Raw genomic sequence first — 228,058 nt, forward strand, 5'->3', positions numbered from 1 at the left:
ACGCCGAAGATCTCAAATCAATTACGGTGACGGTCGGTAAAGAAAGATCCAATTCGTGCCTCTAACCGGAAGGTGAGATGTCGCTACCTCCCGTGCTGTGGTATAGCAGCTCAGCGTATGGGAGGCCCGTGCCGATAGGGGTTGCCGATCGGTTAAACAGGGCGCCGGAAGGTGCTCTCCGGCCCGCCGAATCTCACGCTAAGTGATCTGTCGTCCGATCCTCCGGCTGACATTCGTGCTGGATACGGATAGCGTTCTGACATGGCACCCGTTCGGGTCCGTGGTTGCGCAGGGTCGGGGTTCCCGGCTCTGCTAGCCGATGCCAGCCGCAGGCAAAACGGTCCACGTAAGGCGACTCTTTGTCGACCGATCACGGTGCGGCTTAGGGGTAAGTCCTGCCTTCCCGGGGGTCCAGATGTCCCCCGCCAGAAGAGAAGGGCAGTAGTGGCAACAGAGCTGCGAGACCCTCAGCAGGCGAATGTGGGGTCGAAGACCAGGTCGGCCGGGCGGGTGCCTTCCGAGTTCCCGGTGATGCCTAGTCGGAAGAGGGTAACGGTGACAGGAAGGCAGACAGAGAACCTCGTCCGGCACGCACGTCGTCGGGCGCTCTCGCTCAGTCGTTAGACCGAAGGGGGGCTGTTGCATGGACATCATCGTCAAGGGCCGGCACACAGGAGTGAGTGACCGGTTCCGAGACCACGTGACGACCAAGCTGGCCAGGATCGAACGTCTGGACAACAAACTCATCCGAGTCGATGTGGAGGTGTCGAAGGAACGCAACCCGCGCCTTGCCGGACAGCGAGAGCGGGTCGAGCTCACCATTCACTCGCGAGGACCGGCCATTCGCGCCGAAGCCTCGGCCGACGACCGGTTCGCAGCCCTCGACCTCGCACTCGACAAGCTGGAAGGCCGCCTCAGGCGCCTGGCCGATCGGCGCAAGGTTCACCACGGCAACCACTGCCCACCCTCGGTGGCGGAGATCACCGCGACCCTTCCCGACACCGCCGACCTGGCCCAGGCCAAACAGACGACCGTCCCCAAGCAGCCCGACGCCGAGGACGACGAACTGCGGGAGAAGCGCGACCAGCTCTACGACGACATCGTCCCCATCGAGATGGACGGCGACGGGCCGCTCATCGTACGGGAGAAGTACCACCGGGCCGAGCCCATGACCATCGACCAGGCCCTCCTCGAGATGGAACTGGTCGGACACGACTTCTATCTGTTCCGTGACAAGGAGAGCGGCCAGCCGTGCGTCGTCTACAACAGACGCGGGTACAACTACGGCGTGTTGCGGCTCGTAGAGCCCTGATCGCGCGCTAAAAGATCTTCTCGACCACCCGAGAACCGCGGGTACGTGCCATCATGGCGGTTCAACGGCTCTGGCCCCCCGACGAGGAGGAGACGTGAGCGAGCTCAGTCAGGCGCAGATGAGCGAGCGAAGCGAGGGAAAGGCAGGCGCGAGGCGGATCGTCGCCAGTCGGACCGAGGTCGCGAGGCGGATCAGGGAGGCCTGGTGACCGAGTCCGGCGAGGTCCGTACGCCGGCGGGCGAGCCGATCCGCGTGTTGATCGTCGACGATCACGAGCTGATCAGGCGCAGCCTGGCGCTGGCGCTGGCCGCGGAGCCAGACATCGAGGTGGTCGGTGAGGCGAGCGACGGGCAGGAGGCGGTCGAACTGGCCGATCGCCTCATGCCTGACGTCGCCCTCATGGATGTCCGCATGCCCCGGCAGGACGGGATCGAGGCGACGAAGGGCATCAAGGCCTCGGTCCCGAGCACCCGCATCATCATGCTGACGGTCAGCGACGAGGAAGAAGACCTCTTCGAGGCCATCAAGGCGGGCGCCACCGGCTACCTGCTCAAGGACGTCCAGATCAACGACGTACCCGCCGCGGTGCGGGGCGTCCACGAGGGACAGTCGTTAATCAACCCGGCGATGGCGGCCAAGCTCATCAGCGAGTTCGCCAACATGAGCCGCAAGGAGGCCGAGCGCCCGCCCCAACTCCCCGTCCCCCGGCTGACCGAGCGGGAGATGGAGGTGCTGCGCCTGGTGGCCAAGGGGATGAACAACCGCGAGATCGCCAAGCGGTTGTTCATCTCGGAGAACACGGTGAAGAACCACGTCCGCAACATCCTCGACAAGCTGCAACTGCATTCGAGGATGGAGGCCGTGGTTTACGCGGTACGGGAACGAATGCTCGAAATCACCTGACCTGGCCGGGCTGGAAATCGCGCCACAGCCCGCCACAACAAAAGCATCCAACCGCCATCCGGCCAGAACCACTTTCCACCCTGGCCAAGGGCGCCCCCGCCCCAACGCCGGCTGCCCCGGCCGCGATCAGGCCCCCACGTCGGCTGAGCCGACCGCGATCACGCTCCGACGCCGGCTGAGGCGACACAACCAAAGCCTCCTGGGCTGTGACGTCGGCGGGCCCGCACACGACGCGGTCCCAACGTCGGCTACCCCGGGCCGCGATCAGGCTCCGACATCGGCCGAGGCGCCACAACCAGGCTTCCAGGGCTCCAACGCCGACGAGCCCACACGCGACCTGGCCCCAACGCCGGCCGAGCCGAAGGCGACCAGGCTTCGGCGCTGACCGTCTTGGGCGCCGACCGTGAGGGGGCTCCAACAGGCCCTACCCTCGTGTCGCCCGCCATACGCCGCGTTGCCCACCGCGCTCAGCCCTGGAGGGACGCCGCGCTCGCGATGGCGACCAGTCCTCGGTCCAGGCGGAGACGGACGCGCACAGGACCGGTGTAGGCCGAGACGGAGGCGAATCATCCTGCGCCGACCGTTGCGCGCCGCATCGTCCTGCGCCGCGTTGGAGCGATGAACCGTGCCCCGCTCTGCGTTCGGACCTTCACCCTCCGCTCGGCGTTCAGACGTTCGCGCCCCACGCCGCTCTCGAACGTCCTCCTCGCCTCCGCTCGGGTGTCCGGGAGCCCCGGGCGGACAGGTGAAGTCGGGGCTGGGGTCAGGGGGTTCTGGGCGAGTTGAGGGCTGAGAGCAGGTCCGGGGAGTCGGTGCGTTCGACGCGTACGGCGTCGCAGCCCACCCACTCGGCTGCTGACCACAGAGCTTCTCTTAAGGCGTCGGTCCACTTGGCGGGGGAGAGGCCGGGTTCCAGGCTGAGTTGCCTGGCCACCAGTGTGGAGCCTTCGCGGGCCGGGTCGACGCGGCCGATCAGCCGGCCCCCGGCCAGCACCGGCATCGTGAAGTAGCCGTGTACGCGCTTGTGCTTGGGCACGTACAGCTCCAGCGTGTAGTTGAAGCCGAACACCCGCTCCGTGCGGCCCCGATGCCAGATGAGCGAGTCGAACGGTGACACGAGCGTCGTACGGTGACGCCCGCGCGGCTCCGACTCCAGGGCCGCCGGGTCGGCCCAGGCGTTGGCCTGGCCCTTCTTGCCCGGCCAGCCGGCCACGGTCACGGGCACCAGGCCGGCCGCGCCGCTCAGCAGGACCTCGTCCAGGATCGCCGCGTAACGGCCCTTGAGGCGCAGGTAGTCGATGAGGTCGGTGCGGTTGGCCACGCCCAGCGAACGGCCCGCGATCGCGGCCAGGCGGACGATGCACTCCTCGTCGGACAGGTCTTCGGCCAGCAGCTCCGCCGGGACGACACGCTCGGCCAGGTCGTAGACGCGGCGCCAGCCGACCCGGCGGGTGCAGACCAGTTCGCCGATGTCGAGCAGCCACTCCAGGCCGATCTTGGAGTCGGACCAGTCCCACCACGGGCCGCCGTTTTTCGCGCCGCCCACGTCGGAGGTCGTCAGCGGGCCCGACTCGCGCACCTGGTCGAGCAGCTTCTCGACGCCGTCGGGGACCTGGTGCCAGCGCTGGCGCCTGTCACGGAACGCCTGGCGGCGGAACGCGTAGAGCGGCCAGTGCTCGATGGGCAGGATGCAGGCGGCGTGACACCAGTATTCGAAGCTCTGGGCCGGATTGTGCCAGTAGGCGCGCTCGATCTTGGGACGGCCGACCGCGCCCAGCCGCGCATAGGCGACCAGTTCGTGCGAACGAGCCAGGACCGAGATCGTGTCGAGTTGCACGGCGCCCAGCCTGCGCAGCATGGCATGCACTCCGCCCTTGCGGACGTCGGCGCCGATGAAGCCCTGCGAGCGGAGGATGATCCGGCGCGCCTCGTCAGCGGTCAGATCCGTGAGCCCACCCAGGGCAGGGGAGGCGGTCCTGCCGGTCTCGACGTTGCGACTGATCCCCCCGGTCGGGCTGGGGCTGCTGGGGTCGCTGGTCCGGCCGCTCCCACCGGTAACGCTGCTTGCGCCGCCCGCGTCGATCCCGTCGGTCCCGCCCGTTACGCTGGTCGCGCCGATCACATCGCTCATGGCTGGCCGTCCATACGGAAGTGCATGCGTGAAATCTAGCGGCGGGCACCGACAGAATCGGACCGGGTGGGTGACGGCCCACAGGGCGGTGCGGTTTTTCCGTCCGCTTCTCCGTCGGCTTGGTGGCTCGCTCAGGCCCGGCGAGGTGCGGGGTTAATCTGGCCCCCATCTGCGGGAGCTCGCCCGACGTGCGGAGATGGTGCGGCGTGTGGTGCCCCATGTGCCCCTGTGCGGGATGGCGCGGTGGGCAGGGGCTTGTTCAGCGCGCGGGATGGCGCGGTGGGTAGGGACTCGTTCAGCGCGCGGGATGGCGCGGTGGGTAGGGACTCGTTCAGCGCGCGGGATGGGACGGTGTGGCGGAAGCGCGCGAGATGGCACGGTTTGCGGGAGCTGTCCAATGCGTGGGGACAGCCCGAGGGGGCCGGCCCTATGTGCGGTGGTGGCGGCCTGATGTGTGCGGGGGTAGCCCGATGCGCCGGAGACTCCCCCAATGCGGTGCAGTGGTGGCGGTGATGTGCGCGGGGCGGCTCGATGTGTGTTGGAGAGTCGTCCCATGCGCCGTGATGGCCCGCTTCGCGGGGGCTCGCCCATTTCGGGGTGATGGCCCGATGGGCGGAAATGGGCGCCATGCGTGGATCGCGGTGGGCTGATACCCATCCGGGGCTGATCCCTGTGCGTGGGCTGACCCCGTGCGTTGGAGGTGCACTGTGGGGCCGACCCCGGGTATCCGCCCACCCCCGCATGTGGGGCTGGTCTCCATGCTTGGACCTGGTCCCCAGTGCGCCGCCCCCACACGTGGGGCTTCCTAGAGCGTGGTGGCGGGCGGCCCGAAGGAGGGGCGCCCGCCGGGGCCGGTGGCTGGAGCGGGTCTGGGTGGCGGTGGGGGTCAGCGGTGGTCTTCGGCGCGCATGCCCACCCGCGGCGCGTCGATCACGACATCGGTGAAGATGTCGAAGACCAGGGCGAGGATTCCGCCGACGACGAACACGCCGGCGCCGATCCAGACGAGTGTCCAGTTGGCCGCCGTCAGCCCGAAGCCGGCGACGACCGTTCCCACCAGCATCACCGTCACCGCGAGCCACGAAGAGGCCCGCCCGCCGTGGCTGCCGAGATGCTCCGTCTGCTCCGACTTCTTCCCCTCAACCATGACTAATCCTTCCTTTGCCGGTTATCGCGCTATTGGTGCGAGCCGGCTCTCAACCGGCATACCCTCTGCCTTGAGTCATTCTCCCAGACCCGTTCCGCGCCCTCGCCGTCACGGTGGCTGTGTCTGGTTGCAGAACCGCCTACGATGGCAAGCGGGGAAGTTTGTCTCGGCCTCTCCTCCTGGCGGCGCCGCCGGGGTAGACCTGCGAGGAGCTTTACATAAAGTGGCAGCCATTCTCGACAAGATCCTACGTGCCGGCGAAGGCAAGATCCTGCGCAAGCTCAAGCGGATCGCAGACCAGGTCAACTCCATCGAGGACGACTTCACGAGCCTGTCCGACGCGGAGTTGCGTGCGCTGACGGACGAATTCAAACAGCGCCATGCTGACGGCGAATCTCTCGACGATCTGCTTCCCGAAGCGTTCGCGACCGTGCGCGAGGCGGCCCGCCGCGTGCTCGGCCAGCGGCCTTACGACGTGCAGATCATGGGTGGCGCAAATCTGCACATGGGCAACATCTCCGAGATGAAGACGGGTGAGGGCAAGACCCTGACCTGTACGCTCCCGTCCTATCTCAACGCCATCTCCGGCAAGGGCGTCCACGTCATCACGGTCAACGACTACCTGGCCAAGCGTGACGCCGAGACCATGGGCCGCATCCACCGCTTCCTCGGCCTCGAGGTCGGCTGCATCATCTCCGGCCAGCAGCCCGAGGAGCGGCGCAAGCAGTATCAGGCCGACATCACCTACGGCACCAACAACGAGTTCGGCTTCGACTACCTGCGCGACAACATGGCCTGGTCGCTCGACGAGTGCGTGCAGCGGGGCCACAACTACGCGATCGTCGACGAGGTCGACTCGATCCTGATCGACGAGGCCCGCACCCCGCTGATCATCTCCGGCCCCGGCGAGCAGTCGGGCAAGTGGTACACCGAGTTCGCCAAGATCGTCCCCCGTCTGCGCAGGGGCATCGAGGCGAAGAACCCGGGCGAGGAGAGCACCGGCGACTACATCGTCGACGAGAAGAAGCGCACGGTCGGCATCCTCGAGTCCGGCGTGGAGAAGGTCGAGGACTGGCTCGGCATCGACAACCTCTACAAGCCCGAGCACACCCACCTGGTCGGCTTCCTGAACAACGCGCTCAAGGCCAAGGAGCTGTTCAAGAAGGACAAGGACTACATCGTCGCCGACGGCGAGGTCCTGATCGTCGACGAGTTCACCGGCCGCATCCTGCACGGCCGGCGCTACAACGAGGGCATGCACCAGGCCATCGAGGCCAAAGAAGGCGTGAAGATCAAGGACGAGAACCAGACTCTCGCCACGGTCACCCTGCAGAACTACTTCCGCCTCTACGGGAAGCTGGCCGGCATGACCGGCACCGCGGCCACGGAGGCCAACGAGTTCCACCAGACCTACAAGCTCGGCGTGGTGCCCATCCCGACCAACCGGCCGATGGTCCGCAAGGACCAGGCCGACGTGGTCTACAAGACCGAGGACGCCAAGTTCAACGCCGTCGTCGAGGACATCAAGGAGCGCTACGAGGCCGGGCAGCCGGTCCTCGTCGGCACCACCTCCGTCGAGAAGTCCGAGCGGCTGTCCAAGGCGCTCAAGCGGCGCGGCGTGCAGCACGAGGTGCTCAACGCGAAGAACCACGCGCGTGAGGCGTCGATCATCGCCGAGGCGGGCCGCAAGGGCGCCGTCACCGTGGCCACCAACATGGCCGGTCGAGGCACCGACATCATGCTGGGCGGCAACTCCGAGTTCCGCGCCGACCTGGAGCTGCGCCAGCGCGGCCTTGACCCGGTCGACACGCCGGAGGAGTACGAGAAGGCCTACCCCGAGGCGCTGGAGAAGGCCAGGGCGGCCGTCAAGGCCGAGCACGACGAGGTCACCAAGCTCGGCGGCCTCTACGTCCTCGGCACCGAGCGGCACGAGTCGCGCCGCATCGACAACCAGCTGCGCGGACGTTCCGGCCGCCAGGGCGACCCCGGCGAGTCGCGCTTCTACCTCTCGCTCGGCGACGACCTGATGCGCCTGTTCAACTCGGCCAGGGTCGAGATGATCATGACCAGACTGCAGATCCCCGACGACCAGCCGATCGAGTCCGGCATCGTCTCCAAGGCCATCGCCTCCGCCCAGCACCAGGTCGAGCAGCAGAACTTCGAGATCCGCAAGGACGTTCTGAAGTACGACGAGGTCATGGACCGCCAGCGCAAGGTCATCTATGCCGAGCGCCACCGCGTGCTCGAAGGCGCCGACCTGCATGAGCAGGTGCGCGGCTTCGTCGGCGAGGTGATCGAGGGCTACGTCCAGGGCGCCACAGCCGACGGCTTCGCCGAGGAGTGGGACCTCGAGAAGCTGTGGAAGGCGTTCGCCGAGCTCTACCCGATCTCCATCCGGATCGACGACGTCGTCGAGGAGGCCGGCGGCCGCGAGGAGCTCACCGCCGAGCTGCTCGTCGACAAGATCAAGGCCGACGCTCTGGCCGCCTACGACCGGCGCGAGGAGGAGTTCGGCGCGGAGACCATGCGCGACCTGGAGCGCCGGGTGATCCTCTCCGTGCTCGACCGCAAGTGGCGCGAGCACCTTTACGAGATGGACTACCTGCGCGAGGGCATCGGCATGCGGGCCTACGCGCAGAAGGACCCGAAGATCGAGTACGCCCGCGAGGGCTTCGAGATGTTCGCCGCGATGCTTGAGGGCATCAAGGAGGACTCCGTCGGGTTCCTGTTCAACCTTGAGGTCGAGGTGCAGGAAAACCCGATCGTCGAGGAAGAGGACGCGGTGCTGGCGGAGACCCGCTCGATCATCGCGCGCGGGCTGCGCGGGCCGGACCGGCCCGCCGAGCTCGAATACTCGGCGCCCGGTGAGCAGGGCGACGTCGAGCACGTCAAGGTCCGCACCACGCAGGCCGAGCGGGCGGCGTACGGCAACGTGGAGCGCAACGCTCCCTGCCCGTGCGGTTCCGGCAAGAAGTACAAGCGCTGCCACGGCGACCCGAAGAACGCCGCCTGACGCCTGGCGAGTCCACCTTCGGTCCGGGGTTTCGGAGACCCTCGCTTTCCGTGCGGGAAGCGGGGGTCTCCGCGTTTCTCGGTGTTCCTTCGGGTTCTTCCGAGTTTCTCCGCCGCTGAGGTCAGGCTGTTTCGAAGTCGGTGCACAGCCATTGCAGTCCTCTTCGTTCCAGGCGTACGGCGAGTACGTGGTTCCGGTCGCCGCAATGGACCAGGGCGCACATTTCAATGGCACCCTCGCGGGGCTCCTTCATGTGCACGCCACCGACGAAAGGCGGCCGCCCGGCCCTGAGCATCCGGCCCGCTCGCGTCAGCTCCCGGTACGCGCGGTCGGTGAGCCGGTCGGCCACCGTCTCCGGCGCGCGGCGGCCGGTGAGGACCTCGGCCAGGGCCTGGGCCAGGTGGCGCAGCTTGCGTTCGTCGGGCAGGGCGCCCGGCGGGCCCCACACGATGGGGTGCGTGCTGAGGGCCAGCGCGCCGTGGGTCAGCGCACGGCCGCGCTCTTCGTCGTAGGGCGGCTCGGGGGCGGGGGTGACGCCGATGCCGGGCATGGGGAACCTCCGAATGCTCGATAGGAGTGAAAGAAAGAATCGTTATAAGGAGTTTTCGGCCCGGCTCAGGAATACAGACCGCACCAACTTCCGCTTTCGGCGCCCGTGTTCGTCCATATTCGGCGGGGGTGATTTCGTGGAGTTGGAGTCCTCGTGGTGAGGGGTGCGGGAGAGTTTCGGGCGTGATCCGGTGCTTTGCGGGCGACCCAAAATGGGACAGATCTAAGCCCGCGGGTCCTGGATCTGCGGGGTGTCGTCCTCGGGCTCGCGGCCGGGGGTGGGCAGGTTGAGCAGGCGGATCAGGAGGGTGAAGAGGGCGTAGTAGATCACCAGGTACGCCAGCCCGAACCCGATGATCAGCCCCAGCCCGTGCGTGTTGGACTTGCCGGCGTTCAGCAGCAGGTCGATGGCGCCGCCCGAGAACGTGAACCCGAGCCGCGCGTCCAACTCGGCCATCAGCGCCATGGACAGCCCGGTCAGCAGGGCGTGGACGGCGAAGAGCACCGGAGCGACGAAGATGAACGCGAACTCCAGCGGCTCGGTGATGCCCGTGACGAAGGCCGTCAGCCCGGCAGAGAGCATGATGCCCCCGACCGCGCGGCGGCGCGGAGCCGGGGCGGCCCGCCAGATGGCCAGCGCGGCTCCCAGCAGGCCGAACATCATCACGGGGAAGAAGCCGGTCATGAAGACGCCCGCGCCCTGCTCTCCGGCGAAATAGCAGTTGAGGTCGCCCGCCGCGTCCCGGGTCGCGCCGTTCACGCCGGTGTGGCAGACCGGGAGGGTGAACCAGACGATGGTGTTGAGCACGTGGTGCAGGCCGACGGGGATGAGCAGGCGGTTGGCCACGCCGTAGATGCCGGTGCCCGCTGTGCCGTGGGCCGAGAGCCAGTCGCCGACCCGGGTCAGCCAGTCGCCGATCGGCGGCCAGAGCAGGCCGAAGGCGACGCCCAGCAGCAGGGCGGCGACGGCGGTGATGATGGGGACCGAGCGGCGCCCGCCGAAGAAGGCCAGCCAGGACGGCAGCTTGATGCGGTGGAAGCGCTGCCACAGCAGGGCGGCGACCAGGCCGACGAGGATGCCGCCGAGGACGCCGGTGGGGTTCTGGGCGCCCAGGTCGAGGGCGGGGGTGCCGTTCCTGAGGAGGACGGTGACCTTGTCGTGGACGGCGCCTGGACCGGACTCGAAGAACATGGTTCTGGTCACGCGGTCGAAGACGAGATAGCCGACCAGGGCGGCGAGCGCGGTGGAGCCGTCGGCCTTACGGGCGAAGCCGATCGCCACGCCCACGGCGAACAGCAGCGCGAGATGGTCGAAGAGGGCGCCGCCGGCGGCGGCCATGACCCCGGCCACGGGCAGCAGCCAGGGCAGGGCGCCGCCCAGGCCGTCCTGGCCGAGCAGGTCGTCCTGACCGAACCGGAAGAGCAGGCCGGCCGCGGGGAGCACCGCGATGGGCATCATCAGGGAACGGCCGATCCGCTGCAGCACCGCGAGCGCGGATGACGCCCAGGACGGGAGCTTGATCGTGCTCACCCGGCCCGCCGCCGCGCCGGCGAGGACGGGAGCACAGCGCCGTGGGCCGTCCGGAGCGGGAGCACAGCGCCGTGGGCCGTCCGGAGCGGGAGCGCAGCGCCGTGGGACGTCCGGGGACAGAGCATGGTCGTGCTCACCCCCACGCGCGTGCGTCGATCCGTTCGGGTCGCGGGGGTTGAACGGTTACTACCCGGAAGTGGATCTCCAGGAAACGCGCGGGGTCAGGTTTCGCCGGAGTCGAGGTCGGGTTCGGGCTCGCGGCCCGGCGTCATGATGTCGAGCCTGCGGATCAGGAACGTGAACACGACGTAGTACACGACGCCGTAGATCACCCCCAGGATGAGGATGCCCGCCAGGTTCTGGGTGTTGGACTTGCCGGCGTTCAGGAGCAGGTCCAGCAGCCCGGCGGAGAAGCCGAAGCCGAGCTGGCCGCCGATGAGCGTGGTCAGGGCCATCGCCAGGCCGGTGAGGATCGCGTGGACGACCAGCAGCAGCGGCGCGACGAAGATGAAGGCGAACTCGATCGGCTCGGTGATCCCCGTGACGAACGACGCCAGCGCCGCCGACAGCATGATGCCGCCCACCGTGGCCCGCCGGTGCTTGGGCGCCGCCCGCCACATGGCCAGGGCCGCGGCCGGCAGCGCGAACATCATGACCGGGAAGAATCCGGCCATGAACTGGCCCGAGGTCGGGTCGCCGCCGAAGTAGCAGTTCCAGTCGCCGCCCAGCACCCGGCCGTTCACCTCGCACTGCGGCACCACGTACCAGACCACGGAGTTGACGAAGTGGTGCAGGCCGAGGGGGATGAGCAGGCGGTTGACCAGGCCGTAGATGCCGGTGCCGATCGGGCCGATGGCCGCCAGGGCCTCGCCGGCGTGGCGGATCCACTCGCCGATCACCGGCCAGAGCCAGCCGAAGCCCACGCCGATGAGCAGCGCCACGATGGAGGTGATGATGGGCACGAAGCGCCGGCCGCCGAAGAACGCCAGCCAGGACGGCAGCTTGATGCGGTGGAAACGCTGCCACAGCAGGGCGGCGACCAGGCCGATGACGATGCCGCCGAGGACCTTGGTGGGGTTCTGCATCCCGTAGTTGATGATCTCCTTGACGCCCTGGGGCTGGGCCTCTCTGAGCAGGACGGTGTCCCTGATGTCGGAGCCGAAGAACATCACCTTCGTCACCCGGTCGAAGACCAGGTAGCCGACCACGGCGGCGAGCGCGGTGGACCCGTCGGCCTTGCGGGCGAAGCCGATCGCCACGCCGACGGCGAACAGCAGCGGCAGGTTCTCAAAGAGGGCCGCCCCTGCCGCCTCCAGCACCTCGGCCACCTGGTTCATCCAGGACAGCCCGGCCACGTCCGCGAGGCCGCCCGGCGCGGCGCCGTTGGAGCCGAGCATGTCGGGCTGGCCGAAGCGCTGCAGCAGGGCGGAGGCGGGCAGGGCGGCGATGGGCAGCATGAGGGAGCGGCCCAGCCGCTGGAGCACGGACATCACGCGAGCGAACGGCGAAGGCCGGGCGGCGGCGCTGGTCTCGTTCACCGGGCGTTCCTCCGAGGCGTGTTGGAGCCGGTCTCGGGGCCGGAGCTCAAGGGGGAAGGAAGGCTGACTCCAGGGGGTGCCCGGAGGGCCGGCTCCAGGAGCGGCGGGGTGGGGTCGCCTCAGGAGCCGGAGCGTCAGCCTCGTCGTGAAGGCATCTCCAGCATGGTACGCAGCTGATAGCGGTCCGCGCGGTACGTGGACACCCCCAGCTCCGCGCACATGCCGCCGGAGAACGACCGGCGCTGCAGCAGCAGCACGGCCCCGCCGCGGGGAAGTTTGAGCAGGTCGGCGTCGCTCGGGTCGGCGATGCCGCCGTCGATGGTGAGCTCGCCCGCGTCCATGACGAGCCCATACCTGCTCTCCAGCAGCTCGTACAGCGATCTGTCGGAAAGATTGTGCTCGGCCAGGTCGGGGGCGAGTTTGACCGGGATGTGGGCCCGTTCGATGGACAGCGGCTCGCCGTCGGCGGTGCGGAGCCGTTCGATGAAGTGGACCTCCTCGCCCGGCTGGATGCCCAACTCCTTGGCCAGGTGGGCGCTGGCGCGCACGACGCGGCGGTCGAGGTCGCGCGAGCCCGGGATCATGCCTCTGGCCCGCATGTCGTCGGTGAACGACGTGAGCTGCAGGGCCAGCTCGATCTTCGGCCGGGCGACGAACGTCCCCTTGCCGGGCACGCGGTGCAGGCGTCCCTCGGACACGAGGTGGTCGACGGCCTGTCGTACGGTCATCCTGGACAGGCCGAAGCGCTGGCACAGCTCGCGCTCGGACGGGATGGCCGCGCCGATGCTGAGCTCGTCACTGTCGATGAGGTCCAGCAGGATCTCGCGAAGCTGGAAGTACTTGGGCACCGGGCTGTCCGGATCGATGTGCGCCACGGATCCTCCCCTCGTCACTACCTGGGCAATGGGCTATGGTTCGTACTGGTCTAGTCCGGACTAGACCACATGTCGCGAAAGACGGTCAAGTCAGATCCGTAATGAGTTGAGGGATAGCCCGAGATGACCACGAAGATGCGCAGCGAGATCGCCGAGCAGCCGACCGCGCTGCGGGCCACACTGGACTCCCTGCTTCCCAAGATCGACGAGATCAGCGGCATCGGCGAGCGTACCCGCCAGCTGCTGTTCATCGCCCGCGGTACGTCGGACAACGCCGCCGTGTACGGGCGCTACCTGGTGGAATCGCACGCCGGCCGCCTGTCGGCGCTGGCCGCGCCGTCGATCGCGACCACGTACAAGCGCAAGCTCGACCTGGACGGGGTGCTGGCGGTCGCGATCTCGCAGTCCGGGCGGACCGAGGAGATCGTCGAGACGCTGGCCTGGGCCAAGGAGTGCGGGGCCGGCACCGTCGCGGTGACCAACGGGGGCGAGGACAGCCCGCTGGCCCGCGCGGCCGACGTCGCGCTGTGCACGGTGGCGGGCGAGGAGAAGGCCGTCCCGGCGACGAAGACGTACACGACGGCTTTGGCGGCGCTGGCCGTGCTGGCCATCGGCCTGGGCGCGGACGTGGACGTGGACGAGCTGCAGCGGGTGCCCGAGGCGGTCGAGAAGCTGATCGCCGAGCCCGGCGACCTGGAGGCCGTGGTCGAGGGGCTGCTCGACAAGCCGGGCGTGGTCGTCTCGGGGCGCGGGCTGGCGTTCTCGACCGCGCTGGAGACCGCGCTGAAGCTCAAGGAGGCCTGCTACCTGCACGCCATGGGCCTGTCGTACGCCGACCTGCTGCACGGCCCGATCGCCGTCGTGGACGCCGACACGCCCGCGCTGCTGGTGGCGGCCGAGAACAGCCCGACGCTGCAGGGCACCGTGGCGCTGGCCGAGCGGGTGGTGGCGGCCGGCGCGGCGGCGTACACGATCGGCGGCGGCACCGCGCTCGCCCAGGCGGGCACGGCCGCGCTGAACGGCCCCGACCTGCCCGAGTGGCTGGCCCCCATGGGCCTGATCGTGCCCGGCCAGCTGCTCACCGAGGCCCTGGCGCGCCGGCTCGGCATCGACCCCGACGCGCCGCGCGGGTTGAACAAGGTCACCCAGACCGACTGATCTAGCCTGGTCGGAGTGTCAATCCGAGGGAGGGCCTGATGGCGGCCGACGCGAACGCGATCATCGCCGCGCTGGGCGGCGCCGACAACATCATCGAGATAGAGCCCTGCATCACCCGCCTGCGTACGGAGGTGCACGACGCGTCCAAGATCGACCAGGCGGCACTCAGGGCGGCCGGCGTGCATGGCGTGATGGCCACGGGGAACGTGGTCCAGGTCGTCGTCGGACCGGAGGCGGACACGATCGCCAGCGACATCGAGGACATCATCGGCTAAAGGGCGAGACCATGACGACTGTTCTCGCCCCGGTTGAGGGGGCAGCTGTGGGTTTGGCCGCCGTGCCCGATCCGGTCTTCTCGGCGGGCATGGTCGGTCCGGGAACGGCGATCGATCCGTTGCGGGGGCCTGGCCAGGCCGTGGCCCCCATAGCGGGAAAAATCATGAAACTGCATCCGCACGCGTACGTCATCGTGGGGGACGACGGCCGGGGCGTGCTGGTGCATCTGGGCATCGACACGGTTCAGCTCAAAGGGGAGGGGTTCCGGCTGCTGGCCGCCGAGGGTGACCGGGTCGGCGCCGGGCAGCCGGTGGTGGCCTGGGACCCCGCCGCCATCGAGGCCGGCGGGCGTTCGCCCGTCTGCCCGATCGTCGCGCTCGACGCGCTCTCCGGAGCCCTGACCGGGTTCGCGGAGGGCGCGGTGCACGTGGGCGACGAGCTGTTCCGGTGGGAATAGGGGAACGTCCTCATCAGCTTGGACGCGGCGCCGGTCGCGCGAGCAAGGACGCCGGTCGCGGGCAAGTACGCGAAGGGTTACCGGCAGGACCCGCCACAATAGGCAGTACCGCCAGGTTTCGCCCCGGACCGGGCGGCAGCGGCAGACGGAGGTCCGGCTGGTCTGGACCGGTAGCGAAGGAGGAACGACGACAATGGGTGAACGCAAGGTCACCGTGGCGGCGGAAGTGGGGCTGCACGCCCGTCCCGCGGCGACGTTCGTCCAGCGGGCGAAGCTGGCCCCGATGGACATCACGGTGACGAAGTCCCACGGCGGCGACGCGGTCAACGGCAAGAGCATCCTCGCGATCATGGCCCTGGACGTCAGGCAGGGCGAGACCGTGGTGATCTCCGCCGACGGCGAGGGCTCGGAGGAGATCCTCGACGAGCTGGCCGCGATAGCCAGTACGCCATGAACCTGCGGGGGGTGGGGGTCAGCCCGGGAATCGGGCACGGCCCCTCTTATGTGCTCACCGTCTCCGTGCCCGAACCCCCCGAGGGCGCAACGTACACCGGTGAGGCGGAGCAGGAGAAGGAGCGCGCGATGGCCGCGCTCACCCAGGTCGCGGGCGAGCTGGAGGCCCGCGGCAACCAGGCGGGCGGCAAGGCCGAGGAGATCCTCAAGGCCCAGGCGCTGATGGCAGAGGACCCCGGCGTGGTCGTGAAGGTGCGATCGCTGATCGACCGCGGCCTGGCCGCCCCCAGGGCGGTCTTCGAGGCGTTCTCGAAATATCGGGACGTGCTCGCGGGGTCCGGCGGCTACCTGGGCGAGCGGGCCGCCGACCTGGGCGACATCAGGGACCGGGTGATCGCGCTGCTCTACGGACAGGCCATGCCGGGGCTGCCGCTGGCGCCCGAGCGGCCGTACGTGCTGGTCGCCAGGGATCTGGCCCCGGCCGACACGGCGCTGCTGTCCAGGGACGACGTGGTCGCGTTCGTCACAGAGGAGGGCGGCCCCACCAGTCACACCGCGATCATGGCCAGGGCGATCGGCGTGCCCGCCGTCGTGGCCTGCCCGGGCGCGACCGGCATCCCGGCGGGCGTCGAGGTGATGGTGGACGGCACCTCCGGCGAGGTGCGGGTCGCGCCCGCCGAGTCCGACGTGGCCGACGCGGTCGGCGCCGCGACGGCCCGGCGGGCCGCGCTGGCTTCTTGGAACGGTCCAGGAACGACCTCCGACGGTCATCAGGTGCCGCTGCTGGCGAACGTGGGCGGCCCGGCCGAGCTGGACGCCGCCGTGGCCGCGGGAGCCGAGGGCATCGGGCTGTTCAGGACCGAGTTCCTCTACCTCGACCGCTCCGACCCGCCGTCCGAGGAGGAGCAGCGGCGGGCCTACCGGGCGGCGCTGGAGGCGTTCCCCCGGGAGAAGGTGGTCGTGCGCACGCTCGACGTCGGCGCGGACAAGCCGCTGGCCTTTTTGCCCGCGCCCGCGGAGCCGAACCCGGCGCTGGGTGAGCGCGGGCTGCGCAGGTTCATGAAGTCGCCGGGGATGATGGACGTGCAGCTCGCCGCGCTGGCCGCGGCGGCGGCCGAGGCCGGCGGCGCGGGGCTGCGGGTGATGGCGCCGATGGTGGCCACCGCCGAGGAGGCCACCTGGTTCTCCAGGGAGTGCGCCGACCACGGGCTCTCGGACGTCGGCGTCATGATCGAGGTCCCGGCCGCCGCGCTGCGGGCCGCGGACCTGATCGCCATGGTCGACTTCGTCTCGATCGGGACCAACGACCTGAGCCAGTACGCCTTCGCCGCCGACCGCCGGCTCGGGGCCGTCAGCGCGCTGCTTGACCCCTGGCAGCCGGGGCTGCTCGACCTGGTGGCCATGACCGCCGACGCCGCAACGCGGGCGGGCAAGCCGTGCGGGGTCTGCGGGGAGTCGGCCGCCGATCCGGCGCTGGCCTGCGTGCTCGTCGGGCTGGGGGTCTCGTCGTTGTCGATGGCGCCGTCCGCGCTGGCCGGCGTACGTGCTGGGCTGGCCGCGCACTCGCTGGAGCAGTGCCGTGCGGCGGCGCGGGCGGCGCGGGCGCAACCGTCGGCGTCGGACGCGCGCGCGGCGGCCCTGGTCCACCTGCCGGGCCTCGCCGGTCTGGGGCTGTAGCCCGGACGCCCGGGCGGCGGCGCACTCGGACGGCTGCGGGACCCGGACGGCTGCGGGACCCCGGCTGGCTGCGGGACCCGGGCGGCTGCGGACCCGGGCGGCTGCGGACCCGGGCGGGTCGTCGGATGGATACCTTTGGAGGCATGCTTCGACGGATCGGTACGACAGGGCTCCTGGTGATCGCGCTCACTGCTTGCGGCGGTGGCGGCGGTTCCGCGGGGGCGGATCCGACCGGAGGCAAGGCAGCGCCGCCCGCCCGGATGGCGCAGAGCACGCCGCCGGCGACCCCGGCCCAGCGCACGCCCGCGGCGCCGAGTCCGGTCCAGCGCGCCCTGTCGGGGATGAGCGTCGAGGAGAAGGTCGGCCAGCTCTTCATGCCGGTCCTGTACGGCACCACGGCCGCCACGGTCTCCGGCGAGAACCAGGCCCGCTACGCCGCCGGCACCCCGGCCAAGGTGGTCGCGAAATACCACCTGGGCGGGGTGATCCTCTTCCCGCAGAACGTGAAGAGCGTCGGCCAGGTCGTCGGCCTCACCAACGGCCTGCAGCGCGGCGCCAAGAAGGTCCCGCTGCTGATCGGCACCGACCAGGAGAACGGCCTGGTGTCCAGGATGTCCGCGCTCATGACGGACTTCCCCGGCGCCTCCCAGATCGGCGCGACCAAGGACACCGGCCTGGCGCGGGCCGTGGCCAAGGCGACAGGGGAGGAGCTGCGCGCGCTCGGCGTCAACCTCGACTTCGCCCCGGTCGCCGACGTGAACATCAACCCGCGCAACCCCGTCATCGGCCGCCGCGCCTACGGTGACGACCCGCAGCGGGTGGCCAAGATGGTGAGCGCGGCGGTCAAGGGCTTCGCCGACGCGAAGATCGCGGCGACCGCCAAACACTTCCCCGGCCACGGTGACACCTCCGTCGACAGCCACACCGGGCTGCCGGTGATCAAGCACACGAAGGCGGAGTGGGAGCGGATCGACGCGCCGCCGTTCAAGGCCGCCATCGCGGCGGGCGTGGACACCGTGATGAGCGCCCACATCGTCTTTCCCAAGCTGGACCCGTCCGGCGACCCGGCGACGCTGTCCAAGCCGATCCTGACCGGCCTGCTGCGGGAGAAGCTCGGCTTCAAGGGCGTGATCTCCACCGACGCGCTCAACATGGCGGGGGCGCGCAAGAAGTACGACGACGGGGAGATCGCGGTGCGGGCCGTGCTGGCCGGGGCCGACCTGCTGCTCATGCCGAACGATCTGCCGAAGGCGTACAAGGCGGTGCTGGCGGCGGTGAAGTCGGGGCGGATCTCGCGCGAGCGCCTCGACCAGTCGGTCACCAGGCTGCTGACGCTCAAGCAGAACAGGGGACTGCTGGCCGGGGCGCCGGTGGCGTCGGCGGAGCGGGCGGCCGGCGTGCTCCGCTCGGCCGCCCACCGCAAGCTGGCCGCCCGCGCCGGAGGCTAGCCGTAGCGACCCGACGCGGCGCGGCGCGCCTGCTCACGGTGGCGGCGGCGTTCGAGGTGACGTCCGAGGTGACGTCCGTAGGCGGCGTTCGTAGGCGGCGTTCGAGGCAGGCGTCAGTGCGAGCCGTGCAGCCCGCTGGCGATGAACATGCCGGCGAGCATGGCGAACAGGAACGCCTGCAGGAACTGGACGAGCAGCTCGAAGGCCGTCATCACGATCGCCATCAGCACGCCGAGGACGCCGAGCCCCGCGCCGAGCGGGGTGAGCCGTTCGAACAGGAACCAGAAGCCCACCGAGCTGAAGAAGGCCACGATGATGTGGCCGGCGAACATGTTCGCGAACAGCCGGATGAAGTGGGTGAACAGCGAGGTGAGGAACACCTCGGCGAGGATCATCGGCGCGTAGAGCGCGTACGCCCAGCCGGGCAGCCCCGGCAGGTGCACGATGCCGCGCAGGTAGCCGCGCACGCCGTGGTGGCGGACGCCGAGGTAGAGCTTGATGCCGTACACGCTGATCGCCAGCACCGCGGGGAAGGCGATGTGGGCGGCCACGGGGAACTGGACGAGCGGGACGACGCCCATCAGGTTCCAGCCGAGCACCGTGAGGAAGACCGTCAGGAGCAGGCCCATCCAGCGGTCGGCGTCCTTGCCCAGGCTGGGCCGGGCGATCTGGTCACGGACGAAGACGTAGGCGTACTCGCCGAGGCTCTGCCAGCCGCGCGGCACGATCTTCGGCTTGGCGAACGCGGCCCAGCACACGGCCATGACGATGACCGAGCTGAGCAGGGCGATCAGGACGGGTTTGGTGAACCACTCGGGGCCTCCGGGAATGATCGGCGCGAACTGGAAGAGGTCGAGCCCGGGGGCGGTCCACTGGTCAGGGGAGGTGATCAGGATCGTCGTCCGCACGGCGGTCCCTTCTGGTGAGCGATGAACGCTGGAGGGTCACCCTAACCGGACAAATAGGACGTCCTTTTTATGGGGTTAAATCCGGAATACAATGGCGTACCCGGCGGTATGACTCGTTTCCGCGACGCTCTACCCTAGAACGATGGTTACCGGTGTGCTCATCGACTGGGGCGGAGTGCTGACCACCAGCCTCTCCGACTCCATCGCGCGCTGGATCGTGGCGGACAGGATCGACCGCGACCACTACTACGCCGTGATGCGCGAGCTGATCGACCACGCCTACAAGGGCGGCGACGGCGAGAACGTCGTGCACGCGCTCGAACGCGGCGAGCTCGACGCGTCCTCCTTCGAGCGCGACCTGGCCGCCCGCCTGGTGACCCTCGACGGCGTGCCGCCGGTGGCCGAGGGGCTGCTGGAGCGGATGTTCGCCGGCTTCGAACGGGTGGACGCCATGCACGACATGCTGCGCGACGTCCGCAGGAACGGCGTCAGGACCTGCCTGCTGTCCAATTCCTGGTCGCACACCTACCCCAGGGACGACTGGGACGAGCTCTTCGACGAGATCGTGATCTCCGGCGAGGTCGGCATGCGCAAGCCGGAGGAACGCATCTTCCGTCACGCGCTGAGCCGGATCGGGCTGGCCGGCGAGGAGTGCGTGTTCATCGACGACATCGAGGCCAACATCGTCGCCGCCCGCGCGCTGGGCATCAACGGCATCCATCACCGCGACGCGGACACGACCATCGCGGAGCTGGAGGGCGTCCTGCGTCTCACCCTGCGCGAAAGAGACCGGAAGTAGTCCCGTCCGCACGCTCGTGACCAGGCGCAATGAGTAAGGTTGCGATCTGGTGAGGCAGCTTCCCCGTGGTTTGGAAAGGTTCTTCATGCGCGTCTATCTGCCGTGCACTCTCGTGGCCCTGGCCGCGGCGGTCGAGGCGGGAGAGCTCGGCCCGGCCCCGCTGACCGGCTACGCGGTGACCCCCGCGCTGACCGAGTGGTACGCCTCGGGCGACACCGAGGAGCTCGAATACGTCGCGCTCACCGAGGCGGCCCGCGCCTCCCTGCGGATGCTGGCCGCCGACCGGGCCGACGGCGTCGCGGCCCCGCCCAAGCGGGTGGTGGTCGCGGCCGAGGTGCCCGACCGCGCCGCCGGCGCCGGCGCCGACCTGGAGGAGCGGGCGAGGGTACGCCTCGCCGAGCCGATCCCGCTGGCCAAGGTGGCCGCGGTGCACATCGACGACGACTATGCCGCGGCCGACATCGAGGCCGCCATCGCCGCCCTGCCCGCCGCCGACGCGGGCGACGACGACGCGCGCTTCACCGTGGACGGTGCCGAGGCCCACGAGCTGATGTGGTACGCGACCCAGGAGATTCCCGACCTGCTGCGTTCGTAACGGTGAGGTCACGCCGGGCGAGCTTCCTGACCACGCCGCGTCAAGCCTCGCTAAGGTCCGGACGGGAAGATTGTTTTCTGGTCAAAGGAGTCGGTTCCACGTGTTGCGTCGATTTGCGGTGATTGCTGTAGGAGCGGTGACGTTGCTGGCAGGTTCGCCCGCGCACGCTCAGTCCGCGAAGCCGTACGACCACAAGGACCCCTACAAGAGCGGCTGCGGCAACGCCGCGCGGGTGGTCAAGTCGGCCAAGATCACCAGTCGGGTGAACGGGGAGGTCGGGACGATCAAGCTCATGTGGTCGGGCCGCTGCAAGACCAACTGGATCGAGGTCAAGACCGGCACCAGCATGACCGGCACGATCCACGTGTACACCAAGGACGGGCGCCACGACGCGTTCCGGTTCAACCGCGGCAACGCCGGCCGCCACTGGGGCAACATGCTCTGGGCGAACAACATGTGCGCCTGGGGCAGCGTCTCCGTCCAGTGGAACGGCGGTCGCGGCGGCCAGAACGGCTCCGGCACCACCCCCAAGGCCTGCAAGTAGGCACCGGCCGGGGGCGGCGGCCGGGAGGTCCGCGGCCCCCGGGCCGCATGGTCCGCGGCCCCCCGGTTCACCGGAATGTCATAGCCGCCGTCTACGCTTGGCGGGAAATGACGAAACACATCATCTGGGATTGGAACGGCACCCTTTTCCACGACATCGACGCCGTGGTCGGTGCCACCAACGAGGTCTTCAAGCCGTACGCGCTGCCCCCGCTGACCGCCGACGGATTCCGCGCGGTCTACACCCGCCCCATCTGGCTCGCCTACGAGCGCATGCTCGGCAGGCCCCTCGACGAGGGCGAATGGGAGTTGCTCGACACCGGGTTCCACGACCACTACTTCCGGCTGGCCGACGTCTGCGGCCTGGCCGTGGGCGCCGAGACGGCGCTGGCCGGATGGACGGGCACCCAGTCGCTCTGCTCGATGGCACCCCACGCCCACCTGGTGCCCAAGGTCGACTCGTTCGGCATCACCCGGCACTTCACCAGGGTCGACGGCCTCACCGGCGCCACCGGCGGCGAGAAGGCCGCCCACATGACCGCCCACATCGCGGCCATCGGCGTCGACCCGGCGGAGATCCTGGTGATCGGCGACAGCGTGGACGACGGGCTCGCCGCCCAGCACGTCGGCGCGCGGGCGGTGCTCTACACCGGCGGCATGACGCCGAGGGCAGAGCTGGAGCGCATGGGGCTGCCGGTGGTCGACACCCTGGCCGAGGCCATGGATTATGCCTGATCGTGGTTGAATTCCTGAGGCAGGAGCCCTGAGGACGGCGTCGGCCGTACCCTTGCAGGGATTACTCAGGAGGCAGCCATCAACCGCCTTGTGCTGTGGAACGTCGACCTGACCCTCGTCGACGTGGCCATCGTGACCAGGGACGCCTACGCCGAGGCGTTCCGATTCGTGACCGGGCGCCCGCTGGTCAAGCTCGTCCCCCCGCTGGGCAGGCCCGACTCCGAGATCGTCTTCGAGACGCTCGCCGTCAACGGCGTCGTGGCCGAGGACGGTCATCTGCCCCAGTTCCTGGCCGCCCTGGCCACCGCGTTCGCCGACCGGCGCGGGCGGCTGGCCAAGGAGGGGCGGATGATGCCGGGGGCCAAGGACGCGCTGAAGTCCGTCTCGCGGCTCGACGGCGTGGTCCAGACCGTGCTGACCGGCACGATCAAGAGCAACGCCGTGCACAAGCTGAAGGCGTTCGGGCTCGACAAGCACATCGACTTCGAGCTCGGCGGCTACGGCGAGGAGGTCTATCCCAAGGCGACGCTGCTGCAGGTCGCGCAGTCGCGGGCCAAGCAGCGCTACGGCACGCCGTTCACGCCGGCCAACACCGTGGTGATCGGCGACTCCACGCGTGACGTGCAGGCCGCCAAGATCGGCGGGGCGGCGATGATCGGGGTCGCCTCCGGGCGGTCGATGGCGGCCGAGTTGCGTGAGGCGGGGGCCGACGTGGTGCTGCCCGACCTGTCCAACGCCTCCGAGGTGGTGGCCGCGGTCGCGGGCCTGACCTCACCGCTGGACCGCAAGGCAGGCTGAACGAACGCGGTCACAGGCCGCCACAACCCGCCGCAGGCCGTCGCCAGCCGTCGCCAGCCGTCGCCGCCGGAAGCTGGTCAGCCGACGGCCTTGAGGAAGCGGGCCGCGATCGGGGCCGCGACGGCCGAGCCGGCCCCGCCGCCCTCCACGATGACCGAGAACGCCAGATCCCCCCGATACCCGATGAACCACGAGTGCGCGGGTGGCTCCTCGCCCGAGCCGTACTCCGCCGTCCCCGTCTTGCCCGCCGTACCGGCAGGAAAGCTCACCCCGTGCGCGGTCCCGTCGGTGACGACGGCGGGCATGAGCGCGCGCAACGCCGTCACCACCCCCTTCTCCAGCGGGCGCGGGTTGTCGGGCTGCTGGTCGGGGATGTGCTCGGCGGTGACCAGCCGGGGCGGCACGTACGCGCCCGAGGCGATGGCGGCGGCGACCGAGGCCATGTTCAGGGGGCTCGCCAGCACCCTGCCCTGCCCGATCGCGGCCGAGGCCAGGTCGGTGTCGTCCTTGGGGTCGGGGAACTCGGCCCGCACGGCCGGCACCCCCGGCGTGATCGCGGAGCCGAAGCCGAAGCTCCTGGCCACCTCGGCCAGCCGTCCGCCGTTCAGCCGGGCCACGCTCATCTCCCCGAACGTGGTGTTGCAGGAGTGCGCGAACGCGTTCTGGAACGACAGCGTGCCGAAGTCCTCGAAGCCCGCGTTGTGGAACGGGAAGCCGCCGATGTTCTTCTCGGCCGGGCACGACACCCGCCGATCCGGCCGCACACCGTCGGCCACCAGCGCTGAGGCCGTCACGACCTTGAACGTCGAGCCCGGCGGATACTTGCCGAGCAGCGCCCGGTTGAACCCGCCCGGCGCGTTGACCACGGCCAGGATCTCCCCGGTCGAGGCCCGCAGCGCCACCAGGGAGACCGGTTTGTCCACGCCCTTGACCGCCTGGGCCCCCGCCCGGTGCACCTTCAGGTCGATGGTGGTCTGGATCGGCCGGTAGCCGCCGGGCTCGACGACGTTCTTGACCAGCCGGTCGCCCTGGTAGAGGGCGATCCCGTAGCGGATCGGCGACTCGAAGCGGTCGGGGAAGGTCTGTTTCATGCCCTCGACGAGCTGCTGCACCGAGCCGGGGGCGTCCGCGCCGCCGACGTCGGTGCCGTCGGCGGCCAGCACCCGTACGGGATCGGCCCGCCGCGTCGTCACCCGCAGCGAGAGGCCCTTCTTCAGCAGCGGGTGGAGCGCGGCGGGCGTCCAGGCCACTTTCCACGTGCCGCCGCGCTCGACCAGCCGCAGCTCGCCGTCGTAGTCCCAGTCGAGCGGCCCGGCCAGCTTCGCGTGGAAGGAGACCTTCCCGTCGGGGGAGCTCTCACTGGCGAAGACCCCCGTCGGGCGGGGACGCGTGAAGCTCGCCCGGGTGAGCTTGAGGTCGGCGCGGAAGCGGCGGTGCCGGCTCTCGAAGTCGGCCGGCGGGTCCGCGACGAGCTCGCGCATCGCCGCGTAGTCTTGGTCGGCCCAGGCGGCGAGGTAACGGTCGGCCGTCTGCTCGGGCGTGCCCTCCGTACGCAGCGCCCAGACCACGCCGCCGGCCGCGAGCAGCGGGATCAGCACCCCCGCCACGATCCACGGCCATCTCCTGCGGCGCCGCACCGGCCGTTCGGGCCGCAGGTGGGCGTAGTTTGTCCCCGTTTGTGGTGCCATGACGCAGAGGACATCAGAGATGCGACATAGGTGTCCAATACTGATATGAGGGTCACATAGATATAAAGCTGGATATAGTGGCTGGTCATGGACCTGGTCCGGCACCTTCGCTACTTCATCGCGGTGGCGGAGGAACTCCACTTCGGCAACGCGGCCATCCGGCTCGGCATGGCCCAGCCGCCGCTCAGCCAGCGCGTCAAACGCCTGGAGGAGGAGCTCGGCGTCCGGCTCTTCGACCGCTCGGCCCGCCAGGTCCGGCTCACCGAGGCGGGCCGGCTGCTGCTCGGCGAGGCCCGCGAGATCGTCTCCAGGGTGGAGCGGCTGCACGAGCTGGCCCGGCAGGGCGAGGGCGCCGTGCTCAAGGTGGGCGTGCCGCCCGACCTGGCCGCCACCGTGCTCGCCGCCCTGGTCGCGGGCTTCCGCGAGACCAGCCCCGACGTACGCCTCGCGCCCGCCGAGATCTGGACCGCCGACCAGGTGACCGCCCTGGCCGAGGGCACGATCGACGTCGGCCTCGTCCGCCACCCGGTAAGCGCGCCGGGGCTGCGCTTCGGGCAACTCCTGGTGCAGGCCCATGGCGTGCTGCTGGCCGCGACCGACCCCCTTGCCGGCGTCGGCGAGGTGCACCTGGCCGACCTGGCGGGGCGCGAGCTGCTGATGCCGCCCAAGGAGGGCGAGCCCGGCTGGCACGCCGAGGTCCTGGCGGAGTGCCGCCGCCAGGGGTTCGTCCCCCAGCAGGTGCACGAGGGCGCCGGGCTCGGGCTGGTGCTGGCGGGGGCGGCGGTGGCGTTCGGGCCGCGGATGGAGCTGCCGGGGCTGGCCTGGCGGCCGCTGCTAGGCTCGCCGATCGCGAGCCGGGTCTCCACCGCCTGGCGCGCGGTGACGGCCGCGACCGCCGACTTCTCGGCCATGGCCGTACGGACGTTGAAGGAGAGCGCCGGGATGACGGACGAGGGCGCCGCGACCGCGCGGCGGGTCAGCCGCAGGCCGGGGATGCTGGCATGAGCGCGCCCGACTTCGAGAGCCTGTTCCGCACGGCCGGCGTCACCGGCTGGCTGCACGCGGCCGACATCGACACCGGGCGCGAGATCGGGCTCGGCTCCGACGATCCGCTGCCCATGGCCTCGATGTTCAAGGTGCCGCTGCTGGTGGCGCTGTGCAGGCAGGCCGACGCCGGCCTGCTCGACCCGGCCGAACGGGTCACGGTGCCGCCGTCCGGCCGCTCGCCCGGGCCGACAGGCATCTCGGCGATGCTCGACGAGGTGACGATCTCGCTGCGCGACCTGGCGTACCTGATGATCGCGGTGAGCGACAACACCTCGGCCGACACACTGCTCGCGCGGGTCGGACACGACGCGATCAACGCCATGCTGGACTCGTTCGGGCTGGACGCGACGCGCGTCGTGCAGGGCGCGGGGGAGAGCGTCGACAGCCTGGGCCGGGACACCGGCCACGGGTGGCCGTTCGTGGATCCCGACGACATAGAGCGGCTGAGCGCGCTGGATCCGGCGCGGTCCAACCGCAGCACCCCGCGGGAGATGACCCGGCTGTTCGGCATGATCTGGCGGGACGAGGCCGCCTCCGCCGCCTCGTGCGCCTGGATGCGGGCCGTGCTCAACGCCCAGGTGTGGCCGCACCGCCTGGCCTCGGGATTCCCGTACGACGACGTGGCCGTCAGCGGCAAGACCGGCACCTTGCCGACCCTGCGCTGCGAGTCGGGCGTCGTCGACTACCCCGACGGCGGCCGGTACGCCGTGTCCGTCTTCACCCGCTCGTTCAGCACCGCGCTCAACCAGCCGCGCGCCGACGCGGTGATCGGAACCTCGGCGCGTATGGCGGTGGACCACCTACGGAGGTAGCAAGTTATGGGGAAAGGCGGGTATGACATTCCCCTGAACGGGCGACAGGATGGGACACATGGTTGCTGAGGGCGAGCTGCTGTGGGAACCGGGCGAAGAGATCGTGGCGTCGGCGAAGTTGACCCGCTACCTGCGGTGGCTGGGCCGGTCCGGCGACTACGAGGACGCCTGGCGCTGGTCGGTCGAGCATCCCGCCGAGTTCTGGACGTCGATCTGGGACTACTTCGACGTGATCGGCGACCGGGGTGACGGGCCCGTGCTGTCGGGCGAGATGCCGAACGTCACCTGGTTCGCCGGCGGCTCGATCAATTACGCGGAAAACGCGCTGCGCCGTACGGAGGGCACCGCGCTGGTGTTCGTCTCCGAGGACGGCGGCCGGCAGAAGCTGACCTGGGCCGAGCTGCGCGAGGAGGTCGCCCGCGTCAGGAAAGGGCTGGTCCGGCTCGGCGTGGGCCGGGGCGACCGGGTGGCCGCCTACCTGCCCAACATCCCGCAGGCCCTGATCGCCTGCCTGGCCACGGCCTCGCTCGGCGCGATCTGGTCGGCCGGCTCGCCGGACTTCGGCGTGCCGAGCATCGTCGACCGGTTCAAGCAGATCGAGCCCAAGGTGCTCATCGCCGTCGACGGCTACCACTACAACGGCAAGAGCTACGACCGCTCCGCCGCCGTCAACGAGATCGCCGCCGCGCTGCCCACGCTCCGCGCGACCGTCTGGATCCCCTACCTGGCGGCGGCCGACGAGGGCCAGGCGCCGCAGCAGGCCGAACCGAGCCCCGGGCACACCGAGGAGCTGCCGCACGGCGAGGTGATCGGCTGGGAGGGCCTGCGGGCCGAGGAGGGGCCGCTGGAGTTCGAACGCGTGCCGTTCGACCATCCGCTGTGGATCCTCTACTCCAGCGGCACCACCGGGCTGCCCAAGCCGATCGTGCACGGGCACGGCGGCGTGGTGCTGGAGCACCTCAAGTCGCTCGCCTTCCACCAGGACCTGGGCGAGGGCGACGTGTTCTTCTGGTACACCACCACGGGCTGGATGATGTGGAACTACCTCATCGGCGGCCTGCTGGTGGGAGCCACGCCCGTGCTCTACGACGGCTCGGCCACCTTCCCCTCGCCGGCCGCGCTGTGGCGGATCGCCGACTCGGAGGACGTGACGTACTTCGGGGTCGGGGCGCCGTACATCATGGCCTCGCTGAAGGCCGGCATCCATCCCCAGGGCCTCGAACGGCTGCGCGGGGTCGGCTCGACCGGCTCGCCGCTGCCGCCCGAGGGGTTCGCCTGGCTCGCCGCCGAGCTGCCCGGCACGCCGCTCGGCTCGTTCTCCGGCGGCACCGACGTGTGCACGGGGTTCGTCGGGGCCACCATGCTCCATCCGATTCGTGCGGGCATCATCCCGTGCCGGTCGCTGGGGGCGCGGGTGGAGTCGTACGATCCGGCGGGCAAGCCGGTCGTCGGCGAGGTGGGCGAGCTGGTGATCACCCAGCCGATGCCGTCGATGCCGGTGAAGTTCTGGAACGACCCCGGCGGCGAGCGCTACACCGAGAGCTACTTCGACGTCTATCCCGGCGTGTGGCGGCACGGCGACTGGATCAAGATCAACGAGGACGGCAGCTGCGTCATCTACGGCCGCTCCGACTCCACGCTCAACCGGGGCGGGGTCCGGATGGGCACCAGCGAGTTCTACCGCGTCGTGGAGCGGTTCGAGGAGATCGCCGACAGCCTCGTCATCGACACCGGCCAGCTCGGGCAGGAGGGGCGCCTGCTGCTGTACGTGACCCTCGCCGAGGGGGCCGAGCTCGGCGAGCCGCTGCAGCGGGCGATCTGTGACGCCCTGCGGACGGAGCTGTCGCCGCGCCACGTGCCCAACGAGATCCATGTCGTGCCGGGGATTCCGCGTACGTTGTCGGGCAAGAAGCTTGAGGTGCCCGTACGCAAGATCCTGCTGGGGACGCCGGTCGAGCAGGCGGCCAACCCGGACGCCATGGCCAACCCCGAGGTGCTGCGCCACTTCGTCAGGGAATGACCTGGCTGTACGGGTCGTCCGCCTCGTACGCCAGGGGACGAGGACGACCTTGCCTCCGTCAGAGGACGAGGATGACCTTGCCTCGCAAATCGCCCGCCTCGGCCCTGCGGTGGACGCGGGCCAGCTCGGAGAGCGGGTGCGTCTCCGCGACCTCGACCGTCAGCTCGCCCGCGTCGATCAGCTCGGCGAGGCGGGTGAGCTGAGCGGGCTCGGCGCGCATCACGAAGTGGGCGCCGCCCTCGATCGGGGTCGCGATCGAGACCGTGACCCGGGCGAGCCCGGCCAGCTCCGCCGCCGCTTCGTCGGCGAGCGGGATCAGGTTCAGCAGGACGTCCATGTCGCGGGGGAGCGGGGCCGTGGTGTAGTCGATCACCTCGTCGGCGCCGAGCCGGCGCACCGCTTCGGTGCTGCGCGGGCTGGCCGTGGCCGTGACGTGGGCGCCGGTCAGTTCGGCGAGCTGGACGGCGAACAGGCCGACGCCGCCGCCCGCGCCGTTGACCAGCACGCGCGTCCCGGGAGTGACGCGGGCGTGCTCGTGGACCGCCTGCCAGGCGGTGAGCCCGGCCACCGGCACGGCCGCGGCGTCGGCGAGCGGAAGCCTGCGCGGCGCCCTGACGAGGGCCTCCGCCGGGGCCACCGCGTACCCGGCCGCCGCGCCGCCGGTCATCCCGAAGACCCGGTCGCCAGGGGCCAGGCCGGTGACGCCCGCCCCGATCTTCGCCACCGTGCCGGAGACGTCCCAGCCGAGCGTGTGCGGCGGCTCCACCCGGAACACCTCCGGCAGCAGCCCGGAACGCAGGCCGATCTCCGACGGGTTGAACGAGGTGGCGGCCACCTCCAGGAGCACTTCTCCAGGCCCGGGCTCGGGCGTGCGCACGGTGTCGAGGCGGATCACCGAGGCGTCCCCGAAGCCGTGCATGCGGGCCGCCGGCATGGTGGGGGTGGGAACGGGCACGCGGAAGTCCTCCACGTGCTCCTCCACCCACTGCCGGAACGACGTCGCCGGTCTTTCCGTGACCTCCTCGACCACCGAGGTAACCGGCACCGGCCGGTGCGCCGGCTCCGCCTGTGCCCGCAGCACCTCATCCACCGCCTCAGGCGGCAGGCCGTCGGCCTCCAGGGTCGCGCGGGCCTGCTCGGGTGGGACCTCCACCCAGCGTGCCGGGATGCCGGTGACCTCGGAGATGACTCGCACCTGGTCGGCCTGGGAGATCGTCTCGGGGCCCGTCAGGTCGTAGGCGGCGCCGTGGTGGCCCTCGTCCAGCAGCGCCTTTACGGCCACGGCGGCGATGTCCCGCTCGTGCACGGGTGGCATGGCCGCCGCCCCGTACGCGCCGCGTACCGCCCCGGCCCTGATCCGCCTGGCCCAGCGCAGCGTGTTGGCCGCGAAGGCGTGCGGGCGCAGGAACGTCCACTCATCGGCCGTCTCCGCGATCAGCCGTTCGATCTCGCGCTCGTGCTCCCGGCGCGCGGCGGAGGACAGGTAGACCACGCGCCCGGTCCGCCGGGTGATGGCCTCGATCACCGCCCGCGCGCCCTCGGCCGTGGCGAACGGCCACACCAGCAGGACCGCGCTCACCCCGTCCAGCGGCAGCGTGCCGGGGTCGCGCAGGTCGCCCGTGGCGCCGCTCACCGCCACCACGTCGGCTCCGGCCTGCCGCAACAGTGCCACCGCGGACCGCCCCACCGTGCCGGTCGCCCCGGTGACCAGAATCCGTCCCATCACGCTCTCCTCCCGATCGCCTCAAACCTGCGTCGCCTGAAACCGTAGGAGGATGGGATGAGATGTCCAATGTGTTCTCGTCTCGCTGTCATACGCGAGCGTCTTGACGATTAGAGTTCTCGGCATGGACGTGCTGAGCGACGTGATCACCATCATGCGGACCGGGCGGCCCCGCTCGGCCCGCGTCGAGTGGCGCGCCCCCTGGGGGCAGCGCTTCCCCTCGGCCTCCGGATCCGCCGGGTTCCAGGTGGTGCTGCAAGGGTCGTGCTGGCTGCTGCCGCCGGACGAGCCGCCCGTCGCGCTGTCCGCGGGAGACGTGGTCTTCTTCCCCCACGGCCACGGCTACGCCATGGCCGACCACCCGTCCACGCCGGTGACCGAGCCCGCGTGCGACCCTTCGGACGAGGACGGCCTGTTCGCCTCCGCGTCGGCCGGCGGGCAGGGCGCGAGCACGGTGCTGCTGTGCGGCGGCTACCGGCACGACCCCGACCGGGCCCATCCGCTGCTGCGCGACCTGCCCGAGCTGATCCACCTGCCCGCGGGGCCGGGGCTCAACTCCGAGGTACGCGCCGCCGTCCAGTTGCTGGGGGCCGAGATCCACCAGCCGAAGCTGGGCGCGGACACCGTCGTGTCGTCCCTGCTCGACATGCTGCTGCTCTACATCCTGCGCGCCTGGTTCACCGATCCGCACGGCGCCTGCCAAGTCGACGGCTGGGCGGCGGCGCTGGCCGATCCGGGCGTCAGCGCCGCGCTCGACGCCATCCACCGCGATCCGGCCCATCCGTGGACGGTGGCCGAGCTGGGGGCGCGGGCGGGGCTGTCGCGGGCGGCCTTCGCGCGCCGGTTCGCCGCGCTGGTGGGGCAGCCGCCGCTGGCGTACCTCACCTGGTGGCGGCTGGCCAGCGCCGGGCGGCTGCTGCGGGAGACGGACGCGCCGCTGAGCGAGATCGCCCGCCAGGTGGGGTACGGGTCGGAGTTCGCCTTCGCCAACGCGTTCAAGCGGGACTACGGCGTCGCGCCCGGACGGTACCGTCGCACGGTTTTGGAGTGCGTCCAGGAGTAAGGGGGTGGTTTCGCGGTATCGCTGCCTATTTTTCCACTAAAGGCCGATTTAGCGGGATCGGCTTATTAGCCGGGACTTTTGCTTGACAAAGCCCATGAATTCTCGGTGGTGGGGGTAGGCGTTGATTTATGAGGATAAAGCTTCAAAGAATAGCCGCTCTAGGACTCGGAACCGTGGTCGCCTGCGGACTCCCGGCAGTCGCTGAGGCAGTCACAAGCCGGCCGGAGTCGAGTCGGCTGGGTCTGGGCCGGCCGGAGTCGAGTCGGCCTGAGGCGGACCGGCCAGGGGCTCGCCGGACGGAGACGGGTCGGCCGTGGGCAGGCCGGATGGACACCGGCAGGCAGGGCGTGAGGCGTGCGGACACGGGCCGGGCGGGCGAGGGCCGGATGGACTTCGGCAGGCAGGGCGTGAGGCGTGCGGAGACGGGTCGGGCGGGCGCGGACCGTACGGACGCGCGGAGGTCGAAGACCAGGTGGCTGGACGCGGGCCGGCCGGACTCCAGATGGGCGGAGCAGGACAGACCGGGCACGGGCCGGGCGGTGGCGTCGCGGGCGGACGCCAGGTGGGCGGAACCGAGGCGAACGGACACGAGGCGGGCGGACCCCAGGGGGACGGACACGAGGGGAGCGGACGCCAGGAGGGTGGACACGCTGTGGACGGATCTGGCGCAGACGGATCCGGCGGAGACGGGCCCGACCTGGGCGGACACAGCGCGGACGGACACGACGCGGGCTGATACCGCGCGAACGGACACGGCGCGCGTGGACACCGGGCGCACGAGCACAGGGCGGACGGGCACGGGGCAGGCGGGGAGCGGGTCCACGGGGGCGGTCGAGGGGACGCTGCTGCGGCCGGGTGCCCGTGGTGAGGCCGTCAGGCTGTTGCAGCGGCGGCTGCACGCCGGCCACTACTACTACGGCAAGATCAACGGCGTCTACGACGAGCAGACCAAGTTCGCGGTCTGGGCGCTGCAGAAGAACCGCAGGATGGCGCCCAAGGGCGAGGTCGATCGCCAGGTCTGGAAGGCGCTCGACAAGCCCGCCCGCCACCGCCCGCTGGTCCCGAACGGCCCCCCGGACCGGGTGGAGATCAACCTGCGCGAGCAGTTCCTCACCGTCTACCGCGACCGCAGGCCGGTGCTGTTCTCGCACATCTCCACGGGCGCCGAGGTGCGCTACTGCGAGGGCGGGCGCTGCGGGAACGCGATCACGCCGGTTGGCGACTTCCGCGTGCAGAGCCGCGCGCCGGGCTGGACCACCGGGCGGCTGGGGTCGATGTTCAACTCGCTCTACTTCACGGGGGGCATCGCCATGCACGGCTCGTCGCAGGTGCCGCTGCGCCCGGCCTCCCACGGCTGCGTGCGCCTGCCGATCGAGACGTCCAAGCGCCTGTACGAAATCGTGAAAATCGGCGAGCCCGTGTACGTCCGCGGCAAGATCATGTGAGCCCGGTGATAAGCATTTCGCCGAATATCCGGATTCGCCGTGATATCGCCAGCATGCGGATAACCCGGGAAATATCGGGACGTGCTGCCGGGCGATATTCACCAGGCCGGGCGCGCGCCGAAAAGGGACGACGGCCGCGCCGAACGCCATCCGCCCCCGCACCGTCCGCTGATCCGCGGCGGCGAGAGGGCGGATGACTCGCTACATCGGCTTGCCGGTGCCGTTCAGCCAGCGGCCGTAGAGAACGCTGGTGGTTGTGCAGCGCCCCGCGAAGCAGACGGCGCTCACCTTGATCGACCGGTGCGCGTAACGCGTGGTTGAAGCTGCGGATGACGCGTCCGGACCGGCAGGCGTCGTACATCTTGACGCTGCGTACACCGCTCTGGTTGTAGATGACCGTCCTGCTGGTCGAGGACGTCTCGGTCTTCGTGTGCCGCTTGACGCTGTGCTTCTCCGGCTTCTGGTAGCTCCTCGTCCCGACGTACCTCCTCCACACGCCACCGCATTGCCCCAGGGCGTCCTGCCACCCGAGGTAAGGCTTGGCGGTGTCGGCAGCGGCGGCCGGCATCCCGCCGGCTCCGGCTGCCATCCCCGAAGCGAGCATCGCCGTCGCCATGAACCTTGTGAGCCACTGCGCATGAATCGTCTCCATTTCCGGAGTCGTCGCATCCTGTGGAACCCGGCTGCCTGCCACGGTGCCGTAGGGCGGAATACGCACGGCACATCTCCGCTACATGCGAGAACCCGACGGTCGCAGCACCTCCCCGATGGCCATCGAGGAGAGGCCCGTGCGATCCGCCGGGTTCGTCACATTTGCGCTACGTCAGGTCAGGCCGTTCCTCCGACGCCGGAGATCCGGGGGATGCCCACGCGCGTGAGCCTGGGCACGCTCTCTCCCGCCTTCTTCAGCACGCCGTCCTTGACCAGCCGCAGTTGCTTGCCGGGGGCGGGCTTCGGCGGGCCGCCGTGGTCGCCGCCGGTCTGGGCCAGCCGCAGGGCCAGCGCGGGGCACATGTCGACGGCCCTGCGCGCCTCCTTGGCCATGAATCCGGGGATCTTGTTGAACGACGGGAAACCGTAGTCGTCCAGCTCCACGAACTCGGGCAGCAGGTGCGCGCACAGCCCGTGCCCCGCACAGCGGGACCAGTCGACCTCCAGCCGGTACTCCGGCTCGGGCTCGCGCTCGGGCATCGGCAGCACCCCGCGTACGGGGCGGCCGCAGGAGCCCTGCTCCAGGTGCTGGGTGATCTCGACCTCGAACGAGTCCAGCGCGGACAGCACGAACTTGGCCGTGCCGTCCGGGTGGAAGCAGGCCCCGCGCCGCTCGACGCCGCGGACGCAGCGCCGTACGGCGTCCACCGAGCCGGTGCCCTCGACCAGGGCGTACATGGCCCTGGCGATGTCGGGCAGGCCGAGCCGGCACGGCCCGCACTGGCCCGCGGACTCGGCCGCGAGGTAGGCGGCGACCCGGGCGGCCTCGCCCAGGGCGCAGGTGGCCTCGCCGAGCGGGACGATGATCCCGGCCCCGAGCGTGGCGCCGGCCTGCTTCATGCCCTCGCGGGAGAGCACGGCCGTCTCGACGACGTCGGCCGACAGCCACGCGCCGTGGTAGCCGCCGATGAGGACGCCGTCGCCGATGTCGGCCTCGCAGAGGCCGAGCACGTCCGCGAGGTAGGTCCCGGTCGGCGCCTCGATGACGGCGCCGTTGGCCGCGCCGCCGCTGACGGTGAGCAGGATGGTGCCGGGCTCCTTCGCGGTGCCCACCTCGGCGTACTTCTCCGGCCCGTACTCGGCCAGCAGCGCGAACTGCGCGTACGTCTCGGTGTTGGACAGCAGTGTGGGGAGCCCGTCCACGCCGCTGGTCGCGGCCCGCTTCTTGCGGCCGGGAGGAATGCCCTCCTCGCCGTTCACGGCCTTGACCAGCGCGCCGCCCTCGCCGGAGATGAACCGTTCCTTGATCCCGACCACGCGGATCGGGACCCGGCTCTCGGCTCCGCCGGAGACGTTGGCGGCGCGGCGCTCGGCCACGGCGGCGGCCACGGACGCCTCGGCGACCTCGCCGCCGGCCGTGGCCACGACCACCTCGCGGGCGCCCAGCGCCTCGGCCGCCAGCACCGCGCCGTCCAGCACGAGGTGCGGGTTGCGGGTGAGCAGCATGGCGTCCTTGGAACTGGCCGGCTCGCCTTCGGCGCCGTTGACCAGCACCACGCACTCGCCGCCGGGGCCGGTCGCGTCGGCCACGGCACGCAACTTGCGGGCGAAGGGGAAGGCCGCTCCCCCTCGCCCGCGCATGTCCACCTCGTTGGCGTACGAGATGAGCTCGCCCAGCTCCCTGGGCTCGACGAGCCCGTGGAGCGTGCGGTGGGCGGGCAGGTCGAGCCGTCGGCAGTGGTCCAGCCCGGCGGTGAGCCGGGCCGGACCCATGCGTAAGACCCGTGGCACTCTGGCCGGAATCACAGTCGCTCCTTGGGATGCGCGAGCAGGACGGTGGTCATCCTGCCTCCCGATATCTGCGCCGGGCCTCTGCGAGGCTCACGGGTGCGGCGGCCGCTCTCGGTCCCGTCGCCGCCGCGCCGGCGGCGACAGGAGCCTTCATCGGACGTTCTGACGGGACGCCCATGGCGGCGGCCGCGGTCACCGGGGGCGCTTCGACCTTCTCGGGTACGATCGGCGGCCGTCGCAGCGAGGCCAGCACGCGGACGATCAGCGCACCGCCGACCGCCGCCATGCTGGCCACGTACGACCAGGCCACCCAGCCGGCCGGCGGACGGCCGGCCGTCAGGCCATGCATGATCCCGACGGGCCAGGCCAGGTAGGCGGCCGAGTGGAGGATCCGCCACATCCATGGCCTGCTCCGTGTCGCGAACCGCCCCCTGAGCATTCCCGTCACCACGGCCACGACCATCAGGTCGAAGGCCAGGGTGCCGAACCCCACGTAGATGCCCGCGACCGGCACGACCGCTGCCCCCGGCGGCACGTGACCCAGGCTGATCATGAGCGTGATGTGGGTGATCAGGTACGCCAGGCCGATCAGCGCGGTGGCCCGGTGCGCGAGCTGTGCCCTGACCCGGTTGGCCGGGGACAGGAACACGCGTTCGGTGGTGAGCAGGCCGAGCGCGACAGTCGCGGTCAGCAGCACCAGGGCGAACACGCCCGCGTAGAACTCGAGGAAGCCGACCCCCTGGCCCAGCATCCCGATCCCGCGCTCCGTCCTGGTCAGCGCGAACGCCGACAGGAGGAGCGCCATGATCAGGGCGCTCGCCCCCAGCCGGACACTCCTGGTGTCCAGCTTGGTGGGGGCGTGCCGGGGGCTACGTCTGTGGAGCATGTATTTCCCTCCAGGGTCGAGTGAGGGTGCGACTCGGAAGGCTGCGCCGCCCTTGCGGGCGGAGGGTTCAGGTCAGCAACGGCGCCCCCGGTTGATGCACGAGACGACGGTCTGCATCAACCGGTCAGGCATGACGTTGGCGAAGTCAGCGTGGTCCGTGACCGGGTTGTGCTTCTGTTCCGGGAAGGCGTCCACGGCGTACGACGCCCCCTGGGGCACGGTGTACCCGAGGGTCATGCGCAGTCGCGGAATCGCCCTGGTGCCCTGCGGGCATGCTCCGTTCTGGCCGGGGAAGACCACGTGGGTTCGATGGTTCGCACTGTCGGTGTTCTGACCGTCCCAGCAGCTGGGGAAGTCCAGAATACGGAGCACTTGGCTGCCGCGCGGGCAAAGCGTGTATTTGTCCGGACTTATGCGGTTTTGGAATCCCGAGCAGCTCCAGCCGGCGCGGGCGTTGGCCGTGCCGTTCGTGGCCGCCTTGGCGTCACCGGTGATGATCCGGATGAACCTCGGCATCGCGACCACGCGGGAGGTGGCGTTGCCGCCGAACTCCAGGCTCACGAAGCGCGGACGGAGCACGGTGCCGACGTTGCCGTCGGGGTCGTTGGAGTTCGCGTCGGACTTGCGGTCCCTGAGCACCGGCCAGAAGTACGTGGACTTGTCGCCCTGCCGGCAGGTCGTACCCGCCGCCGCCAGGCTCTCGTCGGTGGAGAACGCGTCCGTCGACAGGTTGCCCACGTAGTCGTGCAGGTGGTGCGCGCCGTTGCTCACACCGGGAGCGACGATGAAGTTGTCGGGGTTGTTGTGCCCGTTACGGTTCGTGCCGCACTGCGAGGTGAACGTGCCGCGGGAGCCGTTACGGCCGGGCCGCGCGTCGAGGCGCACCGGCGCCACCTGGCGGATGTTCACGAAGTCCTCGGGGAACGGGCCGAGGTCGGCGCACTCCGCCTCCTCGTCGTTGCCGCCGGTCGCGGTCGGGGAGGCCGAGGGGGAAGCGCTCGGGTCCGCGTCGCCCCCGTCATCGGGGTTCTGGGTCTGGCTGGGGCTCGGGCTGGGGGAGTTGGTGGGCCGGCCGCCGTTGCCGCCACCGCGACGGCGGGACTGGACGGTGGGGTTGTCCTCCGGCGCGGTCTGGGAGGCGTCAGCGCCCTGATCCTGGTCCTGCCCCTGGTCCTGGCCCTGATCCTGGTTCTGGCCCTGGTCCTGGCCCTGATCCTGGTTCTGGCCCTGGTCCTGGGCGTCGGGGTCCTGAGCCGGGTCGAGGGCGATGCCGCCGCCCTGAGGGGCCTGCTGATCGCCCTGCTGGTCCACCTGCTGGTCACCGTTCTGGCCGGTGCCCTGCTGGTCGCCGGTGCCCTGCTGGTCCGGCTGCTGCTGGTCCTGCTGCCCCTGCTGGTCCTGGTCCTGCTGCCCCTGCTGGTCCTGCTGGTCCTGGTCCTGCTGTCCTTGCTGGTCCTGATCCTGGTTCCGGTTCCGCTGGCCCCGCTGGTCGCGGTTCGGCTGCTGCGACTGGCTCGCCTGAGGTGACTGCTCGGCGGGGTCGCAGTGGTCGGCGAACGCCGGGCCGCTGCTCACGCCGATGACGGCCGCCGATACCAGGCCGCCTGCCGCCATGGCCAGAGCGGATGCGGCCGCGGCCATGCGTCTGGATCTCCTCATGTGTGTCTCCTCTTTTCAACCGCCATTGCGACGGGTGGAGCGGGTGCGGGAGTCGGGGGTTCGGGCAACTGGTTGTGATCCACCAGGCCGGTCGACTCCAGGTACGCCATATGGCGCATCACGTAGTTGATGCCTTCCTGGGCGAATTTCCGGATGTCGGAGTTGCGCGTTCCGGCTCGTACGCTTGCCACGACGGTGAAGACCTTGCCGTGTGCTGCACGCAACAGGTTCACGAAGTCCTTGTCGAAGGCCGGTCCGCTCTCGGCGGCCATCTGGGCCATCCAGCGTTGCTGGTCGGGATTGGGCTCGTCCGGCAGTGCCACGCCCAGCTTCTTGGCGGTCTGGCGGGTGATCAGATCGAGGTCCATGTGCTCGTTCATGATCAACTTGCCGACTTCCTTCACGCGCTGGGACTCGGCGCGCGTCTGGGCGTACTCGCCGGCGGGCATCTCCCATAGCCCTGCCTGACGGACTTTGATCAGCAGATCGCGGTCGGCAGCTGTGAGCGGTCCTGACGACGTCTGTGACCATTGGGCGGCCGCGGGATCGATCGATGGTGGCATGACCAGCACGATCGTCACGGCGGCGGCTACGACGAAGCCGCCGAGCATGAACAACTCGCCGCGCAAAAGCCTGTGCATGGTCGGAGGTACGCGCCTGTACCGGTCCTGGTTCACGTATGGCCGGAGATAGTTAGAAATGACTGGAGTTATCGGAGTGGCTACCGCTTGGATAACGAAGGTGTAAAGATGTGCCCCGTGCTAGGTCACCTCGACGGCAGGTTCGAGAGTGCGGATGCCGAGGCGGAGCATCGCATCGCGGTGCTTTACCAGGAGTTCGGCGGCCCTCTGCTGCGACACGTCCGCAAATCCACAGGTAACGACCTTCAGTGGGCTGAAGACGTTGTGCAGGAGACGCTCGTCCGAGCCTGGCGGAACTCGGCAAGACTGCAATGGGAACCGAGCCTCATATGGGCATGGCTGCTTACCGTGGCCCGCCGCATAGTCATTGATGGGCGTCGGCGTAAGAGCGTCCGGCCGCAGGAGGTCGAGCCGCCCGAAGTCGACATGATGTCGGTCCCGGACGGATCGGAGCGAGCGCTGTCGGCGATGGTCGTCGCGGACGCTCTCCGATCGCTGTCCGAAGAACACCGCCAAGTCATTGAGCACACCTATCTCCGAGACCGTACGATAAGTGAGGCGGCGGAGATTCTGGGGATCCCGCCGGGCACGGTGAAGTCCCGGCTCTACTACGGGATCCGGGCTCTCCGCGAGCTGCTGCGGGACAAGGGGGTAGCCGGCTGATGCATGACGGGGTGGCCGCTTACGTCCTCGGTGTCCTCGACGATGAGGAGCACGAGGCCTTCGAACGCCACCTCGACACGTGCGAGCGCTGCCAGGCGGAGCTGGTCGAGCTCGTCGAGCTGCCGGACCAGCTCGACGAGCTCAAGAACTCCCCCTCCTCGACCTCAGGCGACGACCCCCCGATGTCGATGTCACATTGACGTTTATGTCCTTTTCGGGTGGTATCGGTACGGCGAGGCGTTGCGCCCGGCCCACGCGGCCGGGCGGTTCGGGGAGGTGTTCGGTGGGCATCGAAGGCGATGCGCCCGTTCCCCCGCGTCGGCAGTGCGGTGAGGAAGGCGGCCGGCTGTCGTACAGCGGCCGTCTTCGTGTGCCCCAGCTCCTCGCCCAGCAGCGCCGCGAGCTCTCCGAGCCCGCGCTGTGGGATGCTTGCCCGACCGCCCTCACCCAGCGTGGCCTGCCGGTCTGCGACGACCGGATCGTGGCCGCGCCGCCGGCCGTGGCGAGAGACCGCGGGTCTCACGACGACTTCCCGCTGCTGTGGGAACCAAGGGCCTGGCTATGAACAGCCATGGCGAACCCTCACAAAGGAGTGAGAGCGAAATGCCGCTCGACGAGGCCAAGGACGAGCTGCTCCAGAGAGCCGCCGAGAGTTGCGCGGTGGGCAGCGAGCATGTGAGCGCCGAGGAGGCTCTGTCCTTCCTCCGGTTCTACTACCGGCATGTCGCGCCGGAGGACCTGCTCGACCGCAACCCCGTTGACGTGTACGGCCCCGCGATGTCCCAGCGCCAGTTGGCCGAGGTCCGCCCCCAGGGCCGGGCCGTGGTGCGGGCCTACACCCCCACACTCGACGAGCACGGCTGGGACCCAGGCCGCTCCGTGGTGGAGGTGGTCACCGACGACATGCCGTTCCTGGTGGACTCGGTGACGATGGAGCTCGACCGGCACGACCTGGGCACCTATCTGGTGGTTCATCCGCAGATGCGGGTGCGCCGCGACATGACCGGGCGGATGCTCGGCCGCGGCCAGGAGGACGTCACCGGCCAGATGCTGGTCGAGTCGTGGATCCACATCGAGATCGACCGTCAGTCCGACCCCGAGGTGCTCAAGCGGGTCGAGGGCGATCTGCAGCGGGTGCTCACCGACGTGCGCCACGCGGTCGAGGACTTCAGGAAGATGCGGGCGCTGGCGGTGCAGACGGCCGAGGACCTGAGCATGAACCCGCCGCCGCTTGAGCCCGCGGAGGTGGAGGACAGCCTCGACCTGCTGCGCTGGCTCGCCGACGGGCACTTCACGTTCCTCGGCTACCGCGAGTACCGCCTGGAGCACACCGACGAGGGCGAGACGCTGCGGGCGCTGCCAGGGGCGGCGCTGGGCATCCTGCGCGACGACAAGGTGGGTTCCGAGAGCTTCGCGGCGCTGCCCGCCGAGGTGCGGGCCAAGGCGCGCGAGAAGCAGCTCCTGATCATCACCAAGGCCAACTCCAGGGCCACCGTCCACCGCGCCACCTACCTCGACTACATCGGGGTCAAGCTGTTCTCCCCCGACGGCGAGGTGATCGGCGAGCGGCGCTTTCTCGGCCTGTTCACCCATGTGGCCTACAGCGAGTCGATCTCCAGGATCCCCGTGCTGCGGCGCAAGCTGGGCGACGTGCTCGACGCGGCCGGGCTGCCCGCCGACAGCCACGACGGCAAGGACCTGATCGAGATCCTGGAGACGTTCCCGCGCGACGAGCTGTTCCAGACCTCGGTTGACCAGCTCCTGCCGATCGCGATGGGCGTGCTGCGGCTGCGCGAGCGCAAGCAGGTCAAGCTGTTCCTGCGCCGCGACGACTACGGCCGCTACATCTCCTGCCTCATCTACCTGCCGCGCGACCGCTACACCACCAAGGTCCGGCTGAAGATGGAGGAGGTGCTGCTCAAGGCGCTGGGCGGCAAGTCGCTCGACTACAGCGCGATGATCGGCGAGTCCGTGCTGGCCCGGCTGCACGTGGTCGTGCGCGGCGAGCGCGGCACCCCGCTGCCGCGGCCGAGCGTGGACGTGGAGGAGCTGGAGGCGCGCCTGGCCGGCCTCACCCGCTCCTGGGAGGACGACCTGGCCGCGGCGCTGGGAGAGATGGCCTCCGAGGAGGAGGCCCCCGCGCTCATCAAGCGGTACGCCTCCGCCTTCCCCGAGGGGTACAAGGCCGACTTCCCGCCCAAGGTGGCCGTGGTCGACCTCAGGCGGCTCGAACACCTCGTCGAGCAAGGCGACGGCGAACGGGTCGAGATCAACCTCTATGAGCCGTACGACGCCACCGAGGGCGAGCGGCGGCTCAAGGTCTACAAGGTCGGCTCGCCGATCTCGCTGTCGAAGGCGCTGCCGCTGATCCAGCGGCTCGGCGTGGAGGTCGTGGACGAGCGGCCCTACGAGATCGACCGCGACAACGACCCGCGCACCAAGAACGCCTGGATCTACGACTTCGGGCTGCGCTACATCCCCTCGGAAGAGGTCGACAGGAACGACTTCAAGCGCCTCTTCCAGGACGGGCTCACCGCGCTGTGGCACGGGCGGGTGCAGGCCGACGACTTCAACGCGCTGATCCTGGCCGCCGGGCTGACCTGGGAGCAGGTCGAGATCCTGCGGGCCTACGCGAAATACCTGCGCCAGGCCGGGAGCACGTTCTCGCAGCCGTACATGGAGCAGGTGCTCAGGGACAACGTGCGGCTGGCGCGGCTGCTCGTGCAGCTGTTCGAGGCCAAGCTGGATCCGCGGCGGGGCGAGGACGTGCGGGTGGAGCTGGTGGACGCCCTGCACGAGGAGATCCTCGGGGCGCTGGACGCGGTGGCCTCGCTGGACGAGGACCGCATTCTGCGGGCGTACCTGGAGATGATTCAGGCGACATTGCGCACCAATTACTTCCAAACAGTGGATGGCAGTCGCAAACCGTACATATCGCTCAAACTCGACCCCGGGGCCATTAGCGTGCTGCCGCTGCCGCGGCCGAAGTACGAGATTTTCGTCTACTCGCCGCGCGTCGAAGGCGTGCATCTGCGTTTCGGGAAAGTCGCCCGCGGCGGGTTGCGGTGGTCGGACCGGATGGAGGATTTCCGGACGGAGATTCTCGGCCTGGTCAAAGCACAGATGGTGAAAAATACCGTTATTGTGCCGACTGGGTCCAAGGGCGGCTTTGTTGTGAAGCATCCGCCAAAGTCTGGTTCGCGGGAAGAGCTGCTCGCCGAGGGCGTGGCCTGCTACCGCATGTTCATCTCCGGCCTGCTCGACGTCACCGACAACCTGGTGGACGGCAAGGTCGTGCCCCCGCCCGACGTGGTCAGGCACGACGGCGACGACACCTACCTCGTGGTCGCCGCCGACAAGGGCACCGCCACCTTCTCCGACATCGCCAACAGCGTGGCCAAGGAGTACGGCTTCTGGCTCGGCGACGCCTTCGCCTCCGGCGGCTCGATCGGCTACGACCACAAGGCCATGGGCATCACCGCCCGCGGCGCCTGGGAGTCGGTCAAGTACCACTTCCGCACCATGGGCGTCGACGTGCAGAGCACCGACTTCACCGTGGCCGGCGTCGGCGACATGTCGGGCGACGTGTTCGGCAACGGCATGCTGCTGTCGCGGCACATCCGGCTGGTGGCCGCGTTCGACCACCGGCACATCTTCGTCGACCCGTCCCCCGACGCCGAACGCACCTACGCCGAGCGGCAGCGGCTCTTCGAGCTGCCGCGCAGCTCGTGGGAGGACTACGACGCCAAGCTGATCTCGGCCGGCGGCGGCGTCTTCCCGCGCACCGCCAAGTCCATCCCCATCACGCCCCAGATGCGCGAGGCGCTCGGCATCCCGGCCGGCGTCACCTCGATGGCGCCCAACGACCTGATCAGCGCCATCCTCAAGGCCCCGGTCGACCTGCTGTGGAACGGCGGCATCGGCACCTACGTCAAGTCGGGCGCCGAGTCCAACGCCGACGTCGGCGACAAGGCCAACGACGCGCTCCGGGTCAACGCCTCCGACCTGCGCTGCAAGGTCATCGGCGAGGGCGGCAACCTGGGCTTCACCCAGCTCGCCCGGATCGAGTTCGCGCTCAACGGCGGGCTGGTCAACACCGACTTCATCGACAACAGCGCCGGCGTCGACACCTCCGACCACGAGGTGAACATCAAGATCCTGCTCGACCAGGTCGTCCGCGACGGCGAGCTGACCGACAAGCAGCGCAACCAGGTCTTCACCTCGATGACCGACGAGGTCGCCGACCTCGTGCTGCGCGACAACTACGCGCAGAACGTGGTCCTGGCCGCCTCCCGCTCCCAGGCCGTCGAGATGCTCCACATCCACGCCCGCTACCTGCGCAAGCTGGAGCGCGACGGGCTGGTCAACCGGGAGCTGGAGTTCCTGCCGTCCGACAAGACCCTCGCCGAGCGGCGGCAGGCCAGGCTCGGGCTGACCGCGCCCGAGTTCGCCGTGCTGCTGGCCTACACCAAGCTGGTGGCCGACGCCGAGCTGCTGAACTCCGACCTGCCCGACGACCCCTACCTGGCGTCGTGGCTGGTGTCGTACTTCCCGTCGGCGCTGCGCGAGCGGTTCCGCACGTACATGGACGAGCACCCGCTGCGCCGCGAGATCATCACCACCTGCGTGGTGAACGAGCTGGTCAACGCGGCGGGCACCACGTTCACGTTCCGCTTCGGCGAGGAGACCGGCGCATCGACCCCGGACATCGTGCGGGCCTACCTGGTCGCCAGGGAGGTCTTCGACCTGCCCAGCTTCTACCGGGCCGTGGAGTCGCTGGACAACGAGGTCGACACCGCCACCCAGATCGCCATGCTGCTGGAGGCGCGCAAGCTGGCCGAGCGCGGCGCCCGCTGGCTCCTGGTCAACCGGCGGCCCCCGCTCGACCTGGCCGGGTCGGTCAGCTTCTTCATGAAGGGCTTCAACGGGCTGCTCTCCCACATCCCGAAGCTGCTGACCGGGCCCGACCTCGCGGCCTACGAGGACCGCCGCGACTCGTTCGTGGCCCGCGGCGTGCCGTTGGAGCTGGCCGAGCGGGTCGCGGGGATGGTGCCCGCGTACTCGACGCTCGACCTGGTCGAGATCTCGTCGCTGACGGGGCGGCCGGTCAGCGAGGCGGCCGAGGTCTACTTCGACCTGGCCGACCGGCTGCAGCTGGCCCGGCTGCGCGAACGGATCATCTCGCTGCCCCGCGACAACCGGTGGAACTCGATCGCCCGCTCGGCGCTGCGCGACGACCTGTACGCCGCGCACGCCTCGCTGACCCGGGACGTGCTGGCCCACAGCAAGCCGGGGCTGCCGCCTGAGGAGCGGCTGGCACGGTGGTCGGACGCCAACTCGGCGGCGGTGTCCCGCGCCCGCCAGACGCTGTCGGAGATCTGGGAAAGCGACAACTTCGACCTGGCCACCCTCTCCGTCGCCCTGCGTGCCATCCGCACGCTGGTGGCCGCGAGCAACCTCCCCCACACAGAAGCCTGACGCTCAGGGCCGGGGCAGCACGCACGCTGCCCCGGCCGGCTTCAGGTCTGTCTCGCCAGGCGCCGGTGCCGGCTCGGACGTGGTGCCGCGGCGCTCCATGGGGCCGTCAGGCGGCGAACGACCACGGAACGGGGCCGACAGTGCGCTCCGTTACGGCGGTGCGCCACAGACCGGTCAGAGGGCGTTTCCCTGGACAGGCGCCGGCCCACGACGGCGGGTGGCCGGCCACGGCAGCGCGTAAAGGATGAAAGGGTTTTACTGGCCGACGGCGCCAGTAAGGCCGCCGTCGTGAGCTATCACAGCCGCGGCGGCAGGAGCGGTGAGCGGCGGGACCACCGTCGCGTACTGGTGGACCTCGGTGAGCTTGAGGCTGAGCCTGACCGTGCCGCCGGTGAGCCAGCGGCTGGCCTCCTCCGGCACCGGGATCTTGTAGGACTTGTCGACCATGTTCTTCGTCGTGCTCGTGCGCGACAGCGAGTACTGGATCAGCGCCCCGCCGTTCTCCGTCCGCAGCCCGTAGACCGGGTAGTTGTCGGCGCTGAAGATCGAGTCGTAGCTCAGCTCGTTGAACTTGGCGTCGCCGCGCAGCGTGGCGATCTGCTCGGCCACCTCGGTCGTGTAGGGCCCGGGGGCGAGCAGCCCCGCCGTGACGCCCGACTTGCCCGTCTCGGCCACGCTGGCGTGCACAGGACCCATGAACTGCGGGCTGATCGTCACCGACTTGTCGTCGGCCGCCACCGCCGTGGCGTAGCCGTCGGCGTCGAGCGCCACCGGCGGCAGCTCCTGGCCGGGCAGCAGCCGCGCGGCCGAGCTCAGCTGCCAGTCGTCGCCCGACCTGGCGAACGTCACCAGCGTGGGCTGGTCGTCGCGGGTGACCAGCGCGCTGAACCAGGGCGCCCGCTCCTCCGGCGGGAACCGGGGGACCAGCAGCGTCGGCGAGCCCCACCGGTAGCGCGGCGGCGCGTAGTCGGTGGTGGAGTAGGCGGCCACGGTGAGCGCGGCCTGGCCGCCGACCGTGAGGTCCTTCGCCTGCTGCAGCCGGCCCCGCAGCTCGCTGCGCACCCGCAGCAGGTCGTCGGCGGCGATGAACTCGGCGAACGCCTCAGCCGCCTCCTCGCGGGTGACGGCCGGCTCCGGCGCCGAAGGCGAGGGCCGGGCCGAGCTGGACCCGGCCGCCTTGGTCGGGGCGGGCGGGGCGCCACCGCTGCAGGCGGTCACCCCGGCGAGCAGGCCGGCGGCGAGCGCCAGCATCTTCCGCCGACCGTAAGCACGCACCTCGCCATGTTATTCGGGCCCGCGAGGGTCGCGTACCCTTGGGAGACGTGGCAGGCATCGATCCGGCAGAAGAGATCAACGAGCTCGCGGGCACGCTCCGCAGCATCCAGGACGTGCTCGACCTCGACGCGATGCGCAAGCAGATCGCTGAGCTGGAGCAGCAGGTTGCCGCGCCCGACCTGTGGGACGACCCCGACCAGGCCCAGAAGGTGACGAGCAAGCTCTCCCACCTCCAGGGCGAGCTCAACCGGGTCGAGGGCGTGGCGCGCCGGCTCGACGACCTGACGGTCCTCTACGAGCTCGCGGCCGAGGAGGCCGACGACGACACGCGTGCCGAGGCCGACAAGGAGCTCGAGACGCTGAAGTCCGACATCGGCGCCCTTGAGGTGCGCACCCTCCTGTCGGGCGAATACGACGCCCGCGAGGCGCTCGTCACCATCAACTCCCAGGCCGGCGGCGTCGACGCGGCCGACTGGGCGGAGATGCTGCTGCGCATGTATCTGCGTTACGCCGAGCGCAAGGGCTACGCCACCGAGGTCTACGACACCTCCTACGCGGAGGAGGCCGGCATCAAGTCGGCCACGTTCACGATCAAGGCCCCCTACGCCTACGGCACGCTGCGCGGCGAGCACGGCACCCACCGGCTGGTCCGCATCAGCCCGTTCGACAACCAGGGCCGGCGCCAGACCTCGTTCGCCGGGGTCGACATCGTGCCGGTGGTCGAGCAGACCGACCACATCGACATCAACGAGGACGAGATCCGCGTCGACGTCTACCGCTCCAGCGGCCCCGGCGGCCAGGGCGTCAACACCACCGACTCGGCCGTGCGCATCACGCACCTGCCGTCCGGCATCGTCGTCTCCTGCCAGAACGAGCGCTCCCAGCTGCAAAACCGCGCCACTGCGATGAACGTGCTGCAGGCCAAGCTGCTGGAGCGCAAGCGGCAGGAGGAGGCGGAGAAGATGTCGGAGCTGCGCGGCGCCACCACCACGTCGTGGGGTACGCAGATCCGCAACTACGTGCTGCACCCCTACCAGATCGTGAAGGACCTGCGTACGGGCACCGAGGCCGGCAACCCCTCAGCCGTGCTCGACGGCGACCTCGACGAGTTCATCGAGTCGGAGATCCGCTGGATGCGGCGTCAGGAGTCAGGCACCGACTAGGTGCTCGGCCACCAGGCTCAGCAGCAGCAGGACCAGCAGCAGCCCGACGACGAGAGCGGGTGACAGCCCGGCGAAGCCGTGGTTGTGCATCCGCTCCCTGTTGGCGCGGCACAGGGGGCAGCGGCCCTCGATCACGGGGTGGGCGCACTGCGCGCATACGAGGTGTTGGCAACTCATGTCAGCCCCAAGTCTAGCCGCACAATCGTTTTGTTTCCGTTATGGACGTTCCATGCCAGTCTTCCCCCTAGACTGTCGTCTGGCCAATCGGAACGTCGATCATCAGTAAAGAGACGCCCCCGATCGGCCGGTGGCGGGAAGTGGGCATGTGCCACCCTCGCTTCCGTCCTGACCCCTAGACTGGCATGCCGTGATGCTCTCGTGATCCATTTCGATAATGTCACCAAGGTCTACGCGAACCAGAACCGGCCCGCTCTCGACCACGTCTCCGTCGACGTGGACAAGGGCGAGTTCGTGTTCCTCGTCGGTCCCTCGGGATCAGGCAAGTCCACGTTCCTGCGCCTGATCCTCAAGGAGGAGCGGCCCAACTCCGGGGCGATCCACGTCGCCGGCAAGGATCTGGCCCGCCTGTCCAACTTCAAGGTGCCGCACCTGCGCCGCCGCATCGGCTGCGTGTTCCAGGACTTCAGGCTGCTCCCGAACAAGAACGTCTACGAGAATGTGGCGTTCGCCCTCGAGGTCATCGGTAAGCCCCGGCGGTTCATCCGCAAGGTGGTGCCCGAGGTCATCGAGCTGGTCGGCCTGGAAGGCAAGGCCCACCGCATGCCCGACGAGCTGTCCGGCGGCGAGCAGCAGCGCGTCGCCATGGCCCGCGCGTTCGTCAACCGGCCGATGATCCTGCTGGCCGACGAGCCCACGGGCAACATCGACCCCGCGACGAGCATCGGCATCATGAAGGTGCTCGACCGCATCAACAGGACTGGCACCACGGTCGTCATGGCCACGCACGACGCGGCCATCGTCGACTCCATGCGTAAGCGTGTCGTGGAGCTGGAGGACGGCAAGATCGTCCGTGACCAGTCGCGTGGCGTGTACGGCCAGGCGTACTGACAGGGAGCTGCAGACAAGACATGCGGGCGAATTTCATCTTCTCCGAGGTCTGGATCGGCCTCCGTCGCAACCTGACCATGACGATCGCGGTGATCATCACCGTGGCGGTCGGCATGGCGATGCTCGGCGTCGGCCTGATGATCAACAGTCAGGTCGGGCTGATGAAGAACTTCTGGGACGACAAGGTCGAAGTGTCGGTCTTCCTGTGTAAAAAGGGAACGGCCATGCCGGCCTGCAACGGCAAGGCGATCACGCCCGCGCAGACCAAGGCGCTCGAAGCGCACATCAAGGGCACCCAGGGTGTCAAGCAGGTGTTCTTCGAGAACGAGACGACCGCGTATGAGAATTTCAAGCAGTCGTTCTCGTCCAACAAGGCCCTCGTGGACGCCACCAAGGTGGAGGACCTGCCCCAGTCGTTCCGTATCGCGCTCAAGGATCCGGACAACTACGAGTCCGTCATCCAGGCGGTCACCGGTCAGCCCGGCGTCGCCCAGGTGATGGACCAGAAACAGCTGATCGCCCCGTTCTTCAGCATGCTCGACAAACTGGCCTTCGCCGCGCTCACCGTGGCGATCATCCTGGTGCTGGCGGCGGCGTTGCTGATCGGCAACACGGTCCGGCTGTCGGCGTTCAACCGGCGCAGAGAAACCGGCATCATGCGGCTGGTCGGCGCCTCCAACCTCTACATCCAGCTGCCGTTCGTCATGGAAGGCGTCATCGCCGGCCTGGTGGGCGGCGTGTTCGCGGCGGTCATCCTGATCGTGGCGAAGGTGTTCCTGTTCGACCAGATCGTCGGCTTCTTCGGCGGCGCCACGGCCCTGCTGGGCTGGAACGACGTGGCCCAGACGATCACGATCACCATGATCATCGGTGTCGTGATCTGTATCCTGGCCTCGTTCGTGACGCTGCGGCGCTACCTGAGGGTGTAGCCGTGCACATGGGTCGTCCCCGCCCCGGTCGCCGGTAAAGTCGAACCATGCCACGTGAGACCGGGCGGAAGGTCATCGCCCAGAACAAACGTGCTCGGCACGACTACCACGTCGAGGACACTTTCGAGGCGGGTCTCGTGCTCCAGGGCACCGAGGTGAAGTCGCTCCGCGAGGGTCGCGCCTCGCTCGTCGACGGCTACGCCAGCATCGACGGGAACGAAGCGTGGCTGCTCAACGTGCACATCCCCGAATATTCGCAAGGTACGTGGACCAACCACGCGGCGCGCCGCAAGCGCAAGCTGCTGCTGCACCGCAAGGAGATCGAGAAGCTCGCCGCCAAGACGAAGGAGGGCGGGCTGACGATCGTGCCGCTGGTCCTCTACTTCAAGGACGGCCGGGCCAAGGTCGAGATCGGCATCGCCCGGGGCAAGAAAGACTGGGACAAGCGGCAGGCGCTGGCGGAGCAGCAGGCCAAGCGGGAGATGGCCCGGGCCCTGCGCGGCCGCAACCGATGAGACGGCGGCACCGCAACCGATGAGACGCGCCCGCCGCACCCTGGCCGCGACCGTCACCCTGGCGGTCGCGAGCACCACGCTGACCGGCTGCTTCGAGGAGCCATCGCCGCACGACGCGGTGCGTGACTTCCTCGTGGGCTGGCAGACCGAGGACTACGAGCTGGCCGCCGGCCGCACCGACGGCGATCCGGCGACCGTGCGCAAGGCGCTGGCCGACACCAAGCTGGAGCTCGACGCGGCCTCGTTCCGCTTCAAGATCACCAGCCTGGGCGTCGAGGGCGAGGAGTCCAAGGCCAACTTCCACGCCGAGGTCGACCTGGGCGAGAACAACCCCCTGTGGGAATACGACGGGGTGCTGCCGCTGCACCTGGTCGACGGGATGTGGCGGGTGCGCTGGTCGCCGTCCGTGCTGCATCCGCAGCTCAAGCAGGGCCAGCGCTTCGCGGTCGACACCGAGCCCAACGCGCGCATGCCGGTCGTCGACAAGGCCGGCGACCCGCTGCAGAGCGACACCGTCCTCTACGTCGCCGGCGTCTACCCGGCCAAGCTGGGCGACCGGGCAGAAGAGGTCGTCGCGCGGCTGTCCGAGGTCACCGGCTACGCCCAGGACCGGCTGCTCAGCCGGGTCAGGTCGTCGCCGCCCGAGAAGTTCGTGCAACTGGTGACGTTCGGGCGCTCGCGCTACCAGTCGATGCAGCCGAAGCTCGACGCCATCGCCGGGATCGAGGTCCAGCCGCAGGACCAGCCGGTCAACCCCGATCCGCCCCGGCAGATCGTGGGCAGCGTGAGCGCGCTCACCCCCGAGACCGAGCAGAAGCTGGGAGGCCCGCAGCGGGCCGGCGACTCGGTCGGCAAGAGCGGGCTGCAGCAGGCCTACCAGGACTACCTGACCGGCTCGACCGAGACCAAGGTCGTCATCCTCGACCTCAAGACCGGCAAGGAGGTCGCCCAGCTCAAGGAGTGGCCCGGCCGCCAGAACGTCTCGGTGAAGACCACGATCGACCGGGCCGCGCAGCGGGCGGCCGAACAGGCGGTGGCCGACACCGAGACGAGCGCGCTGGTCGCGGTGCAGCGCAACACGGGCGAGATCCTCGCGGTCGGCACCAAGGGCCTGCACCAGGAGCGCGATGCGCTGGCGGGCAAGTTCCCGGCCGGCACGGCGTTCTCCATCGTGGCCGCCGACGCGCTGTTCAAGGCCGGCGTCAGCCCCAAGCAGCGGCTGGCCTGCCCGCAGGAGCGCACGGTGGGCGGGGCCAAGTTCGTGCACGTCGGCCAGACCACGGGGGTCACGACGTCGGCCACGTTCCAGGAACACTTCGCCAAGGGCTGCGTGACCGCGCTGGCCTCCCTGGCCCGCCGCGTCTCGGCCGGCGACCTCGACCGCAGCGCTCAGGGCTTCGGCATCGGGCAGCCGTGGCGGCTGCCGCTGAAGTCGTTCAGCGGGGCCCGTCCCGCGCTGTCCAGCGACGCCGACAAGGCCAAGGCCATCGCGGGCCAGAACGTCCAGGTGAGCCCGCTCAGCATGGCCCTGGTGGCGGCCACGGTCGCCTCGGGCACCTGGCGGCCGCCCGTGCTGGTGACCGAGCCCAAGACGGCCGACCCGGCAGCCGAGCCGGCGCCGGCCACCCAGCCCGCGCCGATCCCGATGGACCCGAAGGTCCGCGCGACGCTGACGGCGATGATGCGGGCCGGCGCCGCCGGCACCCCCGCCCAGGCGGGCAAGGGCAAGGTCTACGGGGTCACGGCGTCCGCCGGCGACCAGCAGACCTGGTTCGTCGGCTGGCAGGGCGACGTGGCCCTCGCGGTGCTGGCGAAGAACTACAACGCCGGGGCCGTCGCGGGCAGCTTCTTCGCGGGCCTCGGCAGCTCTTCGTGAATTAGTCGCTACGCGGAGCAACCATTCGCGGGCCCGGTTGCGTCTTACCTGATGACTGGGCCCGCTCGGGGGGTTGCGGTCCCAGTCGCCGTGATGAGACAGGACTTCATCTCGGGGGAAGTCCTGCCGTCCGGACCGGCTCGACCCTGCCGGTCGGCCCCCGGGAGCGTGTGCCTCTGCGCCGCGCTCCCGGGGGTTTCGCCGTTCGGAATTAAGTTGGCGTTGAGGGCGTTGTCCGCTGTAGATTCATGTTGCTCGTCGTTGGGACTTCGGTCCCAGGGCGTGTTGACAACTGCACAGGGGGTGACTGGCTTCGACTTTGGCCTTGCAAGCCAGGTGAAGCGGGCCGAGGACTGCGGACATAACCTCGTTAATCCTGTGACCGCAAACAACAAGTGCCAATTCCAAGAGCACTGTGGCTGCCAGGGACTCCCTGGCGCTCGCTGCCTAAGTAGCGAAACCACTGTCAGCCCGGGAGTGCCTTCGGCCCGGTGTCTGGCATCGTTAGAAGGCTCAACCGTTCGACCCGGCCACGGGGAAGATCGGGAAATCTAACAGTGGCTGAGCCCGTCGGCGACTCGCCTGCGTGATCGCCGGGGCTGAGAAAAGCACAGCAGGCTGCGCCCGGAGAATCCCTGACTTGGGGTTGAAGGACGCGGGTTCGATTCCCGCCACCTCCACCATCACAGACCGTCTCTTACCTGCGGAAACATCGCAGGAAAGGGGCGGTTTCGTGTTTGTTGGGGCACGCACCTGTCGGAACAGGACCTTCCTCACGAGGGTGATTCTCGCGCCCATGCGTTCGGCATGCGCTCCGTCCCCAGACTGGAGCCGTTCACCGTTCCTCCCGCTTCCAGCGGACGCCGAACCATGGAGAGGCCATGACAGCGATCGTGCCCGAGCACAATCTCGACGAGATCGTCGCCCAGATCCGCGCCGAGGAGTCGGCCGCGGACTTCGACACGTCCGAAGCCGCGTTCAGCGAGTTGGCCGGGGTGTCCCCGGAGGACCTGCAGCAGTTCCTGGAGGAGAAGGTCGGGCTGTCGCCCGACGAGGGCATCCAGGGCAGCTTCACCGGCATCATCGTCACCGCCGGGGTGCACTGCTAGATGGTCCCGCAGTCAGGGGCTGACGAGCTCCTGCGCGCCCGGACGCTGGGTTTTCACATCCCGCGTCCGGGTCGGCGTAGCGCGCCCCGCCAGACGCAGCAGTTCGACCACCGCGGCGCGGAGCTTGCCCCGGTGTTCACGGCGCTGGGCATCGATCCGGATCGGGTGGTCCGGGTCAGCCGGCGCGTCTCGCGGCGGCTCGTGCTGATGGTCGAACTCGCCGACGGAAGCGCCCAGCTCCTGAAGTGGCCGGACACCGACACCGAGCACGACCACGACTACGAGTACGTGATGCTGAGCCTGATCGACCGGCTCGATCTGCCGGCCAGGACCCGGGCCGCGCTGCCGCGCCTGCTCGCCGCCGACCCCCGGAGCGGGACCATCGCCCTGGACGTGATGCGGGACTGCGTACGCCTGAGCGACGTGATCAGGGACACCCACGTGGTGGACACCGCGTACCTGGTCCATCTGGCCGCGGCGATGGCGGGGCTGCACCGCACGCCGATCGGGGAGGCGTACGCCGAGTACCCCGACTGGCTGCTGCGTCCGCCGGTGCCGAAGTCGACGATCCCCACGCCGCACGAGTTCGCCCATGGCTGCGGCATCGACTTCGACGCGTACCTGCGCACGATGCAGGAGCTCGGGCAGGACTTCCTGGAGATTCACGCCGGCTGGCGGCCGGACAGCCTGATCCACTTCGACCTGCGTGACGACAACGTCCTGCTGGCCCGGGACCCGGGGGCGTCCGCGCCCGTCCGCGTCATCGACTGGGAGGCCGCCGGGTTCGGCGACCCGTGCTTCGACCTCGGCACCGTGGTGGGCCAGTTCCTCGCCGCTGCTCTGCGCCGCCACGGTGACCCGGACGGACCCCGCGCGGCGCGGCACAACATCCGCGCCTTCCTGCGCGCCTACCGGCGGCTCGCCGAGCAGGAGCACGCGCACGAGGAGCGGATCTTCCGGTACGCGGGCATCCTCCTGCTGGTCCAGGCGGTGAGCCGGTTGCAGCTCCTGGGCGCCCTCGGCCGGATCGGCCACCTCTGCCTGCTGTACGGCAAGCAGCTCATCCGAAATCCCGCCCCGGAGGCCATCCTGCGATGACGGACGAGCCGGACAACCCCTATCTCCGCTTTTTTCGTGAGATCGCGGAGGAAGTGGTGATCAAGGACGCCTTCACCTTCACCCACCCGCGGTTCGGAATCTTGGAGCCGCCACGCGACATGGCCGCAGGGGACGGTCATCCGGTGGTCACCTACCTGGCGAAGCTCATCTATCTGTCGTACTACGCGGGGGACGACGCGGCCGCGCGGATCCTCATGGACGGCGGCAAGGCCGTCGCCACCATCCCCGACTACGAGGACTACGCCTTCAGCGAGCAGCTGCACGGCCACAACGCCGGACGCGGGCATTTCACCCCCGGCTGGCGGATCACCGGGCACGACGAGCAGGGCTTCCTGGTGCACGCGGACGGCATCACGCTTCGCGCCACCCCGCAGGAGCTGGTCGCGACCGGACCGGACGGTGAGCTGACGGTGGGCGCGCCGGTGTCGGTGCGGTTCCCGCCGAGCATGCGGTACGCCCTGCTCGGCTGGTACCTGGCCATCGGCGATCAGGGTGTCGCCGAACGCGAGGACGGGCTGGTCCGCGTCTACTTCAGCCTGGACGGGCACTCCGGCGCCCCCGTCCTGATGAAGGCGGTCACCTCGACGCTCAACACGCTGGAGATCCCTTTCCAGTTCAAGATGGCCAACCACCCGGCCGCCTACGCCCGGCGCGACGCCGGAGTGCTCTTCCTGAGCTCGGAGGCGTGGTCGCGGCACCGGACGACCCTGCTGGAGATGTGCGCGCAGGCGCGCGCCGTCCTGCGCGACGACTATCCGAGGCTGGCGCTGCCGCTGGCGTTCGGGGTCTCCTTCGCCGTCGAGCCCCAGGTGCCCGGACGCCTGCTGAGCTTCGGCGAACACCGCTGCCTGCTCGTCGCCGAGGCGCTGGTCGAGGCGCACGAGCGGGGGGTGGGTGACGCGGTCGGCCGGCTGGCCGCCATCCGCGACCGCTACGAGCGCGAGGGGCTGAGTGTGGAGACGCCGTACGCCGAGCCGGTGCCGGTGTCGGTGTCGGTGCCGGTGCCGTGAGCGGGATGACCGACGCGGCCGGCCGGACGGCCGGTCGCGCGGAAAGCGGGACAACCGACGCCGTCGGCCGGACGGCCGGGCCCGCGGAAAGCGGCACCGGCCGCACGGCCGTCGGAGGTCTCGTGCGCAGCGGCACCGGCCGCACGCCCCCGGCCGTCGGAGGTCTCGTGCGGAGCATGGACGGGCCGTTCGTGCTCCGGGTCTGCGTGCGCGCCCCGTCCGGTTACCGCTGGGCGGAACAGGACAAGCAGCGCAACCCGCGCTACCTGGACGCGCGCGGGCTCGGCGCGCTGCGCGCCGTGCTGCCCCAGGACGCCGCCGTGCTCGCCGCCGTCCCCACGCTCTCCGCCTCCGGCCTGGCCACGTGGCCCACGTTGCCCACCCCCGCGCTGCTCTGCGACCGGGCGTACGGTGCCGCGCGCGGCGACCTCGAACGCGTCTGCCGGGCACTGGGCGGCTTTCTCGCCCTGCTGCACGCCGCGCCGCCGGCCGACCTGCCGCGCCGGTCCGCCCCGGCCTGGCTGCCCGAGGGATCGCAGGCGGCCAGGGAGGTCGAGGCCGTACGGCGTCGGCTGAAGGGCGGACGGCTCGCCCGCGCCGCGGCGGGCGTCACCCCGTTCAGCGGTGACCCCGTGGTCGTGCACGGCCGGTTCTCGACAGGCGTGTGCGCCGACACCGACCGGCCGGCGGTGCTCGGCTGGCGGGAGGCGGGGCTCGGCGACCCCCTGCGTGATCTGGCCTTCTTCCTGGCCGAGCTGGTCGAAGCGGCCGCGCTCGTCGAGCTGGCGGACGATCCGGCGGCGGTGGCGTTCCTCGACGGGTACGGCGCGGTGCCCGATGCCGATCGGCTGGTGGGTCTCGTCGCCGATCGGTTGCTGGAGCACTGCGCCCAGAGCACGCTGTGGCGGCCCGCGGGTCAGGCCGCCGGGGGTGGCCCGGACGGTGGGCTGGACGTGGCGCTGCCGCGGCTGGAGGCGTACTGGCGGCGGTTCGCGACGGCGGTGACGGCGTGACCCGGCCTTCGACCGAGCCCCAGGCCGACCCTGAGCCCCAGCCTGAGCCCCAGCCTGAGCCCCAGCCTGAGCCCCAGCGCCAGCCCGAGCCCGAGGCCGACGCTGAGCCCCAGCCCCGACCGGAGCCAGAGGCAGACGCCGAGGCTGGGAGCCGCCTCGACCTGAGCGGGGTGCGGCTGCTGGTCTGCGTGTCCGGCTCGGTCGCGGCGCTGGCGGTGCCGCACATCCTGCTCTGGCTGACGGGCCGGCTCGGGCTGGGACGGATCAGGGTGTTGCTGACGCCGATGGCGCTGCGGCTGGTCACCAAGGACTCGTTCCGGCGGGTCGTCGGCTGCGAGGTGATGTGCGACTGGGACGACCTCCCCCTGGAGGATCGCTCCCACGTGTCCGTCGCCCGGTGGGCGCAGGTGGCCCTGGTGCTGCCGGCCACCGCCGACCTGGTCGGCAAGCTCGCCCACGGCATCGCGGACGACCTCGTCAGCTCCACGCTCATGGCCGTGTCGTGCCCCACCGTCGTCGTGCCCTCCACCAGCGAGACGACCTGGAACAAACCGGTCATGCGGCGCAACATCGCGCAACTCAGAGCCGACGGCCTCGAAGTGGTGGAGCCGCGGACGGGCCACTCGCTCGCCACCGACGCGGACGAGAAGGGCTCGATGGGCGACTACCTGCCGCCGCTGATCGCCGCTCTGGCCGCCGCCGCAAGCAGTGAGAACAGGAGGAAGCTTTGACCCTGACGCCCGACGTGACGCTGCGTCGTGTCCCCGAACTGCTCGTCGAGGTGGAGAGCTCCCATCGGGTGCGGGTCCACCACGACCGGCGGATCTGGGAGTTCGGCCCGCACGCGCTGTCTCTCCTCGACGTGTTCTACGAGCCCGTGACCGTCGCCGAGGCCCTCCGGCGGCTTCGGCCGCGGCTCAAGGGCAGGCGCGCCGTCGACGAGCTGCTCACGACGCTCACCACCATGGCCGGGGCCGGACTGCTCACCCCCGACCCGGCCGAGGGCCACTCGGAGCTGATGTTCCCCATCGGCGGGTACGGACAGACGTACCTGGACATCACGATGCTCGACGACCCGGTCCGCAAGACACAGTTCCTCAAGGCCATCGACGAGGTGGTCGGCCCGGACGATGTGGTCCTCGACCTCGGCACCGGCTGCGGCGTCCTGGCCGTCGCGGCGGCCCGCGCCGGCGCCAGGCACGTGTACGCGGTCGAGCCCGCGCGCACCGGCGACATCGCCGCCCGCGTGGTCGAGCGCAACGGCTTCGCCGACCGGGTCACGATTGTGCGCGGCTGGTCCACCACCACCGAACTGCCCGAGAAGGCGACCGTCCTGACCACCGACATCATCGGCAACGACGGCCTGGACATGGTCATCTGGGAGAACCTCCAGGACGCGCGGCGGCGCCTGCTCACCGACGACGCCCGCCTGATCCCCGGCTCGCTGCGCGCCAAGATCTACCTCGCCCACATGCCGGACGGCTTCCGCTCCCGGCACCGGATCCTGCCCGCGCACATCGTGCGCTGGCAGCGCCGCTACGGCATCGACTTCTCGCCGATGCTGGAGGGCAACCTCTCCCGTTCCGCGGGCTTCTACGAACGCCCCGAGCACGTGCGGGAGTGGGAGCCGCTCTCGGAGCCCGTGCCCCTGTTCACGGTCGACCTGCACCAGGACGTACGGCACTTCGAGAACGAGGTGAGCGTGCCCGTCACCAGGGCGGGCCTGTTCAACACCGCGCTCGTCTACTTCGAGGCGCAACTCGGTCCCACCACCGTGCTCTCCACAGCTCCCTGGGACGGCGGCGAGAAGAGCCACTGGTACTGCGCCGGCTGGGCCTTCCCCGAGGAGCGCAAGGTCGCGCCCGGCGACCTGATCACGCTGAGCTACCGGTACGAGGGCGACGGCCGGGCGCGGGTCGAACTCGTCCAGCCAGAACTCGTCCCGACAGAGGGGGAATGATGAAGCTTCGTACCCACGTGCCCAAGGTCGACGGCCATGGCGTGCACCGGGAGATCACCGCCGAAGAGACCTGGTCGCGCGTGGAGCCGCATCTCCTGCGGGCGGGCGTCACCCGGGTCGCCGACATCACCTGGCTGGACCGGATCGGCATCCCCGTCTACAACGCGATCTCCCCGCGCTCCAACGACATCATCTCCGTCTACAACGGCAAGGGCATGACCCCGTTGCAGGCCAAGACCTCGGCCGTGATGGAGGCCATGGAGCGCTTCTCCGCGTGGCTGCCCCGCATGCCCGCCGTCATCGCCTCGTACCGGGAACTGCGCGCCGAGGGGCGGAGCGTGATGCACCCCGCCGAGTACCTGCTGGAACTGGCCCCGCACTACTCCGACGACCTGCCCTTCTCCTGGGCGCAGGGCCACGACCTGCTCTCCGGCGAACCGGTCCTGGTTCCCCAGGACGCGGCCGGCTACGTGGCCAAGTACCACGAGGCGCCCTGCTACCGCATCACCACCACCAATGGGCTCGCCTCCGGCAACAGCCTGGAGGAAGCGGTGTGCCACGCGCTGTGCGAGGTGATCGAGCGTGACGCCATCACCATCTCCGAGTTGCTGAGCACGAAGCTCGGCCGGGTGCTGGAGGGTGACGACCGCGCGGAGCACACGTCCGCGATCACCGGCTGGCTCAAGGAGCAGCACCCGCACGTGGACATCGACACGCTGCCGCCGCGAGCCAAGGAGCTGGTCGCCCGCGTCCGCGAGGCACGGCTGGAGATGCGGGTCGTCCAGCTGACCAACGACATCGGCGTGCCGACCTTCGCGGCGGCGACCACCGAGGCGCTGACGGCCGCTTCGGCGCACAACCACGCCGGATTCGGCACCCACCCTGACGCCGAGGTCGCGATCGTGCGGGCGATCAGCGAGTGCGCCCAGGGACGCGCGGTGGACATCCAGGCCATGCGGGAGGACATCTCGCTGCCGGGCACGAAGGTGCCCAAGCACATGCTGCACGTACACCGGTCGGCGACCGTGGACGCGAACGGCTGGCTCTGGAAGCCGGCGAACAAGATCCTCGACGCCCGGGAGATCCCCTCCTTCCGGCACGGGGACGTGATGGACGACGTGCGCTTCATGCTCGACCGCCTCCGGGCGATCGGGATGACCCGGGCCATCGTGGTCGATCTGTCCCCGCCGCAGATCCCGGTCTCCGTGGTCCGGCTGCTGGTGCCCGGGCTGGAGTCCTGGGGCGTCGATCACAGCAGGCTCGGCCGCCGGGCCGCCACCGCGTGGAACCGTTCCGTCCGTACGGCCGCCGAGCTCGACCGCCGCCTGTCCCTCGCCGAGGCGGGCTGACCGCCATGACCCCCACGACCCCCACGACCCCCACGACCGCCATGACCCCTATGACCGCAGAAAGGAATGCCATGCGCGCAGCGGTCTTTCTCGGGCCGAGCCTGAGCCCGGCCCTCGCGTCGAAGGAGCTCGACGCGGAGTACCTGCCGCCGATCCAGCGCGGCGACATCGACGCCCTGCTGAGCCGGCCTGAGCCGCCCGAGGTGATCGGCATCGTGGACGGCCGGTTCCTGTCGTCGCTGTCGATCTCGCCGAAGGAGGTTCTCTCCGCCGTCGACCAGGGCGTACGCGTCTATGGATCGTCCAGCATGGGCGCTCTGCGCGCCGTGGAGTGCGCTCCCTGGGGCATGATCGGCGTCGGCAGGATCTACGAGGCGTACGCGTCCGGGGCCGTGGACGCGGACGACGAGGTGGCGATCGTCTACGACGAGGAGACCGGGACGGCCGTGTCCGATCCCATGATCAATCTTCGGTTCGCCGTCGAAGCGGCGGTGGAACGCGGGCTGGTCACGGCCGGGACGGGAGCGGTCTTCGTCGACGCGGCCAAGCAGCTGTACTTCCCCGACCGCACCGCGCGCAACGTGTTGCGGGTCGTCGAGCCCGCTCTGCCCGCCGGCGAGCACGAGGCGCTCACCCGGTTCTTCGCCACCGAGGCGCCCGACACCAAGGCCGACGACGCCCGGCTGCTGCTCGGCGCGATCAGGGAGTACCTGGGATGAGCGACCGTCCCGCGACGCGGCACGACCGGCTCGCCCGCTTCCGTGCCGACGGATTCCTCTTCCCCGTCGACCTGCTGGAGCGTGAGGAGGCGCGGGAGTACGCCACCGCGCTGCGGACCTATCGCGAGATCACCCGGCGGGCCGGCGGGCTGCTGCGGCAGCGCTGGAACTATCCCAAGATCCACCTGCTCACGCGATGGGCCGACGCGCTGGTGCACCACGAGGCGGCGGTGGATCTCGCCGAGAGCCTGATCGGCCCCGATCTCCTGGTGTGGTCCACCAACATCTTTGAGCGGCCCGAGCACAGCCCTGCCCGCCTGGCCTGGCACCAGGACGCCCCGTACTACGGATGGGAGGGCTTCGAGGGCCGCGCGATCCGGGTCTGGATCGCTCTCACCCCCACGAGCAGGGCGAACGGCACGATGGTGTACTGCCGCGGATCGCACGCGGGCGGGCTGGTGCCGCACGGCTTCACCGGCTCCTCCGTGAACGATCTCCTCCAGGGCGAGCGGGCCGACTACGAGATCGCGCGGGAGGACGTGCTCAGCGTGGACCTCGAACCCGGGCAGTGCGCCGTGCACACCCCCGCGACCGTCCACAGCTCGGGACCCAGCACGGGCGAGACGGAGCGGCTCTGCTTCGCCGTCGACTACATCGACCCCGCCGTGCGGCCCGTCCATGGCGCCGACAGCGCCCTGCTGGTGCGTGGCGAGGACCGTCACGGGTACTACCTTCCCGAGCAGCGCCCTGCCGCGGACTTCGCCCCTGAGGCGCTGCGCGGCTTTCGCGCCGCGGTGAGGATGCGGGACGCCCGGCTGGTCGCGGTCATGCGCGAAGCTCACGCCGGGCGGGCCGGGTGACCGGCTGGCAGGTCGTGGTCAAGGGCGGCTTCCGCACTACCGGGACAGGGCTCGCGCCTCCGTGGGCGGCGCGCGACCTGATGAGGCTGCCACCCGCGACGGATCCCGTCGAGCGGTGGTTCCCCGCCGTCATCGACCAGGGGGAACGCCCGTTGTGCACCTCCGCGGTGGTCACCGCCATGGCCTCCTACTACGCCAGACGGGCCGAGGGACGGGAGTTCGAGCCCTCGGTGCTCTTCAACTACCGCCTCTCCCGTGGGCTCGGCGGGGATCCCGACCGCGACGGCTCGCACATCCTCTTCAGCCTCGCCGCCTGGGCGCGCTACGGCCTGGCTGACGAGGCGAGCTGGCCGTTGGACCCGAGCCGGGTCAACGAGGACCCGCCCGAGGAGGCGTACCCGCCGAGCGCGCCGCGGCTGCAGTTCCGGCGGCTCGCCGCTGACGCGGGGGACGCCGGCGCGGGTGGCGCGGGTCGGCGGGAAAGGCTCATCACACTGCTGAAGGAGCCGCTCGCGGTGGGCGTTCCCGTCGTCTTCGAGGTCACGCTGCATCTCTCGACGACCAGGTCGTTCGCCGACGGGATCTTTCCGGTCCCGCGCGCCGGGGAGGCGCTCCTCGGTGCGCACGTGCTGCTGCTCGTCGGCTATGACGACCATCGGCCGTGCGGGCCCGGGCTCACCGGCGCGTTCCGGGTGCGCAACAGCTGGGGGCCGGGGTGGGGAGACGACGGCTACGGGTGGCTGCCGTACGCGTTCGTCCGTCAAAGGCCGGTCCGCGACAGCTGGCTGGCGATCGAGCCGGGCTGGACGGCCGCGCCTCCCGGCGTATCGGCCGATGATCGGGTACCGGCGTCGAGCGGGTCGGTTCCCCTGTCGCCGGCGGGTCACAACCGGTCAGCGCACCGTGAGAGGGTCCCGCTTCGGCCAGATGACGCTCCGCGCGCCGGCGTCGTCGCGGTCCAGGACGGCGCGGTGCAGCCGGTTCAGCTCCTCGCTCGGCTCCACCCCCAGCTCCTTGGCCAGGATGTCACGCAGCTCACGGTAGGTGCGCAGGGCCTTCTCGACGTCCCCGGAGCGGTGGAAGGCGTAGATCAGCTGCGCCCAGGCGCCCTCCCGGTAGGGGTGGTCGGCCAGCAGGGCCCTCAGCTCGGGAATGACGAGCCGGTGCTCCCCACGCTGCAGCCGGACCGCGATCAGGTCCTCGTGCGTGATCAACCGCAGGTCGTTGAACGCGTCGAGCTGGGCGAGCAGCCGGCCGGATCCGGCGGTGTCGCAACCGCCGGCCGGGCCGTGCCAGAGCTCCAGGGCCATCTTCAGCAGGTGGATGGCTGACTCGGGGTTGTCGTCGCGCCGCATGGTCTGCGCGCGGGCGATCAGCCGGAGGAAGACGTCGGCGTCCAGCTCCATCTCCCCGACGCGCAGGAGGTACGCGCCGCCTCCGCCCTGTTCGCCGCTCCCTTTCCGCGACTCCAGCCGGATCCGCGACGGGTCTGCCGCGTTGAGGCAACGACGCAGGCGGGAAGCGTACGTGCGCAGGTTGGAACGGTATCCGGCCGGCGGCTCGTCCCAGAGCAGCCCGGCCAGCGTGGTGTGGGCCACGAACCTGTTGGGCCGCAGCAGCAGGGCGGCCAGCAGACCGCGTACCCGATGCTCGGAAAGCTGTTCTTCTGCCGTCTTCCGCGCGGCTTCCCCCTGGGTCAGCACGCCGACGGGGCCCAGGATCGTGAAGATCACGGTGTGACTCACGCGGGCGTCGCGGGCCGGCGCGGAGATCCGATCGATGAAGCCTTCGTCGTCAGGAGACACCTCTGTCTTTGTCGGCATTCCCGTTGCTCCGGCCGGGATCGCGACGGATGCGCGATGCGCCCCCACACCGGTGTTCCTGCGAGAATATGGTCGCCCACCCGGGCGCACTATCCGAAGAACGTCCGTGCGCGTTCGCTTGCCGGACACCTTGTGGTGCCGAGGGGTGTGGCGGCTGGGGGACAATAGGTCACAGAACTGCCACTCCGTAACCAAATATTGCTGTACGTGTGCTTAGGTGTTCCCCTGACAAGTCGTGTGCGGAGTGGGGTTGAAGGGTGTCAAGGTACGACTGGCGTCACTCGGTGTTCGCACCGGTGGTGGGCCTGCTGGTGTCCGCCGTCCTGATGGTGGCGGGAGCGGTCGAAGCGCTGCTGGAGTTCGTGGGCGCCACCACGGCCCCGGCGGCGGCGGAGCTCGTGGTCACACTCGTCATCGCGGTGTTCCTGATCACGGTGCTCAGGATCGCGAGGGCCGTACCGGACATCCGGCGGGAGGATGAGGCGACCGAGCGGGCCAGGACCAACATCGGGTCGGTGAAGCCGAACGAGGACACGCTGGTGGCCCGGCGGCTCAAGCTCTTCAAGGAGGCGGCCGAGGCCGGGAACGACTGCGAGTCCGTGCTGAGCGCCCGCTCGGCGCTGGACGAGAGCGAGATGACCAACAAGCATCATCTCGATCACGCGCTCATCTGGGCCCTGCCGGTGTTCGGGTTCATCGGCACCGCGCTGACCATGGCCGCGATGGTGAGCTCGTTCTCCAACGCTCTCGACAGCCGCGGCGACCCCGGCGTGCTGATCACCGCGCTCAAGCAGCACGTGCTGCCCGAGCTGGCGTCGGCGTTCGGCGTCACCATGATCGCGCTGTTCCTGAGCGTGCTCGCGTTCGGGTCGATGGCTCTGGTCGAGCGGGCCGAGCGGGCCGCGGTGATGGAGGCCGACGAGGTCTTCCTGATCTACATCGCGCGCCTGCCCGCCAAGCAGACCGGTCCCGCGCTGCAGGGGCTGACGCGCGAGCTGTCCCACATCCAGGGGCTCGCCCGCGAGATGGGCAACATGCAGGGGCTCACCCAGGAGCTGGCGCTGTCCAGGGGCGGCACCGAGGAACTGATCAAGGGCATGGACGCGCTGCGTACGGCGGTCGAGCGGCTGAGCGCCGCCGAGACCCGGCCGCAGAAGTACACGCTGGTGAGGGAACCGTGAGGAGGCGGCCGCCCAGGGCGTTCGCGCCGCCGCTCGACCTGCGCTTCATCGACCTGTTCATGGCCATCGTGCTCGCGCTGTCGTTCGTGGCGATCATGCTCACCGTGGTGGCCCGCATGCTGCCCACGGAGAACGCCACGCCGCCCGCCCGCGATCAGAAGACCGTGGCGCAGCTCGAACGGGAGCTCGACGCCGCCGTCCAGGCCCAGCGTCAGGCTGAGACCGAGCTGCGCACCACGCGCGAGCAGATCGCCGAGCAGAACGCCTTCGCCCTGCCGTGGTGGCTGATCGGGTTCTGCGCCCTGCTCGGCGTGCTGACCGTGTTCATGAACTGGCGGGTCCGGCTGTGGAACAACGGCAACCTGCCCCGGCTGCGCAGCTGGCTGCTGGTCACCCTGGTGGTGGCGGTGGTCACGGTGGTGATCAGGTCGCTGAGCGACGGCCAGGGGTATCTGCTGCTCGCCGAGATCCCCTGGTGGGCGGCCGACATCCTGTGTCTCGGGCTGATGCTGGTCGCGCACGTGCTGATCTCCGACATCCGGGACCGGCACGCCGTGCTGGGCGCCATCAGGAAGCGGACGACACGCGAGCCGGTGCCCGAGCGTCGCTGAGGTGCGTACTCGGCGGGGGGCCGGCGGGGAGCCGGCGGTGCTCAGTGGGCGCAGCCGGCGTACTCGTCGAGGCGGCGCAGCATCGCCACCAGCATGAGCGGGAACATCACCACGTGCGAGACGGTCATGAGGACGCCGCCGTCGATGATCCCCAGCCACAGCATGGGGAAGAGCGGCACGATCGGCGCGAACATGATCCCGCACATCTCCAGCGTCGGCGCCCAGCCGTGCCCGCGCCACCGCATCCACGCGGCCATGCCCACGGACATGTCGAACGCCATCGCGAGGTACCAGAGCTCCGGCTGCTCGACGTGGGAGACGCCGAGGCCGACGGCGGACCTGAGCATGCCGAGCGCGAACATCCCGACGAACATCGCGATGATCATCTCGACGTAGTGGAGGGCGAATCTGCCCCAGCGGCGGCCTGACTTGGGGGTGGTCGTCGTCGTCATGCTCCGACTGTGGCCGGAGCACGCCGGGGAGGCCAAGGAAGGAGGCTGAGGAGGTCCGTAAACTTGGGATCCACGTCCTTCGGACCTACAGTCGGGGTCATGGAGCCGAGACGGGTCGTGGTGGTGGCGTACGAGGCGGCGGAGTTACTGGAGGTCGCCTCCGTCAGCACGACGCTGGAGAGCGCCAACTGGCACGGCGCCCAGCCCTACTACGAATACCGCGTGGCGACCCCCGGCGGCCACCCCGTCACCACCGCGACGGCGCTGACCCTGCACGCCCAGCTCGCCCTCGAACGCGTCACAGGGCCGCTCGACACGCTCGTGGTGGCGGGCGGGATCGGCCACGAGGACGCCGCCGCCAACCCGCTGATCGTCGGTCACGTGCGCCGGCTGGCCCGCGAGAGCCGGCGCGTGGCCTCCGTCTGCACGGGTTCGTTCGTCCTGGCCGCGGCCGGCCTGCTCGACGGGCGGCGCACCACCACCCACTGGGACCAGGCGCAGCGGATGGCCGCCAGCTACCCCGACGTGATCGTCGACCCCGACCCGATCTTCATCAGGGACGGCAACGTCGCCACCTCGGCCGGCATCACCGCCGCGCTCGATCTCACCCTGGCCTTCATCGAGGAGGACAACGGCACCGAACTGGCCAGGACCGTCGCCCGCAACCTGGTCACCTACCTGCAGCGGCCCGGCAACCAGGCGCAGATGAGCATGTTCGTCGACGCGCCGTCCCCGGCCAACAGCCTGGTCAAGCGGACCATCGACTACATCTCCGCGCACCTGCGCGACGACCTCACCACCCCCGCGCTGGCGGCCGAGGCGGGCGTCAGCGAGCGGCACCTGACCCGGCTGTTCCTCAAGCACCTCGGGCTGACGCCGGGCCGCTACGTCAGGCAGGCCCGTACCGAGGCCGCCGCCCATCTGCTGGCCTCCACATCGCTGCCGATGGCGGCGGTGGCGGTGCGCTGCGGGTTCGGCACGGCGGAGACGCTGCGGCAGGCGTTCATCGACCGGTACGGCATCCCGCCCTCCCGCTACCGCCTGGCCCAGGCACCCGCAGTCGGATGATTCCGGCTCATCACCTCGAATCTGGCTAATGTGTCTGCGATGAACGGAGACCGGGTCATAGGCGGGTACGCGCTGCGGCGCCTGCTCGGCCAGGGCGGCATGGGCGAGGTGCACCTCGCCGCCACGCCCACCGGTGGCCTGGCCGCGGTCAAGCTCATCCACCCGGCGCTGGCCCGCGACCCGGCGTTCAGGCGGCGCTTCGAACGGGAGGTGGCGGCGGCCCGGCGGGTGGCCAGATTCTGCACCGCGCCGGTGCTCGACGCCGGGATCGACGGGGACGTCGCCTACCTGGTCACCGAGTACGTCAAGGGTCCCGACCTGGCCCAGGCCGTCCGCGACCAGGGGCCCCTGTCGGGCGGCAACCTGGAGGCGCTGGCCGTCGGCATCGCGACCGCGCTGAGCGCCATCCACGGGGCCGGGGTGATCCACCGCGACCTCAAGCCCTCCAACGTGCTGCTCTCGCCGCTCGGGCCCCGGGTGATCGACTTCGGCATCGCGCAGATCGTCGACCAGGCCAGCCTGGCCAGCCAGTCCATCCTCGGGACGCCCGCGTTCATGGCGCCCGAGCAGGTGCGCGGCGACCCGCTCACCCCCGCCGCCGACGTGTTCGCGTGGGGCGGGGTGATCGCGTACGCCGGGACCGGGCGGCTGCCGTTCGGGGGCGGGGCGCCTGGGGAGGTGCTGTACCGGATCGCGCACGCCCAGCCGCGACTGGACGGGCTGGACGACGGCATCCGGGGGGTGGTGGAACGCACCCTGGCCAAGGACGCGCGGGTGCGGCCTACGGCGCAGCAGCTGCTGGGGGAGCTGGTGGGAGGGACGCGGCTGGCGGCGGCGACGGAGGTGGTGGAACGCACGTGGACGGAGTCGATCACATCCGACGTCCGTCCCCCAGCCGCCTCGGGACCGTCTGGGGCTGGGAGTGCTCATGTCGGCCCGCGACCGCCCGCCGACCCGCGAGCGGCCGGGGCTGGTGCGTCCGGGATCGCCGGGTCGGGGCCTGCTGAGGGCGGGACCGCTGTGCTTGGCGCGGGGGCCGGGCGGCTTGGTGGTGCTGAGGGTGGCGGGGCGGGTGCCGGTCGTGGGGATGTGGGCGAGGCGCCGGGGCGGAGGCGGTGGTTGCCGTGGGCCGTCGGGGCGGGTGCGCTGCTGGTCACCGCCGTCGTCGTCGCCGTGAACATTCCGGGCCTCACCCAGCAGACCTGGCCGTACGAGGCGGGTTTCGAGTCCTGGGACACCGGCGCGTCCGAGGGCGGTGACGCTCGCCTGGACGGCTCCGGCTACCGGCTCACCGTCAAGCCGGGCTGGCGCCTGTGGAAGTCGGCGCCCGTGCGCGAGCCGGCGAACGGGGTGATCGTCAGCGCGAAGGCCACCCTGGAGCAGGGCACGGGTGAGTACGGCGTGTGGTGCCACGGCGCGGCCGGCTCGGGCGATCGCTACGAGTTCGGGGTGAGCGGCGAGGGCAAGGTCACGATCGTCAAGCGCCGTTCCGGTGCCGAGGCCAAGGTCCTTTACGGCCCCACGAACACGCCGAAGACGGCCACCAACCGGGTCGTCGCGGAATGCGGCCGGAGCGGGGGCAAGGTGACGCTGCGGATGTGGCTGAACGAGACCCTGGTCGGCGAGGCATCCGACACCGACGACCCCCACGGCTCCGGCGAGACAGGCGTCTACGCGGCCCCATCGGCCCAACAGCCCACCACCCCCGGCTCAGGCATCCAGGGCAGCCCACATCCCGGCGGCACGAAGTCTGTCGGTCCGCGGTTCGTTGACACCGGATCCGGCGGTACGGGGTTCGGCGTCGTGCGGTCTGGTGGTGCTGCGTTCGGTGGTGTGAGGTCCGGGGGGATCGGGTTCGGTGGTGCGGAGTCCGCTGCCGTGCGGTCGGGTGTCGTGCGGGCCGGTGGGGCCGGGGTGGGGGTCGGTGTTGAGGCCATACAGGTGCGGTTCGAGTCCTTCGCCGTCAGACCGGTGACCGGCACGTGAGGTCGCAGGTTCGGTTCGGGGTGCTGGGGCCGTTGCGGATCGACGGGGGTCAGGCTCCGGGCCCCGCCAAGCATCGGACGCTGCTGGCCGCGTTGTTGCTGTCGGCGCGGGAGCAGGTGCCGGTTGATCGGCTGATGTCCGTGGTCTGGGACGACCGGCCGCCGGCGTCGGCGGAGTCGGTGTTACGGGTGTACGTGAGCGCCCTGCGCAAGGTCGTGGACGGGATCCGTACCGTGCCGGGCGGTTACCTGCTCGACGTGGAGCGGGACGACGTGGACTGTCACCGGTTCGAGCGCATGGTCGGCGAGGCCAGGCGGGCGCGGGCCGAGGGCCGGGTGGCGCAGGCGGCCGGTGGGTTCGGGGCGGCGCTGGGGCTGTGGCGGGGGCAGGCGCTGGCGGACGTGGAGTCGTCGGTGCTGCGCCGGACGTACGGCGTACCGCTGGAGGAGTTGCGTCTGACCGCTCTGGAGGAGCGGGTGGAGCTGGACCTGCGGCTGGGCCGGGGCGCCGAGGTGGTCGGCGAGTTGCGGGCGCTGGTCGGGGCGCATCCGCTGCGTGAGCGTGCCTGGGTACGCCTCATTGAGGCGCTGCACCAGGCCGGGCGCAGGTCTGAGGCGCTCTCCGCCTACCAGGACGCGCGCCGGACGCTGGTGGAGGAGCTGGGGCTGGAGCCCGGCGCCGAGCTGGTCGCCGCCCATCAGCGCGTGCTGAACGACGCCCTGGACGCGGGCACGGGCCTGCCCCGCCCAGGAGGAGGTCCTGCCCTGGGTGGCGGTCCTGGGGTGGAGCAGGGGCCCTGGGGTGGCGATTCCGGTGTGGGGAGGGGCCGATGGGGCGGAGATCTCCGTGGCGCGGGGCAGCCGGGCGGTGACCTTGGTGGCGTGGAGCCCAGGGGTGGTTCGGGTGCGGGGCGGGGGCCGCGAGGGGTGGGGCGGGAGGTGGTGGTCAATGAGTTGCCGCCGGATATATCCGACTTCGCCGGGCGGGAGCCGGTGCTCGGGTGGATCGCGGCGATGGCGGGGGAGCAGGCCGCCGCACCCGTGCACCTGGTCCTGCACGGCCCGCCCGGCTGCGGGAAGTCCGCCGTCGCCGTGCACGCCGCCACCGCGCTCGACCTCCCCGACGGCCGCCTCTACGCCTCGCTCGGCGCCAGGCCGCCCAGTGCCGTGCTGGAAGACCTGCTGCGCTCACTCGGCTGCCCCGACGGCGCGGTGCCGCCCGCCCTCGACGATCGGGTACGGCTCTACCGCAGCACGACGGCCCGCAGGCGGCTGCTCGTGCTGCTGGACGACGCCGCCGACGAGGCCCAGGTGCGGCCGCTGCTGCCCACGGGGCCGGGCAGTCTCACCCTGGTGACCAGCCGGTCGCCGCTGGCCGGGCTGGAGGCGGCGCGGGCGTACGAGCTGGGCCTGCTCGACGAGGACGAGGCCGTGGCGATGCTCGCGGGCGTGGCCGGGCACGAGCGGGTCGGCGCGGAGCCCGAGGCGGCGCTGCGCATCGTCCGGCTCTGCGGCCACCTGCCCCTGGCCCTGCGCATCGCCGGGTCCCGGCTGGCCAGGCGGCCCGGGTGGACGCTCGACCACCTGGCGGGGCGGCTCGGGGACGAGCGGCGCAGGCTCGACGAGCTCAGCGCCGGAGACCTGGCCGTACGGGGCAGCCTCGCGCTCGGCTACCGCGGCCTGCCGGATCAGGAGCGGCGGCTGCTGCGCAGGCTGGGCGCGCTGTCCGCTCCCGACTTCGCGCCCTGGGTGTTCGGGGCGGACCTTGAGCCGCTGGCGGAGGCCGGGCTGCTGCAGTCGCGCGGGCTGGACGAGGCCGGTCAGGAGCGGTTCGGCTGGCACGACCTGACCCGCCTCTATGCCGCCGAACGCCTGTCCGAGGAGGACGGCGGCCCGGCCGGCGTGCTCGCCGCCGTGGCCGGTGAGATCCTCGAACGCGCCCGTCAGGCCAGAGCCTCCCTCCTCCCGGCCGAACCCGGCACCGGCCGCACCGAGGTCCACCCGCCCGGTTCCTCCACGGTCTTCTTCGAAGAGGCGAGTCTGGCGACGGGGTGGTTGCGGCAGGAGGCGCGGTGGCTGAGCGCCGAGCGCCGGTTCCTGGCCGCCTGCGTCGGCGACTTCTACCGAGCCGGTCTGTACGAGGCCGCGTGGCGGCTGGCCTTCTACCTGACCCCGCTGTTCGAGCTGGGCGCCCACCACGACGACTGGCACGCGACGACGGCCACCGGGCTGGACGCGGCCAGGGCGGCGGGCCACCGCCACGGCGAGGCCCTGCTGCTGCGCGGCCTGGCGGACCTGCACCGGGCGGAGGGCCGTACGGACGCGGCCGCCGCCGCGCTCCGGGCGGCCCAGCCGCTGGTGGAGGGTCTGGAACTGGCCAGGATCACGCTCCGCCTCGGCTTGGTGCAGGCACAGGCGGCCGACCCCCAAGGCAGGCCCGGAGGCGGGCGCGAGGGCGGGTCCGGAGGCGGATCCGAAAGGGGGTCCGGAGGCGCGGCCGAAGGTGGGCTCGCCGACGTGGGCGAACAGCGGCGTGCGGGCCGGGTCAGGGAGGCTGAGCGGGCGTTCGTACGGGCGCTGCGGGTCTTCGAGGAGGCCGGTGATCGGCGCGGGCGGGCGGACACCCTGCGCGCGTTGGGCGCCCTGCGCCAGGACGAGGACGCGCTGCGCCGGAGCCTGGCCGCCTACCAGGAGCTGGGCGACCCGAGAGGCGAGGCCGAGGCGCTGCTGGATCTGGCCAGACTGCAGCTGGCCGCCGGCCGGCCCGACGTGGCCCGCGACTGTGTCGAGCGGCGGCTGAGCGTCAATCGCCGCCTCGGCGACCGGCTGCCGGAGGCGGTGGCGCTGCTCGTTCTGGCCGAGATCGAGGCGGCGCGCGGCGACGGGCGGGCCGCGACGGAGGCGGCGCGGTCGGCGGTGGAGACGTTCACCGCGTACGGCGACCGCAGGAACGCCGCCAGAGCCCTGCTGGCCCTCGCCCGAGCCGAGCTGCAGGCAGGCGAGCCAGATGCCGCTGTTGTGACACTTACCCGCACTATGGGAGAGTTTGCCGGTATCGGTGACGAGCAGGGCAGAGCCGAGGCGGAACGCCTCGCACAGGAAGCCCGCAGGCGGCCTGATCAGCATATTTAGCGGACTATGCGGATCCTGAAGGTCGCCTCTCTAGGGTGAGAGTCACATCCCAAATCCACGAAGGTGACCACATCATGCGAAAGACGATCGCACTGGCTTTCGCGGCCGCCGCACTGGCCGGTTGCGGCGTGATCCCGGGCCAGCAGGGCGCGGGCGGCGAGGAGAGGCAGCCGGAAACCGCTCCGGCTGCCGCGTCCGAGCAGAGTGCCGCCCCCGAGCAGGGCGCCGCGACGGAGACGACACCCGCGCAGAGCGCGCCGCCCCAGGACACCAAGGTGATCGCCACCCGCGAGGTCAGCACCGGCGCGAGCGGCACGCACGGCAAGGCCCGGGTGGACATCACCGCGCTCACCCGCCAGGGCAGGACCGTCAGCCTCAACTGGACGGTCACCGGCATCGACGGCAAGGTCAACGTGCACAACGGCCTGGGCGGCGGCGGGCTCGACTTCACCGTCTCCGGCGTCTCCCTGATCGACCCGGTCAACGCCAAGCGCTACCGCGTGGCCCGCAACGGCACCGGCGAAGGCGCGGAGTGCGTCTGCTCGGGGACGCAGGGCCAGTTCCTGGAGCCGGAGGAGTCGTCCACGCTGTACGCGGTGTTCGCCGCCCCGCCCGCGGACGTCACCAAGGTCAACATCGAGATGCCGATGATCGGCGTGTTCACCGATGTTCCGATCTCTTAGCGTCGCGCTGGCGCTCCTGCTGTCCCCGCCGCCGCCGCCCAGCCCGCCCCCGGACGCCACCGGGGCCGTCGAGGACCTCGTGTTCCCCATCGAGGACATCGTCGGCGAGGTCGAGTCGATGGACGGCACCGAGAGCGAGACCAAGCAGGGCCGGCAGGTACGGGTGGCCGTGACCAGCGACGTGCTGTTCGCGCTGGACAAGTGGCAGCTCACCGGCAAGGCCAGGCAGCGGCTGGAGAAGGTGGCCGAGAAGGTCGAGGCCGAGGGCGCCGGCGGAGTGGTCACGATCGAGGGGCACACCGACGACCAGGGGACCGACGCCTACAACCGCACGCTGTCCGAGCGGCGGGCGCAGTCCGTGCGGCAGGCCATGAGCGGGCAGCTGACGAACGCGGGCGTGACGCTGGAGTCGCGCGGGTTCGGCGAGAGCCGCCCCAAGCTGCCCAACCTGATCGGGGGCAAGCCCGTCGAGAAGAACCGGGCCAAGAACCGGCGCGTCGAGATCGTCTTCACCGCCAAGCAATGACCACTCGGAGGCGGATCACCCGGCCGTAGTCGCCCGCCGTACGTCAGCCCTGCAGCCGGCCCAGCCGTACGTTGACCGTCTCCTTGGCCCCGTCCGCCCGGATCAGCCCGACCCGGGCCTGATCGCCCGGCTTGAGCGTGGTGATGGTCTCGGCCAGGGCCGCCATCGTCGGCGTCTCCTTGCCATTGATCGAGACGATCACGTCACCGGCGCGGATCCCGGCCCGCTCGGCGCCGCCGCCCCGTTCGACCGAGGCCACCCCGACGCCGCTCGGCTGCCCGTCCGAGCCGATCACCGTGCTGCCGCGGATGCCGAGCGCGGCCCGGTGGCTGTCGGTGACCTTGCCCTTCTCGACGATCTGGCGGGCGATGTCGGTGGCGGTGTTGCTCGGGATCGCGAAGCCGATGCCGGGCGCGGCCCCGCCGCCCAGGTCGGGGTCCGTGGCCGCGAGCGTCGGGATGCCGATCACGTGGCCCGACAGGTCCACGAGGGCGCCGCCGCTGTTGCCGGGGTTGATCGCGGCCGAGGTCTGGATGGCCCCGGCGATGGTGGCGCCGGGCGAGCCGGGGTTCTGCGGCTCGGTGACCGTACGGCCGAGCGCGGAGACGATGCCGTTCGTCACGCTGCCCGACAAGCCCAGCGGGTTGCCCATCGCCAGCACGATCTGCCCCACCCGAAGTTTCGACGAGTCGCCGAACCTGGCCGGCTTCAGCCCGTCGGGCCGGTCCACCTTGATCACCGCGAGGTCCCCGGCGGGGAACGACTTCACCAGCCTGGCCGGCCGGGGCGCGCCGCCGGTGGCGATGGTGACGTTCATCTGTGTGGCCTGCCCGACCACGTGGGCGTTCGTGATGATGTGTCCCTGGGCGTCGAACACGATGCCCGAGCCGAGCCCGACCTTCGTGTTGATCTGCACGATGGACGGCAGCGCCTCCGCGATGACCCGCTCGTACGCCGCCTCCAGGGTCTGCGGCGACGCGGACGCCGTCGGAGATGCCGAAGGCGTCGCGGAGGTGGGGGCCGCGGTCGGCGAGGCCGTTCGCGTGGTCGAGGGGGGAGGGCCGCAACCGGTCAGCAGTACGGCGGCGGCGACCAGTCCGGCGGCGATCTCCCTCATGGCAGCTCACTGCCCAGCTCAGCTGGAAAGATACGTTTCCCGGACGTTCCGTCTGCTCAGCTTGCCGGTCGGCGTACGGGGCAGCGTCTCCCGGTACTCGATCAGCCGCGGGTGCTTCAACCTGGCCAGCCGGGGCGCACAGTGCCGCAGCAGCTCGGCCGTGAGCTCCTCGCCGCCGCGGACCCCGGCCGTCGGCTGGACGAGCGCCACCACCTTGTGCCCCCACTCGGGGTCCGGCACGCCGATCACGGCCACGTCGGCCACCGAGGGGTGTTCGAGCAGCGCCGCCTCGATCTCGGCCGGGTAGATGTTGACCCCGCCGGAGATGATCAGGTCGGTCCGCCGGTCCAGCAGGAACAGGTAGCCGTCGTCGTCGAGGTAGCCGATGTCGCCCGGCGTGTAGTCCCGCCCGCGCATGGCCGAGGCCGTCTTGTCCGGGTCGCCGTGGTACTCGAAGCGGTTGATCCCGCCGATGTAGACCAGTCCGGGCTGCCCTGGGGCCGCCTCCTCGCCATCGTCGCCGACGATCGTGAACGACATGCCGTCCAGCGCCCTGCCGACCGTCCCCGGCCGCTCCAGCCACTCCTGGGAGGACACCATGGTCGCCACGGCCGCCTCCGTGGAGCCGTAGTACTCCCACACCACGGGCCCCAGCCAGTCGATCATCGCCTGCTTGGTGGCCGGCGGGCAGGGCGCGGCGCCGTGGTAGAGGTGGGTGAGGGACGACAGGTCGTACGACTCCCGGTCCGGCACCGCCAGCATCCGGTGGAACATCGTCGGCACCATGAACGCGTTCGTCACCCGATGCCGCTGGATCAGCTCCAGCGCGGCGGCCGCCTCGAACCGCTCGGGCGCCACGATCGAGTGCCCGAACTGCAGCGCCATCATGGCCTGTCCGTACGGCGCCGAGTGGTAGAGCTGCGAGCACACCAGGTGCACGCCGCCCATCGGCAGCCCGAAGTGCCGCCAGCTCTTGCGCATCAGGATCGGGTACAGCTCCTCCGGCGTCAGGTCCAGCAGCCGCCGCCGTACCCCCTTGGGCCGGCCGGTGGTGCCGGAGGTGTAGAGCATCATCGATCCGGCCCGCCGGTGGCCGGGCGGGGTGCTGGGCCGGCCCTCGACGAGCTCGGCGACCGTGAGGGCGTCCGGCGCGATCACCACCTGGGCGCCGCAGTCGGCGACGATGTAGTCGATCTCCTCGGCTGTGAAGTGCCAGTTGACGGGTACGAGATAGACGCCGATCTGGTACGTCGCCAGCATCATGGTCAGGGCGTCGGCCCCGTTCTTCAACACGGTCACGACGCTGTCGCCGGGGCGGACTCCGCGCGAGGTCAGGCCGCCCGCGGCCTGGTTGACCCGGTCGAGCAGCGCTCCGTAGGTCATGCCCGCGTCGCCGAGGAGGGCAGGGCGTTCCGGGTCTTCGGCCGCGATCTCGTAGAAACCCCTCATGTTCGCAGACCTTACAGAATTAGATTCTGCAGGGGGAATAGAGGAATTATCCCGCTCCGTGGTGACGTAATCTCAAGGCCATGGCGGACGACGGCGAGCGCAGACGAACCTACGATTCACCCACCACCCCGTTCCGCAAGATCGTCGTGCCCGAGGAGCAGCAGGCCGAGCAGACGATCAGGATCTCCCGGCCGCCGGCGGCCGGCGCGTCCGCCCCGGTGAAGCCGCAGACCCCGCCCCAGAGCCCGCCGTCCGCGCCGTCCACCCCCGACCAGACCGCTCCGAAGCAGTCAGGCCCGAAGCAGTCAGGCCCCAAGCCGGCCACCCCGAAACCGGCCGCTCCCAAGCCCGCGGCTCCCAAGCCGGTCGCTCCGAAGCAGTCGGGTCCGAAGCCGGTGCCCCCGAAGCAGTCCGGCCCGAACCCCACCGCGCCGCCCAAGCCGACACCTACCCCGGCTCCGCCGCGCCAGGGCCCGCCGCCGTCCTCGGGCGCGAGCCCGGCACAGGCGCCGAGCCGAGCGCCGGGCCCGTCTCAAGGACCAGGACCCGCGCAAGGCCCGGGTCAAGGACCAGGCCAGGGGTCAGGACCGGGTCAGGGGCCGTCGCAAGGGCCGGGTGCGGCGCAGGGGCCAGGGCCGGTGCAAGGCGCCAGTCCCATGCAAGGGCCTGGTCCGATGCAGGGGCCGGGGCCGATGGGGCCGGGGATGCAGCCGCGGCAGGTGTTCGGGCAGCAGCAGGCGCACCAGCACCCGGTGCCGACCATCCCGCCCGTCCCCCCGCTCCCCGCCGCACCTCCGGCGCGCCGTCTCGGTGACATCCCGATCAGGGCCGTCTACCTGCTCGGCGCCATCCTCGCCACGGTCCTGGCCGTGCTCCTGGTGTTCGTCGTGTTCTCCGGCGACGTGCCCGCCAACCAGCAGGCGGGCGAGCAGGTGGTCTCGGTGGCGCCGGTGCCCAGCGCGTCGGTCTCGGCGACGCCGTCGGCCACCGCCAGTGCCAGCGCCAGCCCGACCGTGAGCCCGGTCGTGCTGCCGCCGGTGCCGGCCAGCAAGACGCTGGACACGCTCTCGGGGACGGCGTCCCTGGTCAGCGGCGTCATCACCGACAAGACCGTGGGCATCACCTACCCGAGGCTGGCCGCGCCGTGGAAGGCCAAGTCGTTCCCGCCGTTCTCGATCGCGCAGCGGATCGGCAAGGTGGCGGTCCCGCACACGGTGATCGCCTCGGCGATGTATCCGGGCGACTCGCCGGAGAAGAAGCCCTCGTCGAACGCCGACTACCGCAAGCTCGCCACCGAGGCGGTCCGCTGGGCGATCCGCACCCAGTACCCGAAGGGCGCGCAGCTCGACGAGTGGACCGCGTCGCAGAAGCTCCCGGTCGGCAAGGGCTGGACGCTCGGCTACAAGGTCGATTACACCTTCAACGGCAAGAAGCAGGAGGCGCAGGCCGTGGTGACGGTGATCGAGGTGGGCAAGACCAAGCCCGCCATGCTGCTGGCCTCGATCCCCGACTCGAACAAGAAGTACTGGCGCGACCTGAACACGCTCGTCCAGCAAGTTCGCCCGCTGTGACAGGCTGACACGCCAGAAGCATCCTCTAGAATATGGTTCTGGGTAGACTCCCGGACCTGGCTGGAGGATGAGCAATGGCTATCGGGTTGAGCGAGGAGCACGAGGCGCTCCGCGAGTCGGTGCGCGGCTGGGCCGAGCGGAACATCCCCGCGGAGCTGCTGCGCGCCGGGGCCGGCGGACGCCCCGCGTTCTGGCCTGGCCTGGCCGAGCAGGGGCTGCTCGGCCTGCACGTGCCCGAGGAGCACGGCGGCTCCGGCTACGGGCTGCTGGAGGCGGCCGTGGCGATCGAGGCGCTGGCCGAGCGGGTGGCGCCGGGCCCGTACGTGCCGACCGTGCTGGCCAGTGCCGTGATCAACGCCTCCAAGCGTCCCGAGCACCTGGAGTCGTTCGCCGACGGCACGCTGACCGGCGCCGTCGCGCTGAGCGGCGCGCTGCGCGGCACCCGCCGCGAGGACGGCTCCCTGGTCGTCTCCGGCACGGCGGAGCCCGTGCTGGGCGGCTCCCTGGCCGACTCGCTCGTCCTGCCCGTGGCCACGGCCGACGGCGAGGAGTGGGTGCTGATCGACGCCTCCGCCGCCACCGTTACCGAGCTGCCCTCGCTCGATCTGACCAGGCCGGTCGCCAAGGTGGAGCTGACCGACGTGGTCGTCCCCGCCGAGGGCATCCTGGGCGGCGTCGGCAGCGCCGACGTGCGCAACCTGGCCGCGATCCTGCTCGGCGCCGAGGCGGCGGGCCTGGCCTCGTGGTGCGTCGCCGCCGCCGCCGACTACGCCAAGGTACGCGTGCAGTTCGGCCGCCCGATCGGCCAGTTCCAGGGCATCAAGCACAAGCTCTCCCGCATGCTCGTCGCGCTGGAGCAGGCCCGCGCCACGGTGTGGGACGCCACCCGCGCCGCCGAGCGGCGGGCCGGGGCCGAGCGGGCCGCGGAGGGCGGCGACAGCGCGGCCGTCAGCGCGGACAAGGAGCTGGAGTTCGCCGCCGCCGTGGCCGGGGTGATGGCCCCCGACGCGGCCGTGCAGTGCGCGAAGGACGCCATCCAGACCTTCGGCGGCATCGGCTACACCTTCGAGCACGACGTCCACCTCTACTACCGCCGCGCGCTCACCCTGCGCGCGCTGCTCGGCTCGTCGGCCGAGTGGGCGTCGGCCGTGACCGCGCTGTCCCTCCAGGGCGTCTCCCGCGAGATGGAGATCGTCCTGCCCGAGGACGCCGAGGAGCTGCGCGAGTCGATCCGCGCCGAGATCGCCCGCATCGCCGAGCTGGAGGGCAAGGAGCAGAAGCGGGCCCTGGCCGACGCCGGGTTCGTCATGCCGCACCTGCCCAGGCCGTGGGGCCGCGACGCCAAGCCCCTGGAGCAGGTGCTGATCGCCCAGGAGCTCAAGGCGGCGAAGGTACGCCTGCCCGCGATGATCATCGGCGCCTGGGTGGTGCCGTCGATCGCCGCGTACGGCACGCGGGACCAGCAGGAGCGCTTCCTGCCCAGGACGCTCAGCGGTGAGATCATCTGGTGTCAGCTGTTCTCCGAGCCCGGCGCCGGCTCCGACCTGGCCTCGCTGCAGATGAAGGCGGAGCGGGTCGAGGGCGGCTGGAAGCTCAACGGCCAGAAGATCTGGACCTCCGTCGCCCACGTGGCCGAATGGGGCATCTGCATCGCCCGCAACTCCAGCGAGGGCTCCAAGCACGAGGGCATCACGTACTTCCTGGTCGACATGAAGGCCCCCGGCGTCACCGTCAGGCCGCTGACCGAGATGACCGGCGAGAACCTGTTCAACGAGGTCTTCCTCGACGACGTCTTCGTGCCGGACGACCTGGTCGTGGGCGAGGTCGGCGAGGGCTGGAAGGTCGCCCGCAACACGCTGTCCAACGAGCGCGTCTCGCTGTCGTCCGGCTCGGGCGGCACCGGCTCGTCGGTCCCCGACCTGCTCGGCCTGGTCGGCCGTCTGGGGCGGGAGCTGACGCCGGTCGAGGCGCAGCGGGTGGCCGAGGTGGTCTGCGAGGGCCACTCGATCAACGCGCTGTCGCTGCGGGTGACGCTCAAGCAGCTCGCGGGGGCGGAACCGGGCGCGGACGCCTCCGTACGCAAGCTGCTGTCCACCTCCCACGCCCAGCACGTCTCGGAGACCGCGGTGGAGCTGCTCGGCCCCGCCGCGGTGGTCGCCGCGGACATGAAGCTCGGCGACGCCGGCTACTGGAACCGGGCGGTGCTCGCGACCAGGGCGATGACCATCTACGGCGGCACCACGGAGGTGCAGCTCAACATCATCGGCGAGCGCATGCTGGGCCTGCCCAGGGACCCGGAGCCGGGCAAGTAACCGCTGCCCGCGACGGCCCCGGGCGAGCAGTGCCTTGGACCGGCCGCGGTCATCCCCCCACCGGCCGCGGGGGGATGGCCGTGGCGTCCTCGTCGGGGATCGGGGTGCCGATCCTGATCTCGCCGATACAGGCGCCGGGGCCGCCGGTCGTGCGCAGGGCCAGCTCGGCGCCCTCTCCGGCGATCCTGACGAACGTCCTGCCCAGGTCCTTGCCGGCCGCCGTCTGGGCGACGCCGAGGCCGAGGCGTACCGACAGGGTGGTCTCGGCCGCGTTCAGGTAGGAGATCTGCGCGGTGTACTCGCCCCCGGGCAGCCGCGTGGGCAGGCGGAAGCGGACCTCTTGCGCGCCGACCGGCACGCACGCCGGCTGTTGCGGGATCGTCAGGCCCTTGATGGTCACCGGTCGCAGGCGGCCGTGCGGGTCGAACGTCATCGGGCTCCGCAGGGGGCCGGAGAGGCTGTTCGTCCAGGTCACCGGCCATGGATCGGGTACGCCGAGGAGCTTGGAGTGGCGGGCGTACTCGTGGAAGAAGGCCGCGGCGGCGACGCCGGGCGGGACGTACGTGTCGAGCACGACCGTGCCCTCCGGCACCCGCGCGAGCGCCTGCTTGGCGGTCTCCACGTAAGCGCGTACGGGGGCGCCGAGCGGGCGGTCGGCGTAGGCGGCCACCGACCAGATTGAGCCCGCCGCGAACGTGGCCGCCAGCGGCACCCAGGCCCACCTGAGCCACGCCGACCTGAGCCACGTCCACCTGAGCCACCTGAGCCGACCGTGCGGGCGCAGCCACTGGTCTTCCTCGCCGGACAGCGGGATGAAGGCGAGCCCGATCACGATGGCGACGACGGTGGCGGTGGCGGCCAGGTAACGCAGCTCGTGACCGAGCACCCCTGGCCCGAGCACCTCGATCCGGCCCAGCAGCACCGGCACCACGTCGGCCGCCAGGAAGTAACCGAGCAGCACCAGCCACGCCGCCCAGGCCCGCCGCCGATGACGGACGGACACCGCCACCGCCACGGCCGCGACGGCGAGCCCGGCCCAGACCAGCGGCCTGGGGGCGGCGGCCATGGCGTAGTCGTCGCCGACCGGCTGCCACGCCCACGGTCCGCCGAGCGCCGACGGCACCAGCGCCCGCGAGCCCAGCAGCCAGGCGAACTCGCCGGCCACCTCCAGGGACGGCAGCGTCGGGGTCTGGGTCGCCTGGTTGATCTGGACGGAGCCGTACAGGCCGGTGAAGAAGATCCACGAGTACGCCGCCAGGACCGCCGCGTAGGCCGCCCAGGCCCGCCACAGCCGCCACAGGCCCCGCCACGACGGCGTCAGCCAGCCGGCCGTGACCGCCAGCGCCAGCACCGGGATGAACGCGGCCTTGACGAAGAACGCCAGGCCGAACACCGTCCACGCGCACGCCGCCACCAGGTGCCGCGCCCGCCCGTCGCGCGCGTACAGGACGTGGGACGCCAGCGCCATCGGCAGCGCCAGTTGCAGCGGCAGCGTCTCCAGCACCGCCGCCCACCACGACAGCGACGGCACCGTCATGGGCGTGAGCAGGTAGAAGCCGAGCGGCACCAGGATCGCCGGCCGCGCCCCGAACAGCACCACGAGCAGCCGCAGCAGCGCCAGGCTCGCCCCGGCCTGCAACGTCATCGTCATCGTGTGCGCCAGCACCTCGTCGTAGCCGCCGAGCCTGGCCACCGCCCACGAGATGCCGAACCCGCCGGGCAGCAGGTGGCCCACGTCGACCCACATCAGGTAGTCCCAGGTGAAGCCGCTCTCCTGGCCCCTGATGAGGTAGTGGAAGTCGTCCTGGCGGAAGTAGGTCCGCCTGACCAGCTCGAACTTCCACACGAGCTGCGCCACGACCATCGCCAGCCCGGCCGCCAGCACGGCGTCGGCTCCGCGCGGCCGGTGGGTCACCTCTGGTGCCGCCTCCGCCGTCGTCATCGCCCCGTCCTCCCCGGCGCAGCGTAGTCACGTCGAGGTCGTCGGTGGAATGGTCGTGTCCCGGTTGTGATGCCCGGTTGTGATGCCCGGTGGCGATGTCCCGGTGGCGATGTCCCGGTCGTGATGCCCCGGTTGTGATGCCCCGGTTGTGATGTCATAGCGCAATGCCGCGTACCGTCCGGGCCGGGCCCGCCTCCGCCCTCCTCGGGCTGGCCCTGGGCTGCCTGGCGCTCGGGCCCGCCCTGGGCTGGGGGTTCACGCTGCTGCAGGACATGGTGTTCGTGCCGGGGCCGGAGTTCTCTGCGTTCACCTTCGGGATGGCGGGCGGGGCGGCGCGGGTCGTGCCGAGCGACGCCGTGGTGACCGCGCTGGCGCAGGTGCTGCCGGCCGAGCTGGTGCAGAAGGCGATCCTGCTGGCCGTCTTCGTGCTGGGGTGCTCGGGGGCGGCGCTGCTGCTGCCGTCGGGGTCGCTGGGGCCGCGGCTGGTGGCGGGGGCGTTCTACGTGTGGAACCCGTACGTGGCCGAGCGGCTGCTGATCGGGCAGTGGGCGTTGCTGCTCGGGTACGCGGGGCTGCCCTGGGTGGTGCGGGCCGTGTGGTCGGGGCGGCGGGTGGCCCTGGCGATGCTGCCCGCGGCGGTGGGCGGGTTCGCGGCGATGACGGTCACGGCGATCACGTCGGTGCCGGTCGCCTTGTCGCGCTGGAAGACCGGGCCGCGTGACCAGGCCGGGCCGCGTGACCAGGCCGGGCCGCGTGATCAGGGGGAGCCCCGTGACCAGGCCGAGTCGCGGGTGAAGGGCGAGTCGCGCTGGTGGGGCGTGGTGCGGGTGGCCGGGGTGCTGGCGCTGTTCAGCCTGCCGTGGCTGGTGCCGACCGCGCTCAGGCCGCACGGCATCGAGGGCGATCCGGTGGGGATCGACGCCTTCGCCGCGCGGGCGGACACGCCCTTCGGCACTGTGGGCAGCCTGCTGTCGCTGGGCGGGATCTGGAACAGGTACGCGGTCCCGCCCGGCTACGAGAGCGTGGCGGGGGCCGTGGCCAGGCTGGTGCTGACGCTGGCCGGGGTCGTCGCCTTCCTGCGGTCGCGGGCGCCGTACCGGACGGGGCTGACTGTGGCCGCGGGGGCCGGGCTGGCGGTGGCGTGTGCGGGGGTGAGCGAGCCGGGCCGGGAGGCGTTCAAGTGGCTCGTGGAGGTGTGGGGCGGGTTCGCGGTGTTCCGCGACGCGCAGCAGTTCGTCGCGCCGCTGGCCCTGGTCGCGGCGCTCGGGCTGGGCGCGCTGGCAGAGTCGGTGACGGGGTCGGCGGCGGGGTCGGCGACGGGGGCAGTGGCGGGGCCGGCGGCCGGGCCGGTGGCGGGGCCGGCGGCCGGGCCGGTGGTGGGGCGGCGGGCGTGGACGGTCGCGTTGGTGCTGGTGCCGCTGGCCGTGCTGCCGACGATGGCGTGGGGGTCGCTGGGGCGGCTCGGCAGCGTGTCCTATCCGGCGAGCTGGACGGCCGCGCGGGAGATCATCAGGCGTGATCCCGTGCCGGGGGACGTGCTGGTGCTGCCGTTCGAGTCGTACCGGCAGTTCCCGTGGAACGGGGGCCGGGCGGTGCTGGATCCGGCCCAGCGCTTCTTCGCGGTGCCGGGCCGGCGGGTGGTCTCCAGCGACGCCGTACGGGTCGGCGGGCTGGTCGTCAGGAGCGAGGATCCCCGCGCCCGCGAGGTAGAACGCGTACTAGAAGGATCCTCGCCGGACCTGGCGGCGGCCGGATTCCGCTACGTCATTGTGGACGCGGGGACACTTGAGGAGCGGCGCCGGTTCGGTCTCTGGCTACGGAGCGCGAGGGTTCTGGTCGATACCCGTGACCTGGGGTTGTACAGATTCGAACGGGTTGGTCGCTGAGTCTTACTCCGGATCGGACCCTGATCAGGCTCTTTGTTAATATTTCCGCTAGCTACTTCCGAGTAGCAAGAATTGGTTCTAAGTTGAGGGACGCCCGCACCGCTTGCCCGCTTGAGGAGGAACCCCGGTGATCAAGATCCTCTTAGCGGCGATGATCGGCATCGCCGTCGCGGCACTCGTGGCGACGGTCACCACCGTCACCTTCACCGGCGCCACCGCAACGCCGGTCAACCAGCCGCTCTACAACTACGGCGACCGGTAACCCGAGCCGAGATGCCGCCCTCTCCGCAAGGGGACGAGCGGACGAGTCGACCACCACTGCTTGAGATCGTCATTCCCGCCTACAACGAGGAAGGGCGACTACCCGGGGGGCTCCTGCAGCTGTGCGCGAAGCTTGCCCGCATGCCGTTCCCCAGCTCCGTCATCGTCGTGGACAACGACAGCACCGACCGCACGGCCGAGATCGTCGAGACCTGGCCGAGCGGTACCGTTCCCGTCCGGCTGATCCGGTGCGCGACCCCGGGCAAGGGCGCCGCCGTACGCGCCGGGCTGCTCGGCACGAGCGCGCCCTTCGTCGGCTTCCTCGACGCCGACATGGCCACCGACCTCGGCGCCGTCGATGTGGCGCTCGGGCTGCTGCTGTCGGGTGAACGGGTCGTGATCGGATCGAGGGGACACGACGGCTCACTCGTGGAGAACCGGCACAGCAAGGTCCGCGAGCTGGGCGCCTTCGGTTTCCGCGCGCTGGCCGGCGTGCTCGTGCACGGCGTGAGCGACACCCAGTGCGGCTTCAAGTTCTTCGACGGCGTGCTCGCCCGCGACATCGCCGCCGAGCTGCGCACGCCGGGGTTCGCCTTCGACGTCGAACTGCTCGCACGCTGCCGCCGGCAGGGCGCGGCCGTGATGGAGATCCCCGTGTGCTGGCGGGACATGCCGGGCTCGCGCTTCTCCCCGGCCCGGCACACGTTCGGCATCGTGCTGGAGCTCGGCCGGATCTGGCTGCGGCTGCGCGCCCGGCCACGGCCCGCCGCGCGCCCGGCGTGGGAGCCGCCGCTCGACCCCGTCGGATATCCGTGAAGATCGCGGTCGTCAACTGGCGTGACCCCTGGCATCCGCAGGCGGGCGGTGCGGAGACGTTCGCCTGGGAGCTGGCCCGCCGCTTCGCGCGGGCCGGGCACCCGGTGTGCTTCGTCACCGCGCGGGCGCCGGGACAGAGCCGGAGCGAGAGCGTGGAAGGGGTGCGTTTCGTCCGCATGGGCGGGGTCTTCACCGTCTATCCGCTGGTGCTGGGCTGGTTGCTGCTGCGCCTGGGGCGCTTCGACGCGGTGCTCGACTGCCAGAACGGGATCCCGTTCTTCACCCCGTGGGTGGTGCGGCGGCGTACCAGGGTGCTGTGCGTCGTGCACCACGTGCACGACCGGCAGTTCGGGGTGCACATGCCGGGGTGGCTGGCGGCGGTCGGGCGCTTCCTTGAGGGGCCGGTGTCGCGGTGGAGCTACCGGCGGCACGAGAGCGTGGCCGTCTCGCCGTCCACGGTGCTGGCCATGCGCGAGCGGCTCGGGTGGACGGGTCCCGTGCACATCGTCCCGAACGGGGTCAGCGTCCCCGAGCCCGGGGAGCCCGATGCGCCCGGCGAGCCCGTGAAGAGCGGGGTTCCGAGGCTTGTCTGCCTCGGGCGGCTGGTCGCGCACAAGCGCGTTCATCTGCTGCTCGACGCGGTGCCGGAGCTGCGTAAGCGCTGGCCCGGCCTGGTCGTGGACGTCATTGGCAGGGGGCCGGAGGAGGCGGCGCTGCGGGAGCGGCTGCCCGAGGGAGTGACCCTGCACGGGTACCTGCCGGAGGAGGACAAGGCGCGCCTCGTCGCGCGGGCGTGGTTGCACGTCAGCGCTTCGCAGGGGGAGGGCTGGGGGCTGAGCGTGCTGGAGGCGGCCGCGCTCGGCGTGCCCACCGTGGCGTTCGACGTGGACGGGCTGCGGGACGCCGTACGGCACGGTGAGACGGGTTGGCTCCTGCCCGAGGGGACGGACCTGGCCAAGGGCATTGGCGCGGCACTCGACGAGCTGGACCACACTTATACCGTGAAATGTCGGGAATGGGCGGGCCGCTTCTCCTGGGACCGCAGCGCGGAACGCCTCATCGCGCTCATGCACGGCCGTGACCCCGGCCCCGCCCCCGGCCTCGAACCCGGCCTCGAACCCGGCCTCGAACCCGCTCCGGACCTCAGCCTCGCTCTGGACCTCAGGCCCGGTCCGGGCCTCGCCGCCGCCCCCGACTCCGGCCCCGGCGGGGAGGTGCGGTGAGCGAGCCGACGGCCGCGCGGCGGGTCATGAGCCTGCTCCCCACCGACAAACTCGTCGCCGGACGCCGCACGGGCGCCGGCCGGCCGGTCGGCGAGCCCGCCAGGCGCCGCCTCTGGCTGCTGCTGAGCTGCTTCGGCTTCGCCCTGATGGCCTTCACCACCAAGCCGGGCCACCTCATCTCCGATACCAAGATGGACCTGGCGCTCAACCCGGTCGGCTGGCTGGAGCGCGCCGCCCACCTGTGGGACATCCAGCACTTCGGCCAACTGCAGAACCAGGTGGCCGGCTACGTCTTCCCGATGGGCCCGTTCTTCGCCCTGGGCGACCTGGCCGGAGTCGAGCCGTGGGTGACGCAGCGGCTCTGGCTGACGCTGCTCATGTGCGTCGCCTTCCTCGGAGCGGAGCGGCTGTCGCGGCAGCTCGGCATCGGCACGCCGGGCACGCGGATCGCGGGGGCGCTGGCGTACGCGCTGGCCCCGCGCACGCTGTCCATCCTCGGCGAGATCTCCATCGAGTGGCTGCCCGCCGCGATGCTGCCGTGGATCCTCATCCCGCTGCTCACCGCGTCGGAGACGGGCCAGCGGGCGCGCGGGGCGATCAGGTCGGCGCTGGCGGTGGCGCTGTGCGGCGGCGTGAACGCGGTCGCCGTGCTGGCCGTGCTGGTCGCGCCCGTCCTGTACATCCTGACCCGGCCGCGCCCGGTGCCGCGCTGGCGGCTGCTCGCCTGGTGGTCGGGCGCGGTGGCCGTGGCCACCCTGTTCTGGTCGCTGCCCCTGCTGCTGGTGGGCCGCTACGCGTTCTCGTTCCTGCCGTACACCGAGACCTCCGAGACGACCACCGCGGTCACCTCGCTCACGAACGTGCTGCGCGGCGCCTCCGACTGGGTGCGGTACTTGCCGCTGAACGGCGTCTTCGAGCAGCCGCCCGGTTTCGCCATCGCCACCTCCGCCACGATGGTCGTGGTCACCGGCGTGCTCGCCGCGCTCGGCCTGGCCGGGCTGGCCCGCCGCGACCTGCCCGCCAAGGGGTTCGTGGTGGCGATGTTCCTGGTGGGTGTGGTCGCGCTCGTGGCGGGGCACGCGAGCGCGCTTGAGCCGGTGCTGGCCGAGCCGGTGCGCTGGCTGCTGGACGGGCCGCTCGCGCCGCTGCGCAACCTGCGCAAGTTCGACCCCCTGATCCGGCTCGCGCTCGCGTTCGGCCTGGCTCATCTGCTGGTCAGGGCCAGGATCCCGCTGCGTACGGTCGCGGTGGCGGCCGCCGCGGCGCTCGTGCTGCCCGTCTTCAACCAGGGGCTGGCCGCGCCGGGTGACTTCGAGCGGGTGCCGTCCCACTGGCAGGAGGCGGCGGACTGGCTCAACCGCAACGCCGGCGACGACGGCGTGCTGATCGTGCCGGGCGCCAAGTTCGGCGAGTACGTCTGGGGCCGCCCCATGGACGAGCCGCTGCAGGCCCTGACCACCGCGCGCTGGACCGCCAGGCAGATCACCCCGCCCGGCAGCGTGGGCCTGACCAGGCTGCTCGACGCCATCGACCAGCGCCTGGCCGCCGGGCACGGCTCGGCCGGGGTGACGACCGTGCTGCGCCGGCTGGGCGTGCGTTACCTGCTCGTCAGGAACGACCTGATCAGGCAGAACCTCCAGGGCGCCTGGCCGTCCCGCGTGCACGAAGCACTGCGCGAGACGCCGGGGCTGACGAAGGTGCGCTCGTTCGGTGAGCCGGTCGGGGACAGGGAGACCGACGACGCGGTCAACCAGCTCGACGCGCCGTTCCCCGCGCTCGACCTGTACGAGGTCGCGGGCAGCAGCGACCTGGTCTCCGTGCAGGCCGCAGCCGACGCGGTGGCCGTGCGCGGCGGGCCCGACTCGCTGCTCGCGATGGGCGACCTCGGCCTGCTCGGCGACGCGCCGGTCCTGGTGAACGGCGACGCGGGCACCCGCGAGGCGCCGACCGTGGTCAGCGACGCGCTTCGGCTGCGCGAACGTTCCTTCGGCGAGATCAGGACGAACCTGTCGCCCACGCTCACGGCGGGCAGCAAGGCGGACTTCGGCGGGGTCAGGGCCCTGGACCTGCTGGAGAAGGGCTGGCTGGACGAGACGGCCGTGGCCGAGTACCACGGCATCGCCGGCATCAGCGCCTCCTCCTCGGTCGCCGACCCGTACGCGATCGCGGGCATCAGCTCGACCGGCCGCAGCCCCTGGGCGGCCATGGACGGCAACGTCCGCACCGGCTGGGAGAGCGACGGCTCGAAGCGGCCGGTGGGCGAGTGGCTGCGGGTGGACCTGCCGGGCAGCACGCGGATCCCGTACGTGAACGTGATGTTCGCCCCAGACCTGCTGCTCGGCCAGGTCGTCACCCGGGTGGCCGTGGAGAGCGAGGCGGGCAGCCTGGTCCAGGACGTGCGGCGCACCACGGAGCCGCAGCGGCTGCGGGTGCCCGACGGGCCCACGAGCTGGCTGCGGATCAAGGTGGCAGGCACGGCGTCGAAGGAGTGGAGCTACGGGCAGCGGGTCGGCGTCGTCGAGCTGTCGATCCCCGGCGTCTCCGCTGGCCGCTCGATCCGGCTGCCCGGCCAGGGCGGCGACGCGTACGTGATGGACCGGGGGCTGGACGAGCGGCCCGCGTGCATGCGCAACGCGTACCGGTGGGTCTGCAACGAGGTGGTGCTGGCCAAGCAGGGCGAGGAGACCGGGTTCGACCGGACTTTCCGCGCGGAGTCCGCCTCGGCGGCGAACGTGCGGGGAACGGCCGTGCTGAGGGATGCGAAGCTGGTCGACCGGTTCACCCGGGTCCGTGCTGACCTGACCACCGTGACCGGCTCGTCCCAGCTGAGCGAGGACGCGGTGGTGTCGCCCAGATCCGCCTTCGACGCGGACGGGAGCACCACCTGGATCCCCGCCGCCGGCGACACCGAGCCCACGCTCACCATCGCTTGGAAGGGCAGGCGCACGATCTCCCGGATCCAGATCGGCCGTCCTGGCGGCGACAAGCAGCCCATGGACGTGATCGTGAGCGGTGACGGCGGCGCGGTGCGCGGCGGGCGGGTGGACGAGCGGAACGTGCTCACGTTCAAGCCCATAAGGACCTCGAAGATCAAGCTGCGCTTCACCCCGTTCTCGCAGCGGCTGCAGGTGACGGAGCTGGTGGTGCCCGGCGTCGATCCGGTGGGCCGGCCCGCGGACATCCCGCTCAGGCTGGACTGCGGGCTCGGGCCGAACATCGAGGTGAACGGGCGCAGCGTGGCCACCAGGGTCGTCGGCACCCACGCCGACCTGCTCGAACAGCGGCCGGTGCGGATCATCGGCTGCTCGAGGGCCGGGCTCGCCGCCGGTGACAACCGGGTGCGGGTGGCCGGCTGGGATCCGTACGCGATCGACTCGCTGGTGGTCGGCTCGCTGGCGGACGAGCCGCGCGGAGTGGAGGGCGCGGCGGTGCAGAGCACCTGGACCGCCGCGGAGCGCGAGGTCAAGGTGAGCGCGCCCAAGGACGCCTTCCTGGTCGTCAACGAGAACTACAACGCCGGCTGGCGCGCCCAGATCAGCGGCAAGACCCTCAAACCGGTGCGGATCGACGGCTGGAAGCAGGGCTGGGAGCTGCCGGCCGGCACGTCGGGGACGGCCAGGCTCGAATACCTGCCCGACCGGGCCTACCGGCTCGCGCTCCTGCTCGGCCTGGCCGGGATCGCGCTGCTCGCGCTGGCCGTGCTCGTGCTGCGAGGGCCCCGGCCCGAGCACGTACGCGAGACCGCCCCGGCGTCGGCCGCGCGGCTGGCCAGGCCGCGGGCCCCGTACGTGATCCTGCTGGCGCTGGCCTTCGGCGGCTGGGTGGCGAACTGGCCCGGCATGATCGCGGTGCTCGCGGCCGTCCTGGTGACCCTGCTGCTGCGCGCCCGCAGGCTGCCCGCCCACTGGGCGGCGGCCGGCGTCTTCGGCGCCGCCACGGTCTCGCTGGCGGCGGCGTTGGTGCTGCGCGAGTACGGGATCGACGTGGCCTATCTCATGGACGGGGTGCCGCAACTGGCGGCCTGCGCGGCCGTGGGCGTGCTGTTCGGGCAGCTCGTCACGGAGCCGGCGCGGCCGGCAGTGGAGCAGGAGCGGCCGGCGGCCGAGCAGGTGCTGACCGGTGTCGGCTGAGCTTGAGCGCGCTCACCTCGACGAGGTGATAGCTGCCGACGCTCAGCAGCATCGTGACCACGAACGACACCACCGCCACGCTGGCGAAGTCGCCCTGGAACGGCTGCGCGCCCATGATCTTGAGCTGCAGCGTGATCACGGGGGCGTGCCACAGGAAGAAGCTGTAGGAGATGCGGCCCAGGTAGGCGCAGACGGGGTTGCCGAGCACGCGGTCGCGCAGGGAACCGGGCGTGGACGCCAGCGCGAAGGGCGCCACCACGAGCACCGCCACGGCCGCCTCCAGGCTGATCCGCCAGAGCGACTGCGACAGGGTTGGCAGCGTGAGCGTGCGCGGCCCGGCCAGCCCGGTGCTGAGCAGCGCGTACAGCAGGGCGGCCAGCACGAGCAGTTGCGGCGCGAGCGAGTCGATCACCCGGCTGTGCCCGATCCACACCGACAGCACCGCCATGGCCATGCCGCAGGCGAAGAAGACCAGATGGTACGGCAGCAGCAGGGCGAGCTGCGGCTGCCCGAGCTCCCTGGCCGCGACCACGGCGGCGACCGAGATCACCGGCAGCACGGAGATGCCCGCCAGCAGCCGCACCGGCCGGTTCCCGCCGCGCGCCCACCGGTGCAGCACCCAGGCCAGCACCGGCAGCAGCACGTAGAAGGACATCTCGATGGGCAGCGTCCACATCTGGTAGAGCCCGTCGGGCACCGGGTCGCCCGGGAAGAAGTTCTGCAGCAGCAGCATCCACTTGAGCCAGCCCGTCCAGTCGAACGAGCTCCACGCCCACAGCGCCAGCCCGGTCACGAGCCAGTAGACCGGCATGACGCGCAGCACCCGGCGCCACAGGTAACGCAGCGGACCCGGGCGTGGCGTATCCTCGATCACCGCGCGCGCCCACGGGCGGTAGAGGAGCAGGCCGGACAGGAGGAAGAAGATCGGTACGGCGATGCCGAGACGGCTCATCATCCAGGGGAACATGCCCTCGCGGTACATGACCCCGGTGTTGCTCCCGACGTGCAGCAGCCAGACGCCGAGCGCGGCGAACGCGCGGATGCCGTCGAGCGCGGCGTCCCTGCTCCTCATCGCTGCTCCCACTTTCTCGCCTTCCGAGCCGAAACCACGATAGAACTTGTTTCTATCGATTTGGTTGCGGTGGTAGGGGCGCCGGTGACGGACATCACCCCCTGTCATACTTTGTTGCTCGACGATCGCACCAGACGACAACGTGTTCTACTAAGGCGGAGGCCTCGATGGGTCGTATCTCAACGCTCGTCCTCATCGGGTTCGGGGCTTTCTTCATCGCGCTGGCGCCACTGCTGAAATTCTGGGCGGCCGGCCAGATCATCTCGGCCCCGGCCGACCAGTTCGGCATCTCGCGACTGGAGGCCAAGGGCGCTCAGTACTTCTCGCTGCAGGACCTCAAGGTGCTGACCGGCGACCTCGACATCATCGTCACCACCCGCGGCGACGTGAAGGAGGCCACCAGCGACCGGGTGGTCTGGGACGAGGCCATGGTGGTCAACGACGTCACCAACAAGCGGCCGCAGATCGACATCTCCGAGCGGCGCAGCGCCTTCGACCGTTACACGGGCGCGGGCGTGAACTGCTGCGGCACCAGCGTGGAGAAGGCGCCGGTGACGATCGAGGGACAGGTCTACAAGTTCCCGTTCGACGTGGAGAAGAAGACGTACAAGGTGTTCAACGCCACGGCGGGCAAGGCGTTCGACGCCACGTTCGTGCGCGAGGACAACGTCAACGGCCTGCCCGTCTACGTCTTCGAGCAGTCCGTGCCGCCGACCAAGACCGAGACCCGCACCGCCCCCGCCAACGTGCTCGGCATGACAGGCACGACCGGTGACGTGCAGGTGGACCGCTGGTACGACGGCAAGACCACGTACTGGATCGAGCCGGTCACCGGGTCACCCGTGCGCCAGGAGGTGCAGCGGCACGAGGTGCTGAAGACGCAGGACGGCGTCGAGCGCTCGGCGGCCTTCATCGCCACCGCGAAGATGACCGACAAGACCGTGGAAGGGCTGGTCAAGGACGCGCAGGAGGGCAAGAGCACCATCAACCTGCTGCGCAACACCATCCCGCTGGTCCTGCTCGTCGTGGGCGTCTTCCTGGTCCTCGCGGGGGTCGTCGTGGGCCGCCGCCGCCCGGCCGCCGCCGAGTGACGTCCGCGCATATTCCAAGGGCCCGTGCGAACGGGCCCTTTTTCTTTTGCCGGAAAGCAAACTAGAACAAGTTATAACGCAAGGTTACCCGCGAGTACCAGACGAGAAGTTCTAGTCTAGAACGCGTTGCAGTTTGCTGGTTTCCAGACGTATGGTCGGGCCATGCGGACACGTGTCACGGACATGTTCGGAATCGCACTCCCGATCTTCGCGTTCAGCCACTGCAGGGACGTGGTCGCCGCGGTGAGCCGGGCGGGCGGCATGGGTGTGCTCGGAGCGCTCTACTTCACGCCGGAGGAGCTCGAACAGGAGCTCAAGTGGATCGACGACCACGTGGACGGCCGGCCGTACGGGGTGGACGTGGTCATGCCGGCCTCGTACGAGGGCGCCGACTTCGCCCCCGAGGAACTGGTCGGCCGGCTGCGCTCGATGATCCCCGACGGCCACCGCGCCTTCGTCGAGGACCTCCTGGCCAAGCACGGCGTCCCACCGCTGTCGGCCGACGCCGAGGCCGGCCGGGTGCTGCTCGGCTGGACGGACGCCACCGCCCGCCCCCAGGTGGAGGTGGCCCTGCGCCATCCCATCGCGCTCCTCGCCAACGCCCTCGGCCCGCCGCCCGCCGACGTGGTGGACCTCGCGCACGCCCACGGCGTCAAGGTCGCCGCGCTCGCCTCGACCCCCCGCCACGCGCTCAAGCAGGTGGAGGTGGGGGTGGACGTGGTCGTCGCCCAGGGCACGGAGGCCGGTGGCCACACCGGCGAGATCTCCACCATGGTCCTCATCCCGCAGGTCGTGGACGCCGTGGACGTGCCCGTCCTGGCGGCGGGCGGCATCGGCAACGGCCGCCAGATGGCCGCTGGGATGGCGCTCGGGGCCGACGGGGTCTGGACCGGCTCCCTGTGGCTCACGGTCGAGGAGGCCGATACCCCGGAGATGGCCAAACGCCGCATCCTGGCCGCCACCTCCCGCGACACCGTCCGCTCCCGCAGCTGGACAGGCAAGCCGGCCCGCCTGCTCAAGAACGAGTGGACGCAGGCGTGGGAGTCGGAGGATTCGCCCGGCACGCTGCCGATGCCGCTGCAGTTCATGCTGGTCTCCGACGCCCTGCGCCGCATCGGCCGCTCCGATGCCACCGAACTGGCCACCTTCCCCGCCGGCCAGATCATCGGCGTGATGAACCAGGTCCGGCCGGCCAAGGACGTGGTGTACGACCTGCTGGAGGAGTACGGCGAGACCCTGGCCCGCCTCGACCGCCTCACCAACGACTGACCCCCGACCTCAGTGGCCGCGGTAGGTGGCCGGGCGCTTTTCGCGGAAGGCTCTCGTGCCTTCCTTGGCGTCCTCCGAGCCGATCACCGGCCAGCCCAGCTCGTCCGACACCTTCAGGGCCTCCGGCTCCGGCATGCCCAGCGTGTCCCGGTACGTGCGCAGGATCGCCTGGACCGCCAGCGGGCCCGAGGACGCCACGTTCTCGGCCAGTTCGCGGGCCGCCGTGAGCGCCTGGCCGTCCGGGACCACGCGGTTGACCAGGCCCATCGACAGCGCCTCCGCCGCCGTGATCGGGCGGCCGGTGAGCAGGAGGTCCATGGCGTGGCAGTACGGGATCTGCCGGGGCAGCCGGACGGCGCTGCCGCCCATGGGGAACAGCGCGCGCTTGGCTTCGAACAGGCCCAGGGTGGCCGACTCGGCCACGATCCGCAGGTCCGTGCCCACCAGCAGCTCCGTGCCTCCGGCGACCGCGTAGCCCTCGACCGCGCAGATGATCGGCTTGGTCGGCAGGTCCTCGCGCAGCAGGCCCTTCCAGTGGAAGTTGGCGATCTGCGCGGCCCTGGCCTGCACCTCCGGGTCCGCCGACGGCTGGCCCATGGCCTTGAGGTCGGCGCCGGCGCAGAACGTGCCCTCCGCCCCGGTCAGGATCGCGACCCTGATCCCCGGCTCCTCCGACGCGTACGCCCACGCCGAGGCCAGCCCGATCAGCATGTCCGAGGAGAGGGCGTTGCGGGCCTCCGGCCGGTTCATGGTGACGGTCAGGACGTGGCCGTCACGCTCGATCCGGCAGTGGGGGGTGCTGATCGGCAGGAGCTCCACGGATGCCTCCGAAGTGACTTAATCAAGCGCTTGCTACGGACTTTGGCCCAGGATACGCTCCCACCAGCAAACGAGAACAGGTTCCTGTTTTGCTCGCGCGACGACGCGAGGGAGCGCCGTCGTCTGGAGGAGCGGCGAGAGCGGAGCGACCAGAGCGGGGGAAGACGGCGGCATCAAGGGCGACCGAGCCGGCTTCACGGAGTGAAGCCATGAGCAGAGGAGAGACAGATGGGCACGCTCGGTTTCTGGAGGCTCGCGCAGGCGGATCCCGAGTGGATCGCGGCGGTGGACCCCGACGGTACGCAGCACCGCGCGGGCGACCTCCTGGCCCGCTCCAACCGCCTCGTCCACGGGCTGCGTGAGCTAGGGCTCCAGCCCGGCGACGGCATCTGCGGCCTGGTGCCGAACGGCGCCGACGGGCTCGTCCTGTATCTCGCCGCGCTCCAGGCCGGCTGGTACTACACACCGGTCAACTGGCACCTGACCGGGCCCGAGATCGCGTACATCGTCTCCGACAGCGAGGCCAAGGCGTTCTTCGTACATCCGCGCTTCCTGGGCGAGGGCGTCAGAGGCGCCGAGGCCATCGAGCCCGAGCGCCGCTTCCTCATCGGAAACGCTTCAGACGGCTTCCGGGACGCGAGCGAGCTCACCGAGGGGAAGCCCGACACCGCCCCCGCCGACCGCACCGCCGGCGCCACCATGCACTACACCTCCGGCACCACGGGCAAGCCCAAAGGCGTCAGACGGCCACTCAGCGGCATGGACCCGGACGAGTCAGCCGAGCTCATGACGTTCCTCCTCACCCTGTTCGGCATCACCCCCGGCCGCCCGAACGCCCACCTGGTGACCTCGCCGAGCTACCACACGGCGGTGACCCAGTTCGGCGGCACGGCCCTGCACATGGGCCACACCCTCGTCTACATGGACAGATGGGACGCCGAGGAGATGCTGGCGCTGTGCGAGCGGCACCGCGTCACCAACTCGCACCTGGTCCCCACCCACTTCAAGCGGCTGCTCGCGCTGCCGGAGCAGACCAGGGCGAAGTACGACCTCTCCTCGCTTTCCTGGATGATCCACGCTGCCGCCCCCTGTCCCGTCCCGGTCAAGTGGGCGATGCTCGAATGGTGGGGCGACTGCGTGTACGAGTACTACGCGGCCACCGAGGGCGGCGGCACTCTGGCCACGCCCGAGGGCTGGAAGGCGCATCCGGGCACGGTCGGCTCGGCCTGGCCGATCAGCGAGCTGCTCATCGCGGACGACGAGGGCGAACCCGTGCCCACCGGGACGCCAGGGACGATCTACATGAAGATGATGGGCACCACGTTCGAGTACAAGGGCGACCCCGCCAAGACCGCCGCCAGCCGCCTCAAGGACTACTTCACCGTCGGCGACATCGGCTACCTGGACGAGGACGGCTTCCTCTACCTGTGCGACCGCAAGGCCGACATGATCATCTCCGGCGGGGCGAACATCTACCCGGCCGAGATCGAGAACGAGCTGATGATCCACCCCAAGGTGGCCGACGTGGCCGTGTTCGGCATCCCCGACGAGGAGTGGGGCGAGCAGATCAAGGCCGTCGTCGAGCCGGCCCAGAACGCGGAGCCGGGCCCCGAGCTGGCGGCCGAACTGCTGGCCTCCCTGGAGGGCCGCCTGGCCAGGATGAAGTGGCCCAAGAGCATCGACTTCATCGCCGAGATGCCCCGCGAACCCAACGGCAAGCTGCTGAAACGCAAACTCCGAGCCCCGTACTGGGAGGGACACGACCGTGCCATCTGATCCCCTCGTCGCTCAGCACGTCCTGGAGTTCCCCGGCGGCTACACGCGGACGACGGGGCCGGTGATCGGCCGGTTCCTGACCGAATTACGCGCTCGCCGCATCGTGGGGGTCAGGACGGCGGAGGGCCGGGTGCTCGTCCCGCCCCTGGAGTACGACCCCGAGACCGGCGAGCCGGTCACCGGCGAGTACACCGAGGTCGGCCCGGCCGGCACGGTGAAGACGTGGGCCTGGGTGGAGGAGCCGCTGGACGGCCACCCCCTCGATCGCCCCTTCGCCTGGGCGCTGATCGAGCTGGACGGCGCGGATACCGCGCTGCTGCACGCCGTGGCCGCCGACAACCCCAAGGCGATGGCGGCGGGCATGCGGGTCTGGCCGGTCTGGAGCGACCGGCCCACCGGCCACATCACCGACATCTCCCACTTCGCCCCCGAGGTCACGAAGATCGTGTCGAACGTCCGCGCCGAGTACCGCCTCCAGGCCGGCGGCGCGCTGCGGACCTTCCTGGAGGGCGTCGAGCGCGGCGTCTTCCTGGCCGGCCGGTGCGAACGGTGCGCGAAGGTGTACGTGCCTTACCGGCTCAACTGCCCCGAATGCGGTCAGAGCCTTGGGGACACATTCGAGGTGCCCGACACCGGGACGATCACCACGTTCGCCATCAACAACCTGCCCGATCCCCGGGCCCCCGAGGTGCCGTTCGTCTCGGCGTACATTCTGCTCGACACCACCGACATCCCCATGATCGCCCTCATCGGCGACGTTCCCGCACACGAGGTGCGCCAGGGCATGCGGGTCAAGGCGGTCTGGGTGCCCGAGAGCGAGCGCACGGCGTCCATGGCGAACATCCGCTGGTTCGCCCCCACCGGCGAGCCCGACGTGGAGCTGTCATGAGAGATGTGGCGATCGTCGCGTTCGCCCAGACGCGGCACACCGATCACGACACCGGCCTGACCGAGCCCGAGCTGATCGCGCCCGTGATCGCCGAGATCAAGGAGCGCACCGGACTCAAGCGGTTCGGCTTCACCTGCTCGGGCAGCTGCGACTACCTCGCAGGCGCCCCGTTCTCGTTCGTCTCGGCCCTGGACGCGCTGGCCGCCTGGCCGCCGATCTCCGAGAGCCACGTCGAGATGGACGGCGCCTGGGCCCTGTACGAGGCGTGGGTGCGGCTCCAGCACGGCGACATCGATTCGGCCCTCGTCTACGGGTTCGGCAAGTCGTCGCTCGGCGACCTGCGCACGATCATGACGTTGCAGCTGGACCCGTACTATCTGGCTCCGCTCGGCCTCGACCAGCTCTCCTACGCCGCGCTCCAGGCGAACGCCGTCGGCGCGGACCGTACGGAGCTCGACGAGATCGTCCGGCGCAGCCGGGCCGACGGCAGGGGCAACCCGTACGCGCTCGATCTGCCCGAACCCGACGGCGAGGACTTCGCCGTGCAACCGCTCAAGAAGACGGACGTGCCGCCCATCACGGACGGCGCCGCCGCGATCGTGCTGGCCACCGGCGACCTGGCCACCCGGATCTGCTCCAACCCCGCCTACATCAGGGGCATCGCCCACCGCACCGAACCCCACTACCTGGGCCTGCGCGACCTGTCGGCATCGGCATCGGCCGCCGACGCCGGGCGAGCCGCCGGAGTCGGCAAGGCCCCCGTCGAGGTGGCCGAGCTGCACGCCCAGTTCCCGCACGAGGAGGTCATCCTGCGGCGGGCGCTCGAACTCGGCGGCGGCACCCTGATCAACCCGTCGGGCGGGCCGCTGGCCGCCAACCCCGTCATGGCCACGGGGCTCATCCGCATCGGCGAGGCCGCCCGGCACATCCACGACGGCCGGGCCCGCCGCACGGTCGCCCACGCCGCGAGCGGCCCCTGCCTGCAGCAGAACCTCGTGACCGTCCTGGAGGCATGACCATGGGAAACCGGTGCGCGGTCATCGGCGTCGGGCAGACGCACTACACGACCAAGCGCAGGGACGTCTCGATCGCCGGCCTGGTCCGCGAGGCCGCGCTGCGGGCGCTGGAGGACGCCGGGCTGACGTTCAAGGACATCGACGCCGTGGTCATCGGCAAGGCGCCCGACCTGTTCGAGGGCGTGATGATGCCGGAGGCGTACCTGGCGGACGCGCTCGGCGCGGCGGGCAAGCCCATGATGCGCGTGCACACGGCGGGCAGCGTCGGCGGCTCGACCGCGCTGGTCGGCGCCTCGCTCATCCAGGGCGGCGTGCACGAGCGGGTGCTGGTGGTGGCGTTCGAGAAGCAGTCGGAGTCCAACGCCACCTGGGCGCTGTCCACGCACCTGCCGTTCAGCGCCTCGCTGGTGGTGGGCGCGGGCGGGTACTTCGCCCCGCACATCCGCGAGTACATGCGCAGATCCGGAGCACCCGGGCACATCGGGACGCTCGTCGCGGTCAAGGACCGGCTGAACGCGTTGAAGAACCCGTACGCGCACCTGCGGATCCCCGGCATCGACCAGAAGATGGTCGAATCCACCCCCATGCTCTGGGAGCCCATCCGCTATCTGGAGACCTGCCCGTCCAGCGACGGCGCCTGCGCGATGGTGCTGTCGTCCGAGTCGGCGGTCACCGGCACCCCCGCCTGGGTGCACGGGACGGCCATGCGCTCCGAGCCGATCTTCCGCGCGAGCCGCGACACGGTCAGCCCGCAGGCCGGCAAGGACTGCGCCGCCGACGTCTACCAGCAGGCCGGGATCGCCGACCCGCGCCGGCAGATCGACGTGGCCGAGGTGTATGTGCCGTTCTCCTGGTACGAGCCGATGTGGCTGGAGAACCTGGGGTTCGCGGCAGAGGGGGAGGGATGGAAGCTCACCGAGTCGGGCGCCACGGCACTCGACGGTGACATCCCGTGGAACGCCTCGGGCGGGGTGCTGTCCAGCAACCCCATCGGGGCGTCGGGGCTGATCAGGTTCGCCGAGGCCGCGCTCCAGGTGCGCGGGATGGCGGGCGAGCACCAGGTGGACGGCGCCCGTACGGCGCTCGGCCACGCCTACGGCGGGGGAGCCCAGTTCTTCGCGATGTGGATCGTCGGACGGGAGAGACCCTGATGGAGTTCAACCACGCTGACCTGTTCGAAGGGCTCGCGGACACGATCGGGGACAGGACGGCCATCGTCTGCGGCCAGGAGCGGCGCACGTACGCCGAACTGGAGGCGGAGGCGAACCGGCTCGCCCACTACCTCATGGACCTCGGCGTCCAGCCGGGCCAGCACGTCGGCCTGCATCTCTACAACGGCGTCGAGTACGTCGCCGGCATGCTCGCCGCCCTCAAGATCAGAGCTGTGCCGATCAACGTCAACTACCGCTACGTCGAGGCCGAGCTGCTCTACCTCTACCGCGACGCCGACCTGCGGGCGCTGATCTACGACGTGGAGTTCGAGCCGAGGGTGGCCGCCGTGGCCGGCCAGGCGCCGCTGCTGGAGAACCTGATCTCGGTCGGCGGGCTCCCGTCGAGCGGCTCGGCGATCAGCTCGGCGATCGGCTCGGCGGTGCCGTACGGCACGGCGCTCGAACGCGGCAGGCCGGAACGCGGCTTCCCCGTCCGGTCGGGCCAGGACGTCTACATCATCTACACCGGCGGCACCACCGGCATGCCCAAGGGCGCGATGTGGCACGTCGAGGACCTGTTCATGGGCTTCGGCGGCGGCAACCCGTACGGCGAGCCGCGCACCACCCCGCAGGAGGTCGTCGACGAGGCCGTCAAGGCCACCCCCATGGTCATGATGGCGGTGCCGCCGCTCATGCACGGGGCCGCGCAGATGACCACGTTCATCTCCTGGTGGATGGGCTCGACCACCGTCTTCGTGCGCAAGTTCGAGGCCGCCGAGGTGTGGCGGACGGTCGAGCGGGAGCGCGTGTCCACCATGAACATCACCGGCGACGCCATGGCCAGACCCCTCACCGAGGCGCTGGAGGGCGGCGAATACGACCTGTCCTCCCTGTTCGTGATCAGCTCGACCGGCGCGATCCTGACCGGCGCGGTCCGCGACCGCCTCCAGGAGCTGCTCCCGAACGTGATGATCCTCGACAGCTTCGGCTCCACCGAGTCCGGCTACACCGCCTCCGGCGTGGCCGGCTCCTCACCGGAGAAGGGCCTGCGCTACAAGCCGAACGCCGTCGTCACCCTGGCCGTCCTCGACGAGAAGAACCGGCCGGTCGAGCCCGGCTCCGGCCAGATGGGCACCGTGGCCAGGTCGGGGCGGGTGGCCTTCGGCTACTACAACGACCCCGAGAAAACCGCGCGCACGTTCGTCACCGACGAGGACGGCACCCGCTGGCTGCTCACCGGCGACCTGGCCACCGTGGACGCCGACGGCACCGTGAACGTCTTCGGCCGGGGCTCGCAGTGCATCAACACCGGCGGCGAGAAGGTCTTCCCCGAGGAGATCGAGGCGGTGCTCAAGGGGCACCCTGGCGTGTTCGACGCGGTGGTGACCGGGGTGCCGGACGAGCGGTGGGGCACCAAGGTGGCCGCCGTGATCGAGCCGCGGCCCGGGGTTGAGGTGACGGCCGCGGAGCTGGACGCGCATTGCCGGGGGTTGTTGTCGGGGTACAAGGTGCCGCGGACGTACGCGTTCGTGGGGGAGATGGTACGGTCACCGGCCGGCAAGGCCGACTACCGCTGGGCCAGGGAAACCGTCGAGAACGCCGGCGGCTGAGGGGCCTTCCGCGTCGGGCCCGGGGCCGCGTTGGCCCCGGGCCTTGGGGGCGCGTCGGGCCGGGCGGAGGTCAGGCCAGCCCAGCCCAGCCCAGCCCAGGCCAGATCAGGCCAGGCGACGCAGCTCGGCCTCAACCGCCTTCACTTCCGCGCCCTTTCCCGCCTTCTCCAGCAGCTTCAACCGGCCGAGCAGCACGTCCCGCAGCAGGTCGCTCTCGGCCCCGGACAGTTCGCGGAGCAGGTCGGCCGAGACGCGCAGGGCGGCGTCGGCGGCGTCGTCCCGGCCCAGCTCCTGCTGGCAGAAGCCGAGCCGGGCGTGCGCCACGGCCCTGGTCAGCTCGTCCCGCGTCACCTGCGTGGTGCGATGGAAGACCAGCCCGGCCTCCAGCGCCCGCTCCGCCTCCATGAGCGCGTCGCCCAGCATGAGCATCGCCCGGGACAGCAGCCCGCCCTGCATCGGGTTGCCCGGCGAGAACCGTTCCAGCGCCGCCACCGCCTCCCGCAACGGCTGGATCGCCTCGGCCGCCAGCTCCCGCATCCGCAGCGCCCCGGCCAGCGTGAGGCAGGCGCCCGCCCTGCTCGTGTGCACGGCCTGCGCGTCCATGCCCGTGGTCAGCAGCTCGTCGTAGATCGCGATCGCCTCACGCGCCCTCGCCTCGGCCTCGACACCGTCGTCCAACCGCAGCAGGGGCAGCAGCTCTGAGCTCTGCGCCAGGGAGTCCGCCAGGACCGCCCGGTACGTCAGGTCGTCGGGCGACCGCCTGGCCACCGGAATCAGCTCCTCCACCAGGGCGTTGGCCTGCTCCAGCGCACCCAGCATCATGTGACACCTGGCCAGCCGCTGGGTCGCCAGCACCCGCTTCACCGTGCCCGCTTCGTGACCGTTCACGGCGATCTGCGCGTACTCGGCCGCGTCCTGGGGCCGCCCGGACGCGAGAAGATCGTCGGCGATCAGCCCGGCAGTCTCGGCCGCCGCCAGCGGCTCAGGCAGCCCGCTGAACAGGCGTAACGCCTCCACGAGATGCGCCATCGCCTCCTGCTCCCGCCCGAACGCCCGCAACACCCGCCCCCGAACTTGAACAGCCTGCGCCCGCACCCGCACCAGCTCCACCCCCGCCACGGCAGGCAGCCCCACCCCCGCCGTCCCGCCCCGTCCCAGCTCGGCCCCATCCAGCTCGGCTCGGTCCAGCTCGGCCAGTGACCAGGCGATCGCCTCAAGGGCGGCCTGCGGGCGATCCAGCGCGGCCAGGGTCGAGCCGAGCTGCGCGTAGGTGACGGCGGCCACGGCCGGATCGTCCAGCTCGTCGCAGAGGTCAGCGGCACGCTCACAGTGGGCCAGCGCTTCCACACCACGGCCCTGTTCGAGCAGCCCGGCCGCGTAGTGGTTCAGCGCCATGGCCAGCGTACGGTCCTGGCGCGCGCCGAGAAGATCGATCGCCTGCTCGACCACGGCCGGCCCGACCCGATCACCCCGCCTGCCCCCAGCCCCACCCCGCTCCCGCGCCGCCACGGCGACAAGCGCCGCCAGCGCCGACCCAAGCGACTCCCGATGGGCACCGGAAACGGCAGCAAGCCCTCGGTGGATGCGTACAGCCAGCTCATGGAGGTGAACGGCGGTCGCAACGTCCCCAGCCCGCTCCGCAGCCACCGCAAACGCACCCAGACACCGACCGAACCTCGCATGCACCCCCAGCCCACCACCCACCAACCCCCCGTGCCCTACTGGCACGGACGCCGCCGCAGGCCCTTCGTGCTCCGCCGTCTTGGGCGCCGTCACTGGTCCTTCGTGCTCCGTCGGCGTGGACGCCGTCACCGGCCCTTTGCGCTTTGCCGCCCTGGACGGCATCAGCGGTACCTCACGCTCCAGCGCCTCGGTGAATCCCGTCAGCGGCCCCACCAGCCCGGAGGCCGCCTCTTCGCCCGCGTCCGCGAACCAGGAGAGCCGGTCGATAACCGCGTCGATCACCTCGATCCCGGGAAGCGGACGTACCCCGAGCATCTGGGCGTACAGGCCGGTGGCCGCAGCCGGCCCCGCCTCCTCCACTCGCAACTCCGCCAGCCGGAGCAGCGCGTGCACATGCACCCCGGACAGATCACCAGGAACAGGCCCGAGCCGCGCCATCGCCGACGTCCCTGCCGTCAGCCGTTCCCTGGCCGCGTCGCTCTCGTGCAGCTCGGCCAGACAAAGGCCGGCCAGCTCCCAGCACGTGGCGGCGAGCAACTGCTCACGCTCGTCCTGCTCCTCCGGCGAGGACGGCAGGAGACCGAGCGCCCGCGTGATCGACTGGAGCGCGGCTTCGGCCTTCTGACCGGGATCCGTATCACGCCTGTTCCAGCAGATCTCCGCCTGGAGCCGCAACGCCCCCGCCAGCAGGAGCGGCGCCCGCAACTCCTCCGCCACCAGCGCCGAACACAGCCGCACCAGCCGATCCGCCGCCCTCTCCGCCTCCACCGTCCCCACCGCAGCGACCTCCGCGTTCGGTGGGCAGGTGGTGCGCGACAGGGCGGTCGTCTCAAGGATCATCAGCTCGGCCAGCTCAGTACGGAACTCGGCGCTCGTCGCGGCGTGTGGCCCGTACGACTCGATGGCGGTCCGCAGATACGGGAGAGCCTCCTCGGCGTGTCCGAGCCCCACGAGCGAGCGGCCGAGCGCGGCTGCCACCATGCCCACGGCGATGGCGTGCGGCCCGTCGGGCGCGGCATGCTGTTGGAGCAGTTCGGCCGCCCGGGTCGCCAACGTGAACCCGTCCGCCGGCCGCCCCGCGTCCGCCCAGGCCCGCGCAAGCATGGCCAGCGCCGACAGCTGCGCATGAACCTGCTCGACCCCGGCCGTACCGTCAATCTCGCCCTGTGATCTGAGCCGCTGTTCGGCCTTGCTCACGGCCTCCTCCGGCCGGTCGAGGAACACCGTCAGCAGCCACGGCAGTCCGATGCCCGGCGGACCCGGCGGACCCGAAAGGTCTGGCACACCCGACGGACCTGTCAGACCGGACGGGCCTGACGGACTCGATAGGCCTGGCAGACCCGGCGGGCCTGGCCGGCCCGATGGACCTGGCGAGGCCGATGAGCATGGCGGGCCGGGCTCCGGCCTCCTCCGTATCCTGGCCCGTACCTCGGCGTGATGGCGGGCGTAGCCGGCGTCCTCGGCGCTCAGCAGCTCATACCGCTCGGCGGCGAGCTCCAACTGCGCCAGGCCATCGGTCGTGCGGCCCAGCTCGTCCAGGCAGAGGCCCAGCAGCCACGTGCCCCTGACCCGGGTGGCCGGATCCGGCTCGGACGGCAGTGCCATGGCCTCCTGCAACGGCCCCAGCGCCTCGTCAGGGCGGTCATCGACCAGCAGCAGTTCGCTGAGATCGAGCAGTTGCCCGGCCAGGGCGGGGCGGTGCTCATCCGGTTCGAGGGTGACGAGGGCCCGCAGGTTGCGTACGGCCTCCGCGGCGTACCTGACGGCGGCGTCCAGATCGTCCAGCCGGGCGTGCAGCCTGGACAGGACGGAGGCGGCGAACGCCAGCAGGACCCGCAGCCCAGGCTCCTCGGCCGCCAGCGTCCGCAGCCGCCCGACCGCCTCGGTGGCCGGTCGGAGGGCGTCGGCCGGTCTGCCGTGTGCCTCCAGCCAGGTGGCGATCAGGTGCAGCCGGTGGGCCACGTCCCTGCTGGTGGGGGCGACGCTTCTGACAGCGGAGGTGACGGCGACGGCGATGCAGGCGGCCAGCTCGGGCAGCGCGGCGGCGGTGCCGATCCCCTCGAAGGGGGTCAGCGGCTCGGGGGCTTGGAGGGACGGAGCCACCGGCACCCGCCCTGCCATCGTCCGGGACGGGGGCGTGAACGCCTTGAACCCACCCCCGACGGCCCCCGCCTCTCCAACGGATCCACGGATGGTCGCTTTTGAGGGTGGGGTGGGCATAGGTGCTGATGGGTGCGGGTCTGGGGCGGATATGCCTCCGGTTGGCTGCGCGGCTGGGCCGGGCCTGCCTGCGAGCGGCAGCCCATCTAGGCCGGGCTCACCTGCGGGAGGCTGCTGGGTTGGAGCGAGCGCGCCTACGAGAGGCGGCTCGGCTGAGCCGGGCGTGTCTGTGGGCGGCTGGCGGGCCGGAGGATCGTCTGCCGTGGGGGAGTCGGCTGGTGGCAGGACCGACAGGATGCTCGTCACGTTCGTCGCGAAGCCCGCGTCACCGCCCGCCGCCTCGAACGCCGCCACCGCCTCCCCCAGCCGCCCGACCCCCAGCAGCGCGCACGCGACGTTGTAGTGAGCCCGCGCGGCCTGTTCCAGGTAGCGGGGGCCGTCCTCGGCCAGGATGCGGAAGCGGGCCGCCGCCTCCTGCGCCGGCTTGAGCGCGCCGTCGGCCTCACCGCCGAGCAGCAGGCACGATCCCAGCCCGAACGCCGCCTCCGCCCGCCCGGCCGCCTCCTCGTACGGGGGAGCGCCCGCGTACACCTCGACCGCCTCCGCCACCGCGACGACCGCCTCACCGACCCGCCCCACGGCCGCCAGCGCGGCCGACAGCTTCGTCAGTGCCTTGGCCAGCGCGATCCGTTCGCCGCTCGCCCGCCGGTGCCGCACGCTCAGCTCGGCCAGCGTCACCTCAAGCGCCCGCAGCCCCGGCCCGGTGGCGGCAGGCGAGTCCGGTCGCGCGGTGTCCGGCGTCCGTCGCGGGGGCGGCAGTGCGGCCACGGACGCGGCGAGCCGCTGGTCGGTGGCGAACAGCAGGAGCGCGGCGTTCAGCATGTCGCCGAGCCGGGCGGCAGGGTTCGCCTCCGCCTGGGCGACCAGAGGGCCGAGCCGGTCGGCGATCAGGGCCCACAGCGCCGCCCGCACTCGTTCCCGGCCGGCGCACGATCGCAGGACGTCCAGCATCCGTACGAGCTGCTCGACCGTCCGGCCCTCATGGTCGTGTACGGCGAGCACCAGCGCGTCCAGGCCCTCCGTCGTGGCGAGGAGTTGCTCGGCGAGGAGGTCGGGCCCGAGCGGAGTCAGCCGCGGGCCCCGGCGCGAGCCGGGGGTAGGTGGGGGAGGGGGGAAGAGGCGGCCCAGCCAGCCGGCGGCGTTCGAGGCGGCGCTGCCGTGCAGGCCGAACGCGCCGCCGGGTGCGCGGGTGCTGATCCCCGGCACCGTTGTCAGCAGGCCGGGCAGTTCTGCGGGGGTGGGTGCGGTGAGCGTGAGGACCGCTACGGCTCGGCGTGCCGTCACGTCGGCCAGACGTTCCTGCCCGTCCGGCCAGACCCGCGCCCACTGATCACACTCCCGAATCAGAAACCGCCCCAGCGATCCGCTCCCGCCCGGGTCGGTTCGCCCGCCTGTGCTGATTCGTCCACCGGTACCGATATGTCCGCCTGCGTCGGTGGGCCAGCCTGTGTTGGTGGTTCGTCCGCTTGTGTCGGTGCGTCCGTCCACGTCGGGGTGCTCGTTCGTGCTGGTACGTGCGCTTCCATCGGTGTATTCGTCGGTCACCTGGCCTGTGCCCGTTCTGCCGTCCCCGTCGCTGTCGCACAGGCGGAGTAGGGCGGCCAGGTGGACGTGGAGGGGGAGGCCGTACTCGGGGTCGTCGAGGCGTGGCGGGCTGGGGAGTGCGGCGCGGCTCGGTGCGAACGCCTTCATGGCGGCGAGTGCGTGTTCGGTCCGTTCCTGCAGCGTGAGGGGGCGGCTGTTGAGGCGCACGGTCGTGGTGTTGAGCCGCCGCAGCCACCCTCCGGCCGCCGTGTCGAGCCGCCGCCACCAGTCCGCCTCGCCGGGCTCGCGGACCAGCAGCAGGAGGCGTACGCGAGGGTTGTGTCCGTGCTTGGCCAGCCGCCGGATCAGCTCGCCCACCAGCGGTGCCGACGGCTCGGGACGGTCGACGACGATCAGGGTCGGCCGCAGCGCCTCAAGTGAGGTGCTCCGACTGGCCAGGGGATCCTTCATCGTGTCCCGGCCGGCCAGGGGGCCTGCCAACGCGTCCAGGGGCAGGAAACCCGCGTCCCAGCCCTCGCTTTCCAGCTCCACGCACAGCTCGCCCGCCAGCCGGGTCTTCCCCATGCCGCCGCGCCCGCTCACCACCGCGATCGACAGCGAGCCCGGTTCGTCGGTGGCCCACGTCCGTAGCTCGGTCAGCTCTTCGCGTCGGCCCAGGAACGGGACCACCGCGTGCCGCGCCATCAACAACGTCCAGTCGGGGCAGTCCGGCGGCAGCTTCTCGCGGGCGGGTGCCATCAGAGCGGGCAAGGGGACGGCATGGTCGCTCCCCGCTAGCGTCTCCAGCGCGCCGGGAGACACGCCCGCCAGCTCTCGAAACCGCTCGTCGCCCAGTAACGCGGTCACGGGAACGACGTCCAGCCGTCCCTCGGCGTGTCCGGCCGTCGTCGGGGTGACCACTCCGATGAGCTGCCCGGCGGGCTCGGCGACCACGACGGTCCCGCACATTCCCCGCCAGAGCGCCTCCGGCACCTCTTCGTCCCCGGCGCTCGCTCCTCTGGCGGCGCCCCCGATTGTTCGTTCGGGCCCGGGACTCGTCCCGCCGGCTGCCTCCGCACTCCCCATCGGTCCCGCCGAGGCAGGGGGCAGAACGCTGAACGTGAGGGTTTTCGAGACCACGCCCGTGGGTGGGGAAACCAGGCCGGACAGCGTCTCGGCTATGCGGAGGCCGCCCCGCCGAACCTCCTGGGCGAACCCCCTGGCGACACAGCGCAGGGGAGTGGAGTCGCCCGCGAGCCGGGCCCAGCGGTTGTGCTCGATGCCCGGCAGGTCGGCCCACACCGGTTCGGCGGTCCTGAGCAGCACCGCGTCCGCGCTGCCGCGTCCGCGCCACACCGGCTCGGCCTCCGTCCAGCGCGCCGACCCGGGCAGGCGTACGTGACACGAGGCCCGGCCACTTCCCCCTTGCCCTTCGCCGTCTCCCGTCGGCAGCACAGCCGACCGATCGCCGTCATACGCCGACCGCCCAGAGGCGGGCACCAGGCGGGCGGAGGTCAGTACGAGGTCGGGGCCGATCACATAGCCGGAGCCGGTCACGCCGACGAGGTCGTCATGACCGGAGAAGACCTCGACGACCCGTTCGAGTCCGAGGCGGTGCGGTGGCGTGTCCATGGGTCCGCCTATGAGCTACGTCTTAGCCACGTCCCGGCGTGCCGTCTTTCTGGTCAGTGCCTGATCCCATCTCACTATCGCACTATGGCCAGGAAATTTCCCGGCTTGTCACGCCTTCTCGGTTGTGAGCCACGCGGCCAGCCCGAGGTACACGATCCCGCTCCCGACATCCAGCCGCCGACGTGCGCGTACGGACTGACGGACCCGGCCGGCCAGGGCCGAGGCGAGCATCGCGTACGTGCCGTCGGAGGCCATCCCGAGCAGGATCCACACCGCGCCGAGCAGGAGGATCTGCGGCCCGATCGGCCCCACCTCCGGGTGGACGAACTGCGGCAGGAACGCGAGGAAGAAGATGGCGGTCTTGGGGTTGAGCACGTTGACCACGAACCCCTCCCAGAACAGCCGCCGCTTCGACTGGACCTTGAGCTCGATCGTCTCGCCGCCGTCGCCCCCGCGCATCAGCTTGCGTACGCCGAGCCAGAGCAGGTAGGCCACGCCCGCGTACTTGACCACGGTGAACGCCGTGGCCGAGGCCGAGATCAGGGCGCTGATGCCCAGCGCCGCCGCGGCCACGTGGACGAGGGAGCCGGTGTGCACGCCGAGCACGGAGATCAGGCCGGCGGAACGGCCTTGGGAGACGCTCCTGGTGACGATGTAGAGAACCGCGGGCCCGGGCACGATGAGCAGCCCGAGCGTGGCCGCGCAGAAGACGGCGAGCGTCGTGATTTCCGGCATGAGGTCATCCTAAATACGGCGTCAAAAGCTTTCTGTAAGTGCTGAGAGGAGCGCTTCGACGGCGGGTGGGTGGGGTGGCTCGCCGTAGACGGCGGCGTACACGTGCCTGGTCGAGCCGGGCACCCGAGCGACCACCACCTCGGGATGGCGGTGCGCGGTGAGCGCGAGCCCCGGCAGCATGGTCAGCCCCAGCCCGGCCGCCACCAGCGCCTGCACGGCCACGATGTCGTCGCTGGTGAACGAGATATGCGGCTCGAACCCCGCCTTGTCGCAGATGTCGAGCAAATGGCTGCGGCACCGGTCGCACCCGGCGATCCAGGACGAATCGGCGTGGTCGGCGAGGTCGCCGGGCGGTGCGCTGGACACCAGGTAGCTGGGGTCGTCGAGGAGGTGGATCATGTGGATGCCGTTGTCCTCGGGGGCGGTGTCGTCGTAACGGAACATCACCGCCACGTCCACCCGCCCGGCCCGCAGCAGCCGCAGCGCCTCCGGCGGCTCGGTCTCGGTGAGCTGCAGGCGCAGCCCGGGGTGCGCGCCGGCCAGCAGCCGGGCCGCCTTCGGGATGAAGGTGCCCAGCGCCGAGGGGAACGCGGCCAGCCGCACCCGCCCCGAACGCAGCCCCACGTGCGCGGCCAGCTCCTCGGCGGTGGCGTCGAGCCGACCGATGATCTCCGCGGCCCGCTCGGCCAGCAGCCGGCCCGCCTCGGTGAGTCTGATGCCGCGCCCGGCGCGCTGGACGAGCTTGGCACCGGTCTCGGCCTCCAGCCTGGCCAGGTGGTGGCTGACCGAGGGCTGGGAGTAGTGCAGCTCCTTGGCCGCCGCGGTCAGCGAGCCCTTGCGGGCGACCGCGACGAGGACACGCAGGCGTACGACGTCGAGCATCCATCAATCATATCTATTGATCAGCCAGAAAACTTCTGTTGGACCTATCGTTCGGAAGGGAGGAGCGTAGGGAGAGAAGGAAGAACCGCTGGAGCTCCCGGGAGAAAGCCATGAACCTGGCCGCCACGACCGTCCGACCCGGACTGGACGTCCTGGTGAACGGCGTGTCCCGCATCGCCGCCCGCCGGCTCGGCCGCCACGAGAGCGCGCTGGCCGTGGCCGCGTTCCTGCGCGAGCACCTGCCCGCCCTCGACATCCTCACGCCGCAGGAGCGCGCGGGCTCACCCGACGGGTACGTCTCCCACGTGCTGCACGCCGAGGAGGACTTCTCGATCGCGGCCGTCGTCTGGCGGCCGGGCCAGGACACGGTGGTCCACGACCACGTGTCGTGGTGCACGTTCGGCATCCTCAGCGGGATCGAGCACGAGACCCTCTACCGGGACATGGGCGATCACCTCGTGGAGATCGGCCGGGCCGACAACCGGCCGGGGGAGGTCAGCGGGTTCGCCCCGCCCGGGGACATCCACAAGGTGTGCAACACGAGTGACGAGGTGGGTGTGTCGCTGCACATCTACGGCGCGAACGTGGCCCGGCTCGGCAGCAGCATCCGCCGCGTCTACGACCTCCCGGTCAGGTAGCCGCCCCGTCGCGGCCTCCCCGTTGAGCAACCGCTCCGACACGGTCACCTCGTCGGGTCGCCACCCAACGCCACCTGCTCCGCCCTGACCTGGACTGCCCTAACGTGTCCATCCCTCGCCAGGACGTCTCCGTACGGCCCCGCGCAGATGCGAAATTTTATTTGCGCAAATTTATTTTCGCTTCTAGGGTGGGTGTCATGGCGCCCACCGAGAAGACCCACCGCGTCAAGGACCTCGACACGCTCAAGGCCCTCGGCCATCCGCTGCGCATCCAGCTCTACCGCGCGCTCTCCGTCGCGGGCACGGCCACCGCCTCGCAGCTCGCCGACCAGGTCGACGAGGCCGTGTCGCTGGTCAGCTACCACCTGCGCAAGCTGGCCGCCCACGGCATCATCGAGGAGACGGAGGGGCGCAGCGGGGATGCCAGGGAGCGCTGGTGGCAGCCGGTGTCCACCGTCATCACCACCAAGGACGAGGACTTCGACGCGCCTGAGCGTGCCGCCGTCCACACCGCCGTCTCGCGGGTCTACGCGCGCCAGCGGGGTGAGCTCTACGAGCGCTACCTCGACGAGAAGCAGGCCTGGCCCGCCGACTGGCGTAGCGCGGCCTTCGCCTCCGAATACCTGCTCCGGCTCACGCCCGCTGAGCTGGAGCGGCTGCATGAGGAGCTCGACGAGGTCGTGCTGCGGTGGCGCCGGCATGGGAACGCGGCTCGCGAGGCGGGCGACACGCAGGGGCGGGAGAACGTGGCCGTGCAGGCGCACGGCTTCCCGTTCCGTACGTAGGGCTCACCCGTCCGTGGTCGGACGCGCTCACCCGAGCGTTGTGGAGGAGGGGTAGGGATGTATCCGGACTTGTATCTGTATGTCGAACGGGCGAGAGGCCGGGAACTGCGGGCGGAGGCCGAGCGCCACCGCCAAGGCCGGCGCCATGCGGAGGGTCGTGCTGAGGGGCGTGGCTCGCTGGTCCGCGGGTTGGAGACACGCCTGGGCTGGGTGCTGGTGGAGGCGGGGCTGCGGCTGGTGCATCGCCGCGCCGTCGACTACTGATCCCGCCGCCCACATGCGGGCTGTCAGGTGTCGAGGCCGAGCTGGTGGCGTCTGGCCGCCGCGTCCATGACGGCCCAGTGCTCGACGATCCGGCCGTCCCGTACGCGGATCATGTCCAGCCCACGCACCTCGTACCGCCGGCCGGAGGCGGTGTGGGTGCCCCGGCTGAGGTAGACGTTGGACGACAGCTCATCGTCCGAGACGTTCCGCTCGACCGTGACCGAAAGGTCGTGGAAGCCCGTCTCTCCCGACCTCATCAGCTCCCACTTCTCCCGCCACGCCCCCAGCCCGTGGTGGTCTCCGGCGGTTCCGCCCCGGTGGTCGATCACGTCGGGGTCGATGAGGGCGAGCGCCTCGTCCATCCGTCCGGTGGCGAGCACCTGGGGGTAGAGCTCGACTATCCGGCGATGCACCTCTCCTGCGGTCGTCATTCTGATGTGCTCCTGAATTAAGTGGGGAACTCCCCGTTTCGGGGTCGCCGCTACACTAACCGGGGAAGTCCCCACTTAGCAAGGAGAACGATGCCACGTCCTCTGCGGGCGGACGCGCAGCGCAACCGCGACCTGCTGCTCGCCGCGGCCGCTCACGTGTTCGCCGAGCGCGGCGCCGACGCGCCGATGGACGAGGTCGCCCGCCGCGCCGGGGTCGGGAACGCCACGATGTACCGACATTTCCCGACCCGTTCTGACCTGCTGGCCGCCGTCTACGCCGACGAGGTGGAACAGCTCCGGGCGAGCGCGGAGTCGCTGCGGGCGGCCGGGCCTCCGGGGGAGGCGCTGCACACGTGGCTGCGGCTGTTCATGGACCACCTGACCACCAAGCGCGATCTGGCCCTGGCCGCGACGGACGACACGGCCCTGCACGCCGCCTGGCACCGCACCATGATCGAGGCCGCTTCGATGCTGCTGGAGGAGGCCAGGCAGGCCGGTCTCGTACGAGCCGATCTTGACGTACGCGACCTGCTCACGCTCGTCAGAGGCATCACCCTGACCGCCACGGACCGCGCACAGGCCGAACGGCTGCTGGCGCTCGTGGACTGGAGCGCCTGAGCAGACGCAGCCCCTGACCAGGCGTTCGTGGGCCATGCGCCTGATCGTGCCCCCGCGTCGATCGCCGGGTGAAGGCCGCGCGATGGTCGTGCGCCCAGGCCCGGAAGGCGCGTGGCGGGCATCCCAGCGCCTGTTCCACGTCCTCCGTGAGCCGCGCGTTACCGCCCTCCGCCACCAGCCTGGCGCCGTCGACCGCGATCTCCGCGAAGTCCGGGCCGAGCCCGGCCCCGAGCAACTGCTCGCGGTACGCCTCCAACGGCACCTCGACCGTCCCCAGCGCCCGCCCGCCGATCGTCTCTTCCAGCACCTTCACCATCTCGGGAACGCTGATCAGCTCGGGCCCGGTCAGCGTGAGCACTCCCCGCACGCTCTCCTCCGACGACGTCAGCGCCCGTACCGCGACCTCGGCCACGTCCAGCGGATCGATGACGCCCTGCCTGCCGTCCCCGCTCATGTTGGGGACCGGCTCGCCCGCCAGGATCCGCGGCGCCCAGCTCAGCGCGTTGGACGCGAAGCTGGACGGCCGCAGCGCCGCCCACTCCAGGTCGCTCGCCCGCAGCGCCTCCTCGCCCGGCAGATGCCAGTCGCCGACCCTGGCGCCCGCCCGCTCACCGGTGCCGATGGCCGACACCTTCACCGCCTTCCGCACCCCGGCGGACCGGGCCGCCGCCAGCATCGCCTCGTCGTGCCGGACGACCCAGGGTCCCGGCGCGCTGAGCAGGAAGACACTCCCGACGTCGCGCACGGCGCCGCCCGGCCCCTGCTCGGAGTGCCGGTGAACGAGCTGGTCGACCGGGTGATCGATTTGGAGGAGCTGTGGGACGGCCCGACGGGCGCGCTGACAGGTGCGCTGGTGGAGGCCGGCGGCGATCCCCGGCGCGTTCTCGCCCGGCTAGGAGCGGCGCTGGCCGGGCGGATCGAGCGCCGGTCCGCCGTGGAGGAGACAGGGGTGGGCCCAGGTGGCAGTGGCGAGCGGCTACTACGACCAGTCGCACATGGCGGCCGAGTTCCGCCGCCTGATGGGCGTCACCCCGGCTGCCTTCTTCGCCGGCCGCCTCCCCGCCTCGCACGCCTGCTGAAGCGCCGCACGCACGCCGCACGAACACCGAGCCCGAGTTGCCCTGAGCTACACCCCCAGGGCCGAGGGCAGGCTCAGCTCGTTCAGGAAGAGCGCCTCGGTGGTGGCCACCCTGCGCAACTCCTCCAGATCGACCCGCTCGTTGGGCGCGTGGATGGCCGCCTCCTCGTCCTCCGCGCCGAACAGCAGGATCTCCGCCGCGGGGAACTGCTTGAGCAGCGTGCTGACCAGCGGAATCGACCCGCCCGCGCCCACGTCGCGCGGCGGGCGCCCGAAGGCGCGCTCCATGGCGCGGTTGAGCGCCGCGCGGGCCGTGCCGCCCGAGTCGGCCTGGAAGCCCGAGCCGACCGTGAAGTCGCCGAACGACACCTGCACGCCCCAGGGCGCCACCTGCCGCAGGAACTCCACGACCGCGTTCACCGTGGTCTTCGGGTCGCCGGCCGGAGGCACGCGCACGGTCACCCGTGCCCTGGCGGCGGGCTGGACGGCGTTGATCGCCCCCGACACCGACGGCACGTCGAGGCCCGTGACGGTGATCGCGTACGACGACCAGAGCCGGTCGGCCAGCGAGCCGGAGCCCACCAGCGACACCCCGTCCACGACCCCGGCCGTCTTCCTGAACTCCTCCTCCGACGGCCCCTGGCCGAGGAAGGAGCCGCGCGGCAGGCCGGGCACCCGGATGTCGCCGTTGTCGTCGTGCAGCGAGGTGAGCATGCGCATCAGCGCCGCCAGCGCGTCGGGCGCCGCGCCGCCGAAGGAGCCGCTGTGGACGGCCTCCCGCAGCGTGCGGACCTCGACGGTGAACGCGGCCATGCCGCGCAGCGACGTCGTGACCGCCGGGTCGCCCACGCGCGGGTTTCCGGTGTCGGCCACCACGATGGCGTCGGCCCGCAGCAGGTCGGGGTTGCGCTCGACGAACGCCTCCAGCCGGTCGCCGGCGTATTCCTCCTGGCCCTCGATGATGACCTTGATGCCCACGGGGAAGCGCCCCTGGAAGGCACGCAGCGCCGTGACGTGGGAGATCACGCCCGACTTGTCGTCGGCGCAGCCCCGCCCGTACAGGCGGCCGTCGATCAGCGTCGGCTCGAACGGCGGCGTACGCCATGCGGCCGGGTCCCCCGCCGGCTGCACGTCGTAGTGCGCGTAGAGCAGGACGGTGGGCATGCCGGGAGGCGCCGGAGCCTCGCCGAAGACGGCGGGAAAGCTGCCGTCGACGGGCACCTGCTGCACGCGCGGCAGCCCGGTGGAGCGCAACAGCTCCTCCGTCATGGCGGCGGCGGCGAAGACGGGCTCCTCCGGATGACCGGGAAAGGCCACGGACGGTATGGCGGCGAACCGTCTCAGCTCGTCGATGGCCTGTGGCATCGCGGCGGAGACGGCGCTCTCGATCTGGTCAGGAGTCACGGAGGGTCCCCCGGGGGTCGTTCTCAACAGTGCATGGCTGTTCACACGAGTTAACAGCAGTTTGTCTCATTGGATCACAACGGGTCCTGCGCTGCGGAGACAGGGCTGGGACGCGTGTGACCATGCGGGCCAATGTACCTGCGGATTTCGTTGCCGTTACAAAGAGGTTCTGCGGATCTCGATTTTCTTGCATAGTGCTGCGACCGATTCGCTTGGCAAGGTGCACGTGAGCAGGCAGACTGTGGGAAGTTCAGACACGAGGGAAGATAACCATGACGCTGCCGGAACACGACGTCCTCAAGGCCGCGCAGGACAACCTGTGGTTGCACTTCACCAGGCACAGCGCCTACGACACCGCCGAGATCCCGACGATCGTGCGGGGCGAGGGATCCTACGTCTACGACATCCACGGCAAGCGCTACCTCGACGGTCTGGCGGGGCTCTTCGTGGTCCAGGTGGGCCACGGCCGCCAGGAACTGGCCGAGGCCGCCGCCAAGCAGGCCCAGGAGCTGGCGTTCTTCCCGCTGTGGTCCTACGCCCACCCCAAGGCGGCCGAGCTGGCGCAGCGCCTGGCCTCCTACACCCCGGGCGAGCTGAACCGCGTCTTCTTCACCACCGGCGGCGGCGAGGCGGTCGAGACCGCCTGGAAGCTGGCCAAGCAGTACTACAAGCTCGTCGGCAAGCCGCTCAAGCACAAGGTCATCAGCCGCCAGATCGCCTACCACGGCACCCCGCAGGGCGCGCTGTCGATCACCGGCATCCCGGCGTTCAAGCAGATGTTCGAGCCGCTGGTGCCCGGATCCGTCCGGGTCCCCAACACCAACCACTACCGCGCCGACGAGATCACCGGCGTCAAGGGCATGACGCCCGAGGAGTACGGCATCTGGGCCGCCGACCGCGTGGCCCGCGCGATCGAGATGGAGGGCCCCGACACGGTGGCCGCCGTCTTCGCCGAGCCCGTGCAGAACGCCGGCGGCTGCTTCCCGCCCCCTGACGGCTACTTCCAGCGCCTGCGCGAGATCTGCGACGAGTACGACGTCCTGCTCGTCTCCGACGAGGTCATCTGCGCCTTCGGCCGGCTGGGCACCATGTTCGGCGGCCAGAAGTTCGACTACGTCCCCGACATCATCACCTGCGCCAAGGGCCTGACCAGCGGCTACTCGCCCATCGGCGCCATGATCGCGCACGAGCGGCTGTTCGAGCCGTTCAAGGACGGCGACACCATGTTCGCCCACGGCTACACCTTCGGCGGCCACCCCGTCTCCTCGGCCGTGGCGCTGGCCAACCTCGACATCTTCGAGCGCGAAGACCTGCTCGGCCACGTGACCAAGAACGAGCCGGTCTTCCGCCAGACCCTCGACGACCTGCGCGACCTGCCGATCGTCGGCGACGTGCGCGGCGCCGGCTACTTCTGGGGCATCGAGCTGGTCAAGGACAAGGCCACGAAGGAGACCTTCGACGCCGCCGAGTCCGAGCGGCTGCTGCGCGGGTTCCTGTCCAAGGCGCTGTTCGACGCGGGCCTGTACTGCCGCGCCGACGACCGCGGCGACCCCGTCATCCAGCTCGCCCCGCCGCTGATCGCGGGCCAGAAGGAGTTCGACGAGATCGGCTCGATACTGCGCGGCGTGCTCTCGGAAGCGTGGGCGCGACTGTGACACCCCGTATTTCGGCCCTCAATCCGGCCCTCAATCCGGCCCTCAGCCCGGCACGAGGGAGTGCCGGTTCCCGAAAGGATCCACCGCAATGAAGATCGGCGTTCCAGCCGAGGTCAAGAACCACGAGTATCGTGTCGCCGCCACCCCGGCGGGCGTGCACGAGCTGGTGCGCAACGGGCATGACGTCACCGTTCAGCGGGGCGCGGGCCTGGGCTCGCAGATCACGGACGAGGAATACCTGGCCGCCGGCGCCAAGATCCTCGACAGTGCCGACGCCGTGTGGGCGCAGGCCGACATGGTGCTCAAGGTGAAGGAGCCCATTGCCGAGGAGTACCACCGGCTGCGCGAGGGGCTGGTGCTGTTCACGTACCTGCACCTGGCCGCCTCTCGTCCCTGCACGGACGCGCTGCTGGAGGCCAAGACCACCGCCATCGCGTACGAGACCGTGCAGGTCGGCCACTCGCTGCCGCTGCTGGCCCCGATGTCGGAGGTCGCCGGCCGGCTGGCGCCGCAGGTGGGCGCGTACAACCTGATGCGCTTCAACGGCGGCAGGGGCATCCTGCCCGGCGGCGTTCCCGGCGTGGCGCCGGCGAAGGTGGTCGTGATCGGCGGCGGCGTCTCCGGGCTGAACGCCGCGCAGATCGCCGTCGGCATGGGCGCCGAGGTGACCGTCCTCGACACCAACATCGACCGCCTGCGCTTCATCGACGCCGTCTACCAGGGGCGGCTCAAGACGCTGGTCTCCACCTCGTACGCGATCGAGCAGGAGGTCCTCCAGGCCGACCTGGTCATCGGCGCGGTGCTCATCCCCGGCGCGAAGGCCCCGACGCTGGTCTCCAACGACCTGGTCGCGCGGATGAAGCCGGGCTCCGTGCTCGTGGACATCGCCATCGACCAGGGCGGCTGCTTCGAGGACTCGCGCCCGACCACGCACGCCGACCCGACGTACAAGGTGCACGAGTCGGTCTTCTACTGCGTGGCCAACATGCCGGGCTCGGTGGCCAACACCTCCACGTACGCGCTGACCAACGCCACCCTGCCGTACGCGGTCAAGCTGGCCGACCTGGGCTGGCGTGCCGCGCTGAAGGCGGACGCGGGGCTCGCGGGCGGGCTCAACACGCACGACGGGAAGCTCACCAACGAGCCGGTCGCGCAGGCGCTCGGGCTGCCGTACACGCCGGTCGCCGAGTTCGTGTGACGCCTGGGCCTGCCCGTCTCCGGTGCAGGCCCGGCCGTCACCTGCCGTTCAGTGCCGGTCCAGGCGTCTAGTGCAGGCCCAGCCGGCGGCGCAGGTCGCGGGCGGTGGTCAGGACGTGTTGCAGCTCGCCGGGGCTCGGCCACGGCGCGCTGCCCGGTCGCACCAGTGTGCCGCGTACGGACGCCAGGTGCTCGACCGCGCTCTCGTGCACCCCGCTCCGCTCGGCCAGCCACGCCAGCACGTCGGACAGGTCGTGCAGCGGCCTGGTCACGATGTCCCAGGTGCTGAGTACCTCGGCGAGCTCCGCCGCGACCAGCGGGACGCCGCCCCCTCGGGCGGTGGCGGCCGCGGCCAGCTCCGCCCTGGCGGTCAGCTCCGGTTCGGCCGGACGGTCCCAGGAGGGCGGCGGCGGGTCCGACAGCCACTCCTGCGCCTCGCCGTGCTCACCGGCCACCGTCAGCAGCCCGCCCAGCTCGACCGCGGCCCCGTGGTGCCCCGCCCGGGCCGCCTGCCGGAACCAGTGCCGGCCGCCCGCCAGGTCGCCGAACTCGGCGATGAGCAGCAGGCCGTAGTTGAAGGCCGCCTCGGCGTCCCCGCCGGCCGCCGCGCGGCCGAACCAGTGGCTGGCCGCCGCCGTGTCGCCCAGCTCCACGCAGACGAACCCGGCCATCCGCTGGTCCTCCGCCCGCCCCGCTCCGGCCGCCTGCTCGAACCAGCCCCGCGCGGTACGCAGGTCGCCCCGCGTCAGCGCGATCCCGCCGAGCCGCGAGGCCGCGCCCGGATGCTCGCTCCTGGCCGCCAGCCGGTAGTACGCCTCGGCCCCCTCGGGGTCGCGGCAGGCGTGCAGGTAGAGGCCCAGGCAGTAGGCCGACTCGGCGTGCCCGCCCCTGGCCGCGCACTCCCACCAGTGCACGGTCTCGGCCTCCTCGCCCGCGCAGTAGGCCAGGAAGCCCAGGTCGTGGGCGGAGGCCGCGTCGCCGTCGATGGCCGCCCTGCGGTGCCACTCGCGGGCCAGGCCCAGCTCGCCCGTCTCCTCGCACATCAGCGCCAGCCTGCGGGCGGCCGTCCTTGAGCCGGCCTCGGCCGCGCTCTCGTACCAGACCCTGGCCGCACCGGCGTCGCCGCGCTGCTCCAGCAGGAGCGTGGCCAGGTTCGTCGCGGCCTCGGCGTCGCCGGTGCTGGCCGCGGCCTCGTACCAGGTGACGGCGTCCTCCAGGCTGCCGTGCATCTCGTGCCAGATGCCCAGGTTGTAGGCGCTGTCGACGCTGCCGCCCGCGGCGGCCCGCTCCCACCACAGCCGGGCGGCCACGCGGTCGCCGTGCTGGGCGTAGAGCCGGCCGAGCCGGTGCGCCGCCTGCGCGTCGCCGGCCTGCGCCGCGGCCAGCAGCTCGGGTTCGTCTCCCGCGCGCGGCGCCGGTACGGCCGGCACCGCCGCCTCTCCTTGCCAGGACATGGCGACAGCGTGGCACGTGATCGCCCGATCGCGAACCGTAATCGCCGAAGGCGCTAGGAGAAGTTGATGAAGCCCGTGTACATCCCCATTCCGCATACGTACCGCAGCAGGCCGGGTGGCTGGGGCGGCAGTCGTACGGTGGCGGGGACGGCGACGTCGCGCCCGCCGATCACGACGGTGCCGGTGCAGCCGCGGTCGAGCAGCTTGAAGACCACGTCGACGGGCTCGCCCGCCCGCGCCTCCACCATGGCCGGACGGTAGCCCTCCCGCGTGGCCCACACGGTCACCGACCGCACGGCGCCCGGTCCCCCCGTGGTGATGGAGGGAGTGGGGACGGCGGCGGTGGCCGCCCAGCCGCCCAGGCTGATCCCGCTTCCGGCCGTCCAGAGGCCGGCGGCGAGTGCCACGACCCCGGCCAGCCGGGCCAGCCGGGTCCGCGAGACACGCCGCAACACGTAGCCGAGCAGCGCGAACGCCGGCGCGGTGCCGGCCACGAACCCCGCCATGGCCGCCGCCCCGGCCAGCGGTGAGCCGCTGGAGACGGCCAGCATCTCCACGCTGAGCGTCACCCCGCAGGGCACCAGGACGGTGGCCGCACCCAGCAGGGGCGCCTTGTAGCGGCGGGACGGAGCCGCCGGTTCCGGTGCGGCGCAGGCGCCGTGGCCGCGCCGCAGCAGCCTGACGGCGAAGCCGGCGACCGTGACGCCCGCCGCGACGAGCAGCGCCGCCCGGGCCTGGGGCGGCAGGCTGACGGCCGAGCCGAGCAGCCCGAGCAGCGCCCCCGCCAGCGTGTACGAGACCAGCCGCCCCGCCAGGAACCAGCCCACCAGCGCCCGGTCCCGCCCATGACGGCCGTCGGCCAGCCCCATGAGGAGCCCGCCCTGCGTGGCGGTGCACGTGGCCGCGCCGGCGACGAGGCCGGCGACGACCCCGCCCGCCAGCAGTGTGACGGCCTGGCCGCTCAGTGGACGAGCGCCAGGCTGTCCAGAGCCCCGCTCTTGGCGGCCTCCACGATGGAGCCGAACTGGTCGTGGCTCATTTCAACGCGCTGACCGAAGTCGTCCACGATGATCACCTGGCGCTCGCCGGGCGCCGTGGCGTCGACGAACAGCTCCGGGCAACCGCAGCTGCACTGGCCGCAGAACTTGGTGATGGACCGCATCTGTCGTCCCCACTTCTTCCTTGAAGCCCTCACCCGGAACGTAACGCGGCCTCATAAGTACGACCAGTGACAGTTGTCGCACTCAAGGTGACGTTTATGCCGCACCGCCATCAGCGTCAGGCGGCGCCGTCCTCAGCGTTTCGCGGCACCGCGCCCTCAGCGTCAGGCGGCGCCGCCCCTCAGCACGGACATCTTCTCGAAGTACTCGTCGTCGCTCATCTCGCCACGGGCGTACCGTTCGGCCAGGATCTGCTCGGCCGACGCGGTGGGAGCGCCGGTCGGCCCGCCCGGGGTGTGTGCGGCGGGTCCGCGGCGCGGCCCCCACCAGCCCTTGCGCCACCCCGTGACGGCCAGCGCGATGACGGCGATCCAGAACAGGCCCCAGACTGCCGGGAAGATCGGCGAGAAGCCGACGCCGGGACCCCAGTGCGGAACCAGCAGGGCGATCGTGTTCATGTCTCCTCCTCCTTGACGTGTACCTCAAGGGTCCGCCGGAAGGAGGCGCAGCGAATCGCACCACGGGCGCTGTCGCGGCTGCGCCCATGGGAGTGTTCGGCCGAGCCGCGCGTACGACGGCGGCGGTAGCGGGGCGGCGTGGCTCCTCGTCCTCAGGACGGGGGTGGCCTCATGCCGGAGGAGCGGGACAACTCAGGCCCCGCAGATCAGGCCACACAGAACTCGTTGCCCTCGGGGTCGGCCAGGACGACCCAGTCGTCGTGGGTCTCCAGCAGCACGGCCCCGAGCCCGATCAGCCGGTCGAGCTCCGCGTCCACGTCGTCGGCGCGCAGGTCGAGGTGGAGCCGGTTCTTGACGATCTTGCGTTCGGGCACCCGCTGGAACCACAGCCGCGGCGACCCGCCCTCGACCAGCACGGTCGGGTCGTCCTCAGGGTCGTCGATGCCCTCACTGCGCAGCCGCTCCAGCTCCGCCTCGTCGTACGGCGCCACCGCGTAGCCGTCGAGCGCCTCGGCCCAGAACCGGGCCAGCGAGGCGGGATGCCGGCAGTCGACCACCACGTCATGCAGCCTGGCCATCGGGCCTCCTCGCCTCGATGAGGAACCGGGCGGAGTGGGCCACGAACGGCCCTTCCGCCTCGATCAGCTCGTGCAGCTCGCGCAGCCGATCGGCGTAGCGCTCGACCGAGAACCCGGGCACGGTCCAGATCACCTTCCGCAGGAAGTAGATCACCGCCCCGATGTCGCGGAACTCCATCCGCAGCCGCTCGTAGCGCAGGTCGACGACCTCAAGGCCGGCGGACTCGGCCTCGATCACGGCGTCGTCGGGCTGCCGCTGGCCCGCGCCCTGGGGCCCGAGGAAGTATTCGTACAGCTCGGCCACGCTGCGTGGCCCGACCTGCTGGGACAGGTAGGTGCCGCCGGGCTCCAGCACGCGGGCGATCTCCTCCCACCAGGTCTTCACCGGATGGCGGCTGGTCACCAGGTCGAAGGTGCCGGCGGCGAACGGCAGGCGGGCGTCCTCGTCGCTCGCGACCACCCAGGCGCCGCGCGGGCGCAGCCGGGAGGCGGCCAGCTTGAGGTTGGGCGGCCAGCCCTCGGTGGCCACGGTCACCGGCGGCAGGGAGGGCAGCCCGGCCAGGATCTCGCCGCCGCCGGTCTGGACGTCGAGCGCGGCCCTGGCCCCCGCCATGCGCTCGCCGATCAGCCGGGCGTAGCCCCAGGAGGGACGCTCCTCGCTGGCCCGCCCGTCGAGCCAGGAGAAGTCCCAGCCGTCCACGGATACGCTGTCGGCCTCCTGGACGAGGTCCTCGTACGTGCGCCGCATCCCTCGACCCTCTCAACGGCCGGGCCCGCCGATCAACCAAATTTCGTCAAGCGATACGGCTGCGTACGGCCGCCCGGTCGATCCCGAGCTGGTCGATGAGCTGCGCGGCCGGGTCGGGCCGCTTCTGCTCCAGCAGCCCGAGCACCAGGTGGCGCGGCGCCTGCGCGTCTCTCGTCTTCATCGTGGTGGCCCTGATGGCCTCGTTGAGCACGGCGCGGGCGCTCGACGTGAGCGCGGTGCCGGGGACGCGCGGATGTTTGCGCGGCCGCTCGGGCAGATCGCCCACCTCCAGGCCGAGCATGCGCAGCGAGGCCCGGTCGAGCTCGACGAGCGCCGCGCGGCCGGCGGCCAGGTCGACGCCCAGCGCGCGGGCGGACTCCTCGTGATGGAGCAGGCCGAGCAGCAGGTGCTCGGTGCCCATCCGGCGGTCGCCGCGCTGCTCGGCCTCCTTCAGCGCGCCCTTGATGATCACCGACACGGGGCTTTTCTCTTTGCCGAACATCGTCATCCCCTCACTTGCCGTATTTGGCGTGCACCGACTGCCGTGACATGCCGAGCGCGTCGCCGATCTGCTCCCAGGTCCAGCCCTGCTCCCTGGCCACGGCCACGGAGACGGCCTCGACCTGCTCGGCCAGCCGGTGCAGCGCGCCGACCGCCCGCAGGCCCATCGCCGGGTCGTTGGCCCTGATCCGCTCGGACAGCTCTGTTACGTCCACGCTGTTACGTCCACGCTTGTCAGGCTAGCTTGACAGCCTGGATGTGTCAATCTAGCCTGACAGGCATGGAAGATGTGCTGATCGTGGGGGCGGGACCCGTCGGGCTGATGCTCGCGTGCGAGCTGAGCCTGGCCGGAGCCCGCCCGATCGTGCTGGAGAAGAGGGCCGAGGCGAGCGAGCTGCCCAAGGCCAACGGGCTCGGCGGGCAGATCGTCGAGTTACTCGACCACAGAGGGCTGCTCGATCGCTTCAGCGCGGGCAGCCCGTTCTCGGGCCGGGCCCCCGGATTCCCGTTCGGGGCGGTGCCGCTGCGGTTCGACGGGATCGACGACATCCCGCTGCGGCTGCTGCTGATCCAGCAGCCCCGGCTGGAGCGGCTGCTGGCCGACCGGGCGCGGGAGCTCGGCGTCGAGATCAGGAGAGGCTGCGAGGTACGCGACCTCGCCCAGGACGAGGAGGGGGTGACGCTCGGCGCCGGGGACGGGCCGATCAGGGCCCGGTACGTGGTCGGCTGCGACGGGGCGCGCAGCGTCGTCCGCGAGCGGGCCGGGATCGGCTTCCCCGGCACCACCGAGACGGAAGGGCTGCTGTTCGGCCACTTCAAGGCCGACATCAAGGTCTTCGAGTCGCTGGAGGGCGAAGGGCTCGAACCGGGCTGGAACCGCCGCCCGAACGGGCGCGTGCTGCTCACCTCGCTGCAGGACGGCGTGCTCATCGCCGGCGTACGGGCGCCTGGCGGGCACACCGATGAGGAGGTCAGCCTGGCGGACTTCCGCGCGGCCGTCCGCGACGTGCTGGGCGTGGACGTGCCGCTGGGCGAGCCCATCTGGATGTCGAGCACGGTCGCGCAGGGGCGGCTGGCCGAGCGGTACCGGGCCGGGCGGGTGTTCCTGGCGGGGGACGCCGCCCACCTGTTCCCGGCGGGCGGTTCGGCGCTCAACGTCGGCATGACGGACGCGGTCAACCTCGGCTGGAAGCTGGCCGCCGTGCTGCGCGGGCGGGTGCGGGAGTCGTTGCTGGACACGTACGAGGTGGAGCGCAGGGCGATCGGCGAGCGCACGCTCATGCACAGCCGGGCACAGTCCGCGATCGACCGGGTCGAGGGCGAGGACGGCGAGGCGCTGCGCGAGCTGCTCGGCGAGGTGTTCGCTTTCGCCGAGCCCGCCCGCCACCTCGCCACGCTGCTGCACGACTCGGGCGTCCGGTACGGATCGCCAGGCGCGTCGAACGACGGCGGGCGCGGCGGGTCGAAGGACGGCGGGGAGGTCGTCGGGCGGTTCGTGCCCGATCTGGCGCTGGAGGGAGGCGCCCGGGTGGCCGAGCTGATGCGCGCCGCCCGTCCCGTGCTGCTCGACCTGGGCGGTGGCTCCGGCTCCGAGGCGCTGCTGGGCGACGACTGGATCGACGTGGTCAGGGCCCGTTGCGACGACCCGCCCGCCGACACGCTGCTGATCCGCCCCGACGGCTACGTGGCCTGGGCGGGGGCGGACGGCGTCGAGGAGGCCGCCCGCGACTGGTTCGGCCTCGCCACGCTCCCATAGCGGCCCCGTCCGGCCGACGGCCCCCGCCCGGCCGTCCGGCCCTGCCCGGCCGTCCGGCCCTGCCCGGCCGTCCGGCCCTGCTCGGCCGCCAGGTGGTGGCCCGCCACCCCACGATTCCCGGCGGTCACAGCCAGCCGGGTTTGACCAGGCCCGACTCGTAGGCGATGACGACGAGCTGGGCCCGGTCGCGGGCGTGCAGTTTCATCATGGCCCGGCTCACGTGCGTCTTCGCCGTGGCCGGCGACATGAACAGCTTGGCCGCGATCTCGTCGTTCGTCATCCCGGTGCCGACCAGGGCCAGCACCTCGCGCTCGCGTTCGGTGAGCTGGTCGAGGCCGTCGGCGGCGACCGGCTCCTTGGCGCGGGAGGCGTACTCGGCGATCAGCCGGCGGGTCACGCTGGGCGACAGCAGCGCCTCACCGGCCGCCACCACCCGCACCGCCTGGATCAGCTCCGCCGGCTCGGTGTCCTTGACCAGGAAACCGCTGGCGCCGCCGCGCAGCGCCTCGAAGACGTACTCGTCCAGCTCGAACGTGGTCAAAATGATGATGTGCGGCCCCGGCGGCATCTGCCGGGTGGCGGTCAGGCCGTCGGTGCCCGGCATGCGGATGTCCATGAGCACGACGTCAGGATGGTGCTCGCCCGCCAGCCGGACGGCCTCCGCGCCGTCGGAGGCCTCGGCCACCACGGTCATGTCCGGCTGGGCGTCGAGCAGCGCCTTGAACCCGGCCCGGACCAGCGCCTGGTCGTCCGCCAGCAGAACATTGATCATGAGGTCTCCTCGTCGGGTAGTGGCAGCCGGGCCTCGACCTGGAAGCCGCCGCCGGAAGGCCCGGCGACCAGCGTGCCGCCAAGCGCGGAGGCCCGCTCGCGCATGCCGGGGATGCCGTTGCCGCTGCCGGCCTCGGCCAGGACGGCGGGGGTGGTGGCGCCCGTGTCGGAGACCTGGACGACCAGCTCGCGCTCGCCGTACTCCAGGCGCACGCCGACCTCGGAGCCGGGCGCGTAGCGAGCGGCGTTGGTGAGCGACTCCTGCACGATCCGGTACGCCGCCCGTTCCACCTGCGGCGGCAGCGGCCGGGAGCCCACACGTTTGAGCGACACCCGGAGCCCGGAACGCTCGATCAGCTCGTCGAGCCGGTCGAGGCCGGCGGTCGGGGAGCGCGGGGCGCCTTCGCGCAGCACGTTCAGCACCGAGCGCATCTCGCCGAGCACCTCCTTGGAGGCCGTCTTGATCGTGGCCAGCGCGGTCCTGGCCTGCTCGGGGTTGGCGTCGATGAGGTGGAGCGCGGTGGAGGCCTGAACGTGGATGAGCGAGATGTTGTGCGCGAGTACGTCGTGCAGCTCTTGGGCCATGGTCAGGCGTTCCTCGCTGGCCTGCCGCCTGGCCTCCTCCTCGGCGATCCGCTCCTGCTCCATGCGCCGCTCGCGGACGATCCTGACCAGCTCGCCCACCACCATCAGCAGCATGATCGCGGTCAGGACCCACACGCTGTGGAAGAGGTCGGGGCGGCCCACCAGCCAGGCGTAGGACAGGAACGACAGCAACGTCATCAGCGCCATGAACCAGGCCATCCACCGCTTGCCCCGCGTGACCAGCAGGAACAGCATGACCGCAGGGCTGATGAAGCTGGGGCCGTAGGCGTACCCGCCGATCAGGAACAGGTCGCACGCGGCGAGCGCGGCGGCGGTGGTGAGCAGCGGGAAGCGGCGGTGCACGAGCAGCGCGATCGGGCCGACCAGCAGCAGGAGGTGCGGGTACGGGCCTTCGAGCGGCTCACGGAACGTGCGCTGCCCCCAGCTGGCGCCCCTGCCGATCACCATCTGGGCGACCGCCACGATCAGGGCGAGATAAGGATCGAAACCGTACTTCCTGCGCACCTCACCCACGCTAGATCACCCCTCCGACCAGCGCATCACCCCTACGTCTGAGGGGGCCCTACCACTATGGGGGTATGTGGTCCAAGGTGAGAATCATGCGCCGTGTGCTCATTCCCGCAGCAGCAGTCCTCATCTCGCTCGTGCCCGCGCAGGTCGCGCTGGCCGGGCCGCCCCATCATCAGCCGCCGCCCCAGAAGGTCCCGGTGGCCGAGGGGTACGGCGGAGCGGTCGCCACCGTCGACCTCGACGCCAGCAAGGCCGCCATCTCCGTGCTCAGGAAGGGCGGCAACGCCATGGACGCCGCCGTCGCCGCAGGCGCGGTGCTCGGCGTCACGGAGCCGTACTCGTCGGGCCTGGCCGGTGGCGGCTTCATGGTCTACTACGACGCCAGGCAGCGAAAGGTCTTCACCATCGACGGCCGCGAGACCGCGCCGCGCGCCATGACCGCCACCACGCTGGAGGGCATCCCGTTCGACGAGGGCGTGACCAGCGGCCTGTCGGCGGGCGTGCCTGGCACGGTCGCGAACTGGGACCTGGGCCTGCGCCGGTTCGGGACGATGTCCCTCAAACAGGCGCTCCAGCCGGCCATCGAGGTGGCCTCCAAGGGCTTCGTGGTCGACCAGACCTTCCACGACCAGACCGCCGCCAACGCCGACCGATTCAAGGACATCACCTCCACGGCCAAGCTGTACCTGCCGAACGGGGCCCCGCCGCCGGTCGGGTCGGTCTTCAGGAACCCGGAGCTGGCGGCCACGTACCGCGAGCTCGGCAAGCGCGGCCCCGAATGGTTGTACGGCGGCCGGCTCGGTCAGGAGATCGTGGCCACGGTCAAGAAGCCGCCGGTCACCCCGGGCAGCACCCGTAATGTGCGCCCTGGCCTGATGGAGCTGTCCGACCTGCGCGCCTACCAGGCGCTGTTCCGCGAGCCGACCAAGATCTCCTACAAGGGCATGGACGTGTACGGCATGGCCCCGCCCTCCTCGGGCGGCTCCACGGTGAGCGAGGCGCTCAACATCCTGGAGGCCCTGCCGCAGGTCGGTCTGCACGAATACCTGGAGGCGTCCCGCCTGGCCTTCGCCGACCGCGGCAAGTACGTCGGCGACATCCCCGGCGTGCCGCTCAAGGAGTTGCTGTCCGACGGCTTCGCCAAGGAGCGGGCCTGCCTGGTCGGCGACACGGCCATGGCCCACCCGGCCGCGGCGGGCAACCCCGACGGCCGCTACGAGGGCTGCGACCGGCCGACCGGCGAGGCGGCCCCGCCCGCGCAGGAGGGCCCGGAGACCACCCACCTGGTGGTCGCCGACCGCTGGGGCAACGTGATCGCCTACAACCTGACCATCGAGTCCACCGGCGGCAACGGCATCGTGGTGCCGGGGCGCGGGGTGCTGCTCAACAACGAGCTGACCGACTTCACCTTCGGCCCGGCGCCCGGCGACCCGAACCTGCCGGCGCCCGGCAAGCGCCCGCGCTCGTCGATGGCCCCGACGCTGGTCTTCCAGCACGGCAGGCCGGTGCTGGCGGCCGGCTCGCCCGGCGGCTCCACCATCATCACGACCGTGCTGCAGATCCTGGTCAACCGGTACGAGCTCGGGATGAACCTGCCGGAAGCGCTGGCCGCGCCTCGCGCCACGCAGCGCAACACCGCGCAGACGCAGGCCGAGCCGGCGTTCCTGGCCGCGCACCAGGCGGAGCTGGAGGCCAAGGGGCACACGTTCGCGCCCAACCCGGAGATCGGCGCGGCCACCGCGCTGGAGTTCCTGAGCCGGGACCGGATCCAGGCCGTGGCCGAGCCGTCCAGGCGCGGCGGCGGCAGCGCCCTGGTGGTCTCGCCTAGAAGATGAGTTCGTAGGCGCCGGGCTTCACCCTCCGCGTACGCGCCCAGTACTCGAAGGTGAAGCCCGGCCAGAGCGTCCGGTTCACGCCGTGCTCGTCCAGGTACCAGGACCGGCAGCCGCCCGCGCTCCAGACCAGGGGGTCGAGCCGGGCCCGCAGCCGGTCGTTGTAGCGGCGCTGCGCCTGCGGCCGCACGTCCAGGGCTCTGGCCCCGGTGCGGGAGAGCAGGCGCAGGCACTCGATGACGTACCTGACCTGAGACTCGATCATGAACACGACCGAGGTGTGCCCGAGGCCGGTGTTGGGGCCGAGCAGGAAGAACAGGTTGGGGAAGCCGGCGGCCGTGATGCCGTGGTAGGCCTCCACGCCGCCCTTCCACGCGTCCTGGACGCTCAGCCCGTCCCTGCCGGTGATGTGCCGGTCGGTGAGCGCGTCCACCACCTTGAAGCCGGTGCCGTAGACGATCGCGTCGGCCTCGTGCTCCACCCCGGCGGCGTCCACGATCGAACGCGGCCGGATCTCGGTGATCGCGTCGGTGACCAGCGAGACGTTCGGCCTGGTCAGGGCCGGATAGTAGTCGCTGGAGACGAGGATGCGCTTGCAGCCGATCACGTAGTCGGGGGTGAGGGAGCGGCGCAGGACGGGGTCGGGCACCTGGGCTTCGAGGTGACGCAGGGCGAGGCGTTCGTGGCCCTTCATCAGGCGCGGGTCCACGGCGAAGCCCAGCGCCCTGCTCTCCAGGGCCCAGTAGATGCCGCCGCGCAGGGTTCTGGCCGCGCCGGGCAGGCGCAGGAGGCGGCGGGCGGCGGGGGAGAAGGCGAAGTCGGGTTTGGGGTGGATCCAGGGCGGCGTGCGCTGGAAGACGGTCAGGTGGCGGGCATCGGGGGCCAGCTGGGGGACGAACTGGACGGCGGAGGCGCCGGTGCCGACGACGGCGACGCGTTTGCCGGTCAGGTCGGCGGAGTGGTCCCATTCGGCGGAGTGGAAGGCGGAGCCGGTGAAGGACTCGCGCCCCACAATTTCCGGAAATTTCGGGATATGGAGGGCGCCTACCCCCGAGACGACCGCGTTGGTGCGCAGGACCTCGCCGTCCTGCGTGGTGACCGTCCAGCCGCGCCGGCCGTCGTCGTACTCCAGCGCGACGACGTCCTTGCCGAAGCGGAGGTGCGGGGTGATGCCGTATTTGGCCGCGCAGGCGCGCAGGTAGTCCTGGATCTCCTCGCGCGGCGCGAACATCCGCGACCAGTCCGGATTCAGCTCGTACGAGTACGAGTACATGTGCGACGGCACATCGCACGCGCAGCCGGGATAGGTGTTGTCCCGCCACGTGCCGCCCAGCTCGGCGGCCTTCTCCAGGATGACGAAGTCGTGGTAGCCGGCCTCCTTGAGCTTGACGGCCATGCAGATGCCGGCGAAGCCGGAGCCGACGATCACCAGTCCTGGCTCGCCCACGGGCCCTCCTGAAGGTCGGCGCTTATCGGACGTCTCTTATTGGACGCTGAATCCAATGTAAGAAGCGCCGCCCGTCCCGGTCCAGAGTGATACCCGTCACGATCTGAACCCCGCCACGCCCGGGAACGACGAAAACCCGCCACGGCCTCCGCGGCGGGTGATGCTGTCGGCTGACTACTGGAGCAGCAGGAAGGCGGCTACGCCGACGATCACGACCGCGACGACGACCGCGATGATGGGGATGAGGGGTGACTTCTTGGGCTTGGCAACGGCCTCCTGCTCGCGCGCGTTCGCGAACGCGCGGAAGGCCTGAGTGTTGCCCGCCGGGTCAATATGCTGGTCAGACATGGGCAGCAGCCTAGCGTGATCGCCTGTTCCGTTTGTGCCTTTTGGTGTGATCCGTAGGCATGGCCTGATTGGCAGACCGCCCCACCCGGCGGATACGTTGAAGGCATGCTGAGGACCCTGCTCTCACCCCGCATCCTGGGGCTGCACCTGCTCACGATCGGGGTCCTCATCGCCTTCATCCTGCTCGGGCGCTGGCAGCTCGGAGTCTTCCAAGATTCGGGAAAGCCTCAGGCGGCCACCGATCCCGCGCCTGTCACGGTCGCCACCCTCGCCGGTGTCGGCACCCAGATGACCGGCGAGGCGGTCGGCCGCCAGGTCACCGCGCAGGGCGTCTACGAGGCCGATCGTCAGCTCCTGGTCGCCGACCGCAAGCCCGATGCCGACGCCCCCGGCGGCAACATCTCGCGCGATGAGGGCTACTGGGTACTCACGCCGCTGCGGCTCGACGACGGCACGCTCGTGCCCGTGGTACGCGGCTGGACGGCCAAGGCCGACGACCCCGCCGTGGCCGCCGTGCCGCAGGGAAAGGTCGCGGTGACCGGACGGCTGCGGCCGCAGCAGGGCACCGACAGCGTGCAGCGGCGCGCCGAGGGCCTGCCCGCCGGCCAGGTGCAGACCGTGTCCACGGGCGAGCTGGTCAACCTGTGGAGCGGGCAGCGGGTGCGCACCGGCTATGTCGTGGCGCAGCCGGCCTCCGGCTCGCTGACGCAGGTCCAGGCGAGCCCGCCGGTGGTCGGAGGCACGTTCACCTGGCGTAATCTGGCTTATGCCGCCAACTGGTGGATCTTCGCTGGATTCGCCGTCTTCATGTGGTTCCACTTCGTCCGCGACGCCGTACGCGCGGATCGGGACCGCGGCAAGTCGTCCCCTGAGATGGTTCTGGAAGGTTAACGGTGGAATCGGCTCTGAAGCCCTTCCGGGCACTCGCGTACGTGGTCGGCGTCATGCTGCTCGTGCTCTGCGTCGGCATGGTGCTGCGCTACGGCTTCGACCAGCCGGCTATGTCGAAGATCATCGCCCCGATCCACGGCGGGCTCTACATGATCTACCTGGTCACGGTGATGAATCTGGGCATGAAGGCACGCTGGTCGTGGCCGTACATGCTCGGTGTCATGCTCGGCGGCACGGTGCCGTTCCTGTCCTTCTACGTGGAGCGAAGGGTGACCCAGCGCGTGCAGACGACGCTGGCCGCGGCGGAGGCCTGACCGCATGCGCCTGTCGGGCCCCCGCCGCCGGAGCCTCAGCGGCCGATGCCGCGCCTGCGGGCCCGCTTGAGCCGCTCGCGCTGCGACGGATCGAGCATCAGGTAGCCGACCACAGGGGCGGCGACCAGGCCGAGGACGACCAGCAAGGTGACCCAACCGGGCAAGAAGAACAGCGAGAACAAGAACGCGACGCCCGCGCCGATGGCGTACTTCTGAACTGGCGACATCCCCAACTTCCTCCGAACGCGGAGCGCGCGCCCCGCCTCTCCCACATTCTGCGTCCTCTGTCCAACGTGTGAACCCGTCGCTGAGGTTCCGTTCGCGATGTATCGCAATTGTTGTGCCGGAGGTCAAGCACTTCCCGCGGCGATTCTGAGCAGGTCGCGGCGGAGTTCGTCCAGTGTGGGACGTTCCAACGGGTTGCCCGACAGGAGCCGGAACAGCACGGGAGCCAGCGGGCCAGCCCGCCGCAGCGGCGCGCCCGGCGCGGGTGCGGCGCCCTCGACGGCGGTGAAGAGGGTGGCCCCGAGCGACCACAGATCGGCGGCCTGGGTGGCGGCGCGCTCGGGAGCCGTGTACGCCGGGAGCGTTCCCGGCCCCGGCAGCGGCGTCAGCCGGGCCCGGCCCCAGACGTCGATGAGCACGTTCCCCGGCTGCACCCCGCCGTGGAAGCCGCCCCAGTCGGCGAGCCGGTCGAGCACGGCCAGCCCGATCGCGGCCACCTGGACGGGCGGCAGCGGGCCCGACGCCCTGACCACCGCGTCCAGCGGCCGGTCCACCGCCAGCCGCTCCAGCGTCTCGCGCACCACCTCCGCCGGCGGCGGCCCCGAGCTCCCCGACGAGCCTTTCGACGGCCGGAGCATCGCCCTGACCAGCGACCTGAACGGGTCGGCCGCCTCGGTGGGCGCCTGGCCGGGCGGGCGGCCCTCGACCGCGAAGTGCAGCGTGGCCGCCAGCGACCACAGGTCCGCGGAGGGCAGCATGCTGAGGCTGGGAAAGCCGAACCCGGTGAGCACCGCCCGGCCGGTCGTGGTGAGCAGCACGTTGCCGGGATCGACCCGGCCGTGCACGATCCCCGCCGCGTGCGCCGCGGTCAGCGCCGACAGGACGCAGACGCCGATCCTGGCCGCCTGCGGGACGGGCAACGGACGCCGCGAGCGGACGGTCTGCTCCAGCGACGCCCCCGAGACGAACTCCATCACCAGCCACGGCTCGCCGTCCTCGACCAGCACGTCGAGCACCCGCACGACGAAGGCGTGCCGCAGTGCGGTCGCCCTGCGCGCCTCGTGCAGCGCGGCCTCGCGCAGCTCAGGGGGCACCCGCAGGCGCCTGACCGCGACGTCGCGGTGTTCCGTCTCGTCGAAGGCCAGCCGTACGGATCCCGCCCCCAAGGGATTCAACAGCCGGTAGCGACCGTTCAGCTTCCTGGTCTCATCAGCCATTCCGAGTCGCACGATAGCGCCGCGACCGCCTCATGACCATGGGCCCTGAGCCGTCAATCCGAACCGCTCTTCAACCAGCTCTCGTGGGCCGCGCGCACCTTGCGCCAGAGCTCGTCCTTCTCCTCGGCGCTCACGTCGTCCAGCGGCAGCAGGAACACGTCCGCCAGCGCCGCGTAGTAGTCGCGCGACGTGCACAGCGTCACCGACTGCGTGCCGTTCCCGAGGCGCTTGAGCCGCAGCCCGCGCAGGACGTCCACCCCGTAGGCGTCGCGCCGCTGCACCGTGGCCACGCGCACGAAACCCGAGGCCGGCGACGTGGTCAGGTGGCGGTGCATGTCCGCGAACGCCGACATCCGCGCCGGTTCGAGGGTGAAGTCCATGCCCTCGAACGAGCCGCCCGGGTCGTGGTCGAGCCGCCAGCCGCCGGGCGCCACCTCCGACGGGCGCAGCACGTACCGGAACGGGCCCTGCCGATAGCCGCCCGCGACCAGCGGCAGCGGCTCGTGCAGGGCGTCGCCGAGCCCCACGTCCACCAGCCACGCGCCGCCAGGGTTGGCCTCCGACGGCAGCCCGCGCACGGTGAGCACCAGGTGGTTGCCGGTGACGCCGGGCTCGCCGCCCCGGTTCTGCACGCCGCCCACGTGCCGGGTCACCTCGTAGCCGAGGGCCGCGAGCAGCTCGGAGAACGCGCCGTTGAGGTGGTAGCAGTAGCCGCCCCTGCCGCGCAGGATGCGCTCGGCCGACTCCAGCGGATCGACGGTCGTGGCCCGGCCGAGCCAGATCTCCAGCGCTTCGTAGGAGACCTTTTCGATGTGGGCGGCGTGCAGGGCGCGCAGCCCCTCCGCGCTCGCGGGAGCGCCGAGCAGCGCGGGCAGGCCGAGACGGCGGAGGTATCCGGCGGTGTTCACGCCGCCAAGTCTGCACGGATTGTGCACGAATCGGGGAGTGTCGTCTGCACAGGGCGCTCGTAGTCTTTCGTACGTGGCAGAGCAGCGACGCATTCTCGTGGTCGAGGACGACGTGACCATCGCGCTCGCCGTACGGAACAGGCTGGCCGCCGAGGGCTTCGACGTCAGGGTGGCCGGCGACGGGCAGGACGCCCTTGTTCAGTACGGCAGCGCGGAACCGGATCTGGTGATCCTCGACCGGCTGTTGCCCGGCATGGACGGGCTGGAGGTGTGCCGCAGGATGCAGGCCGCCAAGCCCGTGCCCGTGCTCATGCTGACCGCGCTGGGGGAGGAGACCGACGTGCTCGTCGGGCTCGGGGTAGGGGCCGACGACTACCTGACCAAGCCGTTCAGCATGCGTGAGCTGGTAGCCAGGATTCACGCGCTGCTGCGCCGGGTCGAGCGCGCGGCCCAGCTCGCGGCCGAGGACACCGTGATCAGGGTGGGCGAGGTGGAGATCGACACCGCCGCGCGCCGCGTCTTCGTGCGCGGTGCGGAGGCCCAGCTCACCAGGACCGAGTTCGACCTGCTGCGCCGCCTGGCCGAACGCCCCGGGCAGGTCTTCGAGCGCGATCGGCTGCTGTCCGACGTGTGGGGCTTCTCCGAGGCCGCGGCGACCAGGACCGTCGACAGCCACGTGCGGGCGCTGCGCCGCAAGCTCGGCTCCGACGTCGTGCGCACGGTGCACGGCGTCGGCTACGCCCTGGTCCGGCGATGAACCCACTCGACTTCCTCGGCCGGATCAAGGTCAAGCTCGGCATCGTGATCGTGCTGGCCGTCGGGACCGCGTTCGTGGTGAACGAGGTCGGCATCCAGTCGGGGCTCTCCCGCGAGACGCGCATCGCGGTCGCGGTCGTCCTGGCGCTGATCATGGTGCAGGTGCTGGCCATGGGCATGACCAAGCCGCTGCGCCAGATGGCCAGCGCCGCCCAGACCATCGCCAAGGGCAGCTACACCCTGCGCGTGAACTCCACCTCCCGCGACGAGGTCGGCGAGCTGGCCAGGGCGTTCAACGCGATGGCGGCCGACCTCGGCGAGGTCGACCGGCAGCGGCGCGAGCTCGTCGCCAACGTCAGCCACGAGCTGCGCACCCCCATCACCGGGCTGCGCGCCGTGCTGGAGAACGTGGTGGACGGCGTCTCCGCGCCCGACCCCGTCACCATGCGCACCGCGCTCGCCCAGACCGAGCGGCTCGGCCGGCTCGTCGCCCAGTTGCTCGACCTGTCGCGGCTGGACTCCGGCACCCGCCCGATCGAGGCCGAGGCCGTCGAGCTGGCGCCGCTGATCGAGCAGGCGGTGCGCGAGGCGTCGCTGGCGCGCGAGGACGTCGTGATCCGCTCGTCCGTGCCGGCCGACCTGGTCGTGCGGGCCGACCCCGACCTGCTCGCCCAGGTGCTGGCGAACCTGCTCGACAACGCGGTACGGCACAGCCCGCCCTCGGGCGAGGTGGTCATCCGCGCCGCGGCGTCGGGGGCCTCGGTGCGGATGGAGGTCGCCGACCAGGGGCCCGGCATTCCGGCGTCGGCCAGGGCACGCGTGTTCGAACGCTTCTCCCGGCTGGACGCCGGGCGGGCGGCCGACTCCGGCGGGGCCGGGCTGGGGCTGGCCATCGTGAAGGAGATCGTCGAGCTGCACGGGGGATCCATTCGCATCGAGGACTGTGCGGGCTGCCGGATGGTCGTCGATCTACCAGGGAGGACGACGATGGCTGAGGCGCCATTAGAGGGTGGACGCGACACGGGGGACGTGGAACGGCCACTGCCCGCCGGTGCGGGGGAGGCGGCGGGGGCCGCCGCACCCGACCCGGCCGGGCAACCGGTTGACGCGGTGCCCGCGTCCAGCGGGCCGGCGAGTCCGGTCCTGACGGCGGGTGAGCCTGAACCCGCCGGGGCCGGTGCGTCGCCGGACGGTGTGTCCGGTGAGAAGGTCCCGGCGACCGGCGCCGCGTCCCTTGTGGGCGCGGGCCCGGATGTGGGCGCGGGTGTGGGTGCGGGTGTGGGTGCGGAGATCGCGACGGCGGCCGGCCGGAGTGGCGCGGCGGTCGTGCGGGCCGAGGTTCCGGGTGGTGGTGGCCCTGCCGGGGCCGGTCCGGCCGGGGGCAACGCCTGGCCGATCGCGCCGGGCGGGGGAGGGATGCCGCCTGTGGGGATCCCGGGTTATCCGCCGCCGCGCGAGCCGTTCGCCGGTGGTCTGGGGCGGATGGTCGGTGGTGGCGCCGTCGGGTTGCTGGTCGGGCTGCTGGTCGGCATGTTCGCCGCCGTCCTGGCCAGCGTGGCCGTGGGGGACGGGGCGGCGCTGGTGACGCTCATCGGCTGCACCACGCTCATAGGAGCCCTCGGCGCCTCTCTGGGAGCGGGGTCCGGAAGGAGGGCGATGGAGGCGTACCGGGCGAGCCAGGCCGGCCTGCGCACCGGTACTCCGGCCGGCACCCCCGTTGGGGCTTCGGGAGGGGAGCCGTCCCGGGGGCAGATGGGGCCGCCGCCGGCCTACGTGCCGCCGCCGCTCTTCCCCAGGCCCGAGGTGCCCGATCCGCCGCGCTGGCTGCTGCCGGCCGCCGCCGGAGCCGGCGTGTTCGCCGCGGTGGCGCTGCCGGAGGCGCAGGTCGGGCTGGGCATCGTGCTGGTCGCGATGGTGGTGGGCGGCGCGGCGCTGCCCGCGATGAGGCAGCGGATGACGCCGTGGACGCTGGCGTTCGGGCTGACCGCGTACTGGCTGATCTCGATGGCGGCGGTGCGGGACGCCGACTGGCTGGTGGCCATCCTGCTCGTGGCGGGGGCCGGGCTGGGCGCGCTCGCGGTGTCCGGAGCGGGCGCCGGCTGGGTGGGCGTGATCAGGGGCGGGATGTCGGTGCTGCTGGCGTTCGGCCCGGTGCCGTGGTTCCTGGCCGGGCCGCTCAAGCGGCTGACGGCGCGGCGGCGCGTCATGCCCATGGTGATCGCGCTGAGCATCACGGCGGTGCTGCTGCTGGTGTTCGGGCTGCTGTTCGCCTCGGCGGACGCGATCTTCGCCTCGTACGTGGAGCGGCTGACCACCACCCCGGCCTGGGCGGATTCGCTTCCGGGACGGATCTTCCTGTTCGTGCTGTTCGCGGCGCTGCTGGCCGCCGTGGTCCTGGTCGCGCTGCGGCCGGTCGTGGACCCGGTGGGGCCGGGGACGAGGTTCAGGGTGAGCCGGAGCATCTGGGCGGTGCCGCTCACGGCGGTGAATATGCTGTTCGCCTCGTTCGTGGCGGTGCAGATCACGGCGCTGTTCGGCGGTGACACGCTGGTGCTGAAGACGGCGGGCCTGACCTACGCCGAGTACGCCAGGCAGGGGTTCTTCCAGCTCGTGGTGGTCAGCGTGTTCGTGCTGGGCATCGTGGCGGTGGCCGCGGGGCTGCTCAGGGTCGAGCGGGCCGAGCGCTGGCTGCTGGCGGTGCTGCTCGGCGTGCTCTGCGGGCTCACCATGGTGGTGCTGGCCTCGGCCCTGCACCGGATGAACCTCTACACCGACGCCTACGGCCTGTCGCGGCTGCGGCTGTCCGTGGAGGCCACCGTGTGGTGGCTGGGCGCGCTGTTCGCCCTGGTGCTGCTGGCGGGCGCGGCCCGGCTCACCGGCCGTCAGTCCGGCTGGCTGCCCAGGACGATCGTGCTGGTCACCGGGCTGGGGCTGGTGGCGTTCTCGATGGTCAACCCCGATCTGCGGGTCGCGGAGTCGCAGGTGCAGGTGCGCGGCGTGACCAAGATGGACTCCGACTACCTCGGCGATCTCGGCGCGGAGGCCGTGCCGGCTCTGGACCGGCTGCCGGAGCCGCAGCGCAGCTGCGTGCTGGCGGACGTGATCGCGACCAACCGGCTGAACCGGCCCGACCCGTGGAACGGCTGGAACCTGGCCCGTTCCAGGGCCCGCGACCTGCTGGCCGAGCGGCCCGTGGTGAACGGCGTGGGATGCGCTCCGGCGTACTTGCCCCGCTCTGATTGAATCTTGGGGTGAGCTTCGACGTAGTCATCAGCGGCGGGCGGGTGCTCGACGGGTCGGGCGCCCCGCCGTACCGGGCGGATGTGGCGATCGAGGGGGATCGGGTCGCGGCGGTCGGCAGGCTCGACGGCGCGACGGCGGGCAGCGTGATCGACGCGACGGGGCGGCTCGTCGCGCCCGGGTTCGTCGACTGCCACTCCCATGGTGACGCGGTCGTGTTCGACCCCGGCGTGCAGCTGGCCGCGTTGCGGCAGGGGGTGACGACGTTCGTGATGGGGCAGGACGGGCTGTCGTACGCGCCGGGCTCCGCCGAGACCGTCGCCTACGTCTCCCGCTACTTCGCCGCCGTCAACGGCGAGCTGAAGCGCGACGGCGGACGTGATGGCGGGCCGGAGCGTGACGGCGGGCCGGGGAGTGCGGCCGGTGGCGGGCCGGTGCCCGACCTCGGTGAGGGGCCGCTCAGCGTGGGCGAGCTGCTCGACGGCTACGACCGCGCCGTGGCGCTCAACACCGCCTACCTGCTGCCCCACGGCACCATCCGCTACGACGTCATGGGCCCGTCGCCCGACCCCGCCTCGCCCGCCGACCTGGCCGGCATGCTGCGTCACGTCGAGCGGGGGCTGTCGGAGGGCGCGGCCGGGCTGTCGAGCGGGCTCGAATACCTGCCGGGCGGCTACGCCACCGCCGAGGAGCTGGCCGCCCTGTGCGCCCCGCTCGGCGGGCTTCCGTACGTCACCCACATGCGCGCCTACGGCGATCGGGCCGGGGTCGGCATGGCCGAGGTCGTGGACATCGCCGGCCGCTCGGGCGCCGCCGTGCACGTCTCGCACCTGCACGGGCCCGCCGACGTGCTGATGCCGCTGGTCGAGGAGGCGCTCGGCAAGGGCGTCGACCTCACCTTCGACACCTACCCCTACCTGCGCGGCAACACGATCCTGGCCATGATCGTGCTGCCGCCGTCCGTGCCGGGGGCCGAGCCCGGCCGGGCCGTGGAGATGATCGGCTCCGGCGCGCTCGACGACTGGTGGCCGACGCTGGCCTCGACCTGGCCCCGGCTGACCGTCTCCCACGCGCCCGGCCTGGAGTGGGCCGAGGGGCTGACCATCACCGAGGCGGCCGGGCGGGCGGGGACGGATCCGGCCGCGTTCTGCCGTCGGCTCCTGACGGAGACGAACCTGGAGGCCGGCGTGGTCTCGGCCAGGCCCGACGAGGGCCCGCTGGGCGAGGAGTCCGTACGCAGGATGTTGCGCCACCCGTCTCATACCGGCGGCTCCGACGCCATCTACGTAGGCGGCCATCCGCATCCGCGCGGGTTCGGGGCGTTCGCCAGGTTCCTCGGCCGGCACGTCAGGGAGCTGGGCGACTGGACGTGGGAGCAGGCCGTGACGCACCTTTCGTCCCATCCGGCCCGGCGTTTCGGGCTGACCGACCGGGGGCTGCTGCGCCGCGGGTTCGCCGCCGACGTGGTGGTGTTCGACCCGGATGTGGTCGGCGACCTGGCCACGTACCAGGAGCCGCGCACGCTCGCGGAAGGCGTGGACGACGTGCTCGTCTCCGGGGTGCGCGTGCTGGCCGGAGGCGAGCTCACCGGGGCCACCCCCGGGCGGGCGCTCCGGCCCTGAGCGCCCGGGCGGTCGGATAGGGTCGGACGCGGACGAAGGGGGTGTTGTGCCGGCGAACCTCGGCCAGTCGGTCTTCGACGGCGGGCTCGAATTTCCCGCCATGCTGGTCCACAGGGGCGCGCTGGCGCACAACGTGGCCACGATGGCGGCGTTCGCCCGCGATCACGGCATGGAGCTGGCGCCCCACGCCAAGACGCACATGTCGCCCGAGATCGCCGCGATGCAGCTCGCCGCGGGAGCCTGGGGGCTCACCGTGGCGACGCCCCGGCAGGCCCAGACGGTCAGGGGGTTCGGGGTCCGGCGGATCATGGTGGCCAACCAGGTGGTCGATCCCGCGGGGCTCACCTGGGCCGCCCACGAGCTGGAGCGCGATCCCGAGTTCGAGTTCCTGAGCTTCGCCGACTCGACGGCCGGGGTCGACATCCTGGCGGGTCACGCCGGGCCGCGGCCGTTCCGGGTGCTGGTCGAGCTGGGCCACGAGGGCGGCAGAGCCGGGTGCAGGTCGGTCAAGGAGCTGCTGGAGCTGGCCGCCCACGTGCAGGTGACGCCCGGCGTCGAGCTGGCCGGGGTCGCCGGATACGAGGGCGGGCTCAAGTCCTCCGACGAGGTCCGCGACTATCTGGGCTCGCTGCAGGAGGCCGTCGAGCACCTGCGCGTCAGAAACCCCATCCTCACCGTGGGCGGCAGCCAGTGGTTCGACGTGATCGGCCGCGAGCTCGTCGCCACCCAGGCCAGGATCCTGCTGCGCAGCGGCGCCTACGTCACCCACGACGACGGCTTCTACCGGGAGCGCACGCCGTTCAACCGGATCGAGGGCGAGCTGCGCCCGGCGCTGGAGGTGTGGGCGCACGTGCTGTCCACCCCCGAGCCGGGGCTGGCCATCGTGGGCATGGGCAAGCGGGACGCGCCCTACGACGAGGGCCTGCCGATCCCGCGCCGCGGCGGGGTCACGATCGTGAAGATGCAGGACCAGCACACCGTGGTCCGCGCCACCGGGCTCAAGCCCGGTGACCTGCTGGCCTTCGGCATCTCCCATCCGTGCACGGCCTTCGACAAGTGGCGGCTGCTGCCGCTGGTGGACCGGGACTACCGTGTCGTAGGCACGATTAGCACTAAGTTCTAGGGAGATTTCGTGAAAAAGGAGCTCAGGACCACCGAAGGCGCCGCCCCGGTCGGCGCCTACTCGCAGGGTCTCGTGGTGGGCGACTTCGTCTACACCTCCGGCATGGGGCCGCTCGACCCCAAGACCGGCGAGGTCGTGGGCACCGACGTCGCCACCCAGACGCACCAGGTCATGCGCAACCTCGGCGCCATCCTCGCCGCGCACGGCCTCGGCTTCGACGACGTCGTCAAGTCCACCGTGCACCTGCAGCACCTCAAGCGCGACTTCGCCGCGTACAACGAGGTCTACAAGTCGTACTTCAACCAGCCCTACCCGGTCCGCACGACCGTGGGGTCCGAGCTGATGGACATCCTCGTGGAGATCGACTTCGTCGCGCACAAGAGCGCTTAAGGTCGTGGTGTGGACAGTTCGGTGTACGTCTTCGTCGAGGACCTGCGCGGCGAGGGCGTCGAGCGGGTGCTCGACAGGATCAGCGCGTACGGCGTGCGCGGCATCACCGTCGGCGCCGTGCACCACGCCTCCCGCGACGTCACCCCCCACGGGCTGTCCAGGCTGACCCTGCGCCACGACGGGGCCCACTTCGTCCCGCCGCCCGAGCTGTTCGACGGGCTCAGGCTGACCCCCGTGCCCGGCCACCTCGACGCGTTCGACGGGCTGCGCGAGGCGTGCGCGAAACGGTCCATGAAGCTCCACGGGTGGACGGTCTTCCTGCGCAACGCCACACTCGGCGAGCGCCACCCCGATGTGACCGTACGCGACTGCTTCGGCGACCGCGGCTCGCTCACCGACCTGTGCCCCGCCCACCCCGACGTGCGCGAATACGCCGTCGCGCTGGCCAGGGCGGTGGCCAGGCTCGGCGTCGACAGCGTGGTGGCCGAGTCGCTGCACTTCAGGCCGCTCAAGCCGCAGCGCTCGTTCGTGCCGCTGGGGCCGATGGACGCCTACCTGTTCGGGCTCTGCTTCTGCGACTACTGCATGCACAGGGCCACCGACCTGGGCGTCAACGCCGAAGTGGCCCGCGACGAGTGCGCCAGGATCGTCGGCGGCGTCTTCGACGGCGACCCGCCGGCCCAGGGTGAGGTGACCAGGGCGGCGCTGACCGCGTACGCGGGGCCCGACGTCGTCGCCTACGCCCGCGCCCGCTCCGAGACCGTCACCACGCTGGTGTCCGAGGTGGCCTCCGCGGTGGCCGACGAGGGCTCGAAACTGGTCTTCATCGACTCGACGGGCGCGGTCAAGGGCTACACCGACGGGCTGCCCACGCCGGGACTGGCCGCCCATGACGCCTGGCAGCTCGGGGTCGACCTGGTGGCGCTCGGCGACCTCGTGCCGGCGTTCGGGGTGCTGGCGTACGCGCGTGACGCGGCGCGGGTGGCCGACGACGTGGGCGCCTACCTGCGGTCTGTGGGCAAGGACCGGGAGGTGCGGGCCGTGCTGCGGCCGGGCTACCCCGACAGCGACTCCGCCGACCGGCTGGTGGCCAAGGCCCGGGGGGCCAAGGCGGCCGGGGCGCTGGCCGTGGACTTCTACGCGTACGGGCTGGCGCCGCATCCTGTGCTCGACCGCATCCCGGCGGCGCTGTCGGAGTCACTCTGACCGGCGGTGCTTCCTGACCGGCGATGCTTCCTGACCCACGGCGCTTCCTGACCTGCGGCGCTTCCTGGCCCGCCCGTGGCCGAACGGCGCTCAGCCGGCGCGGACGCCGTCCAGGACCGCCGTGACCGCCTCGGCGGCGAAGTCGTCGCTCACGTTCAGGTCCCTGAAGACCGCCCGCATCCACACAGCTCCGGCCAGCAGATCGACGATCAGCATCGGGTCGGCCGACTCCTTCAGCTCACCCCTGACCGCCGCCCGTTCGAAGATCTCCCGCTCCCTGGCGAACCTGTCGGCGAAGAAGCGGCGCCCGTCCAGCTCCGGATGGCGTACGGCGGCGGCGAGCGCGGCCACCGCGATGTCGGCGGCGGGCCGCTCGGTCAGCAGCCGTCTGATGCCCTCCACCAGCGCGACCAGGTCGCCGCGCAGGCTGCCGGTGTCGGGCGCCGCGAAGCCCAGCACGTCGGACTCCACTAGCGCGGCGCCCAGCAGCGCGGCCTTCGACGGCCACCAGCGGTAGATCGTGGTCTTGTTGACGCCGGAGCGCTCGGCGACCCCCTCGACGGTCAGGCCGTCGTAGCCCTTCTCGGCCACCAGCCGCAACGTCGCGTCGAAGATCTCCTGCTGCTTCCTGGGCGCCATGGGGCTCATTTTCTCCCGGCGAACGCGGTGGCCACGCCCAGGGCCAGGTAGACGACGCCGCTGACGTACCGGAGCGTTCTGGCCGCCCGGTCGAGGCGGCGGCCGAGCGCGCCGGCGGCGACGGCGTACACGAGGTCGGAGATCAGCCCGAGGAGCAGCAGCGTGAGGCCGAACACGGCCATCTGCAGCGCGGGAGAACCCGCGCCTGGGTCCACGAAATGGGGCAGGAACGCCACGAAGAACAGCGCCACCTTGGGGTTGAGCACGTTGACCAGCATGCCTTCGAGGAACACCTTGCGCAGCGGCTGCGGCTCCGGCCGTCCGGCGCGGGCGTCTTTGCCGGTGAACGATCGGACGCCCAGGTAGACGAGGTACGCGACGCCGGCCCACTTGATGACCGCGAAGAGCGTGGCCGATTGAGAGATCACATACGACAGGCCCGCGGCGGCGGCCGCGATGTGCACGAGCGTGCCGGCCTCCACGCCGAGCGCGCTGGCCAGGCCCGCCGCCCGGCCCTGGGCGAGCCCTCTGGCGGTGATGTAGAGGTGATTGGGGCCGGGGATGAGCACCAGGGCGATGGAGGCCGTCACGAAGAGGGCTAAAGTCGCGGGAGGTATCACGAACGGCAGCGTAGGACGGCGTTGGTCCTCCGGTCAGGGCCAATCCCGTCCCGGATGACTGGACCAATCAGTTGTCGGTGCGACATGGCATAGTTTCATGGCGTGAACGGTCTTCTCGTCGGGCGCTCCTCTGAGCTGGCCGGACTCGTGCGGGTGCTCGAGTCCGCCGCCGACGGCGTGGCCGGGGTGGCGCTCGTCGGTGGAGACGCCGGCATCGGCAAGACCCGGCTGGTCACCGAGCTGACCGTCCGGGCCAAGGAGCGCGGCTTCAACGTGCTGGTCGGCCAGTGCGCCGAGCTCGGCGACTCGCTGCCCTACCTGCCGCTGGCCGACGCGCTGCGCGGGGCAGAGCCCGCCGTGCGCGCCGCCGCCACCGCCCATCCCCTGCTCGGCCAGTTGCTGCCGGGCACCGAGAGCCCGCCTTCGGCCGGGCTCACCCAGCAGCGGCTGTTCGGCTCGCTGCTCGGGCTGCTCGCCGAGCTCCAGCCCGTGCTGTTCGTGATCGAGGACCTCCACTGGGCCGATCGCTCCACCCGCGACCTGCTGGTCTTCCTCAGCCGCATGGTGCAGAGCGAGCGGGTCTGCGTCGCCGGCACCTACCGCACCGACGACCTGCACCGCCGCCATCCGCTCAGATCGGTGCTGGCCGAGCTGAAGCGCCTGCCCACGGTGATGAACGTGGAGCTGGGGCCGCTGGGCACCGGCGAGATGTCCGACTATGTCGCCACTTTGGGCGAGGTCGACGCCCAGGGGCTCGGTCTCATCGTCACCCGCGCCGACGGCAACCCGTTCTATGCCGAGGAGCTGTTCGCGGCCATGGCCGAGGGCGACGCCCTGCCCGACGGGCTGGCCAGCCTGCTGATGTCCAGGGTCGAGGTGCTCTCCGAGGCGGGGCAGCGGGTACTGCGCGCCGCCGCCGTGGCCGGGCGCCGGGTCGAGGACGAGCTGCTGCGCGAGGTGTCGGGGCTGCCGCTGGCCGAGTTCGAGGAGGCGGTGCGCGAGATCGTCTCGCGCGGCCTGCTCAGGGTCCAGGGCCACGGCTACGCCTTCCGCCACGCGCTGCTGCAGGAGGCCGTCTACACCGACCTGCTGCCGGGCGAGCGCACCCGGCTCCATACCGCGTTCGCCCGCCTGCTCACCTCGCCGGCCGAGCTGGCCCACCACTATCTCGCCGGCCATGACCTCGCCGGGGCGCTGCGGGCCTCTATAGAGGCGGGGCGGGTGGCCGAGCGGATCGGAGCGCCCGCCGAGGCCCACAGCCACTACGACCGGGCGCTGAGCCTGTGGGAGCGGGTCGACGACGCCGAACGGCTGGCCGGGGAGAGCCGGGCCGGGCTGGCCTTCCGCAGCGCGGTCATGGCCGCCGACAGCGGCGACAACCACCGGGCCGTCGTCCGGTTGCGCGCGCTGCCGCCGACGTCCGAGGTGTGCGAGCGGCTGGCCTACTACCTCTACGAGACCAATGACCAGGACGCCGCGATCGCCGCGGCCGAGCGGGCCGTCGCGAGCGCGGAGGACCAGGTCGCGCTCGCCCGCGCGCTGGCCACACACGCCCGCACCCTGCTGTGGTCGCCGCGGCACCAGGAGGTCGAGCCGCTGGCCGAGCGGGCGCTGGAGACCGCCCGCGCGGCCGGGGCCAGAGACGCCGAGGTGGGCGCGCTGGTGTCGCTGGCCAGCTTCGTCGAGCTCCGCGGCGACCTCGACCGGGCTCACGCGCTGCTCCAGGCGGCCTCCACCGGGCGCACCGGCGACCTGGCGATGGACCTGCGGGCCCGTTTCAACCACGCCCGCATCCACTACGAGCAGGGGCTGCTCGCCCGCGCCGCCGAGGTGGCCGACGACGGCATCCGGATGGCGTTCGAGACCGGGCTCAAATGGAGCACCTACGGCACCGACCTGCGTTTCCTGCGCTTCCTCATCCACTACGCGGCCGGCGAGTGGGACCAGGCCGAGTCGATGGCCGCCGGCTTCGGCGCGCGGGTCGGCACCGTGCCGGAGGCGATCCTGTCGTCGTTCGCGCTGTTCGTCGAGGTCGGGCGCGACCTGCCGGCGGTCGAGGGGCGGCTCGCCCTGCTGCGGCCCTTCTGGTCCGACCCGCTGGCCGCCTACATGTCCAGAGCGCTGGCAGCCGAGCACGCGCTGTGGCACGGCGACCCGGCGACGGCGCTCGACCACGTGCGCGCGGTCCTGGCGGTGATCGACCCCGACGACGTGGGCGCGCTGCGGCCGATCGCCATCGGGTTGTGGGCGCTGGCCGAGCTGGGCACCACCGAGGGCGCCGACGACCTGCGCGCCCACGCCCACGCCACCCTCAAGGCCGGGCCCGCCGGCGAGGGCGGCTACATGGGGCTCGAGGGGCGGGCCTGGGAGCTGCAGGTGGAGGCCGAATGGCAGCGCGTGCACGGGCGGCTCGACGTGGCGCTGTGGCGGCGGGTGGTGGAGACGTTCGACGTCGCGTTCGTCTACGAGGCGGCGCGGGCCAGGTGGCGCCTGGCCGAGGCACTGCTGGCGGCCGGCGACCGGGAGTCCGCGCAGGCGGAGTGGGAGTCGGCCAGGGAGACGGCGGGCAAGCTGCGGGCGGTGCCGCTGGAGAACGCCCTGCTGGAGTTCGGCCGCCGGGCCCGGTTCGGCGGCGCCGGTTCCGTCGACGGCGCGGGTGACGCCGGGTTGACCGCGCGGGAGGTCGAGGTGCTGCGGCTGGTGGCCGAGGGGCTGACCAACCGGGAGATCGCGCAGCGGCTGTTCATCGCGCAGAAGACGGTGAGCGTGCACGTGTCCAACATCCTGGGCAAACTCACGGTCTCCACCCGCACCCAGGCCGCGGCGACAGCCCGGCAACGAGGCCTGCTGGACTGACCGCGCCCGGTCGCGGGTGGCGGCTCGTGAGGGTGACCGCGCCCGGTAGCGGGTGACTGACGCGACCCTGCACCCCCACACCGACCTGCCCCCACACCGACCTGCCCCCACACCGACCTGCCCCCACACCGACCTTCACCCACACCCTCACCGACCCGCACCCACACACCGACCGCCACGGCAGGGGCAGCCGCGTCCAGTCGCGGGTCGGGGGGTTGGTCAGGAGCCGGGGGCCGGCGCGATGAGCGAAGTGACGTCGAACTTCTGCTTCAGGTAGCCGAATTCGAGCATGAGGTCCGCCACTCGCTGCACCTTCGCCGGATCGACGGCGGTGGCGAAGCCGCCGAGTTTCATCGTGGCGGCTGTGGCGCGGTCGATCTTGGTGTACTTCTCCAGGGCGGGAGCCACCTCGGCCGGGTTCGACAGGGCCAGCTCGGCGGCCTTGCGCAGGGCCCGCTGGAAGGCCGCGACGACCTTCGGGTTCTGCGCGGCGAAGGTCTCCGTGGTGAGATAGCCGGCGATCGGGAAGTCGGCCAGCGGCCCGGCGAACGGCTCGGCCAGCGCGACCGCCCCCGACTGACCGGCCGCCGCCTGGCTGAACGGCTCGGGCAGGAACGCCACCTCCACCTGACCGCTGTCGAGCGCCCCGGCCATCTCGGGGAAGGGCCGTTCAATGAACTTGACGTCCTGCGGCGCGAGCCCGACGGGCTTGAGCAGGGCGCTCATGGTGAGGGTGGCGATGTTGTTCAGCGTGTTGACGCCGATGGTGTGCCCTTTGAGCTGGGACACCGGTGTCCGTGCCTGTTCGGGGGTGAGCGGGCGGGTGGGCAGGACGAGCTTCACCGTCTCCTCCAGCTCCTCGATCGCGTCGTGCGGGTGTCCAGGCAGGACACGGCGACGATCTCCCCGCCTGCCCGGCACGCCGAGCGCGCTCACGACCGCGCTCACGACCGCGCCCGACCGCATGCGTGTCCCCATGCCCCGGTGGCGGTGAGCGCCAGGTGTGGTGGCGGTGAGACCCGGGGGTCTCCGTGCCGTGGTGATGGGCGCGGGGGAACGTGGAGGCGGGATGGCTATGTGGGGTGCCGGGCAGGGCTCAGCTGGTGATCGTTTTGTCGCGCAGGAGGAAGTAGCTGGCCTGGTCGGTTTGCAGGTAGGCGTGGAAGTTCGGGGCCAGGGAGCGGGCCGATCTGTCGGCGGTGACGATCGTGACGACCACGTAGTTCTTGGACGCCCCCGAGAGGATCTTGCCGTACGAGTAGTTGGTGAGGGTCGCGTTCTGGCGCCACCTGACCGCGTTCGACGTGAGCTTGGCCAGGCGGGTGGCGGCGGTCTTGGCGGCCTGCTCGCTCGGGAACGACATCAGGAGCTGCACCGCCTTGATGTGGCCGCTGTAGGCGGAGTAGGCGAGCTGGACGGCGCTCTCGCACTTGTTCCTGGTCAGTACGCTGCCCTCGCCGTCCACCGGGGCGCACGAGGGGTAGGTCCAGCCGCCGACCTTGTCGGCCCGGAACTTGACGCCGCCCAGGGCGAAGTTCCAGTCCTTGAACTCGCTGTGGGTGAGCGGCGAGCCGGGCTGCACCTGCGTCGAGGCGGACGCGGAGCTGGTCGGCTTGCTGCTGGGCGTGGTCGTGGGGTCGGGGGTCGTGGGGTCCGGGGTCGCGGACGCGGGCGGGTCCGTCGGCTCGGGGCGCTGCGACGGTGGAGAGGTGGCGGGGTCGTCGCTGGGCAGGGCTACGGGGGTGGTGGGGCCGGGCGCGTTCAGGTAGAGGAACGCGCCCACCGCGCCGCCGCCGAGCAGGATCACGGCCAGGCCGATGGCCAGCCCGATGATCAGGCCGCTGTTGCCCTTCCGGGTCGCCGGTACGGGCGCATAGCCCGGCGGCTGCTGGAACGGCCCACCGCCCGGCTGGCCGGCGTACGGCGGGTTGCCGTAGCCCTGCTGAGCGGGCGCGGTCTGACCCGGCAAAGGGGCGTAGGCCGGCTGGGTGGCGGCGGCATGGGGCGACGGTGAACCGTATCCGGGCTGATTGGTGGCGATTTGGGCTGGGGAGGGGCCGTATCCGTGCTGGGTGGCAGCGGTCTGTCCTGGGTGCGGGTCCCAGCCGGATTGCTGGGTGGCGGCGGTTTGTCTTGGCTGCGGGTCCCAGGCGGGTTGTGGCGTGGTGGTTTGGCCTGGTTGCGGGTCCCAGCCAGTTGGTTGTGGGGTGGTGGGCTGGCTCGGCGGTGGGCCCCAGTGGTGTCCCGAGGTGGTCGGTGAGGGACTGTAGCCGGGGGCGGCGGACCCTCTCGGTGGTGTGGTGTAGTCGGGTTGAGGGTGGGACGGGCCGTTACCGGACTGAGCGGCAGGTGGCCAGCCTTGGCTCGGGTCCTGCTGGGACAGGTAGGCCGGGTGCTGCGGAGGACCCCAGACCGGCGGTTGCGGGGTGCCGTGGCCCGGGTGCTGTGCGGTGCCGTAACCCGCGTGCTGCGGGGTGTCATAGTCCGGATTCTGGGCGGTGCCGTAGGCCGGATTCTGCGGGGCACCGTCCGGGTGCTGCGGGGCGCCGTAGGTCGGATTCTGCGGGGTGCCATAAGCCGGGTGCTGCGGGGCCGGGGGCTGGGGTGGGTCGTACCCTTGCGGCGCAGCCTGGCCCTGTGCGCCGTCCCAGGGTTCTGGCTGGTACGGCTGGGGTTGGGGTGGCTGCGGAGGGTATGCCATCCCCCCATTGTGGGGCAGGCTATTACCTTCTGCCTCAAGTACCCCACCAATTGTCATAGTGGGTCAGCGTGCTGGCGGGAATGCTTTGGTCGACTCGGCGGAGACCAAGGTCTGATGTCGCGGCATGCGCGCCGATCGTAGCTTCGGCCCATGACGGAACTACGCACGCCTCCCGGCACCCGGATCCACGAGGTGGACGCCGTGCGGGGATTCGCCCTGGCCGGCATCCTGGTCGCGAACATCGGCTTCCTCGCCGACCCCGGCTACGCCGTGGCGGACGGCCGCATGCCCATCCCGGACGGCCCCGTCGCCCTGGCCATCACGGCTTTCGTGCTGACGAAGTTCTACATCATCTTCTCGTTCCTGTTCGGCTACTCGTTCACGCTGCAAATGCGCTCGGCGGAACGGGCGGGCGCGAGTGTGAAGGCCAGGACCCTGCGCAGGTGCCTGGGGCTGTTCGTGATCGGGGTGCTGCACGGGATCCTGCTGTGGATCGGCGACATCCTCACCCTGTACGCCGTGCTCGGACTGGCCCTGCTCGCCATGCGTAACCTCAGGCCGAGGACGGCCGTCGTCACCGGCTCCGCCATCGTCGGCGTGATCACCCTGCTGCTCGGGGCGCTGGCCTGGCTGTCCACGCTCGACCCGACGGTCGGCCAGGCCCCGGCGGCCGACCCGGCGCTGGCGGCCAGGACGCTGAGTCTGGCCACCGGTGGGCCGCTCGACTTCGTGACCCTGCAACTGGAGCTCTATCCGCCCATCGTGGCGATGGTCTGGCTGTTCCAGGGGCCGATGGCGCTGGCCATGTTCCTGTTCGGGCTGGCGGCGGGCAAGCGCGGGCTGCTGGAGGACACCGAGCGGTGGGCGCGGGTGCTGCCCAGGATCCAGTGGGCCGGGTTCGGGATCGGCGTGCCCGGCGGGATCCTGCTCGCGTGGACGTCCGGCGGCGCGGGCCCGTGGGAGCTGGCCGGCACCGCTCTCAACACCGTCACCTCGATCCTGCTGGCCGCCGCCTACGTGGCCACGCTGCTGCGGGTGATCAGGCGCTTCCCCGCCGCCGGGCGCGCGCTGGCCCCCGCCGGCCGGGTGGCGGCCTCCAACTACGTGGGCCAGTCGGTGCTGGCGTGCCTGATCTTCACCGGGTACGGGCTGGGGCTGGCGGGCAGACTGTCGCCGCTCGCCGTGATGGGTGTGGCCGCGCTGATCTACACGCTGCTGCTGTGGCTGAGCGCGATGTGGCTGCGTTCGCACCGCTATGGACCGATCGAGTACGTGCTCCGCCGCGTAACGAACTGGGCCTGATCGGTGCCCGCCGGAATTTGATCCGGAACTTTGCGGCGAACCGGTATTTCTCCCTATACGCCCGCTCTCTACGAGTGCAGCATCCTTTGGCAGGAGGTCGGACAGGTAGCCGTGCCGGCGGCCTGTGGCGCAGCACGAGGGCCTGCGCGACAGGCCGATCTCCGGCACAGAGCAACAGCGCCGACCGACTGCCGAGGACGGATCAGTTGGGCAGGCCCGTGCCGCGGGTCACCATGATCCCCGCCGAGCAGAGCGCGGTCTTGCTGCGGGACGGCGCTTTGCTCGGCGGGCATTTCCACCCCGCGGCTCAGGTCCGGGCGCCGGTTGTCTCCTGTCCGGGGTAAGAGAGAAGAGCCGTCTTCGTGGTGCCGTCTGCGGGCTGGCGGGTGGTCAGCAGGTCTCGACGCGGTGGACGAGGCGGGCGATGTGGGCGGCGGTGTCGGACCACAACTGCCTGGGCAGGTCGTGCCCCATGCCGTCGATGATCACCAGCTCCGCCCCGGGGATCGCCGCCGCCGTCGCCTTGCCGCCGCTGACGTCGCACATCGCGTCCTCGGCACCGTGCAGCACCAGCGTCGGTACGCCGACCGTACGGAGCCGGGCGGTCCGATCGCCCGACGCGAGCACCGCGACGGCCTGGCGCAGCATCCCGACGGGATCGTAGGACCGGTCGTACGCCATCCCGGCGCGCTCACGCACCTCGGCCTCGTCGGTGGGGAAGCCGGGCGAGCCTATGACGCGGAACGCCGCGACCCAGCTCTCGATCACGGCCTCGCGCCCCTCCGGCGGCGGCCCCGCCAGCGCGGCCAGCGCCTCGGGCGTGGGCCCGCCCACCCCGGGTGCACCGGTGCTGGACATGATCGAGGTCAGTGAACGGATGCGGGCGGGATGCTCGATCGCCACCGTCTGGGCGATCATCCCGCCCAGCGAGGCGCCGACGAGGTGGGCGCTGTCCAGCCTCAGCACGTCGAGCAGCCCGACCGTGTCGCCCGCCATGTCGGACAGCGTGTAGGAGGCCGAGGACAGGTCGCCGGCCATCACGGCCGGCAGGTCGGGCGGCGGCGCGTCGTGGAAGTGGGTGGACAGGCCGGCGTCGCGGTTGTCGAAGCGGATGACGTGGTGGCCGAGGCCCGCCAACTCGGCGCAGAAGTCCTCATGCCAGTGGATGAGCTGACCACCGGCGCCCATGATCAGCAGGACGGGCGGGGCCTGGGGGTCGCCGAAGCGTTCGTAGGTCATCTCGATCCTGGACGGACCGACATTCTTCGCCTTTTCCTCGCTCATCATCGTTGTGTCTCCCGATTTCGACGGGCGGAAGGACGGATGACAAACGCTATCGCCACTCGGCTGGATTTCCGAACGAATATTTTCCTGGTGATTAATTAATAGTAATTGGCGAAATGTGGTGAAGGCTGCTGACCGTACCGCTCAGGACGCTGTCGCGGGGCCCGAGGTCCAGGGGCTGATGCCCGGTGGATCCGCGTGCCGTATCCCCGGAGGACGGGGCCTGCCGCGCCATTTCGCCGATAGCTGAGGAGCGGGTACGCCTCCCTGTTGCCAGAATTTCTCCACCGATGCCGGAAATAGTGGTGATATAGGGATGTCTTCGGTGATCAACTGGGAGGTACAGAGAACATGCCGAACGCGCTGCCGGTCACCCTCGGTGACGTCCACGACGCCGCCGCCCGGCTCAAGGGCGTCGCCCACCGGACCCCCGTCCTGCGCTCCCGTACGCTCGACGCCCTGGTGGGAGCCGAGGTCTTCCTCAAGTGCGAGAACCTGCAGCGCATCGGGGCGTTCAAGTTCCGCGGGGCCTACAACGCCGTCTCCCGCCTGACTCCGGCCCAGCTTGAGCAGGGCGTGGCCACGTACTCGTCCGGCAACCACGCCCAGGCCGTCGCCCTGGCCGCGCGTGAGCTGGGGAGCACGGCGGTGATCGTCATGCCCGAGGACGCCCCGCGTTCCAAGAGGGAGGCCACCGCCGGCTACGGCGCGGAGATCGTCACCTACGACCGCTACAGCGGGGACCGGGTCGCCATCGGCGAGGCGCTGGCCGCCGAGCGCGGGCTCACCCTGATCCCCCCGTACGAGCACCCGCACGTCATCGCCGGCCAGGGCACCGCGGCCCTGGAGCTGATCGAGGAGGTCGGCGAGCTGGACGCGCTGCTCGTGCCGATCGGCGGCGGCGGCCTGATCGCGGGAAGCGCCACGGCGGCCAAGGGGGTGCTGCCCCGGATCCGGGTGATCGGCGTGGAGCCGGAGGCCGGTGACGACACCAAGCGGTCGCTGAGCGCGGGCCGGCGGGTGTCCATCCCCATCCCGCGCACGATCGCCGACGGCCAGGCCAGCGAGATCCCGGGCGAGCTGACGTTCTCGATCAACCGGCACCTGGTGGACGACGTCGCCCTCGTGAGCGAGGACGACATCCGCGCGGCCATGCGGATGGCGTTCGAACGCATGAAGATCGTCATGGAGCCCAGCGGCGCCACCCCGCTGGCCGCGTTGCTGGCAGGGCGGGCCGGGAACCTGCCGCGCAGGGTCGGGCTCATCGTCTCCGGCGGCAACATCGACACCCGCCGCTTCGCCGAACTGTGCGCCACCCCGGCCGGCTGATCGTCCCACCGATGATCGGCTGAGGCCCGGCCGCCGGTCCGGCTCCATGTCCGGTTGCTCGTCTGGCTGCCTGTGCGGGCGCCGGTCCGGTTGCCGGTCCGGTTGCTCGTCTGGTCTCCCGTTCGGCCTCCTGTGCGGTCGCCGGTCGGGTTGCTCGTGCGGTCTCCCGTTCGGCTGATCGACTTGTTCGTGGTTGCGGCAGAATGGGCCGGATGTCCTCTCTTCGCCCGGCGTCCGGCCGGGACTTCCGGCGGCTCTGGGCGGGGACGGCCGTCAGCCAGCTCGGGTCGGCGGTGGGCATGGTGGCCCTGCCTGTGGTGGCCGTCACCGTCGTCGGGGCGTCGGCGTTCGAGGTGGCGCTGCTGGCTGCGTTCACCGCCGTCACGACCGCGCTGCTGGCCTTCCCGCTCGGCGCCCACGTCGAGTTCAGGCGCAAGCGGCCGATCATGATCGTGACGGACGTGGTCAGGTTCGCCGCGATCGCGAGCGTTCCCGTCGCGGCGGCCGTGGACGTGCTGACCTTCGCCCAGCTGTGCGTGATCGCCGTCGTGAACGCCTCGTGCCAGATCGCGTTCACCGCCGCCTCCCAGGCGCACCTCAAGGCGCTGGTCACGGGGCCGGGCCTGGTCGAGGCCAACAGCCGGCTGGAGTCGACGCGCTGGCTCAGCGTCTCGGCGGGGCCCTCTGCGGGCGGCGCGTTGATCGGGCTGTTCGGCGCGGCCGGGTCGCTGGTGATCGACGCGGTGTCGTTCCTGGTCAGCGCGTCGGCGATCAGGGCGTTGCGCACGCCGGAGCCGGCCCCGCCCGTACGGGAGCGGCGCGCGTCGCGGCGGGAGGAGCTGTTCGCGGGCTGGCGCTTCGCCTGGCGGCATCCGGCCCTGCGGCCGATGCTGGTCAGCTGGGTGACCTTCGCCGGGGCCAGCTCGATGGGGGCGTCGGTGTCGGCCGTCTTCTACCTGCGCGACCTGGGGTTCGAGCCTTGGCAGTACGGGCTGATCATGGGTGTGCCGTCGCTGGGCGGCTTCATCGGCGCACGGGCGGCGGCTCGGCTGGTGGCCAGGCTGGGTGACGTGCGGGCCCTGTGGTGGGCGAGCATGGTGCGCGGGCCCTGGTACTTCCTCATCCCGGCCGCCGTGCCCGGTGTGCCAGGGCTGCTGATGTGCGGCTTCGGGTTCGGAATGGTGCTGTTGTTCGCCGGCGCGGCCAACTCCACCATGACGAGCTACCGGCAGCGGCAGACTCCCGACGAGCTGATGGCCAGGGTGGCGGCGCTGTGGTCGTTCGCGACGACGGTGACGCAGCCGCTGTTCATCCTGCTCGGCGGCCTCGTGGCGACGTGGGCGGGCACCCGGTCGGCGCTGTACGCGGCGGCCGCGGTGATGTGCGCGGCGGCGTTGCTGCTGCCACGCACGCCATCGAGCCCGAGACCGAGCACGCCACCGGGCGCAGCGCCGGGCACGCGGCGGGATTCATGATCGTTCGGTGGCCGTCCATGCGGCTATCTGCGCTCGCGAGTTGAACCCCAGTTTGTTCATGATCGCGCGTACGTGGCTGTCCACAGTGTGCTCGGAGATGAACAGCCGCGCCCCGATCTGCTTGTTGCTGAGCCCTTCCGCGACCAGCCGGGCTACCTCGGACTCCCGCCGGCCGAGTGGCGGCGCGCCCTCATCCGACGGTTCCTGGGCGGCGCCGGGAGCGGGCTCCCCGAGTGCCAGCGCGACCGCGGCGTCCCTGTCCAGCGCCGCCCCGGTCGCGAACTCCTCGTCGAACCCGGGCTCCCCGAGCGCCGCCTGCGCCGACCTCCCCGCCTCGACCAGCAGTGGGGCGAGGTAGGGCAGGACGTCGGCGCCGGTCCCCGCACGCACGGTCTCCGCCGCCCCCAGCAGCCGTGCGGCCGGTCGTGCCCGTCCCGTGCCGGCGGCGTGGCAGGCCAGGGCGTAGAGCAGGGCGTACTGTCCGACCCGGTCGTCGATCCGGTACGCCACCCGCAGCCCCTCCGCCAGCAGTGGCCCGGCCTCGTCGAGCGCGCCCGCGATGAGCCTGGTCGCGCCCAGGTTGAGCAGCATCATGCCGAGGCTGTAGAGGTCGCCGGTCTCGCGGCCGAGGCGGACGCCCTCCTCCGCCGCCGATCCGGCCGTCGCGAGGTCGCCGCCGAGCAGACCGGTGAGTGCGCGCGACTGCAGGTACATGAGCAGGGCGGTGTGATCGCCGAGCCCTTCGGTGGCGGCCTGTGCCCGCTCGCCCAGCCGCGCCGCCGCCGGCCGGTCCCCGGCCATGGCCGCCGCCATCGACGTCAGCGACAACGACTGCGCCAGCACGGACCGCATCCCGGCCGCCCCGCCCGCCCTGTCCGCCCCGGCCGTGGTCCCCGCTGCGTCCACGGCCCTGTCCAGCGCCGGTCGCGCCGTGGCCGGATCGGACTGCAGTACAGCCAGAAAGCCACGCATGTACCAGGCCAGCGCCAGCTCCTGAGGCCCCAAGCCCGACTCCCGCGCACCGCCGCCCCCGTACGCGAGCAGCTCGTCCAACCACCGCACACCTTCGCCGAGCCCGCGCGTCATCCAGTAGTACCCCAGGGAGTACACCAGCAGGACCCCGACCCGCAGGTCCCCCCGCGTCACGCAGTCGCGCAGCACGTGCCGTACGTTGTCGATCTCCAGGTCCATCCACGCGAGCCACTCGCCGAGCCGCTGCCGCACCCGCGGCGCCGACTCCAGGCAGCGCCCGATGTAGTGATCGTTGCGGCGCCGGGCCAGGAACTCCTCCTCGCCCGCCGCACGCAACTTGAGCACGGCGTACTCGCGCATCGTCTCGTGCAGCCGGTAACAGGCGAGCCCCCCGGCGTCCTCCTTGATCACCAGGGACTTGTCTACGAGCGAGGCCATCAGGTCCAGCGTGCCCGCCGCGGATACGTCCCCGTACGCGCAGATCGCCGTGACGTCCTCCAGCGTGAACCGGCCGGCGAACGCGCACAGTCGCCGCAGCAGCGCCCGCTCGCCCGCCGCCAGCAGGTCGTGGCTCCAGTCGACGGTGGTGCGCAGCGTCTGATGGCGGGGCAGCGCGGCCCGGCTGCCCCCGGTGAGCAGCCCGAACCGGTCGTCGAGGCGTTCGAGGATCTGCTCGGCGGACAGCACCCGCGTCCTGACGGCGGCCAGCTCGATCGCCAGCGGCAGGCCGTCGAGGCGGCGGCACAGGTCGGCCACGGCGGCCTGGTTCGCCGGGGTCAGCTCGAACGTGCCAGAGCCGGCCGCGGCCCGCTCGGCGAACAGGCTGACCGCCTCGTTCCGCCGCAGCTCCGCGAGCGGCGCGCGGGCGGGCGGCGGCAGGTCGAGCGGCGGTACGGGAACCACGTGCTCGCCCGGCACCGACAGCGGCTCCCTGCTGGTGGCGATCACCCGTACGCCGGGGGCCGCCCGCATGACCTCCGCCACCAGCGGGGCGACGGCTCCGAGCAGGTGCTCGCAGTTGTCCACCACCAGCAGCAGCCGCTTGTCCCGCAGGTACGACAGCAGCAGCGCCACCGGCTCGGCCGCGGTCTGGGTGCGCAGGTCCAGGGCCGCCGTCACGGCGTCGCCGACGAGCCCGGGATCGCCGACCTCGGCCAGCTCGACCAGCCACGCCCCGCCGGGGAACCCGCGCCCGAGATCGCCCGCCATCCGCAGCGCCAGCCGCGTCTTGCCGACCCCGCCGGGACCGACCAGGCTGACCAGCCGGGACTCCGAGAGCTTGCGCCTGATCACCGCGAGCTCACGGCGTCGGCCCACGAAACTGGTCGCCTCGGCGGGCAGGTTGCCCGTACGGCGCGGCGGTCTGGCCATGGTGGCTCGGACACTACTACCGCCCCGGGCCCGGCCGGAGCCTCGCAATCACGAATTCACGTGATTTATCCAGCCAAGGGCGGCGTCTCACGCTGATCGTATGAAGGCGATTCGTTACCACGCTTACGGCTCACCCGACGTGCTGCGGCTGGAGGACGCGGACATGCCCGCCGTCGGGGACGACGACGTGCTGATCCGCGTCCGCGCCGCCTCGGTGAACCCGCTGGACTGGCACGCCATGAGAGGCGCGCCGTACGTGGCCCGGCTGGACATGGGCCTGCGCCGGCCCAAGCGCAGCGGGCTGGGCGCGGACCTGGCGGGCACCGTCGAGGCCGTGGGCAGGAAGGTCACCCGGTTCGTGCCGGGCGACGACGTGTACGGCGGCTGCGCGATGGACCTGACCCCGGGCAGGACGGGCTTCGCCGAGTACGCCGCGCTGCGCCAGGACGGCTGGCTGGCCAGGAAGCCGGCCGGGCTGACGTTCGAGCAGGCCGCGGCCGTGCCGGTGGCCGGCGTCTACGCCTTGCAGGCGCTGCGCGACAAGGGCGGCCTCAAGGCCGGGCAGCGGGTGCTGGTGAACGGGGCGGCGGGCGGCGTGGGGACGTTCGCGGTGCAATTCGCCAAGGCGCTGGGCGCGGCCGAGGTGACCGGGGTGTGCAGCACGCGGAACGTCGAACTGGTCCGCTCGCTCGGCGCCGACCAGGTGATCGACTACACCGAGCGGGACTACACCCGTACGGGCGGGCGGTATGACGTGCTGCTCGACCTCGTGGCCAACCACGGCCTGCTCGCCAACCGTCGCGTGCTGGCGGACACCGGCGTCCTCGTCGCGGGCGCGCCGGCCAAGGGCCAGTGGATCGGCCCGCTGCTCGGGGTCGCCAAGGTCATGCTGCTGCCCCGGGCGACGTTCTTCCTGGCGGAGGCGAGCCCGGACGATCTGGACGTCATGACGGGGCTGATCGAGTCGGGCCGGGTCACGCCGGTCATCGACCGGACGTTCTCGCTGGACGAGGCGGCCGAGGCGGTCCGCTATCTCGAACGGGGGCACGCCAGGGGCAAGGTCGTGATCACCGTGTGAACGTGACCGAATAGACAGCCCAGGCTGTTCAGTCTGGATTGCACAGTCCAGGCTGTCGTTCTAGCGTGGATCTGTGAACGAGGTGCAGGAGGTCTCCGAGCAGGCCGCGCACGCGGCGGCCGAGGTGTGGGTGGTCCTCAGCCGGCTGCGCCGCCGGCTCCAGGCACTGGAGGGGGAGGGCGGCAGCTCGCCCGCGCAGGCGTCGGTGCTGGCCCGGCTCAGCAAGCAGGGCCCGGCCTCGGCCAGCGAACTGGCCGCCGCCGAGCGGGTCAGGCCGCAGTCGATGGCGAAGATCGTGGCCGCGCTGGAGCAGGCGGGGCTGGTCGAACGTCATCCCGATCCGGAGGACGGGCGGCGCCAGCTCGTCACACTGACCGAGGCGGGGCGTACGCGGCGGCAGGGCGACCGTCAGGCGCGCGAGGCGTGGCTGGCCAGGACCCTGCACGAGCGGGGCGACGAGGAGCAGTTGGCCGCGGTGATCACGGCGATGGCGCTCCTCGACGAGGTCGCGCACTCGTGACGGACTGCCGGGGCGTCGCCGGGCGGGTGCGGCGCGGGCGGCCGCCCGATGCGGGCGGGTTCGACCGGAAGCTGGTCGCGCCCATGATCCTCGGCTCCATTCTCAACCCGGTCAACTCCTCCATGCTGGCGGTGGCGCTGATCCCCATCGGCGCCGCCTTCGGGGCGCCGCCGTCCGAGACGGCGTGGCTGGTGACCGCCCTCTACCTGGCCACGGCGGTCGCGCAGCCGGTCATCGGCCGGCTCGTCGACGCGTACGGCCCGCGCCCGCTCTACCTGACGGGCACCGCGCTGGTGGGCCTGGCCGGCCTGATGGCCGTGTTCGCCCCGGGCCTCGGCCTGCTGATCGCCTCCCGGGTGCTGCTCGGCATCGGCACCTCGGCGGCCTATCCGGCGTCCATGTACCTGCTGCGCAGCGAGGCCGAGCGCACCGGCCTGCGCAACCCGAGCGGCATCCTGGCCGCCCTGTCCGTCTCCAACCAGGTCATCTCGGTGATCGGCCCCACGCTCGGCGGCCTGCTGATCGGCCTCGGCGGCTGGCACCTGATCTTCACCATCAACGTCCCGCTGTCGGCCGCCTGCCTGGTCCTGGGCGGGATGCGGCTGCCGCGCCGCGCCGACCTGCGCCTCACGCCCGGTCAGCGGATCGACGTCGTGGGCATCGTGCTGTTCGCCGGCACGATCGTGGCGTTCATGCTGTTCCTGATGGAGCCGGGCCTCGACCACGCCTACCTGCCCGCCGTCGCCCTCGTGACCGGCGCCGGCTTCGCGTGGTGGGAGCTGCGGCAGCGGGAGCCGTTCATCGACCTGCGGGTGCTGCGCGGCAACGCGCCGCTGCTGGCCACGTACGCCCGCCAGCTACTGGCCTTCACCACCATCTACGCCTTCCTGTACGGCTTCACCCAGTGGCTGGAGGAGAGCCGCTCGCTGAGCCCGTCGCAGGCGGGGCTGATCCTGCTGCCCATGTCGGGAGCGGCCATCGTGGCCACGGTCCTGGTCGGGCGGCGGCCTCGGGTGCGCGGCAAGCTCGTCGCCGGCGCGCTCATCCAGATCGCGGGCTGCGTCGGGCTGCTGCTGCTCGACGTGTCCGTCCCCGTCTGGGTCCCGGTGGTCATCGCCACCGCCGTCGGCATCCCGCAGGGGCTGATCGGCCTGGCCAACCAGAACGCCCTCTACGCCCAGTCCGACCCGGCGCGCATGGGCTCGTCGGCCGGGCTGCTGCGTACGTTCGCCTACCTCGGCGCGCTCCTCGCCTCGGCGGCCAACGCCGCCTTCTACCGGCACGGCGCCAGCACCGGCGGGCTGCACGACCTCGGCCTGCTCCTGCTGGTCGTCTCGGCGCTGCTGCTCACGACCACCGTCGCGGACCGCTCCCTGCGCCGCGTCGGCCGCGACCGCCCCTGACGGACGCCACCCGCACGGACGCCGGCGGGGACCCGGAATCTTGCCCCGATGCGCGGACGGCCGTGGGGCTCGCTTGGGACGTCACCGGGAACCCTTCACCGCGGCGGAATCCCGGGGGTGGCGTTGGAACAGGCGAGTGAACAGGTCAGGTCCGTGGACGCCGGGCCGGTGCGCGTGCTCGGCGTGGTGTTCCTGCTGGCCATGACGGCCTGCCAGGTGATGTCGGGGCTGGACGCGAGGCCCGAGCGGTTCACCGGGGCGATCGTGGCGCTGCTCGCGGCCGGCGCGCTCGCCTTCGCCGCCACCGTCTGGGGGCCGGTCAGGGCGGCGGGCGCGTTCGGCGGCGCGGTGCTGACCGGGTACGCGGCCGAGGTCGCCGGGGTGCTGACCGGGTTCCCGTTCGGCGACTACGCCTACGGCGACGTCCTGTGGCCGCAGGCCGGCGGGGTGCCGGTGGCGGTGGCGGTGGCGTGGGGCGGCATGGGGCTGGCCGCGTACGCGGTGGCCGCCGCCGTGGCGCCCGTACCGGGCTGGCGGCGCGTCGCGGTGGGGGCGGGCGCGCTGACCGCGTGGGACCTGTTCCTCGATCCGCAGATGGTGCGGATGGGGTTGTGGACGTGGGCGCAGGACGGGCCGTACCGGGGCGTGCCGCTGAGCAACTACGCGGGCTGGCTGCTGGTGTCGGCGCTGGTCATGCTGGTCGTGCAGCGCTTCGCCGGCGACCGGGAGCCGGGATACGGGCTGCTCGCCCTCTACACGGTCATGGCGGTCATGGAGACGGTCGGCTTCCTGGCGGTGTTCCAGCCGCCCGATCCGCTGGTCGCCGCCGCCGGAGGCATCACGATGGGCGCGTTCGCCGCGCCCGCCTGGAGGCGGCTGTGGCAGCGGTGACGGTGATCGGCGGCGGCGTCGGCGGCATGACGAGCGCGCTGCTGCTGGCCAGACAGGGCCACGACGTGCGGCTGTACGAACGATCGCCCAGACTGGGCGGGAAGCTGGCCGAGCACCACCGAGACGGCTTCACCTTCTCGCTCGGCCCCTCGCTGCTGACCATGCCCGAGCTGTTCAGGGAGCTGGGGCTGCGCCGCGAGCTGATCGAACCCGAGCCGCTGTGCCGCTACCGGTTCGCCGACGGCACGGTGCTGGACGCCCGGCGCGACCTGGCCGAGATGGCCGCCGCGGTGGACCGGCTGGCCCCCGGCGAGGGGGCCGCCTGGCACGCCTTCCACGACTGGGCCCACGGCTGCCTGCGCGCGGCCGGCCGGACCGCCTTCGCCGGCCCCCTGCTCGGCCCGCCCGGCCGGGCCCGGCTCTCGGACCTGCTGGCCGTGGCGCCCGCCCGTACCCTCGACGGGCTGGCCCGCCGCTTCTTCCGCGACCCGCGCCTGCGCCAGTACGTCGGCCGCTACGCCACCTACGCCGGCTCCGACCCGTACCGGGCGCCGGCCGCGCTCGGCTGCGTCCCGGCCCTGGAGCACGGGCAGGGCGTCTGGTACGCGCCGGGCGGCCTGCCCCGGCTGGCCGAGGACCTGACGCTGCTGCTGAAGGCGGCGGGCGTGCAGCTCCATCTGTCCACCCCGATCGCCGCCGTCACCTGCGAAGGCTCCCGCGTCACCGGCGTCCGGCCGGCGGGCGGGCGCGCCGTGCCCTGCGACATCGTGGTGGCCAACACCGACGCCGCCGCCCTGTACGGCCACCTCCTGCCCGACCGGCGGCGGCTGCGCAGAATCGCCCGGCTCGGCCCTTCGTCGTCGGCGTTCCTGCTGATGGCCGGGGTCGAGGGCAGGACGCCCGGCCTGGCGCACCATTCCGTGCTGTTCTCCGGCGACTACGAGCGCGAGTTCGCCGACCTCTTCGAGCACCGCCGGCCGCCCGGCGACCCGACGATCTACCTTGGCTGCTCGGCCGTGGACGACGCCACACAGGCGCCCGAAGGGGCCGAGAACTGGACGATGCTGGTCAACGTGCCGGCCCGCGACCCGGTGCGGTGGCCGATGGGGGTGGCGGCGTACCGGGATCTGGTGCTGGAACGGCTGGCCGAGCGCGGGCACGACCTGTCGGGACGGCTGCGCTTCGTGGACGTCCTCACCCCCGCCGACCTGCGCGACCGCTACGGCGCCTGGGGCGGCGCGATCTACGGCAGCGCCTACCGGGGCAGGCTCTCGTCGTTCCTGCGCCCGGGAAACAGGGGGCCTCGACACGGGTTGTACGTGGTGGGCGGCTCGGCCCATCCGGGCGGCGGCCTGCCGATGGTGGTGTTGGGCGCCCGCATCGTCAGCCGCCTCATCGCCCGCGACTTCCCGCCCACCACCTCTGACCGGGACCCGTCGCGGAACCTGTGTGACACCGTGCGGGGTGGCCGGTGAGGGTGCTCAGCGTGGCTCAGGCCGTGGCCGGTGCTGTCGTGGTCGCTCGGCTGGCGCGCGGGCGACGGAGACTGCCGCCGCTCCGGGCGTGTCCGCCGGCCGGTGTCGAGGTGTCCGTGGTGATCCCGGCTCGTGACGAGGCCGCCAGGATCGGGCCGTGCCTGCGGGCCGTGCTGGCCGATCCCGGGGTCAGCGAGGTGATCGTGGTCGACGACGGCTCCCGCGACGGTACGGCGGACGTGGCGGCGCGGCTCGGAGCCAAGGTCGTCACGTCGGCGCCGCTGCCGCCCGGATGGATCGGCAAGCAGTGGGCCCTGCGCCAGGGCGTGGCGGCCGCGCGCGGCGCGGTGGTGGTCACGCTCGACGCCGACACCAGACCCGAGCCGGGCCTGTTCTGGGCGCTGACGCGGGCCCTGGACCGGTACGACCTGGTGAGCGCAGGCCCCCGCTTCCGCTGCGACAGCCGCTTCGAACGTGCCCTGCACGCCTCCATGCTGGCCGGCCTGGTCTACCGGTTCGGCCCGATCGGCCCGCCGACCGCGCCCCCGCCGCACCGGACGATCGCGAACGGCCAGTGCCTGGCCTTCCCGCGGGCGCGGATGGTGGAGGCGGACGGGTTCGCGCGGGTGCGCGACCGGATGACCGATGACGTCGCGCTGGCCCGTCACCTGGCCGGGCAGGGCTGGAAGGTGGGCTTCCTGGACGCGGCGGACCTGCTGGAGGTCGACATGCACGACTCGGCGGGCGAGCTGTGGCGCGAGTGGGGCCGCTCGCTGTCGCTGGGCGACGTGACCGGGCCTGGCCGGCAGGCGGCCGACCTGGCCGTGATCTGGCTGACGGGAGCCCTGCCGGTGCTGCGGCTGACGTCCGGGCGGCTGTCCGGGCTGGACCTGGCGCTGCTGGCCGTGCGGCTGCTGGTGGCCGGCGCGCTGCGCGGCAGCTACCGGGGGCCGGGGGCCGAGCTGCTGCTGTCACCGCTCCTCGATCCCGCGGTCGCCGCCCGCCTGACCCACGCCACCCTCCGTCCCGCACGGACCTGGCGCGGCCGCACGTACCCCCGATCCGGCCCTGCCGGGTTGCCTGGGGATCGTACGGACTCGCGTTCCTGTCCTGCCGGGTCGCCTGGGGATCGTATGGACGCTCAGGTCAGTGGTGGCGGGTGGCCAGGCCGAAGCGGAGCCCGATGAGGCACATCAGCCCGCCGGTGGCCGCGACCAGTCCGGCGGGCGCGAACGGCCACTGCAGCACGGGGATGGCGAACACCGCCACCCGGGCCCCCACCGCGAACGAGCGAGTCGCCAGCGCCGTCACCACCAGCGCCGCCACCGCCAGCCCGAACGCGGGCGGGCAGATGACGGCGATCCCGCCGGCGAACGTGAGCACCGACCGACCGCCCCTGAACCCGGCGAACACCGGCCAGGCGTGGCCGGCCATCGCCGCCGCCACCGCCAGGTACACCGGTGCCGCGCTCGCACCCGAGACCGTGCCGGACGAGGAGGTGTGCGCGCCGCTGACCAGCAGCGCCAGCAGGGCGGCCAGCGTGCCCTTGAGCATGTCGCCGGCGAACACCGGCATCGCCGCCCGCCGGCCGAGCCGCTCCTTGACGTTCCAGTACCCGGGGTTGCGATCTCCCACGTCCCGAGGATCGACGCCGTGGACGCGGCCCACCAGCACCGCGACCGGCACCGACCCGAGCAGGTAGCCGGCGATGACCGCCACCGCCCACTCAAGCGCCGATCCGGCTCCCGCCTCAACCATCGCGTCGTTCCACCTCGTCCGGTACGACACCGCGAGCGCGATGCGCCACATGGCCTTCGACCGGCCGCTGCTGCGTGACTGCGGCGGGCTGCTGTTCTGGCGGCTGCTGGGCACGGGCAGGGGACGCTCGATGTCGCTCGGGGCCGACCTGCGCCGCTGGGCGCTGTTCGCGGTCTGGCGCTCGGCCGGCGACCTGGAGGCGTTCCTGCGCTCGTCCCCGATCGCGGCCCGCTGGCGGGCCGAGGCGTCGGAGACCTGGCAGGTACGGCTCGCACCGCTGTCCTCGCGCGGCACCTGGACGAGCCGAAACCCCTTCGCGGACCCGCCCGGCACCCAGGCGGGCCCGTCCGGCGACTCGCGTGGTGCCCAGTTGGGCGCGTTGGGTGACTCGCGTGGCACCCCGGTGGGCCCGTTCGGCGGCTCGGGCGGCGGTGCGGTGGCCGCACGGGGCGGGCCGGTGGCGGTGCTCACCAGGGCGTCGATCCGGGTGCGCCGGCTGGTCGCGTTCTACCGGTCGGTGCCGCCGGTGGACGAACTGCTGCGGCGGCAGGACGGGTGCCTGGCCTCGATCGGGATGGGGGAGTGGCCGCTGGCCCGGCAGGCCACGTTCTCGTTGTGGCGCGACCAGGACGCGATGCGCGGGTTCGCCTACCGGGGGGCGGCGCACCGGCGGGTCGTGGAGCGCGTACGCTCCCACGACTGGTACGCCGAAGAGCTGTTCGCCCGCTTCATCCCGTACGCGAGCGAAGGCACCTGGAACGGCACCAATCCCCTGCGCACGCCGCCGCACCACGGCACCGGCCCCTCGTGCTGAGCCGGTGCTCATGGTGTCATCGTCTCGATGCCGGGTGCTGCTCCGGACAGGGTGTGCGCCACCACGCAGGCCCTGGCGATGGTGGCCGCGCGGGACGAGCCGTGTGCGACGACGACCGTGCCGCGCAGCCCGAGCAGGGCCGCGCCGCCGTGGGCCTCCGGGTCGTAGCGGCGGGCCACCCCGGCGAGCCGCTCGGGCGCGGCGACGCCCTCGCGGGCGACCATCGCGAGCACCGTACGCACGCATCCCTCGACGTTCTTGAGCACCACGTTCCCGGTGAAGCCGTCGGTGACGATCACGTCCATCCGGCCGGACAGCACGTCGTGCCCCTCGACGTTGCCCGCGAAGCGCAGCGGCAGGGCGGCCAGCAGTTCCTCGGCCTGGCAGGTGAGCCGGTTGCCCTTGCCCGGCTCGGACCCGATGGACAGCAACCCCACGGCCGGGTCGGACCGGCCGAGCACGGAACGCGCGTACCCGGCGCCCAGCCGGCCGAACTGCGCCATCATGGCGGGGCTGGGGTCGGCCGTCGCACCCGCGTCCACCAGCACCGTCGCGCCGCCCCGCAGCGACGGCAGCGCCACCGCCAGCGCGGGCCGCAGCACGCCGGCGGCCCGGCCGATGCCGCGTACGGCACAGGTGACCACCGCGCCGGTGGACCCGGCGGACACGAACGAGCCGCCCACGCCCTGGCGTACCAGGTCACAGCCCACCGCGAGACTGGACCCGGCCAGCGCGGCCGTGGCGGCGCCCCGTTCGGACATCGGCACGGCGTGCAGGGCGTGCACCACGGCGATCTCGCCCTCCGCGCCGTGCCGCCACAACTCCCTGCTCAGCTGCGGCTCAGCGCCGACCAGGATGACCGGCACCCCGTGCGCCCGCCGCGCCTCGACCGCGCCCGCCACCACCTCGGCCGGCCCGTGGTCACCGCCCATCGCGTCCAGCACCACGGGCCCGGCGGACCCGCCGCCGGAGTTCCCGGCCGGACCCCCGGCGGAACTCCAGGCCGAACTTCCCCCCATATCCCCGGTGGACCTCCGGGCCGCGCTCACGGGAGTTCCACCCGGACCTGGCGCTCGGCCCGGGCCGCTGCGGTGGCGGTCAGCAGGTGGCGGGTGAAGATGGTGGCTCTGCGGTGGTGCGGTAGCCGTACCCGGGTGGCCAGGACCTCGAAGCCGCGGCGCTCGATCTCGGTGAGGATGCCGCCGTACAGCTCAAGGGCGGCGCTCACGCACGGCCGAGAGGAGGCGACGAGCAGTTCGACGCCCTCGGCGGCGGCGCGGTAGTGGGCGTGGGCGCGCTCGGCCTCGAAGGCGAGCAGGTCCCGCAGGGCCCGCCCGGTACGCCGCGCGCCCAGGTGCTCCGGCTCGACGCCGAACTTGGCCAGGTCCTCCAGCGGCAGGTAGATCCGGCCCCTGGCATGGTCCTCGGCCACGTCGCGCAGGAAGTTGGTGAGCTGGAAGGCCAGGCCGAGCTGCCGAGCGGGCTCGCGGGCCCGCTCCTCGCACCCGGGCACCGGCTCCAGCAGCGGCAGCGTCATCGTGCCGATGGCGGCGGCGGAGCCGGCCATGTAGCCGAGCAGGTCGTCGTACGTGGCGTACCGGGTGACCGACAGGTCGGCGCGCATCGAGGTCAGGAACGAGCGCACGTCGTCGCGGTCGACGCCGAACGAGCGCACGGTGTGCAGGAACGCCGGCAGCACCGGATCGCGGACCTCGGCTCCCGACAGCCCGGCCTCGACCCCGGCCCACAGGCGGTCGAGCGCGCGGGTCCGGTCGCCGGTCATGGTGAAGGAGTCGACGATCTCGTCGGCGTAGCGGGCGAAACCGTACAGGGCGTGCACATGACGCCGCTTCCAGCCGGGCAGCAGCCGGGTGGCCAGGTAGTAGGAGCGGCCGTAGCGGGCGTGCAGCCGCCGGCAGCGTTCGTAGCCGGAGGTCAGCGTCATCAAAGCCCCCAAAGCGCCGGCTCGGTGGTACGCGTTCTGAGCGTCGGTTCGGTGGTGCGCGTCATGAGGGCTCCCCGAGGATGCGTTCCGCGGCCAGGCGGCCGGAGATCAGCACCGGCGGCACGCCCACGCCCGGCGCGGTGAACATGCCGGCGAAGTGCAGGCCGGGAACGCGCCGGGCGACGCCGGACGGCCGCAGCCACGCCGTCTGGGTGAAGCGGTGGTCCAGCGCGAACGGCGTCCCGGCGCTGTGGCCGCGCGCCGCCCACGCGGGCGGGTCCAGCACCAGCCTGGGCGCGCCCGACAGATCGCCGTAACCGAGCTCGGCAAGGCGGGCGAGCAGCCGTTCCTCCAGCTCGGGACGCAGGCGGCCCCAGTCGGCGGCGCGCAGGTTGGGCGCCGGCTCCAGGACGCTGAGCGTGGCGGGCCCGCCGGTGTCCGGGCAGGTGACCAGCAGGCTCGGGTCGGGCTGCGGCCGGCCCCGCTCCAGTGCGGCGAACGTCTCCCGCCAGGTCCGGCCGAAGTGCACGGTGTGGTGGGCCTGGCCGGGCGGGTCACGGTCGAGGCCGAGGTGGAGAACCAGGCAGGAGGGGGAGTGGCGGGGACGGCGCAGCCGCCAGTCGTCGGCCCGGCCGGGCAGCAGCCGCCGCGCCGCCAGCCGGTCGCAGGCCACCACCACGTGGGCGGCCGGCAGCCGTTCGCCGTCCTCCAGCAGGACGCCGGTGACGCCGTCGCCGTCGGCCTCGACCCGGTGGGCGCGCGCGCCGTACCGGATGGCCGCACCCAGCTTCTCCAGCAGCGCCGCCATCGCGACCGGAACGGCGTGCATGCCGCCGTGCTCGGGGAAGTACACGCCGCCGACGGTGTCCATGTGCGCGACGACGGCGTAGATGCCGAGCGCGCGATGCGGCGACAGCCCCACGTACAGGGACTGGAAGGTGTGCGCCCTGATCAGCCGGGGGTCGGTCAGGTGGCGCGCGGCCAGGCGGTCGAGCCGGCGGAAGCCGCCCAGCGCGGCCAGCCGCAGCAGCGCCGCCGGCCTGGCCAGGGCGCGCAGCCTGGTCATGTCGGCGTCGATGAACGCCGGCCACTCCACCGCGAACAGCTCGTCGAGCAGCCGCCGGTAACGCTCGTAGCGGGCCGCTTCGGCGGGCCCGCACAGCGCGCGGACCTGCTCGGTCATCTCCGCGCGCCCGGCCCGCACGTCCAGCCGCGAGCCGTCGTGGAAGATCAGCCGGTACGAGGGATCGAGGCGGCGCAGCGGCACCCAGTCCCGCAGCTCCTCCCCGGCCGCGCCGAAGACGTCGGCGAGCACGCCGGGCATCGTCAGCACGGACGGGCCGACGTCGAACCGGTACGCCCCGGCGCGCCCGGTGCCGCAGCAGCCGCCGGGCTCTCGCCCGGCCTCGACCACCACCACCTCGCGCCCGGCGGCGGCCAGGCGGACGGCCGCCGCCAGTCCGCCCAGGCCCGCCCCGACGACCACCACAGGACCTCGTCGCACAGGGCTCCCCTCCGTCGCTCGGTGACAAGCTGCGGAGGGAGAGTCGGATTCAGGGCGGGTCAGTCAGTCCCGGAACCGCACCATCACGGTATCCACCGGACGCGCGCCGGGAAGCGGGGACACGCCCGCGCGCCGCCCATGTCCCCGAGGGAACCTGGACGGCGGCGGCCCTCAGGCGGCGGGTGGCCCCAGCCGGCGGCGGGGCGGCGGTCGCAAGCCTCAGATGGCCAGTTGTTTGCCGATGGCGGACAGTTCCTCGGTCTGCACGGTCACGATCCGGTCGGCCAGTTCCCGCGTCGCCGCGTGCTCGCCCGTGCTCTGGATCTCCTTGGCCATGTGCACGCCGTGTTCGAGGTGCCCCTTCAGCAGCGTCAGCCAGCCCCGGTCGAACCCGTCGCCCGCCTTCAGCTCGGCGCCCTCGTCCGTCTTCTCATCGGCGGGCACCGACTCCGACCACGACGTGAGCCAGCCGGACATCTTCTGGATGTCGGCCTGCTCGTTCGGGATGATCTCCTTGGCCAGCTTGCGCACGTAGTCGCCGCCGCCCCGCTCGGCCGCGAGCTCGGCCAGCTGGATGGTCTGGCGGTGGTGGGTGATCATCTGCTGGTTGAACCGCACGTCCGCCTGGTTGTACCCGGCTTGGGTCTCCGCCGAGGCGGAGCACGCGCCCGCCGCCAGCAGTCCCAGGAAGGCGATCAAGGCCATTCTCCAACGCATGTACGAAGGTACGCGCGGCGCAGGGGAAAGGTTCAGTAGCTGGGCGGGGTCGCGGTGATCAGGAAGTCGACCGGCTCCTCGCCCGGGTTGAGGTAGCGGTGCGGCAGCGCGGAGTCGAAGTAGCAGCTGTCGCCCTCCTCCAGCGCATGCTCGACCCCCGACACCTCCACGACGAGCCGCCCCCGCAGCACCAGCACGCACTCCTCGGACGGGTGCGACCACGGCTCGGCGGCCGACGAGCCGCCGGGCTCCAGCCGGCCCTCCAGGACCTCAAGCCGCCCGTGCCCCGGGGAGACGCGGGTGTAGGTGACGCCGCCGGTGGGGGATCTGACCAGCATGCGCTTGTCCTGCCGGACCACGGCGACGACAGCCGCGTCCGGCTCCTGGAACAGGCTGAACAGCGGCAGGTCCAGCACCTTGGCGATCTTCCTGAGCGTCTCCAGGCTCGGATCGGCCAGATCGCGCTCGACCTGGCTGATCAGCCCGCTCGACACGCCGGCCGCGGCGGCGAGCTGCGCGAGGGTCAGCCCCCGTTCGGTACGGAGCTTCCGGATCCTGGCGCCCATCACCCGGGGATCATATCCATTGTTAACACCATTTAACGCCCATTGACCAGGTTAAATCCCGCCCGATAGTGTGCCCGAAATGTCGCGCATGTTGAACGCAACCCAGTTCCGGGCCGAGTTCCCCTCTCTGGCCGACTCCGTGCACCTGGCCAGCTGCAGCCAGGCCGCGCTGTCGTCGCGGCTGGCCTACGCGCTCCAGGAGATCGGCCACTCGCTGCGCGCCGAGGGCGCCCCGTGGCAGACCTGGATGGAGCAGGTCGGCCGGGCCAGGGAGCGCTTCGCCCGGCTCATCGGCGCCGAGCCCGGCGAGGTGGCCGTGCTGTCGTGCGCGTCCGAGGCCGCCTTCCAGGCCGCCGCCTCGCTCGACTGGTCCCGCCGGCCCGGCATCGTCACCAACGACCTGGAGTTCCCCTCGATCGCGCACGTGTGGCTGGCCCAGCGCCAGCGCGGCGCCGAGGTGCGGGTGGCCGCCGACACCGGCGAGAACGTCGCGGCCGAGGCGTACGAGCAGGTCATCGACGAGCGGGTCAACCTCGTCTCCGTGCCGCTGCACACCTACCGCAACGGCGCCCGCCTGCCCGTCGAGGACGTCGTACGGCTGGCGCACGACCGGGGCGCGCGCGTCTTCGTGGACGCCTATCAGGCCACCGGCGTCGTCCCGATCGACGTCAAGCGGCTGGGCTGCGACTATCTGGCCTCCGGGTCGCTCAAATACCTGCTCGGCCTGCCCGGCATCGCCTTCCTGTACGTCAGGGGCGGCATGGAGCAGCAGCGCGAGCCCGAGCTGACCGGCTGGTTCGGCCGTACGCAGCCGTTCGCCTTCGACCCCAGGCTGCTCGACTTCCCCGCCGACGCCCGCCGCTTCGAGACCGGCACCCCGCCCATCCCGTCCGCGTACGCGGCCAACGCAGGGTTCGACCTGATCGAACGGGTCGACCTGGTCGCCGTACATGAGCACGTGTCGGCCCTGGTCGAGGAGCTGGCCCAGCGGCTGACCGAGGACGGCGAGCGGGTGGTGAGCCCGGCGGGGGCACGCGGCCCGCAGGTCGCCATCGCCGACCCCGACCCCGACAAGCTGGCCGCCAGGCTGGCCGAGCGCCGCATCTGGACCGCGCCGCGCGGCGACCTGCTGCGGCTGTCGTTCCACTACTACAACGACCGGTCCGACGTGGACGCGGCCGTCGAAGCCATCAGGGACTGCCGCAGGACCTGATCATCCCCCCGAGAGGTCTTCCGTGGACTCTTCCGTGGACAACGAAACCGGGCTGCGCCGCCGGCTGACCGGCCGCCAGCTCACCATGATCGGGCTGGGCGGCGCCATCGGCACCGGGCTCTTCCTCGGCTCCAGCCTGGCGATCTCCCAGGCAGGCCCGGCCACCATCGTCGCGTACGTGATCTGCGCCGGCGTGGCGCTGGTGATCGGCTGGGCGCTGGCCGAGATGGTCGTGGTGCATCCGGAGGCGGGCGCGTTCGGGGTCATCGCCCACCGGTATCTGGGGCCGTGGGCCGGGTTCGTGGTCCGCTGGACGTACTGGACGATCCAGGTCATCGCGATCGGCGGCGAGGTCATCGCGGCCGGGATCTACGTGCAGTTCTGGTGGCCGTCGCTGCCGCTGTGGCTGCCGGTCACCGTCTTCTCGGCCGTCGTGCTGATCACGAACGCCGCCGCGGTCAAGCTGTTCGGCGAGGTCGAGTACTGGTTCGCCATGATCAAGGTGGTGGCCATCGTCGTGTTCATCCTGCTCGGCGTGGTCCTGGTCACCGTCGGGCTTCCCGGCGCGCAGGCGACCGGCGTGTCCAACCTGACCGCGCACGACGGCTTCCTGCCCAACGGGATCAACGGCCTGTTCCTGGCCATGGTGTTCGTGCTGTTCAGCTACATCGGCACCGAGGTCGTCTCGGTCACCGCCGCCGAGTCCGAGAACCCCACGCGCGACATCCCGCGCGCCGCCCGCCGCATGGTCACCCGCCTGGCGCTGTTCTACGTGCTGGCCATCGCGGTCGTGCTGACCGTGGTGCCCTGGACCACCACCGCGCAGGGCGGCGACGTCACCGAGAGCCCGTTCGTCCGCGTCTTCTCGGCGGCGGGCGTCCCGGCGGCGGCCACGATCATGAACTTCGTGGTCCTGACCGCCGCGCTCTCCAGCGCCAACACGAACCTGTACCTGACCACCAGGATGATGCACTCGCTGGCCGCCCACCGCTACGCCCCCGCCTGGACCGGCCGCCTCAGCGCCTCCGGCGTGCCGCGCAACGCGCTCGCCCTGTCGGCGCTGGGCCTGGCGCTGGCCGCGATCGTCTCGGCGGCCAGCGAGAGCGAGGCGTACCTGGCGCTGTTCGGCGTGTCGGTGTTCGGGGCGCTGGTCGTGTGGCTGCTCATCCTGGTGACCCACCACGCCTTCCGCCGCACCCGCGCCGCCCAGGGGCTGGCGCCGTCGCCGGTCCGGCTCTGGGGCGCGCCCGTCACCTCGGTGGTGGTGATGCTGTTCCTGGCCGCCGTGCTCGTCTCGACGCTGTTCATCGAGCCGCTGCGGCCGGCGTGGTGGGCGGGCGTCCCGTTCTTCGTGATCGTCAGCGTGGTGTATTTCGTCATCTCCCGCCGGAGCGGCAGCCGCGAACCGTCGCAGACGTAGCTTCACCGGCCGTCCAGGCGGCCCTCCACGGTGACGAAGGAGTGGGCGGGCAGGTGCACCCGCAGCCCGGACGCCGTGGCCGTGACCTGCTCGTACGGGCGGGGCGCGACCGCGGCGGGGGCCTCGGGGGTGTTGTGGTCCTGGAGCCGCCCCGCGGTGAGGATCCGGGCGCCGACCTCGGTCACGGCGCCGCCGCGCAGGTCCAGCTCGACGTCCGCCGCCTCGTCCGCGTCCACGTTCGACAGCGACACGAGGAGCCGGCCGTCCTTGCGGCTGGCCGACAGCGAGACGGTCGCCAGCCGGTCCTCCCCGACCTCGCGGGTGGGCAGCCCCGAGGGGAGGTCCACCCGCAGCGAGGCCGCGTCCTGGTGCCCCTTGTTCATCTCGAACACGTGGTACGTGGGCGTGAGCACCAGTGCGCCCGACTCGGGATCGGTGAGGATCATGGCCTGGAGCACGTTCACCGTCTGGGCGATGTTGGCCATGACCAGGCGGCCGGCGTGGCGGTGGAAGACGTCGAAGTGCAGCCCGGCCACGAGGGCGTCGCGCAGCGTGTTCTGCTGGTAGAGGAAGCCGGGGTTGGTGCCCGGCTCGACGTTCCACCAGGTGCCCCACTCGTCCAGCACCAGGCCCACGTTCCGGCCCGGGTCGTAGCAGTCCATGACGTTGGAGTGGCCGGTGAGCAGCTCGTCCACCCGGGCCGCCTGCACCATTGTGCGGTAGTGGTCGTCGGTGCCGAAGTCCGTGGCCTGGCCCTTGTCCTGCCAGGTGCCGGTGAGCGTGTAGTAGTGCACCGACAGCGCCTGCATGAACGGCGCCGGGCGGTAGGCGCAGCCCAGCTCGCCGAGCTGCTTCATCAGCGTCTCGGTCCAGGCGTAGTCGAAGGAGTTGGCTCCCGCCGCGATCCGGTAGAGCTTGTTATCGCCGTGGTCACGGCAGTAGGTGCCGAACCTGCGGGCCTCGGCGGCGTACTGCGCGGCGCTCATGTTGCCGCCGCAGCCCCACGCCTCGTTGCCGAGCCCCCAGAAGCGCACCCGCCACGGCTCCTCGCGCCCGTTCTCCTTGCGCAGCCGCACCATCGGCGAGTCGCCGTCGCGGGTGAGGTATTCGACCCAGTCGCTCATCTCCCTGACCGTGCCCGAGCCGACGTTGCCGCTGATGTACGGCTCCGCCCCGAGCAGCTCGCACAGGGCCATGAACTCGTGCGTGCCGAAGTGGTTGTTCTCCTCGACGTTGCCCCAGTGGGTGTTGACCATGACCGGGCGCCGGTCCTTGGGCCCGATGCCGTCCGTCCAGTGGTATTCGTCGGCGAAGCAGCCGCCTGGCCAGCGCAGGTTGGGGATGTTCAGGGCGCGCAGCGCCTCGACCACGTCCAGGCGCAGGCCGCCCTCGTTCGGCAGGTCGCTGTCCTCGCCCACGTAGAACCCGCCGTAGATACACCGGCCCAGGTGCTCGGCGAAGTGCCCGTACAGGTGCCGGTTGATCAAGGGACCGGGGACGTCGACGTTGATGACGGCGGGGACGGCACTCATCCTGGACTACCTCGCGTTGTTCGTGCGTCATGAAGGCGACGCAAGTTTGTATCGATACAAGTTCGCCTGTCAAGGCGCCTGCACCCGGCATGCAAAGAGCAGGGCAGGATCGCGCGGGGCGGGCTACGGCCCTCGGCGGCGCGGGTAGGTCCCACGCCGGGACCCGCCGCCGGCCAGCGGGAACGTGCTCGCTCGACGGGGGAGTGGCCTTGTGAGAGTCATCGTCGACCTGACCCGCTGCCAGGGCTACGGCCAGTGCGCCTTCCTCGCGCCCGACGTCTTCACCGTCCGCGACGAGGCGCTCCTGTACGACCTGGACCCCGGCGACGAGCAGCGCGAGCACGTGCTGCGGGCGACCGCCGCCTGCCCCGTCCAGGCCATCCACCTCGACTGGACGCAGACGCGCCGGGTCGGCCTGTCCTCGGCCGCGCGGCCGCCCGCCGAGCAGCCGCCGGCCGCGAAGATGACCGAAGGCCACATCGTGATCGTGGGAGCCTCGCTGGCCGGCGCGCGCGCCGCCGGCGTGCTGCGGCGGGAGGGCTTCGGCGGGACGCTGACCGTGATCGGCGACGAGATCCACGAGCCCTACGACCGGCCGCCGCTGTCGAAACAGGTGCTCACCGGGCAGGTGCCGTCCGGCCACACCATGCTGCCCCGGCTGCGCGAGTTCGAGGCCGAGTGGATCGCGGGCACCCCGGCGACGGGGCTGGACGTGGCGAACAAGCGCGTTTACCTGGCCGACGGCCGCGAGATCGGCTTCGACCGGGTCCTGCTGGCCACCGGCACCCGCGCCCGCCCCTGGCCGAACGAGGCCGAGGCCGCGTTGGAGGGCGTGCACACGCTGCGCACGCTGGAGGACGCCGCCCGCCTGAGAGAGGCTCTGGCCGCCCGGCCGCGCCGGGTGCTCATCCTCGGCGCGGGCTTCACCGGCAGCGAGATCGCCTCCGTCTGCCGCGAGCTGGACCTTCCCGTGACGGTCGTCGAACGCGGACCCAGCCCCCTCGTCAGCGCGCTCGGCGCGGTGATCGGCGGCGTGGCCGCGCGGATGCACCGCGACCACGGCGTCGACCTGCGCTGCGACACGACCGTCACCGCCCTGGAAGGCGACGCGGAGGGCCGGCTGCGCGGCGCCCGCCTGTCGGACGGCAGCACGGTGGAGGCCGACGTGGCGGTGGTCGCGCTCGGCTCGATCCGCAACGTCGAGTGGCTGCACGGCTCGGGGCTGGCCGCCGGCGTGTGGGGCGTGGCCTGCGACGCCGGCTGCCGGGCCGTCGACACCAACGGCCTGGTCACGGACGACGTCTTCGTCGCCGGTGACATCGCCCGCTTCCCGCACCCGCTCTACCAGTACCAGTTCATGACGCTGGAACACTGGGGCAACGCGGTCGCCCAGGCCGAGATCGCCGCCCACAACATGGTCAGCGACCAGGCCCACCGCTGGCCGCACCTGTCGGTGCCGGTCTTCTGGTCCACCCAGTTCGGCGTCAACATCAAGTCGGTCGGCGTGCCCACGTTCGCCGACGAGATCGTGATCGCGCAGGGCTCGACGGACGAGCGCCGCTTCGTGGCCGTCTACGGCTACCAGGGCCGGGTCACCGCGGCGGTCACCTTCGACCAGGGGATGTGGCTGGAGTACTACCAGGGGCTGATCGAGCGGGCCGCGCCGTTCCCGCCCGCGTCCCGCCACGTCGACCGGCGTGAGGCCCCGCGGCCGATGCCGGCCCAGGTCCCGGACCGGACGGTCGCCACGGCGGGGGCGACCGTCGTGGTGACCGGCCACGACCCGGCCGAGCGCCGCGCCACGCTGGTCCACCCGCCGCAACGCTGACCGCCGCACAGATGGAGCAGGAGTTCAGGTCATGTCATCGCAGAGCCTCTTCGAGCGGATTCTCGACCCTTCGGGCCGCGCCGACCCCTATCCGCTCTACGAGCGGCTGCGCGAGACGCCGGTGGCGCGCCAGGAGGACGGCACGTACGTCGTGAGCACGTACCGGGAGATCGTCGCGCTGCTGCACGACCCGCGGATCAGCTCCGACCGCCGCAACCTCGCCGCCCCGACCGAGGCGCTCGACCAGAATCCCGCCTTCATCGGGCTCGACCCGCCCGAGCACGATCGGCTGCGCCGCCTCGCCATGCGCCACTTCGGGCCGCCGCACTCGCCACGCGTGGTGGAGGGGCTGCGGCCGGCGATGCTGGAGATCACCACCGGGCTGATCGACGGCATCGCGGACAGGAACAGGGCCGATCTCGTGGACGAGGTCGTCTACCCGCTGCCGGTCGCGATCATCTGCCGGCTGCTCGGCGTGCCGGTGGAGGACCAGCCGCGCTTCAGCGTCTGGGCGGACGCACTCGTCGAGACGCTGAAACCGGGCGAGGAGGACCGCGCCGAGCGGGAGCGGGAACGCGAGGCCGTCGCGGCCGAGCTGCGCGGCTACCTCGGCGGCCTGGCCGAGGAGCGCGGCCGGCAGCCGGGGGAGGACCTGCTGTCCGGGTTCGTCACGTATCGGGGCCCTGAGGGCGGGATGACGCCGCAGGACGTGATGTCCACCGCCGTGCTGCTGCTCATCGCCGGCCACGAGACCACGATCAACCTCATCGCCAACGGCATGCTCACCTTCCTGCGCCATCCTGACCTGCTCGAACGCCTGCGCGCCGATCCCGGCCTGATCGTCCCCGCCGTCGAGGAGTTGCTGCGTTACGAGCCGCCGGTGCACTTCCTGTCCTCGCGGGTCGCTCTCGACGACATCACGATCGCCGGCGTCACCATCCCGGCCGGCGCGCCCGTCGTGCTCGCGCTGGCGGCGGGCAGCCGGGACCCGGCCCACGTGAGCGACCCGGGCCGCTTCGACCCGTACCGCCTCCGCAACGAGCATCTGGGCTTCGGCGGCGGCGTGCACTACTGCTTCGGCGCGCCGCTGGCCCGGCTGGAGGGGCAGATCATGCTGACGGAGCTCGTCCGCAGGCTGCGCGCGCCCAAGCTCGTCACCGACCCGCCTCCCTACCGGCCGAGCCCCGTCCTGCGCGGGCCGCGTCATCTCCTGGTCGAGTACGACGGCGTGGAGCCGTACTTGCCAACTTAGTCTCTCATGGAGACAATGTTTCCGGCGCTCGTGAAGCAGGGCGCCTTTCCGTGGTAGTAGTGGAGATCCGCGAAGGAGGCCGGACAGACGAGCAGGTGCAGCCATGACCGAGCGTTACCTCGGCATCCTCGGCCTGGCCGAGGCCCTGGGGGTGACCCGGCACGCGGTGCACAAGTGGCGCACCCGCTTCCCCGGCGACTCCGATCACCCGTTCCCCGCGCCTGACGTCGAGGTGGACGGTGCCCCCGGCTGGCGGGCCGATCGGCTGGCGGAGATCGTCCGCTGGCGTGAGGGGCTGCCAGGGCGCGGCGCGGGCGGAGGACGTCCGACGGCCGCCCGGCAGGACTACCTCAAGGCCGCGCTGGCCCGCGGCCTCGACCGGGACGAGGCGATGCGCGCGCTGTCCACGTTCGCGGCGGAGTTCCCCGAGATGACCGAGCCTGAGCTGTGCGCCTGGCTGGTCGAGAAGTTCCGCCGCTGACCCCTTTCTTCTTCGCGTCTTCTTCGCGGACCTGACGAGAGGAGATGAGTCATGCCCGAGATCGATGGGGACGTCGCACCGGGATTCGAGGCGGTGCGCACGGCGTTCGCCGCCAACCTGGACTCCGGCCAGGACGTCGGCGCGGCGGTGAGCGTCTACGTGCACGGCCGCAAGGTCGTCGACCTGTGGGGCGGGATCGCCGATCCCGAGGCCGGGCGTCCGTGGGAGCGCGACACCCTTCAGGTCGTCTACAGCACCACCAAGGCCGTCACGGCGGCCTGCGCGCTGCTGCTGGCCCAGCGGGGCGAGCTCGACCTGGACGCGCCCGTGGCCCGCTACTGGCCCGAGTTCGCGGCCCAGGGCAAGGAACGGCTGCCGGTGCGGTGGCTGCTCACCCACCAGGCCGGACTGCCCGCGGTCGACCGGCCGATCACCCCGGCCGAGGCCATCGCCTGGGAGCCCATGGTGCGCGCGCTCGCCGCGCAGAAGCCGTACTGGGAGCCGGGGACCGAGCACGGCTATCACGGGATGACGTACGGCTGGCTCGTCGGCGAGGTCGTACGCCGGGTCAGCGGCAGGAGTGTCGGCACGTTCCTCGCCGAGGAGATCGCGGGGCCGTACGGCATCGACTTCTGGATCGGCCTGCCCGAGTCCGAGCACCACCGCGTCAGCCGCATCCTCACCGACGAGGCCGCCTTCGACCCGAGCGCCATCGACCTCGACGCCCTCCCCGAGCCCATGCGCGAGATCCTGGCCGTCTACGCCGACCCCGACTCGCTCACCTCACGTGCGATGGGCGTCGTCAAGCCCGCGCTGGACCACAACGACCCCGCCGAGCAGGCCGCGGAACTGCCCGCGACCAACGGCATCTGCACGGCCCGCGGCCTGGCCCGCTTCTACGCGGCGCTCATCGGCGAGGTGGACGGCCGCCGCATCCTCACCCCCGGCAGCCTGGCCGCCGCGATCGAGGAGCGGGCCGCCGGGATCGACCGGATCCTGCGGATGCCCGTACGGATCGGCACCGGGTTCGGCCTGCCGGCGAAGGACGCGTACTGGTACTCGCCCTCCGCGTTCGGCTTCGGAGGCCTCGGCGGCTCCATCGGCTTCGCGGACCAGGAGAGCGGGATCGCCTTCGGCTACGTGATGAACCGCCTCAGGGAGGGCGTCCCCGACGACCGGGCCGCGAGCCTCTACCGCGCCGTACGCGCGGCCGTCGCGGCCTGACCGGCACGGCTCGGGAAACGCCGTCGGTTACCTGTCCGCGCCCCAGACTTGGACGATTCATTATCTTGTACAGTTCGTCTTTGTGGCGGTAGGTTTGACGGCATGACCGCATCCAGCACTCCGACCACCGCCGAGGAGTTGCGCGGCGCGGGCCTGCGGGTCACGGCCGCCCGCGTGGCACTGCTCGACACCGTCAGAGAAGGCGATCATCTCGGCGTCGAGGCGATCGCCGACGGAGTGCGCGAACGCGTCGGCCACGTCTCCCTGCAAGCCGTCTACGAGGCCCTGCACGCCCTCACGGCGGCGGGCCTCGTCCGCCGCATCGAACCGGCCGGCAGCCCGGCCCGCTACGAAGGCCGGGTCGGGGACAACCACCACCACATCGTCTGCCGGTCCTGCGGGGCCGTGGCCGACGTCGACTGTGCCGTCGGCCACGCGCCGTGCCTGAGCGCGTCCGAGGAGCACGGCTTCGTCATCGACGAGGCCGAGGTCATCTACTGGGGCTTGTGCCCCGCCTGTTCCACCGACATCAGTACCTGAGCAAACGTGATCTCCACAGTCCGGAAGGATGCCCATGTCCGAGAACCATGACGCGATCGTCACAGACCCGCAGCCGGAGGGCGAAAGCGGCTGCCCGGTCGCGCATACGCGCGCACCGCACCCGACGCAGGGTGGTGGCAACCGTCAGTGGTGGCCGGAGCGGCTCAACCTGAAGATCCTGGCCAAGAACCCCGCCGTGGCCAACCCCTTCGGCGGGGACTTCGACTACGCCGCGGCGTTCAAGAGCCTGGACCTCGCGGTCGTCAAGCGGGACATCGCCGAGGTGCTCACCACCTCGCAGGACTGGTGGCCGGCCGACTTCGGCCACTACGGCCCGTTCATCATCAGGATGGCCTGGCACAGCGCGGGCACGTACCGCATCAGCGACGGCCGCGGCGGCGCCGGAGCGGGCCAGCAGCGCTTCGCCCCGCTCAACAGCTGGCCCGACAACGCGAACCTGGACAAGGCCCGCCGCCTGCTGTGGCCGATCAAGAAGAAGTACGGCAAGAAGCTCTCCTGGGCCGACCTGCTCGTCCTGTCCGGCAACGTGGCCCTGGAGACGATGGGCTTCAAGACCTTCGGCTTCGCCGGCGGCCGTGAGGACGTCTGGGAGGCCGAGGAGGACGTCTACTGGGGTCCCGAGACCACCTGGCTCGGCGACGAGCGCTACACCGGTGACCGCGAGCTGGAAAACCCGCTCGGCGCCGTTCAGATGGGCCTCATCTACGTCAACCCCGAGGGCCCCAACGGCAACCCCGACCCGATCGCCGCCGCCCGCGACATCCGCGAGACGTTCCGCCGGATGGCGATGAACGACGAGGAGACCGCCGCCCTGATCGTCGGCGGCCACACCTTCGGCAAGACCCACGGCGCGGGCCCGTCCGACCACGTCGGCGACGACCCCGAGTCCGCCTCCATCGAGCAGCAGGGCCTGGGCTGGAAGAACAGCTTCGGCACCGGCAAGGGCGGCGACACCATCACCAGCGGCCTTGAGGGCATCTGGACCAACACCCCGATCACCTGGGACAACAGCTTCCTGGAGATCCTCTACGGCTACGAATGGGAGCTGTTCCAGAGCCCCGCCGGCGCCAACCAGTGGCGGCCGAAGGACGGCGCGGGCGCCGGCACCGTGCCCGACGCGCACGCCCCGACGAAGACGCACGCCCCGACGATGCTGACCACCGACCTGTCGATGCGCTACGACCCGATCTACGAGCAGATCACCCGGCGCTGGCTGGAGCACCCCGACGAGCTCGCGGACGCCTTCGCCAAGGCGTGGTACAAGCTGACCCACCGCGACATGGGCCCGATCGAGCGCTACCTCGGCCCCGAGGTCCCGGCCGAGGTCCTGCTGTGGCAGGACCCCCTGCCCAAGGCGACGTACGAGACCATCGACGCCGCCGACGTCGCCGCGCTCAAGGGCCAGATCCTGGCCTCGGGCCTGACGGTGTCGCAGCTCGTCTCCACGGCGTGGGCGTCGGCCTCCTCCTTCCGCGGCAGCGACAAGCGCGGCGGCGCCAACGGCGCCCGCATCCGCCTGCAGCCGCAGAGCTCGTGGGAGGTCAACGAGCCCGACCGCCTCGCGGCCGTGCTCGGCACGCTCGAAGGCATCCAGCAGTCCTTCAACGGCGCGCAGACCGGCGGCAAGCAGGTCTCGCTGGCCGACCTGATCGTGCTGGCCGGCGTCGCCGGCGTCGAGAAGGCCGCCAAGGACGCCGGTTACGCGATCGAGGTGCCCTTCCGTCCCGGCCGCGTGGACGCCACGCAGGAGCAGACGGACGTCGAGTCGTTCGCCGCCCTTGAGCCGGCCGCCGACGGCTTCCGCAACTACCTGGGCAAGGGCAACCGGCTGCCGGCCGAATACCTGCTGCTCGACCGGGCCAACCTGCTGACCCTCAGCGCCCCGGAGCTGACCGTCCTCATCGGCGGCCTGCGCGTCCTGGGCGCCAACTACCAGGGCTCGCAGCACGGCGTCCTCACCGAGACGCCCGGCGTCCTGACCAACGACTTCTTCGTCAACCTGCTCGACCTGGGCACGGAGTGGTCGGCCGTCGGGGGCGACGAGGACACGTTCGAGGCCCGCGACGCCGCCACCGGCCAGGTCAAGTGGACCGGCACCCGCGCCGACCTCGTCTTCGGCTCCAACTCGGAGCTGCGGGCGCTGGCTGAGGTCTATGCGAGTGATGACGCCAAGGAGAAGTTCGTCACGGACTTCGTGGCGGCATGGGACAAGGTCATGAACCTCGACCGGTTCGACATCGCCTGATCGGTTTTTGACTCGGGCCGGCCCGCTTGGGCCGGCCCGTTGTCTTCGTCGAGCCGTGGGTTACCTGACTGCCTCCAGGTTGGCTCGCACCGTCTTCGTCGTAGGGTGGTCGGCGCCCAGCGCCCGCTCAGTGGCCGTACGAGCGCGGGTGAGTACGCCGATCGCGCTGTTGATGGTGCCTTTGCCCTCTGAGGATGATGCCGGTGAGGTTGAATAGACGGGCAGTGGTGGAGGTGTCAGTGATGGGGTTGGTGTGATCGGCGAGGGTGGCGATGTGGGGGAGCAGCGCTCGCCAGAGTGGCCATCCGGCTGGATCCCACAGCGGCTCGGGGGCGACATTGTCAAGCAGGTGGGTGGCCCGGTCGCGGGCGGTGTCGATGGCTGTGGGTTGCCGGTGCGGGTCTTGGCTGTCGGGGGTGCGGGCGACGGCCTGGACGAGCCGGTGCACGGTGATCGCCTGGCCGTCGAGGGTGATCATGTTGTAGGCGGCCAGCTCGCCCAACGCGTGCTGCACCTAGCTCGGCTCGGCGTCCAGGTCGTCCAGCGGTCCGTCGAGCAGGGTGCGGGGGATGGGTTCGGCGTTGTACCAAGCCAGGATGCGCAGCAGGTCGTCGGCCAGGGGAGTGCCGGTCAGCTGGTCTAGGGTCAGGCGCCAGATGCGGGCGATGGTGCGTTCGGCGTCGGCGCCGCGGGCGGTCCGGTCGTATATCACCGCCGGCTGCTTTTTCAGCAGTTCCAGGTAGGCGTGCGGGGTCAGCCGGGTCTGGTGCAGGTAGGCGCCTGCCTGCTCGATCGCCAGCGGCAGATGTCCCAGCTCGTGTACCAGGTCGGCTGCTCCGTCCAGCTCCTGCGGCGGGTGCCCGTCGAGGACGGCCTGGACTGCGGAGGAGACGAGGCCAGGGGTAACAAGGCGGGCCAGGAGTTCGAGCGCTTCTCGTTCGCCCAGCACGTCCAGGCGCAGCAACTGGGCGTCCAGCCGGTGCCAGCTCTCGCTCAGTCGGCTGGTTACCAGCACCTGGCCGGTCAGGGTCCGCTGTAGCAGCGGCTGCACGTCGGCCGTGTTCACCACGTTGTCGAGTACCAGCAGCCATCCTTGATGGGCGGCCAGCCACGCGGTGGCCCGCTCGGCCAGCGCTTCCAATGGCAACACCGTAGCCAGTTCCGGCTGCAGTGCGACCGCCAGGCCCGCCAGGCCGGTCTCGACCGCCTATGCGGAGTCGGCCGTGACCCACCACACCGGATTCAGGCTTCCGCCATCCCGCCGCGCTGCCTAAGCGAGTGCGTAGTGCGCGGCCAGCGTGGATTTACCCACCCCACCCAGGCCATGCACTGCGGCCACCACCACTTCACCCCCGCCGCGCAGCGCCGCCTCCAGCCGGGCCAGTTCCTCACCGCGGCCGACGAACGTGCGCGTGTGCCGGGGCAGATTCACCAGCCGCGGCGGCGCGACCACCTCGGCCACCGGCCGAACCACCGCCTCCGGCAGCACCGTCTCGTTGATGGTCTGGTCCCGGACGGCCTGATACACGCGGCCCGACCCCGATGCCTCTGCCCGCATCTGTACGTTCGTCGTGTTGTCGCCGCTGGAGGCGATCCCGCTGTTGTCACCGCTGATCGCGATCGACCCAGGCCCGGAGGCGGAGGTCGACGTCCCGAACGTCGCCACCAGCACCCGCAATTCGGCCTCGGCAGCGGGATCGTCCTCCAACAGGTCGCTCAGCCGCAGCCGCCACGCCGCCTCCTGCTCGGCGCGTACCTGCTCCAGCTCCGCGCCGGTCCTGCCGGCGAGCTCAATCGGCGAGGAAGTCCAGGGCGATGGCCCAGGCGCGTTCGGCGGCCTCGGCGTCGTAATCGGGCAGGTCGGGGTCGGTGAACAGGTGGCCGACGCCCGGGTAGCGGAAGACCTCCACGTCGGCCCGTGCCTGGCGCATCCGCAGGTACCAGGCGTTCAGCCAGTCGACCGGCTCGTAGGTGTCGGGGTCGGCGACGTGCAACTGCACGGGCAGGTCGTCGGCGGACACGCCTTCGGCCATGTCGGACGTCCCGTGCAGCAGCAGTAGGCCGCGCGACTGCTCGTCGCCCAGGGCGAGGTTCTGCGCGATGGCCGCGCCGAGCGAGAAGCCCGCGTAGACCAGGCCGTCGGCCGACAGCGGGGCCGCCGCGGCCACGGCCCGCTTCAGCAGCTCGTCGCGGCCGATCTCGTCCTTGATCGCGATGCCCTCCTCGGGCGTGTCGACGACCCGGCCGTCGTACAGGTCGGGGACGTGCACGGTGTGACCGGCCGCCCGCAGCCGGTCGGCCGCCTGGTGGACGGCGGGCCGCAGGCCGTACATCGAGTGCAAGAGGAGAATCCGCGCCATGCGCGCAGCTTAGCCAGCCCGAGCCCGGCACCGGTCGCCCGCCCCGCGCGAGCCGCCGGAACCGTGGTGAGCCGGTCGAGGACGACGAGCACTCACGTCGGGGCGGTCAGGCGACCTTGGCGGAGGTGGCCTTCCAGGTGTTGCAGGCGCCCGGCTTGCCGCTCTTGTAGCCGGTCTCCAGCCAGTGGAGGCGGTTGGCGGGCTTGCCGTGGAACTTGTGCTTCCAGATGTCCGGCACCTTGGTGACGGGCTTCCAGTCCTTGACCCGGCGCCCCAGCGCCTTCGCCGACACGCCGTGGAAGCAGTCGATCTGCAGGTAGTAGCGGCGGTTGTGCTCGTGCAGGACGGTTTCCGACGCGCCGTTCGGCAGCGCCCACCAGGCCGAGCCGATGCCGGTCTGCCCGGTCACGACCCCGCTCCAGGTGGCGGCGATGGAGGTGAACACCGCGAAGTCGTTCTTGGCCCTGATCCAGTCGTCGGCCACCCTGACGCGGATCTCCCTGAAGCAGATCTCGGAGAACGAACGGGAGAGGCTCACGCCGGTGGAGCAGGACTCCTTGTCGTCCTCGCTCTTGAACGTCACCTTCACGGGCTGGAAGTCCTTGATGGCCGGCTTCCACGCCTTGTTCAGGCAGTCGACGAGCTTGGTGACGTACTTCTTGGTGGACGCCCTACTCGTCCCCTTGGTGAGCTTGCAGGCGGCTTTGGGGGCTTTGGCCTTGTAGAGGTCGTTGTGGGTCAGCTCGGGTGCGCCCTTGACCGGCTCCGCGGTGGCCGGGACGGAGACGAGTGCCAGGCCCACTGCGGTGCCGGCTAATAAGCGAATGATCATAAAAGTGGATCTTAATCCCCGTGCTGGAGGTGGTCCGTCGGCCTGGGATCTTGTGTTGGTCTTGTGCACGGGGGCCGTCTCGGGACGCTCAGGCCGGCGGGTTCATCGCCGCCAGGCGGGCGCCGTCGGTCAGGGCCGTGATGGCGGTGATCCTGTCGCCGGTGACGGTGAAGTACAGGATCGACAGCGGGGTGCCGTCAGCACGCCAGGACATGAACCCCGGCAGGCCGTCCACCAGCACCTCCCGCATCCGTGCCGCCGCGCCGGAGAACAGCCGCGCCCGGCCGGCGACCTCGGTCGCCCCGAGCACGACGACCTCGCCACCCGGGGCGTCGACGGTCAGTTTCACGTCGGGGTCGAGCACGCGCAGCAGCCCCTCGAAGTCGCCGTCCCGCGCGGCCGCGCGGAAGGCCCGCACCACCTGCCGCTGCTCCCGCCCGGGGACGAGCTCACCCTCCGTCGCCCGCACCTTCCTGCGGGCGCGGCTGGCCAGCATCTTGGCCGCGTCGGCCGACCTGCCGAGGATCCGGCCGATCTCGTCGAACGGCACCGCGAACAGGTCGTGCAGGACGAACGCCAGCCGTTCGCCCGGCGTGAGCGACTCCAGGACGACGAGGAGCGCCAGCCCGACCGAGTCCGCCAGCACCGCCTCGTCCTCCGGCTCCGCCTCCTCGTCGAGGACGACGACGCCCGGCAGGCGGTCACCGTAGGACGCCTCGGGGTGGGTCTTCCGCGAGCGCAGGACGTCGAGACTGATCCGGCCGACCACCGTGGTCAGCCAGCCGGCCAGGTTGTGGACGGCCGCCGCGTCCTGGCGGGAGAGCCGCAGCCAGGCCTCTTGGACCACGTCCTCGGCGTCGGCGTGCGAGCCCAGCATGCGGAAGGCGACTGCGCGCAGTCGCTCGCGCTGCGCCTCGAACGCCTCGGTCACCAGGTCTGCCTGGCGGTGGTCGGACATGTCGTTACCTTCCTCGAAACCGCTCCGTCATAGGTGATGACGGGCCAGGACCGGCCCGGGTAACCGGAACGAAGGAGCGACAACGATGCAAGCACGGATGCAGAGCCCGGCCGACGCCGACGTCATGGCGGCCATCAAGGGGCTCTACAAGGCTATGTACTCGGGCGGGGTGGACCCGCGCGTGCTGGAGCTGGTCCATCTGCGGGCCAGCCAGATCAACGGCTGCTCCGCCTGCGTCTTCGCCGGGATCCACTCGGCCAGGAAGCACGGGGAGAGCGACGAACGGCTGCACAGCGTGGCCGCGTGGCGCGAGACGCCCTTCTTCACGGAGGCGGAGCGGGCGGCGCTCGCGCTGGCGGAGGCGGCCACCCGGATCCAGGACGGGTCGCCGGGGGTGACCGACGAGATCTGGGCCGCCGCGGCCGAGCACTTCGACGAGCGGCAGTTGTCGGCTGTCGTTCTGGACATCGCGCTGACCAACTTCTTCAACCGGATCAACCACACGATCAGGGAGCAGGCCGGCAAGACCTGGTGACCCGGCCGTGGCCGCGCCACCGGGCTTTTTCGGCCGGTGGGCCGCCCTGGTCGGCTTGAGGGGCCGGTGTCACAAATGCGATGGCTTTCGTGGGTACGGTGCCGCTGTTGCGGGGATGGCGGGGGTTATGGCTGGCACGTGCGGTAGGTAATGTGTGGGGCTGTGACGACGTTCAGGATCAGTGAGGCCGCGGCGTTGCTCGGCGTCAGCTCCGACACGGTCCGCCGCTGGGTTGACGCGGGCCGCCTCGGGGCCGAGCGGGACGAGCACGGTCACCGGCGGGTGAATGGGGCCGATCTGGCCGCTTTCGCCCGCGCGCAGGTGGGGGCCGATGACGACGGCGGCCGTTCGTCGGCGCGCAACCGGTTCCGGGGGATCGTCACCGAGGTGATCCGCGACGCGGTGATGGCCCAGGTGGAGATCGCCGCGGGGCCGTTCCGGGTGGTGTCGCTGATGAGCCGCCAGGCCGCCGACGAGCTGGGGCTGGAGCCCGGCGTGGTGGCGGTCGCCGTGATCAAGTCCACCAACGTCGTCGTGGAGGTTCCCGGGCGCGACCGTGTGGCCGGGCAGGTGTGAGGAGGCGGTTCGTGGGTTGCGCCGGTTCCCTGCGGCGGTGCCGGACGCTGTCCGCAGCCCAGGTGGTGTCGCGGTCAAGCGCGGCGGCCGAGGCGGGTTGCGAAGTCCGCTGATGAGCAGCCCCATACCGGAACCAGACGCCGGGCCCCACGACGGTCCCGGTGGCGGCCTCCGCCACGGCGCCCGAGACGGACACCGTAATGGACGCCGTAATGGACGCCGTGACGGGGCCGCTCGGCGTTCGGAGTCAGGGCGTGGGATCTCCGGGCGGTTGCCGTGGGTGCTGGTGGTGCCCGCCGTGCTGGGGCTGGTCTTTCTGGTGTTGCCGCTGGCGGGGCTGCTGGTCCGGGCTCCCTGGGCGACGTTGCTGGAACGGCTGGCCGAGCCGCAGGTGCTGGAGGCGTTGCGGTTGTCGCTGGTCACCGCGACCGTCGCCACCGTCCTGTGCCTGGTGCTGGGGGTGCCGCTGGCGTGGTTGCTGGCCCGGGTGGAGTTTCCTGGCCGGCGGGTGGTGCGGGCTCTGGTGACCGTGCCGCTGGTGCTGCCGCCGGTGGTCGGGGGTGTCGCGTTGCTGCTGGTATTGGGGCGGCGGGGGCTGGTCGGGCAGTGGCTGGAGGCCGGTTTCGGGGTCACGCTGCCGTTCACCACGGCGGGGGTGGTCGTGGCGGAGGCGTTCGTGGCGATGCCGTTCCTGGTGATCAGCGTGGAGGGTGCGTTGCGTGCCGCCGACAGGCGGTTCGAGGAGGCCGCGGCGACGCTGGGGGCCTCACGGTGGACGGTGTTCCGGCGGGTGACGCTGCCCATGGTCATGCCGGGGGTCGTCGCGGGGGCGGTGCTCTGCTGGGCGCGGGCGCTGGGCGAGTTCGGGGCGACGATCACATTCGCCGGCAATTTTCCCGGTACGACCCGGACGATGCCGCTGGCCGTCTATCTGGCGCTGGAGACCGAGCCGGAGGCGGCCATCGTGCTCAGCCTGGTGCTGCTGGCCGTGTCGGTGGTCATCCTGGCCAGCCTGCGCGACCGGTGGGTGAGTGCGCCGTGAGTCTTGACGCTCGGCTCGTGGTCGAGCGGGCCGCCTTCACGCTCGACCTGACGCTCGACGTACGGCCGGGCGAGGTGGTGGCGCTGCTCGGGCCCAACGGTGCGGGCAAGACCACCGCTCTGCGTGGCCTGGCGGGGCTGACCCGGTTGTCCGGTGGGCACATCACCCTGCGCGGCAGGCAGTTGCACACCCTGCCCGCCGAGAGCCGGCCGATCGGCATGGTGTTCCAGGACTACCTGCTGTTCCCGCACCTGTCCGCGCTGGACAACGTCGCGTTCGGTCTCCGCTGCCAGGGGAGGCCCAAGGCCGACGCCAGGGCCGCCGCCGCTGTGCTGCTGGAACGGGTCGGGCTGGGCGATCGGGCGGCGGCCAGGCCGCGGCAGTTGTCCGGCGGGCAGGCCCAGCGGGTCGCGCTCGCCCGCGCGCTCGCCGTACAGCCCGAACTGCTGCTGCTGGACGAGCCCCTGGCGGCGCTCGACGCGCACACCCGGCTGGAGATCCGGTCCCAGTTGCGGCGGCATCTGGCCGACTTCGACGGCGTCACCGTGCTGGTCACCCACGATCCGCTGGACGCGATGGTGCTGGCCGATCGGCTGATCGTCATCGAGCACGGCGCCGTCGTCCAGCAGGGCGCCCCGGCCGAGGTCGCCCGGCGGCCCCGTACCGACTACGTGGCCCGGCTCGTCGGGCTCAACCTGTATCGCGGCGTGGCCGGCGGGGGCCGGGTCGAGGTGGGGGAGTTGCTGCTGCACACCTCCGAACCTCCGATCGACGGGGCGGCGTTCGTCGCCTTTCCTCCCGCCGCCGTGGCGCTGTACCGGACCCGCCCGGACGGCAGCCCGCGCAACCTGTGGCAGGCCCGCATCGGAGGGATCGAACGGCACGGCGACAACGTCCGCGTCCACCTGGACGGTCCGATCGCCGCCTTCGCCGACATCACGCCCGCCGCGCTCGCCGACCTCGACCTGACCCCCGGCCAGCGGATCTGGGCCTCGGTCAAGGCCACGGAAACCCACGCCTACCCGGCCTGAGCTGCCGAGGGTGCCGGGGGTCGAGATGGCCGGAGGGAGGAAAGCGGCGACCAGCAGCCGGTGGGTCAGGCGGCGACGGCGGCGCGGAAGGTGGCCAGGGCCTCGGGGCCGAAGTAGGCGCCGTAGCTGGTCGTCGTGTTGCGCAGGGCGTGGGTGGAGATCACGTAGCCGGTGCCGGTGGTCCGGTTGAACTCCTGGAACCAGGGCCCGCCGCTGGAGCCGCCGCCCATGTCGCAGAGCATCGCGTACTTCATGCCGTACGAGGGGTTGACGGACGCGCCGCTGCAGTACTGCAGGGTCTTGCCGCCGTTGCCGTTGCTCGGGTAGCCGAACAGGGTGTTGGACGTGCCCTCGGTGGTCACGTTGAACCTGATGCCCTGCCCGCCCACGGTCTGCACCGGGGTCTTGCTCTTCACCTTGTTGACGACGAGCATGCCGAAGTCGAGCGGCGGCTGGTGGGCGTTGTCCTTGTAGTAGCCGGACCAGATGTACATGGTGCGCGCCGTGAACTTCCCGTACGGCGCCGCCCCGTCCTTGTACGCGGGCACGAAGACCAGGTTGGTGCTCCAGCGCCCTTCACCGTCGATCATCGCGTGGGCGACGGTCACGATGACGTCCCCGTCGGCGCTGTTCACCACGGTGCCGGAGGCCACGAAGTTCTTGCCGTTGCCGCCGGTGCCGAACACCTTGCCGGCCGTCTTGGCGATCAGGCCGCCGCCCTTCCACGTCTGCTGGGCGGCCGCCTTGGCGACGAAGGGGAAGCCGTTCGTGGGCTTGGGTCCCGGGCGCGGGCCGGCGACGGGCGCGAACTCCACCGGCTCGCCGGCCGCGGCCGACGTCGTGGCGCGGCTGGTCGCCGCCTTGGCCGAGCCGGCCGGGGCGGCCAGCGGCTGGGCGGCGCGCATGCGCTCGGGCGTCCAGTAGTCGTCACCCGCGGCGAAGGTGGCCGCGAGCCGATGCTCGACGGGTCCGTCCTTGGTGGGCGCGGCCAGAGCGGCGGGCGCGGCAAAGGCGGTGGGTGCGGCGATGGCGCCGGACCCGAGCAGCATGGTGGTCAACCCGGCAACGGCCAGGATACGCATGGGGCCTCCGTGACAAATGTGGTTACGGAGATTTACCACACATGTCGGCTATGGCGGGAATTAGAGATCTGGCCGGGCCGAATGCGCAAGTGGGAGGCGGCAAAGGCTAGGGGCGGTCGGCGCAGAGGGTGAGTGGTGGGTGGCGGTACACGATGGCGCGCGGCAGCACGTCAGGGGTCTTGGTCCAGTTCGGTACGTCCTTGCCGCAGACCGAGGCGTCGGCGGTGCCGTCCGACACCTTGGTGACCCGGTAGGTCGCGGAGGGGCCGCAGCTCACCTTGGACGCCCGGCCGGTCGGGAAGCCGATCTCCTGGTAGAAGCAGTCGCCTTCCTGCGCGTTCAGCGTCAGGCACAGGCGGGTGCGCGACCGGCGGGTGCCGATCTCCAGATATCCGTTGGTGCTGTCACCGCATTGGTCGTTCTTCTCGATCATCTTGTACGCGGCCCGCGGGCTCGTGCACGGGACGAGGCGGAAGTCGTCCCGGACGGTCTTGCCGCCCTTGCCCTGCGCTTCGAGGCAGGAGCCGACCGTGGCCCGGCTCGGATCGTCCTCGGCGGCGCAGCCGGCCGTCACGGTGAGCAGGAGTGCGCAGGCGAGCCCCATGGTGAGACGAGTGGTGAGGCCCCTGACGAGGCTGGGGCGGGGGAGTGAGCGGTGGTGTGTGGGGCCGGTCATGGCACGGCAGCCTAGTGAGCTCGCCGGACGCTTCCCCTCATTTACCGAATAGCCGAAATGTCAGGCGTCACTCCGGCCACGGCGAGTCGAGGATCGTGTCGACGAAGTTCCCTCGCCGATAGCCGGGCACATACCGTTCGAGCACGTCGGCCTTCACGTTCCCGAACGTGGTCTCCGGCTTGGGCGCGATGCCCTCCGTGAACGCCCGCAGGATCGCCTGCTTGAAGCCGGGCCGAGGATGCAGCGCGGTGACCTCGGCGCGCTGCTCGTCGGTGAGGTCGTAGTAGCCGAGGCCGAGCACGTCGTACTCGACGCCCGCGGTGACCAGGGCGACCTCGGGCTCCATGTACTCGGGGATGCCGGGAGTCGTGTGCAGCGCGATGGCGGTCCACACCCGCCGGACGCTGTCCTCGGGCACACCGCGCTCGCGCAGGAAGCGGCGGGCGGCGTCGGCGCCGTCCACCTCGAAGCGCCGCCCGCTGCCGCGGTGCTCCTCGTTCAGCCCAAGGTCGTGGAACATGGCGCCGAGGTAGAGCAACTCGGGGTCGAAGCTGAGGTCGCGCTCGCGGCCCTGGAGGACGCCCCAGAAATAGACCCGGCGCGAATGGTGGTAGATCAGGTCACTGGTGGCCTGCCGCACGAAGTCGGTGGCCTCGGCCGCCAGCCTGGTGTCGGGAACGGTCTGCTTGATCCCCATGGCTACCCCCGTCTCACGCCTTCCCGGCGTCCCACGGAACCCTTCCCGCCGCCGCGACCGCGCCGCATGCATGAAACGGTGAAGATCTAACAAAGCCCCTTTTGTACGCCTTCACTCGCCCCCAGGTCTCCGCCGACTTATAGGGATATATTCGGATTTAGAGGACAAAACGTCCGTCGTTTGTCTTCGTCCCCGGCGGGGAGGAGGTGGTCCGCGAGCCTGTGCCGCGAACGCATGCCCCATCACTTCCGACGCGAGGGAGAAAGCACCATGCCTGGTAACAAGGGAGTCATCTACGAAGGCCCAGGCAAGGTCGAGGTCCACGAGATCGACTATCCCGGATTCGAGCTGAAGGACGGCCCCGGCGTGAATCCGGCCAACGTCGGCCGCAAGTTGCCGCACGCCGCGATACTCAAGGCGGTCGCGACCAACATCTGCGGCAGCGACCAGCACATGGTACGCGGGCGCACCACCGCCCCCCAGGGCCTCGTCCTCGGTCACGAGATCACCGGGGAGGTCGTGGAGACGGGCCCAGGCGTGGAGTTCATCAAAAAGGGCGACCTAGTGTCGGTCCCGTTCAACATCGCCTGCGGCCGCTGCCGCAACTGCAAGGAGGGCAACACCGGCATCTGCGAGAACGTCAACCCCGACCGGCCCGGCTCGGCGTACGGCTACGTCGACATGGGCGGCTGGGTCGGCGGGCAGGCCGAGTACGTCCTCGTCCCGTACGCCGACTGGAACCTGCTGAAATTCCCCGACAAGGACCAGGCGATGGAGAAGATCCTCGACCTGGCCATGCTCGCGGACATCTTCCCGACCGGCTTCCACGGCTGTGTGACGGCGGGAGTGGGTCCCGGATCCACGGTCTACATCGCCGGGGCGGGACCGGTCGGCCTGGCCGCCGCCGCGTCCGCGCACCTGCTCGGGGCCGCCGTGGTGATCGTCGGTGACCTGAACAAGGAACGTCTGGACCAGGCCCGCAGCTTCGGCTGCGAGACCGTCAACGTCGCCATGGGCGAACCGAGGGACCAGATCGAGCAGATCCTCGGCGAGCCTGAGGTGGACTGCGCCGTGGACGCGGTCGGCTTCGAGGCGCGCGGTCACGGCCGCGAGGCCGAGGTGGAGCGCCCCGCCACCGTGCTCAACACGCTCATGGACGTCACCAGGGCGGGCGGCGCGCTCGGCATCCCCGGCCTGTACGTGACGGGCGACCCGGGCGCCGCCGACGAGGCCGCCAAGCACGGGTCGCTGTCCATCCGCATCGGTCTGGGCTGGGCCAAGTCGCACAGCTTCGCCACCGGCCAGTGCCCTGTCATGCGCTACAACCGTCGGCTGATGCAGGCGATCCTGCACGACAAGGTGCAGATCGCCAAGGCGGTCAACGCCACGGCGATCGGGCTGGACGAGGCGCCGCGCGGGTATCACGAGTTCGACGAGGGCGCGGCCCGCAAGTACGTCCTCGACCCGAACGGCATGCTCCCCAAGGCGGCCTGACCGGCGCGGCCCCGGAGGCCGCCGCCATCCCCGCGGCCTCCGGCGGCCCGCCCTGTCGCTCCCGTACGGGCTACGCCGTGGCGGCCCTGACGCCGAGTGCGACCAGCACCACGGCGCTCACCTTGCCGATCATCCGCCGGAAACGCGCCTCGCGGACGAGGTGGGCCCCTCGGTGCAGGAGCGCCGCCCAGGTGAGCAACCACACCGCCATCAGCGCGGCGTGGACGGTGGCCAGCGCGAGGATCTGCCCGGCGACGGAAGACCCGGGGACGACGAACTGCGGCACCAGGGTCAGGTAGATGGAGGCGGCTTTGGGGTTGAGGACGTTCGCGAGCACGGCCTGAACGTAGACGGATCGGGCCCGCCCCGGCCGGTCGGCGGACGTCGAAGACAGGGGCTGGTCGGACGACAGGGGCTGGTCGGACGACAGGGGCTGGTCGGACGACAGGGGCTGGTCGGAAGGCAGGAGCTGGTCGGAAGGCGGGGGCAGGTCGGTGGACGCGGAAGGCTCGAGCTGGTCGGCGGGCGCGGGAGACAAGGACCGGGTGGCGGGTGCTTGAGGCCGTAGGCGGGTGGCGGTGTGCCAGGTCCACAGGCCGAGACCCACGAGGTAGGCCGCGCCCACGAGCTTGACGGCGGTGAACGCCTGGGCCGAGTGCATGATCAGGGCCGACAGGCCGGCGACGGCCAGGGTCGCGTGGGCGTACAGGCCGGTCGCCGTTCCGAGCAGAACGGGCAGTGCCTGGCGCCGGCCGCCGGCCGTGACGTGCTGGACCAGCAGGGTCATGCTGGCGCCCGGAGTGGCGACGATGGGCAGGATCGCCAGCAGGAACCCGGCCGCCGCGTACAGAGAGATCATGCCTGGAGCACGACGCGGAAGTGCGTGGTGAGGCGGCGGTCGTCGTCCAGGAGGTGGAAGGCGAGGCCGGGCGGCTGTTCGCGGTCGTCGGGCCGCTCACCCTCCCACGGCATGCGCAGGGTCCAGGTGACGGCCGGACCGACGATCAGGGGACGGCCGGCGAACGTGGAGGCGGCGGCGGTGTGGGCGTGGCCGGTGAGCACGGCGGCGACCTGGGGATGGTCGTCCAGCAACGCGGCCAGCTCGGCGGTCGACTCCATCCGGCAGCAGTCGGGCAGCGGGTGGTGCAGCACGACGGGCGGCTGATGGAAGGCGATCAGGGCGGGCGTGTCCGGGGTGAGGCCGCCGAGGGTGGCGCGCAGCCAGGCGAGCGTCTCCGGGTCGAGGCGGCCTTCGTCCCGGCCGGGGACCGTGGTGTCGCACATCAGGACGGCGGTCCCGCCCAGGTGGTGCACCTCGTTGACGGGGCCCGAGCCGGTGGGCCGGCCCAGCAGCGCCTTGCGGTAGGCCGGGCGGGCGTCGTGGTTGCCCGGGCAGGTCAGCACGGGGAAGGGGGCCGCGAGGAGCTCGGCGGCCTCCTCGTACTCGGACTCCGCGCCGTGATCGGCGATGTCGCCGGTGACCAGCAGGGCGTCCACCGGGCGGGGGAGCGCACGCAGGTAGTCCATGACCAGGCGGGCGCGCCGGGTCGCCCGCTCGGTGCCGTCGAGGTGCAGGTCGCTGATCTGGGCCAGGAGCAACGTCATCGGGCCTCCCGCAAGGGCGTCTAATGGTTAATTCCGTTTTAGCGTTAGTGACGATAGGGTACGGAGGGGACACGGGCAACAGGAGGAGGCGAGATGGGGAGCTGGCCGGCGCTGGACCTGGCGAGCACGATCCGCCACGACGGCGACGGCGGTGTCGCCGACGACCTGGCCACCCCGGAGGGCGCGACCCGCTGGGTCCGGCAGCGGGGCGAGTCACTGGGCGGGCAGGTCGACGTCACGCGGCTCGTGGTGGACGACGGGCTCTGGAACGAGATCGTCGAGCTGCGCAGGGCCGTACGCGCGCTGTTCGCGCACGCGGTCAGCCCGGCGCCGCCGAGCCGGGCCGACGCCCACCGGCTGATGCCGGTCGAGCAGGCGCTGGCCCGCCTCAATGCGGCGGCGGCCCGTGAGACCGTGGTGCCGCGCCTCGACTGGCCCGAGGGCGCACCGCCCAGGACGGTGGTGTTCTCGGCCGAGCCCGACGCCGGCGTCCGGCTGGTCGCGGCCCTGGCCCGGGCGACCATCGACTTCCTCAGCGGCCCAGAACGCGAGCGGCTGCGGGCGTGCAACGCGCCCCGGTGCGTGCGTTACTTCGTCAAGAGCCACGGGCGGCAGGAATGGTGCAAACCGTCCTGCGGCAACCGGGCCAGGGTGGCCCGCCACTACGAACGCCACGCCGCCACCACCACGGACCCACCCGGCTGACCCCGCCACGGCCGCGACCGATGCCGGAGGCCCGCACCCAGCCCGGTGGGCCACTGCCCGCCCGCGTCAAGCGTCATGGCATCCGGAGGGCCACGGCCCGCCCGGCTCAGGCGTCGGCGCGTCCTGCGAGGGTCACGCCGGCGAGGTGGTCGATGACCTCGCGGGCGTCGGACTCGATCCCGTGGATGAACGTGGACCTGCGCCGCCGCAGCACCGGCAGCCCCAGCGCGTACAGCCCGGGGCTGTCCACCACGCCGCCCTCGTGCCGCAGCCGCCCCTTCTCGTCGATCACGGGCACGTCGAGCCACCCGTAGTCGGGCCGGAACCCCGTCGCCCACACGATCGTGCGGATCTCGCCGCCGCGCAGGTCGAGCTGGAGCCGTGCCCGCTCAGGCGCCCGCGTCGGGGCGAAGCGCTCGGGCGGCCCGACCTCGCCGTCCCAGCCGTGCTCGCGCGCCCACGCGTCGAACGTGTCCAGCAGACGTTCCATCTTGAGGTCCGCGAGGGAGAACACGTTACGCAGCCCGCCGGAGAACAGCGCTCGCCCGTCACGCACGGCGGCCAGGCGGCCCACCAGCTCGACCCCCATCGCGGTGAGCGCGTTGAGATCGAGCGTGGTCCGCTCATCCGTGCCGATCAGCTGGGGCGAGGGCAGCCGCCTGGCCCGGGTGAGGTCGTCGATCTCGTCGTAGCGCTGGTCCCACACCCCGGAGACGTCCATCCACCACAGCACGTCGCGCCCCCGGTACGTGCGCGGCAGCCGTACGTGCTCGCCCACCGAGAGCGTCACGGGACGGCCGGAGCGCCGCAGCTCGGCCGCCAGTTGCACGCCGGTCGCCGACGCCCCGACGACGAGCACGCCGCCGTCGGGGAGCTGCGCGGGACCGCGATAGCCGAACGGCGTCACCTGCTCGACGGAGGCGGGCACCGCGCCGGCGAACGGCGGCACCACGGGCACGTTGCAGGCCCCGGTGGCGATCACCACCGTCCGGCAGCGGAACTCGCCGCCGCCCGTGGTCACCTGATAGCCGTGGTCGGCCCGCCGTACGGAGGTGACGTCGGCGCCGGTCCTGACGGGCGCCCCCGAGCGGGCGGCGAAGCCCTCGATGAACGCGGTCACCTCCGCCATCGTCATGTAGCCGTCGGGGTCAGGGCCGTCGTAGCGGTGGCCGGGCAGGCGGCTCTGCCAGTTGGGCGTGAGCAGCCGGAAGGAGTCCCAGCGCTCGCGCCGCCACGAGTTCGCCACCTCGCCGCGTTCGAGCACGACGTGGTCGATCGAGCGCCGGGTGAGGAAGTGGCTCGCGGCCAGTCCCGCGTGCCCGGCGCCGATGACGACGGTGGTGACGGACTCGATGGCTCTGCTCCTCAGTACTGCTCGGTACTGCTCGGGGTAAGAAAGGGGTGGCTCAGGCGACTTCGACGGTGACGTCCGTCGGGTTCGTGAGCGCGTCGAACACGGCCGACCGCTTCTGCGACTGCGCCACCAGCGCCTCGATGTCCTGCCTGGACGCGTCCGCGTCGATGGTGAAGGTCACCTTGATGTCGTTGAAGCCGTTGCGCACGTCGCTGTCGACGCCGAGGATGCCGCGGATGTCGTGCTTGCCTTCGAGCGCCGCCTCGACCGAGCGGAGCTGGATGCCGCGGTTCTGCGCGACGGAGGCCACGCCCGCCGTCAGGCAGCTCGCCAGGCCGATGAGGAGGTATTCGATCGGCGTGATGCCGTTGTCCTGGGCCGCGAAGACCTCGGGGTGGTCGGCGTCGAAGACCGCCTCGTTCTTGTGCTCCTGCTCCTGCCCGAGGCCGAAGAACTCCTTGACCCGCGTCGTGCTGTGGACGCCGTCCTGCCATTTCGAGGAGGCCCGCCAGACGAACTGGGCGGCCTCGGGGGCGCCCTTCAGCGCCTCGCGCGCGTCCAGCAGTGCCTGTACGTTGACTCCGTTGGCGACCGTGGTCATGTCCCGCCCCTTCGCCTGAGATCCCACTTTCCCGGTAGGTATTTGACCATATACTGCCCGTGGCGGGCTACCATAGCCCCATGTCGCAGCCAGCCACTACGCTCGCGGCCGGCTCCGTCGGCACAGTGGAGACGCGCCATCTCGATCTGCCCGAGCCGGTGCGCCTCGACTGCGGCCGGGAGCTGCATCCGGTCCGCGTCGCGTACGAGACCTACGGCGTCCTGTCCCCACGGCGCGACAACGTCATCCTGGTGTGCCACGCGCTCAGCGGCGACGCCCACGCGGCCGGCTTCGCGAAGGCGCCGCCCGAGGAGGGCACGCGCGACGGCTTCGGCGCCGAGGAGCGCGACGGCGCGGCCGGCAAGGGGCTCGGCTGGTGGGACGGCATGATCGGCCCCGGCAAGGCGTTCGACACCGACCGCTACTTCGTCGTCTCCACCAACCTGCTCGGCGGCTGCCGCGGCACCACGGGCCCGTCGTCGATCGATCCGGCTACCGGGCAGCCGTACGGCGCGGACTTCCCGGTGATCACGGTCGCGGACATGGTCCGCACCGAGCGCGCGTTCCTCGACGCCCTCGGCATCGAACGGCTCGCGGCGGTGGCCGGGGGCTCGCTCGGCGGGATGCAGGCGCTGGAGTGGGCGGTCCGGTTCCCCGACCAGGTCGACGCGATCATCCCGATCGCCAGCACCCACGCGCTCCACCCGCAGGGAGTGGCCTGGAACGCCATCGCCCGCGACGCCATCATGCGCGACCCGGCCTGGCAGGGCGGGCGATACCACGGCACCGGCAGCGCGCCCGACGCCGGCATGGGCCTGGCGCGGATGGTCGGCCACATCACCTATCTGTCCGCGCAGGGGCTGAACGAGAAATTCGGCCGGCGGCTGCAGTTCGCCGACGACGTCCGCTACACGATCACCGAGCCCGAGTTCGAGGTGGAGAGCTACCTGCGCCACCAGGCCGACTCGTTCGTCAAGCGCTTCGACGCCAACACCTACCTCTACACCTCGCGCGCGCTGACCTACTTCGACCTCGCCCGTCAGCACGGTGGCGGATCGCTCGCGCGGGCGCTCGAAGGCGTCAAGGCGCGGACCCTGCTGATCGCGTTCAGCTCCGACTGGCTCTACCCGCCGTCCGCGTCGGGCGAGATCGCCGAGGCGCTCGATGGGCTGGGCAAGCCGGTCGAGTTCCAGGTGATCGAGGCGCCGTACGGTCACGACTGTTTCCTGCTGGAAGAGGCGCGGCAGACGCCCATCATCAAGGAGTTCCTGGCCCGGGGCGGGCCCAGGTGAGATCGAGGAAGAGACGTTCGTGACCGACAAGCCCTCCCGTCAGGAACAGGCCCGCGCGTTCGGGTTCGAGACCCGCCAGCTGCACGCAGGGCAGCGGCCCGACCCCAACACCGGCGCCCGCGCGGTGCCGATCTTCCAGACGACCAGCTACGTCTTCGAGGACCCCGAGTCCGCGGCGGCCTACTTCAACCTCCAGGAATACGGCAACACCTACTCGCGGATCATGAACCCGACCGTCGCGGTGTTCGAGGAGCGCGTGGCCAACCTCGAAGGCGGCGCGGGCGCGGTGGCCTTCGCCAGCGGCATCGCCGCGCAGGCGGCCGCGCTCTTCACCCTGCTGGAGCCCGGCGACCACGTCGTCTCCTCCTCGGCTCTCTACGGCGGCACCGTCAACCAGCTCAAGCACCTGCTGCGCAAGATGAACGTGGAGCTGACCTGGGTCGATCCCGACGACCCCGAGGCGTGGCGGCAGGCGGTCCGCCCGAACACCAAGGCGTTCTTCGGCGAGACGATCGGCAACCCGGGCGGCAACGTGCTCGACATCGAGACCGTGGCGGCCATCGCGCACGAGCACGAGCTGCCGCTGATCGTGGACAACACGTTCGCCACGCCCTACCTGTGCCGCCCGATCGAGTGGGGCGCCGACATCGTGATCCACTCGGCGACCAAGTTCATCGGCGGCCACGGCACCAGCATCGGCGGCGTGGTCGTCGAGGCCGGCACGTTCGACTGGTCCAACGGGCGCTTCCCGGTGATCGCGGATCCGTCGCCCGCCTATCACGGGCTGCGCTTCCATGAGACCTTCGGCACGTACGGCTATCTGATGAAGCTGCGCGCCGAGACCCTGCGCGACCTGGGCGCGGCGCTCTCGCCGTTCAACGCCTTCCTGTTCCTGCAAGGGCTGGAGACGCTGTCGCTGCGGATGGACCGGCACGTCGAGAACGCGCGCACGGTGGCGGCGTTCCTGGAGGAGCACGAGCTGGCCTCGAACGTCACCTATCCCGGCCTGCCGGGCAGCAGGCACAAGGCGCTGGTGGAGAAGTACCTGCCGCTCGGCGCGGGCGCGGTGTTCTCCTTCGACTGCGCCGGCGGCCGGGCCGGCGGCCAGGGCCTCATCGGCGGCCTGACCATCTGGTCGCACCTGGCCAACGTCGGCGACGCCAAGAGCCTGGTCATCCATCCCGCCAGCACCACGCACCGCCAGCTCGGCGACGACGAGCTGCGCGCGGCCGGCGTCGGACCGGGTACGGTGCGGCTGTCGGTGGGCACCGAGTCCGTCGAGGACCTCATCTGGGATCTTGAACAGGGTTTCGCCCGCGTCGCCGCGACGATCGAGAAGAAGGTGGAGACGGCATGACCGATCTCGCTCGCTACCAGGACCCGCTGACGATCCAGCGCGTGCTCCACTCCACCAGGACGATCGCGATCGTCGGCCTGTCGGGCAACGAGCTGCGGGCCAGCTACTTCGTCGGCTACTACCTCAAGCGGCACGGCTACCGGGTGATCCCGGTGAACCCCCGCGAGAAGGAGATCCTCGGCGAGACCAGCTATCCGAGCCTGCTCGACGTGCCCGAGCCGGTGGACCTGGTGAACGTCTTCCGCGCGCCGGACGCGCTGCCCGGCATCGCCCGCGACGCCGTGGCGATCAAGGCGGGCGCAATGTGGTGCCAGTTCGGCGTGATCAACGAGGAGGGCGCGCGGATCGCCGAGGACGGCGGCGTGACGGTGGTCATGGACCGCTGCATCAAGGTCGAGCACGCCCGTTACGTGGGCCGGATGCACTGGCTCGGCTTCAACACCCAGCGCATCACGTCCGTCCGCGCGGGGCTGCAGTAACGGGTACGGCGGCCAGCGGCAGGCGCAGGACGAATCGGGCGCCGGCGGTGCTGTCCTCGACCCGGAGGGTGCCGCCGTGCGCATGGGCGATCTTCCTGGCCATCACCAGGCCGAGCCCGGAGCCGCCGGTGTTCCTGTCGCGGGCGGTGTCCAGGCGGGCGAAGCGCTGGAAGACGAGCTCGCGCTTGTCCGGTTCGATGCCGGGCCCGTCGTCGATCACCTCCAGCAGCGCCACGCCCATCGGGAAGCGCTTGGCGTCGTGCCCGGACGCCGGTTCGTGCGAGACGCGGACGGTGACGGTGCCCGCGGCGTGACGCTCGGCGTTGTCGAGCAGGTTGGTGAGCAGGCGGGAGAGCTGCGAAGGATCGCCGGTCACCACGACGCCGGGTTGCAGCGCGCAGTCGAACGCCTTGCGCCGGCCGGGCACGTCCCGGCACTTCGCGCTCACCAGCGTGGCCAGGTCGACCGGCTCGCCGTCGACGGGCTGCGCCGCCTCCAGCCGGGCGATGGCCAGCAGGTCGCCGACGATCGTCTCGATCCGGTTCACGCTGACCAGCACGGCCTCGCCCAGTTTTCGCACGGTGGTCTCCTCGGGCGCGACCAGGGCGTCCTCGACCTCGGCTCGGATCGCCGTGATGGGGGTGCGCAGCTCGTGCGAGGCGTTCGAGGTGAAGTTGCGCTGCTGCGACATCGCGGCGTGCAGGCGGGCCAGGGTCCGGTTCACGCTCTCGGCCAGGTCGTGGATCTCGTCGTGGGTCGGCGGCAGGGGCACCCGGCGCTGTGGAGAGCTCTCGCCGATCGCTTCGAGCTCCGCGCGGATGGTGTTCACCGGTCTGATCGCGGTGGTGACGATGCGATGGCCGAGGACTGTGATCGCCGCGGCCATCAGCGCGGCGGCGCCGAACACCGTCGCGGACAGCCACGGGGCGACGTAGAGCGGGATCGTGCGGCCGGAGCTGTAGACGACCCAGTCCTGTCCCGCGCGGTAGGCCGACTGCGCGACCACGAGCCTGCAGTCGCCGTCGGGGAACACGCCACCGCAGACGACGTTGCTGGCCATGGCCTTGGGCAGGGGCGTGAAGTCGGCCATCGGCGGCTGACCACGCAGCCGCGGGGTCGAGGCGACGACCTTGCCCGTGGCGTCGACGACCTGCAGATCGCGGCCGTCCTCCTCGATTATGAGGGGGTGGACGCCGTCGTGCTCGATCTCGTGAGCCACCCGGCCGCCGTCCACGGCGATCTCGTTGATGTGGTCCTGCGTCACGTACTTGTGGATGGCGAGCATCACCGAGACGGCCAGCAGCGCCGACAGCAGCGTCGCCACCGCGCCCGCGAACACCGTGATGCGCGTGATGATCGACCAGTCTCGCCCAGCCCTCATGCGCCCAGTCGAGCACACGGGCCGTAGGGGGAGGTGCAGGCCGGGCCCCGGCGACGGCATGAAGCGAGTTAATACCTCGCCAAAAACTGGGAATGCATGTCATCTCGGTGCAAACCCGGAGGACATCGCCGCATCCACGGCGGGCCCAGGCGTGCCGTCAGCCGGCGTGCTCGTCCTTGGGGGCCGGTTCCGGCAACGGCAGGCGCAGCACGAACCGCGCTCCGACCGGGTCGTCCGCCACGGTGAGCGACCCGCCGTGGGCCTGGCACGTCTCCCTGCTGATGGCCAGGCCGAGCCCGGTGCCCCCGGGATCCAGGAGCTGCGCCTCCCGCAGCCGGACGAAGGTGTCGAAGACCCGCTCCCGGTCCTCGGGGGCGATGCCCGCGCCGTCGTCGTGCACGCTCACCACGGCCTGCCCGCCGTACTGCTCGACGGTGACGTCGATGCGTGATCTGGCGTGCCGCCGCGCGTTCGCCAGCAGGTTGGTCAGCACCCGGCAGAGCTGGATCCGTGAGCCCAGCACGATCGGGCGGTCCACCACCCGCAGCCGGACCTCGGTGCCGTAGCGGGGGAGCGCGGTCACCTCGAACTCCACCAGCTCGGCGAGGTCGAGCGGCTCGTACGCCGCAGGAAGGGCGCCAGTGACCCTGGTGTAGGCGAGCAGATCGTCGATGATCGCCTCAAGGCGTTCCGTGCTGCGCAACGTGTGCTGCAGGGTCAGGCGGAGGTCGGCGTCCTCCGGATACAGCAGCGCCTCCTCCAGTTGGGTGCGCAGAGCGGCGACCGGGGACCTCAGCTCGTGGGAGGCCATCGAGGCGAACCGGCGCTGCGCCCTCACCGCCTTCTCCAGCCGGTCGAGGTAGATGTTGGAGGTGCGGGCGAACTCGGCGATCTCGTCGTTGCCCGGCGGCTCCGGGACACGCAGGTTCAGGTCGCTCTCCGCGGCCTTGCGCATCTTCGTGCTGATCGCCCGTACGGGTTGCAGCGTCCTGCCCACCACCATCCAGGTGCTCCACGCGGCCGTCGCGGAGGCGAAGAGGACCGCGGCCACGATGCCGGCCTCCAGGTAACGCATGGCCAGGGCGGGCGGCTCCATCGTGCCCGCGTAGACGTAGTGCGGCTCGCCGCCGAACAGGGTGCTGGCCGCGCTGTCGTCCAGCCGCAGGATCGTGACCAGCAGGCACCTGCCCGACTCCCACGACGGGCAGGACTTGGTGTCCTGGAGGCGGTTGTCGTGCGACGGCCGGATCGTGCTCAGCGGCGGCTTGCCCGCCGCCGCGGCGTTGGACACCACCACGCGTCCCTTGGAGTCGACGAGCTGGAGGTACTTCGCGCGGGCGTTCGGCTTGGGCGACGGGATGTGACCGGGCCGCATCTCGGTGGCCCAGTCGACGATGGTCAGGCGCATGTCCTCGTTGAGGTCGGCCGCGACGGTGTTGCGCACGCCCAGGGAGACCAGCGCGCCGACCACCGTCAGGATCATCAGGAACAGCACTCCCACCGCGATGGTGTAGCGCACCCGGATGGAGTTCACGAACGGGCGGCGCCGCGGTCGGAGAGGAGAGCGTAGCCCGGCCATACGCTGACGGTATCCAGGACTTCTGATCCCTATGCGAATGCTTGTCCTAATATGACCAGTTGCGCAGCCGGGGATTGACGTTTCCGGGCGACGTCATGGCATGGCGTTCGGATCCGGCATACCTCCGGCATACCGCCGTCCACGACGCCCAGCCGGACTACATCTTCAAGGCGTTCGGGCGGGCTCAGCAGCCGAGCGCGTCGGCGAGCCCGTCGAAGCCGGTGAAGCCGGTGACGGCCAGGTCGCTGGTGGCGTCCTCGGCGCGGTCAGAGGCGCCGTGCGGCCCCTTCTCCAGCGGTCGCTCCACGAACGCGGTACGCAGCCCCGCCGCGCGTGCCCCGTCGAGGTCCCAGGCGTGCGCCGCGGTCATGAGGACCTGGCCCGGCTCCACGTCGAGCAGGTCGGCGGCGGTCAGATAAGGCGCGGGCAACGGCTTGTACGCCCGGGCCAGCTCGGCCGACACGACGCAGTCGAACGGCAGCCCCGAGTGGTGGACCAGGTTGGTCAGCAGCGCGAACCCGCCGTTCGACAGCGCCGCCAGCACGTACCGCCGGCGCAGGCGGGCCAGCCCCGTGGCCGCGTCCGGCCAGGCGGGCAGCCGGTGCCACACGCGGACCAGGCGCCGGCGGGCCGCCTCGTCGAACGCGTCGGCCACGCCGTGGAGCTCCAGCAGGTCGTCCAGCGACTCGCGGTGCAGCGTGTCGAGGTAGGCCCAGTCACGCTCGCCGCTGTTGACGGTCCGCATCGAGGGGACGTAGCGGCCCCTCCAGTCGTCGGCGAACCGGCCGCCGTCGATCGTGACGCCCTGCTCGGCGGCGATCAGGGAGACCTGCTCGGAGACGCCGGTGTACCAGTCGAAGGTGGTGCCGAAGATGTCGAAGGCGATCACGCGGACGTCGGCGGGGTCGAAATCGCTCATACAGCCCATCATGCGTCGCCGCCCCGGCCGAGTCGATCACCTGCCCGCGCGTCGCCGTCCTGCGTGTTGCCGTCCCGCGCGTCGCCGTCCTGCGTGTTGCCGTCCTGCGTGTTGCCGTCCCGCGCGTCGCCGTCCTGCGCGTCACCGGCCCGGCGCGTCACCTCCCCGCGCGTCACCGGCCCGGCGCGCCGCCTCCCTCTCGTGCGCCTCCGCGCGTCGTCCCCCTTCTTCCCGCCGGGCTAGCGGCGCGCGAGAGCCGGGCTAGCAGGGTCGTGAAATATCCAGATTCGCGGCCGGCGAAGCTCGCCGGGGCGTTGATGGACGGATCGGGGAGGGTGAGATGCAGTACCTGGTCGCCGCGGTCGTACTGGTCGGTCTGCTGGGCGTGCTGAACCTGCTGCTGACCGTCGGTGTCATCCGCCGGCTGCGCCGGCAGAGCGCGGCGTCGGCGGCGGACAGCCTGCCGCCCGGCACGCGGATCCCGCAGTTCGCCGCCACGACCACGAGTGGCGAGCCGATCTCCGACGAACTGCTCGGCACGCCCGCGCTGATCGGCTTCTTCTCGCACGGCTGCCGGCCCTGCGAGGACCTGCTTCCGCTCTTCGTGGAGCGGGCGCGCGGCACGTCGGACGCCGTGCTCGCCGTGGTCGTCTCCGCCCCTGGCGAGGACTCCGCCGCCGAGGCCGGGCTGCTCGCGGAGGTGGCGCGCGTCGTCACCGAGCCGCCTCAGGGGCCGCTTCAGACGGCGTTCGGGGTCAACGCCTTCCCGACCGTGCTCACGGTCGGCGCCGGCGACACGATCGTCACCAGCGGGCACGACCTGCCCGCCGCGGCGGGGGCGTCATGAGGTGGGCGTATCTGGCGGCGGCGGGCGCGGTCGCGGGGCTGGCCCTTATGGCCGTACGGCTGCGCAGGACGTACCTGGTGATCCGGGTGCACGGCGCCAGCATGGCGCCCACGCTCACCGACGGGGACCGGCTCCTGTCCCGGCGCACGGACCTGGCGGAGCTGCGCAGCGGGCAGATCGCGGTCGTGCTGAGCCCGCGCCCGACCGGCAGCAAGTACCTGATCAAGCGCGTCGCCGCCGTGCCCGGCGATCCGGTGCCCGAGCAGGTGAGGTGGGCCGTCGCCGGCGACGTCGTCCCCGACGGCAGGTTCGTGCTGATCGGTGACAACACCGAGGCCAGCTTCGACTCCCGCGAGCACGGCTACTTCCACGCCGCCGACCTGCACGCCGTCACCGTCAGGAAGCTGGAGAGGCAGCGGCATGGCCGCTGACGGGGCCCGGTTGGGCGCCGCCGCGCGTGAGGCGGTCGCCACCGGCTGGAACGCCGCCGCCGCTCCCATGATCGGGTACGCGGTCACCCTGCTGGGCACGGCCGTGGCGCCCGTCGCGGTGGCCTGGCTGACCAAGCTGGTCATCGACGGACTCACCGGCTCAGCTTCCCTGGCCGGGCTGCTCGGCCTCGCCGCGGGGCTGGCCGGCACCGGCGTCGCCGCCGCGATCCTGCCGCACTGCTCGCGCTACCTCGGCGGCCAGATCGGCCGCGCCATGGCGGCCACAACGACGGATCGGCTCTTCGCGGCCACGGCCCGCTTTCCCGGGCTGCGGCCGTTCGAGGACCCGCGCTTCCTCGACCGGCTGCGCCTGGCCCAGGAGGGCACGTCGCGCGCGGAGGGCATCGTCACCGAGGCGTTCGGCCTGGTCCGCTCCGCCGTCACCGTGATCGGCTTCGTCGGCTCGCTGCTGGTGATCAGTCCCGTCATGACGGTGGTCGTGCTGTGCGCGGCAGGGCCGGCCCTCGTGGCGCAGCTGAAGCTGTCGCGGCGGCGTACGGCGATGATGTGGCAGATCGGCCCGGCGGAGCGGCGGCAGCTCTTCTACAGCACGCTGCTGAGCACGATCGAGGCGGCCAAGGAGATCAGGCTCTTCAACGCGGGCGGATTCCTGCGTGGCCGGCTCATGGCCGAGCTGGCGACGGCGCACGCGGGCAAGCGGCGGATGGACAGGAAGGAGCTGTCGGCGGAGGGGGCGCTCGCCCTGCTGTCCGCCGTGGTGGCCGGGGGCGGGCTCGTCTGGGCCATCGCCGCGGCCCGCACCGGCACGCTCACCGTCGGGGACGTCTCGATGTTCACCGTCGCCGTCGTCGCGGTCCAGGGCGGACTCGACGCGCTGGTGACCGGCATCGCGGCGACCGACCACAACCTGCGCCTCTTCGGCCACTACGTGGCGGTGATCAGGGCCGAGCCCGACCTGCCCCCGCCGGCCGACCCCGCCCCGCTGCCGCCGCTGCGCCGGGGGATCGAGCTGCGCGACGTGTGGTTCCGCTACAGCGACGAACATCCCTGGATCCTGCGCGGCGTCGACCTGTATCTCCCGTACGGGGCCTCGGTCGCGCTCGTCGGCCTCAACGGCGCGGGCAAGAGCACGCTCGTCAAACTGCTCTGCCGCTTCTACGACCCGACCAGGGGAGCGATCCTCTGGGACGGGACCGACCTGCGCGACGTGCGGCCGGAGGAACTGCGGGAGCGGATCAGCGGCGTCTTCCAGGACCACATGGCCTACGACTTCTCCGCCCGCGACAACATCGGCGTCGGCGACGTCGGCGCGCGCGACGACCTTGGCCGGATCCGCGCCGCCGCGCGCAGGGCGGGCGTGGACGAGCTGCTGGCGGGCCTGCCGCGCGGCTACGACACGCTGCTCACCCGGATGTTCACCAGTGAGGAGGACCGCGCGGACGCCGCCACCGGCGTCGTGCTCTCCGGCGGCCAGTGGCAGCGGACCGCCCTGGCCCGGGCCTTCCTGCGCGACGGGCGCGACCTGATGATCCTCGACGAGCCGAGTTCGGGCCTCGACCCCGAGGCCGAGGCCGACGTGCACGCCCGGATGCGGCGGCACCGCGCGGGCCGGACCAGCCTGCTCGTCTCCCACCGGCTGAACACCGTGCGCGACGCCGACCTGATCGTCGTGCTGAAGGACGGGGCCGTCGCCGAGCGGGGCTCGCACGACGACCTCATGGCGGTGGACGGCGAATACGCCCGTCTCTTCCGCCTCCAAGCCCGCGGCTATCACGAGGTGCCTGACCGTGATGCCGCGCCCATGGAACCCGAGACGGGAGAGGAGGTGAAGAAGGAATGCTGGACAAGCTCATCGACCGGTTGATCCCGACCGTCAAGGCCGACGCCGCGTGCACCCCGAGGTGCGTGCAGATCAGCTACGACCCCAACACCGGCTGCTACAAGATGCGTTGCTACAACGCGGACTGCACCTACCGGACGGTCACTCTGTGCGAGTAAGACGTGGGAGGAAAGGTGGAGCAAGGTGAAACTCATCACCGACCTGGCTGACCGGATCGTCGCCTTCGTCGTGCCGTCCGGCGACGCGCAGGCCGCCTGCACCGCGCGGTGCATCGTCGTCAACACGACCTGTACCGGCAGCATCTGTTGCACCGTCTTCAAGTGCTGGAGGACGGACTGTTCCGTCTACACCAGGAAGCAGTGCGCCTGAGTGAGTAAAGGGAGCTGAGGGGAGGGCCTTCTGGCAGGCGCCGGCCAGAGGCGCTCCCCTTCGGCCCGTACCCGCCGCCGGGCTAGGAGGACGCGCCCCTGAGGATGGCCTGGTGGCGCCGGCGTAGCCGGTCGGCGGGTTCGATGCCGAGCTCCGTGCTGAGGATGTCCCGCATGCGCCGGTAGGCGGCCAGCGCCTCGGCGCGGCGGCCACGCCCGGCCAGGGCGCGCAGCAGCAGCTCCCACAGGGATTCGCGGAACGGATGGGCCTCGACCAGGCGCTCCAGCTCCGGGATGACGGAGTTGTGCAGGCCGAGCCGTAGTTCGGCCTCCGCCCGCAGCTCGGACGCGGTCAGGTGCATCGCGTCGAGGCGGCGGCGCTCGCACAGTACGGTCTCGACCTCGATCCCCGGCGCCAGCGGCCCGCGCCACAGCTCCAGCGCCTCGCGCAGCAGCTCGGCCGCCTCCGCCGCGCCGCCCGCGGCCAGCGCCTGCGACCCGCGGGCGAAGCGCTGCTCGAACGTCCTGACGTCCACCGCGCGGTCGGGGACGGTCAGGGTGTAGCCGTTCCCGAGTGTGACCAGCTCGACGCCGTGGCCGGCCAGCGGCGCCAGGGTGCGCCGCAGGCGGTAGACGTACGTCTGCAGGCTCGCCCGCGCGGTGGCCGGCAGCTCGTCCGGCCAGAGCTCCGTCATCAGCCGGTCCACGCTGACCACCCCGCCCGGCCGCAGCACGAGAACGGCGAGGATCGCCTGCTGCTTCGCGGCCCGTACGCTGATCGCCCGGCCCCCGCCGTCGACCACCGCCATGCGTCCTAACAGCTGGAACATCGTCTGGGTCATCGTCTGGGTCATCGTGCACCTCCGATCGGCATTCTGGTCGGGGCGAGTATGTTCCAGGTATGGCGGGCGCGCGGCGCCGTACCAGCCGGTCCCAAGTGATCCACAAGACGGGCCCGGTTGCATGATGCCCATGAGAACTCGTGTACGCCGCGCCGCGGCCCTGGCCCTCGTCGTCGCCACTGCCACCCTCACCGTCGGTATCACCAGCGCCCCCGCGCAGGCGATGCCGCCCGAGGGCTGGTACCGCTGCTACGTGCCGGGCTACGGCGCCATGTGGTGCCTCGACGTGTAGGTGGAACAAGCAGGCCGCCCTCCCCGCCAAGGGAGGGCGGCCTTTTCGCTTTATGGCGAGGTCAGCGGGCCACGGCCTGGCGGTAACCGGCATCGGTGCCGAGCAGGTCGCGGTGGGTGGCGTCGGCGGTGATGACGCCGCCGTCCAGGACGAGGACGCGGTCCGCGGCGTCGAGGAAGGCGGGGCTGCTGGTGATCACGACGGTGGTGCGGTCACGGCGGAGCCGGGCGAGGTTGCGCGCGATGAGCTGCTCCGTGACTGCGTCCACGGCCGTCGTCGGGTCGTGCAGGACCAGGATCTCGGCGTCGGCGGCGAGGGCGCGGGCCAGCGACAGCCGCTGGCGCTGCCCACCCGACAGGTTGGCGCCGCGGTCGCGGACGCCGTGGTCGAGCCCCTCAGGGTGGAGGGCGACGACGTCGGTCAGCATGGACGCCTCGACGGCCTCGGGCAGCAGGCCGGTGGTGCCGGATGGGTCGATGTTCGTGCGCAGGGTGCCCGCGAAGATCTCCCCGTCGTACGGGTTGACCAGCAGGTGTTCCCTGACCGCCTCGATCGACAGGTCCGCCGTCTCCTGCCCGCCGACCCGTACCACGCCCTCGTAGGCGCCGGGCGGGACGTGCACGGCCAGGATCGCCGCGAGGTCGGCCGCCGCCTGCGCCTGGTAGGCGGCGATGGCCACGAACTCGCCGGCGGCCACGTGGAACTTCACCTCGCGCAGCGATCCGTACCGGACGCCGTCCACCTCCAGGCCGCCGCCGGCGGACGGGCGCCGCGTGCCCGGGGTCGTCACCGGGCGCGCGGCCAGCACCAGCGCCATCCGCTCGGCCGACGCGCGCGCGATCATCACGTATTTCGGCATCTCCGAGAACAGCCTGAGCGGCTCCATGATGAACTGCGCCAGCCCCACCGCCATGACCAGCTCGCCGATGCCGATCCGGCCCTCGAACGCGAGCCAGCCCGCCGTCAGGGTCACCGCGGCGGCCAGGGCCGCGTTGAGCGCCAGCGCGACGCCGGCGTACGCGCCGTTCACCCTGGCCACGGTGATCGCCTGGCTCTTCGCCTCCGTGCTGACCTTCCGGTACGACCGGAACGCCGCGTAGTTGCCGCCGAAACCGTGCAGCGGGCGAAGTCCGCTGATCAGGTCGGCCACCTTCGCCCCTGCCCGCGCCACCCTGGCCTGCTGCTCCCGGGTGCTCGCGCCGATGCGTTTCGACATCACGCTCAGGATCGACAGGATCGCGACCGTGCCGACGATGACCAGCAGGCCGAGCCGGACGTCGGCCAGGCCCAGCGCGACCGCCGTGATCAGCACCGCGACCAGCGAACTGATCAGCAGCGGCACCACCTCGATGATGTCGGCGGTCTGGTCGGCGTCCTCGGTCGCGATGGTCAGGACCTCGCCGGACTTCAGTCCGGTGTCCCTGGCCACCGGCTGCAGCGCGCAGGCCGCGACCCGCACCCGCCAGCGGTGGGCCTCGGTCGTGTTGGCCTTCTGCAGCACGCGCATGCCGAACCGCCACGACAGCGACACGGTGGTGATGATCACCGCCAGTGCCGCGATCGACAGGCCGAGCCGGCCCACGTCGCGCTCGCGCATCGTGTGCTCGACGATCAGGCCGAGCGCGATCGGGAAGGCGGTCTCGCCGGCCTGGTAGAGGCCCATGAGCAGGGTGCCGCCCGCCATGGCGCCGAGGTTGCGCCGCAGCGTGGTCCGCAGGATCCCCGCGCGGGAGGCCGGTTCGTCAGTCATCGAGGTGCCGGGCGATCGCTTCTGGCGTACGCAGGGCGTACAGGTCGCGGATGGTGATCCTGGGGCCGTACTCGCGGCGGAGCAGCCCGACCAGCCGCACCGCCAGCATGGAGTGTCCTCCGAGGGACAGGAAGTCGCTCACCGCGCTCACCTCGTCATCATCCAGGTCCAGGGCCTCGGCGAAGAACTCGCACACCGTGATCTCGGTCTCGGTCGCCGGCCGTCGCTCGCCCGCCGTGCTCAGCGCGCCCAGGGGCTTGGCCTCGGGCAGCGCCTTGACGTCGGCCTTGCCGTTCACGGTCAGCGGGATCGCGGCCACCTCGGCGTAGTGGGTGGGCCGCAGGAAGTCCGGCAGCCCGGCGCCCACCTCGGCGGCGACCTCCGCCAGGTCGGAGCCGTCCAGCACGAGGTAGGCGGCCAGCCGGTACGCGCCGTCCACCTGCGGGTCCGGCTGGGCGACCGCGGCGGCGAACCGGACCGCGGGATGCGCGGTGAACGCGGCCTCGACCTCGCCCGGCTCGACCCGATGGCCGCGGATCTTGACCTGCTGGTCGGTGCGGCCCAGGTAGGCGAGGTTCCCGTCCGGCCGGCGGAGCACGAGGTCGCCGGTGCGGTACATGCGCTCGCCCGGCTCACCGTACGGGCAGGCGACGAACCGGTGCGCCGTCTGACCGGGTTGCCCCAGGTAGCCACGGGCGATGCCGACGCCCGACACGTACAGCTCGCCGGGCACGCCGTCCGGCACGGGGCGCAGCCACGGGTCCAGCACGTACACGTCGGTGTTGTCGATCGGCACGCCCACCACCGGGTCCTGGCACTCGAACGTGCCGACGCCCAGGGTGTTGATCGTGTACTCGGTCGGGCCGTACAGGTTGTAGCCGACCGTGCCCTCCGTCTCGTCGAGGCGCTGCCACAACGCCGGCGTGACCGCCTCGCCGCCGAGCAGCACCAGCGGCGGCCGCCGTCCCGGGTCGTCGAGCAGCCCCTCGGCCACCAGTTGCTGCGCGTAGGTGGGGGTCACGTTGACGACGTCGATCGTGTGCCGCAGGCAGTACTCGACCAGCCGGGGCGCGTCGCGGCGCAGTTCCTCGTCGCAGATGTGCACCTCGTGGCCGTCGGCGAGCCAGAGCAACTCCTCCCACGACATGTCGAACGCGAACGACACGGTGTGCGCGATCCGGAAGATGCGGTGCCCGTGCTTGGCCAGGACCGGCCCGAAGATCCGGCGCTGGTGGTTGATCAGCATGTTCGTCAGCCCGGCGTACTCGGTGACCACGCCCTTGGGGCGGCCGGTCGAGCCCGAGGTGTAGATGACGTACGCGGGGTGGCGCAGGCGGTCGGGGTCGTCCGGCGCGAACGTGGTGACCGGCTCGGCCTCGGGCAGCGGCCGATCCAGCTCGATCAGCTCGGCTCGCGGCCTCGGCCGGTCCAGTTCGGTCGGCTCGGGTTGCGGCCGGTCCGGCTCGGTCGGCTCGCCGCCGGTGGCCGAGCAGCCGGTCAGGCGGGGGGAGACGGCGCTCACGGTGAGGATCACGTCGGGGCGGGCGTCGGCGACGATCGCGGCGATCCGTTCGTCCGGATGGTCCAGCTCCAGCGGCACGTACGCGGCCCCGACGCGCAGCACCGCGAACAGCGCCACGATCGAGTCGAGCGAACGCGGGATCGCCAGGCCCACGGTCCTGTCCGGGCCGAGCCCGCGCGCGGCGAGCACCCCAGCCACGGCCCGGCTGCGCTCCTGGAGCTGCCCGAACGTCATCGTCCTGCCGTCGGCGACGAGCGCGACCCGCTCCGGGCTGCGCTCGGCCGCCCGGTCGAACCGGTCGACCACGGTGTCGGAGCCGACGTCCGTCCGCGGGCCCCGCTCCGGCTCCGCCCCGAACCCGGGCAATCCGCCCACGGGCCCGGTCGCGCGGGCCACGTCTCCGAGCACGCGCAGATAGTCGTCGAGCAGGGCGTGGGCTCGCTCGGTGTCGTCGTCGCGGTACTCCAGCTTGATCGTGAACCGCTCGCCCGGCGTCACCACCCAGGTGAACGGGTAGTGCGTGGAGTCGTCGGCGCGGACCGAGGTGATGCCGTGGCGGGCGTTCATCGCGGCCAGCGCGTCCAGGTCGAGGAAGTTCTGCAGCACGAAGAGGTTGTCGAACAGGGTGTCGTGCCCGCCGGCCCGCTGGATCTCGCCCAGCCCCAGGTGCTCGTGCTCCATCGCGGCGACCCTGGCCGCCTGCACGCCTTCCAGGTATTCGCCCACGCTCTCGTACGGGCGGGGCCGCGTCCACATGGGCACGGTGTTGAGCAGCACGCCGACGATGCCGTCCAGCCCCTCGCCCTCGCGGCCCGAGACGGTCACCCCGAACACGGCGTCACCACGGCCGGTGTGTGCGCCGAGCAGCAGGCCGAACGCGCCGGTCAGCAGCGAGTTCAGGGTGACGGCGTGGGTCCGCGCCGCCTCCCGCAGCAGGTCCGACTGCTCGGCGGAGAGCGTGTGCACGAGCTGTCGCGGCAGGGCGTCCGTCAGGGACGGCGTGGGCCCGGCCAGCAGCGTCGGTCCTGGCAGCCCGGCCAGGTGCTCGGCCCAGAACCGCCGCGACGGATCCGGATCCCTGGCGTCGAGCGCGCGGGCGTGCTCCTCGAAACTCGGCGTGGCCGGGACCGGGTTCAGCGGCTCGCCCGCGAGGGCCGCCTCGTAGGCGTCGAACAGGTCGCGCAGCACGATCTCCCGCGACCAGCCGTCCCACAGCAGCAGGTGGTAGCTCAGCAGCAGACCGTCCCGGCCGTCCGGCCGCCGCACCACGGTGAGCCGGATCAGCGGTGGCTCGCCCGGGTCGAAGCCGGTGTCGCGATCCCTGGCGCACAGGGCCTCGACCTCGGCGTCCGTCGTCAGGGAGATCGTCCGCACGCCGACCCGCCGACCGGCCGCGAGCACCTGGACGGGGTTCCCGGCCGCGTCGGTGGTGAAGCCGGCGCCTGTGACCGGGTGCCGGGCGATCACGTACGCCATCGCCTCGGCCAGGGCGCCGGGGTCGAGCCGCCGGTCGAAGGTGAAGTAGTTCTGCGCGACGTAGTGGCCGGCCGGGCCCGCGAGCTGGGCCTGGAAGAACAGGCCGCGTTGCAACGGGGTCACCGGGGCCGTCCGCTCGGCCGTCGCGGCGGCGTCCGCGATCCGCTCCAGCGCCTGCCGCCAGTGTCCGACGATCTCGCCCGGTACGGCGTCGGCCAGGGTGAAGGTGGCCCGCAGGGTGCCGGTGGCCGCGTCGATCCAGGCGTTGACCTCGACCGCGTACGGGCTGCCCTGGTCGCCGCCGGTGATGGGGAGCGCCTGGGACTCGGTGGCCCGGCCGAGATAGTTGAACAGCACCTGCGGGCGGGCGGTCAGCAGCGGGGCCGTCTGCGGGTTGAGGTACCTGAGCCGGCCGTAGGCGATGTGATCGGACTCGTCCGGCTGACGCTCGGTGACCTCGCGCGCCGCGGCGACGGGGTCGGTGTGCGGGGTGAGCCGTACGGGGGCGATGGCGGTGAACCAGCCGACCGTGCGGGCGTAGTCGTGCTGGTCGCCCGCTGGGACGCGGCCATGGCGTTCCAGCTCGATCGCCAGGTCGGTGGGGGCGGGCTGGACGCGCGTCAGCGCGGCACGCAGCGCACCGCACAACAACTCGGTGAGCCCGAGCCCGAGCGCGGCGGGCGCGGTACGGGTCACGGCGGTGGTCAGCTCGGGCGGGAGCTCCACGGTGGTGTCGCGCAGACTTTCCGGCTTGGGCAGTAGTGGGGGCGCCTGGAGTGTGGTGATCCAGCGGTCGAGGGTGCCGACCGCCTGGGCCTGGGTGGCTCCCGTGGCCAGGGCGTCGGCGTAGCCGGCGTAGGAGGTGGTCGGCGGGGTGAGCGGTGTGCCGCGCAGGGCGGCGGCCAGGTCGTCCAGCAGGATCAGCCAGGACACCGCGTCGATGGCCAGGTGGTGCACGACGATCACCAGCGTCCGGCTCGCCGCCTGCCACGCGAACGCGACCACCTCCCCGGCCTCGGGATCGAGCCGCCCGGCCAGCTCGTCGGCCACGGCCGCCGGGTCGGCGGCTGCTTGCGGGTGGGTGACGGTGACCGTGCGGGGCGGGTCGGTGCGCAGGCTCCACACGCCGTGCTCGGTACGCAGCCGCAGCCGGAGGATCGGATGCGCGGCCACGACGGCGTTCGCGGCGCGTTCGACGTCCTCGAACCGGGTGCCCTCGGGCGCCACCAGCGTCCTGGCCTGGGCGAACCTGGCCAGTGAGCCGCCCAGCTCCCGCTGGCGCAGGATGATCGGCGTGGGCGTCAACGGGCCGTCCTCGTGGCGGACGGGTGCCGTGACCTGCGGGGTGCGGGTGCGGACGTGTCCGGCGAGCGCGCGCGGGGTTCTGAGCAGGAACACGTCGCGCGGGGTGATCGGCAGGCCGAGCGCCCTGGCCCGGTTGACCACGGTGATGGCGACGATGCTGTCCCCACCGGCGACGAAGAAGTCGGTGTCGGCATCCGCGTCCACGCCGGGAAGCGCCTCACCGAAGACCCCGACCAGCGCGGCCAGCGCATCGTCACCGACGGGCACGGTCCCATCGAGGGCGGACGCGGGCTGGCCGAAGGAAGACGTGGGGCCGCCGAGGGTGGGGATCGTTCCGTCGAGGGCAGACGCAGGTCGGCCGTTCACGAGCGTGGTGGGGAGGTCGTCCCATGCGCCGCCGGTCGCGTACGTTCCGGCGTCGGGCAGAGCCGCGCGTTCGGTCAGGGCCGCGCGGTCCAGCTTGCCGTTCACCGTCAGGGGAAGGGCGTCCACGCGCAGCACCCGGCCGGGCACCATGTGCGCGGGCAGCTTCGACGACAGGGACGCCGTGAGGTCGTCGGACACCTGCCCCACCACGTGGGCCACCAGATGGTCGCCGCCGGCCGCCACGGTGACGGCCACGTCCACGACGCCGTCCAGCTCCCTGATCGCCGACTCCACCTCACCCAGCTCGATGCGGAAGCCCTTGAGCTGCACCTGGTCGTCGGCCCGCCCGACGAACTCCAGCTCGCCGTCGATCGTCCGCCGGGCCAGGTCACCCGTGTGGTACATACGGGACCCGTCACCCGCGAACGGGTCGGCCACGAAGCGGCTAGCCGTGAGCTCCGGCCGGCCCAGATAGCCCAGCGACACCTGGTCGCCCGCGACGTAGATGCCGCCCACCCGGCCCGGCGGCACCGGACGGAGCCGGTCGTCGAGCAGGTACGTGGTCAGGCCGGGGATCGGGCCGCCGATCGGGCTGACGTCCCCGGCGGTGAAGTCGTCGCCGGTCAGCACCCGGTGGGTGACGTGCACGGTGGTCTCGGTGATGCCGTACATGTTGACCAGCTCCGGCGAGGCGGTGCCGTACCGCTCGACCCAGCCGCGCAGCCGTCCCAGGTCGAGCGCCTCGCCACCGAAGATGATCCGGCGCAGCGACGTGACGGGCTCGCCGGCGTGCCGGTCGGCCTCGGCGAACTGGTAGAAAGCGGACGGGGTCTGGTTCAGCACGGTCACCCCGCGCTCGCGGACCAGCCGGTGGAAGTCGAGCGGGGAGCGGGTCAGTGCGTACTCAGGCAGCAGCAGCTCACCGCCGTACGCGAGTGCGCCCCACAGCTCCCACACCGCGAAGTCGAACGAGAAGGAGTGGAACTGCACCCAGACGTCGTCCGGACCGAACCCCATGTCGGGCTGGGTCCCGGTGAGCAGCGCCACCACGCTGGAGTGCGGCACGACGACGCCCTTGGGCCGGCCGGTCGATCCGGAGGTGTAGATCACGTATGCCGGGTCGTTCCAGTCGACTTCGACCTCGGCCTCGGCGGTGTCTGACGGCGGCTCGCCGTCCAGCGTGAGCAGCCGGGCCGGCGATCCCGCTCTGGCCGCCAGCTCGGTGAATCGCTCCTGTTCCGCCCCGTCCACGAGGACGACCTTCGGGGCGGCGTCGGCGAGCACGTACGCCAGCCGTTCGTTTGGATACGCCAGATCCAGCGGCACGTACGCGCCGCCCGCGCTGACGACCGCGATCAGGGCGACGACCTGCTCCAGCGAGCGCGGGACGGCGACCGCCACCCGCTCGCCAGGCCGAACCCCGGCCGCGCGCAGCGCCGCCGCCAGCTCGTCCTTGGCCGCGGCCAGCTCGCCGTAGGTCATCGACCGGGTGCCGCCGTCGAGCGCGCACTGGGTGACGGCGGTGGCGGCCGGATCACGGCGCGCGGCGGCATCGAACAGGCCCCCCAGCGTCACCGGCGCGGTCCGCTCGCCCGGGGTCACCGGCCGGATCATCCCAGCAGCGTGCGGCGAAGGGCCGGTCGCGGCCACGGTGACCGGGTCGTCCGGGCGGGTGAGGAGGCCGGTCAGGGCGCGGCTGAAGGTCAGTAAAATCGCCCGTGCCCGCGACTCCCGCAGCAGCTCCCCGTCGTAGATCAGGTTGAACCGCGCCCGCCCGCCAGGCTCCCGCTCGACCACCAGCGTCAGCGGGTAATGCGGTGCGCCCTCGTTCACCAGGTCGCTGATGACGAACTCGTCCCCGGGCCGGCGCAACGCCATCACGTCCGTCGGCACGTCGAAGACCACCAGGGTGTCGAACAACGTCCCGCTCCCGGCCAGGCGGCCGATTCTGGTCAGGGAGACGTGCTGGTGCTCCAGCACCGCGCTCTGGTGGTCCCGCACCGAGGCGAGCAGGTCGCGCGCCGTCGTACCGCGCTCCCACCGGGCCCGTACGGGGATCGTGTTGATGAGCAGCCCCACCATGTCCTTGATGCCTGGAACGTCCGCGTCGCGCCCGGAGACCGTGGAGCCGAAGACCACGTCCCGCCCCTGGAGGATGCCGCCCAGCGTCACCGCCCACGCGCTGTGCACGGCGACGCTCAGCGGCACGCCCGCCGCACGCGCGGCGGCGTCGATGTCGCCGTCCAGCGAGGCAAAGAGCTCTCCGGAGGTATCGACGCCGGTCTCCGCGAACCGGCCCGACGGGGTGTGTCCCTCGGCGACCAGCGACGGGCCGGGCAGCCCGGCGAGCTGCTCGCGCCACACCCGGTCGCTCTCGTCACCGTCACGCGCCGCGAGCGCCCGCACATGCCCAGGGAAACCGTCCCGTACGTGCACGCTCCCCGGCGCGTGGTACTCGGCCAGCAACGCGCGCAGCATCGGCGGCACCGACCAGCCGTCGGCGACGATGTGGTGCACGGTCTGCACCAGAACGCTCCGCCCCGGCCCGGTACGGACGAGGGTGTAGCGCATCAGCGGCCCTTCGGCCAGGTCGAACCCGGCGCGGCGGTCACGTTCGGCCAGGTCGCGCAGCTCGTCGCCGCTGATCCCCGGACGATCGAGCGTGCGGAACGGCGCCGTGATGCCGCTCTCCAGCACCGAGACCACGCGCCCGTCGGCGAGGGCGACGAAGCGGGCGGCCAGGTTCGGATAGAGCGCGAGCAGCCGGTCGGCCGCCGCCGCGAGCCGGCCGGCGTCCACCTCGCCGTCGAGCGTCAGGATCTGCTGCTCGACGTAGCTGCCGGCCGAGTCGTCGTCGAAGACCGAATGGAAGTACAGACCCTCCTGCAGTGGCGTCAGCGGCAGGACGTCGAGCAGCGCCGGGCCGTCGAGGGCGTCCACGTCGGCCTGCGTGAGGGCGACGGCGGCGAAGTCGCTGGGGGAGTGGCCGCCCGTGTCGAGCGCGGCCAGCCCGGTCAGGGCGTGCAGGAAGTACCCGCCGATGGTGGCGACGTCCTCGTCGGTGAACATGCCGTCCGGCCACGAGATGCTGGTGACCAGCTCGTACGCGCCCGTCGGCCCGGGTTCGGCGATGGCGTTGAACTCCAGGGCGCGCGGCAGCCGCATCTTCGGATCGCGCTTCTCGCCCAGTTGCCCGGTGGCGCCGGCGAGCTGCCAGTCCCCGGGGGTGCCGGCGTCGTAGCGTCCCAGGTAGTTGAAGAGCACCTGCGGCGCGGGCGCGTCGAACGCGGCGCCGGCCAGGTAGCGCAGGGCCCCGTAGGAGACCCCGTTGTCCGGTACCCGGGCGAGGTCCTCCTTGACCGCCTTGAGCGCGGCCGACAGGTACGCGGGCGCGGTGAGATCGGCCGCCGCGCCCGGGTCCGCGGTCACCGGGAACAACGTGGTGAACCAGCCCACCGTCCGCGACAGGTCGGGCTCGAACCCGGCGGCGCCGGCCACGAACCCCGCCTCGCGGCCGTGCCCTTCGAGCTCGATGTGCGCGAACGTCTGCTCCTGCCCGAGATCGCGCCGCCACCGCGCGAGGGCGACGGCCAGCGCGGTCAGCAGGACGTCGTTGACCCCGGCGTGGAACCTGGCGGGCACCTCGCCGAGCAGCGCCGCCGTGACCTCGGGGCCGGCCGTGACCGTGCGCACCCGTTCCCTGGCGACGACGTCGGACCCGGCGAGCGGACGCCTGCCGAGCGGGCGGTCGGGACCCGGCAGGGGACGCTGGAAGTAGCCGGGATCGGCCTCGGACGCGGCCCGTTCCAGCAGGTGCGCCCAGCGCCGGAACGAGGTGCCCACCGGCGGCAGCTCGACCGGCGCGCCCGAGGCGAGCTGCCGCCACCCCGTGGCCAGGTCGTCCATCAGCACCCGCCACGAGACGCCGTCGATCACCACGTGGTGGGCGACCAGCACCAGTTGCCGGGACGCGCGCCGCCACACGGCCCGCAGCATCACGCCGTCGTCCGGGCTCAGCCCGGCGGTGGCGAGCTCCACGCACCCGTCGAGCGGCCGGTCGCTCTCCTCCCAGCTCGCCACGGCCGTGTCCGGCTCGGGCACGTCGAACCCCCACGGCTCCTCGCGGACCAGCCGGGCGCGCAGCATGTCGTGCCGCCTGACCAGGGCGGTGAGCAGCTCGCCGAGCGCGTCGGCGGTGAGCCCGTCCGGGGTGTTGAGCACCACGGACTGCACGAAACCGTCGATCGCGTCCGTGGTGCCGGCGAGCCAGCGCACGATGGGCGTCCCCGCGAAGGGGCCGGTCGCGACGTCCTCAAGGTCCGCCGACGCGGCCCCGGCCGGGGTGGCCACCGCCGCCAGCGCTCCCACCGTGAGGCTGGTGAAGATCTGCGTCGCGGTGACGTGCAGGCCCGCGTCGCGCAGCGCGCTCATCAGGGAGATCGCCATGAGGCTGTCGCCGCCGAGCCGGAAGAAGTTCTGGTCGGGGCCGACCTCCTCCAGCCGCAGCACGGAGGCGACGGCCGCGCACACGACGCGCTCGTTCTCGGTGGCGGGCGCGGCGACCGAGCCGGTACGCAGCTCCGGTTCGGGCAGGGCGGCGCGGTCCAGCTTGCCGTTCGCGGTGAGCGGGAACTCCTTCAGCACGACGACGTGGGCCGGCACCATGTACTCGACCAGGTGCTCGGCGGCCCACGCCCGGACCTCGTCGGGACTCAGGTCGCCGGCGCCCGAGACGGGGATGACGTATCCGACCAGGTAGGTGCCGCCGGCCGCGTTCTTCCTGGCGACGACGCAGGTGTGCCGGACGCGGGGGTGCTCGGCCAGGCCGATCTCGACGTCCTCGATCTCCAGCCGCATGCCGCGGATCTTGATCTGGTTGTCGGCCCGGCCGAGGAAGTCCAGCGACCCGTCGGGGGCGAAGCGGGCCAGGTCGCCGGTGCGGTACAGGCGGGAGCCGTCGCCGGCGAACGGGTTGGCCACGAAGCGGGAGGCGGTCAGGCCGGGCGCGTTGACGTAGCCGCGGCCGAGCAGGAAGCCGCCCACGTACAGCTCGCCGCCGACGCCGACGGGGACCGGGCGCAGCTCGTCGTCCAGCACGTACAGCTCGGTGTTGGGGTTGGCCTTGCCGATCGAGGTGGACAGCCGCTCGGCGGCGCCCCGGTAGATCACGTGCGAGACGCCGATCGTCGTCTCGGCCGGGCCGTAGCCGTGGTACATGGGGATGTCGAGCCGGGTGCGGAAACGTTCGTACAGGTCGGGGGTGAGCACCTCGCCGCCGCACCACACGTGCCGCAGGCTGTCCAGCCGCCCCGAGCCGCCCTCGATCTCCAGCAGCACGTCCAGCATGGACGACACGAGGTAGGTGAACGTGACGCGCTGCTCGGCGATCACGCTCAGCAGGTGGTGCGGGTCGCGCTCGCCGCCCGGCCGCAGCACCACCAACCGGCCGCCGCACACCAGCGGCAGGAAGATCTCGTTGATGGAGATGTCGAACGACAGCGGCGCCTTGAACAGCGACGCGTCGTCATGACCGAAACCGAGGATCTCACGGCTCTGCCACAGCAGCCGCTCGCTGATCGCCTCGTGCCGGATCATCGCGCCCTTGGGCCGCCCGGTCGAACCGGAGGTGAAGATCACGTACGCCAGCGCGGGGCCGGGAATGTCCACCTCGGGGTCTTCGGCCGGGTATGCGCCGAACCGCCACGCGTCGAGATCGACGGCCACGGCCTCCGGCTCGCCCGCCGCGCCCGTGCCGGAGGCGTCGAGCTGCAGCACCACGCCGGCGTCCTCGATCACGACCGCCCGGCGCGCGGCGGGCCAGCGCGGGTCGAGCGGCACGAACGCGCCCCCGGCCTGCAGCACGGCCAGCAGGCCGAGCACCATCTCGGCGGAGCGGTCCAGCGAGACGCCGACGATCTGCTCGGCGGTGAGGCCGCGTTCGATCAGGTGGTGGGCGAGCTGGTTGGACAGGGCGGCCGCCTCGCGGTAGGTCAGCGACCGCCGCTCGTCCACGATGGCGACGGCGTCGGGCCTGGTCCTGGCCTGCTCGCGGAACAGCTGCACGATGGTGGGGCGCTCCCTGCCGGCCCTGGTGTCGTTCCACCTGGCCAGGGTCTCCAGCCGGGCCGCCACGCTGGAGGGGCCGATGGTGCCGAGCGGCCGGTCGAGGAAGTCGGCCAGGTCGTCCAGCGCCAGTTGCGCCTCGGCCGGGTCCACGCCGCCGGGCACGGCGATGCTCCGGCCGTCCGCGCCGACCTCCCACCCCGCGAGACCGCCACCGCTGGTCTCCCCGCCCGCGTCCGCCCAGTCGAGGAGGTCGGTGAACGGGGTCGCGGGGGTGAGTTCCAGCTGGTCGGGGCGCTGGCCGGTGGCCCAGTAGGCGAGTCCGGCGGCGCAGGCCAGGGTGATGGTCCTGTCGGAACGGTCACCGGTCCGCCGGCGCACGTCGGCCAGTCGTGCGGGAGAGAGCGATACGAGACGAGGGCGCGCTTCCATCAGCCATCCTTCGATAGTTATGTTCTAGGAGCCTTCCTGCCAGGCCTGCCAGAGCCGGGCGTACCGGCCGCCGAGGGCGACCAGTTCCGCGTGGGTGCCCTGCTCCACGACGCGCCCGGCGTCGAGGACGGCGATGCGGTCGGCCGCCATCGCCTGGGTCAGCCGGTGCGCCACGTACAGGGTGGTCCGCCCCGCGCACGCGGCCGTCACGGCCCGTTCCAGCTCGGCGGCGCCCTGGCTACCCGCCTCCGCGGTCGACTCGTCCAGCACCACCACCGGCGACCGGTGCAGGATCAGCCGGGCCAGCGCGAGCTGGGCGACCTTGGTGCCGTCCAGCCGTTCGCCGCCCTCGCCGACCATGGTGTCCAGCCCGTCCGGCAGCGCCTCGACCCACGGGCCCGCGCCGACGGTGCGCAGCGCGTCCATCAGTTCGGCCTCGCTCGCCTCCGGCGCGGCCAGCCGCAGATCGTTGGCGAGCGGCCCGGAGAACACGTGCGTCTCCTGCGTCAGGATGCTGACCAGGGCCCGCGCCCCCGCCTCGTCCAGTCCGGCGAGGTCGGTCGATCCGATCCGCACCGAGCCGGCCTGCGGGGTGCCGATGCCCGCGATCAGCGCCGCCAGCGTCGTCTTGCCCGCGCCCGTCGCCCCCACCAGAGCGAGCGAGCCGCCCGCCGGGATCTCCAGGTTCACGTCCAGCAGCACCGGCCGCTCGGTGCCCGGATAGGCGAACGTCAGCCCCTCCACCGTCACCGGGTAAGGCCCGCCGTCCGCCGGCGCGGCCGCCGCCAGGCCCACCAGCCGCTCCTCCGTCGGCTCGGCCAGCACGCCGACCAGCCGGGTCAGGCTGGCGCCCGACTTCTGCGCCTCGTCGAACGTGAACATGATCGCGCCCAGCGGATTGAACAGCCGGTGGAACAGCAGCGGAGCCACCGACGCCTGGCCCAGGGTGACGGCGCCGGCCTCCAGCAGCACGTACCCGACCACGATGATCAGGCTCAGCCCGATGAACTCGGCCCGGTTCTCCCTGCCGACGAACCGGCCGAAGAAACGGAACACCTCGATGCCGAGGTCGCGCACCCGCCACGACTCGCGGGTGACCTGGGCGCGGAAGTCCGCTTCGAGACGGTAGGCACGGACGGTGTCGATCCCGTTCAGCCCGCTGATCAGCGCCTGCGCGCGGTCGGCCTGGGCCTCCCGCTGCCGCTGGTAGAGCGGCGCCGACCGGGGCAGATACCAGCGCAGGGCCAGCCAGTACGCGGGCAGCGCCCCCGCCCCCGCCAGCCCGAGCCGCCAGTCCAGCCCGAACATGCCGGCCGTGGCGATGGCGACCAGCACCCCGGAGGAGAACACCGTGGGGACGGCCGTGCGGATGCCCTTCGACACCACGGCCACGTCGTCGCCGACCCTGGACAGCACATCGCCCCGGCCGACCTGCTCGATCCGCGCGCTCGGCATGCCCAGCACCGCCCGGACGGCGGCCTCGCGCAGCCTGGCCAGCAGGTCCGCGCCCAGCCGCCCGATCAGGTACGTCGAGACGGCCGTGGCCGCGGCGCCGAGCAGCACGGCGGCCACCAGCAGCGCCCCGATCGTGACGAGCACCGATGGCGCTTCGCCCGCGACCACCCCGTCGACCACCTGGCCGAGGATGAACACCGGCACCACCTGGAGCGCAGCTCCCGCCACGGTGGTCAGCACGGCGGCGGTCGTCAGCCCCGGCACCTCCCGCAGGTGCGCGGTCACCCAGCGGGTGGCCTCGGGCCCGGTCGCGGTGCGCAGGATGACCGGGTCTGCGGTGCTCACGCCTGGATCATGGCGGCTCGGGGGAAGGACACGTCGAGGGGCATGGAGTATCCCTTTGCTGTCATGCGCCCGTTGCCGGGCAGGCAAACCGTAACATGGGTAGCTTAGGTGAGGCTAACCTTACAGTCTCGATGGAGGGTCGTATGGAGAGCACCTTCGCCGCGTACGGGATGCCCGGAGAACCGGGGACCGGCGCGTTCTGGACGGCGGCGAAGGGCCCCGCCGCGGTGCCGTCGGACGACGGCTGGGCGGTGCTCTTCCTGTGGCGCGGCTCCCCGGCGAGCGTGCACTTCGAGAGCTGGTCGGAGCCGGTCGCGCTGCGCCGGTGGGGGGAGACGGACTGCTGGTACGCCGAGGTGGCCATGCCCGCTCGGCTGCGGGTGACGTACTGGCTGGTGAGCGACGGCGTGGCGTACGCGGACCCGTTCAACCCGGTGAGCGCGGGCGGCGAACGGTCCATCGCGGCGACTCCCGACGCCCCCGCTCAGCCGCACTGGCCCGCCATCGGCCCCGATGACGTCTTGCCTCTGCCGAGTGTCCGCCTGCGCTGGACCACTGAGCGGCTCAACGGGCGGCTGGGCGAACGGCTTCGGCGGCGTACCGTGCGTGTCCATCCGGCAGGCGGCGGCGGGCCGGTCGTGCTGCTGCTCGACGGGGACGACTGGCTCTACCTGCACCCGGCCATGACCGCGTTCGACTCGGCCGTCGCCCGGGGCGAGCTGCCTCCCGTCACCCTCGTCTTCCTGCCCGCCCTAGACCGGGAGGACGAGTTCGGCTGCCGGCCCGAGTTGTGGGAGGCGGTCAGGGACGAGCTGCTGCCCCTGGTGGCGGGCAGCGGCGTGCCCGCCGACACGGGCCGGCTCGTGGTCGCCGGGCAGAGCCTCGGCGGGCTGAGCGCGGTGTACGCGGCGCTGGAGTTCCCCGAGCTCGTGTCTCGCGTCGCCTGCCAGTCGGGCTCGTTCTGGTGGACGCCCGGGGCCGCGGCCCTGGCCGACCCGCTGGGCGGCCCCGCCGGTGGCGTGGTCGCCGACCTGCTGCGGCGGCGGCCCGACCTGTCCGGCCTGCGGGTCGCGTTCGATATGGGGGAGCACGAGCCGCGCATGTTGCCGCACGGCGAGCTGGTCGAGACGCTGGCGGCGCGGGCGGGGGCGACGGTACGGGTCTCGCGCTCGCCGGCCGGCCACGACCGGGCGAGCTGGCGGCACGCCCTGCTCAGAGACGTCGCCTGGGTGCTCGAAGGGTGAGCCGCGCCAGTGAGGCGGGCCGGCTGGGACGTGCCGGTTCGGTACGCCGGTGAGACGCGCCGTGGTGGCGGGCCGGCCCGCGCCGGCCGGCCGCCACCACGGCGCGGGCCTAGTGCGAGAACGCGTACGAGCCGCGCCCGCTCCTGCTCAGCCGGGAGGCCACCGCGTCGGCGATCTCCCCGGCCCTGACGGCGGTGTTCGACAGCAACGTCGAGGTCAGGCCGTGGGTGTGCTCGGCGGCTCCCTGCACGTAGATGCCGCAGCGCACGTTCTCGGAGGTGACGATCCGGTAGTCGCGCTCGATGCGCAGCCCGCCGGAGGGCAGCCGTTCGCAGTGCTCGCCGGTGGCGCCCAGCAGGGTCAGCGGGTCGCCGGGCCGGTAGCCGGTGGCGTAGACGATCACGTCGGCCTCCAGCACCGTCCGCTCACCCGTGGGCAGGAACTCGACGGTGGCGTGCACGCCCTCCGCGTCCTGGGCCACGTCCACGAGCCGGGAGGCGTTGAGGATGCGCAGCCGTTCCTTCCCGCGCACCTTCTCCTGGTAGTGGCGGCGATACAGCTCGTCGATGAGGTCGAGGTCGACCACGGAGTAGTTGGTGGAGGTGTGGTAGGCGAGCAGCCGCTCCTTGACCGCCTCGGGGGCGCCGAAGAAGTGGTCCACAGCGGCGGGGTCGAAGATGCGGTTGGCGAAGGAGCTGTCGTCGGCCGGGGTGTAACCGTACTTGGCGAACACCGCGCACACCTCGGCCTCGGGAAAGCGCCCGTGCAGGTGCTCGGTCACCTCCGCGGCGCTCTGACCGGCCCCGACCACCAGCACCCTGCGCGGGTCGGTGAGCGAGGGGAGCTTGTCCAGCAGCTCCTCGCTGTGCCAGATCCGCTCGTCGCTGACGATCCCGTCGGGCAGCACCGGGGTCAGGCCGACGGCGAGGACCAGGTTGCGGGTACGCCGGGTGCTGAGCTCGCCGTCGGCCTGGCGGACCACGACGTCGAGGCACTCCACCGCCCCTTGATCGCCCCCGGTGACGGGCGTGACCGCGACCACCTCCGAGCCGTACTCGACCTGGTCGGCGAAGGGCGTCGCGGCCCACTCCAGGTAGTCGTGGAACTCCAGGCGCGACGGGAACATCGTCTTGTGGTTGATGAAGTCGATCATCCGGTCGCGTGCCTTGAGGTAGCTCAGAAAGCTGAACTCGCTGGTGGGGTCGCGCATGGTGACCAGGTCCTTGAGGAACGAGACCTGCATCGTGGTGCCTTCGAGAAGCATGCCGCGGTGCCAGCCGAAGGAAAGTTGCTTCTCCAGGAACACCGCGTCGATCTGCTCGCCGGTACGCGCCCCGCGTTCGCGCAAGGCGATGGCCAGGGCGAGGTTGGAAGGGCCGAAACCGATACCGACAAGGTCGTGCACGGGCTGCTCGGCAGTGGGCATGGAAGGCCTTTCTAGAGGGGGTCCTAGATCGGAGTCCGCGCTGGAATCCTTCTATAACTTAGGTTAGGCTTCCCTAATTGGCGAGCCCACCCCTACCCCGAAGACGCCGAGCGAGGAGAGCTGATGCGGGTCGTGATGTTCGGCTACCAGACGTGGGGGCACCGCACCCTGCAAGCCCTGCTGGAGTCCGCGCACGACGTGGCGCTGGTGGTCACCCACCCACAGAGCGACCACGCGTACGAGAAGATCTGGAGCGACTCGGTGGCCGACCTGGCCACGGCACACGGAGTCCCGGTCGTGCTGGCCAACCGCCCCGACGACGACCTGCTGCTCACCCTCAAGGAAGTCCAGCCTGACCTCATCGTCGCCAACAACTGGCGCACGTGGATACCGCCGGAGTTCATCACCCTGCCCCGGCACGGCATCCTCAACGTGCACGACTCGCTGCTGCCCGCCTACGCCGGCTTCTCGCCGCTCATCTGGGCGCTCATCAACGGCGAGAAAGAGGTCGGCGTCACCGCCCACATGATGAACGACGAGCTCGACGCCGGGGACATCGTGGTGCAGCGCGCCGTCCCCGTCGGCCCGGCCGACACCACCACCGACCTGTTCCACCGTACGGTCGACCTCATCGCGCCCATCGTGGCCGAGTCGCTGGACCTCATCGCCTCCGGGCGTACGGACTGGACGCCCCAGGACCGCTCGAAGGCCAGCTTCTTCCACAAGCGCTCGATCGAGGACAGCAACATCGACTGGACCTGGCCGGCCGAGGACATCGAACGCCTGGTCCGGGCCCAGTCCGACCCGTACCCCAACGCGTTCACCCACTACAAGGGCGAGCGCGTCCGCATCCTGAAGGCGTCCGTCACCCAGGGGATCTACGGCGGCACGCCGGGCCGGGTGTTCATCCGCGAGGGCGACGGCGTCGTCATCGTGGCCGGCGCCGAGGCCCGCAAGGGCCGCAGCCACGGCCTGGTCATCGAACGCGTCCGCACCGAGGACGGCACCGACCTGCCGGCCGGCGACCTGTTCAGGACCATGGGCGGCTACCTGACCGCCCGCCCGTAACCGATCACCGGCCCCGTGGCGCGGCGCGGGGAAGACGCGCGGCGCCCCGGGCTCATCGGGGCGCGCTCCGGGCTCAGCGGGTGGCGTGGTCGGCGAGGTGGAGGGCTCGCACGGCGCCGTCGGCGGCTCTGAGCGCACTGCCGATGGAGATCTCGCCGCGCATGCCGGGTGCCGCGACCATGTCGCCCGCCAGGAACACGCCGTCGCCCCGGTCGACGGCCGGGCGGTCGCGCCAGGTGAGGCCGGGCAGGTCGAGCGCGCCGCTGCGGTGCCTGGCCGCGGCCGAGCGCTGCCAGGTCACCCGCTCGCGCCAGCCGGGCACCGTCAGGTCGGCCAGCGCCTCCACCCGCCGGATCGCCTCGGCCCTGCCCTCGTCCTTCCTGATCGGCATGTCGAGCTGGAACAGCGTCTCCCCGGCCGGCGCGGCGGTGGGGTCCTGCATCGAGTAGCTCTCGTGGAAGCCGCCGGCGTCCAGGTCCCAGACCACGAACCGGTCGCCGCGCGCCGAGCGCACGGCCAGGTCGAACAGCACGCAGTCGCCGCTCTCCCAGCGCAGGCCCGGGTCGCCGAGCAGCAGCCGGGCCGAGGACAGCTCGGTGGCCACGATCACCGGCCCGTCCGGCAGCTCGTTCACCCGCGCGCCCAGCTCGACGGCGACGCCGAGCTCGCGGGCCCTGGCGGCGAGCCGGTCGATCACCGCCTGCCAGCCGCCGACCACCCAGCGGACCGCCGGCACGCGCAACGCGAAGACCCGGCGCAGCAGGTTCCACACGAACGCCGCCGACAGCCGTCCCGTGTCGGCGTCGAGGGTGACCACGCTGATCGCGTTGGCCGCCGCCCCGGCGGTGCGCTCGCCGAACCGGGCGGAGGCCCAGGTGTGGAAGTCCACGTCCACCGGCGCCGTCGCGGGACCCGTCGCCATCATCCGGACGAATCCGGCCGGCGGCAGCGCCCGCAGCCGTCCGTCGCGGACGAACCCCATCCGGAAGTCCCGCGGCGCGGGCCTGCCCAGCGCTCCGACCAGCCCGCGCTCCCGCAACCACGCCCAGTTCGGGTCGTCCGCGTAGAAGACGTGGCCGCCCCCGTGAGCCAGGTACGGCCCGCCGATCGCCCGCCCCCGCCCGCCGAGCCTGTTGTGCGCCTCGTACAACGTCACCTTCGCGCCCGCCTCCGCGCAGGCGACGGCCGCCACCAGCCCGGCCAGCCCGCCGCCGATTATTACGACCCGCTTCGCCACGTCGCTCTCCTTCCTCGTCGCCTCGTACGACATACGAGGGAAGAAGAGGCCGCGAATGTGACATGACCCCGGTCTCGGTGGGGCCGGCCGGTCGTCAGCGGCGGCGGAAGAGGACGATCGACTCGGAGTCGCCGTTCACGATCGAGGTGGCCAGCCACAGCTGCGACGTGCCCGGGATGCGCTCGATCACCGCCCTGGTCACCTCACCGGGCGACGGCGAGCGCTCACGCGTCCACGTCCGGCCGTCCCAGTGCAGCAGGACGACGTGCTTCGGGGTGGTCTCGGTACGCAGGCTCGCGATCCACACGTCGTCAGGGCCGAAGGCCGTCACGCTGGTGGCGTTGCCCCGCCAGTCCGGCGGCAGCGCGGCCCGCTTCCATGACGAGCCGTCCCAGCGCATGACGAGGGGGTTCTCCCCGGTCGCTCCCACCGCCCACACGTCGGACGGGCTGTTCTGCCAGACGGCGCCCAGCGTGCCGCTCTCCGGCGCGTCGGGCAGCTCGGCCTGCCGGTAGCCGCCGGCCGAGCCGTGCCAGATCATCGGCCGGTCCATGCGGGTTCCGGCGATCCAGATGTGGCCCTCGCCCGCGCTCACCGCGCGCAGCTCGGCCTCCGGTGAGCGGACGCCGAGCTTCTTGCTCCAGCGGGTCCCGTCGCCCTCCATCACCTGCAAGGACGAGATGAGCACCACGCGAGCGCCGTCCACCGCGACGTCCCGCGTGCTCATCGGGGAGCGATGGCGTCGCCACGAGCCGCCGTCCCAGTGCAGGGCGACGGGCTTGTCGAACGAGCCGCCGCCCACCGCCCAGACGTTGCCCGGCCCGTCGGCGTCCACCGCGGCGAGGCTGCCGGTGTAACCCGCGGGCAACTCCTGCCAGCCTGAGCCGTTCCAGTGGCGCAGGGTCATCTCCACGCTGTCCTCCCAGCCGTGGTAGCCGGCGGCCCAGGCCAGGTCGGGAGAGGCGGCGCTCACGTCGTACAGGCCGCGCTCCCAGCCGGAGTCGTCGGGCAGGCCGGGGACACGCTCCCACCGCTCCGACACCGGGACGTCCTCGTCGACCGGCGCCTCTGTCTCCGTCTCCGTCTGTGGCAGGGAGGGCTCGAGCAGCGGCTCGGACGCGGGCGGCGACCCGGATGCGTCCGCCGAGGTCTGCGGCGGCGCAGCCCTGCGCGACCAGACACGCAGCGACGATCAGCAACCGTGCTCTCATCGGCGCCTCCGCAGCAGATCACGACGGATAACGAGGGATCCTACCGTCGAACCTCCTCAAATCGGCGTGATCGAGCAAGGGCGCTGTCAGCACCAGGTCAGCGTGGAGTTGACCCTGGTCACGTTGCTGATCGTGTTGTTGTTGCCGGTGCACGGACTCCACCTGATGCCGGTGTTGGAGACCGTCAGGTTCTGGAACCTGATCCCCGACGACGGGGCGAACTCCGTACGGGCCGCGATGCGGACCTCGCCACCGCCGCTGATCGTGCCCGACGAGCCGGCGATGACGACGTTGTGGCAGTTCTCCACCAGGACCGCGTTGTTGCCGGTGTTGGCGAGGTCGACCCGGTCGATGGTGGCGCCGCCGCTCTCGGAGACGCAGAAGATCCCCCGGCCGCCGCCGCGCGCCTTGACCGTGCCGACGCGGATGTTGTTCGGGTACGAGCTGCCGATCCGGCCGTTGCGGTTGGCCATGCGGAAGGCCGCGTACCCGGTGCCCGCGCCGGCGTTGTCGGCGTCCACGGTGCCGACGGTCGCGTTGATCGTCTGATTGAGCAGCAGGCCGGACTCGCCGACGTTGCGTGCCGTCACGGTGCCGACGGTGAGACCGTCCACGCCGTAGGTCTCCATCGCGTGCGAACTGGCTCCCTGCACGTACACGCTGTCCACCCGTACGTTGCGGCTCCACTGGCTGGTGTCGCCGCGGTTGTCGACGCGCACGCCGAGGCCCGCGCCGAGCCGCAGGTCGATCTGGCCGAGCCAGACGTTCGTGACGTTGCGCAGGAAGACGCCGTAGACGGGGGTGCCGGTGACGTTCAGGTACGGGACCTCGATGTTCGTGGTGCCGCGCGAGTAGATCGGCGCGTAGTCGCCGGAGCCCGAGCCGGTCACGTTGACGGTGCCGCAGACCGACAGGGAGGTGTGACTGGGCAGCGAGATGC

General features: G+C 71.6%; 194 protein-coding genes, 1 other RNA gene and 1 pseudogene (2 of these 196 running past the window's edge). 113 read left to right on the forward strand and 83 right to left on the reverse strand.

Features of this window, described 5'->3' with window-relative positions:
- The 3 genes from AB0C28_RS19715 to AB0C28_RS19725 all read left to right on the forward strand — a co-directional run.
- On the forward strand, window positions 1-40 hold the 3' portion of the coding sequence (locus AB0C28_RS19715) for a phosphoribosyltransferase family protein (protein WP_357847129.1). Its footprint begins 680 nt before the window's first position; only the last 40 of its 720 coding nucleotides appear in the window; its start codon lies beyond the left edge, outside the window; it ends in the stop codon at window positions 38-40.
- 603 nt (window positions 41-643) lie between these two features.
- Window positions 644-1,312 (forward strand): ribosome-associated translation inhibitor RaiA, encoded by a 669-nt coding sequence (gene raiA, locus AB0C28_RS19720; protein WP_357847126.1) that lies wholly within the window; start codon window positions 644-646, stop codon window positions 1,310-1,312.
- Window positions 1,313-1,516: 204 nt separating this feature from the next.
- Window positions 1,517-2,215, forward strand: coding sequence for a response regulator transcription factor (locus AB0C28_RS19725; RefSeq protein WP_358076187.1), 699 nt, complete (start codon window positions 1,517-1,519; stop codon window positions 2,213-2,215).
- A 763-nt stretch (window positions 2,216-2,978) separates the two neighbouring features.
- On the opposite strand, the gene AB0C28_RS19730 is transcribed toward AB0C28_RS19725, so the two are convergent.
- Both AB0C28_RS19730 and AB0C28_RS19735 read right to left on the reverse strand, forming a co-directional pair.
- Window positions 2,979-4,346, reverse strand: a complete 1,368-nt coding sequence (locus AB0C28_RS19730) for a crosslink repair DNA glycosylase YcaQ family protein (RefSeq protein WP_357847120.1) — start codon at window positions 4,344-4,346, stop codon at window positions 2,979-2,981.
- 886 nt (window positions 4,347-5,232) lie between these two features.
- Window positions 5,233-5,493, reverse strand: coding sequence for an HGxxPAAW family protein (locus AB0C28_RS19735; protein ID WP_346102535.1), 261 nt, complete (start codon window positions 5,491-5,493; stop codon window positions 5,233-5,235).
- 223 nt (window positions 5,494-5,716) lie between these two features.
- On the opposite strand from AB0C28_RS19735, the gene secA reads away from it, so the two are divergent.
- Window positions 5,717-8,506, forward strand: a complete 2,790-nt coding sequence (gene secA, locus AB0C28_RS19740; RefSeq protein WP_357847116.1) for a preprotein translocase subunit SecA — start codon at window positions 5,717-5,719, stop codon at window positions 8,504-8,506.
- A 121-nt stretch (window positions 8,507-8,627) separates the two neighbouring features.
- On the opposite strand, the gene AB0C28_RS19745 is transcribed toward secA, so the two are convergent.
- The 4 genes from AB0C28_RS19745 to AB0C28_RS19760 form a co-directional block, all read right to left on the reverse strand.
- Window positions 8,628-9,056 carry an Rv3235 family protein gene (locus AB0C28_RS19745; RefSeq protein ID WP_346102539.1) on the reverse strand — a complete coding sequence of 143 codons (429 nt, stop codon included), beginning with the start codon at window positions 9,054-9,056 and terminating at the stop codon, window positions 8,628-8,630.
- A 222-nt stretch (window positions 9,057-9,278) separates the two neighbouring features.
- A complete protein-coding gene (locus AB0C28_RS19750; protein WP_358076190.1) occupies window positions 9,279-10,586 on the reverse strand; it encodes a PTS transporter subunit EIIC in 1,308 nt (435 codons plus the stop codon).
- A 221-nt stretch (window positions 10,587-10,807) separates the two neighbouring features.
- Window positions 10,808-12,124, reverse strand: a complete 1,317-nt coding sequence (locus AB0C28_RS19755; protein WP_357847108.1) for a PTS transporter subunit EIIC — start codon at window positions 12,122-12,124, stop codon at window positions 10,808-10,810.
- Window positions 12,125-12,258: 134 nt separating this feature from the next.
- Entirely contained in the window at window positions 12,259-12,999 is a 741-nt protein-coding gene (locus AB0C28_RS19760; protein ID WP_106236687.1) for a GntR family transcriptional regulator, read from the reverse strand.
- Between the two features lie 123 nt (window positions 13,000-13,122).
- Between AB0C28_RS19760 and AB0C28_RS19765 the strand changes: the two genes are divergently transcribed.
- The 6 genes from AB0C28_RS19765 (at window position 13,123) to nagZ (ending at window position 18,468) form a co-directional block, all read left to right on the forward strand.
- Window positions 13,123-14,157: an SIS domain-containing protein gene (locus tag AB0C28_RS19765; RefSeq protein WP_357847104.1), complete on the forward strand. Its 1,035-nt coding sequence runs from the start codon at window positions 13,123-13,125 to the stop codon at window positions 14,155-14,157.
- A 38-nt stretch (window positions 14,158-14,195) separates the two neighbouring features.
- Complete coding sequence (locus AB0C28_RS19770) at window positions 14,196-14,432, forward strand: PTS glucose/sucrose transporter subunit IIB (protein WP_326630334.1); 237 nt, start codon at window positions 14,196-14,198, stop codon at window positions 14,430-14,432.
- Between the two features lie 11 nt (window positions 14,433-14,443).
- Window positions 14,444-14,890: a PTS glucose transporter subunit IIA gene (locus AB0C28_RS19775; protein ID WP_106236692.1), complete on the forward strand. Its 447-nt coding sequence runs from the start codon at window positions 14,444-14,446 to the stop codon at window positions 14,888-14,890.
- Window positions 14,891-15,083: 193 nt separating this feature from the next.
- A complete protein-coding gene (locus AB0C28_RS19780; RefSeq protein WP_357847100.1) occupies window positions 15,084-15,344 on the forward strand; it encodes an HPr family phosphocarrier protein in 261 nt (86 codons plus the stop codon).
- Entirely contained in the window at window positions 15,341-17,020 is a 1,680-nt protein-coding gene (gene ptsP, locus AB0C28_RS19785) for a phosphoenolpyruvate--protein phosphotransferase (RefSeq protein ID WP_357847097.1), read from the forward strand. The genes AB0C28_RS19780 and ptsP overlap by 4 nt, the downstream gene beginning before the upstream one ends.
- 143 nt (window positions 17,021-17,163) lie before the next feature.
- Window positions 17,164-18,468: a beta-N-acetylhexosaminidase gene (gene nagZ, locus AB0C28_RS19790; RefSeq protein WP_358076193.1), complete on the forward strand. Its 1,305-nt coding sequence runs from the start codon at window positions 17,164-17,166 to the stop codon at window positions 18,466-18,468.
- Between the two features lie 113 nt (window positions 18,469-18,581).
- Here nagZ and AB0C28_RS19795 read toward each other — a convergent pair whose 3' ends face one another.
- Window positions 18,582-19,376 (reverse strand): F0F1 ATP synthase subunit A, encoded by a 795-nt coding sequence (locus AB0C28_RS19795; RefSeq protein WP_358076196.1) that lies wholly within the window; start codon window positions 19,374-19,376, stop codon window positions 18,582-18,584.
- 142 nt (window positions 19,377-19,518) lie between these two features.
- Here AB0C28_RS19795 and AB0C28_RS19800 point away from each other — a divergent pair, with 142 nt between their 5' ends.
- The 5 genes from AB0C28_RS19800 (at window position 19,519) to AB0C28_RS19820 (ending at window position 22,846) form a co-directional block, all read left to right on the forward strand.
- Window positions 19,519-20,175 carry an HAD family phosphatase gene (locus AB0C28_RS19800; protein WP_357847088.1) on the forward strand — a complete coding sequence of 219 codons (657 nt, stop codon included), beginning with the start codon at window positions 19,519-19,521 and terminating at the stop codon, window positions 20,173-20,175.
- A gap of 85 nt (window positions 20,176-20,260) precedes the next feature.
- A complete protein-coding gene (locus AB0C28_RS19805) occupies window positions 20,261-20,770 on the forward strand; it encodes a hypothetical protein (protein ID WP_357847085.1) in 510 nt (169 codons plus the stop codon).
- A gap of 136 nt (window positions 20,771-20,906) precedes the next feature.
- Window positions 20,907-21,314 carry a DUF2690 domain-containing protein gene (locus tag AB0C28_RS19810; protein WP_357847082.1) on the forward strand — a complete coding sequence of 136 codons (408 nt, stop codon included), beginning with the start codon at window positions 20,907-20,909 and terminating at the stop codon, window positions 21,312-21,314.
- Between the two features lie 107 nt (window positions 21,315-21,421).
- Entirely contained in the window at window positions 21,422-22,048 is a 627-nt protein-coding gene (locus tag AB0C28_RS19815) for an HAD hydrolase-like protein (RefSeq protein WP_357847079.1), read from the forward strand.
- Between the two features lie 90 nt (window positions 22,049-22,138).
- Window positions 22,139-22,846, forward strand: coding sequence for a haloacid dehalogenase-like hydrolase (locus tag AB0C28_RS19820; RefSeq protein WP_357847076.1), 708 nt, complete (start codon window positions 22,139-22,141; stop codon window positions 22,844-22,846).
- A 77-nt stretch (window positions 22,847-22,923) separates the two neighbouring features.
- Here AB0C28_RS19820 and AB0C28_RS19825 read toward each other — a convergent pair whose 3' ends face one another.
- Window positions 22,924-24,534, reverse strand: a complete 1,611-nt coding sequence (locus AB0C28_RS19825; protein ID WP_357847073.1) for a penicillin-binding transpeptidase domain-containing protein — start codon at window positions 24,532-24,534, stop codon at window positions 22,924-22,926.
- A gap of 87 nt (window positions 24,535-24,621) precedes the next feature.
- On the opposite strand from AB0C28_RS19825, the gene AB0C28_RS19830 reads away from it, so the two are divergent.
- From AB0C28_RS19830 to AB0C28_RS19840, 3 genes are read left to right on the forward strand one after another with little or no spacing between them, the layout of a single operon-like run.
- Complete coding sequence (locus AB0C28_RS19830) at window positions 24,622-25,539, forward strand: LysR substrate-binding domain-containing protein (protein ID WP_346102567.1); 918 nt, start codon at window positions 24,622-24,624, stop codon at window positions 25,537-25,539.
- On the forward strand, window positions 25,536-26,393 hold the full coding sequence (locus AB0C28_RS19835; RefSeq protein ID WP_358076199.1) for a serine hydrolase: 858 nt from the start codon (window positions 25,536-25,538) through the stop codon (window positions 26,391-26,393). Before AB0C28_RS19830 ends, AB0C28_RS19835 begins: the two co-directional genes overlap by 4 nt.
- 58 nt (window positions 26,394-26,451) lie before the next feature.
- Window positions 26,452-28,413, forward strand: a complete 1,962-nt coding sequence (locus AB0C28_RS19840; RefSeq protein WP_357847068.1) for an acetoacetate--CoA ligase — start codon at window positions 26,452-26,454, stop codon at window positions 28,411-28,413.
- Window positions 28,414-28,471: 58 nt separating this feature from the next.
- Here the strand turns inward: AB0C28_RS19840 and AB0C28_RS19845 are convergent, their stop codons facing one another.
- The gene (locus AB0C28_RS19845; protein WP_358076202.1) at window positions 28,472-30,136 is read right to left on the reverse strand and encodes a zinc-binding dehydrogenase; all 1,665 of its coding nucleotides are present in this window, start codon (window positions 30,134-30,136) and stop codon (window positions 28,472-28,474) included.
- A gap of 124 nt (window positions 30,137-30,260) precedes the next feature.
- Between AB0C28_RS19845 and AB0C28_RS19850 the strand changes: the two genes are divergently transcribed.
- Together AB0C28_RS19850 and AB0C28_RS19855 are read left to right on the forward strand one after the other, a co-directional pair.
- Window positions 30,261-31,199: an AraC family transcriptional regulator gene (locus AB0C28_RS19850; protein ID WP_357847064.1), complete on the forward strand. Its 939-nt coding sequence runs from the start codon at window positions 30,261-30,263 to the stop codon at window positions 31,197-31,199.
- Between the two features lie 761 nt (window positions 31,200-31,960).
- Window positions 31,961-32,644 carry a L,D-transpeptidase family protein gene (locus AB0C28_RS19855; protein ID WP_357847062.1) on the forward strand — a complete coding sequence of 228 codons (684 nt, stop codon included), beginning with the start codon at window positions 31,961-31,963 and terminating at the stop codon, window positions 32,642-32,644.
- Here AB0C28_RS19855 and AB0C28_RS19860 read toward each other — a convergent pair.
- The 5 genes from AB0C28_RS19860 to AB0C28_RS19880 all read right to left on the reverse strand — a co-directional run bounded on the left by AB0C28_RS19860 (window position 32,637) and on the right by AB0C28_RS19880 (window position 38,272).
- On the reverse strand, window positions 32,637-33,362 hold the full coding sequence (locus AB0C28_RS19860; RefSeq protein ID WP_358076205.1) for a hypothetical protein: 726 nt from the start codon (window positions 33,360-33,362) through the stop codon (window positions 32,637-32,639). The two genes, AB0C28_RS19855 and AB0C28_RS19860, sit on opposite strands and share 8 nt — an antisense overlap.
- A gap of 110 nt (window positions 33,363-33,472) precedes the next feature.
- Complete coding sequence (locus AB0C28_RS19865; RefSeq protein WP_357847058.1) at window positions 33,473-35,101, reverse strand: NADH-ubiquinone oxidoreductase-F iron-sulfur binding region domain-containing protein; 1,629 nt, start codon at window positions 35,099-35,101, stop codon at window positions 33,473-33,475.
- Between the two features lie 34 nt (window positions 35,102-35,135).
- The gene (locus AB0C28_RS19870) at window positions 35,136-35,972 is read right to left on the reverse strand and encodes a ferric reductase-like transmembrane domain-containing protein (RefSeq protein WP_357847056.1); all 837 of its coding nucleotides are present in this window, start codon (window positions 35,970-35,972) and stop codon (window positions 35,136-35,138) included.
- Window positions 35,973-36,044: 72 nt separating this feature from the next.
- Entirely contained in the window at window positions 36,045-37,631 is a 1,587-nt protein-coding gene (locus AB0C28_RS19875) for a DUF1996 domain-containing protein (protein WP_358076208.1), read from the reverse strand.
- Window positions 37,628-38,272, reverse strand: coding sequence for a DUF4142 domain-containing protein (locus tag AB0C28_RS19880; protein ID WP_357847052.1), 645 nt, complete (start codon window positions 38,270-38,272; stop codon window positions 37,628-37,630). The genes AB0C28_RS19875 and AB0C28_RS19880 overlap by 4 nt, the downstream gene beginning before the upstream one ends.
- Window positions 38,273-38,380: 108 nt before the next feature.
- Here AB0C28_RS19880 and AB0C28_RS19885 point away from each other — a divergent pair, with 108 nt between their 5' ends.
- The 4 genes from AB0C28_RS19885 to AB0C28_RS19900 all read left to right on the forward strand — a co-directional run bounded on the left by AB0C28_RS19885 (window position 38,381) and on the right by AB0C28_RS19900 (window position 44,413).
- Window positions 38,381-38,935 carry a sigma-70 family RNA polymerase sigma factor gene (locus tag AB0C28_RS19885; RefSeq protein WP_245955696.1) on the forward strand — a complete coding sequence of 185 codons (555 nt, stop codon included), beginning with the start codon at window positions 38,381-38,383 and terminating at the stop codon, window positions 38,933-38,935.
- On the forward strand, window positions 38,935-39,135 hold the full coding sequence (locus tag AB0C28_RS19890; protein ID WP_326630293.1) for a zf-HC2 domain-containing protein: 201 nt from the start codon (window positions 38,935-38,937) through the stop codon (window positions 39,133-39,135). The genes AB0C28_RS19885 and AB0C28_RS19890 overlap by 1 nt, the downstream gene beginning before the upstream one ends.
- 170 nt (window positions 39,136-39,305) lie before the next feature.
- The gene (locus AB0C28_RS19895) at window positions 39,306-39,500 is read left to right on the forward strand and encodes a hypothetical protein (RefSeq protein WP_358076211.1); all 195 of its coding nucleotides are present in this window, start codon (window positions 39,306-39,308) and stop codon (window positions 39,498-39,500) included.
- A 38-nt stretch (window positions 39,501-39,538) separates the two neighbouring features.
- Window positions 39,539-44,413: an NAD-glutamate dehydrogenase gene (locus AB0C28_RS19900; protein WP_357847048.1), complete on the forward strand. Its 4,875-nt coding sequence runs from the start codon at window positions 39,539-39,541 to the stop codon at window positions 44,411-44,413.
- A gap of 255 nt (window positions 44,414-44,668) precedes the next feature.
- Here AB0C28_RS19900 and AB0C28_RS19905 read toward each other — a convergent pair whose 3' ends face one another.
- On the reverse strand, window positions 44,669-45,688 hold the full coding sequence (locus AB0C28_RS19905) for a hypothetical protein (protein WP_358076214.1): 1,020 nt from the start codon (window positions 45,686-45,688) through the stop codon (window positions 44,669-44,671).
- Window positions 45,689-45,735: 47 nt separating this feature from the next.
- Here AB0C28_RS19905 and prfB point away from each other — a divergent pair, with 47 nt between their 5' ends.
- A complete protein-coding gene (gene prfB / locus AB0C28_RS19910) occupies window positions 45,736-46,851 on the forward strand; it encodes a peptide chain release factor 2 (protein WP_357847043.1) in 1,116 nt (371 codons plus the stop codon).
- On the opposite strand, the gene AB0C28_RS19915 is transcribed toward prfB, so the two are convergent.
- Window positions 46,837-47,028 (reverse strand): hypothetical protein, encoded by a 192-nt coding sequence (locus AB0C28_RS19915; RefSeq protein ID WP_106236732.1) that lies wholly within the window; start codon window positions 47,026-47,028, stop codon window positions 46,837-46,839. The genes prfB and AB0C28_RS19915 overlap by 15 nt on opposite strands.
- Window positions 47,029-47,229: 201 nt before the next feature.
- On the opposite strand from AB0C28_RS19915, the gene ftsE reads away from it, so the two are divergent.
- From ftsE to AB0C28_RS19990, 15 genes and pseudogenes are all read left to right on the forward strand, one after another.
- A complete protein-coding gene (gene ftsE / locus AB0C28_RS19920; RefSeq protein WP_091079803.1) occupies window positions 47,230-47,919 on the forward strand; it encodes a cell division ATP-binding protein FtsE in 690 nt (229 codons plus the stop codon).
- Window positions 47,920-47,939: 20 nt separating this feature from the next.
- Entirely contained in the window at window positions 47,940-48,848 is a 909-nt protein-coding gene (ftsX, locus tag AB0C28_RS19925; RefSeq protein ID WP_357847039.1) for a permease-like cell division protein FtsX, read from the forward strand.
- A gap of 47 nt (window positions 48,849-48,895) precedes the next feature.
- On the forward strand, window positions 48,896-49,363 hold the full coding sequence (gene smpB, locus AB0C28_RS19930; RefSeq protein ID WP_106236735.1) for an SsrA-binding protein SmpB: 468 nt from the start codon (window positions 48,896-48,898) through the stop codon (window positions 49,361-49,363).
- A gap of 19 nt (window positions 49,364-49,382) precedes the next feature.
- Window positions 49,383-51,239, forward strand: a complete 1,857-nt coding sequence (locus AB0C28_RS19935; RefSeq protein ID WP_357847036.1) for a penicillin-binding transpeptidase domain-containing protein — start codon at window positions 49,383-49,385, stop codon at window positions 51,237-51,239.
- Window positions 51,240-51,538: 299 nt separating this feature from the next.
- Window positions 51,539-51,922: a transfer-messenger RNA gene (ssrA, locus tag AB0C28_RS19940) on the forward strand.
- 198 nt (window positions 51,923-52,120) lie between these two features.
- Window positions 52,121-52,348 carry a thioviridamide family RiPP peptide gene (gene tvaA, locus AB0C28_RS19945; RefSeq protein ID WP_357847034.1) on the forward strand — a complete coding sequence of 76 codons (228 nt, stop codon included), beginning with the start codon at window positions 52,121-52,123 and terminating at the stop codon, window positions 52,346-52,348.
- Window positions 52,349-52,480: 132 nt separating this feature from the next.
- Window positions 52,481-53,446 (forward strand): phosphotransferase, encoded by a 966-nt coding sequence (locus AB0C28_RS19950; RefSeq protein ID WP_358076217.1) that lies wholly within the window; start codon window positions 52,481-52,483, stop codon window positions 53,444-53,446.
- Window positions 53,443-54,477 carry a T3SS effector HopA1 family protein gene (locus AB0C28_RS19955; RefSeq protein ID WP_358076220.1) on the forward strand — a complete coding sequence of 345 codons (1,035 nt, stop codon included), beginning with the start codon at window positions 53,443-53,445 and terminating at the stop codon, window positions 54,475-54,477. Before AB0C28_RS19950 ends, AB0C28_RS19955 begins: the two co-directional genes overlap by 4 nt.
- Window positions 54,478-54,482: 5 nt before the next feature.
- Window positions 54,483-55,490 (forward strand): phosphotransferase, encoded by a 1,008-nt coding sequence (locus AB0C28_RS19960; RefSeq protein ID WP_358076223.1) that lies wholly within the window; start codon window positions 54,483-54,485, stop codon window positions 55,488-55,490.
- Complete coding sequence (locus AB0C28_RS19965; protein ID WP_358076226.1) at window positions 55,487-56,221, forward strand: flavoprotein; 735 nt, start codon at window positions 55,487-55,489, stop codon at window positions 56,219-56,221. The genes AB0C28_RS19960 and AB0C28_RS19965 overlap by 4 nt, the downstream gene beginning before the upstream one ends.
- Window positions 56,218-57,450, forward strand: coding sequence for a 50S ribosomal protein L11 methyltransferase (locus AB0C28_RS19970; protein WP_357847026.1), 1,233 nt, complete (start codon window positions 56,218-56,220; stop codon window positions 57,448-57,450). The genes AB0C28_RS19965 and AB0C28_RS19970 overlap by 4 nt, the downstream gene beginning before the upstream one ends.
- Window positions 57,447-58,799, forward strand: a complete 1,353-nt coding sequence (locus tag AB0C28_RS19975; protein WP_358076229.1) for a YcaO-like family protein — start codon at window positions 57,447-57,449, stop codon at window positions 58,797-58,799. Before AB0C28_RS19970 ends, AB0C28_RS19975 begins: the two co-directional genes overlap by 4 nt.
- A 71-nt stretch (window positions 58,800-58,870) precedes the next feature.
- Window positions 58,871-59,518: a TfuA-like protein gene (locus AB0C28_RS19980; RefSeq protein ID WP_357847022.1), complete on the forward strand. Its 648-nt coding sequence runs from the start codon at window positions 58,871-58,873 to the stop codon at window positions 59,516-59,518.
- Window positions 59,515-60,378 carry a phytanoyl-CoA dioxygenase family protein gene (locus AB0C28_RS19985; protein WP_357847020.1) on the forward strand — a complete coding sequence of 288 codons (864 nt, stop codon included), beginning with the start codon at window positions 59,515-59,517 and terminating at the stop codon, window positions 60,376-60,378. Before AB0C28_RS19980 ends, AB0C28_RS19985 begins: the two co-directional genes overlap by 4 nt.
- Before the next feature lie 179 nt (window positions 60,379-60,557).
- Window positions 60,558-61,106 (forward strand): annotated as a pseudogene (locus tag AB0C28_RS19990) (hypothetical protein); the annotation flags it as partial.
- A gap of 165 nt (window positions 61,107-61,271) precedes the next feature.
- Here AB0C28_RS19990 and AB0C28_RS19995 read toward each other — a convergent pair.
- Complete coding sequence (locus tag AB0C28_RS19995; protein WP_358076231.1) at window positions 61,272-62,201, reverse strand: AfsR/SARP family transcriptional regulator; 930 nt, start codon at window positions 62,199-62,201, stop codon at window positions 61,272-61,274.
- Window positions 62,202-62,485: 284 nt separating this feature from the next.
- On the opposite strand from AB0C28_RS19995, the gene AB0C28_RS20000 reads away from it, so the two are divergent.
- Entirely contained in the window at window positions 62,486-63,382 is an 897-nt protein-coding gene (locus tag AB0C28_RS20000; protein ID WP_357847015.1) for a hypothetical protein, read from the forward strand.
- Window positions 63,379-63,993, forward strand: coding sequence for a hypothetical protein (locus AB0C28_RS20005; RefSeq protein WP_357847013.1), 615 nt, complete (start codon window positions 63,379-63,381; stop codon window positions 63,991-63,993). Before AB0C28_RS20000 ends, AB0C28_RS20005 begins: the two co-directional genes overlap by 4 nt.
- Before the next feature lie 41 nt (window positions 63,994-64,034).
- Here the strand turns inward: AB0C28_RS20005 and AB0C28_RS20010 are convergent, their stop codons facing one another.
- A complete protein-coding gene (locus AB0C28_RS20010; protein WP_357847011.1) occupies window positions 64,035-64,445 on the reverse strand; it encodes a hypothetical protein in 411 nt (136 codons plus the stop codon).
- A gap of 99 nt (window positions 64,446-64,544) precedes the next feature.
- Between AB0C28_RS20010 and AB0C28_RS20015 the strand changes: the two genes are divergently transcribed.
- The 5 genes from AB0C28_RS20015 to AB0C28_RS20035 all read left to right on the forward strand — a co-directional run bounded on the left by AB0C28_RS20015 (window position 64,545) and on the right by AB0C28_RS20035 (window position 71,839).
- A complete protein-coding gene (locus tag AB0C28_RS20015; protein WP_357847009.1) occupies window positions 64,545-65,513 on the forward strand; it encodes a GlxA family transcriptional regulator in 969 nt (322 codons plus the stop codon).
- 39 nt (window positions 65,514-65,552) lie between these two features.
- Window positions 65,553-67,499: a serine/threonine-protein kinase gene (locus tag AB0C28_RS20020; RefSeq protein ID WP_358076234.1), complete on the forward strand. Its 1,947-nt coding sequence runs from the start codon at window positions 65,553-65,555 to the stop codon at window positions 67,497-67,499.
- Window positions 67,496-70,630: a BTAD domain-containing putative transcriptional regulator gene (locus tag AB0C28_RS20025; RefSeq protein WP_358076237.1), complete on the forward strand. Its 3,135-nt coding sequence runs from the start codon at window positions 67,496-67,498 to the stop codon at window positions 70,628-70,630. The genes AB0C28_RS20020 and AB0C28_RS20025 overlap by 4 nt, the downstream gene beginning before the upstream one ends.
- Window positions 70,631-70,704: 74 nt before the next feature.
- Window positions 70,705-71,313: a hypothetical protein gene (locus tag AB0C28_RS20030; RefSeq protein ID WP_358076240.1), complete on the forward strand. Its 609-nt coding sequence runs from the start codon at window positions 70,705-70,707 to the stop codon at window positions 71,311-71,313.
- Window positions 71,297-71,839, forward strand: a complete 543-nt coding sequence (locus AB0C28_RS20035) for an OmpA family protein (protein ID WP_358076243.1) — start codon at window positions 71,297-71,299, stop codon at window positions 71,837-71,839. Before AB0C28_RS20030 ends, AB0C28_RS20035 begins: the two co-directional genes overlap by 17 nt.
- A gap of 43 nt (window positions 71,840-71,882) precedes the next feature.
- Here the strand turns inward: AB0C28_RS20035 and AB0C28_RS20040 are convergent, their stop codons facing one another.
- The 3 genes from AB0C28_RS20040 to AB0C28_RS20050 all read right to left on the reverse strand — a co-directional run bounded on the left by AB0C28_RS20040 (window position 71,883) and on the right by AB0C28_RS20050 (window position 74,844).
- Window positions 71,883-72,956 carry a trypsin-like peptidase domain-containing protein gene (locus tag AB0C28_RS20040; RefSeq protein ID WP_357846999.1) on the reverse strand — a complete coding sequence of 358 codons (1,074 nt, stop codon included), beginning with the start codon at window positions 72,954-72,956 and terminating at the stop codon, window positions 71,883-71,885.
- Between the two features lie 18 nt (window positions 72,957-72,974).
- Window positions 72,975-74,405 (reverse strand): AMP-binding protein, encoded by a 1,431-nt coding sequence (locus AB0C28_RS20045; RefSeq protein WP_358076245.1) that lies wholly within the window; start codon window positions 74,403-74,405, stop codon window positions 72,975-72,977.
- Between the two features lie 109 nt (window positions 74,406-74,514).
- The gene (locus tag AB0C28_RS20050; protein WP_358076247.1) at window positions 74,515-74,844 is read right to left on the reverse strand and encodes a hypothetical protein; all 330 of its coding nucleotides are present in this window, start codon (window positions 74,842-74,844) and stop codon (window positions 74,515-74,517) included.
- A 265-nt stretch (window positions 74,845-75,109) separates the two neighbouring features.
- On the opposite strand from AB0C28_RS20050, the gene AB0C28_RS20055 reads away from it, so the two are divergent.
- Window positions 75,110-75,976, forward strand: coding sequence for a hypothetical protein (locus AB0C28_RS20055; protein WP_357846993.1), 867 nt, complete (start codon window positions 75,110-75,112; stop codon window positions 75,974-75,976).
- A 74-nt stretch (window positions 75,977-76,050) separates the two neighbouring features.
- Window positions 76,051-78,288: an acyl-CoA dehydrogenase gene (locus AB0C28_RS20060; RefSeq protein ID WP_358076250.1), complete on the forward strand. Its 2,238-nt coding sequence runs from the start codon at window positions 76,051-76,053 to the stop codon at window positions 78,286-78,288.
- Window positions 78,289-78,337: 49 nt separating this feature from the next.
- Here AB0C28_RS20060 and AB0C28_RS20065 read toward each other — a convergent pair whose 3' ends face one another.
- Window positions 78,338-80,230, reverse strand: a complete 1,893-nt coding sequence (locus tag AB0C28_RS20065) for a hypothetical protein (RefSeq protein WP_358076253.1) — start codon at window positions 80,228-80,230, stop codon at window positions 78,338-78,340.
- Between the two features lie 164 nt (window positions 80,231-80,394).
- On the opposite strand from AB0C28_RS20065, the gene AB0C28_RS20070 reads away from it, so the two are divergent.
- The 5 genes from AB0C28_RS20070 (at window position 80,395) to AB0C28_RS20090 (ending at window position 88,546) form a co-directional block, all read left to right on the forward strand.
- Window positions 80,395-82,116 (forward strand): hypothetical protein, encoded by a 1,722-nt coding sequence (locus tag AB0C28_RS20070; RefSeq protein ID WP_358076255.1) that lies wholly within the window; start codon window positions 80,395-80,397, stop codon window positions 82,114-82,116.
- 127 nt (window positions 82,117-82,243) lie between these two features.
- Window positions 82,244-82,378: a hypothetical protein gene (locus AB0C28_RS20075; RefSeq protein ID WP_281262581.1), complete on the forward strand. Its 135-nt coding sequence runs from the start codon at window positions 82,244-82,246 to the stop codon at window positions 82,376-82,378.
- A gap of 11 nt (window positions 82,379-82,389) precedes the next feature.
- A complete protein-coding gene (locus AB0C28_RS20080; protein WP_357846984.1) occupies window positions 82,390-83,193 on the forward strand; it encodes a glycosyltransferase in 804 nt (267 codons plus the stop codon).
- Window positions 83,190-84,416: a glycosyltransferase family 4 protein gene (locus AB0C28_RS20085; RefSeq protein ID WP_358076258.1), complete on the forward strand. Its 1,227-nt coding sequence runs from the start codon at window positions 83,190-83,192 to the stop codon at window positions 84,414-84,416. The genes AB0C28_RS20080 and AB0C28_RS20085 overlap by 4 nt, the downstream gene beginning before the upstream one ends.
- The gene (locus AB0C28_RS20090; protein ID WP_358076261.1) at window positions 84,413-88,546 is read left to right on the forward strand and encodes an alpha-(1->3)-arabinofuranosyltransferase family protein; all 4,134 of its coding nucleotides are present in this window, start codon (window positions 84,413-84,415) and stop codon (window positions 88,544-88,546) included. The genes AB0C28_RS20085 and AB0C28_RS20090 overlap by 4 nt, the downstream gene beginning before the upstream one ends.
- Here AB0C28_RS20090 and AB0C28_RS20095 read toward each other — a convergent pair.
- Window positions 88,473-89,618, reverse strand: a complete 1,146-nt coding sequence (locus AB0C28_RS20095; RefSeq protein WP_357846978.1) for an acyltransferase — start codon at window positions 89,616-89,618, stop codon at window positions 88,473-88,475. The two genes, AB0C28_RS20090 and AB0C28_RS20095, sit on opposite strands and share 74 nt — an antisense overlap.
- Before the next feature lie 167 nt (window positions 89,619-89,785).
- Between AB0C28_RS20095 and AB0C28_RS20100 the strand changes: the two genes are divergently transcribed.
- Complete coding sequence (locus tag AB0C28_RS20100) at window positions 89,786-90,709, forward strand: DUF3068 domain-containing protein (protein ID WP_357846976.1); 924 nt, start codon at window positions 89,786-89,788, stop codon at window positions 90,707-90,709.
- Window positions 90,710-90,871: 162 nt separating this feature from the next.
- Window positions 90,872-91,978, forward strand: coding sequence for a nitronate monooxygenase family protein (locus AB0C28_RS20105; protein WP_357846974.1), 1,107 nt, complete (start codon window positions 90,872-90,874; stop codon window positions 91,976-91,978).
- Between the two features lie 9 nt (window positions 91,979-91,987).
- On the opposite strand, the gene AB0C28_RS20110 is transcribed toward AB0C28_RS20105, so the two are convergent.
- A complete protein-coding gene (locus AB0C28_RS20110; RefSeq protein ID WP_357846972.1) occupies window positions 91,988-92,797 on the reverse strand; it encodes a crotonase/enoyl-CoA hydratase family protein in 810 nt (269 codons plus the stop codon).
- Between the two features lie 228 nt (window positions 92,798-93,025).
- Here AB0C28_RS20110 and AB0C28_RS20115 point away from each other — a divergent pair, with 228 nt between their 5' ends.
- Genes AB0C28_RS20115 through AB0C28_RS20135 form a run of 5 tightly spaced genes read left to right on the forward strand, consistent with a single transcriptional unit; the run spans window position 93,026 to window position 99,239 of the window.
- A complete protein-coding gene (locus AB0C28_RS20115) occupies window positions 93,026-94,573 on the forward strand; it encodes an acyl-CoA synthetase (RefSeq protein ID WP_358076264.1) in 1,548 nt (515 codons plus the stop codon).
- Window positions 94,563-95,462 (forward strand): OB-fold domain-containing protein, encoded by a 900-nt coding sequence (locus AB0C28_RS20120; RefSeq protein WP_357846968.1) that lies wholly within the window; start codon window positions 94,563-94,565, stop codon window positions 95,460-95,462. The genes AB0C28_RS20115 and AB0C28_RS20120 overlap by 11 nt, the downstream gene beginning before the upstream one ends.
- The gene (locus tag AB0C28_RS20125; RefSeq protein ID WP_357846966.1) at window positions 95,459-96,478 is read left to right on the forward strand and encodes a thiolase domain-containing protein; all 1,020 of its coding nucleotides are present in this window, start codon (window positions 95,459-95,461) and stop codon (window positions 96,476-96,478) included. Before AB0C28_RS20120 ends, AB0C28_RS20125 begins: the two co-directional genes overlap by 4 nt.
- Before the next feature lie 2 nt (window positions 96,479-96,480).
- Window positions 96,481-97,629 carry a thiolase domain-containing protein gene (locus tag AB0C28_RS20130; RefSeq protein ID WP_357847871.1) on the forward strand — a complete coding sequence of 383 codons (1,149 nt, stop codon included), beginning with the start codon at window positions 96,481-96,483 and terminating at the stop codon, window positions 97,627-97,629.
- Complete coding sequence (locus AB0C28_RS20135) at window positions 97,629-99,239, forward strand: acyl-CoA synthetase (protein ID WP_358076266.1); 1,611 nt, start codon at window positions 97,629-97,631, stop codon at window positions 99,237-99,239. Before AB0C28_RS20130 ends, AB0C28_RS20135 begins: the two co-directional genes overlap by 1 nt.
- Window positions 99,240-99,344: 105 nt before the next feature.
- Here the strand turns inward: AB0C28_RS20135 and AB0C28_RS20140 are convergent, their stop codons facing one another.
- From AB0C28_RS20140 to AB0C28_RS20150, 3 genes are all read right to left on the reverse strand, one after another.
- Window positions 99,345-106,298: a hypothetical protein gene (locus tag AB0C28_RS20140; RefSeq protein ID WP_358076269.1), complete on the reverse strand. Its 6,954-nt coding sequence runs from the start codon at window positions 106,296-106,298 to the stop codon at window positions 99,345-99,347.
- A 108-nt stretch (window positions 106,299-106,406) separates the two neighbouring features.
- Window positions 106,407-107,033 (reverse strand): LysE family translocator, encoded by a 627-nt coding sequence (locus tag AB0C28_RS20145; RefSeq protein WP_357846960.1) that lies wholly within the window; start codon window positions 107,031-107,033, stop codon window positions 106,407-106,409.
- A gap of 21 nt (window positions 107,034-107,054) precedes the next feature.
- Complete coding sequence (locus AB0C28_RS20150; protein ID WP_358076272.1) at window positions 107,055-107,915, reverse strand: LysR family transcriptional regulator; 861 nt, start codon at window positions 107,913-107,915, stop codon at window positions 107,055-107,057.
- A gap of 110 nt (window positions 107,916-108,025) precedes the next feature.
- Here AB0C28_RS20150 and AB0C28_RS20155 point away from each other — a divergent pair, with 110 nt between their 5' ends.
- The 3 genes from AB0C28_RS20155 (at window position 108,026) to AB0C28_RS20165 (ending at window position 109,602) form a co-directional block, all read left to right on the forward strand.
- On the forward strand, window positions 108,026-108,553 hold the full coding sequence (locus AB0C28_RS20155) for a cysteine dioxygenase family protein (RefSeq protein ID WP_357846956.1): 528 nt from the start codon (window positions 108,026-108,028) through the stop codon (window positions 108,551-108,553).
- A 197-nt stretch (window positions 108,554-108,750) separates the two neighbouring features.
- Complete coding sequence (locus AB0C28_RS20160; protein ID WP_358076274.1) at window positions 108,751-109,338, forward strand: helix-turn-helix domain-containing protein; 588 nt, start codon at window positions 108,751-108,753, stop codon at window positions 109,336-109,338.
- Window positions 109,339-109,395: 57 nt separating this feature from the next.
- Window positions 109,396-109,602: a hypothetical protein gene (locus AB0C28_RS20165; protein WP_357846952.1), complete on the forward strand. Its 207-nt coding sequence runs from the start codon at window positions 109,396-109,398 to the stop codon at window positions 109,600-109,602.
- Window positions 109,603-109,625: 23 nt separating this feature from the next.
- On the opposite strand, the gene AB0C28_RS20170 is transcribed toward AB0C28_RS20165, so the two are convergent.
- The gene (locus AB0C28_RS20170) at window positions 109,626-110,033 is read right to left on the reverse strand and encodes an ester cyclase (RefSeq protein WP_357846950.1); all 408 of its coding nucleotides are present in this window, start codon (window positions 110,031-110,033) and stop codon (window positions 109,626-109,628) included.
- A 90-nt stretch (window positions 110,034-110,123) separates the two neighbouring features.
- Between AB0C28_RS20170 and AB0C28_RS20175 the strand changes: the two genes are divergently transcribed.
- Window positions 110,124-110,651, forward strand: a complete 528-nt coding sequence (locus AB0C28_RS20175) for a helix-turn-helix domain-containing protein (RefSeq protein ID WP_357846948.1) — start codon at window positions 110,124-110,126, stop codon at window positions 110,649-110,651.
- Here the strand turns inward: AB0C28_RS20175 and AB0C28_RS20180 are convergent.
- Both AB0C28_RS20180 and AB0C28_RS20185 read right to left on the reverse strand, forming a co-directional pair.
- Window positions 110,584-111,396: an NAD(P)H-binding protein gene (locus AB0C28_RS20180; protein WP_358076277.1), complete on the reverse strand. Its 813-nt coding sequence runs from the start codon at window positions 111,394-111,396 to the stop codon at window positions 110,584-110,586. The genes AB0C28_RS20175 and AB0C28_RS20180 overlap by 68 nt on opposite strands.
- Window positions 111,397-111,777: 381 nt before the next feature.
- Window positions 111,778-113,133, reverse strand: a complete 1,356-nt coding sequence (locus tag AB0C28_RS20185; protein ID WP_357846943.1) for a dipeptidase — start codon at window positions 113,131-113,133, stop codon at window positions 111,778-111,780.
- Window positions 113,134-113,405: 272 nt separating this feature from the next.
- Between AB0C28_RS20185 and AB0C28_RS20190 the strand changes: the two genes are divergently transcribed.
- Both AB0C28_RS20190 and ald read left to right on the forward strand, forming a co-directional pair.
- Entirely contained in the window at window positions 113,406-114,788 is a 1,383-nt protein-coding gene (locus tag AB0C28_RS20190; RefSeq protein ID WP_346110478.1) for an aspartate aminotransferase family protein, read from the forward strand.
- An 88-nt stretch (window positions 114,789-114,876) separates the two neighbouring features.
- The gene (gene ald, locus AB0C28_RS20195) at window positions 114,877-115,986 is read left to right on the forward strand and encodes an alanine dehydrogenase (RefSeq protein ID WP_357846941.1); all 1,110 of its coding nucleotides are present in this window, start codon (window positions 114,877-114,879) and stop codon (window positions 115,984-115,986) included.
- Window positions 115,987-116,053: 67 nt separating this feature from the next.
- On the opposite strand, the gene AB0C28_RS20200 is transcribed toward ald, so the two are convergent.
- The 8 genes from AB0C28_RS20200 to AB0C28_RS20235 form a co-directional block, all read right to left on the reverse strand.
- Complete coding sequence (locus AB0C28_RS20200; RefSeq protein ID WP_357846939.1) at window positions 116,054-117,439, reverse strand: tetratricopeptide repeat protein; 1,386 nt, start codon at window positions 117,437-117,439, stop codon at window positions 116,054-116,056.
- A gap of 53 nt (window positions 117,440-117,492) precedes the next feature.
- Window positions 117,493-118,404 carry a sulfite exporter TauE/SafE family protein gene (locus AB0C28_RS20205; protein ID WP_358076489.1) on the reverse strand — a complete coding sequence of 304 codons (912 nt, stop codon included), beginning with the start codon at window positions 118,402-118,404 and terminating at the stop codon, window positions 117,493-117,495.
- Complete coding sequence (locus AB0C28_RS20210) at window positions 118,401-118,601, reverse strand: hypothetical protein (protein WP_346110475.1); 201 nt, start codon at window positions 118,599-118,601, stop codon at window positions 118,401-118,403. Before AB0C28_RS20210 ends, AB0C28_RS20205 begins: the two co-directional genes overlap by 4 nt.
- A gap of 162 nt (window positions 118,602-118,763) precedes the next feature.
- Entirely contained in the window at window positions 118,764-119,057 is a 294-nt protein-coding gene (locus AB0C28_RS20215; protein WP_358076280.1) for an SHOCT domain-containing protein, read from the reverse strand.
- Window positions 119,058-119,263: 206 nt separating this feature from the next.
- Window positions 119,264-119,635, reverse strand: coding sequence for a VOC family protein (locus AB0C28_RS20220; RefSeq protein WP_357846935.1), 372 nt, complete (start codon window positions 119,633-119,635; stop codon window positions 119,264-119,266).
- Window positions 119,619-120,383: a class I SAM-dependent methyltransferase gene (locus tag AB0C28_RS20225; protein WP_357846933.1), complete on the reverse strand. Its 765-nt coding sequence runs from the start codon at window positions 120,381-120,383 to the stop codon at window positions 119,619-119,621. Before AB0C28_RS20225 ends, AB0C28_RS20220 begins: the two co-directional genes overlap by 17 nt.
- Window positions 120,384-120,429: 46 nt before the next feature.
- A complete protein-coding gene (locus tag AB0C28_RS20230) occupies window positions 120,430-120,861 on the reverse strand; it encodes a Clp protease N-terminal domain-containing protein (RefSeq protein ID WP_358076283.1) in 432 nt (143 codons plus the stop codon).
- 34 nt (window positions 120,862-120,895) lie between these two features.
- Entirely contained in the window at window positions 120,896-121,099 is a 204-nt protein-coding gene (locus tag AB0C28_RS20235) for a hypothetical protein (protein ID WP_181307187.1), read from the reverse strand.
- Window positions 121,100-121,164: 65 nt separating this feature from the next.
- Between AB0C28_RS20235 and AB0C28_RS20240 the strand changes: the two genes are divergently transcribed.
- Window positions 121,165-122,640, forward strand: a complete 1,476-nt coding sequence (locus tag AB0C28_RS20240; protein WP_358076286.1) for an FAD-dependent monooxygenase — start codon at window positions 121,165-121,167, stop codon at window positions 122,638-122,640.
- Between the two features lie 124 nt (window positions 122,641-122,764).
- On the opposite strand, the gene AB0C28_RS20245 is transcribed toward AB0C28_RS20240, so the two are convergent.
- On the reverse strand, window positions 122,765-123,412 hold the full coding sequence (locus tag AB0C28_RS20245) for a response regulator transcription factor (RefSeq protein ID WP_357846927.1): 648 nt from the start codon (window positions 123,410-123,412) through the stop codon (window positions 122,765-122,767).
- A complete protein-coding gene (locus AB0C28_RS20250; RefSeq protein ID WP_358076289.1) occupies window positions 123,409-124,521 on the reverse strand; it encodes a sensor histidine kinase in 1,113 nt (370 codons plus the stop codon). The genes AB0C28_RS20245 and AB0C28_RS20250 overlap by 4 nt, the downstream gene beginning before the upstream one ends.
- 95 nt (window positions 124,522-124,616) lie before the next feature.
- On the opposite strand from AB0C28_RS20250, the gene AB0C28_RS20255 reads away from it, so the two are divergent.
- Window positions 124,617-126,362, forward strand: coding sequence for a gamma-glutamyltransferase family protein (locus tag AB0C28_RS20255; RefSeq protein ID WP_358076292.1), 1,746 nt, complete (start codon window positions 124,617-124,619; stop codon window positions 126,360-126,362).
- On the opposite strand, the gene AB0C28_RS20260 is transcribed toward AB0C28_RS20255, so the two are convergent.
- Both AB0C28_RS20260 and AB0C28_RS20265 read right to left on the reverse strand, forming a co-directional pair.
- Entirely contained in the window at window positions 126,352-127,806 is a 1,455-nt protein-coding gene (locus AB0C28_RS20260) for an NAD(P)/FAD-dependent oxidoreductase (protein ID WP_358076295.1), read from the reverse strand. The two genes, AB0C28_RS20255 and AB0C28_RS20260, sit on opposite strands and share 11 nt — an antisense overlap.
- Before the next feature lie 174 nt (window positions 127,807-127,980).
- Window positions 127,981-128,154 (reverse strand): hypothetical protein, encoded by a 174-nt coding sequence (locus AB0C28_RS20265; RefSeq protein ID WP_346110465.1) that lies wholly within the window; start codon window positions 128,152-128,154, stop codon window positions 127,981-127,983.
- 105 nt (window positions 128,155-128,259) lie between these two features.
- On the opposite strand from AB0C28_RS20265, the gene AB0C28_RS20270 reads away from it, so the two are divergent.
- Window positions 128,260-129,045, forward strand: coding sequence for an SURF1 family protein (locus AB0C28_RS20270; protein WP_357846918.1), 786 nt, complete (start codon window positions 128,260-128,262; stop codon window positions 129,043-129,045).
- A gap of 2 nt (window positions 129,046-129,047) precedes the next feature.
- Window positions 129,048-129,359 carry a DUF3817 domain-containing protein gene (locus AB0C28_RS20275; protein ID WP_357846917.1) on the forward strand — a complete coding sequence of 104 codons (312 nt, stop codon included), beginning with the start codon at window positions 129,048-129,050 and terminating at the stop codon, window positions 129,357-129,359.
- Window positions 129,360-129,394: 35 nt separating this feature from the next.
- On the opposite strand, the gene AB0C28_RS20280 is transcribed toward AB0C28_RS20275, so the two are convergent.
- The 3 genes from AB0C28_RS20280 to AB0C28_RS20290 all read right to left on the reverse strand — a co-directional run bounded on the left by AB0C28_RS20280 (window position 129,395) and on the right by AB0C28_RS20290 (window position 131,709).
- A complete protein-coding gene (locus AB0C28_RS20280; RefSeq protein WP_346110462.1) occupies window positions 129,395-129,586 on the reverse strand; it encodes a hypothetical protein in 192 nt (63 codons plus the stop codon).
- Window positions 129,587-129,709: 123 nt separating this feature from the next.
- Window positions 129,710-130,801, reverse strand: coding sequence for a protein kinase (locus tag AB0C28_RS20285; protein ID WP_358076298.1), 1,092 nt, complete (start codon window positions 130,799-130,801; stop codon window positions 129,710-129,712).
- A gap of 53 nt (window positions 130,802-130,854) precedes the next feature.
- Complete coding sequence (locus AB0C28_RS20290) at window positions 130,855-131,709, reverse strand: arylamine N-acetyltransferase (RefSeq protein ID WP_357846912.1); 855 nt, start codon at window positions 131,707-131,709, stop codon at window positions 130,855-130,857.
- Window positions 131,710-131,782: 73 nt separating this feature from the next.
- Between AB0C28_RS20290 and AB0C28_RS20295 the strand changes: the two genes are divergently transcribed.
- The 6 genes from AB0C28_RS20295 to AB0C28_RS20320 are packed head-to-tail and all read left to right on the forward strand — an operon-like array spanning window position 131,783 to window position 140,046.
- Window positions 131,783-132,466, forward strand: coding sequence for a response regulator transcription factor (locus tag AB0C28_RS20295; protein WP_357846910.1), 684 nt, complete (start codon window positions 131,783-131,785; stop codon window positions 132,464-132,466).
- Complete coding sequence (locus AB0C28_RS20300) at window positions 132,463-135,708, forward strand: DUF4153 domain-containing protein (protein WP_358076301.1); 3,246 nt, start codon at window positions 132,463-132,465, stop codon at window positions 135,706-135,708. Before AB0C28_RS20295 ends, AB0C28_RS20300 begins: the two co-directional genes overlap by 4 nt.
- 8 nt (window positions 135,709-135,716) lie before the next feature.
- The gene (locus tag AB0C28_RS20305) at window positions 135,717-137,327 is read left to right on the forward strand and encodes an amidohydrolase family protein (RefSeq protein WP_358076303.1); all 1,611 of its coding nucleotides are present in this window, start codon (window positions 135,717-135,719) and stop codon (window positions 137,325-137,327) included.
- A gap of 46 nt (window positions 137,328-137,373) precedes the next feature.
- Window positions 137,374-138,450, forward strand: coding sequence for an alanine racemase (locus AB0C28_RS20310; RefSeq protein ID WP_346114331.1), 1,077 nt, complete (start codon window positions 137,374-137,376; stop codon window positions 138,448-138,450).
- 9 nt (window positions 138,451-138,459) lie between these two features.
- A complete protein-coding gene (locus AB0C28_RS20315) occupies window positions 138,460-138,840 on the forward strand; it encodes a Rid family detoxifying hydrolase (RefSeq protein ID WP_106236840.1) in 381 nt (126 codons plus the stop codon).
- 9 nt (window positions 138,841-138,849) lie between these two features.
- Entirely contained in the window at window positions 138,850-140,046 is a 1,197-nt protein-coding gene (locus AB0C28_RS20320) for a hypothetical protein (protein ID WP_358076306.1), read from the forward strand.
- Window positions 140,047-140,136: 90 nt separating this feature from the next.
- Here the strand turns inward: AB0C28_RS20320 and AB0C28_RS20325 are convergent, their stop codons facing one another.
- Window positions 140,137-140,685: a TetR/AcrR family transcriptional regulator gene (locus tag AB0C28_RS20325; RefSeq protein WP_357846902.1), complete on the reverse strand. Its 549-nt coding sequence runs from the start codon at window positions 140,683-140,685 to the stop codon at window positions 140,137-140,139.
- Window positions 140,686-140,690: 5 nt separating this feature from the next.
- Entirely contained in the window at window positions 140,691-141,305 is a 615-nt protein-coding gene (locus AB0C28_RS20330) for a LysE family translocator (RefSeq protein ID WP_358076309.1), read from the reverse strand.
- Between the two features lie 102 nt (window positions 141,306-141,407).
- Here AB0C28_RS20330 and AB0C28_RS20335 point away from each other — a divergent pair, with 102 nt between their 5' ends.
- A complete protein-coding gene (locus tag AB0C28_RS20335) occupies window positions 141,408-144,161 on the forward strand; it encodes an AAA family ATPase (RefSeq protein WP_357846898.1) in 2,754 nt (917 codons plus the stop codon).
- A 219-nt stretch (window positions 144,162-144,380) separates the two neighbouring features.
- Here AB0C28_RS20335 and AB0C28_RS20340 read toward each other — a convergent pair whose 3' ends face one another.
- Both AB0C28_RS20340 and AB0C28_RS20345 read right to left on the reverse strand, forming a co-directional pair.
- Entirely contained in the window at window positions 144,381-145,127 is a 747-nt protein-coding gene (locus AB0C28_RS20340; RefSeq protein WP_358076312.1) for an ABC transporter substrate-binding protein, read from the reverse strand.
- 130 nt (window positions 145,128-145,257) lie between these two features.
- Window positions 145,258-146,130 (reverse strand): hypothetical protein, encoded by an 873-nt coding sequence (locus AB0C28_RS20345; protein ID WP_358076315.1) that lies wholly within the window; start codon window positions 146,128-146,130, stop codon window positions 145,258-145,260.
- 882 nt (window positions 146,131-147,012) lie between these two features.
- Between AB0C28_RS20345 and AB0C28_RS20350 the strand changes: the two genes are divergently transcribed.
- The gene (locus AB0C28_RS20350; protein ID WP_358076317.1) at window positions 147,013-148,164 is read left to right on the forward strand and encodes a DUF418 domain-containing protein; all 1,152 of its coding nucleotides are present in this window, start codon (window positions 147,013-147,015) and stop codon (window positions 148,162-148,164) included.
- Between the two features lie 390 nt (window positions 148,165-148,554).
- Here the strand turns inward: AB0C28_RS20350 and AB0C28_RS20355 are convergent, their stop codons facing one another.
- A complete protein-coding gene (locus tag AB0C28_RS20355; protein ID WP_357846890.1) occupies window positions 148,555-149,451 on the reverse strand; it encodes an alpha/beta hydrolase in 897 nt (298 codons plus the stop codon).
- Between the two features lie 348 nt (window positions 149,452-149,799).
- On the opposite strand from AB0C28_RS20355, the gene AB0C28_RS20360 reads away from it, so the two are divergent.
- Window positions 149,800-150,777, forward strand: a complete 978-nt coding sequence (locus tag AB0C28_RS20360) for a threo-3-hydroxy-L-aspartate ammonia-lyase (protein ID WP_357846888.1) — start codon at window positions 149,800-149,802, stop codon at window positions 150,775-150,777.
- A 212-nt stretch (window positions 150,778-150,989) separates the two neighbouring features.
- Window positions 150,990-152,252 (forward strand): MFS transporter, encoded by a 1,263-nt coding sequence (locus AB0C28_RS20365; protein ID WP_358076320.1) that lies wholly within the window; start codon window positions 150,990-150,992, stop codon window positions 152,250-152,252.
- On the opposite strand, the gene AB0C28_RS20370 is transcribed toward AB0C28_RS20365, so the two are convergent.
- Complete coding sequence (locus AB0C28_RS20370) at window positions 152,247-154,595, reverse strand: LuxR C-terminal-related transcriptional regulator (RefSeq protein ID WP_358076323.1); 2,349 nt, start codon at window positions 154,593-154,595, stop codon at window positions 152,247-152,249. The two genes, AB0C28_RS20365 and AB0C28_RS20370, sit on opposite strands and share 6 nt — an antisense overlap.
- 100 nt (window positions 154,596-154,695) lie before the next feature.
- Between AB0C28_RS20370 and AB0C28_RS20375 the strand changes: the two genes are divergently transcribed.
- The 6 genes from AB0C28_RS20375 (at window position 154,696) to AB0C28_RS20400 (ending at window position 161,149) form a co-directional block, all read left to right on the forward strand.
- On the forward strand, window positions 154,696-155,673 hold the full coding sequence (locus AB0C28_RS20375; RefSeq protein WP_358076326.1) for an NAD(P)-dependent alcohol dehydrogenase: 978 nt from the start codon (window positions 154,696-154,698) through the stop codon (window positions 155,671-155,673).
- Between the two features lie 73 nt (window positions 155,674-155,746).
- On the forward strand, window positions 155,747-156,193 hold the full coding sequence (locus tag AB0C28_RS20380) for a MarR family transcriptional regulator (protein WP_357846880.1): 447 nt from the start codon (window positions 155,747-155,749) through the stop codon (window positions 156,191-156,193).
- Window positions 156,190-157,596 carry an MFS transporter gene (locus tag AB0C28_RS20385; RefSeq protein WP_357846878.1) on the forward strand — a complete coding sequence of 469 codons (1,407 nt, stop codon included), beginning with the start codon at window positions 156,190-156,192 and terminating at the stop codon, window positions 157,594-157,596. The genes AB0C28_RS20380 and AB0C28_RS20385 overlap by 4 nt, the downstream gene beginning before the upstream one ends.
- A 117-nt stretch (window positions 157,597-157,713) precedes the next feature.
- Window positions 157,714-158,487 carry a carotenoid biosynthesis protein gene (locus AB0C28_RS20390; RefSeq protein ID WP_357846876.1) on the forward strand — a complete coding sequence of 258 codons (774 nt, stop codon included), beginning with the start codon at window positions 157,714-157,716 and terminating at the stop codon, window positions 158,485-158,487.
- Window positions 158,475-159,962 (forward strand): phytoene desaturase family protein, encoded by a 1,488-nt coding sequence (gene crtI / locus AB0C28_RS20395; protein ID WP_357846874.1) that lies wholly within the window; start codon window positions 158,475-158,477, stop codon window positions 159,960-159,962. The genes AB0C28_RS20390 and crtI (AB0C28_RS20395) overlap by 13 nt, the downstream gene beginning before the upstream one ends.
- 119 nt (window positions 159,963-160,081) lie before the next feature.
- Window positions 160,082-161,149 carry a glycosyltransferase family 2 protein gene (locus AB0C28_RS20400; RefSeq protein ID WP_357846872.1) on the forward strand — a complete coding sequence of 356 codons (1,068 nt, stop codon included), beginning with the start codon at window positions 160,082-160,084 and terminating at the stop codon, window positions 161,147-161,149.
- Here the strand turns inward: AB0C28_RS20400 and AB0C28_RS20405 are convergent.
- The gene (locus tag AB0C28_RS20405; RefSeq protein WP_357846870.1) at window positions 161,109-161,681 is read right to left on the reverse strand and encodes a glycerol-3-phosphate acyltransferase; all 573 of its coding nucleotides are present in this window, start codon (window positions 161,679-161,681) and stop codon (window positions 161,109-161,111) included. The genes AB0C28_RS20400 and AB0C28_RS20405 overlap by 41 nt on opposite strands.
- On the opposite strand from AB0C28_RS20405, the gene AB0C28_RS20410 reads away from it, so the two are divergent.
- On the forward strand, window positions 161,671-162,534 hold the full coding sequence (locus AB0C28_RS20410) for a spheroidene monooxygenase (RefSeq protein ID WP_357846868.1): 864 nt from the start codon (window positions 161,671-161,673) through the stop codon (window positions 162,532-162,534). The genes AB0C28_RS20405 and AB0C28_RS20410 overlap by 11 nt on opposite strands.
- An 8-nt stretch (window positions 162,535-162,542) precedes the next feature.
- Here the strand turns inward: AB0C28_RS20410 and AB0C28_RS20415 are convergent, their stop codons facing one another.
- The 5 genes from AB0C28_RS20415 to AB0C28_RS20435 form a co-directional block, all read right to left on the reverse strand.
- Complete coding sequence (locus AB0C28_RS20415; RefSeq protein WP_358076329.1) at window positions 162,543-163,553, reverse strand: phosphate acyltransferase PlsX; 1,011 nt, start codon at window positions 163,551-163,553, stop codon at window positions 162,543-162,545.
- A 26-nt stretch (window positions 163,554-163,579) separates the two neighbouring features.
- Window positions 163,580-164,479, reverse strand: coding sequence for a phytoene/squalene synthase family protein (locus AB0C28_RS20420; protein WP_358076331.1), 900 nt, complete (start codon window positions 164,477-164,479; stop codon window positions 163,580-163,582).
- 61 nt (window positions 164,480-164,540) lie between these two features.
- Window positions 164,541-165,983 (reverse strand): phytoene desaturase family protein, encoded by a 1,443-nt coding sequence (gene crtI / locus AB0C28_RS20425; protein ID WP_357846862.1) that lies wholly within the window; start codon window positions 165,981-165,983, stop codon window positions 164,541-164,543.
- 219 nt (window positions 165,984-166,202) lie between these two features.
- Window positions 166,203-166,688: a DUF305 domain-containing protein gene (locus AB0C28_RS20430; protein ID WP_358076333.1), complete on the reverse strand. Its 486-nt coding sequence runs from the start codon at window positions 166,686-166,688 to the stop codon at window positions 166,203-166,205.
- 44 nt (window positions 166,689-166,732) lie between these two features.
- Window positions 166,733-167,266 (reverse strand): XRE family transcriptional regulator, encoded by a 534-nt coding sequence (locus AB0C28_RS20435; RefSeq protein ID WP_346107611.1) that lies wholly within the window; start codon window positions 167,264-167,266, stop codon window positions 166,733-166,735.
- 88 nt (window positions 167,267-167,354) lie between these two features.
- On the opposite strand from AB0C28_RS20435, the gene AB0C28_RS20440 reads away from it, so the two are divergent.
- Together AB0C28_RS20440 and AB0C28_RS20445 are read left to right on the forward strand one after the other, a co-directional pair.
- On the forward strand, window positions 167,355-168,479 hold the full coding sequence (locus AB0C28_RS20440; RefSeq protein WP_357846857.1) for an aminotransferase class V-fold PLP-dependent enzyme: 1,125 nt from the start codon (window positions 167,355-167,357) through the stop codon (window positions 168,477-168,479).
- A 34-nt stretch (window positions 168,480-168,513) separates the two neighbouring features.
- Window positions 168,514-169,899, forward strand: a complete 1,386-nt coding sequence (locus AB0C28_RS20445; RefSeq protein ID WP_358076336.1) for an amino acid permease — start codon at window positions 168,514-168,516, stop codon at window positions 169,897-169,899.
- A gap of 2 nt (window positions 169,900-169,901) precedes the next feature.
- Here the strand turns inward: AB0C28_RS20445 and AB0C28_RS20450 are convergent, their stop codons facing one another.
- Window positions 169,902-171,431: an alpha-L-arabinofuranosidase C-terminal domain-containing protein gene (locus AB0C28_RS20450; RefSeq protein ID WP_357846853.1), complete on the reverse strand. Its 1,530-nt coding sequence runs from the start codon at window positions 171,429-171,431 to the stop codon at window positions 169,902-169,904.
- A gap of 211 nt (window positions 171,432-171,642) precedes the next feature.
- On the opposite strand from AB0C28_RS20450, the gene AB0C28_RS20455 reads away from it, so the two are divergent.
- From AB0C28_RS20455 to katG, 6 genes are all read left to right on the forward strand, one after another.
- Complete coding sequence (locus AB0C28_RS20455; protein ID WP_357846851.1) at window positions 171,643-173,259, forward strand: FAD-dependent oxidoreductase; 1,617 nt, start codon at window positions 171,643-171,645, stop codon at window positions 173,257-173,259.
- Window positions 173,260-173,290: 31 nt separating this feature from the next.
- Complete coding sequence (locus AB0C28_RS20460; RefSeq protein ID WP_358076339.1) at window positions 173,291-174,511, forward strand: cytochrome P450; 1,221 nt, start codon at window positions 173,291-173,293, stop codon at window positions 174,509-174,511.
- Between the two features lie 103 nt (window positions 174,512-174,614).
- The gene (locus tag AB0C28_RS20465) at window positions 174,615-174,992 is read left to right on the forward strand and encodes a hypothetical protein (RefSeq protein ID WP_106236878.1); all 378 of its coding nucleotides are present in this window, start codon (window positions 174,615-174,617) and stop codon (window positions 174,990-174,992) included.
- Window positions 174,993-175,043: 51 nt separating this feature from the next.
- Window positions 175,044-176,216, forward strand: coding sequence for a serine hydrolase domain-containing protein (locus tag AB0C28_RS20470; RefSeq protein WP_357846845.1), 1,173 nt, complete (start codon window positions 175,044-175,046; stop codon window positions 176,214-176,216).
- Window positions 176,217-176,318: 102 nt separating this feature from the next.
- Complete coding sequence (locus AB0C28_RS20475; protein ID WP_357846843.1) at window positions 176,319-176,756, forward strand: Fur family transcriptional regulator; 438 nt, start codon at window positions 176,319-176,321, stop codon at window positions 176,754-176,756.
- A 34-nt stretch (window positions 176,757-176,790) separates the two neighbouring features.
- Window positions 176,791-179,022: a catalase/peroxidase HPI gene (katG, locus tag AB0C28_RS20480; RefSeq protein WP_357846841.1), complete on the forward strand. Its 2,232-nt coding sequence runs from the start codon at window positions 176,791-176,793 to the stop codon at window positions 179,020-179,022.
- A gap of 127 nt (window positions 179,023-179,149) precedes the next feature.
- Here the strand turns inward: katG and AB0C28_RS20485 are convergent, their stop codons facing one another.
- From AB0C28_RS20485 to AB0C28_RS20510, 6 genes are all read right to left on the reverse strand, one after another.
- Window positions 179,150-179,536 (reverse strand): hypothetical protein, encoded by a 387-nt coding sequence (locus tag AB0C28_RS20485; protein WP_358076342.1) that lies wholly within the window; start codon window positions 179,534-179,536, stop codon window positions 179,150-179,152.
- Window positions 179,537-180,163, reverse strand: a complete 627-nt coding sequence (locus AB0C28_RS20490; protein ID WP_358076345.1) for a hypothetical protein — start codon at window positions 180,161-180,163, stop codon at window positions 179,537-179,539.
- A gap of 129 nt (window positions 180,164-180,292) precedes the next feature.
- Window positions 180,293-180,730, reverse strand: a complete 438-nt coding sequence (locus AB0C28_RS20495) for an ATP-binding protein (RefSeq protein WP_358076349.1) — start codon at window positions 180,728-180,730, stop codon at window positions 180,293-180,295.
- Window positions 180,731-180,812: 82 nt separating this feature from the next.
- Complete coding sequence (locus AB0C28_RS20500) at window positions 180,813-181,382, reverse strand: dienelactone hydrolase family protein (protein ID WP_357846837.1); 570 nt, start codon at window positions 181,380-181,382, stop codon at window positions 180,813-180,815.
- A gap of 106 nt (window positions 181,383-181,488) precedes the next feature.
- Window positions 181,489-182,214: a hypothetical protein gene (locus AB0C28_RS20505; protein WP_357846835.1), complete on the reverse strand. Its 726-nt coding sequence runs from the start codon at window positions 182,212-182,214 to the stop codon at window positions 181,489-181,491.
- A gap of 88 nt (window positions 182,215-182,302) precedes the next feature.
- Window positions 182,303-183,172 (reverse strand): sigma-70 family RNA polymerase sigma factor, encoded by an 870-nt coding sequence (locus AB0C28_RS20510; RefSeq protein WP_357846833.1) that lies wholly within the window; start codon window positions 183,170-183,172, stop codon window positions 182,303-182,305.
- An 85-nt stretch (window positions 183,173-183,257) separates the two neighbouring features.
- On the opposite strand from AB0C28_RS20510, the gene AB0C28_RS20515 reads away from it, so the two are divergent.
- The 4 genes from AB0C28_RS20515 to AB0C28_RS20530 all read left to right on the forward strand — a co-directional run bounded on the left by AB0C28_RS20515 (window position 183,258) and on the right by AB0C28_RS20530 (window position 186,356).
- A complete protein-coding gene (locus AB0C28_RS20515) occupies window positions 183,258-183,707 on the forward strand; it encodes a carboxymuconolactone decarboxylase family protein (RefSeq protein ID WP_357846831.1) in 450 nt (149 codons plus the stop codon).
- Window positions 183,708-183,869: 162 nt separating this feature from the next.
- Complete coding sequence (locus tag AB0C28_RS20520; protein WP_357846829.1) at window positions 183,870-184,283, forward strand: helix-turn-helix transcriptional regulator; 414 nt, start codon at window positions 183,870-183,872, stop codon at window positions 184,281-184,283.
- Window positions 184,284-184,542: 259 nt separating this feature from the next.
- A complete protein-coding gene (locus AB0C28_RS20525; RefSeq protein WP_357847865.1) occupies window positions 184,543-185,325 on the forward strand; it encodes an ABC transporter permease in 783 nt (260 codons plus the stop codon).
- Entirely contained in the window at window positions 185,322-186,356 is a 1,035-nt protein-coding gene (locus AB0C28_RS20530; RefSeq protein WP_357846827.1) for an ABC transporter ATP-binding protein, read from the forward strand. Before AB0C28_RS20525 ends, AB0C28_RS20530 begins: the two co-directional genes overlap by 4 nt.
- Window positions 186,357-186,421: 65 nt before the next feature.
- Here AB0C28_RS20530 and AB0C28_RS20535 read toward each other — a convergent pair whose 3' ends face one another.
- From AB0C28_RS20535 to AB0C28_RS20545, 3 genes are all read right to left on the reverse strand, one after another.
- Window positions 186,422-187,438, reverse strand: a complete 1,017-nt coding sequence (locus AB0C28_RS20535) for a hypothetical protein (RefSeq protein ID WP_358076352.1) — start codon at window positions 187,436-187,438, stop codon at window positions 186,422-186,424.
- Window positions 187,439-187,544: 106 nt separating this feature from the next.
- Window positions 187,545-188,114 carry a hypothetical protein gene (locus AB0C28_RS20540; RefSeq protein WP_357846823.1) on the reverse strand — a complete coding sequence of 190 codons (570 nt, stop codon included), beginning with the start codon at window positions 188,112-188,114 and terminating at the stop codon, window positions 187,545-187,547.
- Window positions 188,115-188,181: 67 nt separating this feature from the next.
- A complete protein-coding gene (locus AB0C28_RS20545) occupies window positions 188,182-188,811 on the reverse strand; it encodes an HD domain-containing protein (protein WP_357846821.1) in 630 nt (209 codons plus the stop codon).
- A 270-nt stretch (window positions 188,812-189,081) separates the two neighbouring features.
- On the opposite strand from AB0C28_RS20545, the gene fdhA reads away from it, so the two are divergent.
- Entirely contained in the window at window positions 189,082-190,305 is a 1,224-nt protein-coding gene (gene fdhA, locus AB0C28_RS20550; RefSeq protein ID WP_357846819.1) for a formaldehyde dehydrogenase, glutathione-independent, read from the forward strand.
- A gap of 70 nt (window positions 190,306-190,375) precedes the next feature.
- Here fdhA and AB0C28_RS20555 read toward each other — a convergent pair whose 3' ends face one another.
- A complete protein-coding gene (locus tag AB0C28_RS20555) occupies window positions 190,376-191,164 on the reverse strand; it encodes a LysE family translocator (protein WP_358076354.1) in 789 nt (262 codons plus the stop codon).
- A complete protein-coding gene (locus AB0C28_RS20560; protein WP_358076356.1) occupies window positions 191,161-191,910 on the reverse strand; it encodes a metallophosphoesterase in 750 nt (249 codons plus the stop codon). The genes AB0C28_RS20555 and AB0C28_RS20560 overlap by 4 nt, the downstream gene beginning before the upstream one ends.
- 93 nt (window positions 191,911-192,003) lie before the next feature.
- Between AB0C28_RS20560 and AB0C28_RS20565 the strand changes: the two genes are divergently transcribed.
- Complete coding sequence (locus tag AB0C28_RS20565) at window positions 192,004-192,615, forward strand: CGNR zinc finger domain-containing protein (protein ID WP_358076359.1); 612 nt, start codon at window positions 192,004-192,006, stop codon at window positions 192,613-192,615.
- Between the two features lie 106 nt (window positions 192,616-192,721).
- Here AB0C28_RS20565 and AB0C28_RS20570 read toward each other — a convergent pair whose 3' ends face one another.
- Window positions 192,722-193,984, reverse strand: a complete 1,263-nt coding sequence (locus tag AB0C28_RS20570) for an NAD(P)-binding domain-containing protein (protein ID WP_358076492.1) — start codon at window positions 193,982-193,984, stop codon at window positions 192,722-192,724.
- Window positions 193,985-194,021: 37 nt separating this feature from the next.
- Complete coding sequence (locus tag AB0C28_RS20575) at window positions 194,022-194,570, reverse strand: OsmC family protein (RefSeq protein WP_346107570.1); 549 nt, start codon at window positions 194,568-194,570, stop codon at window positions 194,022-194,024.
- An 80-nt stretch (window positions 194,571-194,650) separates the two neighbouring features.
- Here AB0C28_RS20575 and AB0C28_RS20580 point away from each other — a divergent pair, with 80 nt between their 5' ends.
- The 3 genes from AB0C28_RS20580 to AB0C28_RS20590 are packed head-to-tail and all read left to right on the forward strand — an operon-like array spanning window position 194,651 to window position 197,698.
- Complete coding sequence (locus AB0C28_RS20580) at window positions 194,651-195,862, forward strand: homoserine O-acetyltransferase (RefSeq protein WP_357846810.1); 1,212 nt, start codon at window positions 194,651-194,653, stop codon at window positions 195,860-195,862.
- Between the two features lie 19 nt (window positions 195,863-195,881).
- The gene (locus AB0C28_RS20585) at window positions 195,882-197,219 is read left to right on the forward strand and encodes an O-acetylhomoserine aminocarboxypropyltransferase/cysteine synthase family protein (RefSeq protein WP_357846808.1); all 1,338 of its coding nucleotides are present in this window, start codon (window positions 195,882-195,884) and stop codon (window positions 197,217-197,219) included.
- Window positions 197,216-197,698: a CoA-binding protein gene (locus tag AB0C28_RS20590; RefSeq protein ID WP_358076362.1), complete on the forward strand. Its 483-nt coding sequence runs from the start codon at window positions 197,216-197,218 to the stop codon at window positions 197,696-197,698. The genes AB0C28_RS20585 and AB0C28_RS20590 overlap by 4 nt, the downstream gene beginning before the upstream one ends.
- Here the strand turns inward: AB0C28_RS20590 and AB0C28_RS20595 are convergent.
- From AB0C28_RS20595 to AB0C28_RS20610, 4 genes are all read right to left on the reverse strand, one after another.
- Window positions 197,670-199,079 (reverse strand): HAMP domain-containing sensor histidine kinase, encoded by a 1,410-nt coding sequence (locus tag AB0C28_RS20595; protein ID WP_357846804.1) that lies wholly within the window; start codon window positions 199,077-199,079, stop codon window positions 197,670-197,672. The two genes, AB0C28_RS20590 and AB0C28_RS20595, sit on opposite strands and share 29 nt — an antisense overlap.
- Before the next feature lie 157 nt (window positions 199,080-199,236).
- On the reverse strand, window positions 199,237-200,613 hold the full coding sequence (locus tag AB0C28_RS20600) for a HAMP domain-containing sensor histidine kinase (protein ID WP_358076365.1): 1,377 nt from the start codon (window positions 200,611-200,613) through the stop codon (window positions 199,237-199,239).
- A gap of 229 nt (window positions 200,614-200,842) precedes the next feature.
- Entirely contained in the window at window positions 200,843-201,577 is a 735-nt protein-coding gene (locus AB0C28_RS20605; RefSeq protein WP_358076368.1) for a haloacid dehalogenase type II, read from the reverse strand.
- A gap of 8 nt (window positions 201,578-201,585) precedes the next feature.
- A complete protein-coding gene (locus tag AB0C28_RS20610; protein WP_358076371.1) occupies window positions 201,586-201,753 on the reverse strand; it encodes a hypothetical protein in 168 nt (55 codons plus the stop codon).
- Between the two features lie 164 nt (window positions 201,754-201,917).
- Between AB0C28_RS20610 and AB0C28_RS20615 the strand changes: the two genes are divergently transcribed.
- The 5 genes from AB0C28_RS20615 to AB0C28_RS20635 are packed head-to-tail and all read left to right on the forward strand — an operon-like array spanning window position 201,918 to window position 205,085.
- Window positions 201,918-202,424, forward strand: coding sequence for a hypothetical protein (locus AB0C28_RS20615; RefSeq protein WP_357846796.1), 507 nt, complete (start codon window positions 201,918-201,920; stop codon window positions 202,422-202,424).
- On the forward strand, window positions 202,421-202,855 hold the full coding sequence (locus tag AB0C28_RS20620) for a S26 family signal peptidase (RefSeq protein ID WP_357846794.1): 435 nt from the start codon (window positions 202,421-202,423) through the stop codon (window positions 202,853-202,855). The genes AB0C28_RS20615 and AB0C28_RS20620 overlap by 4 nt, the downstream gene beginning before the upstream one ends.
- Window positions 202,845-204,740, forward strand: coding sequence for an ABC transporter ATP-binding protein (locus tag AB0C28_RS20625; RefSeq protein WP_358076374.1), 1,896 nt, complete (start codon window positions 202,845-202,847; stop codon window positions 204,738-204,740). Before AB0C28_RS20620 ends, AB0C28_RS20625 begins: the two co-directional genes overlap by 11 nt.
- Window positions 204,713-204,874 carry a hypothetical protein gene (locus AB0C28_RS20630; protein WP_326630037.1) on the forward strand — a complete coding sequence of 54 codons (162 nt, stop codon included), beginning with the start codon at window positions 204,713-204,715 and terminating at the stop codon, window positions 204,872-204,874. The genes AB0C28_RS20625 and AB0C28_RS20630 overlap by 28 nt, the downstream gene beginning before the upstream one ends.
- Before the next feature lie 25 nt (window positions 204,875-204,899).
- Entirely contained in the window at window positions 204,900-205,085 is a 186-nt protein-coding gene (locus AB0C28_RS20635) for a hypothetical protein (protein WP_346107550.1), read from the forward strand.
- An 82-nt stretch (window positions 205,086-205,167) separates the two neighbouring features.
- Here the strand turns inward: AB0C28_RS20635 and AB0C28_RS20640 are convergent, their stop codons facing one another.
- Window positions 205,168-205,938, reverse strand: a complete 771-nt coding sequence (locus AB0C28_RS20640) for a BTAD domain-containing putative transcriptional regulator (RefSeq protein WP_357846789.1) — start codon at window positions 205,936-205,938, stop codon at window positions 205,168-205,170.
- A gap of 118 nt (window positions 205,939-206,056) precedes the next feature.
- Here AB0C28_RS20640 and AB0C28_RS20645 point away from each other — a divergent pair, with 118 nt between their 5' ends.
- Window positions 206,057-206,218, forward strand: coding sequence for a hypothetical protein (locus AB0C28_RS20645; RefSeq protein ID WP_357846787.1), 162 nt, complete (start codon window positions 206,057-206,059; stop codon window positions 206,216-206,218).
- Window positions 206,219-206,279: 61 nt separating this feature from the next.
- On the opposite strand, the gene AB0C28_RS20650 is transcribed toward AB0C28_RS20645, so the two are convergent.
- From AB0C28_RS20650 to AB0C28_RS20660, 3 genes are read right to left on the reverse strand one after another with little or no spacing between them, the layout of a single operon-like run.
- Complete coding sequence (locus AB0C28_RS20650; RefSeq protein ID WP_357846785.1) at window positions 206,280-207,968, reverse strand: ABC transporter ATP-binding protein; 1,689 nt, start codon at window positions 207,966-207,968, stop codon at window positions 206,280-206,282.
- Window positions 207,961-219,132, reverse strand: coding sequence for an amino acid adenylation domain-containing protein (locus AB0C28_RS20655; protein WP_358076377.1), 11,172 nt, complete (start codon window positions 219,130-219,132; stop codon window positions 207,961-207,963). The genes AB0C28_RS20650 and AB0C28_RS20655 overlap by 8 nt, the downstream gene beginning before the upstream one ends.
- Window positions 219,133-219,156: 24 nt before the next feature.
- Complete coding sequence (locus AB0C28_RS20660; RefSeq protein WP_358076380.1) at window positions 219,157-220,932, reverse strand: ABC transporter ATP-binding protein; 1,776 nt, start codon at window positions 220,930-220,932, stop codon at window positions 219,157-219,159.
- A 143-nt stretch (window positions 220,933-221,075) separates the two neighbouring features.
- Between AB0C28_RS20660 and AB0C28_RS20665 the strand changes: the two genes are divergently transcribed.
- Window positions 221,076-222,176: an alpha/beta hydrolase-fold protein gene (locus AB0C28_RS20665; RefSeq protein ID WP_358076383.1), complete on the forward strand. Its 1,101-nt coding sequence runs from the start codon at window positions 221,076-221,078 to the stop codon at window positions 222,174-222,176.
- 109 nt (window positions 222,177-222,285) lie between these two features.
- On the opposite strand, the gene AB0C28_RS20670 is transcribed toward AB0C28_RS20665, so the two are convergent.
- Window positions 222,286-223,602 (reverse strand): lysine N(6)-hydroxylase/L-ornithine N(5)-oxygenase family protein, encoded by a 1,317-nt coding sequence (locus tag AB0C28_RS20670; protein ID WP_357846777.1) that lies wholly within the window; start codon window positions 223,600-223,602, stop codon window positions 222,286-222,288.
- Window positions 223,603-223,725: 123 nt separating this feature from the next.
- On the opposite strand from AB0C28_RS20670, the gene AB0C28_RS20675 reads away from it, so the two are divergent.
- Window positions 223,726-224,670 (forward strand): methionyl-tRNA formyltransferase, encoded by a 945-nt coding sequence (locus AB0C28_RS20675; protein ID WP_358076386.1) that lies wholly within the window; start codon window positions 223,726-223,728, stop codon window positions 224,668-224,670.
- Between the two features lie 73 nt (window positions 224,671-224,743).
- Here the strand turns inward: AB0C28_RS20675 and AB0C28_RS20680 are convergent, their stop codons facing one another.
- The 3 genes from AB0C28_RS20680 to AB0C28_RS20690 form a co-directional block, all read right to left on the reverse strand.
- Window positions 224,744-225,907 carry an FAD-dependent oxidoreductase gene (locus tag AB0C28_RS20680; protein ID WP_358076389.1) on the reverse strand — a complete coding sequence of 388 codons (1,164 nt, stop codon included), beginning with the start codon at window positions 225,905-225,907 and terminating at the stop codon, window positions 224,744-224,746.
- Window positions 225,908-226,001: 94 nt separating this feature from the next.
- Window positions 226,002-226,949, reverse strand: coding sequence for a hypothetical protein (locus AB0C28_RS20685; RefSeq protein WP_358076392.1), 948 nt, complete (start codon window positions 226,947-226,949; stop codon window positions 226,002-226,004).
- Between the two features lie 255 nt (window positions 226,950-227,204).
- A protein-coding gene (locus AB0C28_RS20690) for a hypothetical protein (protein WP_358076395.1) crosses the window boundary here: on the reverse strand, window positions 227,205-228,058 show its 3' portion. The gene runs 304 nt beyond the window's last position; only the last 854 of its 1,158 coding nucleotides appear in the window; its start codon lies off the right edge, out of view — the gene reads right to left on this strand; the stop codon is at window positions 227,205-227,207.

This window comes from Nonomuraea sp. NPDC048892 (assembly GCF_040649735.1).
GTDB classification, from domain to species: Bacteria; Actinomycetota; Actinomycetes; order Streptosporangiales; family Streptosporangiaceae; genus Nonomuraea; species Nonomuraea maheshkhaliensis.

What these genes read in the sequence shown, in the direction of transcription:
- raiA (WP_357847126.1), top strand. Translation starts at nt 644, where the DNA reads ATGGACATCATCGTCAAGGGCCGGCACACAGGAGTGAGTGACCGGTTC.
- AB0C28_RS19730 (WP_357847120.1), bottom strand. Translation starts at nt 4,346, where the DNA reads ATGAGCGATGTGATCGGCGCGACCAGCGTAACGGGCGGGACCGACGGG.
- AB0C28_RS19735 (WP_346102535.1), bottom strand. Translation starts at nt 5,493, where the DNA reads ATGGTTGAGGGGAAGAAGTCGGAGCAGACGGAGCATCTCGGCAGCCAC.
- AB0C28_RS19745 (WP_346102539.1), bottom strand. Translation starts at nt 9,056, where the DNA reads ATGCCCGGCATCGGCGTCACCCCCGCCCCCGAGCCGCCCTACGACGAA.
- AB0C28_RS19765 (WP_357847104.1), top strand. Translation starts at nt 13,123, where the DNA reads ATGACCACGAAGATGCGCAGCGAGATCGCCGAGCAGCCGACCGCGCTG.
- AB0C28_RS19770 (WP_326630334.1), top strand. Translation starts at nt 14,196, where the DNA reads ATGGCGGCCGACGCGAACGCGATCATCGCCGCGCTGGGCGGCGCCGAC.
- AB0C28_RS19775 (WP_106236692.1), top strand. Translation starts at nt 14,444, where the DNA reads ATGACGACTGTTCTCGCCCCGGTTGAGGGGGCAGCTGTGGGTTTGGCC.
- AB0C28_RS19780 (WP_357847100.1), top strand. Translation starts at nt 15,084, where the DNA reads ATGGGTGAACGCAAGGTCACCGTGGCGGCGGAAGTGGGGCTGCACGCC.
- ptsP (WP_357847097.1), top strand. Translation starts at nt 15,341, where the DNA reads ATGAACCTGCGGGGGGTGGGGGTCAGCCCGGGAATCGGGCACGGCCCC.
- nagZ (WP_358076193.1), top strand. Translation starts at nt 17,164, where the DNA reads ATGCTTCGACGGATCGGTACGACAGGGCTCCTGGTGATCGCGCTCACT.
- AB0C28_RS19800 (WP_357847088.1), top strand. Translation starts at nt 19,519, where the DNA reads ATGGTTACCGGTGTGCTCATCGACTGGGGCGGAGTGCTGACCACCAGC.
- AB0C28_RS19805 (WP_357847085.1), top strand. Translation starts at nt 20,261, where the DNA reads ATGCGCGTCTATCTGCCGTGCACTCTCGTGGCCCTGGCCGCGGCGGTC.
- AB0C28_RS19815 (WP_357847079.1), top strand. Translation starts at nt 21,422, where the DNA reads ATGACGAAACACATCATCTGGGATTGGAACGGCACCCTTTTCCACGAC.
- AB0C28_RS19825 (WP_357847073.1), bottom strand. Translation starts at nt 24,534, where the DNA reads ATGGCACCACAAACGGGGACAAACTACGCCCACCTGCGGCCCGAACGG.
- AB0C28_RS19830 (WP_346102567.1), top strand. Translation starts at nt 24,622, where the DNA reads ATGGACCTGGTCCGGCACCTTCGCTACTTCATCGCGGTGGCGGAGGAA.
- AB0C28_RS19835 (WP_358076199.1), top strand. Translation starts at nt 25,536, where the DNA reads ATGAGCGCGCCCGACTTCGAGAGCCTGTTCCGCACGGCCGGCGTCACC.
- AB0C28_RS19840 (WP_357847068.1), top strand. Translation starts at nt 26,452, where the DNA reads ATGGTTGCTGAGGGCGAGCTGCTGTGGGAACCGGGCGAAGAGATCGTG.
- AB0C28_RS19845 (WP_358076202.1), bottom strand. Translation starts at nt 30,136, where the DNA reads ATGGGACGGATTCTGGTCACCGGGGCGACCGGCACGGTGGGGCGGTCC.
- AB0C28_RS19850 (WP_357847064.1), top strand. Translation starts at nt 30,261, where the DNA reads ATGGACGTGCTGAGCGACGTGATCACCATCATGCGGACCGGGCGGCCC.
- AB0C28_RS19870 (WP_357847056.1), bottom strand. Translation starts at nt 35,972, where the DNA reads ATGCTCCACAGACGTAGCCCCCGGCACGCCCCCACCAAGCTGGACACC.
- AB0C28_RS19875 (WP_358076208.1), bottom strand. Translation starts at nt 37,631, where the DNA reads ATGAGGAGATCCAGACGCATGGCCGCGGCCGCATCCGCTCTGGCCATG.
- AB0C28_RS19880 (WP_357847052.1), bottom strand. Translation starts at nt 38,272, where the DNA reads ATGCACAGGCTTTTGCGCGGCGAGTTGTTCATGCTCGGCGGCTTCGTC.
- AB0C28_RS19885 (WP_245955696.1), top strand. Translation starts at nt 38,381, where the DNA reads ATGTGCCCCGTGCTAGGTCACCTCGACGGCAGGTTCGAGAGTGCGGAT.
- AB0C28_RS19890 (WP_326630293.1), top strand. Translation starts at nt 38,935, where the DNA reads ATGCATGACGGGGTGGCCGCTTACGTCCTCGGTGTCCTCGACGATGAG.
- AB0C28_RS19900 (WP_357847048.1), top strand. Translation starts at nt 39,539, where the DNA reads ATGCCGCTCGACGAGGCCAAGGACGAGCTGCTCCAGAGAGCCGCCGAG.
- AB0C28_RS19915 (WP_106236732.1), bottom strand. Translation starts at nt 47,028, where the DNA reads ATGAGTTGCCAACACCTCGTATGCGCGCAGTGCGCCCACCCCGTGATC.
- ftsX (WP_357847039.1), top strand. Translation starts at nt 47,940, where the DNA reads ATGCGGGCGAATTTCATCTTCTCCGAGGTCTGGATCGGCCTCCGTCGC.
- smpB (WP_106236735.1), top strand. Translation starts at nt 48,896, where the DNA reads ATGCCACGTGAGACCGGGCGGAAGGTCATCGCCCAGAACAAACGTGCT.
- AB0C28_RS19935 (WP_357847036.1), top strand. Translation starts at nt 49,383, where the DNA reads ATGAGACGCGCCCGCCGCACCCTGGCCGCGACCGTCACCCTGGCGGTC.
- tvaA (WP_357847034.1), top strand. Translation starts at nt 52,121, where the DNA reads ATGACAGCGATCGTGCCCGAGCACAATCTCGACGAGATCGTCGCCCAG.
- AB0C28_RS19955 (WP_358076220.1), top strand. Translation starts at nt 53,443, where the DNA reads ATGACGGACGAGCCGGACAACCCCTATCTCCGCTTTTTTCGTGAGATC.
- AB0C28_RS19960 (WP_358076223.1), top strand. Translation starts at nt 54,483, where the DNA reads ATGACCGACGCGGCCGGCCGGACGGCCGGTCGCGCGGAAAGCGGGACA.
- AB0C28_RS19975 (WP_358076229.1), top strand. Translation starts at nt 57,447, where the DNA reads ATGATGAAGCTTCGTACCCACGTGCCCAAGGTCGACGGCCATGGCGTG.
- AB0C28_RS19980 (WP_357847022.1), top strand. Translation starts at nt 58,871, where the DNA reads ATGCGCGCAGCGGTCTTTCTCGGGCCGAGCCTGAGCCCGGCCCTCGCG.
- AB0C28_RS19985 (WP_357847020.1), top strand. Translation starts at nt 59,515, where the DNA reads ATGAGCGACCGTCCCGCGACGCGGCACGACCGGCTCGCCCGCTTCCGT.
- AB0C28_RS19995 (WP_358076231.1), bottom strand. Translation starts at nt 62,201, where the DNA reads ATGCCGACAAAGACAGAGGTGTCTCCTGACGACGAAGGCTTCATCGAT.
- AB0C28_RS20010 (WP_357847011.1), bottom strand. Translation starts at nt 64,445, where the DNA reads ATGACGACGACGACCACCCCCAAGTCAGGCCGCCGCTGGGGCAGATTC.
- AB0C28_RS20015 (WP_357847009.1), top strand. Translation starts at nt 64,545, where the DNA reads ATGGAGCCGAGACGGGTCGTGGTGGTGGCGTACGAGGCGGCGGAGTTA.
- AB0C28_RS20020 (WP_358076234.1), top strand. Translation starts at nt 65,553, where the DNA reads ATGAACGGAGACCGGGTCATAGGCGGGTACGCGCTGCGGCGCCTGCTC.
- AB0C28_RS20030 (WP_358076240.1), top strand. Translation starts at nt 70,705, where the DNA reads ATGCGAAAGACGATCGCACTGGCTTTCGCGGCCGCCGCACTGGCCGGT.
- AB0C28_RS20035 (WP_358076243.1), top strand. Translation starts at nt 71,297, where the DNA reads ATGTTCCGATCTCTTAGCGTCGCGCTGGCGCTCCTGCTGTCCCCGCCG.
- AB0C28_RS20040 (WP_357846999.1), bottom strand. Translation starts at nt 72,956, where the DNA reads ATGAGGGAGATCGCCGCCGGACTGGTCGCCGCCGCCGTACTGCTGACC.
- AB0C28_RS20045 (WP_358076245.1), bottom strand. Translation starts at nt 74,405, where the DNA reads ATGAGGGGTTTCTACGAGATCGCGGCCGAAGACCCGGAACGCCCTGCC.
- AB0C28_RS20055 (WP_357846993.1), top strand. Translation starts at nt 75,110, where the DNA reads ATGCAGCCGCGGCAGGTGTTCGGGCAGCAGCAGGCGCACCAGCACCCG.
- AB0C28_RS20060 (WP_358076250.1), top strand. Translation starts at nt 76,051, where the DNA reads ATGGCTATCGGGTTGAGCGAGGAGCACGAGGCGCTCCGCGAGTCGGTG.
- AB0C28_RS20065 (WP_358076253.1), bottom strand. Translation starts at nt 80,230, where the DNA reads ATGACGACGGCGGAGGCGGCACCAGAGGTGACCCACCGGCCGCGCGGA.
- AB0C28_RS20070 (WP_358076255.1), top strand. Translation starts at nt 80,395, where the DNA reads ATGCCGCGTACCGTCCGGGCCGGGCCCGCCTCCGCCCTCCTCGGGCTG.
- AB0C28_RS20080 (WP_357846984.1), top strand. Translation starts at nt 82,390, where the DNA reads ATGCCGCCCTCTCCGCAAGGGGACGAGCGGACGAGTCGACCACCACTG.
- AB0C28_RS20095 (WP_357846978.1), bottom strand. Translation starts at nt 89,618, where the DNA reads ATGAGGAGCAGGGACGCCGCGCTCGACGGCATCCGCGCGTTCGCCGCG.
- AB0C28_RS20100 (WP_357846976.1), top strand. Translation starts at nt 89,786, where the DNA reads ATGGGTCGTATCTCAACGCTCGTCCTCATCGGGTTCGGGGCTTTCTTC.
- AB0C28_RS20105 (WP_357846974.1), top strand. Translation starts at nt 90,872, where the DNA reads ATGCGGACACGTGTCACGGACATGTTCGGAATCGCACTCCCGATCTTC.
- AB0C28_RS20115 (WP_358076264.1), top strand. Translation starts at nt 93,026, where the DNA reads ATGGGCACGCTCGGTTTCTGGAGGCTCGCGCAGGCGGATCCCGAGTGG.
- AB0C28_RS20125 (WP_357846966.1), top strand. Translation starts at nt 95,459, where the DNA reads ATGAGAGATGTGGCGATCGTCGCGTTCGCCCAGACGCGGCACACCGAT.
- AB0C28_RS20130 (WP_357847871.1), top strand. Translation starts at nt 96,481, where the DNA reads ATGGGAAACCGGTGCGCGGTCATCGGCGTCGGGCAGACGCACTACACG.
- AB0C28_RS20135 (WP_358076266.1), top strand. Translation starts at nt 97,629, where the DNA reads ATGGAGTTCAACCACGCTGACCTGTTCGAAGGGCTCGCGGACACGATC.
- AB0C28_RS20140 (WP_358076269.1), bottom strand. Translation starts at nt 106,298, where the DNA reads ATGGACACGCCACCGCACCGCCTCGGACTCGAACGGGTCGTCGAGGTC.
- AB0C28_RS20145 (WP_357846960.1), bottom strand. Translation starts at nt 107,033, where the DNA reads ATGCCGGAAATCACGACGCTCGCCGTCTTCTGCGCGGCCACGCTCGGG.
- AB0C28_RS20150 (WP_358076272.1), bottom strand. Translation starts at nt 107,915, where the DNA reads ATGCTCGACGTCGTACGCCTGCGTGTCCTCGTCGCGGTCGCCCGCAAG.
- AB0C28_RS20155 (WP_357846956.1), top strand. Translation starts at nt 108,026, where the DNA reads ATGAACCTGGCCGCCACGACCGTCCGACCCGGACTGGACGTCCTGGTG.
- AB0C28_RS20160 (WP_358076274.1), top strand. Translation starts at nt 108,751, where the DNA reads ATGGCGCCCACCGAGAAGACCCACCGCGTCAAGGACCTCGACACGCTC.
- AB0C28_RS20165 (WP_357846952.1), top strand. Translation starts at nt 109,396, where the DNA reads ATGTATCCGGACTTGTATCTGTATGTCGAACGGGCGAGAGGCCGGGAA.
- AB0C28_RS20170 (WP_357846950.1), bottom strand. Translation starts at nt 110,033, where the DNA reads ATGACGACCGCAGGAGAGGTGCATCGCCGGATAGTCGAGCTCTACCCC.
- AB0C28_RS20175 (WP_357846948.1), top strand. Translation starts at nt 110,124, where the DNA reads ATGCCACGTCCTCTGCGGGCGGACGCGCAGCGCAACCGCGACCTGCTG.
- AB0C28_RS20190 (WP_346110478.1), top strand. Translation starts at nt 113,406, where the DNA reads ATGACGCTGCCGGAACACGACGTCCTCAAGGCCGCGCAGGACAACCTG.
- ald (WP_357846941.1), top strand. Translation starts at nt 114,877, where the DNA reads ATGAAGATCGGCGTTCCAGCCGAGGTCAAGAACCACGAGTATCGTGTC.
- AB0C28_RS20200 (WP_357846939.1), bottom strand. Translation starts at nt 117,439, where the DNA reads ATGTCCTGGCAAGGAGAGGCGGCGGTGCCGGCCGTACCGGCGCCGCGC.
- AB0C28_RS20210 (WP_346110475.1), bottom strand. Translation starts at nt 118,601, where the DNA reads ATGCGGTCCATCACCAAGTTCTGCGGCCAGTGCAGCTGCGGTTGCCCG.
- AB0C28_RS20215 (WP_358076280.1), bottom strand. Translation starts at nt 119,057, where the DNA reads ATGAACACGATCGCCCTGCTGGTTCCGCACTGGGGTCCCGGCGTCGGC.
- AB0C28_RS20220 (WP_357846935.1), bottom strand. Translation starts at nt 119,635, where the DNA reads ATGGCCAGGCTGCATGACGTGGTGGTCGACTGCCGGCATCCCGCCTCG.
- AB0C28_RS20225 (WP_357846933.1), bottom strand. Translation starts at nt 120,383, where the DNA reads ATGCGGCGCACGTACGAGGACCTCGTCCAGGAGGCCGACAGCGTATCC.
- AB0C28_RS20240 (WP_358076286.1), top strand. Translation starts at nt 121,165, where the DNA reads ATGGAAGATGTGCTGATCGTGGGGGCGGGACCCGTCGGGCTGATGCTC.
- AB0C28_RS20245 (WP_357846927.1), bottom strand. Translation starts at nt 123,412, where the DNA reads ATGATCAATGTTCTGCTGGCGGACGACCAGGCGCTGGTCCGGGCCGGG.
- AB0C28_RS20255 (WP_358076292.1), top strand. Translation starts at nt 124,617, where the DNA reads ATGCGCCGTGTGCTCATTCCCGCAGCAGCAGTCCTCATCTCGCTCGTG.
- AB0C28_RS20265 (WP_346110465.1), bottom strand. Translation starts at nt 128,154, where the DNA reads ATGTCTGACCAGCATATTGACCCGGCGGGCAACACTCAGGCCTTCCGC.
- AB0C28_RS20270 (WP_357846918.1), top strand. Translation starts at nt 128,260, where the DNA reads ATGCTGAGGACCCTGCTCTCACCCCGCATCCTGGGGCTGCACCTGCTC.
- AB0C28_RS20280 (WP_346110462.1), bottom strand. Translation starts at nt 129,586, where the DNA reads ATGTCGCCAGTTCAGAAGTACGCCATCGGCGCGGGCGTCGCGTTCTTG.
- AB0C28_RS20285 (WP_358076298.1), bottom strand. Translation starts at nt 130,801, where the DNA reads ATGGCTGATGAGACCAGGAAGCTGAACGGTCGCTACCGGCTGTTGAAT.
- AB0C28_RS20300 (WP_358076301.1), top strand. Translation starts at nt 132,463, where the DNA reads ATGAACCCACTCGACTTCCTCGGCCGGATCAAGGTCAAGCTCGGCATC.
- AB0C28_RS20325 (WP_357846902.1), bottom strand. Translation starts at nt 140,685, where the DNA reads ATGGCGCCCAGGAAGCAGCAGGAGATCTTCGACGCGACGTTGCGGCTG.
- AB0C28_RS20340 (WP_358076312.1), bottom strand. Translation starts at nt 145,127, where the DNA reads ATGCGGTCGGGCGCGGTCGTGAGCGCGGTCGTGAGCGCGCTCGGCGTG.
- AB0C28_RS20350 (WP_358076317.1), top strand. Translation starts at nt 147,013, where the DNA reads ATGACGGAACTACGCACGCCTCCCGGCACCCGGATCCACGAGGTGGAC.
- AB0C28_RS20355 (WP_357846890.1), bottom strand. Translation starts at nt 149,451, where the DNA reads ATGATGAGCGAGGAAAAGGCGAAGAATGTCGGTCCGTCCAGGATCGAG.
- AB0C28_RS20360 (WP_357846888.1), top strand. Translation starts at nt 149,800, where the DNA reads ATGCCGAACGCGCTGCCGGTCACCCTCGGTGACGTCCACGACGCCGCC.
- AB0C28_RS20365 (WP_358076320.1), top strand. Translation starts at nt 150,990, where the DNA reads ATGTCCTCTCTTCGCCCGGCGTCCGGCCGGGACTTCCGGCGGCTCTGG.
- AB0C28_RS20370 (WP_358076323.1), bottom strand. Translation starts at nt 154,595, where the DNA reads ATGGCCAGACCGCCGCGCCGTACGGGCAACCTGCCCGCCGAGGCGACC.
- AB0C28_RS20375 (WP_358076326.1), top strand. Translation starts at nt 154,696, where the DNA reads ATGAAGGCGATTCGTTACCACGCTTACGGCTCACCCGACGTGCTGCGG.
- AB0C28_RS20410 (WP_357846868.1), top strand. Translation starts at nt 161,671, where the DNA reads ATGACCGCCACCGCCCACTCAAGCGCCGATCCGGCTCCCGCCTCAACC.
- AB0C28_RS20415 (WP_358076329.1), bottom strand. Translation starts at nt 163,553, where the DNA reads ATGGGGGGAAGTTCGGCCTGGAGTTCCGCCGGGGGTCCGGCCGGGAAC.
- AB0C28_RS20420 (WP_358076331.1), bottom strand. Translation starts at nt 164,479, where the DNA reads ATGACGCTGACCTCCGGCTACGAACGCTGCCGGCGGCTGCACGCCCGC.
- AB0C28_RS20430 (WP_358076333.1), bottom strand. Translation starts at nt 166,688, where the DNA reads ATGGCCTTGATCGCCTTCCTGGGACTGCTGGCGGCGGGCGCGTGCTCC.
- AB0C28_RS20435 (WP_346107611.1), bottom strand. Translation starts at nt 167,266, where the DNA reads ATGGGCGCCAGGATCCGGAAGCTCCGTACCGAACGGGGGCTGACCCTC.
- AB0C28_RS20440 (WP_357846857.1), top strand. Translation starts at nt 167,355, where the DNA reads ATGTTGAACGCAACCCAGTTCCGGGCCGAGTTCCCCTCTCTGGCCGAC.
- AB0C28_RS20450 (WP_357846853.1), bottom strand. Translation starts at nt 171,431, where the DNA reads ATGAGTGCCGTCCCCGCCGTCATCAACGTCGACGTCCCCGGTCCCTTG.
- AB0C28_RS20460 (WP_358076339.1), top strand. Translation starts at nt 173,291, where the DNA reads ATGTCATCGCAGAGCCTCTTCGAGCGGATTCTCGACCCTTCGGGCCGC.
- AB0C28_RS20465 (WP_106236878.1), top strand. Translation starts at nt 174,615, where the DNA reads ATGACCGAGCGTTACCTCGGCATCCTCGGCCTGGCCGAGGCCCTGGGG.
- AB0C28_RS20470 (WP_357846845.1), top strand. Translation starts at nt 175,044, where the DNA reads ATGCCCGAGATCGATGGGGACGTCGCACCGGGATTCGAGGCGGTGCGC.
- AB0C28_RS20475 (WP_357846843.1), top strand. Translation starts at nt 176,319, where the DNA reads ATGACCGCATCCAGCACTCCGACCACCGCCGAGGAGTTGCGCGGCGCG.
- katG (WP_357846841.1), top strand. Translation starts at nt 176,791, where the DNA reads ATGTCCGAGAACCATGACGCGATCGTCACAGACCCGCAGCCGGAGGGC.
- AB0C28_RS20500 (WP_357846837.1), bottom strand. Translation starts at nt 181,382, where the DNA reads ATGGCGCGGATTCTCCTCTTGCACTCGATGTACGGCCTGCGGCCCGCC.
- AB0C28_RS20505 (WP_357846835.1), bottom strand. Translation starts at nt 182,214, where the DNA reads ATGATCATTCGCTTATTAGCCGGCACCGCAGTGGGCCTGGCACTCGTC.
- AB0C28_RS20510 (WP_357846833.1), bottom strand. Translation starts at nt 183,172, where the DNA reads ATGTCCGACCACCGCCAGGCAGACCTGGTGACCGAGGCGTTCGAGGCG.
- AB0C28_RS20515 (WP_357846831.1), top strand. Translation starts at nt 183,258, where the DNA reads ATGCAAGCACGGATGCAGAGCCCGGCCGACGCCGACGTCATGGCGGCC.
- AB0C28_RS20535 (WP_358076352.1), bottom strand. Translation starts at nt 187,438, where the DNA reads ATGCGTATCCTGGCCGTTGCCGGGTTGACCACCATGCTGCTCGGGTCC.
- AB0C28_RS20540 (WP_357846823.1), bottom strand. Translation starts at nt 188,114, where the DNA reads ATGACCGGCCCCACACACCACCGCTCACTCCCCCGCCCCAGCCTCGTC.
- AB0C28_RS20545 (WP_357846821.1), bottom strand. Translation starts at nt 188,811, where the DNA reads ATGGGGATCAAGCAGACCGTTCCCGACACCAGGCTGGCGGCCGAGGCC.
- fdhA (WP_357846819.1), top strand. Translation starts at nt 189,082, where the DNA reads ATGCCTGGTAACAAGGGAGTCATCTACGAAGGCCCAGGCAAGGTCGAG.
- AB0C28_RS20555 (WP_358076354.1), bottom strand. Translation starts at nt 191,164, where the DNA reads ATGATCTCTCTGTACGCGGCGGCCGGGTTCCTGCTGGCGATCCTGCCC.
- AB0C28_RS20560 (WP_358076356.1), bottom strand. Translation starts at nt 191,910, where the DNA reads ATGACGTTGCTCCTGGCCCAGATCAGCGACCTGCACCTCGACGGCACC.
- AB0C28_RS20565 (WP_358076359.1), top strand. Translation starts at nt 192,004, where the DNA reads ATGGGGAGCTGGCCGGCGCTGGACCTGGCGAGCACGATCCGCCACGAC.
- AB0C28_RS20575 (WP_346107570.1), bottom strand. Translation starts at nt 194,570, where the DNA reads ATGACCACGGTCGCCAACGGAGTCAACGTACAGGCACTGCTGGACGCG.
- AB0C28_RS20580 (WP_357846810.1), top strand. Translation starts at nt 194,651, where the DNA reads ATGTCGCAGCCAGCCACTACGCTCGCGGCCGGCTCCGTCGGCACAGTG.
- AB0C28_RS20590 (WP_358076362.1), top strand. Translation starts at nt 197,216, where the DNA reads ATGACCGATCTCGCTCGCTACCAGGACCCGCTGACGATCCAGCGCGTG.
- AB0C28_RS20595 (WP_357846804.1), bottom strand. Translation starts at nt 199,079, where the DNA reads ATGAGGGCTGGGCGAGACTGGTCGATCATCACGCGCATCACGGTGTTC.
- AB0C28_RS20605 (WP_358076368.1), bottom strand. Translation starts at nt 201,577, where the DNA reads ATGAGCGATTTCGACCCCGCCGACGTCCGCGTGATCGCCTTCGACATC.
- AB0C28_RS20615 (WP_357846796.1), top strand. Translation starts at nt 201,918, where the DNA reads ATGCAGTACCTGGTCGCCGCGGTCGTACTGGTCGGTCTGCTGGGCGTG.
- AB0C28_RS20620 (WP_357846794.1), top strand. Translation starts at nt 202,421, where the DNA reads ATGAGGTGGGCGTATCTGGCGGCGGCGGGCGCGGTCGCGGGGCTGGCC.
- AB0C28_RS20625 (WP_358076374.1), top strand. Translation starts at nt 202,845, where the DNA reads ATGGCCGCTGACGGGGCCCGGTTGGGCGCCGCCGCGCGTGAGGCGGTC.
- AB0C28_RS20630 (WP_326630037.1), top strand. Translation starts at nt 204,713, where the DNA reads ATGCTGGACAAGCTCATCGACCGGTTGATCCCGACCGTCAAGGCCGAC.
- AB0C28_RS20640 (WP_357846789.1), bottom strand. Translation starts at nt 205,938, where the DNA reads ATGACCCAGACGATGACCCAGACGATGTTCCAGCTGTTAGGACGCATG.
- AB0C28_RS20645 (WP_357846787.1), top strand. Translation starts at nt 206,057, where the DNA reads ATGAGAACTCGTGTACGCCGCGCCGCGGCCCTGGCCCTCGTCGTCGCC.
- AB0C28_RS20650 (WP_357846785.1), bottom strand. Translation starts at nt 207,968, where the DNA reads ATGACTGACGAACCGGCCTCCCGCGCGGGGATCCTGCGGACCACGCTG.
- AB0C28_RS20655 (WP_358076377.1), bottom strand. Translation starts at nt 219,132, where the DNA reads ATGGAAGCGCGCCCTCGTCTCGTATCGCTCTCTCCCGCACGACTGGCC.
- AB0C28_RS20665 (WP_358076383.1), top strand. Translation starts at nt 221,076, where the DNA reads ATGGAGAGCACCTTCGCCGCGTACGGGATGCCCGGAGAACCGGGGACC.
- AB0C28_RS20670 (WP_357846777.1), bottom strand. Translation starts at nt 223,602, where the DNA reads ATGCCCACTGCCGAGCAGCCCGTGCACGACCTTGTCGGTATCGGTTTC.
- AB0C28_RS20675 (WP_358076386.1), top strand. Translation starts at nt 223,726, where the DNA reads ATGCGGGTCGTGATGTTCGGCTACCAGACGTGGGGGCACCGCACCCTG.